At 52.7% G+C, this 230,686-nt stretch carries 213 protein-coding genes, 4 tRNA genes and 1 pseudogene (2 of these 218 only partly in view); 140 read left to right on the top strand and 78 right to left on the bottom strand.

All coding sequences use genetic code 11. The features are described 5' to 3' along the window. Positions 1 to 143: the 5' end (the start) of a DUF418 domain-containing protein gene (locus K5621_RS15145; protein WP_245003091.1), read on the bottom strand. Its footprint begins 1,024 nt before the window's first position; 143 of the gene's 1,167 nt are visible here — the first part of the coding sequence; it begins with the start codon at positions 141 to 143; its stop codon lies beyond the left edge, outside the window. Positions 144 to 241: 98 nt separating this feature from the next. Further along, complete coding sequence (locus K5621_RS15140) at positions 242 to 736, bottom strand: hotdog fold domain-containing protein (RefSeq protein ID WP_221049657.1); 495 nt, start codon at positions 734 to 736, stop codon at positions 242 to 244. 384 nt (positions 737 to 1,120) lie between these two features. Between K5621_RS15140 and K5621_RS15135 the strand changes: the two genes are divergently transcribed. The 13 genes from K5621_RS15135 (at position 1,121) to K5621_RS15075 (ending at position 12,615) form a co-directional block, all read left to right on the top strand. Beyond that, entirely contained in the window at positions 1,121 to 2,041 is a 921-nt protein-coding gene (locus K5621_RS15135) for a polyprenyl-phosphate transporter (protein ID WP_039034313.1), read from the top strand. 297 nt (positions 2,042 to 2,338) lie between these two features. Further along, on the top strand, positions 2,339 to 3,295 hold the full coding sequence (locus K5621_RS15130; protein WP_221049656.1) for a YbgA family protein: 957 nt from the start codon (positions 2,339 to 2,341) through the stop codon (positions 3,293 to 3,295). Further along, positions 3,285 to 4,256 carry a MerR family transcriptional regulator gene (locus K5621_RS15125; RefSeq protein ID WP_221049655.1) on the top strand — a complete coding sequence of 324 codons (972 nt, stop codon included), beginning with the start codon at positions 3,285 to 3,287 and terminating at the stop codon, positions 4,254 to 4,256. The genes K5621_RS15130 and K5621_RS15125 overlap by 11 nt, the downstream gene beginning before the upstream one ends. 1 nt (position 4,257) lies before the next feature. Beyond that, positions 4,258 to 5,757 carry a deoxyribodipyrimidine photo-lyase gene (phrB, locus tag K5621_RS15120; RefSeq protein WP_221049654.1) on the top strand — a complete coding sequence of 500 codons (1,500 nt, stop codon included), beginning with the start codon at positions 4,258 to 4,260 and terminating at the stop codon, positions 5,755 to 5,757. Positions 5,758 to 5,784: 27 nt separating this feature from the next. Next, on the top strand, positions 5,785 to 6,279 hold the full coding sequence (locus K5621_RS15115; RefSeq protein WP_221049653.1) for a nuclear transport factor 2 family protein: 495 nt from the start codon (positions 5,785 to 5,787) through the stop codon (positions 6,277 to 6,279). Then, positions 6,276 to 7,025: an SDR family NAD(P)-dependent oxidoreductase gene (locus tag K5621_RS15110; protein ID WP_039034311.1), complete on the top strand. Its 750-nt coding sequence runs from the start codon at positions 6,276 to 6,278 to the stop codon at positions 7,023 to 7,025. Before K5621_RS15115 ends, K5621_RS15110 begins: the two co-directional genes overlap by 4 nt. Continuing rightward, positions 7,022 to 8,293 carry an NAD(P)/FAD-dependent oxidoreductase gene (locus tag K5621_RS15105; protein ID WP_221049652.1) on the top strand — a complete coding sequence of 424 codons (1,272 nt, stop codon included), beginning with the start codon at positions 7,022 to 7,024 and terminating at the stop codon, positions 8,291 to 8,293. The genes K5621_RS15110 and K5621_RS15105 overlap by 4 nt, the downstream gene beginning before the upstream one ends. Beyond that, the gene (locus K5621_RS15100) at positions 8,290 to 9,081 is read left to right on the top strand and encodes a DUF1365 domain-containing protein (RefSeq protein WP_221049651.1); all 792 of its coding nucleotides are present in this window, start codon (positions 8,290 to 8,292) and stop codon (positions 9,079 to 9,081) included. The genes K5621_RS15105 and K5621_RS15100 overlap by 4 nt, the downstream gene beginning before the upstream one ends. A gap of 53 nt (positions 9,082 to 9,134) precedes the next feature. Further along, positions 9,135 to 10,394 carry an SAM-dependent methyltransferase gene (locus K5621_RS15095; protein ID WP_101056848.1) on the top strand — a complete coding sequence of 420 codons (1,260 nt, stop codon included), beginning with the start codon at positions 9,135 to 9,137 and terminating at the stop codon, positions 10,392 to 10,394. Positions 10,395 to 10,397: 3 nt separating this feature from the next. After that, positions 10,398 to 11,021, top strand: a complete 624-nt coding sequence (locus tag K5621_RS15090) for a DUF2878 domain-containing protein (RefSeq protein ID WP_221049650.1) — start codon at positions 10,398 to 10,400, stop codon at positions 11,019 to 11,021. Positions 11,022 to 11,033: 12 nt separating this feature from the next. After that, positions 11,034 to 11,729, top strand: a complete 696-nt coding sequence (locus K5621_RS15085; protein ID WP_221049649.1) for a chalcone isomerase family protein — start codon at positions 11,034 to 11,036, stop codon at positions 11,727 to 11,729. Beyond that, positions 11,723 to 12,277, top strand: coding sequence for a DUF3833 domain-containing protein (locus K5621_RS15080; protein ID WP_245003189.1), 555 nt, complete (start codon positions 11,723 to 11,725; stop codon positions 12,275 to 12,277). The genes K5621_RS15085 and K5621_RS15080 overlap by 7 nt, the downstream gene beginning before the upstream one ends. A gap of 107 nt (positions 12,278 to 12,384) precedes the next feature. After that, positions 12,385 to 12,615: a hypothetical protein gene (locus K5621_RS15075; RefSeq protein WP_221049647.1), complete on the top strand. Its 231-nt coding sequence runs from the start codon at positions 12,385 to 12,387 to the stop codon at positions 12,613 to 12,615. Here K5621_RS15075 and K5621_RS15070 read toward each other — a convergent pair whose 3' ends face one another. Continuing rightward, the gene (locus K5621_RS15070; protein WP_221049646.1) at positions 12,616 to 12,957 is read right to left on the bottom strand and encodes a DUF3634 family protein; all 342 of its coding nucleotides are present in this window, start codon (positions 12,955 to 12,957) and stop codon (positions 12,616 to 12,618) included. It lies immediately after the preceding gene. Between the two features lie 208 nt (positions 12,958 to 13,165). On the opposite strand from K5621_RS15070, the gene K5621_RS15065 reads away from it, so the two are divergent. Then, positions 13,166 to 13,348, top strand: coding sequence for a hypothetical protein (locus K5621_RS15065; protein ID WP_221049645.1), 183 nt, complete (start codon positions 13,166 to 13,168; stop codon positions 13,346 to 13,348). Between the two features lie 129 nt (positions 13,349 to 13,477). On the opposite strand, the gene K5621_RS15060 is transcribed toward K5621_RS15065, so the two are convergent. The 4 genes from K5621_RS15060 to aptA form a co-directional block, all read right to left on the bottom strand. Next, on the bottom strand, positions 13,478 to 14,200 hold the full coding sequence (locus tag K5621_RS15060; RefSeq protein ID WP_425332472.1) for a TorF family putative porin: 723 nt from the start codon (positions 14,198 to 14,200) through the stop codon (positions 13,478 to 13,480). Between the two features lie 119 nt (positions 14,201 to 14,319). Then, a complete protein-coding gene (locus tag K5621_RS15055) occupies positions 14,320 to 14,682 on the bottom strand; it encodes a cupin domain-containing protein (RefSeq protein ID WP_221049643.1) in 363 nt (120 codons plus the stop codon). Between the two features lie 18 nt (positions 14,683 to 14,700). Next, a complete protein-coding gene (locus K5621_RS15050) occupies positions 14,701 to 16,185 on the bottom strand; it encodes a CoA-acylating methylmalonate-semialdehyde dehydrogenase (protein WP_221049642.1) in 1,485 nt (494 codons plus the stop codon). A 16-nt stretch (positions 16,186 to 16,201) separates the two neighbouring features. Then, positions 16,202 to 17,539 carry an omega-aminotransferase AptA gene (aptA, locus tag K5621_RS15045; RefSeq protein ID WP_221049641.1) on the bottom strand — a complete coding sequence of 446 codons (1,338 nt, stop codon included), beginning with the start codon at positions 17,537 to 17,539 and terminating at the stop codon, positions 16,202 to 16,204. Between the two features lie 255 nt (positions 17,540 to 17,794). Here aptA and K5621_RS15040 point away from each other — a divergent pair, with 255 nt between their 5' ends. Next, positions 17,795 to 19,291, top strand: coding sequence for an aldehyde dehydrogenase (locus K5621_RS15040; protein ID WP_208221396.1), 1,497 nt, complete (start codon positions 17,795 to 17,797; stop codon positions 19,289 to 19,291). A 54-nt stretch (positions 19,292 to 19,345) separates the two neighbouring features. Here the strand turns inward: K5621_RS15040 and K5621_RS15035 are convergent, their stop codons facing one another. Together K5621_RS15035 and K5621_RS15030 are read right to left on the bottom strand one after the other, a co-directional pair. After that, on the bottom strand, positions 19,346 to 19,567 hold the full coding sequence (locus K5621_RS15035) for a hypothetical protein (RefSeq protein WP_221049640.1): 222 nt from the start codon (positions 19,565 to 19,567) through the stop codon (positions 19,346 to 19,348). A gap of 88 nt (positions 19,568 to 19,655) precedes the next feature. Then, on the bottom strand, positions 19,656 to 20,963 hold the full coding sequence (locus K5621_RS15030) for an NAD(P)/FAD-dependent oxidoreductase (RefSeq protein ID WP_221051213.1): 1,308 nt from the start codon (positions 20,961 to 20,963) through the stop codon (positions 19,656 to 19,658). Positions 20,964 to 21,172: 209 nt separating this feature from the next. Here K5621_RS15030 and K5621_RS15025 point away from each other — a divergent pair, with 209 nt between their 5' ends. The 12 genes from K5621_RS15025 (at position 21,173) to K5621_RS14970 (ending at position 34,867) form a co-directional block, all read left to right on the top strand. Beyond that, entirely contained in the window at positions 21,173 to 21,721 is a 549-nt protein-coding gene (locus K5621_RS15025) for a cupin domain-containing protein (RefSeq protein WP_028780691.1), read from the top strand. 369 nt (positions 21,722 to 22,090) lie between these two features. Then, complete coding sequence (locus K5621_RS15020; RefSeq protein WP_028780690.1) at positions 22,091 to 22,855, top strand: gamma-glutamyl-gamma-aminobutyrate hydrolase family protein; 765 nt, start codon at positions 22,091 to 22,093, stop codon at positions 22,853 to 22,855. Position 22,856: 1 nt separating this feature from the next. After that, on the top strand, positions 22,857 to 24,206 hold the full coding sequence (locus K5621_RS15015; protein ID WP_028780689.1) for a glutamine synthetase family protein: 1,350 nt from the start codon (positions 22,857 to 22,859) through the stop codon (positions 24,204 to 24,206). A gap of 10 nt (positions 24,207 to 24,216) precedes the next feature. Continuing rightward, the gene (locus tag K5621_RS15010; protein WP_162206671.1) at positions 24,217 to 25,590 is read left to right on the top strand and encodes an aspartate aminotransferase family protein; all 1,374 of its coding nucleotides are present in this window, start codon (positions 24,217 to 24,219) and stop codon (positions 25,588 to 25,590) included. Positions 25,591 to 25,745: 155 nt separating this feature from the next. Continuing rightward, entirely contained in the window at positions 25,746 to 26,843 is a 1,098-nt protein-coding gene (locus K5621_RS15005) for a polyamine ABC transporter substrate-binding protein (RefSeq protein ID WP_071238079.1), read from the top strand. A gap of 118 nt (positions 26,844 to 26,961) precedes the next feature. Further along, positions 26,962 to 28,098 (top strand): polyamine ABC transporter ATP-binding protein, encoded by a 1,137-nt coding sequence (potA, locus tag K5621_RS15000; RefSeq protein WP_025009894.1) that lies wholly within the window; start codon positions 26,962 to 26,964, stop codon positions 28,096 to 28,098. After that, on the top strand, positions 28,095 to 28,994 hold the full coding sequence (locus tag K5621_RS14995) for an ABC transporter permease subunit (RefSeq protein ID WP_037436682.1): 900 nt from the start codon (positions 28,095 to 28,097) through the stop codon (positions 28,992 to 28,994). Before potA ends, K5621_RS14995 begins: the two co-directional genes overlap by 4 nt. Further along, positions 28,991 to 29,806 (top strand): ABC transporter permease subunit, encoded by an 816-nt coding sequence (locus K5621_RS14990; RefSeq protein ID WP_025009896.1) that lies wholly within the window; start codon positions 28,991 to 28,993, stop codon positions 29,804 to 29,806. Before K5621_RS14995 ends, K5621_RS14990 begins: the two co-directional genes overlap by 4 nt. Before the next feature lie 165 nt (positions 29,807 to 29,971). Further along, positions 29,972 to 31,258 carry an NAD(P)/FAD-dependent oxidoreductase gene (locus K5621_RS14985; RefSeq protein WP_221049639.1) on the top strand — a complete coding sequence of 429 codons (1,287 nt, stop codon included), beginning with the start codon at positions 29,972 to 29,974 and terminating at the stop codon, positions 31,256 to 31,258. Positions 31,259 to 31,304: 46 nt separating this feature from the next. Further along, entirely contained in the window at positions 31,305 to 32,747 is a 1,443-nt protein-coding gene (gene gabD, locus K5621_RS14980) for an NADP-dependent succinate-semialdehyde dehydrogenase (RefSeq protein ID WP_044733906.1), read from the top strand. A 47-nt stretch (positions 32,748 to 32,794) separates the two neighbouring features. Further along, complete coding sequence (gabT, locus tag K5621_RS14975; protein ID WP_093982486.1) at positions 32,795 to 34,066, top strand: 4-aminobutyrate--2-oxoglutarate transaminase; 1,272 nt, start codon at positions 32,795 to 32,797, stop codon at positions 34,064 to 34,066. Positions 34,067 to 34,372: 306 nt separating this feature from the next. After that, entirely contained in the window at positions 34,373 to 34,867 is a 495-nt protein-coding gene (locus tag K5621_RS14970) for a Dps family protein (protein WP_100144189.1), read from the top strand. A gap of 229 nt (positions 34,868 to 35,096) precedes the next feature. On the opposite strand, the gene K5621_RS14965 is transcribed toward K5621_RS14970, so the two are convergent. Beyond that, on the bottom strand, positions 35,097 to 36,557 hold the full coding sequence (locus K5621_RS14965; RefSeq protein WP_221049638.1) for an aminoacyl-histidine dipeptidase: 1,461 nt from the start codon (positions 36,555 to 36,557) through the stop codon (positions 35,097 to 35,099). A gap of 211 nt (positions 36,558 to 36,768) precedes the next feature. On the opposite strand from K5621_RS14965, the gene K5621_RS14960 reads away from it, so the two are divergent. From K5621_RS14960 to K5621_RS14945, 4 genes are all read left to right on the top strand, one after another. After that, positions 36,769 to 38,295: a M17 family metallopeptidase gene (locus K5621_RS14960; RefSeq protein ID WP_221049637.1), complete on the top strand. Its 1,527-nt coding sequence runs from the start codon at positions 36,769 to 36,771 to the stop codon at positions 38,293 to 38,295. Positions 38,296 to 39,506: 1,211 nt separating this feature from the next. Continuing rightward, positions 39,507 to 40,799 carry an NCS2 family permease gene (locus tag K5621_RS14955; RefSeq protein ID WP_221049636.1) on the top strand — a complete coding sequence of 431 codons (1,293 nt, stop codon included), beginning with the start codon at positions 39,507 to 39,509 and terminating at the stop codon, positions 40,797 to 40,799. A gap of 188 nt (positions 40,800 to 40,987) precedes the next feature. Continuing rightward, positions 40,988 to 42,106, top strand: a complete 1,119-nt coding sequence (gene proB / locus K5621_RS14950; RefSeq protein WP_100144199.1) for a glutamate 5-kinase — start codon at positions 40,988 to 40,990, stop codon at positions 42,104 to 42,106. Beyond that, positions 42,103 to 43,362, top strand: coding sequence for a glutamate-5-semialdehyde dehydrogenase (locus tag K5621_RS14945; protein ID WP_221049635.1), 1,260 nt, complete (start codon positions 42,103 to 42,105; stop codon positions 43,360 to 43,362). Before proB ends, K5621_RS14945 begins: the two co-directional genes overlap by 4 nt. Positions 43,363 to 43,445: 83 nt before the next feature. Here the strand turns inward: K5621_RS14945 and ybaK are convergent, their stop codons facing one another. Further along, positions 43,446 to 43,919 (bottom strand): Cys-tRNA(Pro) deacylase, encoded by a 474-nt coding sequence (gene ybaK, locus K5621_RS14940; RefSeq protein ID WP_028780679.1) that lies wholly within the window; start codon positions 43,917 to 43,919, stop codon positions 43,446 to 43,448. 357 nt (positions 43,920 to 44,276) lie between these two features. After that, positions 44,277 to 44,570, bottom strand: coding sequence for a DUF3144 domain-containing protein (locus K5621_RS14935; protein ID WP_221049634.1), 294 nt, complete (start codon positions 44,568 to 44,570; stop codon positions 44,277 to 44,279). Positions 44,571 to 45,364: 794 nt separating this feature from the next. Between K5621_RS14935 and K5621_RS14930 the strand changes: the two genes are divergently transcribed. The 5 genes from K5621_RS14930 to K5621_RS14910 all read left to right on the top strand — a co-directional run bounded on the left by K5621_RS14930 (position 45,365) and on the right by K5621_RS14910 (position 48,393). Then, positions 45,365 to 45,529, top strand: a complete 165-nt coding sequence (locus K5621_RS14930) for a hypothetical protein (RefSeq protein WP_157929091.1) — start codon at positions 45,365 to 45,367, stop codon at positions 45,527 to 45,529. Between the two features lie 78 nt (positions 45,530 to 45,607). Further along, positions 45,608 to 46,006 (top strand): SMI1/KNR4 family protein, encoded by a 399-nt coding sequence (locus K5621_RS14925; RefSeq protein ID WP_221049633.1) that lies wholly within the window; start codon positions 45,608 to 45,610, stop codon positions 46,004 to 46,006. Between the two features lie 151 nt (positions 46,007 to 46,157). Beyond that, positions 46,158 to 46,532 (top strand): hypothetical protein, encoded by a 375-nt coding sequence (locus tag K5621_RS14920; RefSeq protein WP_100144207.1) that lies wholly within the window; start codon positions 46,158 to 46,160, stop codon positions 46,530 to 46,532. A gap of 910 nt (positions 46,533 to 47,442) precedes the next feature. After that, entirely contained in the window at positions 47,443 to 47,853 is a 411-nt protein-coding gene (locus tag K5621_RS14915) for a hypothetical protein (protein ID WP_221049632.1), read from the top strand. Between the two features lie 27 nt (positions 47,854 to 47,880). Continuing rightward, positions 47,881 to 48,393 (top strand): lipocalin family protein, encoded by a 513-nt coding sequence (locus tag K5621_RS14910; protein WP_045283671.1) that lies wholly within the window; start codon positions 47,881 to 47,883, stop codon positions 48,391 to 48,393. Between the two features lie 267 nt (positions 48,394 to 48,660). Here the strand turns inward: K5621_RS14910 and K5621_RS14905 are convergent, their stop codons facing one another. Then, complete coding sequence (locus tag K5621_RS14905) at positions 48,661 to 49,563, bottom strand: DMT family transporter (RefSeq protein WP_100144211.1); 903 nt, start codon at positions 49,561 to 49,563, stop codon at positions 48,661 to 48,663. A 301-nt stretch (positions 49,564 to 49,864) separates the two neighbouring features. Between K5621_RS14905 and dnaK the strand changes: the two genes are divergently transcribed. The 12 genes from dnaK (at position 49,865) to secF (ending at position 67,758) form a co-directional block, all read left to right on the top strand. Next, positions 49,865 to 51,778 (top strand): molecular chaperone DnaK, encoded by a 1,914-nt coding sequence (gene dnaK, locus K5621_RS14900; protein ID WP_100144213.1) that lies wholly within the window; start codon positions 49,865 to 49,867, stop codon positions 51,776 to 51,778. A 90-nt stretch (positions 51,779 to 51,868) separates the two neighbouring features. Next, entirely contained in the window at positions 51,869 to 52,999 is a 1,131-nt protein-coding gene (gene dnaJ, locus K5621_RS14895) for a molecular chaperone DnaJ (RefSeq protein ID WP_100144215.1), read from the top strand. Between the two features lie 250 nt (positions 53,000 to 53,249). Next, on the top strand, positions 53,250 to 54,044 hold the full coding sequence (locus K5621_RS14890) for a M48 family metallopeptidase (protein WP_221049631.1): 795 nt from the start codon (positions 53,250 to 53,252) through the stop codon (positions 54,042 to 54,044). Positions 54,045 to 54,205: 161 nt separating this feature from the next. Beyond that, a complete protein-coding gene (bamJ, locus tag K5621_RS14885) occupies positions 54,206 to 54,823 on the top strand; it encodes a BamJ family beta-barrel-assembly machinery protein (protein ID WP_039033627.1) in 618 nt (205 codons plus the stop codon). A gap of 59 nt (positions 54,824 to 54,882) precedes the next feature. Further along, positions 54,883 to 55,701, top strand: a complete 819-nt coding sequence (gene dapB / locus K5621_RS14880) for a 4-hydroxy-tetrahydrodipicolinate reductase (protein ID WP_101053923.1) — start codon at positions 54,883 to 54,885, stop codon at positions 55,699 to 55,701. 188 nt (positions 55,702 to 55,889) lie between these two features. Next, the gene (gene carA / locus K5621_RS14875) at positions 55,890 to 57,038 is read left to right on the top strand and encodes a glutamine-hydrolyzing carbamoyl-phosphate synthase small subunit (RefSeq protein WP_221049630.1); all 1,149 of its coding nucleotides are present in this window, start codon (positions 55,890 to 55,892) and stop codon (positions 57,036 to 57,038) included. 23 nt (positions 57,039 to 57,061) lie between these two features. Further along, complete coding sequence (gene carB / locus K5621_RS14870; RefSeq protein WP_221049629.1) at positions 57,062 to 60,283, top strand: carbamoyl-phosphate synthase large subunit; 3,222 nt, start codon at positions 57,062 to 57,064, stop codon at positions 60,281 to 60,283. A 279-nt stretch (positions 60,284 to 60,562) separates the two neighbouring features. After that, positions 60,563 to 63,508, top strand: a complete 2,946-nt coding sequence (locus tag K5621_RS14865) for an alkaline phosphatase family protein (protein WP_245003090.1) — start codon at positions 60,563 to 60,565, stop codon at positions 63,506 to 63,508. Positions 63,509 to 63,752: 244 nt separating this feature from the next. Continuing rightward, positions 63,753 to 64,229, top strand: a complete 477-nt coding sequence (gene greA, locus K5621_RS14860) for a transcription elongation factor GreA (RefSeq protein WP_039033631.1) — start codon at positions 63,753 to 63,755, stop codon at positions 64,227 to 64,229. Positions 64,230 to 64,335: 106 nt separating this feature from the next. Then, a complete protein-coding gene (locus K5621_RS14855; protein ID WP_221049628.1) occupies positions 64,336 to 64,902 on the top strand; it encodes a hypothetical protein in 567 nt (188 codons plus the stop codon). Positions 64,903 to 65,021: 119 nt separating this feature from the next. Beyond that, a complete protein-coding gene (gene secD, locus K5621_RS14850; protein WP_221049627.1) occupies positions 65,022 to 66,857 on the top strand; it encodes a protein translocase subunit SecD in 1,836 nt (611 codons plus the stop codon). A 4-nt stretch (positions 66,858 to 66,861) separates the two neighbouring features. After that, complete coding sequence (gene secF, locus K5621_RS14845) at positions 66,862 to 67,758, top strand: protein translocase subunit SecF (protein ID WP_418354532.1); 897 nt, start codon at positions 66,862 to 66,864, stop codon at positions 67,756 to 67,758. A 115-nt stretch (positions 67,759 to 67,873) separates the two neighbouring features. Here the strand turns inward: secF and yhbY are convergent, their stop codons facing one another. Then, entirely contained in the window at positions 67,874 to 68,173 is a 300-nt protein-coding gene (gene yhbY / locus K5621_RS14840; RefSeq protein WP_025009926.1) for a ribosome assembly RNA-binding protein YhbY, read from the bottom strand. Between the two features lie 90 nt (positions 68,174 to 68,263). On the opposite strand from yhbY, the gene rlmE reads away from it, so the two are divergent. The 14 genes from rlmE to rpsO all read left to right on the top strand — a co-directional run bounded on the left by rlmE (position 68,264) and on the right by rpsO (position 81,443). Continuing rightward, entirely contained in the window at positions 68,264 to 68,893 is a 630-nt protein-coding gene (gene rlmE / locus K5621_RS14835) for a 23S rRNA (uridine(2552)-2'-O)-methyltransferase RlmE (protein ID WP_100144228.1), read from the top strand. Between the two features lie 44 nt (positions 68,894 to 68,937). Next, entirely contained in the window at positions 68,938 to 70,902 is a 1,965-nt protein-coding gene (gene ftsH / locus K5621_RS14830) for an ATP-dependent zinc metalloprotease FtsH (RefSeq protein ID WP_100144230.1), read from the top strand. 113 nt (positions 70,903 to 71,015) lie between these two features. Further along, positions 71,016 to 71,852, top strand: a complete 837-nt coding sequence (gene folP, locus K5621_RS14825) for a dihydropteroate synthase (protein WP_221049626.1) — start codon at positions 71,016 to 71,018, stop codon at positions 71,850 to 71,852. Between the two features lie 97 nt (positions 71,853 to 71,949). Next, the gene (gene glmM, locus K5621_RS14820) at positions 71,950 to 73,287 is read left to right on the top strand and encodes a phosphoglucosamine mutase (protein ID WP_221049625.1); all 1,338 of its coding nucleotides are present in this window, start codon (positions 71,950 to 71,952) and stop codon (positions 73,285 to 73,287) included. 182 nt (positions 73,288 to 73,469) lie between these two features. Continuing rightward, on the top strand, positions 73,470 to 74,252 hold the full coding sequence (tpiA, locus tag K5621_RS14815; RefSeq protein WP_100144236.1) for a triose-phosphate isomerase: 783 nt from the start codon (positions 73,470 to 73,472) through the stop codon (positions 74,250 to 74,252). A gap of 1 nt (position 74,253) precedes the next feature. Then, positions 74,254 to 74,559, top strand: coding sequence for a preprotein translocase subunit SecG (gene secG, locus K5621_RS14810; RefSeq protein WP_100144238.1), 306 nt, complete (start codon positions 74,254 to 74,256; stop codon positions 74,557 to 74,559). A gap of 10 nt (positions 74,560 to 74,569) precedes the next feature. Continuing rightward, positions 74,570 to 74,656: transfer RNA gene (locus tag K5621_RS14805), tRNA-Leu, on the top strand. A gap of 82 nt (positions 74,657 to 74,738) precedes the next feature. Further along, positions 74,739 to 74,815 (top strand) — tRNA-Met (locus K5621_RS14800). A gap of 174 nt (positions 74,816 to 74,989) precedes the next feature. After that, a complete protein-coding gene (rimP, locus tag K5621_RS14795) occupies positions 74,990 to 75,445 on the top strand; it encodes a ribosome maturation factor RimP (protein ID WP_100144240.1) in 456 nt (151 codons plus the stop codon). A gap of 27 nt (positions 75,446 to 75,472) precedes the next feature. Next, positions 75,473 to 76,972, top strand: coding sequence for a transcription termination factor NusA (nusA, locus tag K5621_RS14790; protein ID WP_100144242.1), 1,500 nt, complete (start codon positions 75,473 to 75,475; stop codon positions 76,970 to 76,972). Positions 76,973 to 76,996: 24 nt separating this feature from the next. Then, positions 76,997 to 79,654 carry a translation initiation factor IF-2 gene (gene infB, locus K5621_RS14785; protein WP_221049624.1) on the top strand — a complete coding sequence of 886 codons (2,658 nt, stop codon included), beginning with the start codon at positions 76,997 to 76,999 and terminating at the stop codon, positions 79,652 to 79,654. Positions 79,655 to 79,711: 57 nt separating this feature from the next. Next, on the top strand, positions 79,712 to 80,125 hold the full coding sequence (gene rbfA / locus K5621_RS14780; RefSeq protein WP_100144246.1) for a 30S ribosome-binding factor RbfA: 414 nt from the start codon (positions 79,712 to 79,714) through the stop codon (positions 80,123 to 80,125). Continuing rightward, on the top strand, positions 80,125 to 81,072 hold the full coding sequence (gene truB, locus K5621_RS14775) for a tRNA pseudouridine(55) synthase TruB (protein WP_100144248.1): 948 nt from the start codon (positions 80,125 to 80,127) through the stop codon (positions 81,070 to 81,072). Before rbfA ends, truB begins: the two co-directional genes overlap by 1 nt. Positions 81,073 to 81,173: 101 nt before the next feature. Beyond that, the gene (rpsO, locus tag K5621_RS14770; RefSeq protein WP_100144250.1) at positions 81,174 to 81,443 is read left to right on the top strand and encodes a 30S ribosomal protein S15; all 270 of its coding nucleotides are present in this window, start codon (positions 81,174 to 81,176) and stop codon (positions 81,441 to 81,443) included. 111 nt (positions 81,444 to 81,554) lie between these two features. Here the strand turns inward: rpsO and K5621_RS14765 are convergent, their stop codons facing one another. Next, on the bottom strand, positions 81,555 to 83,609 hold the full coding sequence (locus tag K5621_RS14765; protein WP_221049623.1) for a putative bifunctional diguanylate cyclase/phosphodiesterase: 2,055 nt from the start codon (positions 83,607 to 83,609) through the stop codon (positions 81,555 to 81,557). Between the two features lie 200 nt (positions 83,610 to 83,809). Between K5621_RS14765 and pnp the strand changes: the two genes are divergently transcribed. The 10 genes from pnp (at position 83,810) to deoD (ending at position 97,005) form a co-directional block, all read left to right on the top strand. After that, entirely contained in the window at positions 83,810 to 85,912 is a 2,103-nt protein-coding gene (gene pnp / locus K5621_RS14760; protein WP_071238059.1) for a polyribonucleotide nucleotidyltransferase, read from the top strand. Between the two features lie 153 nt (positions 85,913 to 86,065). Next, positions 86,066 to 86,965 (top strand): lipoprotein NlpI, encoded by a 900-nt coding sequence (nlpI, locus tag K5621_RS14755; protein ID WP_221049622.1) that lies wholly within the window; start codon positions 86,066 to 86,068, stop codon positions 86,963 to 86,965. 99 nt (positions 86,966 to 87,064) lie between these two features. Then, positions 87,065 to 88,648 (top strand): peptide chain release factor 3, encoded by a 1,584-nt coding sequence (gene prfC / locus K5621_RS14750; protein ID WP_221049621.1) that lies wholly within the window; start codon positions 87,065 to 87,067, stop codon positions 88,646 to 88,648. 227 nt (positions 88,649 to 88,875) lie between these two features. After that, positions 88,876 to 89,673, top strand: a complete 798-nt coding sequence (locus K5621_RS14745) for a TatD family hydrolase (protein WP_167387676.1) — start codon at positions 88,876 to 88,878, stop codon at positions 89,671 to 89,673. Positions 89,674 to 89,849: 176 nt separating this feature from the next. After that, positions 89,850 to 91,145: a NupC/NupG family nucleoside CNT transporter gene (locus tag K5621_RS14740; protein WP_100144262.1), complete on the top strand. Its 1,296-nt coding sequence runs from the start codon at positions 89,850 to 89,852 to the stop codon at positions 91,143 to 91,145. 296 nt (positions 91,146 to 91,441) lie between these two features. Further along, a complete protein-coding gene (locus K5621_RS14735) occupies positions 91,442 to 92,356 on the top strand; it encodes a nucleoside-specific channel-forming Tsx family protein (protein WP_221051210.1) in 915 nt (304 codons plus the stop codon). 385 nt (positions 92,357 to 92,741) lie between these two features. Further along, entirely contained in the window at positions 92,742 to 93,515 is a 774-nt protein-coding gene (gene deoC, locus K5621_RS14730) for a deoxyribose-phosphate aldolase (RefSeq protein WP_221049620.1), read from the top strand. A 143-nt stretch (positions 93,516 to 93,658) separates the two neighbouring features. After that, on the top strand, positions 93,659 to 94,999 hold the full coding sequence (deoA, locus tag K5621_RS14725; RefSeq protein ID WP_221049619.1) for a thymidine phosphorylase: 1,341 nt from the start codon (positions 93,659 to 93,661) through the stop codon (positions 94,997 to 94,999). Between the two features lies 1 nt (position 95,000). Next, positions 95,001 to 96,218 (top strand): phosphopentomutase, encoded by a 1,218-nt coding sequence (locus K5621_RS14720; RefSeq protein WP_044733933.1) that lies wholly within the window; start codon positions 95,001 to 95,003, stop codon positions 96,216 to 96,218. 76 nt (positions 96,219 to 96,294) lie between these two features. After that, positions 96,295 to 97,005: a purine-nucleoside phosphorylase gene (gene deoD / locus K5621_RS14715; protein ID WP_039033651.1), complete on the top strand. Its 711-nt coding sequence runs from the start codon at positions 96,295 to 96,297 to the stop codon at positions 97,003 to 97,005. 96 nt (positions 97,006 to 97,101) lie between these two features. Here deoD and K5621_RS14710 read toward each other — a convergent pair whose 3' ends face one another. Continuing rightward, positions 97,102 to 98,175 (bottom strand): YtjB family periplasmic protein, encoded by a 1,074-nt coding sequence (locus K5621_RS14710; RefSeq protein ID WP_221049618.1) that lies wholly within the window; start codon positions 98,173 to 98,175, stop codon positions 97,102 to 97,104. Between the two features lie 78 nt (positions 98,176 to 98,253). Here K5621_RS14710 and serB point away from each other — a divergent pair, with 78 nt between their 5' ends. Together serB and K5621_RS14700 are read left to right on the top strand one after the other, a co-directional pair. Beyond that, on the top strand, positions 98,254 to 99,231 hold the full coding sequence (gene serB / locus K5621_RS14705) for a phosphoserine phosphatase SerB (protein ID WP_221049617.1): 978 nt from the start codon (positions 98,254 to 98,256) through the stop codon (positions 99,229 to 99,231). A gap of 91 nt (positions 99,232 to 99,322) precedes the next feature. Further along, positions 99,323 to 100,243: an alpha/beta fold hydrolase gene (locus K5621_RS14700; protein ID WP_221049616.1), complete on the top strand. Its 921-nt coding sequence runs from the start codon at positions 99,323 to 99,325 to the stop codon at positions 100,241 to 100,243. Here K5621_RS14700 and K5621_RS14695 read toward each other — a convergent pair. Beyond that, entirely contained in the window at positions 100,210 to 102,624 is a 2,415-nt protein-coding gene (locus K5621_RS14695) for a PilZ domain-containing protein (protein ID WP_221049615.1), read from the bottom strand. The two genes, K5621_RS14700 and K5621_RS14695, sit on opposite strands and share 34 nt — an antisense overlap. 168 nt (positions 102,625 to 102,792) lie before the next feature. On the opposite strand from K5621_RS14695, the gene radA reads away from it, so the two are divergent. Beyond that, positions 102,793 to 104,157, top strand: coding sequence for a DNA repair protein RadA (gene radA / locus K5621_RS14690; protein WP_100144277.1), 1,365 nt, complete (start codon positions 102,793 to 102,795; stop codon positions 104,155 to 104,157). A 35-nt stretch (positions 104,158 to 104,192) separates the two neighbouring features. Here the strand turns inward: radA and K5621_RS14685 are convergent, their stop codons facing one another. Next, positions 104,193 to 104,561 carry a PilZ domain-containing protein gene (locus tag K5621_RS14685; protein ID WP_100144279.1) on the bottom strand — a complete coding sequence of 123 codons (369 nt, stop codon included), beginning with the start codon at positions 104,559 to 104,561 and terminating at the stop codon, positions 104,193 to 104,195. Positions 104,562 to 104,709: 148 nt separating this feature from the next. On the opposite strand from K5621_RS14685, the gene torR reads away from it, so the two are divergent. Next, positions 104,710 to 105,420, top strand: coding sequence for a two-component system response regulator TorR (torR, locus tag K5621_RS14680; RefSeq protein ID WP_100144281.1), 711 nt, complete (start codon positions 104,710 to 104,712; stop codon positions 105,418 to 105,420). Here the strand turns inward: torR and torT are convergent. Beyond that, the gene (torT, locus tag K5621_RS14675; protein WP_221049614.1) at positions 105,410 to 106,519 is read right to left on the bottom strand and encodes a TMAO reductase system periplasmic protein TorT; all 1,110 of its coding nucleotides are present in this window, start codon (positions 106,517 to 106,519) and stop codon (positions 105,410 to 105,412) included. The genes torR and torT overlap by 11 nt on opposite strands. Before the next feature lie 126 nt (positions 106,520 to 106,645). On the opposite strand from torT, the gene torS reads away from it, so the two are divergent. Next, positions 106,646 to 109,519, top strand: a complete 2,874-nt coding sequence (gene torS / locus K5621_RS14670) for a TMAO reductase system sensor histidine kinase/response regulator TorS (protein WP_221049613.1) — start codon at positions 106,646 to 106,648, stop codon at positions 109,517 to 109,519. A 181-nt stretch (positions 109,520 to 109,700) separates the two neighbouring features. On the opposite strand, the gene torD is transcribed toward torS, so the two are convergent. From torD to K5621_RS14650, 4 genes are all read right to left on the bottom strand, one after another. Continuing rightward, positions 109,701 to 110,330, bottom strand: coding sequence for a molecular chaperone TorD (gene torD / locus K5621_RS14665; protein WP_100144287.1), 630 nt, complete (start codon positions 110,328 to 110,330; stop codon positions 109,701 to 109,703). Positions 110,331 to 110,401: 71 nt separating this feature from the next. Then, entirely contained in the window at positions 110,402 to 112,891 is a 2,490-nt protein-coding gene (gene torA, locus K5621_RS14660) for a trimethylamine-N-oxide reductase TorA (protein WP_071475593.1), read from the bottom strand. Positions 112,892 to 112,903: 12 nt separating this feature from the next. Beyond that, the gene (gene torC, locus K5621_RS14655) at positions 112,904 to 114,082 is read right to left on the bottom strand and encodes a pentaheme c-type cytochrome TorC (RefSeq protein ID WP_100144289.1); all 1,179 of its coding nucleotides are present in this window, start codon (positions 114,080 to 114,082) and stop codon (positions 112,904 to 112,906) included. An 18-nt stretch (positions 114,083 to 114,100) separates the two neighbouring features. After that, a complete protein-coding gene (locus K5621_RS14650; protein ID WP_025009952.1) occupies positions 114,101 to 114,253 on the bottom strand; it encodes a nitrate reductase in 153 nt (50 codons plus the stop codon). 352 nt (positions 114,254 to 114,605) lie between these two features. Between K5621_RS14650 and K5621_RS14645 the strand changes: the two genes are divergently transcribed. Continuing rightward, entirely contained in the window at positions 114,606 to 115,961 is a 1,356-nt protein-coding gene (locus tag K5621_RS14645) for an NCS2 family permease (RefSeq protein ID WP_221049612.1), read from the top strand. Between the two features lie 181 nt (positions 115,962 to 116,142). On the opposite strand, the gene K5621_RS14640 is transcribed toward K5621_RS14645, so the two are convergent. Next, positions 116,143 to 116,649, bottom strand: a complete 507-nt coding sequence (locus tag K5621_RS14640) for a GspH/FimT family pseudopilin (protein ID WP_221049611.1) — start codon at positions 116,647 to 116,649, stop codon at positions 116,143 to 116,145. A 94-nt stretch (positions 116,650 to 116,743) separates the two neighbouring features. Continuing rightward, on the bottom strand, positions 116,744 to 117,274 hold the full coding sequence (locus K5621_RS14635; RefSeq protein ID WP_221049610.1) for a GspH/FimT family protein: 531 nt from the start codon (positions 117,272 to 117,274) through the stop codon (positions 116,744 to 116,746). 347 nt (positions 117,275 to 117,621) lie between these two features. Between K5621_RS14635 and K5621_RS14630 the strand changes: the two genes are divergently transcribed. Next, a complete protein-coding gene (locus tag K5621_RS14630) occupies positions 117,622 to 117,960 on the top strand; it encodes a P-II family nitrogen regulator (protein ID WP_221049609.1) in 339 nt (112 codons plus the stop codon). Positions 117,961 to 118,224: 264 nt separating this feature from the next. Here K5621_RS14630 and K5621_RS14625 read toward each other — a convergent pair whose 3' ends face one another. Beyond that, entirely contained in the window at positions 118,225 to 118,722 is a 498-nt protein-coding gene (locus K5621_RS14625) for a hypothetical protein (RefSeq protein ID WP_054744774.1), read from the bottom strand. A 326-nt stretch (positions 118,723 to 119,048) separates the two neighbouring features. On the opposite strand from K5621_RS14625, the gene K5621_RS14620 reads away from it, so the two are divergent. Both K5621_RS14620 and K5621_RS14615 read left to right on the top strand, forming a co-directional pair. Beyond that, positions 119,049 to 120,124 (top strand): IS3 family transposase gene (locus tag K5621_RS14620; protein ID WP_221049608.1). Its coding sequence is split into 2 segments (ribosomal slippage): positions 119,049 to 119,298 and positions 119,298 to 120,124, totalling 1,077 coding nucleotides; the frame shifts between segments, so codons are not numbered across the junction. A gap of 44 nt (positions 120,125 to 120,168) precedes the next feature. After that, positions 120,169 to 120,657: pseudogene (locus tag K5621_RS14615) on the top strand (IS630 family transposase); the annotation flags it as partial. Positions 120,658 to 120,749: 92 nt separating this feature from the next. On the opposite strand, the gene K5621_RS14610 reads toward K5621_RS14615, so the two are convergent. The 7 genes from K5621_RS14610 to K5621_RS14580 form a co-directional block, all read right to left on the bottom strand. Then, entirely contained in the window at positions 120,750 to 121,211 is a 462-nt protein-coding gene (locus tag K5621_RS14610) for a hypothetical protein (RefSeq protein WP_221049607.1), read from the bottom strand. Position 121,212: 1 nt separating this feature from the next. Continuing rightward, on the bottom strand, positions 121,213 to 121,683 hold the full coding sequence (locus K5621_RS14605) for a hypothetical protein (RefSeq protein WP_221049606.1): 471 nt from the start codon (positions 121,681 to 121,683) through the stop codon (positions 121,213 to 121,215). Between the two features lie 8 nt (positions 121,684 to 121,691). Further along, positions 121,692 to 122,351, bottom strand: a complete 660-nt coding sequence (locus K5621_RS14600) for a ParA family protein (RefSeq protein WP_221049605.1) — start codon at positions 122,349 to 122,351, stop codon at positions 121,692 to 121,694. A gap of 1,684 nt (positions 122,352 to 124,035) precedes the next feature. Further along, positions 124,036 to 124,197: a small highly charged protein gene (locus K5621_RS14595; RefSeq protein ID WP_100145030.1), complete on the bottom strand. Its 162-nt coding sequence runs from the start codon at positions 124,195 to 124,197 to the stop codon at positions 124,036 to 124,038. A gap of 163 nt (positions 124,198 to 124,360) precedes the next feature. Beyond that, on the bottom strand, positions 124,361 to 125,677 hold the full coding sequence (locus K5621_RS14590; protein ID WP_245003089.1) for an RsmB/NOP family class I SAM-dependent RNA methyltransferase: 1,317 nt from the start codon (positions 125,675 to 125,677) through the stop codon (positions 124,361 to 124,363). Between the two features lie 146 nt (positions 125,678 to 125,823). After that, a complete protein-coding gene (locus K5621_RS14585) occupies positions 125,824 to 126,495 on the bottom strand; it encodes a glutathione S-transferase family protein (protein ID WP_100145034.1) in 672 nt (223 codons plus the stop codon). 16 nt (positions 126,496 to 126,511) lie between these two features. After that, positions 126,512 to 127,132 (bottom strand): glutathione S-transferase family protein, encoded by a 621-nt coding sequence (locus tag K5621_RS14580; protein ID WP_100145036.1) that lies wholly within the window; start codon positions 127,130 to 127,132, stop codon positions 126,512 to 126,514. A 185-nt stretch (positions 127,133 to 127,317) separates the two neighbouring features. On the opposite strand from K5621_RS14580, the gene K5621_RS14575 reads away from it, so the two are divergent. Continuing rightward, positions 127,318 to 127,890: a TetR/AcrR family transcriptional regulator gene (locus K5621_RS14575; protein WP_144218957.1), complete on the top strand. Its 573-nt coding sequence runs from the start codon at positions 127,318 to 127,320 to the stop codon at positions 127,888 to 127,890. A 61-nt stretch (positions 127,891 to 127,951) separates the two neighbouring features. On the opposite strand, the gene K5621_RS14570 is transcribed toward K5621_RS14575, so the two are convergent. Beyond that, the gene (locus K5621_RS14570; protein ID WP_221049604.1) at positions 127,952 to 128,626 is read right to left on the bottom strand and encodes a DUF2461 domain-containing protein; all 675 of its coding nucleotides are present in this window, start codon (positions 128,624 to 128,626) and stop codon (positions 127,952 to 127,954) included. A 298-nt stretch (positions 128,627 to 128,924) separates the two neighbouring features. On the opposite strand from K5621_RS14570, the gene K5621_RS14565 reads away from it, so the two are divergent. The 5 genes from K5621_RS14565 (at position 128,925) to K5621_RS14545 (ending at position 132,428) form a co-directional block, all read left to right on the top strand. Then, a complete protein-coding gene (locus tag K5621_RS14565; protein WP_039034741.1) occupies positions 128,925 to 129,497 on the top strand; it encodes a PhnA domain-containing protein in 573 nt (190 codons plus the stop codon). A 144-nt stretch (positions 129,498 to 129,641) separates the two neighbouring features. After that, positions 129,642 to 130,196, top strand: coding sequence for a MarR family winged helix-turn-helix transcriptional regulator (locus tag K5621_RS14560; RefSeq protein WP_221049603.1), 555 nt, complete (start codon positions 129,642 to 129,644; stop codon positions 130,194 to 130,196). Between the two features lie 387 nt (positions 130,197 to 130,583). Continuing rightward, the gene (locus tag K5621_RS14555; protein ID WP_221049602.1) at positions 130,584 to 131,246 is read left to right on the top strand and encodes a hypothetical protein; all 663 of its coding nucleotides are present in this window, start codon (positions 130,584 to 130,586) and stop codon (positions 131,244 to 131,246) included. Positions 131,247 to 131,258: 12 nt separating this feature from the next. Next, positions 131,259 to 131,849 (top strand): Crp/Fnr family transcriptional regulator, encoded by a 591-nt coding sequence (locus tag K5621_RS14550; protein ID WP_221049601.1) that lies wholly within the window; start codon positions 131,259 to 131,261, stop codon positions 131,847 to 131,849. A 60-nt stretch (positions 131,850 to 131,909) separates the two neighbouring features. Next, entirely contained in the window at positions 131,910 to 132,428 is a 519-nt protein-coding gene (locus K5621_RS14545; RefSeq protein ID WP_221049600.1) for a YgjV family protein, read from the top strand. Here the strand turns inward: K5621_RS14545 and K5621_RS14540 are convergent. From K5621_RS14540 to K5621_RS14505, 8 genes are all read right to left on the bottom strand, one after another. Continuing rightward, positions 132,425 to 132,676, bottom strand: a complete 252-nt coding sequence (locus K5621_RS14540; RefSeq protein WP_221049599.1) for a hypothetical protein — start codon at positions 132,674 to 132,676, stop codon at positions 132,425 to 132,427. The two genes, K5621_RS14545 and K5621_RS14540, sit on opposite strands and share 4 nt — an antisense overlap. After that, positions 132,673 to 132,909, bottom strand: coding sequence for a hypothetical protein (locus K5621_RS14535; RefSeq protein WP_100145052.1), 237 nt, complete (start codon positions 132,907 to 132,909; stop codon positions 132,673 to 132,675). Before K5621_RS14535 ends, K5621_RS14540 begins: the two co-directional genes overlap by 4 nt. A gap of 100 nt (positions 132,910 to 133,009) precedes the next feature. Continuing rightward, positions 133,010 to 134,311 carry an NAD(P)/FAD-dependent oxidoreductase gene (locus tag K5621_RS14530; protein ID WP_221049598.1) on the bottom strand — a complete coding sequence of 434 codons (1,302 nt, stop codon included), beginning with the start codon at positions 134,309 to 134,311 and terminating at the stop codon, positions 133,010 to 133,012. Positions 134,312 to 134,769: 458 nt separating this feature from the next. Then, entirely contained in the window at positions 134,770 to 135,135 is a 366-nt protein-coding gene (locus K5621_RS14525; protein WP_221049597.1) for a cytoplasmic protein, read from the bottom strand. A 308-nt stretch (positions 135,136 to 135,443) separates the two neighbouring features. Then, positions 135,444 to 136,592: an L-threonine dehydrogenase gene (yiaY, locus tag K5621_RS14520; protein ID WP_221049596.1), complete on the bottom strand. Its 1,149-nt coding sequence runs from the start codon at positions 136,590 to 136,592 to the stop codon at positions 135,444 to 135,446. A 354-nt stretch (positions 136,593 to 136,946) separates the two neighbouring features. Further along, positions 136,947 to 137,777 (bottom strand): putative beta-lysine N-acetyltransferase, encoded by an 831-nt coding sequence (ablB, locus tag K5621_RS14515; RefSeq protein ID WP_221049595.1) that lies wholly within the window; start codon positions 137,775 to 137,777, stop codon positions 136,947 to 136,949. After that, the gene (locus K5621_RS14510) at positions 137,774 to 139,228 is read right to left on the bottom strand and encodes a sodium:solute symporter family protein (RefSeq protein WP_221049594.1); all 1,455 of its coding nucleotides are present in this window, start codon (positions 139,226 to 139,228) and stop codon (positions 137,774 to 137,776) included. Before K5621_RS14510 ends, ablB begins: the two co-directional genes overlap by 4 nt. A 3-nt stretch (positions 139,229 to 139,231) precedes the next feature. After that, positions 139,232 to 140,419: a KamA family radical SAM protein gene (locus K5621_RS14505; protein ID WP_221049593.1), complete on the bottom strand. Its 1,188-nt coding sequence runs from the start codon at positions 140,417 to 140,419 to the stop codon at positions 139,232 to 139,234. A gap of 279 nt (positions 140,420 to 140,698) precedes the next feature. Between K5621_RS14505 and K5621_RS14500 the strand changes: the two genes are divergently transcribed. From K5621_RS14500 to K5621_RS14470, 7 genes are all read left to right on the top strand, one after another. After that, on the top strand, positions 140,699 to 141,211 hold the full coding sequence (locus K5621_RS14500; RefSeq protein ID WP_100145065.1) for a MarR family winged helix-turn-helix transcriptional regulator: 513 nt from the start codon (positions 140,699 to 140,701) through the stop codon (positions 141,209 to 141,211). 326 nt (positions 141,212 to 141,537) lie between these two features. Further along, the gene (locus K5621_RS14495; RefSeq protein ID WP_221049592.1) at positions 141,538 to 144,588 is read left to right on the top strand and encodes an EAL domain-containing protein; all 3,051 of its coding nucleotides are present in this window, start codon (positions 141,538 to 141,540) and stop codon (positions 144,586 to 144,588) included. Positions 144,589 to 144,641: 53 nt separating this feature from the next. Continuing rightward, positions 144,642 to 145,910 (top strand): DEAD/DEAH box helicase, encoded by a 1,269-nt coding sequence (locus K5621_RS14490; protein WP_221049591.1) that lies wholly within the window; start codon positions 144,642 to 144,644, stop codon positions 145,908 to 145,910. A 98-nt stretch (positions 145,911 to 146,008) separates the two neighbouring features. Continuing rightward, positions 146,009 to 146,356 (top strand): hypothetical protein, encoded by a 348-nt coding sequence (locus tag K5621_RS14485; RefSeq protein ID WP_051472568.1) that lies wholly within the window; start codon positions 146,009 to 146,011, stop codon positions 146,354 to 146,356. A 128-nt stretch (positions 146,357 to 146,484) separates the two neighbouring features. Next, positions 146,485 to 147,618 (top strand): CobW family GTP-binding protein, encoded by a 1,134-nt coding sequence (locus tag K5621_RS14480; RefSeq protein ID WP_221049590.1) that lies wholly within the window; start codon positions 146,485 to 146,487, stop codon positions 147,616 to 147,618. Positions 147,619 to 147,794: 176 nt separating this feature from the next. Next, complete coding sequence (locus tag K5621_RS14475) at positions 147,795 to 149,153, top strand: MATE family efflux transporter (RefSeq protein ID WP_221049589.1); 1,359 nt, start codon at positions 147,795 to 147,797, stop codon at positions 149,151 to 149,153. Positions 149,154 to 149,290: 137 nt separating this feature from the next. Further along, positions 149,291 to 150,580, top strand: a complete 1,290-nt coding sequence (locus K5621_RS14470; RefSeq protein WP_028779000.1) for an NAD(P)/FAD-dependent oxidoreductase — start codon at positions 149,291 to 149,293, stop codon at positions 150,578 to 150,580. Positions 150,581 to 150,643: 63 nt separating this feature from the next. Here the strand turns inward: K5621_RS14470 and K5621_RS14465 are convergent, their stop codons facing one another. After that, the gene (locus tag K5621_RS14465; protein ID WP_221049588.1) at positions 150,644 to 151,660 is read right to left on the bottom strand and encodes a LacI family DNA-binding transcriptional regulator; all 1,017 of its coding nucleotides are present in this window, start codon (positions 151,658 to 151,660) and stop codon (positions 150,644 to 150,646) included. Positions 151,661 to 152,143: 483 nt separating this feature from the next. Between K5621_RS14465 and K5621_RS14460 the strand changes: the two genes are divergently transcribed. Then, the gene (locus K5621_RS14460) at positions 152,144 to 154,777 is read left to right on the top strand and encodes a TonB-dependent receptor (protein WP_221049587.1); all 2,634 of its coding nucleotides are present in this window, start codon (positions 152,144 to 152,146) and stop codon (positions 154,775 to 154,777) included. Between the two features lie 2,002 nt (positions 154,778 to 156,779). Here the strand turns inward: K5621_RS14460 and K5621_RS14455 are convergent. Next, positions 156,780 to 157,466 carry a SapC family protein gene (locus K5621_RS14455; protein ID WP_025009486.1) on the bottom strand — a complete coding sequence of 229 codons (687 nt, stop codon included), beginning with the start codon at positions 157,464 to 157,466 and terminating at the stop codon, positions 156,780 to 156,782. 624 nt (positions 157,467 to 158,090) lie between these two features. On the opposite strand from K5621_RS14455, the gene K5621_RS14450 reads away from it, so the two are divergent. The 6 genes from K5621_RS14450 to K5621_RS14425 all read left to right on the top strand — a co-directional run bounded on the left by K5621_RS14450 (position 158,091) and on the right by K5621_RS14425 (position 167,446). Then, positions 158,091 to 160,787 (top strand): family 20 glycosylhydrolase, encoded by a 2,697-nt coding sequence (locus tag K5621_RS14450; RefSeq protein WP_221049586.1) that lies wholly within the window; start codon positions 158,091 to 158,093, stop codon positions 160,785 to 160,787. 434 nt (positions 160,788 to 161,221) lie between these two features. Next, positions 161,222 to 162,175: an N-acetylglucosamine kinase gene (gene nagK, locus K5621_RS14445; RefSeq protein WP_221049585.1), complete on the top strand. Its 954-nt coding sequence runs from the start codon at positions 161,222 to 161,224 to the stop codon at positions 162,173 to 162,175. Beyond that, positions 162,172 to 163,170, top strand: a complete 999-nt coding sequence (gene nagB-II, locus K5621_RS14440; RefSeq protein ID WP_221049584.1) for a glucosamine-6-phosphate deaminase NagB-II — start codon at positions 162,172 to 162,174, stop codon at positions 163,168 to 163,170. The genes nagK and nagB-II overlap by 4 nt, the downstream gene beginning before the upstream one ends. 77 nt (positions 163,171 to 163,247) lie before the next feature. Further along, entirely contained in the window at positions 163,248 to 164,393 is a 1,146-nt protein-coding gene (gene nagA / locus K5621_RS14435; RefSeq protein ID WP_221049583.1) for an N-acetylglucosamine-6-phosphate deacetylase, read from the top strand. A 92-nt stretch (positions 164,394 to 164,485) separates the two neighbouring features. Then, entirely contained in the window at positions 164,486 to 165,631 is a 1,146-nt protein-coding gene (gene nagX, locus K5621_RS14430; protein WP_144221490.1) for a transmembrane glucosamine N-acetyltransferase NagX, read from the top strand. Between the two features lie 498 nt (positions 165,632 to 166,129). Then, positions 166,130 to 167,446 carry a sugar MFS transporter gene (locus K5621_RS14425; RefSeq protein WP_144361824.1) on the top strand — a complete coding sequence of 439 codons (1,317 nt, stop codon included), beginning with the start codon at positions 166,130 to 166,132 and terminating at the stop codon, positions 167,444 to 167,446. A gap of 180 nt (positions 167,447 to 167,626) precedes the next feature. On the opposite strand, the gene K5621_RS14420 is transcribed toward K5621_RS14425, so the two are convergent. From K5621_RS14420 to K5621_RS14405, 4 genes are all read right to left on the bottom strand, one after another. Then, positions 167,627 to 167,815 carry a hypothetical protein gene (locus tag K5621_RS14420; RefSeq protein WP_221049582.1) on the bottom strand — a complete coding sequence of 63 codons (189 nt, stop codon included), beginning with the start codon at positions 167,813 to 167,815 and terminating at the stop codon, positions 167,627 to 167,629. A 195-nt stretch (positions 167,816 to 168,010) separates the two neighbouring features. Continuing rightward, complete coding sequence (locus K5621_RS14415) at positions 168,011 to 168,778, bottom strand: EAL domain-containing protein (RefSeq protein ID WP_221049581.1); 768 nt, start codon at positions 168,776 to 168,778, stop codon at positions 168,011 to 168,013. 204 nt (positions 168,779 to 168,982) lie between these two features. Further along, positions 168,983 to 169,058: transfer RNA gene (locus K5621_RS14410), tRNA-Thr, on the bottom strand. Positions 169,059 to 169,065: 7 nt separating this feature from the next. After that, a tRNA-Phe gene (locus tag K5621_RS14405) sits at positions 169,066 to 169,141 on the bottom strand. A 376-nt stretch (positions 169,142 to 169,517) separates the two neighbouring features. On the opposite strand from K5621_RS14405, the gene K5621_RS14400 reads away from it, so the two are divergent. The 3 genes from K5621_RS14400 to K5621_RS14390 all read left to right on the top strand — a co-directional run bounded on the left by K5621_RS14400 (position 169,518) and on the right by K5621_RS14390 (position 171,149). Continuing rightward, positions 169,518 to 170,066 carry a cytochrome b gene (locus tag K5621_RS14400; protein WP_221049580.1) on the top strand — a complete coding sequence of 183 codons (549 nt, stop codon included), beginning with the start codon at positions 169,518 to 169,520 and terminating at the stop codon, positions 170,064 to 170,066. Between the two features lie 4 nt (positions 170,067 to 170,070). Further along, positions 170,071 to 170,646 carry a YceI family protein gene (locus K5621_RS14395; RefSeq protein ID WP_221049579.1) on the top strand — a complete coding sequence of 192 codons (576 nt, stop codon included), beginning with the start codon at positions 170,071 to 170,073 and terminating at the stop codon, positions 170,644 to 170,646. Positions 170,647 to 170,810: 164 nt separating this feature from the next. Beyond that, a complete protein-coding gene (locus K5621_RS14390) occupies positions 170,811 to 171,149 on the top strand; it encodes a thioredoxin family protein (protein WP_221049578.1) in 339 nt (112 codons plus the stop codon). 123 nt (positions 171,150 to 171,272) lie between these two features. Here K5621_RS14390 and K5621_RS14385 read toward each other — a convergent pair whose 3' ends face one another. The 4 genes from K5621_RS14385 to K5621_RS14370 are packed head-to-tail and all read right to left on the bottom strand — an operon-like array spanning position 171,273 to position 174,417. Beyond that, the gene (locus tag K5621_RS14385) at positions 171,273 to 171,536 is read right to left on the bottom strand and encodes a YkgJ family cysteine cluster protein (RefSeq protein ID WP_221049577.1); all 264 of its coding nucleotides are present in this window, start codon (positions 171,534 to 171,536) and stop codon (positions 171,273 to 171,275) included. Further along, complete coding sequence (locus tag K5621_RS14380; protein ID WP_221049576.1) at positions 171,536 to 172,969, bottom strand: hypothetical protein; 1,434 nt, start codon at positions 172,967 to 172,969, stop codon at positions 171,536 to 171,538. Before K5621_RS14380 ends, K5621_RS14385 begins: the two co-directional genes overlap by 1 nt. A 60-nt stretch (positions 172,970 to 173,029) precedes the next feature. Continuing rightward, the gene (locus K5621_RS14375; RefSeq protein WP_221049575.1) at positions 173,030 to 174,022 is read right to left on the bottom strand and encodes a hypothetical protein; all 993 of its coding nucleotides are present in this window, start codon (positions 174,020 to 174,022) and stop codon (positions 173,030 to 173,032) included. A gap of 2 nt (positions 174,023 to 174,024) precedes the next feature. After that, the gene (locus tag K5621_RS14370) at positions 174,025 to 174,417 is read right to left on the bottom strand and encodes a TerB family tellurite resistance protein (RefSeq protein WP_221049574.1); all 393 of its coding nucleotides are present in this window, start codon (positions 174,415 to 174,417) and stop codon (positions 174,025 to 174,027) included. A gap of 165 nt (positions 174,418 to 174,582) precedes the next feature. On the opposite strand from K5621_RS14370, the gene K5621_RS14365 reads away from it, so the two are divergent. Beyond that, entirely contained in the window at positions 174,583 to 175,785 is a 1,203-nt protein-coding gene (locus tag K5621_RS14365) for an IS4 family transposase (protein ID WP_221049573.1), read from the top strand. Between the two features lie 141 nt (positions 175,786 to 175,926). Here K5621_RS14365 and K5621_RS14360 read toward each other — a convergent pair whose 3' ends face one another. Together K5621_RS14360 and mutY are read right to left on the bottom strand one after the other, a co-directional pair. Then, positions 175,927 to 176,205 (bottom strand): oxidative damage protection protein, encoded by a 279-nt coding sequence (locus K5621_RS14360; protein ID WP_221049572.1) that lies wholly within the window; start codon positions 176,203 to 176,205, stop codon positions 175,927 to 175,929. A 2-nt stretch (positions 176,206 to 176,207) separates the two neighbouring features. Continuing rightward, positions 176,208 to 177,314: an A/G-specific adenine glycosylase gene (gene mutY, locus K5621_RS14355; protein WP_115389000.1), complete on the bottom strand. Its 1,107-nt coding sequence runs from the start codon at positions 177,312 to 177,314 to the stop codon at positions 176,208 to 176,210. 170 nt (positions 177,315 to 177,484) lie between these two features. Here mutY and trmB point away from each other — a divergent pair, with 170 nt between their 5' ends. The 5 genes from trmB (at position 177,485) to K5621_RS14330 (ending at position 183,595) form a co-directional block, all read left to right on the top strand. Continuing rightward, a complete protein-coding gene (gene trmB / locus K5621_RS14350; protein ID WP_221049571.1) occupies positions 177,485 to 178,201 on the top strand; it encodes a tRNA (guanosine(46)-N7)-methyltransferase TrmB in 717 nt (238 codons plus the stop codon). 22 nt (positions 178,202 to 178,223) lie between these two features. Then, positions 178,224 to 178,547, top strand: a complete 324-nt coding sequence (locus K5621_RS14345; RefSeq protein ID WP_100145107.1) for a YggL family protein — start codon at positions 178,224 to 178,226, stop codon at positions 178,545 to 178,547. Continuing rightward, positions 178,547 to 179,461: a glutaminase B gene (gene glsB, locus K5621_RS14340; protein WP_100145765.1), complete on the top strand. Its 915-nt coding sequence runs from the start codon at positions 178,547 to 178,549 to the stop codon at positions 179,459 to 179,461. Before K5621_RS14345 ends, glsB begins: the two co-directional genes overlap by 1 nt. A gap of 2,067 nt (positions 179,462 to 181,528) precedes the next feature. Beyond that, a complete protein-coding gene (locus tag K5621_RS14335) occupies positions 181,529 to 182,332 on the top strand; it encodes a YggN family protein (RefSeq protein WP_221049570.1) in 804 nt (267 codons plus the stop codon). A 315-nt stretch (positions 182,333 to 182,647) separates the two neighbouring features. Beyond that, complete coding sequence (locus K5621_RS14330) at positions 182,648 to 183,595, top strand: LysR family transcriptional regulator (protein ID WP_039034912.1); 948 nt, start codon at positions 182,648 to 182,650, stop codon at positions 183,593 to 183,595. 442 nt (positions 183,596 to 184,037) lie between these two features. Here the strand turns inward: K5621_RS14330 and K5621_RS14325 are convergent, their stop codons facing one another. The 8 genes from K5621_RS14325 to K5621_RS14290 all read right to left on the bottom strand — a co-directional run bounded on the left by K5621_RS14325 (position 184,038) and on the right by K5621_RS14290 (position 191,117). Beyond that, positions 184,038 to 185,897, bottom strand: a complete 1,860-nt coding sequence (locus K5621_RS14325) for a DUF885 domain-containing protein (RefSeq protein WP_221049569.1) — start codon at positions 185,895 to 185,897, stop codon at positions 184,038 to 184,040. Positions 185,898 to 186,113: 216 nt separating this feature from the next. Beyond that, on the bottom strand, positions 186,114 to 187,250 hold the full coding sequence (gene hemW, locus K5621_RS14320) for a radical SAM family heme chaperone HemW (protein WP_221049568.1): 1,137 nt from the start codon (positions 187,248 to 187,250) through the stop codon (positions 186,114 to 186,116). Next, positions 187,250 to 187,852, bottom strand: a complete 603-nt coding sequence (rdgB, locus tag K5621_RS14315; protein WP_221049567.1) for an RdgB/HAM1 family non-canonical purine NTP pyrophosphatase — start codon at positions 187,850 to 187,852, stop codon at positions 187,250 to 187,252. The genes hemW and rdgB overlap by 1 nt, the downstream gene beginning before the upstream one ends. Before the next feature lie 259 nt (positions 187,853 to 188,111). Beyond that, positions 188,112 to 188,546 carry a DUF4426 domain-containing protein gene (locus K5621_RS14310; RefSeq protein WP_221049566.1) on the bottom strand — a complete coding sequence of 145 codons (435 nt, stop codon included), beginning with the start codon at positions 188,544 to 188,546 and terminating at the stop codon, positions 188,112 to 188,114. Between the two features lie 62 nt (positions 188,547 to 188,608). Next, a complete protein-coding gene (gene yggU / locus K5621_RS14305; protein ID WP_219160885.1) occupies positions 188,609 to 188,896 on the bottom strand; it encodes a DUF167 family protein YggU in 288 nt (95 codons plus the stop codon). Beyond that, complete coding sequence (locus K5621_RS14300; RefSeq protein ID WP_039034907.1) at positions 188,896 to 189,447, bottom strand: YggT family protein; 552 nt, start codon at positions 189,445 to 189,447, stop codon at positions 188,896 to 188,898. The genes yggU and K5621_RS14300 overlap by 1 nt, the downstream gene beginning before the upstream one ends. Before the next feature lie 23 nt (positions 189,448 to 189,470). After that, a complete protein-coding gene (proC, locus tag K5621_RS14295; RefSeq protein ID WP_221049565.1) occupies positions 189,471 to 190,289 on the bottom strand; it encodes a pyrroline-5-carboxylate reductase in 819 nt (272 codons plus the stop codon). 132 nt (positions 190,290 to 190,421) lie between these two features. Further along, positions 190,422 to 191,117 carry a YggS family pyridoxal phosphate-dependent enzyme gene (locus K5621_RS14290; protein ID WP_221049564.1) on the bottom strand — a complete coding sequence of 232 codons (696 nt, stop codon included), beginning with the start codon at positions 191,115 to 191,117 and terminating at the stop codon, positions 190,422 to 190,424. 36 nt (positions 191,118 to 191,153) lie between these two features. Between K5621_RS14290 and K5621_RS14285 the strand changes: the two genes are divergently transcribed. From K5621_RS14285 to K5621_RS14255, 7 genes are all read left to right on the top strand, one after another. After that, a complete protein-coding gene (locus K5621_RS14285) occupies positions 191,154 to 192,191 on the top strand; it encodes a type IV pilus twitching motility protein PilT (protein ID WP_025009461.1) in 1,038 nt (345 codons plus the stop codon). A 9-nt stretch (positions 192,192 to 192,200) separates the two neighbouring features. Next, positions 192,201 to 193,313 (top strand): PilT/PilU family type 4a pilus ATPase, encoded by a 1,113-nt coding sequence (locus K5621_RS14280; protein ID WP_039034904.1) that lies wholly within the window; start codon positions 192,201 to 192,203, stop codon positions 193,311 to 193,313. A 156-nt stretch (positions 193,314 to 193,469) separates the two neighbouring features. Beyond that, the gene (locus K5621_RS14275; protein ID WP_221049563.1) at positions 193,470 to 194,579 is read left to right on the top strand and encodes a hypothetical protein; all 1,110 of its coding nucleotides are present in this window, start codon (positions 193,470 to 193,472) and stop codon (positions 194,577 to 194,579) included. A gap of 57 nt (positions 194,580 to 194,636) precedes the next feature. After that, positions 194,637 to 195,233, top strand: a complete 597-nt coding sequence (locus K5621_RS14270; protein WP_221049562.1) for a glutathione peroxidase — start codon at positions 194,637 to 194,639, stop codon at positions 195,231 to 195,233. Positions 195,234 to 195,267: 34 nt separating this feature from the next. Beyond that, positions 195,268 to 196,281: a ferrochelatase gene (gene hemH, locus K5621_RS14265; RefSeq protein ID WP_044733989.1), complete on the top strand. Its 1,014-nt coding sequence runs from the start codon at positions 195,268 to 195,270 to the stop codon at positions 196,279 to 196,281. 171 nt (positions 196,282 to 196,452) lie between these two features. Continuing rightward, a complete protein-coding gene (locus K5621_RS14260) occupies positions 196,453 to 197,187 on the top strand; it encodes a tryptophan 2,3-dioxygenase family protein (protein WP_071237900.1) in 735 nt (244 codons plus the stop codon). Between the two features lie 10 nt (positions 197,188 to 197,197). Beyond that, positions 197,198 to 198,328 (top strand): aminotransferase class V-fold PLP-dependent enzyme, encoded by a 1,131-nt coding sequence (locus K5621_RS14255; protein WP_221049561.1) that lies wholly within the window; start codon positions 197,198 to 197,200, stop codon positions 198,326 to 198,328. Positions 198,329 to 198,444: 116 nt separating this feature from the next. Here the strand turns inward: K5621_RS14255 and ruvX are convergent, their stop codons facing one another. The 4 genes from ruvX to K5621_RS14235 form a co-directional block, all read right to left on the bottom strand. Next, positions 198,445 to 198,864: a Holliday junction resolvase RuvX gene (gene ruvX, locus K5621_RS14250; protein WP_025009458.1), complete on the bottom strand. Its 420-nt coding sequence runs from the start codon at positions 198,862 to 198,864 to the stop codon at positions 198,445 to 198,447. Between the two features lie 13 nt (positions 198,865 to 198,877). Then, complete coding sequence (locus tag K5621_RS14245) at positions 198,878 to 199,438, bottom strand: YqgE/AlgH family protein (protein ID WP_221051208.1); 561 nt, start codon at positions 199,436 to 199,438, stop codon at positions 198,878 to 198,880. 27 nt (positions 199,439 to 199,465) lie between these two features. After that, entirely contained in the window at positions 199,466 to 199,795 is a 330-nt protein-coding gene (yciH, locus tag K5621_RS14240; RefSeq protein WP_101059075.1) for a stress response translation initiation inhibitor YciH, read from the bottom strand. 181 nt (positions 199,796 to 199,976) lie between these two features. Next, positions 199,977 to 200,291 carry a hypothetical protein gene (locus K5621_RS14235; RefSeq protein WP_221049560.1) on the bottom strand — a complete coding sequence of 105 codons (315 nt, stop codon included), beginning with the start codon at positions 200,289 to 200,291 and terminating at the stop codon, positions 199,977 to 199,979. 178 nt (positions 200,292 to 200,469) lie between these two features. Between K5621_RS14235 and K5621_RS14230 the strand changes: the two genes are divergently transcribed. Next, a complete protein-coding gene (locus K5621_RS14230; RefSeq protein ID WP_221049559.1) occupies positions 200,470 to 201,027 on the top strand; it encodes a DUF4136 domain-containing protein in 558 nt (185 codons plus the stop codon). 63 nt (positions 201,028 to 201,090) lie between these two features. On the opposite strand, the gene K5621_RS14225 is transcribed toward K5621_RS14230, so the two are convergent. Continuing rightward, positions 201,091 to 201,975, bottom strand: coding sequence for a LysR family transcriptional regulator (locus tag K5621_RS14225; protein ID WP_221049558.1), 885 nt, complete (start codon positions 201,973 to 201,975; stop codon positions 201,091 to 201,093). A gap of 85 nt (positions 201,976 to 202,060) precedes the next feature. Here K5621_RS14225 and K5621_RS14220 point away from each other — a divergent pair, with 85 nt between their 5' ends. The 3 genes from K5621_RS14220 (at position 202,061) to K5621_RS14210 (ending at position 204,116) form a co-directional block, all read left to right on the top strand. After that, positions 202,061 to 202,492 carry a PACE efflux transporter gene (locus K5621_RS14220; protein ID WP_221049557.1) on the top strand — a complete coding sequence of 144 codons (432 nt, stop codon included), beginning with the start codon at positions 202,061 to 202,063 and terminating at the stop codon, positions 202,490 to 202,492. Positions 202,493 to 202,685: 193 nt separating this feature from the next. Further along, the gene (locus K5621_RS14215) at positions 202,686 to 203,261 is read left to right on the top strand and encodes an OmpA family protein (protein WP_221049556.1); all 576 of its coding nucleotides are present in this window, start codon (positions 202,686 to 202,688) and stop codon (positions 203,259 to 203,261) included. Positions 203,262 to 203,291: 30 nt separating this feature from the next. Beyond that, the gene (locus K5621_RS14210; RefSeq protein WP_100145769.1) at positions 203,292 to 204,116 is read left to right on the top strand and encodes a mechanosensitive ion channel family protein; all 825 of its coding nucleotides are present in this window, start codon (positions 203,292 to 203,294) and stop codon (positions 204,114 to 204,116) included. Positions 204,117 to 204,199: 83 nt separating this feature from the next. On the opposite strand, the gene queF is transcribed toward K5621_RS14210, so the two are convergent. After that, positions 204,200 to 205,057, bottom strand: coding sequence for an NADPH-dependent 7-cyano-7-deazaguanine reductase QueF (gene queF, locus K5621_RS14205; RefSeq protein ID WP_221049555.1), 858 nt, complete (start codon positions 205,055 to 205,057; stop codon positions 204,200 to 204,202). Between the two features lie 59 nt (positions 205,058 to 205,116). Between queF and syd the strand changes: the two genes are divergently transcribed. Next, positions 205,117 to 205,758, top strand: a complete 642-nt coding sequence (syd, locus tag K5621_RS14200) for a SecY-interacting protein (RefSeq protein ID WP_221049554.1) — start codon at positions 205,117 to 205,119, stop codon at positions 205,756 to 205,758. 75 nt (positions 205,759 to 205,833) lie between these two features. Here the strand turns inward: syd and K5621_RS14195 are convergent, their stop codons facing one another. Then, positions 205,834 to 206,607 (bottom strand): Zn-ribbon-containing protein, encoded by a 774-nt coding sequence (locus K5621_RS14195; protein WP_028779837.1) that lies wholly within the window; start codon positions 206,605 to 206,607, stop codon positions 205,834 to 205,836. Then, the gene (locus tag K5621_RS14190) at positions 206,607 to 206,945 is read right to left on the bottom strand and encodes a hypothetical protein (RefSeq protein WP_221049553.1); all 339 of its coding nucleotides are present in this window, start codon (positions 206,943 to 206,945) and stop codon (positions 206,607 to 206,609) included. Before K5621_RS14190 ends, K5621_RS14195 begins: the two co-directional genes overlap by 1 nt. 165 nt (positions 206,946 to 207,110) lie before the next feature. Between K5621_RS14190 and K5621_RS14185 the strand changes: the two genes are divergently transcribed. Further along, positions 207,111 to 207,476 (top strand): DUF3192 domain-containing protein, encoded by a 366-nt coding sequence (locus tag K5621_RS14185; protein WP_037466957.1) that lies wholly within the window; start codon positions 207,111 to 207,113, stop codon positions 207,474 to 207,476. A gap of 22 nt (positions 207,477 to 207,498) precedes the next feature. On the opposite strand, the gene K5621_RS14180 is transcribed toward K5621_RS14185, so the two are convergent. Beyond that, positions 207,499 to 207,729: a DUF2789 domain-containing protein gene (locus tag K5621_RS14180; protein ID WP_025010969.1), complete on the bottom strand. Its 231-nt coding sequence runs from the start codon at positions 207,727 to 207,729 to the stop codon at positions 207,499 to 207,501. A 271-nt stretch (positions 207,730 to 208,000) separates the two neighbouring features. Between K5621_RS14180 and K5621_RS14175 the strand changes: the two genes are divergently transcribed. The 3 genes from K5621_RS14175 (at position 208,001) to K5621_RS14165 (ending at position 209,587) form a co-directional block, all read left to right on the top strand. Further along, positions 208,001 to 208,651 (top strand): GNAT family N-acetyltransferase, encoded by a 651-nt coding sequence (locus tag K5621_RS14175; RefSeq protein WP_221049552.1) that lies wholly within the window; start codon positions 208,001 to 208,003, stop codon positions 208,649 to 208,651. A gap of 12 nt (positions 208,652 to 208,663) precedes the next feature. Next, positions 208,664 to 208,969: an Mpo1-like protein gene (locus K5621_RS14170; protein WP_221049551.1), complete on the top strand. Its 306-nt coding sequence runs from the start codon at positions 208,664 to 208,666 to the stop codon at positions 208,967 to 208,969. Positions 208,970 to 209,308: 339 nt separating this feature from the next. Beyond that, complete coding sequence (locus tag K5621_RS14165; protein ID WP_221049550.1) at positions 209,309 to 209,587, top strand: hypothetical protein; 279 nt, start codon at positions 209,309 to 209,311, stop codon at positions 209,585 to 209,587. Positions 209,588 to 210,648: 1,061 nt separating this feature from the next. Here K5621_RS14165 and K5621_RS14160 read toward each other — a convergent pair. Then, positions 210,649 to 211,038, bottom strand: a complete 390-nt coding sequence (locus K5621_RS14160) for a DUF3301 domain-containing protein (RefSeq protein WP_100145142.1) — start codon at positions 211,036 to 211,038, stop codon at positions 210,649 to 210,651. Next, positions 211,035 to 212,048, bottom strand: coding sequence for a DUF3549 family protein (locus K5621_RS14155; RefSeq protein ID WP_221049549.1), 1,014 nt, complete (start codon positions 212,046 to 212,048; stop codon positions 211,035 to 211,037). The genes K5621_RS14160 and K5621_RS14155 overlap by 4 nt, the downstream gene beginning before the upstream one ends. Positions 212,049 to 212,152: 104 nt before the next feature. Between K5621_RS14155 and K5621_RS14150 the strand changes: the two genes are divergently transcribed. Further along, positions 212,153 to 212,476 (top strand): YqcC family protein, encoded by a 324-nt coding sequence (locus tag K5621_RS14150; RefSeq protein ID WP_221049548.1) that lies wholly within the window; start codon positions 212,153 to 212,155, stop codon positions 212,474 to 212,476. Beyond that, positions 212,448 to 213,290, top strand: coding sequence for a tRNA pseudouridine(65) synthase TruC (gene truC / locus K5621_RS14145; RefSeq protein WP_100145148.1), 843 nt, complete (start codon positions 212,448 to 212,450; stop codon positions 213,288 to 213,290). Before K5621_RS14150 ends, truC begins: the two co-directional genes overlap by 29 nt. 264 nt (positions 213,291 to 213,554) lie before the next feature. Here truC and K5621_RS14140 read toward each other — a convergent pair whose 3' ends face one another. Further along, a complete protein-coding gene (locus K5621_RS14140) occupies positions 213,555 to 213,731 on the bottom strand; it encodes a hypothetical protein (protein WP_100145150.1) in 177 nt (58 codons plus the stop codon). Positions 213,732 to 213,858: 127 nt separating this feature from the next. Here K5621_RS14140 and K5621_RS14135 point away from each other — a divergent pair, with 127 nt between their 5' ends. The 3 genes from K5621_RS14135 to purU all read left to right on the top strand — a co-directional run bounded on the left by K5621_RS14135 (position 213,859) and on the right by purU (position 216,674). Further along, positions 213,859 to 214,323, top strand: coding sequence for a flavodoxin (locus tag K5621_RS14135; RefSeq protein WP_100145775.1), 465 nt, complete (start codon positions 213,859 to 213,861; stop codon positions 214,321 to 214,323). Next, complete coding sequence (locus K5621_RS14130; RefSeq protein ID WP_221049547.1) at positions 214,275 to 215,756, top strand: PTS transporter subunit EIIC; 1,482 nt, start codon at positions 214,275 to 214,277, stop codon at positions 215,754 to 215,756. Before K5621_RS14135 ends, K5621_RS14130 begins: the two co-directional genes overlap by 49 nt. An 84-nt stretch (positions 215,757 to 215,840) precedes the next feature. Continuing rightward, on the top strand, positions 215,841 to 216,674 hold the full coding sequence (gene purU, locus K5621_RS14125) for a formyltetrahydrofolate deformylase (protein WP_100145152.1): 834 nt from the start codon (positions 215,841 to 215,843) through the stop codon (positions 216,672 to 216,674). A 25-nt stretch (positions 216,675 to 216,699) separates the two neighbouring features. On the opposite strand, the gene K5621_RS14120 is transcribed toward purU, so the two are convergent. From K5621_RS14120 to map, 4 genes are all read right to left on the bottom strand, one after another. Then, the gene (locus K5621_RS14120) at positions 216,700 to 217,065 is read right to left on the bottom strand and encodes a DUF3718 domain-containing protein (protein ID WP_100145153.1); all 366 of its coding nucleotides are present in this window, start codon (positions 217,063 to 217,065) and stop codon (positions 216,700 to 216,702) included. A 252-nt stretch (positions 217,066 to 217,317) separates the two neighbouring features. Next, positions 217,318 to 218,142: a 2,3,4,5-tetrahydropyridine-2,6-dicarboxylate N-succinyltransferase gene (dapD, locus tag K5621_RS14115; protein ID WP_028779848.1), complete on the bottom strand. Its 825-nt coding sequence runs from the start codon at positions 218,140 to 218,142 to the stop codon at positions 217,318 to 217,320. A 17-nt stretch (positions 218,143 to 218,159) separates the two neighbouring features. Then, the gene (gene glnD / locus K5621_RS14110; protein ID WP_280638593.1) at positions 218,160 to 220,763 is read right to left on the bottom strand and encodes a bifunctional uridylyltransferase/uridylyl-removing protein GlnD; all 2,604 of its coding nucleotides are present in this window, start codon (positions 220,761 to 220,763) and stop codon (positions 218,160 to 218,162) included. Further along, positions 220,760 to 221,563 (bottom strand): type I methionyl aminopeptidase, encoded by an 804-nt coding sequence (gene map / locus K5621_RS14105; protein ID WP_100145158.1) that lies wholly within the window; start codon positions 221,561 to 221,563, stop codon positions 220,760 to 220,762. Before map ends, glnD begins: the two co-directional genes overlap by 4 nt. 415 nt (positions 221,564 to 221,978) lie before the next feature. Here map and rpsB point away from each other — a divergent pair, with 415 nt between their 5' ends. The 9 genes from rpsB to bamA form a co-directional block, all read left to right on the top strand. Continuing rightward, a complete protein-coding gene (rpsB, locus tag K5621_RS14100; protein ID WP_025010979.1) occupies positions 221,979 to 222,707 on the top strand; it encodes a 30S ribosomal protein S2 in 729 nt (242 codons plus the stop codon). 132 nt (positions 222,708 to 222,839) lie between these two features. Next, a complete protein-coding gene (gene tsf, locus K5621_RS14095) occupies positions 222,840 to 223,691 on the top strand; it encodes a translation elongation factor Ts (RefSeq protein ID WP_100145159.1) in 852 nt (283 codons plus the stop codon). A gap of 69 nt (positions 223,692 to 223,760) precedes the next feature. Further along, entirely contained in the window at positions 223,761 to 224,492 is a 732-nt protein-coding gene (gene pyrH, locus K5621_RS14090) for a UMP kinase (RefSeq protein WP_100145161.1), read from the top strand. Positions 224,493 to 224,520: 28 nt separating this feature from the next. After that, positions 224,521 to 225,078 carry a ribosome recycling factor gene (frr, locus tag K5621_RS14085; RefSeq protein WP_039034775.1) on the top strand — a complete coding sequence of 186 codons (558 nt, stop codon included), beginning with the start codon at positions 224,521 to 224,523 and terminating at the stop codon, positions 225,076 to 225,078. Positions 225,079 to 225,162: 84 nt separating this feature from the next. Beyond that, positions 225,163 to 225,990, top strand: a complete 828-nt coding sequence (uppS, locus tag K5621_RS14080) for a polyprenyl diphosphate synthase (protein WP_221049545.1) — start codon at positions 225,163 to 225,165, stop codon at positions 225,988 to 225,990. Between the two features lie 20 nt (positions 225,991 to 226,010). Next, positions 226,011 to 226,868 (top strand): phosphatidate cytidylyltransferase, encoded by an 858-nt coding sequence (locus tag K5621_RS14075; RefSeq protein ID WP_221049544.1) that lies wholly within the window; start codon positions 226,011 to 226,013, stop codon positions 226,866 to 226,868. A 4-nt stretch (positions 226,869 to 226,872) separates the two neighbouring features. After that, positions 226,873 to 228,063 (top strand): 1-deoxy-D-xylulose-5-phosphate reductoisomerase, encoded by a 1,191-nt coding sequence (gene ispC / locus K5621_RS14070; protein WP_100145165.1) that lies wholly within the window; start codon positions 226,873 to 226,875, stop codon positions 228,061 to 228,063. A gap of 15 nt (positions 228,064 to 228,078) precedes the next feature. After that, positions 228,079 to 229,461, top strand: coding sequence for a sigma E protease regulator RseP (gene rseP, locus K5621_RS14065; protein ID WP_221049543.1), 1,383 nt, complete (start codon positions 228,079 to 228,081; stop codon positions 229,459 to 229,461). A 31-nt stretch (positions 229,462 to 229,492) separates the two neighbouring features. Next, positions 229,493 to 230,686 carry the beginning of an outer membrane protein assembly factor BamA gene (bamA, locus tag K5621_RS14060; RefSeq protein WP_221049542.1) on the top strand. It continues 1,290 nt past the right edge of the window, so 1,194 of the gene's 2,484 nt are visible here — the first part of the coding sequence; its start codon is at positions 229,493 to 229,495; the stop codon falls past the right edge of the window.

Here is a 230,686-nt window from a genome sequence, read left to right as displayed (position 1 = left end):
AAATGAAACTCGGGAAAGGGCGCATAACCATATAAGGTGACGCCCATAAAACTGACATTGAGAAAGAATATCCCCAATACCGCCAGCCCTCTGACGGCATCGATATTGGGGTTGTGACTGATTTTGACCGGCTGTCCCTGCATCTTTTTCCTACTTACTCTTGAGTACCGTCTAAGGCTTCGATTAGCTGAGCCAAGTTAGCAATCAAACCCGAATCAGGGAAGTGCTGGCTTGTTTCAAATTATGATCCCTTCTCGGTCGCGTTTTTGGCCGGCTTGGCCGAGATCCAGAGCCTGATACTGCCCTTGACCACCAGGATATCATTGCTGTCATAGGCGAGCACCTCGACATCGAGATCCCCCGGCTGCCAGGCGTTGGCATCAACCTTGGCCACACAGCGGATATCGCTGCCGGCCTTGGCGGTGTAACCAAGCGTCATGCCCTTGGGGATCCAGCGCAGATGAGGTGGTATTGAAGCCTCGGCCATGACCCCCATCGCCATTTCCAGGCCGTTGCAGATGGCAATGACATGTACTGTACCTATGTGATTCTCCACTGCGCGGCGTTTACGCAGTAGGCATTCACAGTAGTTGGGCTCCAACTGAGTAATTATCGGCTTGATACTGCCAAAGTAGGGCGCCATCCGGCTGACCAGCAAGGAGAATATCTTATTGCCAAAGGGCAGGCGCCGGCATTTGTGATACAAGTTCAGGGTCGAATTGGCGGTTTTACTCATAGTGATTCCTTGTGGGTATTCCTTGTTGATGTTTTTTGTTGGTATAGGGTAATGTTTTTGTTGTTACTCTGGTCGGATGAGTGTGTATGCTGACGAGCGCTTTAGCAAGAGCCAAGAGGCAAGAGCTAAAAGGAAAGAGGCACGAGCAGAACCAAGAGCATTGGCTGAGATGATCGAGGGGCTCGCCAATCTGAGCTGAGGCTGAACAGATAGAATAAAAACGCGTGGCAGCAACTGGTGCCTGTGCTTAAATGGCGGTTTCTTCGGGAAGGTGCGAATGGGTGAACCTTTTGCAAGTGCAAGAATCACTTCCTTGGACAATCCAACTTCAATCAGGATTGGTATAATCCGCGAGAATTATCAAAACAGTAGTAAGGAAACCTAGTGAAATTTCTGTTGACCTACCTCAAGGGGCTGGCCATGGGGGCCGCCGATGTGGTGCCCGGCGTTTCCGGGGGAACCATAGCCTTTATTACCGGCATCTATGACACCCTGCTGGAAAGTATTCGCCGTATCAATCCCAGTCTTTGGGGCATTATACGCCGTGACGGCATCAAGGCGGCGTTTGCGCATATCAATGGCGCCTTTTTGTTGAGTCTGTTGGCGGGGATCCTCAGCAGTATTCTGAGCCTGGCCAAGCTTATTTCTTACCTGCTGGCACATCATCCTATTCCTGTATGGTCATTCTTTTTCGGGCTGATCCTGATCTCTGTGGTGCATATGCTGCGCCAGGTCAAGGGCGGTTTTTCACTGCCGCGACTATTGATATTCGCGTTGGGAGTGGCCTTTGCCTGGGGCATTACCGTGCTGAGCCCGGTCGAGTTGGAGGCCAGCTACTTTAATATTTTTGTTGGCGGTGCCATTGCCATTTGCGCCATGATACTGCCAGGGATATCCGGCAGCTTTATCCTCTTGCTGTTGGGGCTTTATCCAGCCGTGCTGGCGGCGGCCAAGAATATCCAGCTGGACATTCTCGGCTGTTTTGCTGTCGGCGCCGTGATAGGTATCCTGAGTTTCAGCCATCTGCTGTCGGCGTTGCTGCGGCGCTTTCACGATGCCACCCTTATCTTCCTTACCGGGCTTATGCTGGGAACGCTGGGCAAGATCTGGCCCTGGAAACAGACGCTGAGCTGGCGCACCAACTCCCATGGTGAGCAGGTACCCCTGGTGCAGCAAAACCTGTCTCCCTTTGGCTTTGAGCAACTGACACAGCAGCCGCATCAGTTGGGGTTGGCGCTCTTGTGTGCCGCCGCTGGAATTGGTCTGGTACTCCTGGTTGAGCGTCTGGGGGCTGGTAAGCAATAATTTCAGGCGTTAGTGCCCTGCAGTGAAAGATATCAATGACAGAAAACGGGAGCTCAAGGCTCCCGTTTTTTATCTCCCTTCGAATCTCTCTTAAATGCTTTTGCGTTACAGGTTTCATCCAAGATGGGTGCTACTTCGCCAGCAGACAGCTCAGGTTTTCTGAGCTCGACTCCTTTTAAGGTCTTGTATGACTTGCCCGGCAAGTCGATCCCTTTACTAAAAAATATTGTACAAAAACTTGATCCTTGTACAGGTGTGTGCCTTAATCTACTACAAGGTTATACAAGGAGTCTCAATATGTACAAGTTTGAGCCGCAGCAAATTCAACTGGGTATCAGTGCCTGCTTGTTGGGGCAGCAGGTGCGTTTTGACGGTGGTCATAAGAATTCTGTCTATTGCCAGCAGGAGCTTAGGCAGCATTTTGACTTTGTGCCAGTCTGTCCTGAGATGGCAATAGGCATGGGCGCGCCACGCAAGAGCATACGTCAGGTGCGCCGCGGTGATGAGATCCGGATCCAGAGCCGTGATGCCAGCCTGGATGTAACCGAGAGCCTGCAAAGTTTCAGTGAGCAAAAAGTCGCTGAGTTGGGGTTTTTAAGCGGTTATCTGCTTTGTGCCAAATCACCTACCTGCGGCATGGAACGGGTCACTGTCTACAAGGAAGGCGGCGATCAGGGGAATCGCAGTGGCATAGGTGTGTTCGCCAAGGCCCTGATGCAACGCTGGCCACAACTGCCGGTTGAAGAAGAGGGGCGCTTGAACGATTTGGTGATCAGGGAAAACTTTTTCACCCGGGTGTACGCCTTCCACGACTGGCAGTGTCTGCTGCACTCCGGCTTGAGCCTGCATAAATTGACCCAATTTCATGCCAGATACAAATACCTCTTGTTGGCGCACAGTCCGGCTCATTATCGCCAACTTGGCCCCTTGCTGGCTGAAGGTGGTGAAGACTTGCAGGAAACTGCCCGGCGTTACTTTGAAGGCTTTATGGAGGCGCTGAAAAATAAGGCCAGTCGCCGCAATCACACCAGCGCACTGCAACACATTCAGGGCTATTTCAAACAAAAACTGACCAAGGCACAGAAGGCTGAGCTTAGTCAGGCGATAGATGAATATCGTCAGGGGCTGCAACCTCTGTTGGTGCCGCTGACATTGATTAAACATTACTTGAGGGAGCATCCGCAGCCGTATATTGCGGCCCAGGTTTATCTCAACCCTCATCCACAGGAGTTAAAACTGCGTTATGCCTACTGATAACATTGCCAACCTTTCCATCGGCGAAGTCGCCAGACTGACCGGGGTGAATCCTGTCACCTTGCGCGCCTGGCAGCGACGGTTTGGACTGGTTATCCCGCAGCGCACCCCCAAGGGCCATAGACTCTACACTCAGGAGCAGGTGCAACAGATCCGTGAAATCCTCTCCTGGCTTGAGCAGGGCGTGGCCATCAGCAAGGTCAAGCCACTGCTCAGTGGTCAGACAGAAAAACAGCTGCAGCAAGAAAATGAAGACGACGACTGGCTGAAGTTCAGCAGCAGTCTCACCGAGGCGGCACTTTCTCTCAGCAGTGCCCGCTTTGGCCGCTTGCTGGATGAATTCAGTGCCCTCTATCCCATCGCCTTGTGTTGTCGGCGCCTGCGCCATTGGTTGCAAGTCTTGGACACCCAGCTCGATGAACGCCTCGACGGCGCATTTGTCCGCAGTTGGCTCGAAAGCCGCTTGGCTCACTATGTCGGCGCCCGCAGCGAGCAGTTGCTGCGCCAGAAACCCCGCTGGCAACTTCTTTATCTGCCGCTTGGCAAGCAGCCGGCCTGGAGTGAGATCTTGCTGCAACTGGAGCTTATCACCCGGGGTGTCAGCCTGCTGCCGCTCAATATGGAGGAGCCTTTGGAAGGCCAGGGGCTGCAACTCTTGGCACACAGGCTGCCGCTGCAAGGGCTCTTGTTGTTGCCACCTTCCCAGTTGCCAGGCAGCAGTGTCAAAGCCCTGTTCCAGTTGGCGAGCGCTTTGGATTATCCATTGATCTTGAGCGGGGATTATGTGGCGGCTCACGCCAATGCCTTTGAGCACTATGCCAAGGAACTGGCTGTGACTGAAAAAGGCGCCAACAAGAACCCGGAGCCCGTCAAGAATCCTGTGCTTTGCAGCAGCAATGCCGCCATATTGGCACTGCTGGGTCAGGCCGAGTTTGCCTCAAAACAACCGGAGGATAAGTAACATGTCCCAGTCCTTGCCCAATCATGTGCCTTCCAGTGAAAAGGCCTGTGTTGCCATCTGGTTTCGCAGCGATCTGCGCACTTCAGATAACCAGGCCCTGTGGCTGGCGTGCGAAGCGGCAAGGGCCCAAGGTCTGCCGCTGCGGGGTTTTTATATTGCGACTCCGGCCCAGTGGCAGCAGCACTCTGTTGGTCCCATGCAGCTGGATTTCATCGAGCGCAGCATCAATCAACTGCAACGGGCGTTGGCATCTTTGGGGATAGCTTTTGATTTGCTGCACTGTGACGATTTCTCTTGGGTGAATGTCACTGTCGAGGCGTATTGCCAACGCCTGGGCGTTAAGCAGATTTTTGCCGGGCGCGAGGTGGAGATTAACGAGCAGCGCCGGGATCAGGCGCTGGCGCAGCTTACCAGGACTATAGGGGTGGGCCTGCAGTTTACCGATGAGCACTGTCTGCTGCCGCCCGGCAGCGTCCGTACCCAAGGTGGCGAAATGTATCGGGTATTTACCCCTTTCTTTCGCCGCTGGCGTGAGCTGCTGGGAAGTGAGGCGATAATGCCGCTGCCGGTACCTGCGCCTCTGGCCCCGGCTTTACCCGAACCCGCAGAGCTGAGTTTTAAGGTCAGCAATCAAGGCAGTAAACAAGACAGCCACCTCTGGCCAGTGGGTGAAGGGGCGGCCAGGCAGCGCCTCGATAGCTTTATTGCCAACCAGCTTGCCGATTACGGCCAGGAGCGGGATTTCCCGGCGCTCGATGGCACCAGTTGCCTGTCGCCCTATCTGGCGTTTGGTATTCTCAGCCCGCGGCAATGTGTGGCGGCGCTGCTCAATCGCTTCCCCGAGGCTATGGCAGAGGACAATAGTCCGGGTCGCAGCTGGCTGGCTGAGCTGGCCTGGCGCGAGTTTTACCGCCATCTGCTGCATGCCTGGCCCCAGCTGTGTATGGGGCGCAACTTCAACTCACTCGGTGATGACATAGTCTGGCGGAACGACCCGCAAGAGTTTGCCGCCTGGTGCGAGGGCCGCACCGGTTTTCCGCTGGTGGATGCCGCCATGCGTCAGCTAAACCAGACTGGCTGGATGCACAATCGGCTGCGAATGGTGACCGCCAGCTTCCTCACCAAACACCTATTGGTGGACTGGCGCTGGGGCGAGCAGTATTTTCGGCGCACCCTGATCGATGGCGACCTGGCGGCCAATAACGGCGGCTGGCAGTGGTCTGCCGGCACCGGCTGTGATGCCCAGCCCTATTTCAGGATCTTCAACCCCATGAGCCAGAGTGAAAAGTTCGACCCTGACGCCAGTTTTATCCGCCGTTATCTGCCCGAACTGGCGCACTGGTCGCTTAAACAGATACACCATCCGGGCACAGCTGCATCGTCCCGCTTCACCGAGCCGAGTCTGTTTGCCACTGCGGCTTACCCGCCACCTATAGTCGAGCACAGCGCGGCGCGGCAAAGGGCGTTGAAGGCCCTGGCCGTGCTGAAAAAGTCTGCCTGAACTCAGTTCATTAGCCGAGGGATTATCATGACCAGCCACTCAGTCACTGCGGACATAGCACCCGCTTCACTGCCGACATCGCCGCAGTCTCAGGAGATTATTCAGGCATTTATTGCCTTGTATCAATCCCTGGGCCCTGAGCAATTGCCCACATTGCGCCAAAGGCTGCATGCCGTCTATGCGCCTGAGATCTGTTTTTGCGATCCCATGCACCGACTGGAGGGGCTTGAGCAACTGGAACAGTATTTTGCCGGTTTGTATCGCAACCTGACCGAAATCGCCTTTGAGATCACTGATGTCTTGCCCGCCGGAGACCAGGCCGCTATCAGTTGGCAGATGAAGTATTGCCACCCCAAATTGAACCGGGGGCAGAGCATCAGCGTCGATGGTATCAGCCTCATCAATTTTGGCGACAAAATCCATTACCACAGGGATTATCTGGATCTGGGGCAGATGCTCTATGAACAGTTGCCACTGCTGGGCTCAGTGGTGCGCATGGTCAAGGGCAGGGCAAGCCGATGAAGACGGTATTGATCACGGGGGCCAGCTCAGGCATAGGTGCCGAGCTTGCTAGACAATATGCCGCCGCCGGTTGGCGGGTCTTGGCCTGTGGCCGCAATGAACAAGCTCTGGCCGCCCTCGAAGGCTGCGAGCCTTTGAGGTTCGATGTCACGGACAGAGACTCGGTGCTGAAGCTGGGCAGCAAGCTCAAATTGGAGTTGGGCCAAGCCGACTGTGTGGATCTGCTGCTGCTCAATGCCGGTACCTGTGAGTACATAGATGAGGCTATGGCCTTTGACAGCGCCCTGTTTGAGCGGGTTATCCGCACCAATCTGTTGGCTGTGGGCTATTGCCTGGAAGCCTTTATGCCTTTGCTTGAGCGTGGCAGCCAACTGGCGCTGATGAGTTCAAGTGTTGTGATGCTGCCTTTCCCGAGGGCGGAGGCCTATGGTGCCTCCAAGGCCGGGATCAGTTACCTGGCGCAGAGCTTGCGGCTCGATCTGGCCCACAAGGGAATAGATGTCAGCGAAATTCGCCCGGGCTTTGTTAAAACGCCGCTCACCGACAAAAATGACTTCGCCATGCCGATGCGGATCTCCGCCGATAAAGCCGCCAACACCATCATCCAAGCCCTGGCCGCCAGACGGCGCCTGATTGCCTTTCCCGGGCGTTTTATCTGGTTGCTGACTCTGCTGAGCTGGCTGCCCCGCAGTTGGCTGGCCGCCGCCCTTGGTAAACCCTCTGCAAAAAACGGGAGCCCAGTATGACAGTTTCAACCGGCAATAAGCCGCGCATCGCCATAGTCGGTTCGGGGATCTCCTCGCTCACTTGTGGTTATCTGTTGTCACAGCAGTATGAGGTGACGTTGTTTGAAGCCGCCGATTATCTGGGTGGGCATACGGCCACTGTGGATGTTGAGCTTGACGGCAAACCCTACGCCATAGACACAGGGTTTATTGTGTTCAACGATCGCACTTATCCCAGGTTTCAGGCCTTGATGGCCCGGGTCGGTATCAAGGCGCTGGCGACCGAGATGAGCTTCTCGGTGCAAAACCTTGTCAGCGGTCTTGAATACAATGGCCATAGCCTGGCGACCCTGTTTGCGCAAAAGCGCAATCTGCTGAGTCCGACTTTTTGGGGGTTCCTGAGGGAGATTTTGGCCTTCAACAGCCGCTGCAAAGCCTTGTATCAAAGCGGTCGTTACCCGGCGGTGACGCTGGGGGAATTTCTCGACCAGCAGGGGTTCTCCGACTTCTTCTGTCAACACTACATTCTGCCGATGGGCGCCGCTATCTGGTCGTCCAGTATTCAGGATATGCGCGCCTTCTCGCTGCCTTTCTTTATCCGTTTCTTTGAACATCATGGACTGTTGGCCGTCAGCAATCGGCCGCAGTGGTATGTGCTCGAAGGCGGCTCCCGCAGTTATATTCCGGCGCTCAGCGCGCCCTTTGCCGAGCGGGTGCATCTCAACTCGCCTGTAGAACAAATCCGCCGCCAAGCGGGGAGCGTGCAGCTCAGAGTCAAGGATAGCTGGCATGAGTTCGATCAGGTGATCCTCGGCTGCCACAGCGATCAGGCGCTGGCCATGCTCGGTGACGCCAGTGAGCTGGAGCGGGAGATACTCTCCAGGCTTAAATACCAGGATAACCAGGTGACCTTGCATACAGACACCTCGTTGCTGCCGAAGCACCGCGCCGCCTGGGCCAGTTGGAATTATCGTCTCGATGGCGATGCCAGCCGTCCCGCCTGCGTGACCTACAACATGAATATTTTGCAGCGCCTGCCAAAGTCTGCGCCGGATTTTTTGGTGACCTTGAATCAGGATGAGGCGATAGCCAAGGACAAGGTGCTCAAACGCTTTGTCTATGCTCACCCGGTATTCAATGAACAGAGCCAGGCGGCGCAGCAACGCCGCAGCGAGATCTGCGGGCAAGACAGTATCCATTTTGTCGGCGCCTACTGGTACAACGGCTTTCATGAAGACGGGGTGCGCAGCGCCCTGGATGTTTGTGAAAGGTTCGGGGTAAGCCTATGAAACCTGAAACGGGTATCTACCTCGGCAGCGTCAGCCACTCTAGGCTAACGCCAGTAAGGCACTGTTTTCGCTATCCCTTTGCCTTGATGCTGCTGGACTTGGATGACTTGCCAAGGCTCTCATCCCTCAGCGGCTTGTTTGGTGAATCTCCTTGGTCAGTGCTGCGTTTTCGGCAGCAGGATTACCTCAAGGCGGCTGCAATATCGAATACTGCCTCATCGCTTAAACAGCGGGTACTGGATAAGGTGATTGCGCTCGGCGGCGAGGCCGGCTGCGACAGCGTGCTGTTCGCCGGGCAACTGCGCCACTTTGGGCTCTATTTCAGCCCGGTTAATTTTTTCTACTGCTTTCAAGGTGATGAATATAAATACCTGTTGGCAGAGGTGAGCAATACCCCCTGGAATGAGCGTCACTGTTATCTGGTGTCGGCCGAGGCGCCGGCGCTTGGCGACAAGTGCTTCCATGTATCGCCTTTTATGTCGCTGGATTATCGCTATCGCTGGCATATTCCGGCGCCGGCAGAGCGGCTCGACTTGCGGATCAGCAATCTGCCCGGCAAGGGAGATGAGGCAGAGGCTGCCCCCGAGTCGCAAAAGGTCAGCTTCGATGCGGTATTAAGCCTCAAACGCCGCCCCTTCAATGGTCGTGAACTCAGACGTTATCTGTGGGGCTTTCCCTTGATGAGCCTGAAAATTCTTTGGCTCATCTATTGGCAAGCGCTGCGTTTGTGGCTTAAGCGGGTGCCCTTTGTGCCTTACGAGCGCAGGCCTCAGGGCGGCACGGATTGATGCTAAAGGTTTGGAAATTTCCCCGAGTGTGACAGCAAACATTGGAGAATGAGATGGAAAACACAGTAGCCAAGAACAGACAGCAGCTGGCCGCCAGCGGCAAGAGCCTATGGGCCAGAGTCATGCAACAGGCCTTGAATGCCTTGGAGGGCGGTTGTCTTAAACTGCAACTGGGCAGTGAGCAGTGGACCTTCGGCCCGCTCGACACAGACCTGGTCGCCATAATTCGTATTCACGATGAGCGCTTTTTTCGCCAGGTGATTCTGGGCGGCTCTATCGGCGCCGGTGAAGCCTATATTCAGGGGCACTGGTCCAGTCCGGATGTTACCGCAGTGGTGCGGCTGTTTGCCCGTAATCTGCCGCTGCTGGATAAGATAGAGCAGCGGTTTTCCTGGTTTTCCAACACAGTTAGCCGGGTGAAACATCTGCTGCGCCGAAACTCAAAGGCCGGTTCAAAGCGCAATATTCTGGCGCACTATGATCTGGGCAACCCCTTGTATCAGGCATTTCTCGACCCTGAGCTGCTCTATTCAAGCGCCGTCTATCCCCATGAACAGGCGCAGTTGGATGAGGCGCAGCAGTATAAGCTGCAACTGATTTGCGAGCGGCTGGATCTGCAGCCCGGGATGAGTCTTTTGGAAATAGGTACCGGTTGGGGCGCCCTGGCTATCTATGCCGCCAAACACTATGACGTCAAGGTAACCACTACCACGATTTCCGATGCCCAGTACCAATATGCCAGTGAACGGGTTGCCGCCGAAGGACTGAGTGAGCGCATTACCCTGTTGCGGCAGGATTATCGCCAGCTCAGCGGCCAGTATGACCGTTTGGTTTCGATAGAGATGATAGAGGCAGTGGGCCACGATTATCTGCCGGGATTTTTTGCCGGCCTGGATGCCCTGCTCAAGCCGAGCGGCAAGCTGTTACTGCAGGCGATCACCATTAAAGATCAGCGCTATGACAGCTACCGCAAAGGGGTGGATTTTATTCAGCGCTATATTTTCCCCGGCGGTTGCCTGCCATCTGTCACCGAGATGACACGCCACTTGCAGCGGCAAACCTCCATGACCCTCTGGTCGTTGGATGATATTGGTCTCGACTATGCCCGCACCTTGAATGACTGGCATGCCAATTTCGATGACGCCAGAGAGCGGGTGCGTGAACTCGGTTATGGTGAAGATTTTGTGCGTATGTGGAAGTTTTACCTGAGTTACTGCGAAGGTGGTTTTCTTGAGCGCACCATAAGCACAGTGCAACTGACTGCGGTCAAGGACGGCTATCGTCCGCTGAGCTCAAGGCAAATTGCAGGTTAGGCCATGAAACTGTCATCGCCTTGGTTTTTTCTGCTGCTCAACGCCATCGTTTTCCAGTTGGGCTGGTGGTCTTTGATCCTGTTTGCCAATCAGGCGCTGGTGTTTGCTCTCTTGCTGCTTTGTACCCAGTTGCTGCTTGTCAATCCGGGCTACCGCTCCGCCCTCATGGCCGAGAATGCCCAGGATCAGCACAGCCAACTGGCAGCGCAAAGCGTAAAGCGTACCGGATACAATATGAAAGCATTCAACGCCGTACTGATACCTGCTGTCATTGGCATAGTTTTGGACGCCATGCTGCACCTTGGCGGAGTATTTGAGTTTGACAGCCCCTCGCGACTTTTACCCTTGTGGCTCTGCTGTCTTTGGGGGCATTTTGCCGCGACCTTGGGGGTGAGTCTGGCCTGGCTCAGGGACTTGCCCAGATGGCAGCAGGCACTCTTTGGGGCTGTGGGGGGCGCAGGCAGTTACCTGGCGGCATTCAGGTTGGAGGCCGTGGCTTGGCCCCTGGGGCAATCGGTTACTTTTAGCTTGTTGATAATCATCTGGTCGCTGCTGCTGCCACTGCTAAGTTATTGCAACCTCAAGCTTGAATGGGGCGCAAATCGCCCAACTACAGGATTTCTCTGACGGAGACCGGCAATGAAACGATTCATCAAGGGTGTAAACAAGGGAGCAAAGCAAGTCGGTAAGCTGCATAAAGCAGGCTTTGCCGGGCTGCTGATGATACTGCTTGGCCTGCCCACTCAGGGATGGGCCGACATTTTACAGATTCAAGCACAGACTCTCGTGCAGAAGACTCAAGTGCAGAGCCAAGAGCAGACACCTGAGCCCAAAGCTGCCCAGGTCGAGCCATCCAAGGCGGAGCTTGCCAGCTTTCGGGAAGTGGGCCGCGGTGAAATGGACTGGTGGTTTATGACCCTTTATCGGGCCAGGTTGCTGACGCCGGATGGTAGTTACCAGCCCAATAGCTTCCCGCAGCAGCTGGAAATTCAGTATTACCGGGATATTCCCGCCTCGCGACTCCTGGAGACCACCAAACACCAGTGGCTGCACCTGGGATACGACAGAGAGCAGATATCCGCCTGGTTGGCGCTGCTTGAAGGGCTCTGGCCGGATGTGGAGCAAGGGGATAGATTGAGCTTTGTGGCAAGCGGGCCGCAGCAGGGATATTTTCTGTTCAACGACAAGCCGTTAGCCGCGATTGTTATAGATGAGAGCGCTTCGAGCGAGCATAAGCGTTTTGCTGATGCCTTTTTGGCGATTTGGTTGTCAGAGCGCAGCAGTCGGCCGCAACTGAGAGCCCAGTTGATAGGAGAGCAGGCATGCAAATGTTAATCAGCAGGTTTATCAGTTTCACCAAGGTTTGGATGTTACTTCTGATGCTTGGACTGAGCGGTTGCGGCAGTGTCGATATTCATGACTATAGCGCCAGCGAACCTAAGTTGGATCTGCAGCAGTTCTTTAACGGGGAGCTGCAGGCTTCCGGTATGGTGCAAGATTACAGCGGCCAGGTGGTGCGCCGTTTCAATGTGCGGATGACGGGCAGTTGGCAGGGGAATCAAGGTGTGTTGCAGGAGTGGTTTGAGTATGACGATGGTGAGCTTGCCGAGCGAACCTGGCACATTACCAAGCTTGCCGATGGCCGCTACCAGGGCAGAGCCGCGGATATTCTGGGGGTGGCAGAAGCGCAAGCAGAGGGCTTTGCCCTGCGCTGGCGCTACGACATGCTGCTAAAGCTCGATAGCGGCGAGTATCAGGTGCATTTCGACGACTGGATGTATCAAACGGCGCCGGACACCATAATCAACCGTAGCGAGATCCGTAAATGGGGCCTGACGGTGGGGGAGGTGACTCTGGTGATCCGTAGGTTGGAAGACAAGTAACAGAGCTGGTCATTAATGGTACGCCATGACTAACGCTGAGCCTCAGCCTAAGTTAAGCTTAGCTCTGTTTTAATAACAACCGTCTCTCAACACAGGTTTAAATAACGATGAACAAAAAATCCGCTGTACTGCCTTGGATTTCAATGGGCTTACTGGCACTGGTATCGCTCGGCGGCTGCTCGAATGGTATCGATTTCAGTTTTGAAGCGCCCGAGGAGGAGCGGGTGAATCCCAATCTCCCCGCCGAAGATCCCATGGCACAGGATAACCAGAGGATCATAGATGATGCGCGCCGGGAAGGGAAAATCGATTCTCAAGTGTTCCCCGGACAGCGCTGATCAACCCAGTTGTTTGCTGTTGTCGCTCTGCTTGCGGTCATAGTATTCGAAGGGAAACAGGTTGCGCAGGCGCTGAATGTTGGCATCTCCGGCGTTGGCGCTGATATGCAGCCGCACTTCGCCGCAGCGCTCGGCGCGCACTGTGCAGGTGAGTTTCTCTTTCTTGACCAGGGCGCGGCATTCACGTTCAAACTTCTCCGGGATCTTTCCCTTGTGAGAGGTCATACGACCGTCCTTGAAATGCATTTCAAATATTGTCATTCCTTTCTTGTTACTGAAAACCAGTTTGTAGATAAGCACTAACGCCAGGGCGATAAAGAGTATTTTTAACATAGTGGCCATAGTGAGACTCCTTGTTTCAGCAAGAGTAAATACTGCTATCCAGATGTAATCTAATATCTTCAGTTATACCTGCAAGCGGCGGCGTTTGACAGTGCATCTAGGGCGGATTTTTGTGATAAGACTAGAAGGACTGGCAAATTGGCAAACCTTGATTATTATTTGTTCAGTAACGCCTGTTTTACCACAAACCAAGATCAAGGATGAAGCCATGTACCTTTCTAATGCCGAGCGCTGGGCGCAAATCTGTGACAGACAAGTGGAACTGATGGGAAAGCTCAGTGAGCAGTTTCCCGAGCGGCGAGAGCAACTGCAACATCTCACCCATAGCTGGCAAGACGTCAAACAGCAGGTGCGCCGGGGCGATACCCCCCACATACCGCCACTGCGTTGAGAACTGAATCAATTTATAAAACAGAGCCGCTCAGGGAGCGGCTCTGTTACTTTTGGTTGGTGGGAGGAAGATGGGGCTTGCCCGTGCAGGTCTGTCCTATGGCTTGCCTGGGCAGCGCAATTTTGCTGCTTAGAAAGCGTAACTGACACTCGCCAGCACAGTGTCGTCATTCTGGAAGGTGCCACTGCTTATCTCGGCATCCGAATCTATATCTGTGTCCAACCAGGCCAGAGACAGACCAAAACCGGCAATCTCAGTCGAGACACCTATGGAGTAATCCAGATATTTGCCCATATCGTCATCGGGCGCATCGCCGAAGTTGTAACCCAGGTGCAGATCCAGGCTCCAGTTTTCGGCAAACTCATAACTATAGTTCAGCTCGGCATAGTGGTAGTCCAGATCTGAACCCGCATAGTCATTGGTGTACCAGTAGGCAGCCCTAAAATCGCTGAACTCGAGGCCGAAAGAGATTTCGTTGTAGTCCTGAGAGACATTGTCGCCCGGGTACATATAGCGCAGCAGAGTAATGTCATAGGCCAGGTTGTCGTTGATTTCACCGGCGTAACCCAGGTAGACATCCAGTTCGAAATCGGCATCCACCTGCTCCTCTGTGGGAGTGCCGTCTTCATCGAATTCCACATTACTGGCCCAGGCCCCGACGAAGAAACCCGAGTCGTGACTCCAGTCCAGACTAGCTTGCACGGCAAAGTCACCGGCGGTTTGTGATACGCCTCTAAAGCGGTAGTCATTGGTCACGGCTATCTCGCCGCTGACTTCGGCCATGGCAGAGGTTGAGGTTATGGCGCCGCCAAGCAGCAGTGCCCATAGCAGAGGGTTGGTTCTTCTTATCACTGGGTTCACAAGCATTTCTCCCTTCTTTGGTTTGCCGGCCCCGTCCGGGAACATCCCGGCGCGACCTGGTTTATGCCAAACAACAGCAGCTATGCTGAGACCTCATGGCGGTTTTGTTTTTATCTGTTGGATTCAAACACCACATAGAGCTTGCGGCAGGGAACCGTTACTTGCCAGCTGCCGCGAAAACCGGCCGGGATAACAAACCTGTCGCCGGGGCCAACTTCGAGACGATTTCCCTGTTCATCGCTGATGACACTGTTACCCTCGAGGATTTCGCAATACTCGTGCTCAGTGTAGTTAACTTTCCAAGTGCCTGTTTCGCTTTGCCAAATTCCGGTATGAAACTGCTCACAGGGGCTGGAGTAATGGTTCTCCAGTCGTTGCAGAGGCGCGCCCTGCAGACGCTTTTCCTCGGTGATGGAGTATTCACTTACCTCGGGAGTATTGCGCGCCAGTACTCTGATATTGTTGATGTGCATCAGGCTCTCCCTCTCTCCCTATTTCATGGTCGGCATGATGAAATCGGCACTCAGCTGTTTGGGCCAGCGGGCGGTAACGGCTTTGCGCCGGGTGTAGAAGCGAACTCCATCCGGGCCGTGCATATGCAGTGGGCCAAACAGCGAGCGTTTCCAACCGCCGAAACTGTGAAATGCCATAGGCACAGGGATAGGCACATTGACCCCTACCATGCCGACTTGCACCGAGTGGCAAAAGTCGCGCGCCAGCTCGCCACTCTGGGTAAAGATGGCGGTGCCGTTGCCGAACTCATGTTGATTGATAAGAGCCAGCGCCGAGTCATAGTCGGCCACCCTGACTATGCAAAGCACTGGGCCGAAGATCTCTTCCCGGTAAATCTGCATCTCGGGGGTGACGGCATCGAACAGGGTCGCACCGAGAAAGAAACCTTCGCTGTCTGCCAAGGTATTGCGGCCATCGACCAGGCAAACTGCGCCCTGCTGTATACCGCTGTCTATATAGCTGCAGACCTTGTCCAGATGCGCGCGGGAGATGAGCGGCCCCATTTCCATACCCGGCTCCAGGCCGTTACCTACCTTGAGCGCGGCTATCTTGGGTTGCAGTTTTTCTATCAGGGCATCGGCCACATCAGCAACCGCCAGCACCACGGAAATAGCCATACAGCGCTCGCCGGCAGAACCATAGGCCGCGCCCATCAGGGCGTTGCTGGCCAGTTCCAGATCGGCATCCGGCATCAGCAGCATGTGGTTCTTGGCGCCGCCGAGTGCCTGTACCCGTTTGCCGTGGGCCGATGCCTTACTGTAGATATACTCGGCCACAGGCGTTGAACCGACAAAGGAGATGGCCTGAACATCCTGATGGCAGAGCAGGGTATCTACCGCCAGCTTGTCGCCGTTGATAACATTGAAGACCCCATCCGGCAGCCCGGCCTGGGTTAACAGCTCGGCAATTCTGAGTACCGGCGCCGGATTCTTTTCCGATGGCTTCATCACAAAGGTATTGCCGCAGGCGATGGCAATCGGGAACATCCACATGGGAACCATGACAGGGAAATTGAACGGCGAAATGCCGGCAACCACCCCGAGCGGTTGATTGATGCTCCAGGCATCGACGCCAGTGCCAACCTGCTCAGTGTGTTCCCCCTTGAGAAGATGGGGAATGCCGCAGGCAAACTCCACCACTTCCAGTCCTCGAACCAACTCGCCCCTGGCATCCTCAAGCACTTTGCCGTGTTGCAGGCAGATAAGTTCGGCCAGCTCATCCATGTGGGCTTCTACCAGGGCTTTGAAGCGAAACAGCACCCGCGCCCGGTTAAGGGGCGATACCTTTGACCAAGCGTCAAAAGCCTGCTTGGCCGAGTCTATCGCCCGTTCTGTATCAGCCTGGGAGGCGAGGGCGACTCTGGCTTGCTCTTCGCCGTTGGCCGGGTTGAAAATGGGCAGTGAAGCCTGTGCCCGGCTGCCATCTGTCTCATGTCCATCTATATAGTGGCTGTAAATACGCATAACTATCCTGTGTGCTTCAGTCGACGGTTAGGATGGCGTCGGCCAGGGTGGAAATCAGTTGATCTATTTGGGACTCTTCCACTATCAGTGGTGGTGAGAGGGCTATGATGTCGGCGGTGGCCCGTACCAGCGCACCTTGCCAGAAACAGCGCTCGAAAATCTGATAGCCGCGTTTGCCAACACCTTGCGGGCTGGGGGCCAGCTGAATGCCACCTACCAGGCCGGTATTGCGAATATCAATGACATTGGGCAGCCCCTTGAGACTGTGCAGCGCCTGCTCAAAATAGGGCGCCAGCGTTGTAGTGCGCTCAAACAGCTTTTCGTCACTGTAGATATCCAGGGTGGCCAGTGCCGCCGCGGCCGCAACCGGATGCCCTGAATAGGTATAGCCGTGAAAGAACTCGATCATCGCCTCGGGGCCCTGCATACAGGCATCGTGAATCGCTTGCTGCACAAACACCGCGCCCATGGGGATGGCGCCATTGTTGAGCGCCTTGGCCGTGGTCATTATGTCCGGAGTCACATCCCAGTGGTTGCTGGCAAAAGCGCCGCCCACCCGGCCAAAACCTGTGATTACCTCATCGAATATCAGCAAGATGCCGTATTTTTGAGTGATCTCCCGAAGGCGCTTGAGATAGCCCTTGGGTGGCAATATTACCCCGGCCGAGCCTGACATGGGCTCGACGATAACGGCGGCGATATTCTCTGCGCCATGCAGGGCAATCAGCCCCTCGAGCGCCTCGGCCTTGTCGGCGCCATGCTCGGGCAAGCCGCGGCTGAAGGCGTTGGCTTCCATATCCAGAGTGTGGGGCAGGTGATCGACGCCGCCGAGGAGCTGCGGGCTGAAACCTTTGCGGTTATTACCAATTCCGCCCACCGAAATACCGCCAAAGCCCACACCGTGATAGCCCAGCTCACGGCCGATAAAACGGCTGCGGCTCGGCTCGCCATTGGCTCTGTGGTAACACAGCGCCAGCTTGAGTGCGGTGTCGACCGACTCTGAGCCCGAGTTGGTAAAGAAGATACGGTTCATGCCGGGCGGGGCGATTTCACTGAGGCGCTCGGCCAACTCGAATGCCAACGGATGACCCATCTGAAAACTGGGGGCATAGTCCATTTCGCGGATCTGACGGCTGACCGCCTCGCTGATCTCCGCCCGGCCATGGCCGGCATTACAGCACCAAAGACCTGCGGTGCCGTCCAGCACCTGACGGCCATCGACATCCCGGTAATACATGCCTTCGGCCGAAGCCAGTAGCCTGGGAGTCTGCTTGAATTGACGGTTGGCACTGAAAGGCATCCAGTAATGCTCGAGATTGCCCTGTGTTTTCGCCTGTTGTTTTAGCTCTGCCATAAGCATTAACCTTAGTGTTGCGGGCTTGTTAATGGTGATTGATATTTCGCTATGCTATGTCAGAAATAATGAACATGGAAGGCCTGTGTGCAATTATTTATGCCAAAAAATCTATTTTTGTAAAATATATTGAATTTATGCCGTGCTCGAGGCTAATCTGGAGCGACCCGAATAACTGGCGATGGCTGCACGAGTTGGCCGCGATAGGCCTACTGAGGTAGTGGAATGCCCGCTTGCAAGCAGATGAGAGGATTTATGAGTACACCGCAAACCCGTCAGCAATGGCAGCAGTTGGCTGCGCAATTGCAGATCTGTGGCCAGGCCTTTATCCATGGAGAGTATTGTGCAGCCGTATCCGGCGAGACCTTCGATTGCATCAGCCCTGTGGATGGCAACAAGCTTGCCGCCGTAGCCAGTTGCGATCTGGCCGATGCCGAGGCGGCGGTGGCCAGTGCCAGAGCCAGTTTTGAATCCGGAGTCTGGTCGCGAATGGCGCCGGTAGAGCGCAAAAAGGTGATGATACGCTTTGCCGATTTGCTGGAGGTGCATAGTGATGAACTGGCCTTGCTGGAAACCCTGGATATGGGCAAGCCAATTCGTTTTTCCAAGTCGGTGGATGTGACCAATGCCGCCAGGGCCTTGCGTTGGTCCGGCGAAGCGGTTGACAAGATTTACGACGAGATAGCGCCCACCGCTGACAATGAAATCGGCATGATCACCCGTGAGCCTGTCGGGGTAGTGGCCGCGATTGTGCCATGGAACTTCCCCCTGTTGATGGCCTGCTGGAAACTGGGGCCGGCGCTGGCCAGCGGTAACTCTGTCATCCTCAAACCCTCGGAAAAATCCCCTTTGACGGCGATTCGTATGGCTGCCATTGCCTTGGAAGCCGGGATCCCGCCCGGAGTGCTCAATGTATTGCCCGGTTTTGGTCATACAGTTGGCAAGGCGCTGGCGCTGCATATGGATGTCGATACCCTGGTGTTTACCGGCTCCACCAAGATAGCCAAGCAACTGATGGTTTACGCCGGTCAGTCCAATATGAAACGTGTGTGGTTGGAGGCCGGTGGTAAGAGCCCGCACATAGTCTTTAACGATTGCCCGGATCTCAAGGCGGCGGCGCAGGCGGCAGCTTCGGCCATCGCCTTCAACCAGGGCGAAGTTTGCACCGCAGGTTCGCGCCTGCTGGTGGAATCCGGGGTCAAGGAGCAGCTGATAGCGCTCATTATCGACGAGCTCAAATCCTGGCAGCCGGGGCATCCGCTGGATCCGGATACTGTCAGTGGCGCGGTGGTGGATCAGCAGCAGCTGCAGACTATTCTCGGTTATATCGAGGCGGGTAAGCAGCAAGGTGCTGTGCTGGCCTGTGGCGGCGAGCAACTCATGGCTGAAACCGGTGGCGTCTACGTGGCGCCGACTCTGTTCCGTGAAGTGAATAATCAGATGAGTATCGCCCGCGAGGAGATCTTCGGCCCTGTGCTGAGTGTGATTGAATTTGAGGGAATGGAGCAGGCGATAGCCATTGGCAACGATACCATCTATGGCTTGGCGGCCGGTGTGTGGACTGCGGATCTCAGCAAGGCCCATAGAACCGCCAAGGCGCTGAGAAGCGGTATGGTGTGGATCAATCATTATGACGGCGGCGACATGACGGCGCCCTTCGGTGGTTATAAGCAGTCGGGTAACGGCCGAGATAAGTCGCTGCATGCTTTTGATAAATACACAGAAATTAAGGCGACCTGGATAGCGATTTAATCGGTTTGCTGTAATAGACAATCCCCCTGCATTGCGGGGGGAAAGAGGCTAAGTTCAGGGCTTGAGATGTTCACGCACAGGTTCAAACAGCGCATCGAGCAGCACTTGAGTGCGGTTATCTTCGACTCGCAGCTTCAGCCAACCGTCACTGCCGAGAATTTCAAGCTGCCTGCACACGAGTTTCGGCGGTGAGGCTTGCAGTTCCCCTTTGAGGCGAAAAATCCCCTGCGGCGTATGAATGCGGCTGATATCGAAGCGAGTATTCACGACGGCCACAATGCCTTTGCTGTACTTATTTTCAAAATGACTCCCTATTCAACATACACTCGTCTTCAAAACAGGCCTTTTTCAAGATAGGCTTTGTTCAGAATAGATCCTTGAATCTATGGTACAGCATGCCTGCCGCCAGAATGGGCGAGCGCAGCGCCGGGCCACCCGGGAAGGTCATATGCTCTATTGAGGCAAAGATATCGAAGCGCTCAGCCTGCTGACTGATAGCTTCTGCCAGCAGACGCCCCGCCATATGGGTGGCGTTGACGCCGTGCCCGGCATAGGCCTGGGCGAAATAGATGTTGGGGCTATCCGGCAACCTGCCTATCTGCGGCATACGATTGGCGCCAATCCCTATCATGCCGCCCCACTGATAATCTATTTTCACGCCCTTGAGCGCCGGGAAGACTCTTTCCATATTGGGCCTGAGCGCGGCGCAAATGTCCTTGGGATCTCTGCCTGAGTAGTTGCACAGCCCGCCAAATAGCAGACGGTTGTCGGCCGACAGATGAAAATAGTCCAGTGCTATGCTCATATCGGCGAAGGCCATATTCTGCGGAATAATGTCAGCGCAAAGTGCTTGCGACAGGGGCTCGGTCGCCAGCAGATAACTGCCGGCCGGTAGCACCTTGCCGCCGATATGAGGTTCGAGTTTGGCACCTATATAGGCATTGCCGGCCAAAATTAGATAACGGCAACGGACTTCGCCGCCCTCAGTCCTGACCCGTATCTGCTCGCCCTTGATTATTTCGGTGGCGGCGCTGTCTTCATAGATGTTAACCCCCAGGCTTCGGGCCGCACGGGCTTCGCCGAGGGCTAGATTCAAAGGGTGCAGATGGCCGCTGCCCATGTCGCTGAGCGCGCCGAGATAACGCTCAGAGCCTATGACTTCCGGCAACTGCTCCTTGGACAACAGCTTGAGCTTATGTGGGTAGTTAAGTTGCTCAAGCTCGGTAAGCTCCTGCTCAAGCTCCTGCATATGTCTTGGTTTCAGCGCCAGATCGCAGTAGCCCCAGCGCAGATCGCAATCGATTTGGTATTGCGCTATCCGTTGCCGGACGATATCGACGGCTTCAAAACCCATCTGCTTGATAGCCAGCACACCTTCTTTACCTATACTCGGCTCAAACTGTTCAATATTATGGCCAATACCGCGGATCAACTCCCCGCCATTACGGCCAGAGGCGCCCCAGCCCACTTTTTTGGCTTCCAGTATGGTGACCGCAAAGCCTCGCTCAGCCAGTTCTATGGCACTGTTGAGGCCGCTGAAGCCAGCGCCTATTACGCAGACATCTGTCTCCAAGGACTCTTCCAGCCTGGGATGCTGAAACAATTCTTTGGCGGTCGCATGGTAAAAAGAGGCGGGATAGTTGTCACTGTGAATGGGGGACTGGATTGGCATCATGGCTCCGTTCTTGTTATAAGTTTGGACTCGGCTGGTTACATCCGACGGTCGTCGCACTCTTGCCTTCAAAGTGTTCGTTTTATTTAACATGCTTTTGTCATATAATACAAAACAATTTCACCGGGACCCTGGTTGCCCTAGTGCAGAAGCCGCTGCCGACCGTGTCCTGTAACCGCCTGATAAGAGATTTTTGGGGGATTTGCGATTTGGATATAGGTGCCAGCCTCAAGGCTGTTAGAAAGATGAAAGGCCTGTCCCAGCGTGAGCTGGCTAAGCGCGCCGGGGTGACCAACAGCACCATCTCTATGATAGAGAAAAACAGTGTCAGCCCTTCAGTCAGCTCACTCAAGAAAGTGCTTTCGGGGATCCCCATGTCGCTGGTGGAGTTTTTCTCCATAGGTGAAAACGGCACTACCGAGCAAAAAGTGGTGTATCGCTCCAATGAGCTTTTGGACATAGGTACAGGGCCGCTGGAGTTCAAGCTCATTGGTCGGGATTATCCCAACCGTGCCATGTCTGTGATGTCGGAGACTTATCCCCCGGGCGCCGATACGGGGGAAGAGATGCTGCGCCACGAAGGGGAAGAAGCGGCGCTGGTGATTACCGGTCGCTTTGAACTGACGGTCGGTGAAGAGGTGTTTATTCTGGAGGCCGGTGACAGCTACTATTTCAATAGCGAACAACCACACAGGTTCCGCAATCCTTTCGATGAACCCTGTCATCTGGTTAGTGCCACCACTCCTGCCAACTTTTGATCTTCCATTTCCTCAGCTGATTGCGATTTGCTGCCCGTAAATTCACTTCGGGCAGCATATTTGCCTGAAAGTGTAAATAATATCGACCGTATAACCCCGTGTGCACCGAATTGGTGCCCGCTGAACCAGTGTGATGCAAAGCCAATTTTTTGCCTTGTTCAAGCTTGTTTACACCTATCTCAAACACAAGGTATTTTTAAATATTCATTTAAAAATAAAAGCTTAAACAATTTTAGTTTGAGGCTGCGTTTAACAGGATATTAACCTCTTGCCTGTGCGAAAAAATCCGTGTAGTGTGTGAAAAAATGAACATTTGCTTTAGTGAATGTTCAAAACTGAGACCTGGATTTGAGTGTTTTGGGGTGAGATATGGCACAGGCAGCAATGGCGTTGGTGGGTGTAACCGCATGCAATGAGCAGTTGGGGCTGCATCCTTTCAATATTGTTGGCGAGAAATACCTCTTGGGCGTGGTCGAAGGTGCCGGAGCCTGGCCCCTGGTGATCCCGGCATTGGGGGCCGATACCCCGATAGCACAACTGCTCGAACGCCTAGACGGCATATTGTTTACCGGCTCCCCCTCCAATGTTGAACCTCATCACTACCAAGGCCCGGCCAGCGAACCGGGCACCCACCATGATCCCAAGCGGGATGACACTACCTTGCCTTTAATTCGCGCCGCCATAGAGGCCGGAGTGCCGGTACTCGGGATCTGCCGCGGCTTTCAGGAAATGAATGTGGCTTACGGCGGCAGTTTGCACCAGAAGCTTTATGAAGTGGGTGGTTTTATTGAACACAGAGAAGACAAGAGTGCGCCGCTGGAGGTGCAGTATGGCTTGTCCCACGAGGTCAGCATAGAACCTGGAGGGATGCTTTTCGACGCCTGGGGCCGTAGCCATGCGATGGTTAATTCCGTCCATACTCAGGGCGTGGAGCGCCTGGGTCAGGGGTTGCGGCCTGAAGCGCATGCTCCAGATGGTCTGATTGAAGCCTTCTCTGTCACCGATGCCAAGGCATTCGCCTTGGGAGTGCAGTGGCATCCCGAATGGCAGGTCAGAAATAACCCCTTCTACAGCGCAATTTTTAAGGCCTTTGGGGAGGCTTGCAGTCTTAGGGCGCAACAGCGGAATAAATAATATGAATAAGCTTGAAGCCTTCTTAAAAGAACAAAAAATAACCGAAGTTGAATGTGTTATCTGCGATATGACAGGTATCGCCCGCGGCAAAATTGCCCCGGTAGACAAGTTTATCGATGAAAAGGGCATGCGGCTGCCCGAGAGTGTGCTGCTGCAAACCGTGACCGGCGATTATGTCGATGATGAGGCCTACTATGGTCTGCTCAACAGCGCCGATATCGACTTTGTCTGCGTGCCAGATGAAAACGCGGTCTTTATGTTGCCCTGGACCCTGGAGGCCACGGCTCAGGTGATCCACGATACCTATGACAAGATGGGCAATCCGCTGGAGCTGTCGCCGCGCAACGTATTGAAAAAAGTGCTCAAGCTCTATGAAGATAAGGGCTGGGAGCCGGTGATTGCCCCCGAGATGGAGTTTTATCTCACCAGTCGCAGTGACGATCCTGATCTGCCACTCAAGCCCCCGGTTGGTCGTTCCGGCCGCGCCGAATCCGGACGTCAGTCCTTCTCCATCGATGCCGCCAATGAGTATGACCCCCTGTTTGAGGATATGTACGACTGGTGTGAGGCGCAGGAGCTGGATATCGACACCCTGATCCACGAGGAAGGCACGGCGCAGATGGAGATCAACTTCAGCCACGGTAATCCACTGGCGCTGGCGGATCAGGTGTTTGTGTTCAAACGCACCCTGAGAGAGGCCGCCCTCAAGCACGGCGTCTGCGCCACCTTTATGGCCAAGCCTGTGACCAATGAGCCAGGCAGCGCCATGCACCTGCATCAGAGCGTTATCGACAAGGAAACCGGCAAGAATATCTTCACCCGCGAAGATGGCACCATGAGCCAGAACTTCCTCAGTTATATCGGCGGGCTGCAGCGCTTTATGCCGGAATTTCTGCCACTGATGGCGCCCAACGTCAACTCATTCCGCCGCTTCCTGCCGGGCACTTCGGCGCCGGTCAATCTGGAGTGGGGCGAGGAGAATCGCACCTGTGGCCTGAGGATCCCCGAGTCTTCACCGCAAAATCGCCGCATTGAAAACCGTATCCCGGGGGCCGATGCCAACGCCTATCTGGCCATTGCCGCCAGCTTGTTGTGCGGCTATTTGGGAATCGTTGAAGACGTGAAACCTTCGACGCCGGTGCAGGGCCGGGCCAACGAAGACCGCTCGGGGATCTCTTTGCCGCAGACCCTGGAAGAGGCGATGGCCATGATGGAAGAGAGCCAATATTGCCGTAAATATCTGGGGGAAGACTTCACCACAGGTTTTGTCGCGGTCAAGCGCGCCGAGCTTGAGAATTTTCGCCGGGTGGTGAGTTCCTGGGAGCGGGAATTCCTGCTGCTGACTGTCTAAGGAGGGAGAGATGAAATCACAACAGACTCAAGGCTGGCAGGCCAAGGACCATGCCCACCACTTGCATCCCTTTACCGATCCCAAGGCGTTGAAACAGGCCGGCGGGCGGGTGATCACCCGCGCCGATGGCGTCTATATCTGGGATTCACAGGGCAATCAAATTCTCGATGGCATGGCCGGACTCTGGTGCGTCAACATGGGCTATGGCTTGCGTTCCATCGCCGATGTGGCGGCGCATCAGTTGCTGGAACTGCCTTACTACAACAGCTTCTTTCAGTGCAGCCACCCGCCGGCGATTGAACTGGCCGCCGAGATAGCCGCGCTGGCACCACCTCATATGAACAAGGTGTTTTTCACCGGCTCTGGCTCAGAGGCCAATGACACCAACTTGCGCCTGGTGCGTCATTACTGGGACATCCAGGGCAAGCCGGAGAAGAAAACCATTATCTCGCGCCACAATGCCTATCACGGTTCCACAGTTGCCGGTGCCAGTCTTGGTGGCATGAGCGGTATGCATGCCCAGGGCGATCTGCCCATTCCAGGCATAGTCCACATCGCCCAACCTTACTGGTATGGCGAAGGCCAGGGACTGTCTGCCGAAGAGTTTGGCATTCGCTGTGCCCGCGAGCTTGAAAGCAAGATCCTCGAGCTGGGTGAAGACAAGGTAGCGGCCTTTATTGCCGAGCCTATTCAGGGCGCCGGCGGCGTGATAGTCCCGCCGGACAGCTATTGGCCGGAGATCAAAAAGATCCTCGCCAAGTACGACATATTGTTCATCCTCGATGAAGTGATCACCGGCTTTGGCCGCACCGGCTGTTACTTTGCCGCCGAGTATTACGATCTTGCACCGGATCTGATCACCATAGCCAAGGGGATGACTTCGGGCTACGCCCCCATGGGCGGGGTGATAGTGTCGGATAAAGTCGCCGATGCGTTGGATAAGGGCGGTGAATTTGCTCACGGCTACACTTATTCGGGCCATCCACTCAGTGCCGCGGTGGCACTGGAAAACTTACGCCTGATGAAGCAGGAAAACATAGTCGCCAAAGTGGCCGAGGAAACCGCGCCTTATCTGCAGCAGCGGCTGCGGCAAGTCTTGGCCCAGCATCCGCTGGTGGGCGAGGTGCGCGGCGTTGGCATGGTGGCCGCGCTGGAACTGGTCGCCGATAAGGCAAGTCATCAGCGCTTTGCTGCCGAGCTTGGGGTAGGTACTCAGTGCCGGGAGCATTCCATCGCCAGTGGCTTGGTGATGCGGGCGGTGGGAGACACTATGATCATCGCGCCACCCCTGGTGATAACCCAGGCTCAAATCGATGAGTTGGTAACAAAGGCGAAACAAGCGCTCGATATGACCTACGCGGATGTACAAAAATCGAACGGTTAAGATTGCCTGCCATTGGCGGTAAGGGCATGATATACCTTGCTGCCAAGGCGCCGATGCGGGTTTTAGGGAGTAGCATTGGTGACACTAATAACAATGACAATAAGTTAACAATTGAAGGCGGGTTACAACCGCTGCTACCCGTAAAAGGAGAGAGCATGAAGCTATTGACCAAAGTAACGTCTGTGGCACTGTTGGGAGGCCTTGCGGCCGCTGCCACGGCCCAGGCCGAAGAAGTCGTCCGGGTGTATAACTGGAGTGACTATATCGCCGAAGATACCCTGGCCAACTTCCAGAAGGAAACCGGGATCCGGGTGATCTATGACGTGTTTGACAGCAACGAAGTGGTTGAAGCCAAACTGCTTTCCGGCCGCTCCGGTTATGACATTGTCGTGCCTTCGAACAACTTTCTTGCCAAGCAGATCAAGGCCGGGGCCTTTAAGCCTCTGGATAAAAGCAAGTTGAGCAACTATCAGAATCTGGATCCCCAGTTGATGAAACAGCTGGAGAAGGCCGATCCGGGCAATCAGTATGCCGTGCCTTACCTCTGGGGCACCAACGGCATAGGCTATAACGTCGCCAAGGTAAAAGAGCTGCTGGGAGAGGATGCACCCACAGATTCGCTCGAACTGATGTTCAACCCCAAGTATGCCCAGAAGCTGTCATCCTGCGGCATGTCCATGCTGGACTCGGCCGATGATATGGTGCCGCAGGCGCTGATCTATCTGGGATTGGATCCCAACAGTACCAAGGCGGCCGACTTTGAAAAGGCCGGTGAAGTGCTGGCCAAGATACGGCCTTATATCACCTATTTCCACTCATCGCGCTATATCTCGGATCTGGCCAATGGTGATATCTGTGTCGCCTTCGGTTTCTCCGGCGATATCCTCCAGGCGGCTACCCGCGCCGATGAGGCCGGTAACGGCAACAAGATTGCCTATACCATTCCCAAGGAAGGCGCCAACCTGTGGTTCGATATGTTGGCCATCCCTGCCGACGCCGGCAATGTCGACAATGCGCTGACCTTTATCAACTATCTGCTCAGGCCAGAAGTGATAGCCCCCATCTCCAACTATGTTTCCTACGCCAACCCCAATGTACCGGCGCAGAAACTGGTGGATGAGTCTATCCGCAACGATCCCGGCATCTATCCACCACAGGCAACTCTGGACAACCTGTATGTGGGGGAAATTCGTCCACTCAAGGCCCAGCGGGCCCTGACCCGGGTTTGGACCAAGGTTAAATCCGGCCAATAACAATAACTCAGGGGCCAGCTGCCCCTTCATTGTCTGATTGCGTAGTACAGGCAAACTTTACTCGTTCCACCAGCGGCGGCCGCTGAGCCGCCCATTTGGTATTTTGCGGAGAAGTATTATGGCAATCACCTCGGGCATTCCTGTCAAACCCAATAATAAAACTCAGGATGAAGTGCTGCTCAAAATCGAGCGGGTCAGCAAGCTCTTTGACGATGTTCGCGCCGTGGATGATGTGTCGCTGACCATCAACAAGGGCGAGATCTTTGCCTTGCTCGGCGGCTCAGGCTCAGGCAAGTCGACTCTTTTGAGAATGTTGGCCGGTTTTGAAAAGCCTACCGAAGGACGCATTTTTCTCGATGGTCAGGACATTACCCATCTGCCGCCCTATGAACGCCCCATCAATATGATGTTCCAATCCTACGCCCTGTTTCCCCATATGACGGTGGCGCAGAATATCGCCTTCGGTCTCAAGCAGGACAAGTTACCCAAGGCTGAAATCGAGCAGCGGGTGCAGGAGATGCTCAAGCTGGTGCATATGGAAAAATATGCCCGCCGCAAGCCGCATCAACTCTCCGGCGGTCAGCGCCAGCGGGTGGCGTTGGCCCGTTCTTTGGCCAAGCGGCCGAAACTCTTGTTGCTTGACGAGCCCATGGGGGCGCTGGATAAAAAACTGCGAACCCAGATGCAGCTGGAGGTGGTGGAAATTCTCGAGCGGGTAGGGGTGACCTGCGTCATGGTTACCCATGATCAGGAAGAAGCCATGACCATGGCCGAGCGGATTGCCATCATGAGCGATGGCTGGATAGCCCAGACCGGTTCGCCTATGGATATCTATGAAAGCCCCAATAGCCGGATGATTGCCGAGTTTATCGGCACAGTGAATCTGTTTGAGGGGGAGATCACCGCCGATGAGGTGGACCATGTGATCATTCAGTCCGAGAGCCTGAACCAGGCGTTTTACGTGGGTTATGGGGTGTCTACCAGCGTCGAGGACAAGCATGTCTGGTTGGCGGTCAGGCCGGAAAAAACCCTGATAAGCCGCGAGCAGCCCGAAGAGCAATACAACTGGGCCAAGGGCATAGTCCACGATATCGCCTATCTCGGTGGCTTCTCCGTGTATTACATTCGCCTTGGCAATGGTCAGATAGTCCAGTGCAGCATGACCAACCGTGAACGCCGCGCCGATCACCCCACCTGGGATGATGAAGTCTATATCAGCTGGGAGGACACCAGTGGCGTGGTGTTAAGATCATGAAGAAGCTCAAGTTAGGATTCAAAGGCCGCCACCTGACCATAGGCTTTCCCTATCTGTGGTTGCTGCTGTTTTTCGCGCTGCCGTTTGCCATAGTATTGAAGATAAGCTTTTCCACCGCGGCGATTGCCATTCCGCCCTATGAGCCAAGTTTTCAGTATGCCGACGAAGTGCTGCAGGTATTTATCAACCTGAGTAACTATCTGCTGCTGCTCAGCGACTCCATGTACTACTCGGCCTATCTCAACTCGCTCAAGATGGCGTTGGTTTCCACCCTAGGTTGTCTGCTGCTGGGGTATCCCATGGCCTATGCCATTGCTCGGGCGCCGGCCAGGTTGCAGACAGTGCTGCTATTGTTGGTGATGTTACCCTCCTGGACCTCATTTCTTATTCGGGTCTACGCCTGGATGGGGATTTTGAGTAATACAGGGCTTATCAATAACCTGCTGCTGGGGCTTGGGATTGTTGATGAGCCGCTGCAGATGCTCAATACCAATCTGGCGGTGTATATCGGCATCATCTATGCGTATCTGCCCTTTATGATATTGCCGCTGTACGCCACCTTGGTGAAGCTGGATGTCAGCCTGCTGGAAGCCGCGGCGGATCTCGGCTCCCGCAGTCTCAATACCTTCTGGAAAGTGACGCTGCCCCTGTCCAAGAGCGGCGTCATTGCCGGCTCCATGCTGGTGTTTATTCCGGCCGTGGGGGAGTTTGTGATCCCCGAGCTGCTTGGCGGGCCGGACTCGCTGATGATAGGTAAGGTGCTGTGGCAAGAGTTCTTCAACAACCGTGACTGGCCGGTGGCTTCATCGCTGGCGATAGTGATGCTGGTGCTGCTGATTGTGCCCATCACCCTGTTCCATCGCTATCAGAGCCGCAGTCTGGAGAAAGAGATATGAAGAAGCTGAGTTTCTCGACCCTGATGTTATGGATTGGGCTGGTGTTTCTGTATGCCCCCATGTTTATTCTGATTTTCTACTCTTTCAACGCCTCCAAACTGGTAACTGTCTGGGGTGGCTTTTCCGCCAAGTGGTACGCCGAGCTGTTTGCCGATCAGCAGATACTGGATGCGGTCTGGACCAGTCTGCAAATCGCTTTTTACAGCTCGACCATGGCGGTGATCATAGGCACTATGGCGGCCTTTGTGATGACTCGTTTTCGTCGCTCCTGGGCCAAGCTGACGCTGTCGAACATGATTACGGCGCCCTTGGTTATGCCCGAGGTGATCACGGGTCTGTCGCTGATGCTGCTGTTTGTGCATATGTCGGATCTACTCGGCTGGCCAGCTGAGCGGGGCAGGATGACAGTTTGGATTGCCCATTCCACCTTCTGCGCCGCCTATGTGGCCGTGGTGGTGTCATCGCGCCTCAGGGAGCTGGATCTCTCTATTGAAGAGGCGGCAATGGATCTGGGGGCGACACCGCTGAAGACCTTCTTCCTGATAACTGTGCCCATGATAGCCCCGGCGCTGATGGCGGGTTGGCTGTTGTCGTTCAGCCTGTCGCTGGACGATCTGGTGATTGCCAGCTTCGCCTCGGGACCTGGCGCCACTACATTGCCTATGGTGGTGTTCTCCTCGGTGCGGCTCGGGGTGTCCCCCAAGATCAACGCCCTGGCGACACTGATCATTCTGGTGGTATCCCTGATCGCTTTCCTGTCCTGGTATCTGGCGCGCCGCGCCGAACGCCGCAGCAGACAAACAGAGGAATAACAATTAGGCGGTTGGCTGTGACAGCCACCGCCGCTATCTCTTTTGTGTGTTTTAAATTTTGAACAATGTGTGTTTTATAATACGTTTTCTACTGGTTTTAGTCGATTTAACTGTGTAGGATGATGCAAGTGTTAAAAATAACAAACATAAAAGGCTGGATTAACCATGACTGCCACTGCCCACACCTCCTCTTATTATGCCGATTCGGCCAATGACACCCGTGAACGCAACAGCTTAAGTGAGGTGCTGGAAACCGATGTCTGTGTGATTGGGGCAGGTTATACCGGGCTCAGCTCGGCGCTGCACCTGTTGGAGGCCGGTTTCAAGGTGGTGGTATTGGAAGCGGCCAGAGTGGGCTGGGGCGCCTCTGGCCGCAACGGTGGCCAGATAGTCAACAGCTACAGCCGCGATCTCGATGTGATAGAAAGCACTGTTGGTAAGACGCAGGCCAAGCTCTTTGGCGAAATGGCCTTCGAGGGCGGCCGCATCATCCGCGAACGCATCGAAAAATACCAGATAGATTGTGACCTCAAAAACGGCGGGGTATTTGCCGCCATCAACCGCAAACAGATGGGGCATCTGCAGCAGCAAAAAGCCCTCTGGGAGCGATATGGCCACATAGAACAGCTGCAGCTGTTGGATGATGCCGGCATTCGCCAGGTGGTCAATACAGACCGTTATATCGGCGGCTTGCTGGACAAGAGTGGCGGCCACATCCATCCGCTGAACCTGGCGCTGGGTGAGGCGAGGGCAGTGGAATCTCTCGGTGGAAAAATTTTTGAGGATTCGGCCGTAGTACGTATCGACGAAGGGGAGTACCCTATAGTACATACCGCCAATGGCCAGGTTAAGGCCAGGTTTGTGGTGGTGGCAGGAAATGCCTATCTTGGCAAACTGCTGCCCCAACTTGCTGCCAAATCCATGCCTTGCGGTACCCAGGTAATCACGACAGAACCCTTGGGTGAAGAGTTGGCCCACAGTCTGTTGCCGCAGGACTACTGCGTCGAGGACTGTAACTATCTGCTGGATTATTTCCGCCTGTCGGCCGACAAACGCCTGATCTATGGTGGCGGTGTAGTGTACGGCGCCCGAGATCCGGAGAATATCAAAGCGATTATCCTGCCCAAGCTGCTCAAGACCTTCCCCCAATTGAAAGGGGTCCGTATCGACTACACCTGGACAGGCAACTTTCTGTTGACACTCTCCCGTTTGCCTCAGGTCGGCAGGATTGGCAGCAACATCTATTACTCCCAGGGCTGCAGTGGTCATGGGGTGACTTATACCCACCTGGCGGGCAAGTTGATTGCCGAGGTGCTGACCGGACAGGCGGAGCGTTTCGATGCCTTTGCCAGCCTGCCCCATTATCCATTTCCCGGCGGACATGCCCTGCGAGTCCCCTTTTCTGCGCTCGGCGCCTGGTATTACAGCCTGAGGGACAAACTGGGTATTTGATGCCTATCCGTACAAGGGCGCCCGGCGCCCATTTAAAGGAGTCGCAATGAAACTTAACCAGAGTGCGCTGCTGCGTGAACAAGCCTATATCGATGGCCAGTGGCTGGACGCAGACTCAGGCAAGAAGGTCAATATTTTCAACCCGGCCACCGGCGAGCGTATCGGCAGTGTGCCAGAGATGGGCGCGTTTGAGACCCACAGAGCCATAGATGCCGCCGAGCGGGCTCTTCCGGCCTGGCGGGCGCTGACCGCCAAAGAGCGCAGCACCATTCTCAAACGCTGGTTCGAACTTATCAATCAACATGCCGATGACTTGGCGCTGCTGATGACCACAGAGCAGGGTAAGCCTCTGGCAGAAGCCCGCGGTGAGGTCACCTATGCCGCCTCCTTTATCGAGTGGTTTGCCGAAGAGGGCAAGCGGGTTTACGGCGATACTATCCCCGGGCATCAACAAGACAAGCGCCTGTTGGTGATCAAGCAGCCCGTGGGCGTGACTGCGGCCATTACGCCCTGGAACTTCCCGGCGGCGATGATCACCCGTAAGGCGGGTCCTGCACTGGCGGCCGGTTGCACCATGATAGTCAAACCGGCGCCGCAGACCCCTTTTACCGCTCTGGCGCTGGCCTACCTGGCGATTGAAGCCGGCATTCCTCCCGGCGTCTTCAGCGTGATCACCGGCGATGCCAAGGCGATAGGCAATACCCTTTGCGACAGCGCTGTGGTGCGTAAGCTGTCTTTCACCGGCTCGACCGGCGTGGGCATCCATCTGATGCAGCAATGTGCCGCCACCCTGAAGAAACTGTCACTGGAGCTCGGTGGCAACGCGCCCTTTATCGTGTTTGACGATGCCGATCTGGACGCGGCGGTGGAAGGGGCAATGATCTCCAAATACCGCAATGCCGGCCAGACCTGCGTCTGCGCCAACCGCATCTATGTGCAGTCGTCCGTTTACGATGCCTTTAGCGAAAAGCTGGCCGCCAAAGTGGCCGAGCTCAAGGTAGGTGTCGGCACAGAGTCCGGCATTACCACAGGGCCGCTTATCGACAAGAATGCGGTGAAAAAGGTGCAGGCTCATCTTGAGGATGCCGTCTCCAAAGGCGCCAGGGTCAAGACAGGCGGCCGGGCGCTGGGCGGTAACTTCTTCGAGCCCACTATTTTGACCGAGGTGAATGGCAGCATGCGGGTCGCCAAAGAGGAAACCTTTGGCCCGCTGGCGCCGCTGTTCCGCTTCGACAGTGTCGATGAAGTGATCGCCATGGCCAACGATACCGAGTTCGGCTTGGCGGCCTATTTCTACGCCAGGGATATCTCCAGAGTCTGGAAAGTTGCCGAGGCGCTGGAATACGGAATGGTGGGGATCAATACCGGGCTTATCTCCAACGAAGTAGCGCCTTTTGGCGGCATCAAGGCCTCGGGGCTGGGACGGGAAGGCTCTAAATATGGCATAGAGGAATATCTGGAGATCAAGTATCTCTGCCTCTCGGTCTGATTAACCCATGTCCCGGCGGTGCCGGGACAACAACAGAGGATAGCAGGATGATAAGCAATGACTCTCTGATGGTGCGGCGCCAGGCCGCAGTGGCACCGGGTGTGGGACAGATACACCCTGTGTTTGTGGAACGGGCGGAAAATGCCCGGGTATGGGACGTCGAGGGCCGCGAATATCTGGACTTTGCCGGTGGCATAGCCGTGCTCAATACCGGGCACCTGCATCCCAGAGTCAAGCAGGCGGTTGCCCGCCAGTTGGAAGACTTCTCCCATACCTGTTTTATGGTGCTGGGCTATGAGAGTTATGTGGCCGTCTGCGAAAAACTCAACGCCCTGGTTCCCGGGGATTTCGCCAAGAAGTCGGCGCTGTTTACCAGTGGCTCGGAGGCGGTGGAAAATGCCCTCAAGGTCGCCAGGGCCTACACCAAACGCAGCGGCGTCATCGCCTTTACCTCAGGCTATCATGGCCGCACCATGGCAACGCTGGCGCTCACCGGCAAAGTGGCGCCCTACAGTAAGGGCATGGGGTTGATGCAGGCCAACGTGTTTCGTGCCCAATATCCCTGCGCGCTGCATGGGGTGAGTGACGACGATGCGATGAAGTCCATCGAGCAGATTTTCAAGAATGATGCCGAGCCGGCGGATATTGCCGCCATTATTCTTGAGCCGGTGCAGGGCGAGGGCGGCTTCTATGCCGCATCCCCCGAGTTTATGGCGCGGCTGCGCAAGCTGTGTGACAAGGAAGGGATAGTGCTGATTGCCGATGAGGTGCAGACGGGCGCCGGCCGTACCGGCACCTTCTTTGCCATGGAGCAGATGGGCGTTGCCGCCGATATCACGACTTTTGCCAAGTCCATTGCCGGTGGTTTCCCGCTCTCCGGCATTACCGGCCGGGCCGAGATGATGGATGCCATAGGCCCCGGCGGTTTGGGAGGCACCTATGGCGGCAATCCGCTTGCCTGCGCTGCCGCCCTGGCGGTGATAGAAACCTTCGAGAAGGAACAGCTGCTGGCGCGGGCCAACCAGGTGGGCACTGTCATTAAAGAAGCGCTTGGCAAGCTGCAGCAGGAGTACGACTTTATTGCCGATATTCGCGGCCTGGGCGCCATGGTGGCCATGGAGCTGGTTGAAGACGGTGTGCCCAAGCCCGAGTATTGCGCCCGAGTCCTCACCTTGGCGCGGGAGCGCGGTCTTATCCTGCTTTCCTGTGGCACTTATGGCAATGTGCTGCGTCTCTTGGTGCCTTTGACCGTCAGTGACAGGGATCTGCAGCAGGGGCTTGAGATTATCGCCGAGTGTTTCCGGCAACTGCGTAGTTGAGCGGATAAGGATGATAGGGAAGCCCAGCGCTTCCCTTTTTTATGCTCGCTGGATGTATCTGCCAAAGCGGGTGGTAAGCGTGACGCCTCTTCTTAAATCGGGTCGACAAGCCCCATGGGCCGGACCGCGACGTGAAGCCTATTTACCCCGTCTATGAGTCTTGAAAATGGCGTGACTCTTGGCCGCTCTCTATGGATTGTGCGCCAGTTCACAGTTTACTCTGGCACAAGCTCCCACTCTGTTATGGCTATTTTATCTTTAGTCGCCATCGAGCGCGGCTATCGCCAACAAGCAAAAGGAGTGTATATGGCAACCAAGAAAGTCAAGGCACCCACCATAGATATAGGTATCTCTGATGCGGATCGTAAAACAATCGTCGCGGGGCTTTCGGCGCTGCTGGCCGACAGTTATACCCTGTATCTGATGACCCATAATTTCCATTGGAACGTCAAAGGCCCGCAATTCAACAGCCTGCATCAGATGTTTATGGCGCAATACACAGAGCAGTGGAATGCGTTGGATGAAATCGCCGAGAGGATCCGCGCCCTGGGGTATCCGGCGCCGGGGACTTATAAAGAGTTTGTACGTCTGGCATCCATCAAGGAAGTGGAAGGCGTGCCCTCTGCCAATGAGATGATATTGCACCTGGTTGAAGCCCAGGAGGCCACGGCCCGCACCGCCAGAGCCCTGTTCCCCGTTATCGACAAGGCCAATGACCAGCCGAGTGCCGATCTGCTGACCCGCAGGCTGGAAGTCCACGAAAAGACTGCCTGGATGCTGCGTAGCTTGCTGGAGGAATAGCCTAAACGCTAGGCACTACGCATCAAAAAGCCGCCCCGGAGTGCTCCAGGGGCGGCTTTTTTTACTCTTGTTAACTTGAAGTGGCCGCTGCGTTGGCAATCTTCGCTTATCCCAATCACATAGTTTGCCCATGTTGATGGGGAGTCACTCTTGCAGCCTTTGCCGCCTTGCCGCAACGCCAAGTCGTTTGGCGCTATCAATTCAAGGCTTAAGTGCCTTTAACAAGGTATCAGGCCTTTTCGGGAATACGTTCCAGTACCGCCAACAGCAGCTGCCAATATTGGCCCACTGTAGTGATATTCACCATTTCATCCGGGCTGTGAGGGAAACGTATGGTGGGGCCGATAGACACCATATCCATGGCCGGATAGGGCTCCTTGAACAGGCCACATTCCAAACCTGCATGGATCACCATGATCACCGGCTCTTTATGGTAGATGTCCTGATAGGTGTCGCGCACAATCGCCATCACAGGAGACTGGCTGTCTGGCTTCCAGCCTGGGTAGGCGCCGGAAAGATCGATTTCGGCACCGGCCAGGTTGGCCAGGGCGATCAGCATGCCTTCAACTTGGCTGCGACCCGAGTCAATCAAGGAGCGGATCAGGCACAGGAGTTTGACATCCTGCTCGCTGGTATTGATCACCCCGAGGTTGAGTGAGGTCTCGGTCACGCCTTCAATCTCGTCACTCATCCGCATGACACCATTGGGGCAGGCATGCAGCAGATCGATAAGGGTGTTCTGACTCTGCTCGCTCATCACCTTGACAGGCAGCGGCACTTCGGTGAGAGTCAGGCAAGCGACCGGATCGGCAACCGCCAACTCTTCTCTAAGCAGTGCCTGGAAAGCCGCGGCGGCTTCGCTCAACGCTGTGGCTTGTTCGGCCGGTACCAGAATAGTGGCACTGGCTTCACGGGGAATGGCGTTACGCAGCGAGCCGCCGTTGAATTCGGCCAGTTCTAGCTGCAGGCTTTCGCTGTGTTCAAACAGAAAACGGGCCAGCAGCTTGTTGGCATTACCGCGTCCCAGGTGAATGTTCACCCCCGAGTGGCCACCCTTGAGTCCGGAGAGCGTCAGGTTGAATGCCTGGAAACCCTCGCCTGTGGCTTCCCAGACCATGGGCAGGGTGATCTCGGCATCCACGCCACCGGCGCAGCCCATATAGATTTCGCCTTCCTGCTCGGAATCTGTGTTGATCAGGATTTCACCTCGAAGCATACCGGCTTCCAGGCCAAAGGCTCCTGTCATACCCGCTTCTTCATCTATGGTCAGCAGCACTTCCAGCGGCCCGTGGGGAATATCGTCACTGCCGAGAATGGCCAGCGCCGATGCCATGCCTATGCCGTTATCGGCACCCAGAGTCGTGCCCTGGGCCTTGACCCAGTCGCCATCAATCCAGGGCTGGATCGGATCTTTGACAAAGTCATGCTCTTTATCGGCATTTTTCTGCGGCACCATATCGATATGGGCCTGGATCACCACGGGTTTGCGGTTTTCCATCCCTGGAGTGGCATCTTTGCGAATAATCAGGTTACCGACTTTATCTTCGATAACCTCAAGCTGACGGTCTTTGGCCCAGCTCTGAATATACTGGCTGAGCGCGGCTTCATGCTTGGATGGGTGAGGAATGGCACAGATTTGTTCAAACCACTGCCATAGAGGCTGAGGTTGCAATTGGCTGAGACTGGACACAGCAAACTCCTGATCTTTTCGTCTGGTTGGCGGGCTTGGACCGGGCCAAGCGCGAGTTGTCATCAGTCTACCACAGAGCGGCGTAAGGGCGCAGAACCCAGTTGGAACAATTGTTTATTTGTGACAGCGAAACTTGCCGAGCACAGATTGGTAATCCGGCGCCGGAAAGGGAATAATGCTGGACGCCAATAAAAAATAATTAGGATGGGTCATGGTTGAATTTATTGATGTTACTGACCAGGATGCAATTTTCAGTGAGGCAGACTGGGATGCATTGCTGGTGGTCAGCGCCGATGTGACGGCGTGTCCAATCGAGGAGGTGGCGATATTGGCCTCCCATGGGGCTCAAGTCGACAAAAGGGTGGGCAAGAGCCCGACGCTGTTGTTTGCTCCCGGGCTTGCCGGTGGCCGCTTGATCATCGCCCCGGTTGCGCCGCTCGGCGATTATGAGGATGTGCGCGCCTTTGCCAATGCCGCCCGGGCCGGTATCGCCATCGCCCGAGACGCTGGAGCCAAAAGGCCACTGTTGTGGGTCGATAAGCCTGCATCTTTAGGCGATGAATACGCCAAGGCCGATATGGTTGCGGCGCTGGCAACGGCGCAGGAGCTATGGAAGCCATTGGAAGCCCGTGAGGCGGGCGCCGCCCTTGACAGCATAGAAGCCATCGGGGTGATGAACGGCGCCGATGCCAACATGCTCAATGCCATTGAAGCCGGCCGCACCCTTGCCAGAGATCTCTGTGGCACCGAGCCTGAGCGCATGGGTGCCCCTGCCTTTGCCGACTATTGCCTCAACGCCTTCAAAGATTCAGGGCTGTCGCTGCAGGTCGTGGAAGACAGAGACATTCTCGAGCGGGACTATCCCTTGCTGAGCGCTGTGGCGCGGGCCTCTTTTGCCGTGGCCAGACATCAGCCCAGGGTTGTTAAATTGGAGTACCGCGGCGAAGGTGACATCCAGCACAACTATTTCTTTGCCGGTAAGGGCGTGGTGTATGACACAGGCGGCGCCGATCTGAAAGTGGGCGGTGCCATGGCCGGTATGAGCCGTGACAAGGGCGGCGCGGCTGCCGTGGCCGGTTTGATGAAGACCTTGTCATTACTCAAGCCCAAAGGCATTCGCGTGGTGGCTGAATTGGGGCTGGTACGCAACAGTATAGGCAGCGAAGCCTTTGTCACGGACGAAATCATCACAGCCCATTCGGGTGTCAGGGTCAGGATTGGCAATACCGATGCCGAAGGACGTTTGGTGCTGGCCGACTTGCTGTCCCATCTGCGTTTAAAGGCGCAGGGCAGTGCGGCGCCCGAGCTATTCTCTGTAGCAACCCTGACCGGCCATGTGGTGCGAGCCTATGGCTCTTACAGTGCGGTAGTGGCCAACGCCGTTGCCGAGCAACAGGCATTACCCAAGCGGTTGCAAGCCAGCGCCGAGCGTTACAGTGAAGGGCTGGAGCTGTCCCGTTTGCGTAAGGAAGATTTTGCCAAGGTGCGTGATGTTTCCGGTGCCTCTGAGCTACTTTCTTCCAATAATGCGCCCTCATCGGTTACCGCCAGAGGACACCAGTATCCGGCGGCCTTCCTGCTAAAGGCTTCCGGATTGGCGCAACACGGGGTAAAAGACGCTCAGCCCATGGCCTATAGTCATCTGGATATCGCCGGCAGTGCCACAGAAGGCGATCCCCTCTATGGCAAACCTACGGCGGCGCCGCTGCTTGGGTTGTTTGCCTATATGACTGAGTAAGTCCTCAACGCCTCCCGGCCGATGTTGTCGGCCGGGTTATCCCTGCACTCTGTCAGTTTGCTTTTGTTCACTTGGCGACCGCTATGTTGGCATTACCTAGCCACGAGATTTGCTGGACGTCATCTCACCTAAGTTCTCCATTGCAAACCGTTGGGTCAGCTCTGATTTGAAGGCGTTTGAATCGTCATCCTCTACGAGCACTGAAAACAACAGAAAACTTTCAGACGGATTTTTAGCCAATCCTGTAACCGGGTGATCTAATTCACCTTAACTGGTCTTACCTCTTTAGGATCACGCTTTTACCCCCGAGGGGAGACTAACATTTGGGCACTGACTGACAGTGAATTACAGTGTTAGATTTTACTTAATCTTGGTGAGTTACTTATGAAGTCTTGTTGGTAAAATCATTATTATTCAATTGGTAAGGATGCATCTCTCCCACAGTTTCAATATGTTTCATCAGGTTCAAGCGGTAAAATATGTGTAACTCGCATGTAATTGCATTACAGTTTTAAGTGTTTTTTAAAATTTTTAGGCGGAGTCTTGTAATAAAATTACAGATAGCTATAATAGCTCTCGTTGGTTAGGCAAGTGCCTTCCACCTCTAGTCAATCCAGGATGGATAATTATCTCCAGGGAAATGAGTGACAAGTTGTCTCCACGGATATGAGAACCTCTAGTTCCAGGGAACCGAGCCAAGCTTCACTAGAGTATTTTTTTTACAACTTTGTTAGGAGTATCGGCTATGTCTTATTCAGGCAAAAACAACCTAGTTTATTGGAGCAACACCTGGTTTGATTGTCAGGTTTTGCGCGGCGGCATGTTCGCCATGAGTTTCAAGGGCTGACTACCCCTTTAAGTAGTTCCATCATCCATCAACCTTTGTTCATCACTCTGTGATGTATTTAGACTCAAGTTGCAATAGAGGCTTTGCTTCTGTTGCCAGGTGTTACCCGCTAGCGCGGTAAACTCTTTCCCTTTTGGGTACTTGATACATGTCTTGGCCTGCTCTTTGAGCAGGCTTTTTTTTGTTCGCAGCAAAATGTGAACAAATTGTGAGCTGACGGGCATTTAATGGATACCACTGCCCGGCTAAGTACTATGATGCTGGTCTGATCAGCGCAAACTCCTTATAATCGGCCGCCGATGACCTCGTTAAAGAAGTGTCACATCCAAACCTCCCTACACTCTAATTCAAGGAACCTAGTTCCATGTTGGAAAAACTGTTCAAGTTAAAGCAAAACAAAACCTCTCTGAAGCAGGAAGCCGTGGCGGGTCTGACCACCTTTCTGACCATGGCATACATTATCTTCGTTAACCCCGCTATGCTGGCCGATGCCGGTATGGATCAAGGCGCTGTCTTTGTGGCGACCTGTGTCGCGGCGGCGATAGGCTGTCTGGTCATGGGACTGTTGGCCAACTATCCCATCGCCCTGGCCCCTGGAATGGGCCTCAACGCCTTTTTTACCTACACAGTTGTGGGTGAAATGGGTTACAGCTGGGAAACTGCGCTCGGCGCCGTATTCCTCTCCGGGATCTGCTTTATGATCCTCTCCCTGGTACGAATTCGGGAATGGGTGGTCAACTCTATTCCCATGTCGCTACGCCTCGGCATAGCCGCAGGTATCGGCCTGTTTTTAGCGCTCATCGGCCTCAAGAGTGCCGGTATCGTGGTTGCCAATCCGGCGACTCTGGTAAGTATGGGGGATATCACCGCATTTCCGGCACTGATGTCGGTATTGGGGTTCTTCCTGATCATCGCTTTTGTTCAGCGTGGATATAAGGCGGCGGTGATCCTCAGCATTCTGGCCATCACTCTGCTGGGGCTGGCCTTTGGAGATGTGCAATATACCGGCCTGGTATCCATGCCGCCCTCCATTGCGCCTACCTTTATGAAGATGGATCTCTCCGGCATGCTGGAGATCAGCATGATTTCCGTGGTGTTTGCCTTTTTGTTTGTGGACTTGTTCGATACCTCGGGCACCTTGGTAGCTGTGGCGCAGCGCGGTGGTTTCCTGGATGACAAGGGGCGCCTGCCAAGACTCAACCGCGCCCTGACCGCCGACAGCGCCGCCACTATTGCCGGGGCCATGCTGGGTACCTCGACCACCACAAGTTATGTCGAGAGTACCTCTGGCGTCAGCGCCGGTGGCCGTACCGGCTTGACCGCCGTCGTGGTCGGACTGCTATTTTTGGCCTCACTCTTTATCTCACCGCTGGCCGGTATGGTGCCTGCCTATGCGACCGCGGGCACCCTCTTCTATGTGGCGATTCTGATGATGTCTGGCCTGGTGCATGTAGAGTGGGAAGATTTGACCGAGGCCGCCCCTGTGGTGGTGGTCTGTCTGCTGATGCCATTGACCTTCTCAATAGCTACGGGTATCGCCTTTGGCTTTATCGCCTATGCGGCGATTAAACTCCTCTGCGGCCGTTTTCGCGATCTCAATGCCGGGGTTGTGGCACTGGCGCTGCTGTTTATTCTCAAGTTTGCCTACGGTAGTTAAAAAAGCTAAAGCGCAAGCATCTGCTTTATAAACTGCATTTATTGAGGGTCATACTTTGTATGGCCCTTTTTGTATGAGATATCGCAATAAATAACGATTTTGTCCGCTTGAAAGCCGACTGCCGCTAGGAATCCGGCGGCGGATTGGGTATAAGATTTATCCCCGACTTTTTTAAGCAAATACAAGTGATGAACTTGAGTGACACACGCTACCGCCGGGTAGTGGTAAAACTGGGTACCAGTGTGCTTACCTCCGGCAGCAAGCGCCTGGACAAGGCCCATATGGTCGAGCTGGCCAGGCAGATGGCGACCCTGATGCGCGCCGGTATCGAAGTGGTTTTGTGTACTTCCGGCGCCATTGCCGCCGGGCGCGAGCATCTGATGTATCCGGAGTTGCCGGATACCATGGCCAACAAACAGTTGCTGGCGGCCGTGGGCCAGAGCCAGTTGATCCTGGCCTGGGCTCAGTTGTTCAGTATTTATGGTCTGCACGTGGGGCAGTTGCTGCTGACCCGGGCGGATCTGCACGATCGCGAGCGCTATCTCAACGCCAGAGATACCCTGAATGCGCTGCTGAAACAGAATATTATCCCCATCATCAATGAAAACGATGCCGTTGCCACCAATGAGATAAAAGTAGGGGACAACGACAACCTGTCCGCCCGGGCAGCGCTTTTGTGTGATGCCGACTTGCTGATCCTGCTGACAGACCAAAAAGGCTTGTTCGATGCCGATCCGCGCCACAATCCCAATGCTCATCTTATCAGCGAAGTGGCCAATATCGACGACAGCCTGCGGCAACTGGCCGGCGGCTCGGTTTCCGGATTGGGTACCGGCGGCATGGCAACCAAGCTGGAGGCGGCCGACATAGCTCGCCGCGCCGGTATCGAAGTGGTTATCGCCTCGGGCCATCATCCGGACGCCATCGAAAAAATCGCTGCCGGCGAGTCAGTGGGGACTCACTTCTGTGCCATCGAAACCCCGCTGGAGAGCCGTAAGCAGTGGATCCTTGCCGGACCCAAGGCCAAGGGGAAACTGACCTTGGATGAAGGCGCGGTGCGGGCGGTAACCGAAAAGGGCCGCAGTCTGCTGTCCAAGGGGATTATCGCCGTCGAGGGCGAGTTTGAACGCGGCGCCACGGTGCAACTGTTGGATCCCAAGGGCCGTAAACTGGCGCGGGGGATCTGCCGCTACAGCGCCGTGGCCCTCAAACGTATCGCGGGCCAGCATTCAGATAACATTGAATCCTTGCTGGGCTATGACTATGGTGATGCAATAGTGCACCGCAACGACATGGTGGTTTTATGACAGCTGAATATCTGCAACAACTGGGGCAAAGGGCCAAGGAAGCCAGCTTTGCCCTGGCCAATCTTTCCGGCACCGCCAAGCAGCAACTGCTGCACAATATCGTTGCCGCTCTCAAGGCCGATGAGGCGGCTATTCTCGCGGCCAATGAACAGGATGTCGCCGCGGCCAAAGAGGCTGGCCTCAACGCGGCCATGATAGACAGGCTGCTGCTGGATAAGTCGCGCCTGGCTGGAGTGATAGCCGATATCGACAATGTGATTGCCCTTGCCGACCCCATTGGCCGCGAGTATGACAGCCGGATGCTGGATAACGGCTTGCGCCTGTGTCGCCGCGCCGTGCCTCTGGGGGTGATAGGCGTTATCTATGAGGCCAGGCCCAATGTGACTGTGGATATTGCCGTGCTGGCCCTTAAAACCGGCAACGCGGTGATCCTCCGTGGCGGCAAGGAAACCCTGAAATCCAACCAGGCGCTGGCCAAGGCGATTCGCCAGGGCGTTAAAGCCAGTGGCTTGCCGGAAGATGCGGTGCAGCTTATCGACAACCCGGATCGCACCCTGGTTACCGGGCTGCTCAAGCTGGATCAATATGTGGACATGATAGTGCCCCGCGGCGGCGACAAGCTGCAGCGGCTCTGCGCCGAACAGGCGACCATCCCGGTTATTCTCGGCGGTATCGGTATCTGCCATCTCTATCTGGATAAGGCGGCCGATCTGGAGAAGGCTATTCCTGTCATTCTCAACGCCAAGGTGCAGCGCCCAACCGTATGTAACGCCCTGGATACTCTGTTGGTGCACAGGCAGATAGCCAAGGAGGCATTGCCCAAGGTGGCCAAGGCCTTAGTCGATGCCGGAGTTAAGCTGGTAGGTTGCCCCGAGACTGTGGTTATTCTTGGGGCCGAGCAAGTGGCCGCCGCCAGGGAGGATAGCTTTGCTACCGAGTGGTTATCCCTCAATCTGGGGATCCGGGTAGTCGATGATATCCAGCAGGCCATAGGTCATATTCGCCGCTATTCCAGCGGTCACTCCGAGGCTATCCTCACGGATGATATCAACGCCGCCACCGAGTTTATGAACCAGGTGAATTCGGCGGCGGTTTACCTCAATGCCAGCACCCGTTTCACCGATGGTGGCCAGTTCGGCCTGGGCGCCGAGGTGGCTGTCAGTACTCAGAAACTGCATGCCAGAGGCCCCATGGGGCTGGAAGCGCTGACCACCTACAAGTGGTTGGGTGTCGGTGATTACACCGCCAGAAGTTAGTGTTTACTTCTTGTGAAAGGTATTCAGAGCAACATATAACAAAGCCCCGCAGTTGCGGGGCTTTTGCTTTGGCCGCTTACGATTCAGCTCTTAATCGCCGCAAAACTGCCGCGGCAGAGCTTGGCCAAGTCCTCTGCGGCAAGACAGATCTCCAGCCCACGGCGACCGGCGCTGACATAGATGCTGTCAAACTCCTGGGCGCTGGCGTCTATCACTGTGGGTAACTGCTTTTTCTGCCCCAGAGGGCTGATGCCGCCCACCAGATAGCCGGATGAACGCTGCGCCAACTGCGGATTGGCCATCACCAACTTCTTGGCTTTAATCGCCTTGGCAACGCATTTCAAGCTAAGTTGATGATTCACCGGCACCAGGGCCACCGCCAGTGGCGGTGACTTTTCATCGCTGCTGACTAGCAGAGTCTTGAATACCCGGTTGGGATCCAGTCCAAGTGCACTGGCGGCCTCTTCGCCGTAGGAAGGGGCATTCTTGTCATGGTGATATTCATGAACGGTAAAAGAGATCCCCGCCTTGGTGGCGAGATCGATTGCGGGTGTCACAAGTGTCTCCTTAGGTGATGGCGTGAGTAGCGTTTAGTATCGCGTTTTAATCCGGATATCTGTTGCGCCAAAACCTGTCTAACTATCAAAACAGGTGTCATAGCATAAGCCTCAAGCCTTTCAGGGTCGAGATAGCGGGTCACTCTTTTAAGACTCAGTTTAAGAGCAAGACCACAAAGCGGCACAAAAGCTTAAGTATTAACTCAGGCAATAGCCTAGATATCGGTGGCGATTCAATCTGATTCGAGGCTAATCTAGGCTGGCAAAATCTATAGGCTTGGGAAGGCTTTAAACATGAGTTCAGCCAAAATAAAACGCCCAGCATCTGGCCGGGCATTTTGAAAGGCTATGGCGGCTTTAATTCTGAGTTGCGCGGTAGTGGTCGAAATTCTCGATATAGTCGTCCATCGAGCCTTCAAGCATCTCCTTGTAGCGCTCCATATAGTAATCCATCATCTCTTGCTTCTTCGACTGCATCTGCTCCTTGGTGGCAAAACCGGTAGAGCCGAACCAGGCATTGTAGCGAGCCAAGGCATACATGAAAGAGGCACTGACTTCACCGGTTTGGACTTCAGTATTCTGGTTTTGTTTGTTAGCCAACTCGATGAGTTCACTGGCACGCTGAAAAAACGCCTTATCTGTATCAGACATCTGAGATTCCTGTTTAAAGTCGAGAGCTTGCCTCTCGTTGTTAGGGTTAGCTTACCCTAGAGTGTTTTGCTGCAAACTGCTGTAATCCGCTTCACATTCTTGATTGCTAAAGCTCAACAAGCATGAGTTGAATCGCAAAAGAGAGCGACTCTTTTCCGAAATAGCCAATCATTTCGGCGCCGGCAGCTAAAACAGTATTTTATCGTTTTTACCTAATTTCTCCCTATTGGCGATTGTTTCAATTATCTAACCTGGTTATTGTAGATACAATTCAACTGCTTATGTTAAGCATTTTCTAACTGCAGAGGATATAACACTCAGTGTAATAGGCCATAATAGGAAATATTGGCCTGACACAGTTCCCCGGCCGCTCTCGGCGGTTTTGAGGTATCTTCAGGGACGAAGTCAGTTTCGTATCCGTGCGGTAGCTATGCCTACAGCAAAATGCTCCGCAAAAGCAGCCTGTTTTTGATGGTTTGTGGGTTTAGCAGCAAGGGATATCAAAGCTAAACTCTATTTAACCTGTTAATACAAATAGATAGCTATATGTGTTCACACTCATCCTAGGACTAAAACAACGCACATGCGCACTATACAGCTGTTACGTGCACTAAATAAGTGTTCCTAATTGTGCTACACCCTGCTGAAAGCCTTATTTAGCCTGAGTTTATACGCATACACTCGGAAAGCCCTGTACTACAAGGCTCCTTGCTAAAGGATGCTAAACTAAGCACGATGATGACTAATGAGGCCAGTGACCTACATTTAGGAACAGCTATTTAGAGTCAAAAATAATGGGAGCACCATCAAAGGCTGATATCTGGCATTTGCGTTGCAAAAAAGAGGAGCTGCTAACGCTTCAGAAAGCTTTGGCAGAAAGACTCAAGCAAAATGAACAAAACTCTTCTCTAGGCTTGGTTCTGGAAGAGATTGATGAAATATGTAAAAAATACAAATAATAGGCTAATTAGTATCGCCCATTCTGGGCTGAACCTCGCTACGATTAGTTGTTTTCGGCGTTACGCATAAAGGACGATATGGAATACGTAAACAAGCCACCGGGAGTAAGTAGAGAATCGATTAGAGAGCTTGAAGAGGCTTTTGGTGTTAGCTTACCAAGTGAGTTTTATGATTGGTGGCAGAACAGTAATGGGGCGGACATCTTTTTTGGTTTTAAAGAGCTGCAATTTTTCTCAATCATAGAAATACTCGGTGAGGATATATACGAGTTAAAGAAATATATGTCTAACTCAATACCTATTTGCATGGATGGGAATGGTAATATTTGCGTGGCAAAAATTGAACAGGGGATAATTTCTGGTTATTACATCGCTAATTGTGGCGATTTAGGCTGGGATGAGGCCAAATTTGTTGCCAAGTCTCTTGTTGATCTGATAAATGATCAAGTTTCACCAGAAAGCAGGTTAAATTCATGAAAAATGACTGTGGTATTCTGTTTGGAAATCGCAGTTTTTAACTTTGCCTAATATCCTGTGCGTTAATTTATTTAAGGTGTTTTTTTGTTCGGTACGGTACGGTACAACCGTTTGCTCGCATTGTGTAACTGTTATTTTATAGGGAGTTCTTGTGATATTACCAAGTTATTATACGGAATGGCTCAGTAGTATTGATACAGCTGAAGTGGTCTGTTACAGAGGGAATGAGTTCTATTTGTTCCCGGAGAGTGAGCTTGCTGATGAAGTCACGATAGATAAAAACACTGTCAACACCTTTAACCAGCTTTATGCCTTCATCAAAACTCAATTAGAAGTTTCCGGCAGCTCTCCTTTAACCATTGAGCAGTGCAGCTCTTGCATTACTATCGGAGCTGATAATGGTAATCCAGTTTTTATCGATCTAATGCGCGAATCAGAATTGTTCTGCTACTACCTGGATGGTGGTTATGTTGAAGCCAAAGGTGGTAACTTGCTAAGCCTGACTATTGAGGCAAAAAACATATAGAAATCGATGAAGAGGGAGCTCTTCTTTACCAAATAACCGGAGACTCAGAAATTACCACTAAAGGTACGCTGATGTTCAATTTTTGGCAAGTCAAGGTTTGTGGTTGGTCTCACAACATGTTGATTATATTGATTATTTAGATGTGGTGGCATGCTTTAGTGGCCTGATTCTTGAGTATTAACTAGAAGTTGGCACTTTCGTTCGCAGGGTAGTAACCGAGTTTAACCCAGCCATACAGTAAGCTCTGATATTATGTGGATTAACAGCATAGGCAGCTACTATTGACAAGGTTATGAACTTAAGGGAATTGAAATTGTCTATTGGGAAAAGAGAGTAGACGTTAAGATAGTTTGTTATCAATTTTTACAGACATACAGGGATAGAATGTTAGTTGCCATTGCATATATCATGGTCACCTTACTGCTGCTCATCATATTATTAAAGAAAGGGCGCTCTAAATTGATGCTTTTATACTTTATGCTGGAGCTATACTTTGGTGCGGTTGCGGTAGCTTCTTATATGGATTAGTTCGAAAAGTACCAATATTATAATCTGTTCGATTAGCGAGGTATTCAACTCTATTTTCCTGTCTAATGTAGGGCAACCTTAGAAGCGATTAAGCTGGCGTCCACTGGTTAACTGTAATGGAATTTGTGAGTTTATTGGATTTTGGGTGAGTGTTTTGGCTTTTCTGGTGTTGGTAGTTAGTAAGAGTTGTGAACTAAACAAGACGGAACAGTTTCTAAAAAAACAACATGTTGACAAAGCGGCCTTGCGCTCATGGTAAATGTATCTGTAGTGGTCAAGTCATTTTGGCTGCATCGTTGTAGCTATTTCAGTATCGCCTTCCTGATTCATTTGATGTTAAACCACCGTTGTATGAATACGGTCTCCATCGGCTGTAATAACCATGAATATAGTCACCAATCTTCTGCCTGGTTTCAGTAAAGCTCCGGTAGCCAGTTGTTGGCACTTGGCGAAATCTGCAAGGGTTATTCAGTACCAGGTTTCTTGTGATGAGCCGCATCCTGATTATGGTGAGCAAAGGTTGAATTTTGATCTCAGCAAACTGGCGCAGTTGCATGACCTAACGGAACGCTTCCCCAAGTTGGACTATTACTCCTTGTTGAAAGAGATATATGCGAATAACAATGAGCTACAAGCAGAATGTGAGTACTTCGAATCCCGGGACAACTGGGAACGGGTGAAATGGCGACTCACCGCGGATGGGGTCATGATTCAACCTTACTATGGTCATTTTATGGCACCCTGTGAAGTTGATTTCTTTCTGAGTACGCAGGAGTTGAATGATCACAGCTGACAGAACTATGAGTAAATGGGAGGCACCATGAGAAGAATTTTATTGGTTGTGTTTGCGGCTTTGCTCAGTGGTTGCCTGGGTATGCCTGACTCGGTCAAACCTGTATCAGGGTTTGAACTGAACAACTATTTGGGCAAGTGGTATGAGGTGGCTCGCCTCGACCATTCATTTGAGCGAGGCCTCACGCAGGTTACGGCCGAGTACAAGATGAGAAGTGATGGCGGCGTTTCTGTGCTCAACCGAGGCTACTCGGAGGCTGACGGCGAGTGGAAAGAGGCTGAAGGCAAGGCGTACTTTGTTAACAGTGATACCGACGCTTATCTGAAAGTTTCATTTTTCGGTCCCTTTTACGGCTCTTATGTGGTCTTTGAATTGGATAGAGAAAACTACAGTTATGCCTTCGTTTCCGGGCCAGATACCGATTACCTGTGGTTGCTGTCGCGAACGGCGGTTGTTGAACCTGAGGTAATGGACAAATTTATTCAGATGTCGGCCGAACGCGGTTTTGATACCAGTAAATTGATCTTTGTCGCGCAGTGATAGACATAGCTTAGGGCGACATAGAAATAGTTTCAGGCAGATAGCCTTGATGACAGAACTATCTTTTCTTCTTTTGCCCGTCGTTTTTGTTGGGCTTATAGCTGGATAAGGAGGAGCAGGAGTTAGATGCAAGCGACACTCCCGCATCGCCAGCCAGCAAAAAGGCCAAGGTTTTGATACCTTGGCCTTTTTGTTAAACGCTGCTTCAACAACCGCTTCAACAACTATCTCAATCAAATGCGGCTTGTTCTCAAAGTCCGTTCCCCATCAAACAATGTTCACTTTCGGCGCCTTGGGTTTCAGTACTTTTTGTATCAAGAGGGCTAACAGGATAAGTCCCATGCCGACCAGAGTCGCCAGTGTGATGGTTTCTTTCAATATCAGCGCAATAAACACCATGGACAGGAGTGGCGTCAGAAACACCAGATTGGTGATGCTGGCGGCTCGCTCTGTGGTTCTCAGTGCCATCAGCCAGAGCACAAAGGTGACTCCCATTTCAAACAGGCCAACATAGATCCCCGCCCCGAGAGCTTGCCAATGCAAAGAGGGCAGGCTTTCGGTTGCCAGCAAGGTGATGGTTATCAGTGGCAGACTCACCAAAAAACTCAGCATCAGGCTGGCAATGGCATCGCCCTTGTCTTTGGTATTAATGATCCAATATAGGCACCATAGCAGGGTGCTGGAGAGTGCCAGCAGTATGCCGAAGGGGTTTGCAAAGTCCATTGACAACAGATTACCGCCGGTGGCTATCACCAATACTCCAAAGTAGCCGGTGACGGCCGCCAGCATGTCGCTGAGTTGCAGTTTTTGCTGCAGCATGGGGGCGGCCAACAGTGGCAGCAGTACCGCCCAGGTATAGTTCAGCGACAGCGCCTGCTGCGCCGGCAAGAGATCATAGGCCTTGAACAGCACCAGATAATAAAGAAAGGGGTTCAGTATCCCTGTTTGCAAATAAAACCAAGGCCGGGCGAAAAACTGTTGCTTTAATAATGTGAGTTTTCCCTGCCAGGCAAGAATAATCCCTAGACAGATGGATGAAGTGATAACGGCAACAAACACCAGTTGCAACGGTGAGAAGAAGCCAAGGGCGATTTTAAAGGCGGTCGCCACTGTGGACCAGAGGAACACGGCGGCCATTCCGTAGATCAGGGCCAGTTGGGATTTTTTCAATCTAGACGTCTCTGTTTCTATTTTTGTTCTATGACTGGATCAGCCTCTTTCAGGAACGCCGCTATTTTATTCGGCACAGGTGCACAAAAAAAGCTCTCCGGCACGGCGATGCGCAAAAAGATTGAGCAAAAGATCCATTTTTTTTTTCTTGGCCCTTGTAATGCGATTTTGTGCCCCTATATAGGGGGTAAGGCAAGATTGGGGGCCATCCACAACGGGCTTGAAAACATCGAGTTTACCCCCATATCTGAAATCAGATAAACATATTCAGTTCGAAAGAAAAGATTTTTCGGAGGACCTCATGGGTAAAATTATTGGTATCGACTTAGGCACAACAAACTCTTGTGTAGCTGTCCTCGATGGTGACAAGGCTCGCGTATTGGAGAATGCCGAAGGCGATCGCACTACACCTTCTATCATCGCCTTCACTGAAGACGAGACTCTGGTAGGTTCACCTGCAAAGCGTCAGGCTGTGACTAACCCTGCCAACACTTTCTTTGCCATCAAGCGTTTGATTGGCCGTCGCTTCACTGACGATGAAGTTCAGCGCGACGTCAGCATCATGCCTTTCAAAATCATCAAGGCCGACAACGGCGATGCTTGGATTGAAAGCCATGGCAAAAAGATGGCACCTCCTCAGGTGTCTGCCGAAGTATTGAAAAAGATGAAGAAAACTGCTGAAGACTTCCTGGGTGAGCCAGTGACTGAAGCGGTAATCACAGTACCTGCTTACTTCAACGATTCTCAGCGTCAGGCCACCAAAGATGCCGGCCGTATCGCGGGTCTGGAAGTAAAACGTATCATCAACGAGCCAACTGCTGCGGCACTGGCCTATGGTATCGACAAGAAGCAGGGCGACAACATTGTTGCTGTATATGACCTGGGTGGTGGTACTTTCGATATCTCCATCATCGAAATCGACAGCAACGACGGCGACCAGACTTTCGAAGTACTGGCAACCAACGGTGATACTCACCTGGGTGGTGAAGACTTCGACAACCGTCTGATCAACTACCTGGCTGACGAATTCAAGAAAGAGCAAGGTCTGGATCTGCGTAACGACCCTCTGGCTATGCAGCGTCTGAAAGAAGCTGCCGAGAAGGCCAAGATTGAGCTGTCCAGCACCACTCAGACCGAGGTGAACCTGCCTTACATCACTGCTGATGCGACAGGTCCCAAGCACTTGGTGGTTAAGATCACCCGTGCCAAACTGGAATCTCTGGTTGAAGACCTGATCCAACGCTCACTGGAGCCTCTGAAAGTGGCTCTGGCCGATGCCGACCTGTCAGTGTCTGACATCAACGAAGTGATCCTGGTGGGCGGTCAAACCCGTATGCCTAAGGTTCAGGAAGCGGTAACCAACTTCTTCGGCAAGGAACCACGTAAAGACGTGAACCCTGATGAAGCGGTAGCCGTAGGTGCTGCGATTCAAGGTGGTGTACTGGCCGGTGACGTGAAAGACGTACTGCTGCTGGACGTGACACCTCTGTCTCTGGGTATTGAAACCATGGGCAGCGTAATGACCAAGCTGATTGAGAAGAACACTACTATTCCTACCAAGGCACAGCAGACCTTCTCTACAGCAGACGACAACCAGAGCGCAGTGACCATTCACGTGCTGCAGGGTGAGCGTAAGCAAGCCAGCGCCAACAAGTCACTGGGTCAGTTCAACCTGGAAGGTATTGAGCCTGCTCCACGCGGCATGCCACAGATTGAAGTGACTTTCGACATTGACGCCGACGGTATTCTGCACGTGTCTGCCAAAGACAAGAAGACAGGCAAAGAGCAGAACATCACCATCAAGGCCTCTTCCGGTCTGTCTGATGATGAAGTCGAGAAAATGGTTCGCGACGCCGAGGCTCATGCCGAGGAAGACAAGAAGTTTGAAGAGCTGGTCAGCGCTCGCAACCAGGCTGACGGTCTGGTACACGCCACCAAGAAACAGGTGGAAGAAGCCGGTGATGCTCTGGCTGCAGACGACAAAGCCAAGATTGAAACCGCTATGGCCGCTGTAGAAACTGCCGCCAAGGGTAACGACAAAGAAGCCATCGACAAGGCGACTCAAGAGCTGATCGAAGCTTCTGCCAAGCTGATGGAAATCGCTCAGGCCAAGGCACAACAAGCCCAAGGTCAAGGCGAAGCCCAGAGCAGCAATGCCCAGGCCGATGACGTTGTCGATGCCGAGTTCGAAGAGGTTAAAGACGACAAGAAGTAATTGGGTGGTAACACTCGATTAATTCCGGCGGGCGTTACGGGGCAACCCTAACGCCCGCTTGTGTGAATCCAGCTTGGAAAGCGTGAGATTATGTCAAAGCGAGATTATTACGAAGTATTGGGCGTCGGTCGCGACGCCAGCGAGCGGGAGATCAAGAAGGCCTATAAGCGCCTGGCGATGAAGTATCACCCTGACCGCAACCCGGGCGATAAGGCGGCCGAGGCCAGCTTTAAAGAAGTCAAAGAAGCCTACGAGATCTTGACCGACGCAGACAAAAAAGCCGCCTATGATCAGTTTGGTCATGCTGGGGTTGATCCCAACCGTGGTGGCGGTGGTTTTGGTGGCGGCGCCGATTTCGGTGATATCTTTGGCGATGTGTTCGGGGATATCTTCGGCGGTGGTCGTCGTGGTGGGCATCGTCAAGCTGCCCGTGGCTCAGATCTGCGTTACAACCTGGAACTGTCGTTGGAAGAAGCGGTTCGTGGCTTGACCAAGGAACTGCGTATCCCAACCCTGGCAAGCTGTGACATGTGTGATGGCTCAGGGGCCAAGAAGGGCACCTCGGCAACCACTTGTGGAACCTGTCATGGTGCCGGTCAGGTACAGATGCGCCAGGGCTTTTTCGCCGTGCAGCAACCTTGTCCTACCTGTCATGGCCGCGGCAAGATCATCAAAGAGCCTTGCAGCAAGTGTCATGGTGATGGTCGCATAGAGAAGAGTAAGACGCTATCGGTGAAAATTCCGGCCGGTGTCGATACTGGTGACCGTATCCGTCTGGCAGGTGAAGGTGAAGCCGGTGAATTCGGAGCCCCAGCGGGGGATCTCTATGTACAGGTTACTGTGCGCGAACACCCAATTTTTGTCCGTGACGGCAACAACCTCTATTGTGAAGTGCCTATCTCCTTTGCCAAGGCCGCCCTCGGCGGTGAAGTGGAAGTGCCGACACTGGACGGCAAGGTCAACCTGAAGATCCCGGCGGAAACCCAGACCGGACGCATGTTCCGCATGCGCGGCAAAGGGGTTAAGTCGGTGCGCAGTCACGCGGTTGGCGATCTGCTTTGCAAAGTAGTGATGGAAACGCCGGTGAATCTGTCCGAGCGTCAGAAAGAACTGCTGCGGGAATTTGAAACTTCAGTCACCGGTGAATCCAAGAAGCATAGCCCCAAGGCCGAAGGCTTCTTCGATGGGGTGAAAAAGTTTTTTCAGGATTTGAATAGCTAACTTGCTATCGACTTAGATAAAAACCGATGCTCAAGGCATCGGTTTTTTTTTGATTCATGCGGACCTCCGGTTATGTCGGCATTTGCATTCTGTGAATCCGTCATGGTGTTATTGGCGGAGCGACTATCGCTCGGCACTTTGGGCTGAGACTGACTCTTGTTTACTACGCGGGGAAGAACGTTCTTGGCGCTGTTCTTGGCTTTGTTACTTGAGTAACATTGGTAGACATTTTGTCATTGGAAGATAAAAGATGAATAACCGAATTTTCGGCCTATTGGCCATACTCTTTGTGGGAGCTCTTTCAGGCTGCTCCACTACTCAGTCGCCTACAGGGCGTTCACAGATGTTGCTGTTTTCGCCCGAGCAGATAAATCTGATGGGCACCGCCTCTTTTGAGCAGATAAAAGCAAAGGAGAAGCAGAGCCAGGACAAGGCCGCCAGTGCCTATGTTGCCTGCGTGGCGCAGCGTATTACCTCTTTATTGCCGCAACAACATTGGCAATGGGTACTGTTTGACTCGGATCAGGTCAACGCCTTTGCCTTGCCTGGTGGTCATATCGGTGTCTATACCGGGCTTCTCAAGGTGGCCAACAATGAAGATCAACTGGCAACGGTAATCGGCCATGAAATAGCGCATGTGTTGGCGCAGCACGGTAATGAACAGGCCTCACGGGCCCAACTCAGCAATACCGGCATGCAGTTGGCCGGAGCAGCGTTGGGGATGGGGCAGGTAGCTAATGCCGATCTCTACATGGCGGCCTTGGGGCTTGGGGTGCAGGTGGGCTATATCTTACCCTATGGCCGGGCTCAGGAATCCGAGGCCGATGTGATGGGGCTGGAGCTGATGGCCAGGGCCGGCTTCGATCCCAGAGCCGGGGTGACCTTATGGCAAAACATGGCCAAGGCGGGGGGCGGTCAGGGGCCGGAGCTCTTATCGACTCATCCATCCAATGAGAACCGCATTGCCCAGTTGCGTGATTTACAAGCGCAGATGATGCCGCTCTATCAGGCGAGCAAGGGTAAATTTAGCTCTTGCCAAAAATGAGGTTAACAAAGTCGGCTTGAGGCTCGGCCTTCTGTCCATTTTGGCTTGAGACTCGGCGAATGAACAAAGCGTAAGGATACGAATAAGCGCAACACTTGAACCCGGATAAGTGTTACACTGTGCCGCGAAAAATTCACAGATAAACTGAGAGTAAACTGATTATGTCTGATAAGTTCACCAGTGTTGAACAACAAGCCAGCTACGGCGTAGGCCGCCAGTTGGGTGAGCAACTGGCCGCAAACTCTTTCGAAGGTCTGGATATTCCAGCCGTTCAAGCCGGTCTGGCCGATGCATTTGACGGCAAAGAGAGTGTTGTTTCCATGGAAGATATGCAGGTTGCTTTCTCTGAAATCAGCCGTCGCTTGCAAAAGGCGCAGGAAGAGGCTGCCGAAGCCGCTTCTGCCGAAGGTAATGCTTTCCTGGCCGAAAACGCCAAACGTGAAGGTGTGGTGACTACCGAATCAGGTCTGCAGTACGAAATCATCAACGAAGGCTCAGGCGAGAAGCCAAGCTATGATTCCAACGTTCGTACTCACTATCACGGTACCTTTATCGACGGTAAAGTATTCGACAGTTCAGTAACCCGTGGTCAGCCTGCCGAATTCCCGGTTTCCGGCGTGATTGCCGGTTGGACCGAAGCGCTGCAACTGATGCCGGTTGGCGCCAAGTACAAGCTGTATGTACCGCATCACCTGGCCTACGGCGAGCGCGGTGCCGGGGCGGCTATCCCGCCTTATTCCACTCTGGTCTTTGAAGTGGAACTGCTGGACATTCTGTAATACCAAAATCGCTTGAGTCTGACTCAGGCGATTTTTTTAGCCTGTATGTGGAGAAAGTTATGAGTGGACATGTCAGAGTTGCGGTTGCCGGAAGCAGCGGCCGTATGGGGCGTACCTTGATAGAAGCGGCCGCGCATTCCAGCCGGATCATTCTGGGCGCGGCCATCGAGCGCGCTGGCTCGACTCTGGTGGGAGTCGATGCCGGAGAGTTGGCCGGGGTCGGTTGTCTTCATGTCCGGGTCTGCGATAGCCTGGATCAGGTTGCTGATGACTTCGATGTGCTGGTGGATTTCACCAGCCCGGAAGGCACCCTCAGCAATCTGGATTGGTGCGCCCGCCATCATAAGGCGATAGTGATAGGCACTACAGGTTTCAATTCGGCGCAAAAGGCGCAGATTGAGGCCTTTGCCGAGCAGATCCCTGTGGTATTGGCACCCAATATGTCGGTTGGGGTTAACTTGATGTGGAAGCTGCTGGAATTGGCGGCGGAAGTCATGGGTGATTATACCGACATAGAGATCATCGAAGGCCATCACAGGCACAAGAAGGATGCACCTTCAGGTACCGCCTTGAAGATGGGGGAAGTGATTGCCAACACACTGGGGCGGGATCTGGAAAAAGTCGCCGTCTATGGCCGCGAAGGGATCACCGGCGAGCGTGAGCGCGACACCATAGGTTTTGCCACTATCAGGGCGGGCGACTTGGTGGGCGAGCATACCGCCATGTTTGCCGATATGGGCGAGCGTTTGGAGATCACTCACAAGGCTTCCAGCCGAATGACCTTTGCCAACGGCGCCATGCGTGCGGCACTTTGGTTGCAGGAACAGGATGCCGGGCTCTACGACATGCAACAGGTATTGGGGTTGAAACCCCTATGACATTATTTAAAAAACCGCCGATTGGCGGTTTTTTTTTGAATTCCTCCGTCTGGCTATTGACGGATCGATATTTGTCGTGTAGGATGCGCGGAATTTGTCAAAATTTCGTATTTTAGCGGAAATTGGTACTTTAAACAAAGATAAAAACATTACATTTCAGTGGCTTGGCTCTTTTCTCGGAGGTCGCGTTGACAAAGTCTGCCTTACTCGTACTCGAAGATGGAAGCGTATTTTCCGGCACAGCAATCGGTGCCGATGGGATCGCAGTCGGAGAAGTCGTTTTTAACACTTCGATGACCGGATATCAAGAAATCCTCACCGATCCATCTTATTCTCGCCAGATAGTAACTCTAACCTACCCACATATCGGTAATACCGGTACTAACAATGAAGACACAGAATCCGATGCAGTTCATGCCTGTGGTCTTATTATTCGTGATCTTCCCCTCCTCGCCAGTAACTTCCGTAACCAACAATCCCTCAGTGATTACCTCAAAGCCAACAAGGTAGTCGGTATCGCCGATATCGACACCCGTAAGCTGACCCGTATTCTGCGGGAGAAGGGCGCTCAGGCCGGTTGCATTCTGGTGGGTGAGCAGGACGTAGACAAGGCGCTGGCCGCCGCCAAGGCATTCCCTGGGCTGAAAGGCATGGACTTGGCCAAGGAAGTGACGACCGACAAGTCTTACACCTGGCGCAAGGGAACCTGGCGTTTGGAGAGCGGCCTGCCGGTCGATACTCCCGAGTCAGAACTCAAGTACAAGGTAGTGGCTTATGACTACGGCGTGAAGCAGAACATACTGCGAATGCTGGTAGACAGAGGCTGTGATGTGACTGTGGTTTCCGCACAAACGCCTGCCAGTGAAGTGCTGGCGATGGCACCGGATGGGGTATTCCTCTCCAACGGCCCCGGTGACCCGGAGCCATGTGACTACGCCATCAAGGCGATTCAGCAAATTCTCGAAACCGATATCCCGGTATTCGGCATCTGCCTTGGCCACCAACTGCTGGCGCTGGCCAACGGTGCCAAGACGCTGAAGATGAAGTTTGGTCACCACGGCGCCAACCACCCTGTGAGCGATATTGACAAAGGCACTGTGATGATCACCAGTCAGAACCATGGTTTTGCTGCCGATGAAGCCACATTGCCTGCCAACATCAAGGTGACTCACAAGTCGCTGTTTGATGGCTCACTGCAAGGGATCCACCTGACAGACAAGCCGGCCTTCAGCTTCCAGGGCCACCCTGAAGCGAGTCCGGGGCCGCACGATTGTGCGCCTCTGTTCGATCACTTTATCGAACTGATTGAGCAATACCGTCACCAAGTCAAGCTGTAATCGCCGGGAGAAGATAGAAGAAAATGCCAAAACGTACTGATATTCAAAGTATTCTTATCCTGGGTGCCGGCCCAATCGTTATCGGTCAGGCCTGTGAGTTTGACTATTCGGGAGCCCAGGCCTGTAAGGCGCTGAGAGAAGAGGGTTACCGGGTTATTCTGGTGAACTCCAACCCTGCAACCATTATGACAGACCCAGAAATGGCCGATGCCACATACATCGAGCCTATCCACTGGGAAGTGGTGCGCAACATTATCGCCAAAGAACGCCCCGATGCGATTCTGCCAACCATGGGCGGTCAGACGGCGCTGAACTGCGCCCTGGAACTGGAAGCCAAAGGCGTATTGAAAGAGTTTGACGTCGAGATGATCGGTGCCACTGCCGATGCCATCGACAAGGCCGAAGATCGTGCCCGTTTTGACAAGGCGATGAAGAGTATCGGCCTCGAGTGTCCCCGTGCCGGTATTGCCCACAGCATGGAAGATGCACACAAGGTGCTGGATCAAGTGGGCTTTCCCTGCATCATTCGCCCCTCTTTCACCATGGGTGGCAGCGGCGGCGGTATCGCTTACAACGTCGAAGAGTTTGAAGATATCTGTACCCGGGGTCTGGATTTGTCGCCGACCAATGAGCTGCTGATTGACGAGTCGCTGATTGGCTGGAAAGAGTATGAGATGGAAGTGGTGCGCGATCGCAACGACAACTGCATCATAGTCTGCGCCATCGAAAACTTTGACCCCATGGGCGTGCACACAGGTGACTCCATTACCGTGGCACCGGCCCAGACCCTGACCGACAAAGAATATCAACTGATGCGTAACGCCTCCATGGCGGTGCTGCGGGAAATCGGCGTTGAAACCGGTGGTTCCAACGTGCAGTTTGGTATCAACCCCAAAGATGGTCGCATGGTGATCATCGAGATGAACCCAAGGGTATCGCGCTCATCTGCGCTGGCCTCCAAGGCGACCGGTTTCCCGATTGCCAAGGTTGCGGCCAAGCTGGCGGTGGGCTTTACCCTGGATGAGCTGATGAACGACATTACCGGCGGTCTGACCCCGGCTTCGTTCGAGCCCTCTATCGACTATGTGGTTACCAAAATCCCTCGCTTCAACTTCGAGAAGTTTGCCGGTTCCAACGACCGCCTGACCACTCAGATGAAGTCTGTCGGTGAAGTGATGGCCATCGGCCGTACCTTCCAGGAGTCGATGCAAAAAGCTCTGCGCGGCCTGGAAACCGGGATGACAGGTTTTGACCCTATCGTGGATATCAACGAGCCGGAAGCCCTGGCCAAGATACGTTACGAATTGCAGGATGTGGGCCCTGAGCGTCCTTGGTATATCGCCGATGCTTTCCGTGCCGGTATGTCCATGGAAGGTATTCGCCGCATCACCAACATAGACCCTTGGTTCCTGGTGCAGATTGAAGATCTGGTACTGCAGGAAGAGAAGGTCAAGGAAGGCGGCTGGAGCGGTCTTTCCAAAGAGTTCCTGCGCAAACTGAAGCGTAAAGGTTTCTCCGATGCACGCCTGGCGTCACTGCTGGGGGTTTCTGAAAGTGAAGTGCGCAAACTGCGTCACAAGTATGAGCTCTTCCCTGTTTACAAGCGGGTAGATACCTGCGCCGCCGAGTTCGCCACGGATACCGCCTACATGTACTCCACCTACGAGGAAGAGTGTGAGGCCAATCCGTCCGATAAAGACAAGATCATGGTGATAGGTGGCGGCCCCAACCGTATCGGTCAGGGTATCGAGTTCGACTACTGCTGTGTGCACGCAGCGCTGGCGATGCGTGAAGACGGCTATGAAACCATCATGGTTAACTGTAACCCTGAAACCGTTTCCACCGACTATGACACCTCTGACAGACTCTACTTTGAACCTGTTACCCTGGAAGACGTACTGGAAATCGTGCGGGTTGAGCAGCCCAAAGGGGTTATCGTGCAGTATGGTGGCCAAACGCCACTGAAACTGGCCCGCGCCCTGGAAGCCGCAGGTGTGCCCATCATAGGGACCAGCCCGGATGCCATCGACCGCGCCGAAGACCGTGAGCGCTTCCAACAAGCGGTTGAGCGTTTGGGGCTGAAACAGCCTGAAAACAGCACAGTGACCAACCTGGAGCAGGCGGTACTGGATGCCGAGCGTATAGGTTATCCTCTGGTGGTTCGTCCCTCCTATGTTCTGGGTGGCCGGGCGATGGAAATCGTTTACGACGAGCAGGATCTGCGCCGTTACTTCAACGAAGCCGTGAGCGTATCCAACGAGTCGCCGGTACTGCTGGACCGCTTCCTGGATGACGCCACCGAAGTAGACGTGGACGCCATCTGCGATGGTAAAGACGTGGTTATCGGCGGCATCATGGAGCATATCGAGCAGGCCGGTGTTCACTCAGGTGACTCAGGTTGTTCACTGCCTCCTTACACTCTCTCCAAGGCGATTCAGGACGAGATGCGCGAGCAGGTACGCAAGCTGGCGCTGGAGCTGGGCGTTGTCGGTCTGATGAACGTGCAGTTTGCGGTCAAGAGCGACGTGATTTACCTGATTGAGGTAAATCCGCGCGCCGCCCGCACAGTGCCTTTCGTTTCCAAGGCCACAGGTGTGCCTCTGGCCAAGATTGCCGCCCGGGTAATGGCCGGCACTTCACTGGCCGAACAGCAACATACTCAGGAAGTGATCCCGCCTTACTACTCAGTGAAAGAAGTGGTTCTGCCGTTCAACAAGTTCCCGGGTGTTGACCCTCTGCTCGGCCCTGAAATGCGCTCTACCGGTGAGGTGATGGGTGTGGGTGATACCTTCGCCGAAGCCTACGCCAAGGCGCAACTGGGCTCAGTGAAAGATGTGCCCAAGTCAGGTCGCGCCCTGTTGTCTGTTCGTCACAGCGACAAGAAGCGGGTTTCGGATCTGGCGGCCAAGCTGATTGAACTCGGCTATGAGCTGGATGCCACCCACGGCACGGCTGTGGTGCTGGGTGAAGCGGGTATCAATCCCCGCCTGGTGAACAAGGTGCATGAAGGTCGTCCACACATTCTTGACCGGATCAAGAACGGTGAATACACCTACATAGTGAATACCACAGAGGGTCGTCAGGCCATCGAGGATTCCAGACAGCTGCGCCGCGGCGCGCTGCAGCACAAGGTGAACTACACCACCACCATGAACGCGGCTTTTGCAACCTGTATGGCCCATGATGCCGACGACAGAAGCAATGTTGCCTCGGTGCAGGAACTGCACGCCAGAGTCAACAAGTAAACGCTGTCAGTCAGTAACTGAAAGTGACCAGGCCACCCATTAGGGTGGCCTGTTTTTTTGTAGGCAGGATGATTTGGGTCAAACTTCTTGGGAAGGTGCGGACAGGCCCCGGCATGCATTCAGTCAGATGCCTTGAACGCCAATTGCTGTGCAAGCCACTCTCTACAAAAAAGAACGCCGCGAGGACTTATTCGCACCTTCCCTTGGCTTTGGGATCTTGGCGGCTCTTGCTAAACTCGCCCACTATCAAGGCGCTTCAATCGAGGCGTTGCAATCAAGATGTTTCAGGGAAAGGAAGTGATGATACTCGAGTCTGTCTCAAAGGAGCCCAAGGGCCAGGAAAGCGTTGCGGGGCGAGTCAAAGGGCTGTTTAACCGGCGGAGCAAAGCACAGGCTCTTGCCTTGAGTTTTGGCTTGGCTTTGAGCCTCGGCAGCAACGGCGTGCGGGCTGATATCAACACTGTGCCTTTGGTGGCGCCCTTGTATCACGGCGGCGAACTGCTGCAAAAGCAGCTGTTTAAAGGGTTGGAGCTCAGTGTCACCACAGGGCGCGATCTGGCGATATTTTCCGTTGCCGGTATGAGCCTGGATGCCTACATTTTAACGCTGCCGCTCGATGCGCCGACCAAGGCCAGGGTCATAGCCCGGCTGTCGGATCCTTTCTACAGCATCCCCCTTGGGCATTTTCTCTACCTTTTTTACGACAGATACAGCCGCGCCGAGAACCGGGATCAGTTCCGGGATTATCTGCTGAGCCAATACAGCAAGGAGCAAATCGCACCCTGGCAGCATTCGCTGTTCAGCCTGGAAGAGCAGGTCAAAGACAATACCGAACCGACCGCCGAAGCCAATGACAGACGCGAGGGCATGACGCTCAATCGCCAATTGGTTGCCATGTTGGTGACTGTCTATGATCGCCTGTTCAACAATGATGACTGGGTCCTTGGCAAGAAACTGCCGGAACATTACCGCTATCTTGGCGATAGCCCTGAAGATCTGGCGCTGATTGCCGACATTCAGCCGCTGATCATCAATGAGATTGGCAAGTATGTCGGCAGTCTGCCCGAGGGGGATATGCGCAGCGCCCTCGAGCTGATTATTGAAGATGGCAAGGCGGAAAATGCCGCCAAGGTAAACAACAAGGCGCAGGCGATAACTGTTACCCTTATCGACTTTGTCCGTCTTAATGTGCTCAAGGCCTATCGCCAATATGCATTACCGGCGCAGCGGGCCAAGGCCTTTTCTGCCTGGATGCAGGCCAGTCTCAAGGAAGATCCCAAGGGGCTGAGTGACTTTCTGGCAAGTTGGAGTCAACGCCCTAGAGCGGTGCAGATAACAGTAGATGGCTTGAGCCAGGGACTGATGCAGGCGTTGGTTGCACCCAATTCCGGCCCTTATCTCAAAGAAGTACTTGCCAGGGATGCGGCTTTGTCGCAACTCTCGCCCGCGTCAGCCATGGGGCGGCCGCAGCACACTCCCAAGCAGGACTTTTTGCGTCAGTTGGTGAAAGATGGCGCCACCGACCAGTACTATCTGCCGTTTTTCAAGTCACTCTATCGCCGGAGTGAAAATGGCATAGCCACAGGAGGCATCTCTTCCACGCCTACCATCAGTGTGCGCAATCTGCCGATTATCAAGACAGGCGCCGCAGTGTCCGGCCAGGGTGGCACAGGGATCCCCAATTTTCACTTTGTCGATCGCACCCGTGATCGGGCCTATTACTTCTTCGGCAACGACGCCCTGCAGCTCGAAAATCTGGCGGAGAGCCGCGGCATGCGCACCATGTTCGAGCGCCTGAACTATCTCAAAACTTTAAACTGTAACGCCCAATATGACTGGAACGCCCAGACCAGTTTCGATGCCCTGGTCAATCTGGGGCTGGGGGAAGCGATCCGTGATTTTGGCGAGCAGCGCTGTCTCAATGAGTTGTCGCTGCGCGCCGAAGCCGAGAAGGGCTTGCAACTTAGAGTAGCGGCGGTTCGAGAGCAACTCGAGGCCTACGACAAGATGGGCGCCTGGCGGCTGTTTTCCCGCATGAGCTTGCGGGGTAAGCTCAATGAACAGCTCAATGAGCTGGCCTTGCTGAGTGAACAGGCAATGCCGGACTATCTGCTTATTTATAACCCCTGGCCGGATCACTTCGCTCATTTCAAGGGGCCGTTCAGCGACGAAATCATAGCGCCGACCGGTGAGCTTAACCGCCTCGATTACTGGTTCGGCCGTCTGGACAAGGTGTATCGGGACGCGGGTATCTATCCGCAGACGCTGTGGGGCATGGCCGGCGATCATGGTTTGGCACCTGTGTATCACACCCTTAACCCCGAACTGGTGCTGCAAGATGCGCTCAAGCAACGCGGGGTCGAGCTCAAGATAAGCAAAATCTCCTCTGATGAAGGGGAAGGCCCCAAGATAACCAACAACCTCAACCCGCCTTCACTGCATGGGGTAGACTTGGTGATAGCCTCTACCGCAGGTGGTAACTATATGCTGGACTTCTTTAACTCGGACCGAGGTTGGCAGCTGCAACCCTTGTATCAGGAGTTGACCCGTTTTAAGGTCAAAGAAAGCGAGGCGCTGGATATGGTCAGCCTGCTTGCCGATGAGTTGCAGGAATCGCTGGATTATCTGGTGGTGCGTCAAAGTGATTGCACACTTGATAGCTGCTCTGTGCGTTTGGTGGGATATAGAAACGGGCAGCGCCGAGATGAAATGATCAGTCGTGACTCGGGCGCTATCCGTTATCAGGCGCTTGATGATAAAGGCGCGCCTGAGCTGCTGGCACTGGCTCAGAGCAACCCTTATCTGCCGCCGCTGTCAGATGTTCAGTTATCGGCCAAACAACAACTGCTCGAATTGTGCTTGGGGAGTGCCAAGGGCTGCAGCGCCGAGCAGTGGCGCAATCTGGCGGCCATGAGTCCCAGACCCGATGCCGTGGTGCAGCTGGCACACCTCTATGATGAAGACAGGGCCGGCACCATCAATCTCTTCCCCAAAGAGGGATTTGGCTATAACACCCTGGTGCCGGGGCGTCATGCGGGCGAGCATTATCTGGAAAAAGATGCCTTCATAGGTTTCTGGGGCGAGCCTAGCAAACCCGGCCAGAGATTGGGGCCGCTGGATAACGGCTCACTGGCACCGACTTTGTATCAGTACCTTACCGGTGAGCAGGTCGAGGTAGGAGACAATGGTTGGGGCTATCCCTCTGTGCTTTCGAGTCTTAACTGAGATGAATTTATTATCGTCGGTGCCACAGAAACAGAGATTTTTGTCGCCATCACTGGCAAGCCTGCCATGGCTTAGGTAAGCTTGTAGCCAAGATGAATTGAGTTTTGGCCGGTGTGTTCCCCGGTATTCCGCTATGCATCCCTGGCGCCGCAGACAAAATGGCGCCCATTCACCCGAAAAATGAGTCTCTGTTGGCCCTTGGCTGACGGAGGCTGCTTTTGTTTGACAGGAGACGAAAGAGATTATGAACAAGGTTCCCATGACCCTGGTTGGGGCAGAACAGTTGCGCAAAGAACTGGATATACTCAAGTTTGATCGCCGTCCCAAGATCACCGAGGCAATTGCCGCGGCGCGTGAACTGGGGGATTTGAAAGAAAACGCGGAATACCATGCCGCCCGTGAAGAGCAAGGCATTTGCGAAGCCCGTATCCGCGATATCGAAGGCAAACTGTCCAACGCCCAGATCATTGATGTGACCAAGATGCCCAACAATGGTCGGATCATCTTTGGTTCTACCGTGACCATACTGAATCTGGACACAGATGCCGAAGTGACTTACCGCATTGTCGGTGACGATGAGGCGAATATCAAAGAGAACCTGATCTCGGTGAACTCTCCTATTGCCCGTGGCCTTATCGGTAAAAATCTGGGGGATGAAGTCAATATTCAAACTCCCGGTGGCCTGGCAGAATATGAAGTTGTCGCCGTCGAATATATCTGATTGCGTTATCAAGCCGCCTCCGGGCGGCTTTTTTGTGCAAGATGGACAAAGTTTAATTTGCCCGTCAGGGCTTGAAAGACTAGCATCCGCCCAAATAACCCTGTTTATGGATAACACCTTGCTGAGAATCATGCGCCTCTTTACCCTGCTGATCGCCATAGGTCTGCTGGGCAATGTGTATTCCGGGATTGCCTCTGATGCAACCTGGAAGGCGTTTGAACAGGCTTTGCCCGAGCTCAGTCAGCAAGATGCTGACAAAGAGCCGTTGTCCATAGCTTCATCTACCTCAGTTGGTCAGGAGTCTCAAGCCCAAGAGTCCCGGCATCATAAGCTTGGCAAGCATGATGCTAGTGGCAGAGCTGAGGTGGATGGTAAGGTTTCCCTGTCTGACTTATCCAAGTTGCTGCGCTCCGAGCAGGGCGACCAACTCTATTCTGCCCCTGGTGCTCGTCTGTGCTGTCTCAGTATGGCCGCTCAGCAGGATGTGCCCGAGCCGCCCTATGAATTGGCGTTTGAAATCGCTATGCCACCGGCGCCAGTGCTCAGCATAGGTTTTGCCGAGCAGTTGCCTATCGAGCAGAATTGGACCTTAACGCACCCCGGGGCTGGTTTGCGCCTTGGGGGCTGGAAAGACGCCAACCTCCGCTATCGCTTCAGTCAGCAGGCCGCCTGACGCTCTCTTCCGGGCTTTTCTGTCCGGGTTTCACTTCATCTGTTGTCAGTCACTCCGTCATTGGATGGCTGCGACTGTGATATGTGGCTTAAGCCACGAGTCGAAAAGAGAGTATAAATATGATAACTGACTCATTATTAAAGAGTAATGGCCGTGGGCGCCAGCCTAAAAAATTGCTTAATCACTACAGCGCCTGGAAATATCTGGTGTTGGTAGTCACTCTGGTGGTGATGGCGCTGAGCGCCTTGCCAACCTGGTATGGTGAAGATGCCGCGGTGCAAATTTCTCCCAAGGCCGGACTGGACTTATCTCCGACCCAGATAGTTTCTGAACTGGCCAAGGCCGATATTCAAGTCAAGCGCCTGGACAGCAAAGATCAGCAAACCCTGGTTATTCTCAATGACGAAGGCCAACAGACGCTGGCCAAGTCATTGCTGGCCGATCATGCCCAAGATCCGGCTGAGCTCACTTTGGCCTTGAGCCCGGCGGCGCCCGAGTGGCTGCTCGGCATGGGATTTGAACCCATTAAACTGGGACTGGATCTTCGTGGTGGGGTGCAGTTTCTGTTGGATGTGGATATTGCTCCTGTGTATCAGACTCAAGGCAGTTCATTGGCCGATGCCCTGCGCGCCTTTGCCAGAGAAAAGGGGATCCGCGGCTTGAGTGTGCGTCAAGGAGCTGAAGAGCAACTGACTGTGATTATGCCCGAGGCGGCTCGCGCCGAGGTGCGGCAATTTATGGCCAAGCAATACCCACTTTGGCAGGTGAGCAGCGATAACAGTCAACTCAAGCTGGTACTGACGGAGGCCGAGAAAATCAACCTGCGTAATCTGACAGTGCAGCAAAACTTGCAGATCATGCGTACCCGAATTGAGGAACTGGGGATCACCGAAGCCTTGGTGCAGCGTCAGGGCGAGAGCCGCATCCGTATCGAGCTGCCCGGTGTTCAAGACCCGGCGGCCGCCAAGAGCGTGATAGGGGCGACCGCGACTCTGGCCTTCTATGAGGTTAAGGATAGTGCCACCGGCGCCATGCTTATCAAAGACAAGTCCGGCAATCCTGTGCCCGTGGCACGTAAACCTGTGCTGACCGGCGAGCATATTGTCGATGCCCGTGCCGGAATAGGAGAAATGGGCGCTGCAGAGGTGAATATTACCCTGGACAGTGAAGGCGGCCGCCGTATGACCGACTTCTCCCGAGGCCATATCGGTAAACCTATGGCCACGGCATACAGTGAGTACAGTCGCGATGCCGATGGCAAGGCGGTGCAAAGCAATGAAATTATCAGTGTCGCCACCATCCAGTCTGTGCTGCCGGAGCGTTTTCGGATAACCGGCGCCGGTAGTTATCAGGATGCGCAGCAATTGGCTCTTTTGCTGCGGGCCGGCTCTATGACTGCGCCTGTCACCATAGTTGAAGAGCGCACCATAGGCCCGACGCTGGGGGCAGAAAATATTCACAACGGCTTTGCCGCCCTGGCGCTCGGTCTGGGGATCACCCTGGTGTTTATGGCGCTTTGGTATCGCAGACTGGGCTGGGTCGCCAACCTGGCACTGCTGGCTAATATGGTGCTGCTGTTTGGTTTGCTGGCCTTGATCCCCGGCGCGGTGCTGACGCTCCCCGGGATTGCCGGTTTGGTGCTGACAGTGGGGATGGCGGTGGATACCAATGTGCTGATTTTCGAGCGGATCCGCGACAAGCTTCGTGAAGGGCGAGCATTGGCGCACGCCATTGACAAGGGCTTTGACAGCGCCTTCTCCACCATTTTCGATGCCAACTTCACCACTATGATCACCGCCGTAGTGCTCTACGCCATAGGTAATGGTCCTATTCAGGGGTTTGCGCTGACGCTGGGGCTGGGGTTATTGACCAGTATGTTCAGCGGGATTTTTGCCTCAAGGGCGATTATCAATCTGGTTTATGGCAAGAACTTCAGCCGCGATGTAAGGGTTTAATATTATGATTAATATGAAAAATGCAACCAAGTGGCGTTATTTCAGCAGCGCGATTTCTGTGATTTTGATGATAGTGTCCATCAGTGTGATTGCCGTCAAGGGGCTCAATTGGGGGCTGGATTTTACCGGTGGTGTGGTCAGTGAAATCCGTATCGAAAGCTCAATCAGCGCCAAGACGTTGCAACCTTTGTTGCAGCAGGCCTATGGTCAGGAAGTCAGTCTGATTGCTGCCGGTGAGCCGGGACGCTGGGTGCTGCGTTATGCCGCGCCAAGTGCCGGACAGAGTATGCCCGAACTGCCGGAAGTGTTGGCGGGTATGAACACTCAGGTGGAAGTGCTCAATACCAGCATAGTCGGGCCTCAGGTCGGCCAGGAGTTGGCCGAGCAGGGCGGTTTGGCTTTGCTGGTGGCTATGTTGTGTATTCTGGGCTATCTCTCTTACCGCTTTGAGTGGCGTCTGGCATCCGGCGCGGTATTTGCACTGGTGCATGATGTTATCTTTGTGCTGGCTTTTTTTGCCGCCACTCAGATGGAGTTCAACCTGACGGTGCTGGCGGCAGTGTTGGCCATTTTGGGATATTCACTCAACGATTCCATCATTATTGCCGACAGGATCCGCGAATTGCTGGCCGCCAAACCCAAGCTGGCGGTAAAAGACATCAATAACCAGGCGATTGCTGCCACGTTTGCCCGAACCATGGTGACATCCGGTACTACCTTGATGACCATTTCAGCGCTGTGGATCATGGGCGGAGGTCCCTTGGAAGGATTTTCCATCGCCATGTTTATCGGTGTGTTGACCGGTACCTTCTCCTCAATATCGGTTGGTACTTCATTGCCGGAATGGTTGGGACTGTCCAGTGAGCATTATCGGGTGACGCCTGTGACCCAGACTCCTTGATTGAAACCCGTCAATTAATACTGATTTAATCCACCGGCGCCACAATGTGCGCGCCGATGGGATACTGGCAACAAAAAAGCCACCTGTTAAGGTGGCTTTTTTGAGGGGAATGGGCTTATCTGGCCTTGGGCAGAGCGATTTTCATCTCTTCGGATTGGCGGAAAAGCACCAATACATGGCCTATCAGCTGCACCTTGGTTGCCTGGGTTTCACGGACAATGGCATCAACGATAGCGGCTTTCAGTTCTCTGTCTTCAGAGGCGACTTTAACTTTAATCAGCTCATGGTGAGAGAGCGCATTATCAATTTCAGCCAGTACCCCTTCAGTCAGGCCATTGGCACCAAGCAGCACTACCGGCTTGAGGCTGTGTGCCAGGCCCTTTAGATGCTGTTTCTGTTTGGTTGTTAAGTTCATTTCTACCAACTTTTGCTGAGTTACTGTTGAAAAGCCGCTATTCTACCCTCATATAGCCCTTGTGTAACTCTCATTTGTTGCGGATTTTGAATGTCAGGTAAGAAACGTACGGCCAGTTCCACCCGTTGGATGCAGGAACACTTTGATGATCACTATGTCAAATTGGCACAAAAACGGGGGCTGCGTTCGCGGGCCGCGTTCAAGTTGGAGGAGCTGCAACAAAAAGATCAGCTGATTAAACCCGGGATGACAGTGGTTGACCTGGGAGCCGCTCCTGGAGGTTGGTCTCAGGTAGCAGCCAAGTTGGTCGGTGATAAAGGTAAAGTGGTTGCTTGTGATATTTTACCGATGGACCCAATCGTTGGCGTCGATTTCCTTCAGGGAGACTTCCGTGAGGAAAAAGTCCTCGAGGCCTTGCTGACCCGGGTTGGGGAAGATAAGGTTGACTTGGTGCTCTCGGATATGGCGCCCAATATGAGTGGTTCAGATGGTGTGGATCAGCCCAGAGCCATGTATTTAGTGGAGTTGGCGCTGGATATGTGTCATCAGGTGTTGGCAGCCAATGGTAGTTTTGCCGTTAAAGTCTTTCAGGGGGAGGGCTTTGACGAGTATATGAAAGCAGTCAGACAAGCGTTCAAGACTGTAAAAACCCGTAAGCCGGATTCCTCCAGGCCACGTTCTCGCGAGGTCTATCTGGTAGCGACAGGGTACAAGTTGTAGTACCCTGATTGAAGTAAATCTCAAGACTTTGTGAGGTTCAGTAATTGAGTGACATGGCAAAAAATTTGATTCTCTGGGTGGTCATCGCCGTGGTGCTGATGTCCGTGTTCCAGGGTTACTCCCCCTCTTCTTCGTCAGCGCAGAAGATGGATTATTCGACTTTCCTGGACGATGTTCGTAGCGGCCAAGTCAGTAACGTTGAAGTGAAAAGCGACCAACGTACGATTGAAGGCGTCAAAAAGTCCGGTGAAAAGTTCACCACCATTATGCCCTTGTATGACCAGGATTTGATCAATGACCTGGATCGTAAAGGCATCCGCATGAAAGGGCAGGAAGCCGAAGAGTCAGGATTCCTGACACAGATCTTTATCTCCTGGTTCCCTATGCTGCTGCTTATCGGGGTGTGGATCTTCTTTATGCGACAGATGCAGGGCGGTGGCGGTAAAGGCGCCATGTCCTTTGGCAAGAGTAAAGCCAAGCTGATGAGCGAAGATCAGATTAAGACCACCTTTGCCGATGTGGCCGGTTGTGATGAGGCCAAGGAAGAGGTGAAGGAGATGGTGGATTATCTGCGTGATCCGACTAAGTTCCAGAAACTCGGTGGTCGTATTCCTACCGGTGTCTTGATGGTTGGTCCTCCAGGTACAGGTAAAACCTTGCTCGCCAAGGCGATTGCCGGTGAAGCCAAGGTGCCTTTCTTTACCATCTCAGGTTCTGACTTTGTGGAAATGTTTGTCGGTGTCGGCGCCTCCCGGGTACGTGACATGTTCGAGCAGGCCAAAAAGTCGGCGCCATGTATCATCTTTATCGATGAAATCGATGCCGTTGGCCGTCAGCGTGGTGCCGGACTCGGTGGTGGTCACGACGAGCGTGAGCAAACATTGAACCAGATGCTGGTGGAAATGGACGGCTTTGAAGGTAATGAAGGTATTATCGTTATCGCCGCAACCAACCGTCCAGATGTGTTGGATGCTGCGCTGCTGCGTCCAGGCCGTTTCGACCGCCAGGTTGTCGTAGGGCTGCCGGATGTTCGCGGCCGTGAGCAAATTCTTAAAGTGCACATGCGTAAAGTGCCTTTGGGTGACGATGTTAAAGCCAGTGTGATTGCCCGTGGTACGCCTGGGTTCTCAGGTGCGGATCTTGCCAACCTGGTTAACGAGGCGGCACTGTTTGCTGCTCGCGGTAATCGCCGTGTGGTGACCATGGAAGAGTTTGAGAGTGCCAAAGACAAGATCATGATGGGCGCCGAGCGCCGCTCCATGGTGATGTCTGAGTCCGAGAAAGAGATGACGGCTTACCACGAAGCCGGTCACGCGATTGTGGGTTATCTGGTGCCTGAGCATGACCCTGTGCATAAGGTAACCATTATCCCTCGTGGCCGGGCCTTGGGTGTGACCTTCTTCCTGCCGGAAGCCGATGCCATCAGTGAGAGCCGCCAGAAGCTGGAGAGTAAGATCTCTGTGGCCTACGGTGGTCGACTGGCAGAAGAGATTATCTTTGGCACAGAAAAAGTCTCTACCGGTGCATCTCAGGACATTAAATATGCTACGGCCATTGCCCGTAACATGGTGACCCAGTGGGGCTTCTCCGAGAAACTCGGTCCGCTGCTGTATGCAGAGGAAGAGGGTGAGGTATTCCTGGGCCGCTCCATGGCCAAGTCCAAGCATATGTCTGATGAGACTGCGGCCATCATAGACTCCGAAATTAAGGCTATCATTGACCGCAACTACCAGCGTGCCAAGCAACTGCTGGATGAAAATATGGACGTACTGCACGCGATGAAAGATGCGTTGATGAAGTATGAGACCATAGACTCGCGCCAGATAGAGGACTTGATGGAGCGCCGCGAAGTGCGTCCTCCGGTGGATTGGCATATGGATGACAACGGCTCTTCCAACGGCAATAATGGCAATAAAGGTGCCAAGCCTGAAGAGACTGAAGTTGAAGAGCATGAGCCGAGTGATACTGCTGCAGATTTGGGCAAACCCGGCGAGAGCCCGCTGAAATAAGCTCATTCTGAGGTCAAAGAAAACCCCGCAAGGGGTTTTCTTGTTTCTGCCTGAAGGCACAATAATAAATCCAAGAAAGATGTTCTCGCGCTTGACGCGTAAGGGAGTAAAGAGTGTTTGAATTGAAGTCCGGTGCTCAGCAACTACGACTCGATGAGCCTAAGGTGATGGGGATCCTCAATGTAACCCCGGATTCGTTTTCTGATGGCGGCCGTTTTTCTTCCTTTGAACTGGCCTGCCGCCACGCCGACCAGATGGTGGCCGATGGCGCCGTGTTTATTGATATCGGCGGCGAGTCCACTCGGCCCGGGGCTGCCGATGTCAGCGTCGATGAGGAGCTTTCCCGGGTTGTTCCCTTGGTGGAGTATATTGTCGCCAAGTATCCTCAGATCTGGATCTCTTTGGATACCAGCAAAGCCGAAGTGATGCGCGCCGGTATCAATGCCGGCGCTCATCTTATCAACGATGTGCGGGCCTTGCAGGAGCCCGGCGCCCTCCAAGCCGCGGCTGAGTTGCAGGTGCCTGTGTGCCTGATGCATATGCAGGGGCAACCCAGAACCATGCAGAATGCGCCCCACTATGAGGATCTGCTTGCCGAGGTGAATGACTTCTTTGCCAAGCGCATTGAGGCCTGCATTGATGCAGGGATCGCCAGAGAGGCAATATTGCTGGATCCAGGTTTTGGATTTGGCAAGACGCTGGAACACAATTATCATCTGCTGGCTCATTTGCAAGAGCTGGCAAAATTTGATCTGCCAATACTTATCGGATTGTCACGAAAGAGTATGATAGGAAATCTGCTTGAGCGCAGCGTTGACAATAGATTGGCAGGCAGCCTGGCAGGCGCCATGTTGGCAGTTCAGCGGGGCGCACATATTATTCGGGTACATGATGTCGCAGAGACTTACGATGTACTCAAGGTCATGGCTGCAACCAAACAGTTTGGATAAAGAAGCGCTGTGACTTCATCGGATTCAGGTCGGCGGGTCAGCCGACATTAGGTTTACAATATATAGAATAACCATCTGGGGATGGTTCGTAAGAGGGGTGAATGTGAGAAAGTTTTTTGGTACGGATGGGATCCGCGGCAAAGTCGGAGCGGGCAAGATGACTCCTGAGTTGGCTCTTAAGCTTGGCTGGGCTGCCGGTAGGGTCTTGTCCCGCAGTGGCACTCGTAAAGTGATCATAGGCAAGGATACCCGGATCTCAGGTTATCTGTTCGAGTCGGCGCTGGAAGCCGGCCTGTCTGCTGCCGGGCTCAATGTGATGTTGATGGGCCCAATGCCTACGCCTGCGGTAGCCTACCTGACCCGAACTTTCCGCGCCGAGGCCGGAGTGGTTATCAGTGCATCTCACAACCCCTACTATGATAACGGTATCAAGTTTTTCTCCACAGATGGCAGTAAGCTGGATGACGAGCTGGAACTTGAGATTGAAGCCGAGCTGGAAAAGCCTCTGGTTTGTGTTGAGTCGCATCTGCTGGGGAAGGTTTCCCGTATCGATGATGCCGCCGGTCGTTATATCGAATACTGCAAAGGTAACTTCCCGGCGGATCAAACTCTTGCCGGACTCAAGATAGTGGTGGACTGTGCTCACGGCGCTACCTATCACATTGCCCCCAATGTGTTCCGCGAACTGGGCGCCGAGGTGGTGACCATAGGGGATAAGCCCAATGGTATCAACATCAATGATCAAGTGGGGGCGACCTCCATGGCCAAGATCTGTGAAACCGTGGTCAGTGAAGGCGCCGATCTGGGTATCGCGCTCGATGGCGATGGCGACCGTATCATGATGGTCAATCGACAAGGTGATGTCATAGACGGCGATCAAATCCTCTATATCCTTGCCTGCGACGCGCAAAAGCGCGGCATTCTCAAAGGTGGGGTTGTTGGTACGCTGATGTCCAATCTGGGACTCGAGCTGGCGCTCAAACAGCTCAATATTCCCTTTGCCCGTTCCAAGGTCGGCGATCGCTATGTAATGGAACTGCTGAAAGAGAAAGATTGGCGCATTGGGGGAGAAAACTCAGGCCATATCCTCAACCTGGATCATGGCACTACGGGTGATGGCATAGTGGCAGGTATTCTGGTGCTGGCGGCCATGCGTCGTCATAACGCCTCGCTGGAAGAGTTGACTGAATCGATGCAGATGTTGCCTCAGGTCCTTATTAATGTTCGTTTTGAAGGCAACTCAGATCCGCTGGCATCACAATTAGTGCAAGACGCCCAGGCTCAGGTGGAGTCGCAACTGGGTGAGCGTGGACGGGTGTTGTTGCGTAAATCCGGTACTGAACCTTTGATCCGGGTGATGGTGGAAGGGGATGATGAAGCCCTGGTGCGCGCTCATGCCGAAACCATAGCCGCCGCAGTCAAACAAGCGGTTTAAATTGGCGTTTTTTAGCTTAATCAAAGTAAAATTAATGACTTAAGCTGAAATTGTGAGCGATTTACTGAGTGTGAGCGCAAAAAGTAGCCGAACACACGGTAAATCGCAAAAATTCCGTAAACAGGTATTGTAAGTTAATAAGTGGTTCGCTATTATTCACGCCGCTTTCAGAGGAGATGGTGATGGCACTCAGACGTCCAATGGTAGCAGGCAACTGGAAAATGAATGGCAGTGCGCAGTTAGCGCAAGAGTTGTTCAAGAAGTTTGCCAATAAGCTACATAATGATTCTGTTGAAGTGGTTTTATGCCCACCAGCGATTTATCTGGAAAGCGTAAGGCAACTGCTCGAAACTAACAAGGAAACCTTAAATGGTTCTCTGGTTAGAATGGGAGCTCAGAACCTGAGTCAGCACGATTTTGGTGCGTACACGGGTGAAACCTCAGGGCGGATGCTGAAAGATGCCGGTTGTCGTTATGTGATAATTGGTCACTCGGAACGCCGCCGTATGTACGGTGAAACGAGTAATATAGTGGCAGAGAAATTTGCCGCGGCTCAAAAGCACGGTCTAACTCCGATACTCTGTGTCGGTGAATCTGGCCCGGCTCGTGAAGCAAGACGTACTTTTGAGGTGCTTGCCGAAGAGTTGGATGTGGTAATCGAAAAGAACGGTACCATGGCTTTTGATAATGCGATCATCGCCTATGAGCCTCTTTGGGCTGTAGGGACAGGAAAGAGCGCAACACCAGAGCAGGCACAAGAAGTTCACGCGTTTATACGCAATCGCCTCTCTGAAGTGTCCCCTTATATTGGGGAAAATATCAGGATCTTGTACGGCGGCAGTGTCACACCGAGTAATGCTGCAGATTTATTCGCCCAACCTGATGTGGATGGTGGACTGATAGGCGGTGCTAGCTTAAACTCTACCGAATTCTTGAGTTTATGTACGATAGCAATGAGCGCTTAATATGAAAGAAGTACTGATGGTTATTTACTTGTTGGTGGCTTTGGGTCTGGTTGGACTCATCCTTATCCAGCAAGGCAAAGGGGCTGACATGGGCGCATCTTTTGGTGCCGGTGCTTCAGGAACCCTGTTCGGTTCAGCAGGTTCAGGTAACTTTCTGACTCGGACAACGGCGATTCTCGCTATCGCGTTTTTCACTCTTAGCCTGGTTATTGGCAACATGAGTGCGCATCACGTGAAGCAGGATACCAATATTATGGGTTCTGATGTAGAACAGACCCAACAGTCTGAGACCAAAATTCCAGACTAATACCGAATATGCCGAGGTGGTGAAATTGGTAGACGCGCAGCCTTGAGGTGGCTGTGACCTAACGGTCGTGCGGGTTCAAGTCCCGCTCTCGGCACCAATCTTTAACTGAGTGAATGGATATGAAATTTATCTCAGTTATTGCAAGTAAAAGCTGAAATCAGTAAACTTGCAGCAGTTGACGCGGGGTGGAGCAGCTTGGTAGCTCGTCGGGCTCATAACCCGAAGGTCGTCGGTTCAAATCCGGCCCCCGCAACCAGCTCCCAGTGATGAATTAAGCTAATATATAATTCATCCTGTTTACAGGTTCTTGAACATAATGACCTCGTGATTACGGGGTTTTTTGTTATCTGGGACTTTTAAATTTGCTGCCTTTTACGGCAGCTCAATACTGGGGCTATTAATAGCCCTTTTTTGTTTTTCGGGGGTTACCTTGGCAACATTAGAATCCAGACTCACAGAAATGCTTACTCCGGCAGTGGAAGGCCTCGGCTACCAGCTATGGGGTATTGAATTTGTTAAGGCCGGCAAGCATTCAACCTTGCGGCTATTTATTGACAGTGAGAACGGCATTAATATTGAAGATTGTGCCAATGCCAGTCGTCAGGCGAGCGCCATTCTGGATGTCGAGGACCCAATCACTTCCGAATACACACTGGAAGTCTCCTCTCCCGGTCTCGACAGGCCACTGTTCACCTCTGAACAATACGCTATGTACCTTGGAGAGGAAGCAAAGATTCAACTGACTATGCCGGTAGCGGGTAGTCGTAACTTAAAAGGTACCATCACTAAGGTGGAAGGGCAGATGCTCACCCTGACAGTGGATGGAAAAGACTTGATTATTGCCTTGGATAACATCCGTAAAGGCAACCTGATCGCTAAGTTTTGATGGTTTCAAGGTGAACGAGGCAAGACGATGAATAAAGATATTTTGCTGGTCGCTGAAGCGGTTTCCAACGAAAAGGCTGTACCGCGCGAAAAGATTTTCGAGGCGCTCGAAATTGCGCTGGCTACCGCAACCAAGAAAAAGTATGAAGGCGATATCGATGTTCGTGTTGCCATAGATCGCAAAACCGGCGACTACGAGACTTTCCGTCGCTGGTTGGTGGTTGATGATAACGGTGAAGCGTTGGAAAACCCTTACCGTGAAATCACCCTGGAAGCGGCTCGTTATGAGAACCCTGAGATCCAGCCTGGTGAGTTCATTGAAGATGAAATCGATTCGGTACAATTCGACCGTATCACTACTCAAACCGCCAAGCAGGTAATAGTACAGAAAGTCCGTGAAGCCGAGCGCGCCCAAATTGTCGAGCAGTTTATCGACAAAGAAGGTGAGTTGGTTACCGGTGTGGTCAAAAAGAGCAACCGCGACAGCGTAGTGGTTGATCTTGGCAACAACGCCGATGGCGTGCTGTTCAAAGAAGATCTGATCTCCCGTGAGACTTTCCGTCCGGGTGACCGGGTACGCTCCCTGCTGTATGCTGTGCGTCCCGAGGCCCGTGGTGCTCAGTTGTTCCTGACCCGCACCAAGCCAGAGATGCTGATCGAACTATTCCGTGTTGAAGTACCGGAAATTGCCGATGAGATGATCGAAGTGATGGGCGCCGCTCGCGACCCAGGTTCACGGGCCAAGATCGCCGTGAAATCAAACGATCGTCGTATCGACCCTATCGGTGCCTGCGTAGGTATGCGTGGAGCCCGGGTACAGGCCGTATCCAATGAGCTTGGCGGCGAGCGTGTTGACATAGTGCTGTGGGACGATAACCCGGCACAATTTGTTATCAACGCCATGGCGCCGGCCGATGTGGCCTCAATTATTGTTGACGAAGATAACCATTCCATGGATATCGCCGTCGAAGCCGATAGTCTGGCACAAGCTATCGGCCGCAATGGTCAAAACGTTCGTTTGGCGACACAGCTGACCGGCTGGGTACTGAACGTGATGACAGTGGAAGACATGAACAAGAAACATCAGGCCGAAAGCGCCAAAGTGATGGAGCTGTTCATGGGTGCGTTGGATGTGGACGAAGATTTCGCCCAGGTGCTGGCCGACGAAGGATTCACCTCTCTGGAAGAGGTGGCTTATGTTCCTGTTTCCGAGCTGTTGGCCATCGAAGGATTTGATGAAGACATAGTTGCCGCATTGCGTGAGCGCGCCAAGGCTGCCTTGTCTACCCGTGCACTGGCATCCGAAGAAGCACTGGATGGTGCCGAACCGAGTGAAGAGTTGTTGTCCATGCCTGGAATGGAGCGCCACCTGGCCTACGTTCTGGCAAGTATGGGTGTGATAACTCTGGAAGATTTAGCCGAGCAAGGCATTGACGATTTGATCGAAATTGAAGAATTGACAGAAGAAAAAGCAGGTGAGCTCATCATGGCAGCCCGCAACATCTGTTGGTTTGGCGAAGAAGCATAGTCGATCAACAGGGGGATTTAACTGATGGCAGAGACAACAGTAGAGAAACTGTCCACTGAAGTGGGAAAAAGCGTAGAGCGATTGATCGAGCAGTTTTCCAAGGCCGGTATCAAGAAAGGCAAGAATGACAGCGTCACCGAGGCCGAGAAACAGCAACTGCTGGACTACCTGAAAAAACAACATGGTGCGGACAGTGCGCCCACCAAGATGACATTACAGCGTAAAACCGTATCGACTCTGAGTGTTGCCGGTAGCGGCGGCCAGTCCAAAGACGTCAAAGTCGAAGTACGCAAGAAGCGCACCTTTGTGAAGCGTGACCCGGCCGAATTGGCCCGTCAGGCGGAAGAACAGGCCCGCGCCGAAGCCGAAGCCAAAGCTCAGGCAGAAGCCGAAGCGAAAGCCAAGGCCGAAGTTGAAGCCAAGGCCAAGGCAGAAGCCGAAGCGAAAGCTAAGGCGGAAGCTGAAGCCAAGGCCAAAGCTAAAGTGGCTCAGGATGCAGGCAAAGCCAAAGAAGAGGTTAAGGCTGATCCCAAGACCAGCGCCGAGCAGGAAGCTGCTCGTGTTGAAGCCGAGCGTCTGAAAGCGGCTCAGGCTGAAGCTGTTAAGCGCAAGGCCGATGAAGAAGCCGCTCGTGCGGCAGCTGAAGCCCGTCGCCTGGCTGAAGAGAATGAAAAGCGCTGGGCCGAAGAAGAGCGTCAGCGTCTTGAGGCCGAGAAGCGCAGCGATCACCATATCACTACCTCTAAAGTGGCCCGCGCCGCCGAAGACACCAGCGATATGGATGAGGAGAAGCGTGGTCGTCGTTCACGTCACAAGAGTGCCGGTAAGAAACGTACCAAGGACTCCCGTGACGGCCGTGAGCGCAACATCCGTAACCGTGCGCCTCAAGCCATGAACCATGGCTTCAATAAGCCGGTTGCCGCAGTCAACCGCGATGTACGCATAGGTGAAACCATTACTGTGGCCGAGCTGGCCCAGAAGATGGCCATCAAAGCCACTGAAATCATCAAGACCATGATGAAGATGGGCTCTATGGTGACCATCAACCAGGTACTGGATCAGGAAACTGCCCAACTGGTTGCCGAGGAGATGGGCCACAAGGTTGTGCTTATCCGTGAAAACGAGCTGGAGCATCAAGTTCTGGCCGACCGTGACGGTGAAGATGTCAAGCTGGAGCCTCGTGCGCCGGTTGTGACCATCATGGGTCACGTTGACCACGGTAAGACCTCGTTGCTTGACTATATCCGTCGCACCAAGGTTGCGGCCGGTGAAGCAGGTGGTATTACCCAGCATATCGGTGCCTACCATGTAGAAACCGATAACGGCATGATCACCTTCCTGGATACTCCAGGCCACGCTGCGTTTACCGCTATGCGTGCCCGTGGTGCCAAGGCTACTGATATCGTGGTTCTGGTAGTGGCTGCCGATGACGGCGTAATGCCTCAGACCATTGAAGCTATCCAGCATGCCAAGGCCGGTGGTGTACCGCTGATTGTGGCGGTGAACAAGATGGATAAGCCTGAAGCCGATGTCGATCGCGTCAAGAGTGAACTGTCTCAGCACGGCGTGATGTCGGAAGAGTGGGGCGGCGACAACATGTTTGTGTTCGTATCTGCCAAGACAGGTATGGGTGTAGACGAGCTGCTGGAAGGTATCTTGCTGCAAGCCGAAATTCTCGAGCTCAAGGCCGTACGTGACGGCATGGCCGCCGGTGTGGTTGTTGAGTCTCAGCTGGACAAGGGCCGTGGTCCTGTTGCTACCATCCTGGTTCAGGAAGGTACTCTGCGTCAGGGCGATATCGTTCTGTGTGGTTTGGAGTACGGTAAGATCCGTGCCATGAAGGATGAAAACGGCAAGAATATCACTGAAGCCGGTCCGTCGATTCCGGTTGAAATCCTGGGTCTGTCTGGGGTGCCTTCTGCCGGTGACGAAGCGACCGTTGTTCGTGATGAGCGTAAGGCCCGTGAAGTTGCCCTGTATCGTCAGGGTAAGTTCCGCGATATCAAGCTGGCGCGTCAGCAGAAGTCCAAGCTGGAAAACATGTTTGCCAACATGACCGAAGGCGAAGTGAAAGAGCTGAATATCGTGCTCAAGTCCGATGTACAGGGTTCTTTGGAAGCCATCGTCGACTCGCTGACCCGTCTGTCTACCGAAGAAGTGAAAGTGAACATCATCGCCAGTGGCGTGGGTGCACTGACCGAGACAGATGCGACTCTGGCCGCAGCGTCCAACGCCATCATGGTGGGCTTTAACGTTCGTGCCGATGCACAGGCTCGTAAGACCATCGAAAGCGAGAGTGTGGATCTGCGTTACTACAGCGTGATCTATGACCTCATCGACGAAGTTAAGTCGGCCATGAGCGGTATGCTTTCTCCTGAATTCAAACAGGAGATCATTGGTCTGGCTGAAGTGCGTGATGTGTTCAAGTCGCCTAAACTGGGGGCAATTGCCGGTTGTATGGTGACAGAAGGTATCGTTAAGCGTAGCGCACCTATCCGGGTTCTGCGTGAGAACGTGGTTATCTATGAAGGTGAGCTTGAGTCTCTGCGTCGCTTTAAAGATGACGTTAGCGAAGTTCGCAATGGCATGGAATGTGGTATCGGCGTGAAGAACTACAATGATGTTCGCGTAGGCGACCAGATTGAAGTGTTCGAAACCGTCGAAGTTGCCCGTACCCTGTAACGACAACATCGAAAAGGGCGGCTGAGGCCGCCCTTGTTGATTTTGGGGAAGAATACTATGGCAAAAGAATTTAGTCGTACCCGACGTATCGCCCAGCAACTGCAACAGGAGCTGGCGCAGGTATTGCAGCGTGATATGAAAGATCCTCGTGTAGGCATGGTCACTGTCAACGACGTGGAAGTCTCACGGGATCTGAGTTATGCAAAAGTGTATGTCACCTTCTTTGAAGAAGACCCGGTCAAGGTCGATGAAAAGTTGGCTGCACTCAACAAGGCAGCGCCTTATGCCCGCACCCTGGTTGCCGGTAGAATGAAGCTTAGGGTGATGCCAGAGCTGAGATTTGTCTATGACAAGTCACTGGTCGAGGGGATGAGAATGTCTAACCTGGTGACCGAGGTCATCAATCAGGACAAGGCCAAGCAGCAAACCTTTGGCACCGAATCCCACGACAAGGATGAGGAAAATAACTGATGGCGCGTCGTCCCAAAGGCCGTTTGGTCGATGGTATCGTCCTGTTGGATAAAGACACAGGCATGAGCTCCAACTTTGCCTTGCAAAGGGTAAAGCGGATCTACAACGCCGCCAAGGCCGGCCATACCGGCGCGCTGGATCCTCTGGCGACAGGTATGCTGCCCATCTGTCTTGGCGAAGCCACCAAGTTTTCCCAGCACCTGTTGGATGCCGATAAACGTTATCTGGTGACAGCCAAGCTTGGGCAGCGCACCGATACCAGCGATTCTGACGGCGAAGTGGTACAAACCCGGCCGGTTGAGTTTTCCATGGCCCAACTGGAACAGGCGCTGGAGCATTTTCGTGGCGATAGCATGCAGGTGCCTTCCATGTACTCAGCGCTCAAGTATCAGGGCCAACCCTTGTACAAGTACGCCCGGGAAGGCAAGGAAGTACCCCGTGAAGCTAGGCCTATTCACGTCTATGAGCTCAAGTTTATCTCTTGGGAGAATGATGAGCTGACGCTGGATATTCACTGCTCCAAGGGCACGTATATTCGCACCATAATAGATGACTTGGGTGAAATGCTTGGTTGCGGCGCCCATGTGATCATGCTGCGCCGCACTCAGGTGGCGGGTTATCCCTATGAGCGCATGGTTAGTTTGGCACAGCTCGAAGCCTTGCTGGAACAGGCCATGACCGAAGAACGGGTGCCTTCCGAACTGTTGGACCCTTTGTTGCTCCCAATGGACACAGCGGTAGCCGACCTTCCAGAGTGCAATGTTCCCGATGCCATGGCTGGTTATCTGCTCAATGGTAACCCGGTGCGGGTCGCCAAGCTGGAGGCCGATACTCTGGTGCGGATCACCTTGGGTGACGACAAGCGCTTTATCGGTGTTGGCATGATGAATGATGATGGTTTGTTGGCTCCCAAGCGTTTGGTCGTACTGCCAGAAGCAAAAAACTGAGCTCGACTTGCGATCTACAGTCCTTGGGGTTATTATGTCGCGCCCTTTGGCTGAGTTAGTGATCGGCTGGGGAAACTATCAAGACTATTTTGGAGAGACACATGTCACTAAGTACTGAAGCGAAAGCGAAAATCCTGGCTGAATTCGGCCGTGGTGAAAACGACACAGGTTCTACTGAAGTTCAGGTTGCACTGTTGACTGCTCAGATCAACCACCTGCAAGGCCACTTCAAAGAGCACACTCACGATCACCACTCTCGTCGTGGTCTGCTGCGTATGGTTAGCTCTCGTCGTAAGCTGCTGGCTTACCTGAAGCGTACCGACGTTGCTCGTTATACTGCTCTGATCCAGAAGCTGGGTCTGCGTCGCTAATCGCGAACTGTACCCAAAGAAGAGGAGGCCTTGGCCTCCTTTTTTTGTGTCTGTTCTAAGGCGATTAAGCTATGAGAGACTTCCCCCCGGTGTGCCATCCTTAGTAACCATTTAGCTTAACTGACCATCGAGATCGAGGATCCTGGCGTTATGGGGGACGATATACTTGGCTTCAAATTCTTCCAGTGGCAGAGGTTGACTGAAATAGAAGCCTTGGCCTATGGCGCAGTGGTTTTGCTTTAACCACTCCAGTTGCTGCTCGTTCTCAATGCCTTCGGCGACAATTTTCAGATCCAATTGCCGCCCCAACATCAAAATAGTGGAGGCTATTGCGCTCTCTTGCGGCAGATCGGTTACAAAACAGCGGTCAATCTTCATGGTGGTGATTGGTAGGTGTCTTAGGTAAGAGAGGGACGAGTAACCCGTGCCGAAGTCATCGACGGCAATACCGAATCCTGCCGATTTAAGCTGCTCTAGTTTGCTGATTGCCAGTTCAATATCATTCATCAGTGAGGTCTCGGTGATCTCCACTTCCAGTAATTCAGGCTTTATTTGATAGCGCAGCGCCATCTGTTTGATATCCGGTACCAGGCTAGCATCGGCAAACTGTTGCGAGGCAACATTGACGGCAATAATGGTGCTAAAGTTGTAGTGCTTTTGCCAACGTCGTAGCACTCTACAGCTTTGTTCTATGACCCAACGACCGATAGGGATGATGATCCCGGTTTCTTCCGCTACCGGAATAAACGACATGGGGCTTATCAGACGACCATCTTTTTGCCAGCGGATCAGCGCCTCGCATCCCACTAATTCGCCGGTTTCGATATTGACCTTAGGTTGAAAGTGCAGCAGGAATTCGTTGTTACGAATGGCGTCGTGCAGCGAGGCCTCGGTGCGCAGCCTCACCGCCGCCCGCTCTGTCATCTGCTGCTTGAAGAAGGCCCATTGGTTGGAGCCTGCGGCCTTGGCGCTGTACATGGCGATATCGGCGTGACGAATAAGGTCTTCGGCGCTCAGACCATCTTCCGGATAAATGGAAATACCTATGGATGCCGCCGGATGAATGGCATGTTCATTGAGCTGCACCGGGGTATTGAGTTGGATCAACAGTTTGTCGACAAAGTCGGCGGCTTGGGTTGGTGATTGAATTTCATCGGCCAGGATCACAAACTCATCACCGCCGAGGCGGGCCACAGTGCCCTTGTCCCCAACAACCCGCTCCAAGATACGGGCTATCCTTGCCAGAAACTGATCGCCCACCGCATGCCCCAGTGAGTCGTTGACGTTTTTGAATCTATCGAGGTCAATAAACAACAGACTGAAGTTGCGTTTATGTACCCGGGCGCGTTGAATGGTAACGGCTATGGTTTCCAGCAGTAAGGTACGGTTAGGTAGGCCGGTGAGCGGATCCCGGGTCGCCATTTTGCGCAGCTTACCTTGAGTCTTGCTGAACTGCTTGAGGATCTGGTTGAACTTGGAAGTCACCAGCCCCAATTCATCATCTTTGTGATTGGCCGACACCGGCAGCATGTTTTCATCCGGAGATTCCGGGTCAATCTTGTCTATCGCTTCACTGATCCGGGCGATGGGCTGAGTCAGGAAACGGTGGAACACTATGGACAGCACCAGAGTCAGAAATAGCGCTCTGGCCAAGGTTGCCGTAAAACTGAATTGCAGTTGTCTGATCAGGCTTTGGGTTAGCTCCCGAGTATCATAGTTGATGGTGAGCGTGCCTATCAGTTGCTCCTTTTGCGCGCCTTCAAAATAGAAGGGTCTCAGCAAAGGTCTTGAGATCTGTTTAAGATCGCCAAACAGTTTGAGACTGATATCTCCGAATGTATCTGAGTGTTCGGGAAGACCGCTGCCGAGATTAACGAATAGGGAGTTATCATCCAAAGTGATCTTGGCCGAGCCGACATGTTCTACCTTCATCACCCCTTCAAGGGTTTGCCGGGCCAGATTATCATCCAGCGCCCAGACAGCATTGGCGGCCGGCTGCTCCACAGAATCGAGCAACTCTTGTTGACTGCTGAGTAATGATTGTCTCTCAGTCTTTACCACAATGGCTATTTCGATGATAAAAATGGCAACGGCAAAAAAAAGCGCGGTGAAAACCACCAGGTTGGTTTGCTTCCAAGTGAGTGATTTAAACCTGGCAGTATTCATCTGCCTCTTCCTGCTTTGTGAGCGATATCTATATTCAAGGCTAGTCCAAATTGGTAGCAATGCCGCAACTTGTGGCTGATATAGTCCACTTTAGAAAAAAGAAGCGCCTTTGTCATCATCTGGCACTCTTTATCTATTCAAGAGGTTTGCAGTATACTTACGCGCGAAATTCAAGGTTATTAAATTAAGGAATGGGTCAAGTGAATCCTATTGTAAAAAGTTTTGAGTATGGTCAACACACAGTCACTCTGGAAACAGGGGTTATTGCACGCCAAGCCGATGCAGCCGTTCTGGCCAGCATGGGCGATACTACAGTTCTGGTGACTGTGGTTGGCAAGAAAGAAGCAGACCCAAGCCGTGACTTTTTCCCGCTGACTGTTAACTATCAGGAAAAGACTTACGCAGCCGGTAAGATCCCTGGTGGTTTCTTCAAGCGTGAAGGTCGACCATCTGAAGATGAAACACTGATCGCCCGCCTGATTGACCGTCCTATCCGTCCACTGTTCCCTGACGGCTTCACCAACGAAGTCCAAGTGATCATCACTGTGGTTTCTGTTGATCCACAGATCGAGCCAGACATTGTGGCCATGATAGGTACCTCTGCTGCTTTGGCTATTTCCGGTATTCCATTCAATGGTCCTCTGGGTGCGGCACGTGTCGGTTACATCAATGGCGAATATGTGCTGAACCCTGGTGCAGAACTGCGTGAAAACAGCGAGCTGGATCTGGTTGTTGCCGGTACCCAGAGCGCCGTGCTCATGGTGGAATCTGAAGCCAAGGCCCTGCCTGAAGAAGTAATGCTGGGCGCCGTGGTATACGGTCACGAGCAGCAGCAGGTGGTAGTTAATGCCATCAATGAACTCAAGGCCGAAGCCGGTAAGCCTGCTTGGGACTGGACGGCTCCTGTTGCCAACGAAGAGCTGGTTGCCAAGGTTAAGGCGCTGGCCGAAGAAGGTCTTACTGCCGCTTATCAGATCATCGCCAAGCATGAGCGCCGCGATGCGGTAGTTGAAGTCAAGAAAGCCGCTATCGAAAAGCTGCTCGAGGAAAACCCTGAGCTGGATCAGCGTGAGCTGGACGGCCTGCTGGGTAGCCTGGAGAAGAAAGTGGTTCGTAGCCGCATCATCAAAGGTATGCCTCGTATCGACGGTCGTGAGCCTGATATGGTGCGTGCCCTGTCTGTGATGGCCGGCGTGCTGCCACGTACTCACGGTAGCGCCCTGTTTACCCGTGGTGAAACTCAGGCTCTGGTGACCTGTACTCTCGGTACTGAGCGTGATGCGCAGAAGATTGACTCCATCATGGGCGAGCGTACCAACCGCTTCATGCTGCACTATAACTTCCCTCCATACTCTGTCGGTGAAACCGGCATGGTGGGTTCACCCAAGCGTCGTGAAATCGGTCACGGTAAGCTGGCATGGCGTGGTATCAACGCAGTAATGCCTTCTGCCGAAGAATTCCCATACAGCGTGCGCGTAGTATCTGAAATCACTGAATCCAACGGCTCCAGCTCTATGGCGTCTGTGTGTGGTACTTCTCTGGCGCTGATGGATGCCGGTGTACCTATCAAGACTTCTGTTGCCGGTATCGCCATGGGTCTGGTGAAAGAAGGTGATGACTTCGTGGTACTGTCTGACATTCTGGGCGATGAAGATCACCTGGGTGACATGGACTTTAAAGTGGCCGGTACCCGTGATGGTGTGACCGCACTGCAGATGGATATCAAGATTGAAGGTATCACTAAGGAAATCATGGAAATTGCGCTGCAGCAAGCCTATGGTGCCCGTGTGCATATTCTCAATGTAATGGATCAGGCTATTGGCTCTGCCCGTGACGATATCTCTGACCATGCTCCACGTATCACTACCATCAAGATCAACCCTGAGAAGATCCGTGAAGTGATAGGTAAGGGCGGTGCAACTATCCGTGCACTGACCGAAGAGACTGGTACTACCATCGAGCTGGAAGACGACGGCACTGTGAAGATTGCTTCAAACAATGCCGATGCCACCAAGGAAGCTATCCGCCGCATCGAAGAGATCACCTCTGAAGTGGAAGTGGGTCGTATCTACAAGGGTAAAGTTATCCGCATCGTTGACTTCGGTGCCTTCGTTAACATTCTGCCCGGTAAAGATGGTCTGGTACACATCTCTCAAATCGCTGAAGAGCGTGTGGCCAACGTATCCGACTACCTGCAACTGAACCAGGAAGTTACCGTTAAGGTAATGGAAGTGGATCGTCAGGGCCGTGTACGTCTGTCTATCAAGGAAGCACAACAAGCTGCTCCAGAAGCAGCCGAGTAAGCTTTCATCGCATGAGAAAAGGAGACCTTAGGGTCTCCTTTTTTATTGCCACCACTTAAATTATCTTGGATTTGCCCGCGTTGGCGGATAGCGTAGCCACGGCTGTATTGCTATGATTGAGCCTGCATTGGGATATGACAAAGGAAGGATTGGATGAGTTTTAATCTGCGCGCCGCTGTGTTTTCTGTACTGGCCGGAGCCAGTTTGCTGACTTCGGGATGCGCTTCCCTGCCGGCGTCTGAAACCAACAGTGAGCTGTTGGTCGCCCCTGTTTTGCCTGACTATAAGTTGGAAGTCACTCTGGCAAAACTCAACGAGATTCTGGCCAGAGCCGAACTGACCACAGAGCAACGGGCTCGTTTTCATTATGATCGCGGCGTTATATACGACAGCGTTGGCTTGAGGATCTTGGCTCGCATCGATTTTCATCAAGCGTTGAAACTGCAACCGGATTTAGCCGATGCCTATAATTTCCTTGGCATCTATTACACTCAGGAAGGTGAGTTTGAAAGCGCCTACGAGGCGTTTGATGCGGTTCTTGAATTATCGCCCGAATATGATTATGCCTTTCTCAATCGCGGAATTGCGCTTTACTATGGCGATCGCAAAGAGCTTGCCGCCAAAGATATGGAAAGCTTTTACCTCAAGGATGAAAGCGACGGTTACCGGGCGCTGTGGTTATATTTGACCGAATATGAACTCTCACCTCAAGAGGCGATTGCAAGGCTGCAATTCAACCGCACCCGTCTGGATGACAATGCCTGGGCGACAGTGTTGGTTGACTTCTATCTGGGCGCGGTTGATGAGTCTCAGGTATTTGCCATGGCCAAGAGCGGCCTGACTCATCCCAAAGAGTATGCCGAGCGTTTATGTGAAGCTTATTTCTATCTCGCAAAGTTGGCCGCGGAACAGGGAAATAAAGATAAGGCGGCCGATTATCTGCGCCTGGCGCTGGCCACCAATATCTACGATTTTGTCGAGCACAGATATGCCAGAATGGAACTGGCATTGCTGGAGCAAACGCCGGAACCCGTGCAACAGACGGCTAACTGATCTGCCTTTATCTGACAATCAAAGGCCTTGCCTAGCCAAGGCCTGAGGGAGGCGCTATAATTTGCGCCTTTTTCAAGCGTCATAAGTGTACGGAAGAACATGTCAGGTATTAAAGTCGAAGTGGATAAGCGCCGCACCTTCGCCATCATTTCTCACCCGGATGCGGGTAAAACCACCATTACAGAAAAAGTCTTGCTTCATGGCCGCGCCATTCAATCTGCCGGTACAGTAAAAGGCCGTGGTTCGTCTCAGCATGCAAAATCTGACTGGATGGAGATGGAAAAGGAGCGGGGGATCTCGGTCACGACTTCTGTGATGCAATTCCCCTATAACGACTGCCTGGTTAACCTGCTGGATACCCCCGGCCACGAAGACTTCTCTGAGGATACCTACCGTACCCTGACAGCGGTGGACTCCTGTCTTATGGTTATTGATGCCGCCAAAGGGGTTGAGGACAGAACCCGCAAGCTGATGGAAGTGACTCGGCTGCGTGATACCCCTATCGTCACCTTCATGAACAAACTTGACCGGGATATCCGCGATCCAATGGAATTGCTCGATGAAGTGGAAAACGAGCTCGATATTCTCTGTGCTCCGGTCAGTTGGCCCATAGGTTGTGGTAAGTCTTTCAAAGGCGTTTACCATATCCACCGCGATGAAACCATTCTGTATCAAACCGGTCACGGTCACACCATTCAGGAAGTACGGATAGTCAAAGGGTTGGATAACCCTGAGCTGGATGAAGCCGTTGGCAGCGATCTGGCCGCGCAGCTGCGTGACGAGATGGAGCTGGTAACCGGCGCCTCCAATGAATTTGATCTCGAACTGTTCCTGAGCGGCGAGCTAACACCTGTGTTCTTCGGGACCGCCTTGGGTAACTTCGGGGTCGACCATATGCTGGATGGCTTGACCGCCTGGGCGCCCAAGCCTATGCCAAGACAGACTACTGAACGTTTGGTCGAAGCCGGTGAAGAGAAGTTTTCCGGTTTCGTGTTTAAGATCCAGGCGAACATGGATCCCAAGCACAGAGACAGAATCGCCTTTATGCGCATCGTTTCCGGTAAGTACACCCAGGGCATGAAGATGAAACATGTCCGTATAGGGAAAACTGTCAGCATCTCCGATGCGGTAACCTTTATGGCCGGTGACCGTGAGCGCGCCGCCGAAGCCTATGCCGGCGATATCATAGGTTTGCACAACCATGGCACGATTCAGATAGGTGATACTTTTACCCAAGGGGAAGAGTTGAAGTTCTCCGGGATCCCCAACTTTGCGCCAGAAATGTTCCGTCGTATTCGCCTTAAAGATCCACTGAAACAGAAACAGCTGTTAAAAGGTCTGGTGCAACTCTCGGAAGAAGGGGCCGTGCAGGTTTTCCGTCCTCTGGATACCAATGATTTGATTGTAGGGGCTGTTGGGGTACTGCAGTTTGAGGTGGTAGTCGCCAGACTCAAATCGGAATACAACGTGGAAGCCATCTATGAGGCCATCAACGTGGCAACTGCGCGTTGGGTTTACTGTGATGATGCCCGTAAGTTAGAAGAGTTCCGTCGTAAGTGCTCCACCAACCTGGCGTTGGATGGTGGTGACAACCTGACTTATATTGCTCCGACCATGGTTAATCTCAATTTGTCCGTGGAGCGCTATCCGGACATTGAGTTTGCCAAGACTCGGGAACATTAACTATAAAGGTGGAGCTTGCTCCACCTTTTTTATTGGGATGTTGTTGAGAGATCTTCTGATGTTGTTTATTCAAAAGTGCTGGCAAAGTTACATACGCTTTTGTGATCGTTTGGGACTAACTGAAGAAAATCGGCGCTGCTGTATGCCGAGACTCAGCGATCCTCCACTGCAAAAAAGAGCACAAACGTCTGATGGTCAAGAAAGGCCAAAAGAGGGCGAGCGGCATGATCTTTGACTCCCATGCCCACTTGGATTTCAGTGACTTTGATCATGACAGATTGGCCTTGATAGCCGCGATGAAGGCTGCCGGTATTGGTGGGGCCATTATTCCCGGTGTCAGCCGTGAGCATTGGTCAAAGCAGAAAGCGATTGCTCACCAACTGCAATTGCCTTTCACCTTAGGGATACATCCTTGGTATTGCCCGCAAACGCTTGTTGATTGTGATCTTTCTTTGGCTGCGCTCAAAACTGAACTCACGACCGCGAATGACTCTCTGTTGGTGGGAATTGGTGAGTGTGGTTTGGACAAACCCAAGGCCGAACTTGCGCAAGACAATCCGGCGCATGTCTCTTGGAACCGTCAATACCGGGTGTTGGAAGGGCAGTTGGCCTTGGCCGAAACATTGAACCTGCCGCTGATACTGCATTCGGTGAAGACTCACAATGAACTCTTGGGCATGTTGAAACAACATTCGTTGCCGCGGGGGGGCGTGATCCATGCGTTCAATGGTTCTTACGAAATAGCCACGGCTTATCTGGATCTTGGCTTCAAGCTGGGGATCGGTGGTTTGCTGCTCAATAAAAATGCAAAAAAGTTGCGTGATGTTGTTGGCAAATTACCGCTCGATGCCCTGTTAGTGGAGACAGATTCGCCCTCAATGACGCCGAGTATCCTATCGGAAAAACGCAATACCCCATTGACATTGGTACAAATAATCGCCGAATTGGCAAATTTGCAGAAAAATACTAATGTTCTAATATCAGAACACTTGCAGCAGAACTTGATGCAACTGTTTGAGCTTTAGTTTTTTTTAATTAAACAGGTGTAACTCGCATTCGGCTGTGTGACTAAACTTTTGAAAATTAACTTCAAAAACTTGATCAAAACGACGATTTTGCCCCGGAGGTCGGGTATAATCTTGCTCGGAAAAAGGTTGGTTAACAACATAATTAAAAAGCGTTAACAATAGGGTGATGGTTAATGAATATACTTATGAGCTTGGTAGGGGTGGTCACCCTACTCGCGATTGGTTTCTTGTTGTCAAACAACAAGAAGGCAATCAATCTTAGAACGGTTGGTGGTGCACTGGCGATTCAGGCCGCTTTCGGTGGTTTTGTGCTGTATGTGCCGGTTGGTAAAGATATCCTGAAAAGTATATCCGATGCTGTTTCCAGCGTTATCGGTTATGCACAAAATGGTATTGGTTTCCTGTTTGGTGATTTGGCTAACTTCAAAGTCGGCTTTATCTTCGCAATAAACGTACTGCCAATCATAGTGTTCTTCTCCTCTCTGATCGCAGTGCTCTATTATCTGGGCATCATGCAGTGGATTATCCGCATCATAGGCGGCGCCTTGCAGAAGGCTCTGGGTACCAGCCGTACCGAATCTATGTCTGCTACTGCCAACATCTTCGTGGGTCAGACAGAAGCGCCGCTGGTGGTTCGTCCCTTCATTCCTACCATGACTCAATCTGAGCTGTTTGCCATTATGGTGGGTGGTCTGGCATCTATCGCAGGCTCTGTTTTGGCTGGTTACGCGCAAATGGGTGTACCGATCCAGTATCTGGTAGCGGCTTCCTTTATGGCGGCGCCTGGTGGTCTGTTGATGGCCAAACTGATGCATCCAGAGACCGAAACCGCCAAGAATGACATGGATGAACTGCCGGACGATCCCGATAAGCCTGCCAACGTGCTTGACGCCGCTGCAGCCGGTGCATCTTCTGGTATGCATCTGGCGCTGAACGTTGGTGCTATGCTGCTGGCCTTCATCGGTTTGATCGCCATGCTCAACGGTATCATTGGTGGTATCGGCGGCTGGTTCGGTGTTGAAAACCTGACGCTGGAACTGATCCTGGGTTACATCTTTATGCCGCTGGCTTACCTTATCGGTGTGCCATGGAACGAAGCCATGGTTGCTGGTTCTTTCATCGGTCAGAAGATAGTGGTCAACGAGTTTGTGGCTTACATGAACTTTGCACCCTACATCCATGATGCTGCTATGGCTTGTACTACAGTTGCCGCTGATGTCACTAAAGAGCTGCCTATGTGTGTGGCTGAAACTCAGGCGCCAATGACAGCCCGTACAATGGCGATTGTCTCTTTTGCTCTGTGTGGCTTCGCTAACCTGTCTTCTATCGCGATCCTGCTGGGCGGCTTGGGTGCAATGGCACCAAATCGTCGTCACGACCTGGCTAAACTGGGTCTGCGCGCTGTGGTTGCCGGTTCTCTGGCTAACCTGATGAGTGCGACTTTGGCCGGTTTGTTCCTAGCACTGTAAAGGTGATAGTAAATAGAGGTCTGGATCTGCAGGCCTCCTATTTAATCCAATCGATTTCCAAATTAGGTTTGCTTGACTCCAATGCCCGCTAAGGTAGGCAATGAGAGTTGGACAAGAGTGCAGATAATTCTGACTACAGACTTAAATTGGCATTTTTGTTCAGATAATAAAATTTAGTGTTCGTATTTTATTTAGTCTTTCTTGTGGTTTTGGATGGAGTAGGTAGAATGCGGGCGCCAATTAAAAGAATGCTGCTCCAAGAGGGTAGCGAGAACCAAAGATGAATGGGGTTGATGATGAAAAACGTTAAAACTTTAGCTTTAGCCGCTACTGCAGTCGCAGCCATGTCTGGCAACGCCTATGCTGCCGATCGTTCTGATCTGCACGGTAGTGACTACAAGTGGATGCAGTTTAATGCGATGTACTCTATTGATGAGCATCCAATTGCTGCCGGTTCCGATGCCGAACATAACTACCTGGAAATGGAGTTCGGTGGTCGCTCTGGTATTGTTGATCTGTATGGTTATGTCGATGTATTTAACCTGGCAAACAGCAAGTCTGGTGACAAGGTTGATGGCGCGAGCAAGATGTTCATGAAGTTCGCTCCTCGCTTCTCAATCGACGCCATGACTGGTTGGGATCTGTCAGCCGGTCCTATCCAAGAAGTTTACTTCTCTACTCTGTTTAACTGGGGCGGTGGCGCTATCACAGGCGTTTACGATGCCAAAGACCCAGATGGTAAAGACGTTAAAGTAGAGACTGAAGGTGATACTAACGTATCATTCTGGGGTATCGGTGCAGACGTTATGGTGCCTTGGCTGGGTAAAACCGGCATGAACCTGTACGCTACTTATGACTTCAATAAGAAGGATTGGAACGGTTATCAGTTCTCTATGAACTGGTTCAAGCCTTTCTACTTCTTCGACAACAAGAGCTTCCTGTCTTTCCAAGGTTATATCGATTGGCAGTTCGATATGGATGTTGATCCAAACAACTTCAACGCCTTTACTGGTAAGAACAATAACTCTTCTCATGGTGGTAACGTGTTCCTGGGGCTGTACTGGCATTCAGATCGTTACGCGGTTGGTTACGGTGCCAAGTACTACAACAGAATATATGGTGTGAACAATCAAGCGTTCGCCGATGAGTTCTGGGGTGGTTTGGATACAACGGGTTGGGGCCACTATTTCAGTGTGACCTACAAGTTCTAAGTTGTGATGGGGGCTGCCCTCAGGGCGGCCCCATTTTATGTGCTCTGACTTAATTTTTACCTAAGCCTGAGCTATAGTGAGTTGGGCTCGTTGAGCCCGCAATAATAGCCGGAAGCTGATTCAGCTTGTTTATGTAAAGGTTGACAGATTTCTCGCGTTAAAAGGGATTTTTCGCGGCAAGGCAAGGAACTCGAGTTCCCCCTTCCCGGTCTTCAAGGATTCAAGTCGTGATACTCGTTATCAAGGTTGAATACCCTATAAAGATGATTTGCAGTTAAATGCAGGCGTCGCCCGAAGGCCCGGCCATAACAATAACCACAAAAGCCCCTCTGGCGCTGCCAAGACAGATTTTTAATCCTTTGATTTTATGTCTCGGAGAGCAATTATGAGCGATTTAAAACTAGCAGCACAGCGCGCCATCCAACTGATGGACCTAACCACTCTGAATGATGATGATACCGATCAGAAGGTGATTGAGCTGTGTCATAAGGCCAATACTCCGGCTGGTCATACCGCTGCTATCTGCATCTATCCACGCTTTATTCCCATTGCGCGTAAGACTCTGGATGCCATGGGCGCCGATGATATTCGTATTGCCACAGTCACCAACTTCCCTCACGGCAATGATGACATCGCCATCGCCGTACTGGAAACCCGCGCCGCCGTAGCCTACGGTGCCGACGAAGTGGATGTGGTATTCCCCTATCGCGCACTGATGGAAGGCAACGAAACTGTTGGTTTTGAGTTGGTAAAGGCCTGTAAAGAAGCCTGTGGCGAAGATGTGCTGCTGAAAGTGATCATCGAATCCGGTGAGTTGAAAGACCCGGCGCTTATTCGCAAGGCTTCAGAGCTGTCTATCGATGCTGGTGCCGACTTTATCAAGACTTCTACCGGCAAGGTGCCGGTAAACGCCACTCTTGAAGCGGCTGAAATCATGTTGACCGTTATCAGTGAAAAGAACCCCGCAGTAGGCTTCAAGCCTGCCGGTGGTGTGCGTGATGCCGCCCAAGCCGCAGAGTTTCTCGGTACAGCCGAGCGTATCTTGGGCAGTGATTGGGTGTCCCCCCGTACTTTCCGTTTCGGTGCATCCAGTCTGCTGTCCAGCCTGCTACACACTTTGGATTTGGCCGATGCGCCTGCAGCCACTCAAGGATACTAATTCCCTCAGAGTGTGATCTAAGTCTATTTGGTGGCGTCAAAACTTGATTCGTTTCTGTAATAAAGTTACTACATGTTTTGACGTCCAACCCCAATACTGTGATGGTTATCTAGATTGATTCACAGTAGAAAGGAGGCAGTATCATGTTTCTGGCACAAGAAATAATCCGTAAGAAACGCGAGAAAATGGCGCTTTCCAAGGAAGAGATCCAGTTTTTTGTCAAAGGCATTACCGATAACAGCGTGTCTGAAGGTCAGATAGCTGCATTCGGGATGGCGGTGTATTTTAACGACATGAGCATGGATGAACGCATTGCGTTGACTACGGCCATGCGTGATTCCGGCACTGTGCTCAATTGGGACAGCTTGCAGCTCGACGGCCCCGTCATAGATAAACACAGCACAGGCGGTGTGGGCGATGTTATCAGCCTGATGCTCGGCCCCATGGCGGCAGCCTGCGGCGGGTATGTTCCCATGATTTCCGGTCGTGGTCTGGGCCACACAGGTGGCACTCTGGATAAGTTTGATGCCATTCCCGGCTATCAGACAGAGCCCGACAGCGAACTGTTCCGTAAGGTGGTTAAAGAGGTCGGTGTGGCCATTATAGGTCAAACCGGCGATCTGGTGCCCGCCGACAAGCGTTTCTATTCCATTCGTGACAACACGGCCACTGTCGAATCCATTCCGCTTATCACCGCCTCTATTCTGTCGAAGAAGCTGGCTTGTAGCCTGGATGCGCTGGCGATGGATGTCAAAGTGGGCAGCGGAGCCTTTATGCCGACTTATCAGGCATCCGAGGAACTGGCTCGTTCTATTGTGGCGGTTGCCAATGGTGCAGGTACCAAGACCACGGCGCTGCTGACAGATATGAACCAGGTGCTGGCCTCCTGCGCCGGGAATGCGGTCGAGGTGCTCGAGGCGGTGAACTTCCTTACCGGCAAATACCGTAATCCGCGCCTCTACGAAGTCACCATGGGACTTTGCAGTGAGATGTTGCTGCTCGGAGGCTTAGCCGCCAATGAGTCCGAGGCCCGCAGCAAGCTCAACGCCGTGCTGGATAACGGCAAGGCTGCCGAGATCTTCGGCCGTATGGTTTGCGGACTGGGTGGCCCGGCCGATTTTGTCGAACACCCTGAGAAATACTTGCCCCAAGCCAAGATTATTCGTCCTGTATATGCCGAGCGTTCAGGTTTTGCTTACAGCATGGATACTCGTGAACTCGGCTTGGCTGTGGTCACACTGGGTGGTGGTCGCCGTAAGCCTGGTGATGCCCTGGATTACAGTGTCGGCCTGACACAAGTTTGTGCCCTGGGACATGAAATCAATGCCGACAAGCCGCTGGCAATGGTGCATGCCCAGTCAGAAAGCGCCTTCGAAGAAGCCGCTGCCGCGGTGCGCCGAGCCATAGTCATTGGCGACAGCGCCCCAGAGAAAACACCGGAGATCTATCGCGCCATCCGCGCCGCCGATCTCCAGGAGAAGTAGTATGAAACGTACCATTATTTTAATGCTGGATTCCTTCGGCGTCGGTGCAGCCGGTGATGCTGCCAAGTTTGGTGACCTGGGTTCAGATACCTTTGGTCATATCGCCAAGGAGTGTGCCGAAGGCCGCGCCAACGATGGCCGTGAAGGGCCGCTGAAGTTACCCAATCTGAGCCGTCTGGGGTTGGCACATGCCGCCATGGAAAGTACAGGTCAGTTTGCCCCAGGGTTTGACGCCGATGTCGAGCTGATAGGCGCTTATGGTCATGCCGAAGAGCTGAGCTCAGGCAAGGACACCCCCAGTGGTCACTGGGAAATGGCCGGCGTTCCCGTGCTGTTTGATTGGGGCTATTTCAGCGACAAGCAAAACTCTTTCCCCAAAGAGTTGACCGATAAGATCCTGGCGCGCGCCGGCCTTGGCGGTTTCCTCGGTAATTGTCACGCATCCGGTACTGCGATTCTGGAAGAGTTGGGTGAAGAGCATATGCGTTCCGGTCTGCCTATCTTCTACACCTCGGCCGACTCTGTGTTCCAGATTGCCTGCCATGAAGAAAGCTTCGGCCTGGAGAACCTCTACCGTTTGTGTGAAATCGCCCGTGAAGAGCTTGAGCCATATAATATCGGCCGAGTCATAGCGCGACCCTTTGTTGGCAGCGGCGCCGCCGATTTTGCCCGCACCGGTAATCGCCGTGACTATGCGGTAGAGCCACCGGCGAAAACTGTGCTGGATAAGCTCAAAGCCGCCGGCGGCCAAGTGGTCAGTGTCGGTAAAATTTCCGATATTTATGCCCACTGCGGTATCACCAGCAAGGTTAAGGCCTCGGGCCTGGAAGCCTTGTTTGATGCTACACTGGAGCAGGTCAAGGCTGCCGGTGACAACACCATAGTCTTCACCAATTTCGTGGATTTCGATTCCCACTATGGCCACCGCCGTGACGTGGCAGGTTATGCTCGGGGACTGGAATACTTCGATGCAAGATTGCCTGAAATCCTGGCACTGCTGAATAAGGATGACTTGCTTATCCTGACCGCAGACCATGGTTGCGATCCTACCTGGGAAGGCACAGATCATACCCGCGAACATGTGCCGGTTCTGGCCTATGGCGCAGGTTTGAGTGCCGGCTCGTTGGGGCGTCGCAAGAGTTTTGCCGATATCGGCCAATCCATTGCCAGCTATTTTAAGCTGGAACCAATGGAATACGGCGAATCATTTATTCGCTGACAAGATTTGGCTCCCTCGCCGGAGTCGTCTTTAATAAACAGACTTGAGTCTCTATAAAACTAACGGGGTTATTTCGATGGCAACACCACATATTAATGCAGTTGACGGCGCATTCGCTGAAACCGTACTTTTCCCAGGCGATCCTCTGCGGGCCAAGTACATCGCCGAAACTTTTCTAGAAAACGTAGAGCAGGTTACCGACGTACGTAACATGCTTGGTTTTACCGGTACTTACAAAGGCAAGCGTATCTCTGTGATGGGTTCAGGCATGGGTATCCCTTCCTGCTCCATTTATGCCACAGAGCTTATCAAGGACTATGGCGTCAAGAACCTGATCCGTGTAGGCACCTGTGGTGCAATCAGTACTGACGTTAAAGTGCGCGATGTGATCATCGGCATGGGCGCCTGCACCGACTCGCAGGTGAACCGCCTACGTTTCAAAGGCCAGGACTTTGCTGCCATCGCCAACTATGAGCTGATGAGCGCCGTGGTTGATTCAGCCAAGGCTCACGGTACCAAAATTCGTGTAGGTAACGTGTTCTCTGCCGATCTCTTCTACACTCCGGATCCTGAAATGTTCGACGTGATGGAAAAGATGGGGGTACTGGGTGTGGAAATGGAAGCTGCCGGTCTCTACGGTGTTGCCCATGAATTCGGTGCCCGCGCTCTTTGCGTGGTAACTGTTTCCGACCATATCCGTACCGGTGAGAAGACCAGCTCTGATGAGCGTCAAACCACTTTCAACGATATGATCGTCATGACGCTGGACGCCGCGATTACCCTGTAATCCGGTAACCAACTGACATCATAAGGGCTCCCTCGGGAGCCCTTATTGTTTTTAAGCCTTTTCACTTATTCCTAGAGCGCGGCTCTGCAACTTATGCTAGTTCTCTGGTTGCTTGTTCTTTTCTGTACTTACTGGCTCCCGCTTCGGAGCAACTCCTGGCCAGGGCCGTTTACCGCGGGGATCGTCTGCATCGACAGGATCCGGGATCAAGCTATCGTTGGTTTGCTTGGCTTCGCCTTGGTTACTTTGGTCTCTTTGGTTACTTGGGTCAATTGGGGCCGCTGAAGTTTCAGCGCCTGTTTCTGTTTGGACTTTTTCCCCTGTTTTATTGTCAATCCCAGATTCAGTGTTTACCTCCGAGTGCTTTGGCCTGGCAGCCTTTATGGCCATGGCTTTGGCAGGCTTTTCTGCCTGTTTGGGAGAGGTATTGGTGTTGGATTCAGCATTAAGCTCGGTCTGGGAACCGCCGGTATCCGGGGCTGAATCTTGGCTTTCGGTGGCATTAGGTTCAATATCCGCGGCTTCCTTGGCGGTTGCTTTTTCCTGCTGTTTAAGCTTTTTACGCCTGCGTTTGACCCGGGTACGGCGGCGGTCAAAGTCGGCACGCTTGAACGACAAGGCCCGCGACAGCAATAGGCCGATAAAGCCTGCGACTATCAACATCAGTTGCTGCTGCTCCATATTCAGCTCGTGGGCTTCCTGGATCTCATTGAAAAACAGCTTGGGATCCAACCTGACTTCGACAAAGCCCAGGTTTTTACCTTGCTGGATCACCGGCTCGACATACGGAGGGTAGGGGACCAGCAGATCATCCAATTCCGGGGAATCCGGTTCCAGTCGCTCTGGGCTGACATCCTGGGCAAACGATAGTCGCTGGCCATCCTCGCTGTAGATAGTGGCCGCCATCACCTTGGGATCTTCCACCAGGGCGCTGGCCAGCCACTGCAACTGCTCATCATTTTGCAGCTGCAGCGCCGGGGCGGCCCCATAGGCAGTCTGTTGCACCAATAATCTGGCCATCTTTTGGGTTTGGGTCTTCAGAAGCCGTTGCCCTTGTAGTAGGCTTGTCTGCCACAGCTGGACCAGGCCGACCAGCAGAGTGACGGCTATGGCGATCTGCAGCAGTCTGCTGATCTTCTGGCTTTTTTTGAGGCCCTTGAACAATAACACTTTGTCCCTTAATCAAATTCGGTGTTTCCCTAATCATAATGGATTATGGGTATGCCCGATAGCCGGAGAGCAGTGACCATGGAGTCAGTCTTACCTTTTCCCCTGTTGGCCAGTCAGCGTCAGGATGGCGTCTATACCTTGAGTCTGCAGCAGCACACCTGGCCGGCTTTCAAGGAAGGACAGCATACCCAAGCCGAGCGACTGCGGCTGATCTTCAGTGAAAAGGCCGCGGCGGCTGTTGCCGACTTGCTTCCCGAGTTGGCACCGAGGGCGGTGGCGATTTTGCAGCGTAGGCAACCTTTGTATGGGCTCGAGGTGCAGCTCGAAACTAGCCCCTGTCAAGCCATGTTGCAACGTCTTGAGTCAATTGGCGAGCTGGATTACCTGCCCATAGCCGCGACAGCGAATTTACCGCAGCTTTCGACTCCAGGCCTGTTGGTGATGGATATGGACTCGACCGCGATTACCATTGAGTGTATCGATGAATTGGCGGCCGCTGCCGGCGTGGGCGCCGAGGTGGCACAAGTGACCGAACGGGCGATGCAGGGGGAGCTGGATTTCGAGCAGAGCCTGCGCCAGAGGGTGGCCAAGCTCAAGGGCGCCGACCAAAGTATTATTGATGATCTCTGTGCCCGCTTGCCCCTGAGTCCAGGGCTTGAGAGCATGGTAGCCGAACTCAAGTTCCATGGCTGGCGCACTGTGGTAGCCTCAGGTGGTTTTACCCCTTTTGTTGGTCATCTACAGCAGTTGCTTGGGTTGGATGCCGCCTTTGCCAATGAACTGGTAATAAGCGATGGCAAGTTGCTCGGTGAGGTTCGCGGTCAGGTGGTGGATGCCTCCTTCAAGGCCGATGTGGTGACAAAATGTGCCGAGCAGTGGCAGATAACTGCCGGGCAAAGGCTGGCCATAGGCGATGGCGCCAACGACATCCCCATGGTGCAGGCGGCCGATTTTGGTATCGCCTATCATGCCAAACCTAAGCTGGCTGCGGCGGCTGCGGCGAAGATCAATAAGCTAGGCCTGCAGGCATTACCTTTCTTGCTGCAAGGGCGCTGAAGCGTCAACCGTTAGAACTAGAGTGATTGCTCTTGTTTTTATGACCGGGTTTTATTAGCTTCTGCTTTATAACCCGGTGATGACACAATTCATGGAAACTGTACAGCAATCAATCTTTCTGCCTTATCGCGATGGTGAGCTGCACCTTCGAAAAATTTCTCCCGCTGCCGGTTTTCGGCATCAGATCCCGATTTTGATGTTGCATGGTGCCATGTCCAACGGCCGGGTATTTTATAGCAGCAGAGGTCGAGGTCTGGCGCCGTTTCTGGCTCAGGCGGGCTTTACCGTCTATGTAATGGATAGTGCAGGTCGTGGCCTCAGCACGCCTAAGCTGGCGCGTGGGTTTGAGCTTGGACAAGGCGAGGTTATCCGTGAACAGCTGCCCCTAGTGCAGCAATATCTGCTCGAAGCCGAGTCCTTGGACAAGCTGCATTGGTGCGCCCATTCCTGGGGCGGGGTGCTGATGGCCAGCGCTTTGGCCCGGTTTCCTGAACTGCAAGCCTCGGTGGCATCACTGCTAACCTTTGGCAGCAAGCGCACCATAAGAGTCAGGTCATTGAAAAAATGGTTGATGGTGGATCTTGTTTGGAACCGCCTGGCTCCTGGGATTGCCGCCAGTCACGGTTATCTTGCGGCCGACAAGTGGCGCATGGGCATGGATAACGAGAGCCAGGCCTCGCTGCAGCAGAGCATAGATTGGGTACGCGGTGATTGGATAGATCACGACGATGGTTTCGACTATGGCCGGGCTGCCGCCCGGGCCACTTGGCCCAAGAGTTGGTTTATCGCCGGGCAGAATGACACTGTACTCGGCAACCCGGAAGATGTGTTGGATATGATGGCCGAATGCGGTTTACAGGATAGCCGTTTTACCCTGCTGTCACGGGAAAATGGCAACCGCCACGACTATGGTCATGCGGATATGCTGACCCATGTGGATGCACCAAACGATCACTTCAACAAGGTGCTCGCCTGGTATCAGGGGTTTGAACTTTCCAGCGTCAGTGGCTGAGCCTCAGGGTTCAGTTCCTGGTAGCGCAGCAAGACTTCGTTGCTGATCTCCAGAAACTCGCCAACGCCGACCACTCGCCATAGCATCTCTTCGAGCTTCTTGGCCTTGTGCTTGGCATGGACACCTATATATTCCAACTCGCGGCGAATATAACCCAGATCCGGTTTGCCGGCGGCGCCGCGATAGACTTTCAATGCCATAAAACGGCCAAGCGATTGCGCCTGACGAATAAAATCTATTTGAGCCTGACGTCCCGCCAGTTCGTCTCGAGGAATACAGCGCAGCCGCAATTGGCCACTGGATTGTCCCACCAATTGCACAAAGACCTCGAAGCTGTCCATGGCCATTTGCGGCTTCATCGCCCGTATCGGGCCGATAAAGTCGCGCTTCAGTCGGCCGTCTTGCAGTAAAGGTTCGAGATTGAATTGCAGCTGCTCTGTGCTGCTATTAGCGAATAAATCACTGGTGGCGTTGGGCTCTACACCGACCCCTAGCGCCGAGATGCAAAAAGACTTGGCCGTTTTTTCCAACAGGAAAGGCACTGAGTGCAGTTTGCGCATCAAGAGATTTTTCATTCCCTCTGCCAGCTCTTTGACCTCAGCGTTATCTTCGGTCAATTGCTGAAGTTTCTTGCGGTTTTGCTCTATCAGTCTGCGCAAAAACTCCACGCCCGGGTGAGGTGTGTGGCCCATCACCGCGGCCAGATGCAGAGTGACGCCGTTTTTGCGGCTACGTACCAAGCGGTAGGGCAGCGCCTGCAATTTTGCCTTGGGCGCCAGTTCCTGCAGCTTGGGAAAGCTCAGCAACAGCGGCTCTTTGGGGTTAAGACTGGCGTTGTCATCCAGATTCAGCTGCAGGCCGCGACTGGAAATATCATGGGTGAATCCTGTGTACTGCTGTTTGCCCTGACTGATATTAACCAGGGTCTTAAAGGAGAACCTGGCCTCCTGGCGCCTTTCGCTAAAATACAAAGACACCAGCCGGATACTGTTGGTGGTGATTTTGGCTTGGCCAAAACGCTTGAGTTCATTGACATCCATCTTGAATGGCCAGCGGCGATACTCCTCGGCTGCCTGCTCGTCGGTCACATCCATCAGTTGCAGTATGTGGCTGTATTTTTGCAGCTGTTGCTCTGTCAGCGCCGAATAGTTGCTGTCATCCCCCGGGAGCATGGAGGCCTTGTAGGAACCCTGGTGGTCTATGGCATCCAGGCTCACCTGAATCACCTTCCAGCTGCCCTTGGTGGCACCAAAACCCAAAAATAGAGGTTGCAGGCGGCTTTTTTTCAGCTCGCTGAGACTGGCCGAATAAAAGTACAGCTGACCACGGGCATTGTAAGTAAAGCTGAACAGCAATCTGTGCTCGGCGTTGTCCGGCTCGGCGAGCATGGCCGCCAGTCTCTTTGAGGTCAAGAGTCCCGGCAATTGGTTGATATCGGCTTCATCGAGAAAATCGTGCAGCAGTGCCTGATTGTCTCGACTCAGCAGCAGTGCGCCAATGCTTGGGGTTCCCTGGCTGTCCCGCTCGATAAACAGCGGCAGATGAGGCAGATGCGCCAGATAATGGCGCTCGAACCCTAATCCTGTGGCTGTTACCAGCACATCATTGACATCCACCTTGTAACGGAACTTATAACCACGGATCAGGTTGGCGAGCAGCTCGGAGAGTTGTTCACTGCCGCCGATGCGTTTGAGTCGCATCCAGCAGGCGTCTTGCTCTGTCTGGGCATCGACTATCTGGTAATCGACTCCGAGTTGCAGATCCCGGTAATAATATTCATCGCTGAGATCCAGCAGCTTGACCCTTAGCGGCCGGTTAAGATCTAAGTTGTGTCTGGCGGGCAGGCGCACTCTGGCACCACCCACCGAGAGATCTGCAGTATTGCCGCGTATTTCCTCTCTGCCGGGTTGGGAAACCGCAATTCTGATACTGTAGTTCATCCGCTCTTCGCTACGGTTGAAGTAGCGCCCCAGGACGATTCCGGGTACCTGATAGGGATTGTCTTGATCTTCTTGACCGCGAGGCGCTTGCTTGAGCCGCTGGCGCCGCAGATGATGCGTTTTCATCACCTGCTCGTACACTCCCATGGTGTACTGGCCGCGGTACAGCGCCAAGGCGGCATCGAAGGCCTCTTTGGCCGGGGCATCGAGATAATGGCGTTGGTCGGCAAAAAGATACTCTTGGCAGGGCAGTTCCGACTTGTCTCTGAGGTCAATGATCCTCAGGCAGGAGGAGGCTAGGCGCTGGATCTCCATTTTCAACAGAAAGCGGGTCGAGTTGGACTCTTCGGCGGTGAGCTGCAAGAAGAGCTCGTTGAAGTCCGGCTCCATCATCAGGGGCTTGAGTTGTTCAATCAGGGCGCTATGGTGATCTGGGCTCATGGACTCGCTCTTTAAATGGGTGCTTATTCTTGTGCTGACTGTTAGTCTTATGTCGGCCCGCTTTTGGGAAGCTTGAACCCAATTCGGGATTATCACGCTGAAAGTATCACTTTGAAAGTGCAATTATTTTAATTAACTATTACAGATTTTACACAAGTTTGAATTCAGATGGCGAAGAATAAAACAGCATACGTGTGCAACGAATGTGGTCAGGACTTTCCCCGTTGGCAGGGACAGTGCAGTGCCTGTCATGAATGGAATACCATTACCGAAGTCAGGTTGGGGGCGGCTACGCCATCCCGGGGCGGCCAGTTCAGCGGTTATGCCGGTGCCGGTGCCAGTGAGATCCAGACGCTGGATCAGATAGATCTCAACGAAGTGCCACGGATCCCCAGCAGTTTTGTCGAATTCGACCGTGTGCTCGGCGGTGGCATAGTCGCTGGCAGCGCCATTCTGATTGGCGGACATCCGGGTGCCGGTAAGAGTACCCTGTTGTTGCAGACCCTGTGTCAACTGGCCGAAACCATGCCGGCTCTCTATGTCACCGGCGAGGAATCTTTGCAGCAAGTGGCGATGCGAGCCCACCGTTTGGGGCTGCCCACCGGACGTTTGAAGATGTTGTCCGAGACCAGTGTCGAGACTATCTGTACTGTGGCACTGCGGGAAAAGCCCAAGGTCATAGTGATAGACTCGATTCAGGTGATGCATATCAGCGATGTGCAGTCCTCCCCCGGCAGCGTGGCTCAGGTTCGGGAATCTGCCGCCTTTTTGACCCGTTTTGCCAAGCAAAATGGCATTGCCATCATCATGGTGGGTCATGTCACTAAAGACGGCTCCCTGGCCGGTCCCAAGGTGCTGGAGCACTGCATAGATTGCTCTGTGATGTTTGAAGGGGACAGCGATAGCCGCTACCGTACCCTGCGCTCCCACAAGAACCGCTTCGGTGCCATCAATGAGCTGGGAGTGTTCGCCATGACGGAGCGGGGACTCAAGGAAGTGGCCAATCCATCGGCGATATTCCTGTCTCGTGCCGATGAAGCCGCCTCCGGCTCGTTGGTGATGGTGGTTTGGGAGGGCACCCGGCCTTTGCTGGTGGAACTGCAGGTGTTGGTAGACAGCTCGGCACTGTCGCATCCGCGGCGGGTCGCTGTGGGGATGGATGCCAACCGTTTGGCTATGTTGCTGGCGGTAATGCACCGCCATGGCGGCTTACAGATGTCGGATCAGGATGTATTCGTCAACGTGGTTGGTGGTGTCAAGGTGACCGAAACCAGCGCCGATTTAACGCTGCTGCTGGCCATGGTTTCCAGCTTCCGTGGTGATATTCTGCCCAGGGATCTGGTGGTGTTTGGTGAAGTGGGGCTTTCCGGCGAGATACGTCCTGTGCCCAATGGCCAGGAGCGTTTGGTCGAAGCTGCCAAGCACGGCTTTACCCGGGCGATTGTGCCCAAGGCCAATATGCCGAAAAAGCCGCCTATGGGGATGCAGGTGATAGGAGTGAGTAAGCTCAGTGAGGCGCTAGGAGCTTTGTGAGTAATAGCCCTGTAAAGGGCGAAACAGGAGCCGCCTTAGCGGCTCTGTTCATGCTCGGCGATAAATTGCTCCAACTCCCGGTGCAGCAATGAGGCATCGCCCAGGTTCAACTCCAGCAGCCTTCTCAAGTGACTGATGCTCTCGACATCGATGAGGGCGCACTTGAGGCCCAACCGGCCGTTACGGCGATGCACAAGTTCGGCCTCCATGCTGAGTTGAACCTCGGACTGAGGCAGGCTAAAACTTAGCTCCAGCACACCTTCGGGAGCGAAATCGGCAGGTTCTTCTACCAGAGCGCCGTTGAGGCAGAGATCCAGCAAGTGGGTGTCCCATATCTTGTCACCGCAGCTCAGCTGGGCATCCAAGGAAAACAGGATCCGTGAAAACTTGCGCTTGTCGTCCATATTCAGTCCTTTAATTCTTGGTCTGTCCTTATTGTAGCCACAATAAGAAGCGCTTGACACCGGACTTAGGTCAAATATCTTTCGGCTACAGACAAAATGTAAAAAATTGTGAATAATGGCGCCTATCCCGGTCGGTAGGAATACAAGCATGGCATACCGTATATTGATAGTGGACGATGAGGCTATCATTCGGACTCGTTTAAAAGGCTATTTTGAAAAAGATGGCTACCAGGTGATGGAAGCCGCCGATGGTGAACAGATGTGGCAGCAGCTGCAACAACAGGCTGTTGATCTGGTGATGTTGGATATCAATATGCCAGGGGACGATGGTCTGATGCTGACTCGTGAGCTACGCAGTCGCTCAGATGTCGGCATTATTCTGGTGACAGGCCGCGATGAGGCAATAGATAAGATAGTCGGTCTGGAGATGGGCGCCGATGACTATGTCACCAAGCCGTTTGAGTTTCGCGAGCTCAGAGTCAGGGTCAAGAACCTACTCTGGCGCATCTCTCTGGTGAAGAAGGCGCAGCAGCAAACGGCAGAGCAACTGGCGCGTTCGGACGACAACCTCTATTTCGAGGGCTATCATCTGCAGCTCAACAGTCGCCGTTTGAGTCAGGACGGGCAGGCTATCAAGCTGACCAAGGCTGAGTTTGAACTCTTGGTGGCTTTCGCCCTGCACCCGCAGCAGGTACTCTCGAGAGAACGCTTGATGCAACAAACCAGCCACAGGGATCAGGATGTTAACGACCGCACCATAGATGTGATTATTCGGCGTCTGCGCAATAAACTGAGCCCGGAGCTATTTGTTACCGTGCATGGTGAAGGTTACCTGTTTGCCGCCGAAGTCAGTGATTGAGCGCTGAGGCCTTGGCTTCTACTCTATACACAGGGTAGAAATCCGCCGGGGCCAGGCTGTCATCCAGCTGCATGCTGTTGAGATTATCCGGGCGCAGCTGCAAAATCGCCGGGCCTATATCACCAAACGCCTTTTCCCCCTGTAATCGCCTGACCGCAAGATCGACCGCCAGTCGGCCCTGCAACACCACTCTGTCATCGTTGGCATAAGCGACCTTGTTGCGCTTGAGGCCACGCATGACATCCGGAGATAAGTAGCTGCTCACCAGCGCCATTTTATCCGTCATATTTCCCTGTCTCAGCGTGCCCATGGCGGCTTCAATCGCCACGGCACTGCCGAGTAAGGCTTGCGGCAGTGGCTGCTTATTTTGATTGAGCAACAGATTGAGCTGATCCCGGTAGAGATTGCGGTTGTTGTCGGCGTGCATCACCGCCACTATCTCTACGGTGCTGTCTTGCAGCGCCTGCCTGACGCCTTTTTCCACCAGATCGGTACCACCGCGGCCTTCAGGCCCCGCCAGCATTGCCAGACGTTGATATGGTGTGGATGCGAGAAATTGGCCTGTGAGATACCCCATCTGATACCAGTTGACTCCTATATGGGTTTGTACTCGGCTGTCTGCCAACTGGTTCACCAGTGCCAATACAGGTTTGGTCAGCTCAAGAGTCTGGTTCTCGAGTAGGTGAGGGCTGACGGCACCGAGCAAAATCGCATCGGCATCGCCATCGAGGCAGGATTTGAGTTGTGCTAACTGGGTCTGAGTGTTGCCATAGCCACCGGCTTCATGGAGTTCCAGCCCGAGCCCCAATACTTGGCTCTGTTTAGCTAAGCCATAATTAATCCCTATCCAGTAAGCATCTTTGAGGTGTGGTACCAAAGCACACAGTTTCCAGGGTTTATTGGCCTTGGTGAGCGGCGTGTGGGTTAGGGGGCTGGCCTGCTGGATTGCTTCGTTGAAAGGACTGCGTTGCTCAAGCTCCCAGGCTTCATAGGCCTGCGCAGGAGGAAGGCATAACCACAACAGCAATAGTGACCAGAGTTGCAGTGGTTTTTTGCCTACAGGCAACACAGCCTCGAACGTGGCAGCAAATTGGCTCATGGGGAAGATCCTGATATATGATGCAAGTATTCTATAAGCCTAAGGCTCTTGAGTGTACCATACCATGCCTGTGAACCGCTTGCGTCAGTCAACGCCGAAGCAGCATGGTATCAATAAGGATGACGAGTGAGACCTTTATCTTCATGGCTGAGCAGCCTGACCGGTCGTTTGATGCTGGCGTTTTGTTTGCTGGCGCTGTTGCTGTTATTGCTGGTGACTCTGGGCAACTTGAGTCTGCACTGGGTCAAGGGTGCCGACAGCTTTCTCTATGAGAAGGCCTTGCCCGCATCAGAAGCCGCGCGGCAGTTGTCGCAGTCGGCCACCTCGTTGGCGGAGAATGCCCAGCGTCTAGGCACAGTGGCCGATGAAAAACAGCGCCAATATTTGGGGCGCCGCCTGTCTCTTGAAAGTAACCGCATGCTGGCGGCAATTGCGACCCTGGAGCAGTTGGCAGTGCCGGATTCGGCCGAGCTGAAACAGGCGGCGGCTACCATCATCGCCGAGCTGACCTTGCTCGGCGAGCAGACGGGTGAGTTGCTAGAGCGCACTCAGGCGCTGAAACAGCAAGGGCTTTTACTGGTACAGGCCGCCAAGCAGGCCGATAATTTGCTGCGCTCAGAGCTGGCGGTGTTGGACTCTGTAATCATTGCCAAGCTGAGCCAAACTCCCGGGCCGGCGACTTTGGATGACATTATAGAGCTGGATCTCAGCAGCGCCGAGCAGCTCAACCGCGCTCTGAAATTGACCCACAAGATAGCCTTGCTCGGACAGATATTTGCTGCAGCCGATGCGCCGCAAGACTTGGTCGGCGCCATCAACCAGGCGCCGCTGGCCGATGATGCCCTGTCCCCGGGATTGCTCAAGCGTATTCCTGTAGCTGATTTGGTTCGGGATCCCGGTAGAGCCGAGGCGCTCGAGGCCGAATTTGCTCGTCTTGACCAGGTGACCGCTGGCCAACAACAGGCCGAAGCGATCTGGCAACTGCAACAACAACTGGAGCAGCGGCAACTGGTGATATCTGACAATCTCAAGTCGATGGAGCAAACCGTGGATGCCGCGCTCGAGGGGCAACAGCAACTGCTGAGTCTGGCTCGTCGCGACTATCTGGGGCAGCTCAATTGGGCCAGTGTCGGATTATCGGGCACTGGTGCCTTGATGTTACTGCTGATCCTGTTTGTCAGCTGGCAGGTGATCTACAAGGGCATTGCTCGGCGCTTGAGTGATGCCACCCGGGCGCTGAGTCGGCTGAGTCTTGGCGATACCGATGTCAGCATTCGTTCATACGGCGATGATGAACTCACCGCCATGGCCTCGGCGCTGGAGGCCTTCAAACAGAAAACGGCCCATAATCAAAAGCTGCAACAAGATTTGCAGCGCACCGCTGCCGAGTTGACCGAGCATAAATTGGCGTTGGAGCGGAAGGTGGCCGAACGAACCCGCGAGCTCGCCCAAACCAACGCCCAGCTGGAAGAAGCCAGTCAGGCCAAGTCGTTGTTTTTGGCTACCATGAGTCATGAAATACGCACGCCGCTTAACGGGCTGCTCGGCACCCTGAGTCTGTTGGGACAGGCGGAATTGCCGGTCAAGGCGCGGCAGATGCTGGCGTTGTCCCAGTACAGTGGCACCTTGCTGCAAACCGTGCTCAATGACATCCTCGACTTCTCCCGCCTGGAGCAGGGCAGTCTGCTCAATGAACCCAGGGCCGTGGAGTTGCCGGCGCTGCTCAACGAAGTGACCGCCATCATGTTGGCCGGAGCCAATCTTGCCGGACTTGAGCTCAGGTTATTAAAGCCGGAATTACCCGAATGGGTCTGGCTCGATGGGCCCAAGCTCAGACAAGTGCTGTTTAATCTATTGGGTAATGCCATCAAGTTTACCGCCAAGGGCAGTGTGACCCTGGAGGTCAGTATTGAAGATGCGCGCCTTCGCTTCAGTGTCACAGACACTGGGGTGGGCATTCGTCCCGAGGCCATGGCACGTCTGTTTACCCCCTATGCCACAGAGGCGACCCATGCCAGCGCCAGGGGGACTGGACTTGGGTTGAGTATTAGCCGCGATCTGGTGCTGCTGATGAATGAGTGTGATGATGCGGATAGCGGCGCCATCGAAGTCATCAGTACGCCGGGGCAGGGCAGCCGCTTCAGTTTCAGTGTGCCGCTTCAGCCCTGTGAACAGGGGGAGCAACAATCGAGTAGCTTGCCGCAGAGCGCCATTGCCAAACGGGTGTTGCTGGTGGAGGACAATAGAGTTAACGCCTTGGTGGCTCAGGGCTTTTTGGCGCACCTTGGACATGAGTCACTCTTGTGTGTCAGTTTGGCCGAAGCGCGGCAACTGCTGCATGATGACACAACTTCAGATCCATTCGATGCCGTGATGCTGGATTTACAGCTGAGTGATGGCTCCGGCAGCGAGCTGCTGCCGGAGCTCAGGCGACAGCTGGGCACCAAGGTGCCGATTGCCGCCTTTACCGCTCAGTTGCAGACTCAGGATATGGCAGATTACCAGGCCATGGGCTTTGATCTGGTGTTGGGGAAGCCCTTGGGATTACAGGCGCTGGCCAACTGGCTCGGTGTCGTCTCCGGTGCCAGGGCGAGCGATGAGCGCTCCAAGGAAGAGGACTCTCAAGCGCCGGATTGTCAGTCCTGGAATACGGACAACGTTCAATGGCTGGCGCTGGAGCAACTTGAACAGGACCTGCAGGTGCTCGGCAAGGCCACTTTGCTGGAGATGCGGCAGCAGTTTGTGGACAGCTGTGACGCGCAGCTGCAAGCTTTACAGGCGGCAGATGGGCAACGGGATATCATTGCTGCCAAGTTGCACGCACTCAAGGGCAGCAGTGGCAACATGGGGCTTGAAGCGCTGCATTTGCGCTGCGCCGCACTGGAGCAGGCCATCAAGGCTGGCAATCCTTTGAGCGACGAGGAACTCACCGAGCTGACAGATTGCGTAGCGGCATCATTGCAGGCGCTCGATAGCTGGCTGGAACAGCAATCAGACTAAGGCGCTTTTTAAGCACTGAAGACAGGAAGTGCAGCATTTAACGGCTGCTGAGGATATAGAAAGGGCGCCGCTCGATACTCGAGTTGGCGCCCTTTGACCCTTTGATCCTTTGATTAGGGGGGCCTGCATTACGTTTGATTCAGGCAAGCACTCGAGTCAGCGCCTGTCTAAATCGCCTCGCTCAGTGTGCTGCGGCGCCTTTCAACCACTCGGCATCGCTTTGAACAAAGGCCAGGGTCAGGCGCGCGAGCGCGGCATAAAAACCGCCGCGATCGCATTCGGTCACCCGCTGACAAAATGGCTCCAACCAACTGAGCAGACACTCTTGCAGATACTCCTGCTGTGTTGATGCCGAGGCGTTCAGACACAGATGAGCCTGATAGGCCAGAATCACCGCTAGGTGGTCTGCTGGTTCGGGGAAGTCACTGCTTTGTTGCAACTGACTTCGCTGCAAAAAGGCCAGCATCTGTTGATGCTGCTCACCAAACAGAGTGACTTCTTCATCCGCTTGCAGATAGAGGCCGGCATAGGGCGACGCGCTCTGTTTACTGCCCACCAGAAACAGCCCGCAGAAGTCTGCCGCCAGCTCCAGCAGCGCCTTGTCTCTGTCCTGCATCCAGGCGATGGATTGCAGCTTTTGCTCCATCAGCTTGGCTTCTTGCTTGAGGCTGGGCTCACTGCCCAGCTGTTGCCAAAAGGCCTTGCTCTCCGGTGCCGTCAGCTGGCTGAGGCGCTCGGCGTTCAACTCGCGGGCGAACAGCCCCGAGAGGAAGTTGTACAGCATGGCTCTGCCTTGATTTAACTGTTCCATTGGCTTACCTCAGTTATCAGCGATTAGTGATGGTGCGAATAAGTCATCGTGGGACTTGTTTGCACCTTCCCTTAGATTTTAACCTCAATCGGACCATCGAAGGAGGATACCTTGGGCGCCTTGCCGGTGAACTTTTCAAATTCCACCTGGCAAGTGTAGGCCGAGCAGGCCTGCGCCAGCTTGGAGGTACCTATATCCTGAGTCAGGGTATTGGGGTCACCATAGCTGCACAGGGCACCGATTTCGGCGCCGCCTTCGACGCTGCCATCTTTGCCGACCGGGCCATACCAGGCACCTTCATGGATCCGGATTACCCCTTTGGGGAAACGGCCGGAGACGACGGCACCGGCCAACAGTTGACCGCGGCCGTTGAACACCCGCACCAGATCGCCGTCTTTGATACCGCGGGCCCTGGCATCTTCTGGGTTGATATAAACCGGCTCACGCCCTTGCACCGTATAGGTTTCGCGATATTCCTTGGACTCACACATCTGTGAGTGCAGGCGCTTGTCCGGGTGGCAGGACTGCAGCCAAACCGGGTACTTATCGCTGCCTGGACCGCCGTGACTGCGCTCGGATTTTTCCATCCACACTGGGTGGCCTGGGCAGTCATCATAACCGAACTGGGCAATCTTACGGCTGAAGATTTCAATCAGGCCGGAAGGGGTTCCCAAGGGATTGATCTCAGGATCCTCACGGAAGTCGGCGTGTCTGACCCAGTTTTGCCCTTCACCGAAGTGCACATAACCCTGCTTCCAGAACTCGTTGAAGTCCGGCATGGCAAACTTGCCCTGGTTGGCGGCCTTACACTCGTTGTAGAGTTTTTCCAGCCATTCCATTTCGGTTAGCCCGCGGGTGTATTCCTTCTCTTTGCCGAGTATTTTGGCAAAGCGGGTGAATATCTCAAAGTCAGACAGACTTTCAAACAGCGGCTCAACCATCTTGTGCATCGCCAGAATACCGCGGCCGGCGTAGGCACCGTAGACATCGATATCGTTGCGCTCCATTGTGGTACAGGCGGGCAAGACTATATCGGAGAAGCGGCAGGTGGCGGTCCAGTTCACATCTATGGAGACCACGCATTCCAGCTTGCGGAACGCCTGCTTCATACGGTTTCTGTCCTGATGGTGGTTCCAAGGGTTGTTGCCCGAGAACACCATCATACGGATATCCGGATAGGTGACCTTGCTGCCGTTGGCATCAATAGTCTTGCCGGGTTCCAGAATGGCATCTATCCAGCGGGCGACCGGAATAGTGCTGCTGGCACCCTTGAAGTCGTTGTTGTCAAACAGTGGCTTTTGGCCTTCGTCCAGGTTGCGTGGGAAGGCGCCCGGTGCTGCGGCACCAGTGGCGGGTACGCCGATACCTGAGTAGTGGTGACCATAGCTGATACCACCGCCAGGCAGGCCTATCTGGCCTATCATGGTGGCCAGTACCGCCGCCATCCAGTAAGGCTGCTCACCGTGTTGCTGACGCTGAATACACCAGCCCATCATGATCTGGGTACGGCCCTTGGTCAGGGTGCGAGCCAGATCGCGGATGACTTCAGCCTTGACGCCACAGATGGCTTCGGCCCATTCCGGAGTCTTGGCGATGCCGTCTTTGTCGCCCAGGAGGTAGGGCAGGAACTCTTCAAAGCCCAGGCTATAGCCTTCGATAAATTTGGCATCATGCAGCTTGGCTGTGTACATCTCATGGGCAATACCCAACATCAAGGCCACGTCTGTTTGTGGGTTGACATACAGCTGCTCACAACCGAGATAGGCCTGGGTCTTGGTTTCGACCGGATCTATGCTGATCACCCGGATCTTACCGGCTTTGACCTTTTCCTTGAGCTGCGCCAGATAGGCGAAGGACTCGTGGGTTTCGGCGTTCCAGCCCACCTGCAGGTTTTTGTAAGGATCGTTGGACCAGAGCACTATGGTATCGCTGTGCTCGAGGATCAGCGGCCAGGAGGTGCCCTGAGCGTACACTTCGGTAGAGCCCAGCACATAAGGCATAATTGTTTGCCCGGCGCCGGTGGAGTAGTCGCCCACTTTCTTGACGAAGTTGCCGTGCATGGCAATGGCGCGCTGCATATGGCTGGTGCTTGAGTGCAGCTGTCCGGTGGCACGCCAACCGGTTTGTCCGGCGTGCAGGCCAGATGGGCCGTACTGGGTTTGAATGATATCCAGCGACTCTTTGAACAGAGTCAAGGCCTTGTCCCAGGTGACACGAACGAAACGGAAGTCGCCGCGTTCATGGGTATTGCTCTTGTGTCCCTTGAGCAGAAAGTCGAGCCGCACCATGGGGTAACGGATCCGTGATGGGTTATAGACCAAGCCACGGATGCCGCGGATCATGTCGGTGGGATACTTGTCGTATTCCAGTGGTTTGACTTCGGCAATAACCCCGTTGCGGCGCTTGATACGAAATGCGCCGAAGTGGGAGCCTGTGGTCAGCCAGGCGTCACCGTCATCCATCCCCTTGGCCAGCGCCGACAGGGGAGCGAGTACCGAACTGCTTCCGGCAACCACAACGGAAGTGGAGGCCAGGCCTTTTAAAAAGTCTCTTCTGTTCATAACGCCAACCTCTTAGTGCTCTTCTTTGCTGAAGGTGGAAGAATGTTGTTGCAGGTATTTCTGCACCAGTGCCTGAGTGTCCTGATCCATGTTGACGAAGGCCAACATCCCCTGGAACATGCCCGGCCAGGTGTTGGCATCAAAGTGATGCTCATCGGGCTGGGTGTGACAGACACTGCAGCTAGAGGCATAAGTGCTGCGGGCATAGCCCCAGAGTGGTGCCAGTTCGGTCAGCAGATAATCGCTGTCGGTCCAGATCTCGGCTTCCACACGCTGCCACTTGAGGCCAGTCATGGGATCTTCTTTCTCTTCAAAGGTCTTGATCACCCCGTCGGTTTCGGCAGCGGCCTTGGTCAATTGAGCCGAGAGGATATTGATACCGAAGTCCATGTAGATCACCCGGCCGGCACCTATCTTTTTACGCCAGCCATCGATGGCGATTTTGACGCGCTTGCCCTTGAGCTCCAACACCTTGATTTCGGTGGCCACGTTCAGAGTACCGGCTTCTTCCGCGCTCTTGTCATCCAGATACAGAGGCTTGGTCAAGGCGCTGAAATATTTGCCGCCCTGTTGCAGGGAAGTCTCACCCGAACCCACTTCGGCAATCAGTTCCGGGGCTCTGGCCGTGCCCATATCAGGCAGCTTGTGAGCTATGCCCTTGTGGCAATCGATACAGGACTGATCTTTCTCTGCCGCTTGTTTCATCTGTTTTTGCGCCAGGGCTGACATCTCGTCCCATTTCATTGACTTGTAGTCATGGCAGTTTTTACAGGCCTGGGAGTTGTCACGGGCAAAGCGTTTCCATTCACGGCTGGCCATTTCCAGACGCTTGGCTTCAAATTTTTCCGGAGTGTTGACCGTTTGGAACAGCCAGCCCCAGACATCGTGAGAGGCTTCCATCTTACGGGCTATCTTGCGGCTCCAGTCGTGGGGCACGTGGCAGTCTGGGCAGGTTGCCCGCACGCCGGAGTGATTCGACCAATGCACAGTTTGTTGCAGCTCTTGATAGGGATTGTTCTCCATCGAGTGGCAACTGATACAGAAGGCTTCGGTGTTGGTGGCTTCCAGCGCTGTGTTGAAGCCGCCCCAGAAGATAATGCCCATGATAAAGGCCGACAGGCTGATGGCGCCCAGGCTCAGGTACTTGGTCGGGCGATTGAGAGTACGCCAGATTGCTATTAACCGTTTCATCTATTCAATCCTCTTGTATCAGTGACTGGCTACGCCGCCGAGGGCCAGCATGATCCAGATGATCAGGCCATAGAGGCTGATACCTGTGATGGTCAGGGCCGGAAACAGCATGAAAATAATCAGGCCGTGGGCCATAAGTTCCTGTTTTTTGCTTGATGTGGACTCAGACATAGTGATTGCTCCAACGCAGCAGGGTTTGCTCGATGGGGCCACTATAGGGAAAGGATGTGAATGGCGATTGCGCTGCCAATGAATGGGATTTGAGAAAATATGAAAAGTTATGAACAACTGCATATTCAGGATGAGCCACAGATCCCGAAATCTTTTTAGCCGGGCGCGCCAATTTGCAGTATTATCCGCGACCAACAAAGGCTGCGTTGGACATCGTTTGACGATAATCCTTGGTGCCCACCACCTGCAGGTCACGTTTTGTTGTGGATCTCTCACCCGCCCAGCGGGGCTCTCACCTGCCGTAGCCGGCGTCATCTGACCCGAATAAAGAGATCAAAAAGGTAGAATAATTATGATGTCTTCAAAGACAAATACCGCTGTACCTACTACATCATCATGGCTGGAACGCTTCTTCAATATCAGCGCTCGTGGCAGCACTGTCCGCCAGGAAGTGATCGCCGGTTTGACCACGTTTCTTGCCATGGTTTACTCAGTTATCGTTGTCCCCTCCATGCTGGGAAAGGCCGGGTTTGATCCCGGTTCCGTGTTTATTGCCACCTGTCTGATTGCCGCCTTCGGCTCACTGCTGATGGGCCTGTGGGCCAATCTGCCGATGGCCATAGGCTGCGCCATCTCACTGACTGCGTTTACCGCCTTCAGTCTGGTGTTGGGGCAGGGCATGAGCCTGCCGGTCACCCTGGGGGCGATTTTCCTTATGGGTATCGTCTTTACCTTGGTGAGCGTTACCGGCGTTCGCCAGTGGGTGCTTGCTAACCTGCCCAAGGGGATTGCCCATGGAACAGGGATAGGTATCGGCCTGTTTCTGCTGCTGATTGCCACTAACAGTGTGCAACTGATTGTGGCCAATGATGCCGGTTTACCGGTCAAGCTCGGCGACATCCACAGCCTGCCGGTGATCGCCACTGTTGTGGGGCTGGCTGCCACTATCGGACTCGAGCGTCGCCGGGTGCCAGGCGGCATTTTATTGGTGATCATCGCTCTGTCAGTGTTTGGTTTGCTGTTTGACCCCAATGTGGAGTTCAAAGGCGTGTTTGCCATCCCTGATTTGGGCGCAGAAGGCTCTTTGATTGGCCAGCTGGATATCATGGGAGCCCTTAACCCTGTGGTGCTGCCGATAGTGCTGGCGCTGGTGATGACTGCCATCTTCGATGCCACAGGCACCATTAGAGCCGTGGCCGGACAAGCCAATCTGCTGGATAAGGACGACAACATCATAGGGGGCGGCAAGGCGCTGACCTCGGATTCTGTCAGCTCTATCTTCGCCGGTCTGGTGGGCGGCGCGCCTGCCGCCGTTTACATTGAATCGGCTGCCGGTACTGCTGCAGGTGGAAAAACAGGCCTGACGGCCACTGTGGTGGGGGTACTGTTCCTGCTGATGATCTTCCTGGCACCCCTGTCTTATTTGGTGCCTGCCTACGCCACGGCGCCAGCGCTCATGTATGTGGGACTGCTGATGTTGTCCAATGTCACCAAGCTGGACTTCGATGATAAGGTGGATGCCATGGCGGGACTGACCTGCGCCGTCTTCATCATACTCTCCTGCAACATAGTCACAGGCATTATGCTGGGGTTTGCGACCCTGGTTATCGGCCGTATCTGCAGCGGCGAGTGGCGTAAGCTCAAGCCAGGTGTGTTGGTTATCACCATAGGCCTGGTGGTGTTCTATATGGGCGGCTGGGCCATTTAACCCTTAGACCCTTATGGCTGGTGGCGGAAACTATCCCCCGCGAGAGTAAGCTTCATCGACTTAAACAAAGACCCCAGCCTAGGCTGGGGTCTTTGTTGTGAGCGCCGAGTCTTTCACCCCTGAGGCACACTTGGGTGCTAATGGCTAGCCGTCCTTGATAACTTGTCCGATACCGCAGCTGTTAGCTGCAGGCAAGCCCGTCGGCGCCGTATTTGATCATCCCTGAGCTGGAAACCGTCACACTTCTTGAGCCGCTGGCCTGTTTGGACGGGCAATAGATAAAGGTTACTTCGCCCGAGCTTGAGCTTAGGCCATCGGCACGAAAGCCGACATTACCGCCCTTGATGGCATCTTTACTATCGATGCCTTCCACGACTCGCAGCACTTTTTCATTGCCACTGGCCTTGGTATAAACCTTGAGACCATTGTTGAAGTTATCGGCGCAGCCATCGGCCTTTTGATAACCACAAACTTCCACTGCCATGCCGTAGCTGATGGCCTGATTGCGGGCAAAAGACAAGGCTTGTTCTATGCGGCTTATTTCCGATTTACTGCGATAGCTTTCATATAAGGAGGTGAGTGAAGGGACCCCTACCGACAGCAGTATGGCGGCAACGGCAATGGTGACCATGAGTTCGACCAAGGTAAAGCCGCGGGTTCTGGAACAGGAACAATCTGGTACAGCCATAATCGACTCTTCACGTGAATAGATACGCTTAAGTATAAGTGAATGAGTTGTTAATTACAGCTATCTTTGCAAATCTGGGAGATCGGCGGTTTATTCAAACACCATCAGTATTCTGACACTGGATGTTTTCATCCTGGGAGTGACGAACTCGCCCGGCCGAATTGATCACCAAGGCCCTGGATTGAGGGCTGTCTACCCGACCTGGGCAGTAGGTGAAGGTGGCATTGGTTCCTGTTGCCAATCCGTCTGGCAAAAAGCGTATCGCCTCCCGGTTGCACTTGAGTATGTCTTTACTATTAAAGGCCCCGGTTTGATATAAGAGTTTGTCATCTTCATCCAGGACATGGTTGCCGTTGCCATCACTGAAAACCGTTACCCCTTGCTGCCAGGCATCGGCTTCACAGCGGCCATCCTTGAGCGCGCAGACACTGACTCTGACACCATAACTGATGGCCTGATTGCGGGCAAATTGCAGCAGTTGTTGTACTTGTTTGATACCGGTTTTTGCACGATAACCTTCGTAGAGGGAGTTGAGCGAAGGCGCTCCGATGGCAACCAGTACCGCCAGCAATAGCAAGGCGATCATGAGTTCCAGTAGTGAAAAACCAAGCTGTAAATGACGCATAATCTCATCCTTGAGTGTCGGGCGGCCCGCATCCGGCGAACCTGAGTGTTGTCTTAGTTTAGTCGTGCTTAAAGCTTGTTTTGGGAGCATCCTTAGATGAGTTTGTACTAAATATTGCAGTTGCTTCCGCAAGGAATGAATAAGTCAACGGCATGGCTGAGTGCGGCTGCTGAATAGAGCCTTGGTTTTTTCATCTGAGCGGACAATCACTTCTTGCCCGCAGTATGTCGTGATAAGCTATTGCGATTGTATGCGAACAAGCAAAATAGCGAGCTATTTCTCCGGTCAAATTGACCTGGGAATGGTCATGAGTTGCGGAAGAATTCCAAGCCCTAAAGGAGTGCCTGATGAAGAAAGTGGAAGCCATAATCAAGCCGTTTAAACTGGACGATGTCCGTGAGGCGTTGGCTGAGATAGGAATAACCGGTATGACGGTTCTGGAAGTCAAAGGTTTTGGCCGCCAGAAGGGACATACAGAGTTGTACCGTGGTGCCGAGTATATGGTCGACTTTCTGCCCAAGGTGAAGATAGAGCTGGTTATTCAGGATGATCTGCTGGAACAGGCACTGGATGTGATTGTCGAAACCGCCCGTACCGGTAAAATCGGCGACGGCAAGATCTTTGTGACCGATATCGAACGTATTATTCGTATCCGTACCAGTGAAGAAAACGAAGAAGCGGTATAAAAACGAACGTAAAAAATGAGGTTCATTGCAGATTCGCGTGAACTGAAAATGAAAACGGTTGGAGAGTTATTGTTTAGTCGCCAAATAAAAATAATGACCCATTCCAACCGTTCTTGATGTCGAATATTACCTGCACTAGCTCAGACTTGTACTGACAGTGTAGTGGTCAAGATAATTGGCCACTACAAGCCAATCACACTCAGAACCAAAACCACCGAATGTTCCTGCGTCCGTTTTAGCAGTTTTTTATGTGTAAAACCACGATTATCGTAGTAAAGAAAAATATTTATCCAAGGTGATCTCTGCTACCCAACACTCCAGCGTACCTTCACAGGATAAACCTAATGGATTCAAAGGAGTACAGGCACTTTTGATAGGTACTAGAGAGTTTTCAATTTGATATTCAAAAGTGTAATATTCCGTTTTGTATATGAATTTATCCCCCAATAAACGACCATTCTCATCGTCGTGCCTCATAAAATAACGCGTAATTACGTGGACTTCCTCATCGTTCTCTTCAACTAATTGAGAAACAACATTGGCCATTCCTTCGTAACATTCAAATATTAATTCAGAGAACTTATATTCATTAAAAGTATCAGTCATATTGATAGGGCGAAAATATATATGAGGTCTAAGAATAACACCTTCATTAGAACTAAAAGCCACATTTAATCCACTATGAGGCACTTGTTCATATAAGCTTTTTTTAAGAATCAAATGTTGGTCGAAATATATAACCTCATATAAATCATCACTCATTTACACTACATCTCCTTAACTTGTTGGCAGATTCAAATCCACATATAAAAATCAAGCCACCCACTGTAAAACAATAACTTAATCTTCTTTCTGTCTGCGTTCAAGCACCAGTAGTGGATTTGAGCACCCGGAGGTAGAAAGATATCCGTGAGTTGCAGAAGTTTGATGAAATCGAACATATTTCATGCTTAAAAATCAAGCCACCCACTGTAAAACAATAACTTAATCTTCTTTCAGTCTGCGTTCAAGCACTGACCTTTCCCCCGAATTTAAGACCATGACATTGATGAGATTTCCAATACACTAGAGCCAATGGAGATCTCAACATGAAGAAACGTTACACCGAAGAACAAATCATCAAGGCCATCAAACAACATGAGGCAGGGGCAAAAGTCGATGACATTTGCCGTGAAATGGGCATATCCACGGGCACTTTCTATAACTGGCGCAGCAAGTATGCCGGGCTGGAAGTGAACGAAGCGAAGCGGCTGAGGGAGTTGGAAGCGGAGAACAACAAGCTCAAAAAGATGTTAGCCGACAAGATGCTGGAAGTCGAAGCAATGAAGGATGTGCTGTCAAAAAAGTGGTAACGCCAGCGGCCAAAAAGCCTGTTGTTCAACACCTGATTGAGGGATTCAGCCTAAGTGAGCGAGTAGCCTGTAAGCTGGCAGGGCTTAGCCGGACTGCATATCGCTATCAATCCAGGACAAAGCCAGACAATGGGCTCAGACAGCGACTGAAGGCGCTGGCGACGCAATATCCTCGCTACGGGTATCTGATGCTGCATGGTTTGCTCAGGGGTGAAGGCTGGGTCAAAAACCGCAAACAAACCTATCGGCTCTACACGGAGGAAGGCTTGCAGGTCAGGACGAAGAAACGCAAGAAGCTAACCCGGCCAAGGCAGCCTATGGAGGTGCCAACAGCCCCCAATCAACGTTGGTCGATGGACTTTGTGTCAGACCAACTCAGCAATGGTCGCCGCTTTCGGGTACTGAATGTCGTGGATGATTATTCGCGGGAAATGGTTGGTCAATTAGTCTCTGTGGCCATTAGTGGTAGGCAGGTCGCCAGATTCTTGGACCAATTGATGGAAGAGCGAGGCAAACCCAAGAAGGTTACTTGCGACAATGGGACAGAATTTACCAGCAAGGCAATGTTCTTCTGGAGTAAGGAAACGGGCGTCACACTGGGCTTTATCCAACCAGGAAAGCCGACGCAAAATGCCTTTGTGGAAAGCCTGAATGGCAAATTCAGGAATGAATGTCTGAATCAGCATTGGTTCAGAACCTTAGACGAAGCCAGATACGAAATCGAGCTATGGCGTGAACACTACAACCATGTTCGCCCTCATAGTTCACTGAACTATATGCCGCCTGTTGCGTATGCCAAGCAAGCAGCATAAGCTGGAAAATCTCATCAAGAGATTGGTACTAATCTCGGGGAAAGGTCAATCTCAATCCAAAAATCGGCGCAGATTGGATGCATAAAGGTCATCAAAAACGAGTGACAACGCCGGGACAGAATAGCAAACGATACTTGGCTGGTGCGCTACACACAGGAACGGGGAAAGTCAGTTATGTCGCCAGTTCCAGCAAAGATTCTATGCTATTTCTTTCAATGCTGAAATTGCTCAAAAGACGGTACAGGCGAGCCCAAACGATTACGCTCATTATCGATAACTACATCATCCACAAGAGTAAAAAGACTCAAGCTTGGCTCAAGCAAAACCCAAAGTTTATCTTGTTGTTTCAGCCGGTTTACTCACCTTGGGTCAACAAAATAGAGCAGTTGTGGTACGCACTACATGAAACCGTTACCCGAAACCATCAGTGCAAAAACATCTGGAAGTTGATGGAGCGGGTTAAGTATTTTATGGACCATGCTTCACCATTCCCTGGTGGTGGGCATGGTCTCATGAAAGTGGAGCACAATTAGGATCACTTATTTAGAGCCTTCACTCAGCTAATAATGGGTGTCTTTGTTGTTCCGCGAATCACTCTTAAACAGATTGTTAGCCGCTATTGCGTTTAAACAAAGAATCGACCCCAGTTAATTTCCCCACCTTCATGAGGAGGGATGTCACGCAGAGCCGACATATACCTTTCAGATTGGCTAAATATATCTCTTAAAGATAACAAATGAATAGTTGTGCGTTGTTCAGATAGTTGATTTTCTAAAAGACGAATAACACTTTCATCAAAGCCCACTCCAGAAACATAAATAGATACTTGTGGTTGAAGTCTAAGAATATCAGAATGTAAAATTTTTCCTTCATCAAGTGGGATTAGTCTAGATGAAAGTTTACTTTGAAAGTGGCCAACTAAATTATTACACTCTGAAAGTATTGCTCCATCTACAGAACCGTCTTTTCCGCCAGGTCCTGGTATAAATGACATATGTTTTGCCAGTGAACGACCTATCAATTGCTTCCTAGGAGAGGATGAGTGAATAATCCCATAAACCATCTGCTCTATATCATAAGGCTGCATATTAATACTCATCAGAATTGAACATAAGATCTAATGAAAGTTCTCTGCTCAATATATAAATACCTAAACCTGCTAAATATGAAGCAGCATCATCCTTTCCATAAGAAAAAATTGCTTCCAATGTTTCTTGAGATGGCTTAATTTTTACTTTAGCCTTTAAGGTCTCTTCATCATTTCGTTTAAAATCATCAACTCTTGGATGGTTATTTTCCATGTACCTATATGCACAGCAAATAACATGATTTAAATCAAATTTATTCTGAAACAACAATTCAAGTTGCTCAAGCGTTTCTTTATCGCCTTTTGTGATAAAGATCTCAAGCTTATTTTTACCAGAATATTTGGAAAGTAATGAACTTGCCTGTGTTTTTATATAGTACTTATCATTAGTGCTCGCTGTAGGCGCATTTCTAGGTTTTGGCACTTTTGGCACTTTTGGCAAAGGTGGAATTTTAGCTTTTTCATTAGTCATGTAAACACCTACCCCATAACAATTTTATGGTATAAACCATATAAATACTCATACCCAGCATAGTTCCAAGCAAAACTAAAGTCTCTATACACTGCATTACCGAATACTTCAGCTAAAGCTGGTATAGTATCGGATATTTCATAGTTAAGCTCAACATTCGGTATATACTTTCTAATTGTATCTTCATCTCCTCCCAATGGTATGATTTTTACTCTTGGGTTAACTCCAACAGCCCTCATTCTTGAAATAGTTTCCAATAGCGGGGCCAATTGGGCATGAGCACCAGCATCATCAAATCGTATTGGTATAAGAACTAAATCAGGATCAATTTCTGCAACGAGCTGATTCGTCACCGCGGGGTCAGGCGTGGTATCAACAACTAGATGACCATGGGGGATCTTTTGAATTTTTCTTATTCTTTTACTAAGCAAGTGACCCGTTATTGGTTCAGCAGGATAGAGTGTAATCAATGATAAGTTATTTGAAACTATATGCTCTTCATCAGAATATGGCCTCATGCCACCATTAAAGAAGCAATAACTTGTAACTTGTCGATCCCCATCTACTAGAAGTGTTTTTCCTTCAAGTGTGGATAAAACTCCTAGTGCATGTACTGCTGTTGTTGATTTACCAACCCCGCCTTTAAAATGTATACATAATATTTTCATATAATACTCATTGTAATTTTCACTAACACGTTGAATTTAACTTACGGCTAACAGCTGTATAGTGCGCATGCGCGTTTTAGTCCTCGGAGGAGTGTAAACGCGCATCGCTATCTGTTTGTATTAGCTGGATATAATTGAGTTTGGTCTTAATATCCCTTGCAGCTAAACGCGCATGCGCGGTTTCCAAACCTATTATCTACCAGCTGCATTCTTTAACATTATGAATTTAATGTTATTTTCTAAAATGTTACAGAAATAACGCGCAAACTTAGCTGTAAATTTCCGGCATTTTTCCTGGAACGGCAATAATACTGTATAGAAAATCAGTTATTAGGCGCTTGTCATAAGCGCTTCAAGTCGTACAACCAAGGGCTCTACAGCCCAGGCCCGACAAAAGCGTTAAGTAAGGCCATGGCTACCGCACGGGTGCAAACTCTGTTCGTCCCTGTATTCCGCTGACAACGGAAAAGTGTTGCTACTTCTGGCCTTAAGCTTAAGAAAGTGCTAAAGCCAAGCTATTGAATTAGTTATACAATAACCAGCTTTGAATGTGAAAACAATTAGCCAAAGGTCAAGTTTTGACAAAGGCAACAAAACCCTGATTTGGGTTGTTTTTGAAGCAGAATTGACTGGGTTTGAAACCCAAAACGACACGACTTTAAGCCGCAGGAACAGCGACTATCATAGCTTCCGGCCACGGTGTAGCCAATCACCTGCGGTGCGCCTTTCGCACAGGCGATCCTGTGACTCGGCGAGAGTTGCATAGCAACATGCTTTCGAGCGCGAACCAGGGATGGTGAGCTGGCCGTTAAACAGGGAAGTTGTTGTGAACCCGTCCATGTAGCCTCGACGAAAACGTCCCTGTTTTCGACGGTCACAGTTCCGCCTGTGCCTGGAAATGAGGTGTATGTCTGCGGATACTTCAGATATTTCAAGTTACCCAGTGCTAACAGAATTGCACCAATTCCCCCTCGGTGTCGCCGAAAGCCGTTGGCGCAAATAACGTGGCTGAGGCATGGATGCCGAAGCAGCGCCAGTCGAATCAGGGATGAGCGTCTGAAGCAGTAGTTATTTGCGCCATTAGGTCAAGGGGCTTTCGACACCGTGTGGGGGCGGCAAGGGAGATCCAAGAGGGGATTGCTGTTGATCCCCTCTTGGTCGGGTGTGGGGCGGCGAGTGTCGCATAGCGACATGCTTACGAGCGAGAGCCAGGGATGGCGAACTGGCCCTTGTGCATGGATGCACTTGCTCCACGACTTTAGGCCGCTGGCACAGCGGCTATCATGGCTTTAAGCCAAAACTCACCAATAAACTAGGTCTTAGCTTCTGGCTAAGCAGCCGCCAATCACCTGCGGTGCGCCTTTCGCACAGGCGATCCTGTGACATGGCGTGAATACGTCCATGTAGCCTCGACGAAAACGTCCCTGTTTTCGACGGTCACAGTTCCGCCTGTGCCTGGAAATGAGGTGTATGTTTGTAGAAATATAGGCAATTTTAAGCAACGTTATTTTTGCAGTATTGCACCAATACCCTCTTCGGAGCCGCCGCTGGCGTTGTTGCAAATTGGCGTAGCCTAGATAGGTGAGTCGGCGCAGTGCACAAATGGGGCTTATTCGCAGCTTCCTTATTCGCCCTTTCCTAAGCCCCTTTGTTTTTGATTGGTTTTCTTGAGATTAAGCCAAGATTATTTCCATTTATCTCTGAGAAACTCAGGCTCCATATATTCGTCCGGATAACGTCTCTTGCTGTCCCGGCGGCGTTGTTTGACCCGTTTGTTCTTTTGCTTGCCTCTGACATGATCTCCCCATGGAGTATCATCGTCGTCGAAATCATAGTGGTTTGACATGATCCATTTCCAATAACACAGTGCATATAGGTTGCACCGCTCCTTTTTACCTAAAGCGCCTGTCAAGCTAAAGTGAGAAATTTAGCGTCTCAAGGTAAAAATTATTGCATGTCTGTCCACGATTCCCTGTCTCGACTCCCTTCGGGTATTAACCTGACTCTTGCTAGCCTTGTTTATGAAAACGAACAACAAACATCCCATCGGCATTGGCTTCAAAGGGCCAAATCGTCAAATACTGCGTCTGTTCACCGTTGAATGGGTGGCTGAGCGTTTCCAGAGTAAACTCGGGCCGCTTGGCCAGGAAGGCATCGACCACCTGGCGGTTTTCGCTGTCCGCCAGTGAGCAGGTGGCGTAAACCAAAGTGCCACCTGGCTTGACTGCATCGCAGGCGCGGCTGAGTATGTCGAGCTGCAGCGTGGGTTTATCGCTGATGGCTTGGCTGTCATCCAACCAGCGCATGTCCGGATTTCGGCGCCAGGTGCCGGTGCAGCTGCAGGGGGCATCGACCAGCACGCCGTCAAAGGCTTCTCTGGCAACCGGCAGGGCATCGCTGCGCCAAGGCGCGACCTTGATGTTGAAACCGGCGCGTTTGGCGCGTTTTTCCAATTCATTGAGCGCTGCCGTGCGGATATCCGAGGCGGTAATAGTGCCAAAAACGCCTTTGGCGGCGCTATCTTGCTGCATCAGCGAGCTGAGTTGCAGGCTCTTGCCACCGGCGCCGGAGCAGGCGTCCCACCAGTTTTCGCCGGCTCTTGGGGCGCAAACCTGGCCTATGACCTGGGAGGCCAGATCCTGCACTTCAATAAAACCTTCTTTAAAGAGTCTGATTTCATTGAGATTGATACTCTTGCTGCCAAGGCTGATGGCGTCCTTGAAGACGGGGGCGGCGCTTGCATCGACTCCGGCGCTTCTGAGCTCGGCCAGGGCCTTGGACAGCGGCATATTTTGCACCCTGGCCCAGATAGGCGGGCGGCTGCAAAGCGCGTCTATCAGCAGCTCTTCCCGGGCCTCTGGCAGCGGCGCCACGGCATGCCAGAACCAGTCCGGTGCTAGGTCTCTTGCCAAGACATGTCGGCCAGAGACCTTGGATACCAATTCGGCGGCGGCTTTGGGGGCCAGAGCCTGCTCAGGCAGGGCGAATGACTTGCCTGCTTGTTGCTGCCAGGCACAGATAATGTCCGTCCAAGGGTGGGTTTCTATCGCCGCCGCCAATGCCAGGCGCTGGAACCACAGGCTTTGCTCATCGCCATTCTCAAGCTGTTGCAACCAACCCCACCAACGAAATAGGGCAAACAGGGTCTCTCGAATGACTCTTCTGTCCTTGGAGCCGTGTTTCTTGTTGCTGCGGAAATAGTTCGCCAGCACCCGATCGGCACTCTGGCGACTGTCGAGGATTTCGGTGAACAGTGTGTTGATGGTGTTGGCATAACTGGCGGCACGTTTTTGGGCCGGAGTCAGTGAAGGGCTTGGCGCGGTCAAAGGTTTCTCTGCATCAAGTGTGGATAGCAATGGCGCCAATATTAACAGAAGTGCCGCGGCCTGTCCCCGGCACCTTGTTTGCTAATGGTTGCTAATGGTTGCTAATGGTTGCTACTGCTTACTAATGCTTACTACACGACTCAGACTTAACGGGTAACCATTTGCGCTATCTGTTTGGCCCTGTCTTCATCACTCAACTGGTCTCTGGACTCCGGGGTGACTATGCCTTTTTGACAGGCCGGGCGCAGAGCCAGCGTATCGAGCCAACGTTGCAGGTGAGGCAGACCTTGAATATCTATGCCGCTCCAGTCGTAGATCCGCACCCAGGGCCAGGTGGCCATATCGGCTATGCTGTATTCATCACCGGCCAGATAGGCATGTTTGGCCAACTGATTATCCATCACCTCAAACAGGCGCCGGCCCTCGTTTTGATAACGCTCTATCGCGGCCGGGATCTTCTCCGGAAAATAGCGGTAGAACACATTGGCTTGTCCCATCATGGGGCCTACGCCGCCCATCTGGAACATCAGCCATTGAATGACCTGGGAGCGCTTCTTGGCATCAACAGGTAAGAATTTCCCCGTTTTTTCAGCTAAGTAAAGCAGGATGGCACCGGATTCAAACACCACGAAATCATTGTTGTCCCTGTCTATGATGGCCGGGATCCGGCCGTTGGGATTGATGGCTAAAAATTCTGGCTGTTTCTGTTCATTGGCACTGAGATCCAGATGGTGTACCCGGTAGGGCAAGCCCATCTCTTCCAGGGCAATACTGATTTTAAAGCCGTTGGGGGTGGCGGCGGTATAGAGTTCAATCATGTGTGTCTCCTAGATTTTATCCTTGCTTTGGCTGGCTCATTGCCGGGCGTTGTCCGGTTTGCTCATACCAGCTCTGCAGCACAGGGAAAGGCTGCAGTGAAATCTGCAGATTTTTGATGAATCCCAATAAGATATAGGCGGTGATATCGGCAATGGAGTAGTTGTCACCGGCCAGATAGGGGGATTCACTCAGGCGCTGCTCCAGCAGAGGCAGGAAAGATTCCAGACGCTTGCGGGATTCTTCGCCCCAGGCTTGAATGCAGGTTTCCCGGTCGCTGTAGATGCCGCTGATATTGCGAAATGCCTGAAAGGCAGGTAACAACCCCTGCAGTTCAACGATGCGCTGCCACATCTCCACCTTTGCTCGCTCCAGCGGCGTGTTGCCAAAGAGCTTGAGCTCGGTAGGGAACAACTCGTCGAGATAACGACAGATGGCCACAGACTCGCACAGATAACTGCCATCATCCAGCTCCAGCAGCGGAATGCGGCCATTGAGACTCTTGGCCTTGAATTCGGCCGAGAGATTTTCTCCGCCGCGAAGATCGACGTTTACCCGCTCGATATCTATGCCTTTCTCCGCCATGAAAATACTGACTCTGCGGGCACTTGGGGTGGGTCCGAGTTCATACAGCTTCATCTATCTTTCTCCATCTGTCTTGGGTCGTTTAGTTATTTTTCCTGGTTTGGTTTCAGGAAAATGTATTCAAATCTTTTTCGGAACGATCGTTTAGGTTAGACTTTAGGGGATATCAGAACGATCAGTCAAGAATTAATTTGGCTAAATATACAGCACGTCATTCGCTGGAAACGCTTGGGAGCAGTATGGCAAGAAGTTGCAATTTTGACCGGCAAGATAAGCTGAAATTGGCAATGGAGCTCTTTTGGCAAAAGGGTTATGCCGCCACCTCAGTGGCGGATCTGGTCGAGCATCTGGGGATCAACAGATTCAGTCTCTATAACACCTATGGCGACAAGCTGAATCTGTACCGGGAGGCGCTGCGTCTGTATCTGCAGCAAAACTCTTTACCATCGCTCGACAGCCTGCGCGCCGAAGGCGCAGGGTTACAGCAGGTAATTGATTATCTTGAGCAGTTTGTGGCCCTGCAGCGAGAGCAAAAATACGGCTGTTTCCTGCAAAATGCGCTGCTGGAGATGAGCCTGGAGGATGCTGTCGTACAGCAAGAGAGTCGGCACTTGTTTGACTCCATCAAGGAGGCGTTTGCCAAGGCACTGACCCACGCCAGAGAGTGCGGCGAGCTTAACAGCGACAATACCGAGGCGCTCGCGGCCTGGTTATTGCTGCAACTGCAGGGGATTCGGGTGCTCGGCAAGGCCGGTTTGCATCAGGAGTTGCAGCAGGCGCTGAGCGTGATGCGCGCTCAGCTTGGACGTTGAACCAGATTCTACCTGGGCGGTTTAAGCCCAGGTACGGCAATCAATAATCCAGTGACAGACATCAATAATCCAAGTCCAGCGCAAAGCACAGATAGCGCATCAACGCCTGGGTGTGTTGGAACTCACTGGCACAGAAGTCGACAAAATCGCTGCGACAAATCTGCTCTTTTGTCAGCATTTTAAGCGCCACAAAGTCTTTGCGTTTCAATTCGTTTATCAATGGGTGGCTTTTATCGAACCCCTTGGGTGGTCGCACCAGGCTGTCACCGTCCATCGTAAACCCATGGCGCCGTAATTCCTCCAACGCCTTACTGTAGGCGCGTGGGTTGTCGTCGATACATTGTCTGATGGCGCCGAGCACCTTGGATTCGGGGCGCCAGATCCCGGCAGCGATAAAGCAACCATCGTTGGCCAGATGCAGATACAACCCGGGAGCGTGAACATCCTTACCCTGAAAATGGCGAAACTGGATCCCGACATTGAGCTTGTAGGGCGACTTGTCGTGACCAAAGCGAGTGTCCCGCTGTGGCCGCATCAAACTGCCTCCGACCTTCTTGGCGATCGCCGTCAATCTGGGAGACAAGGCCTGAATAGGCTGCTGCATCTGTTCAATAAATGTCAGTGCCGGCCCCCTGAGCAGGGTTTCATACTCATCCTGATGTTGCTTGAACCAGGCCCTGTCGTTGTTGTTTTCCAGCCGGGTCAGAAAGGCAAAACCTTGTTCGCTGAAGCTCATCTTTGTTCTCCATTTTCTTCACGGCGATATCTCAAGTGAAAGCCGATGGTGAGTCAAGCGCTGTAATATGTATGCCCATAACTGTGCGGGAATATTGACCGTATCTTGAGGGGCAGGTTGAGGTTTTATTATCAATGAATTGAATGAGGTAAAGCGATTCTTGGGTGATTTTTTCACTGAACTGTTGGCGCGGATTTTGATAAATGCTCAATTTTTTGTGTTTTTGTGAGCTGTAATTCTGATTTGGCGCCGATTTTGCAGCATAATGTGTGCTTTGCCTGAACGAAGAATATTAGTAATGACTTCAGAAACTGAACTGCAAAGCCGCTGTGGCGGGAAATGTGAACTCTGTGGAGCCGAAGGCGCTCTGTCTGTCTATGATCTGCCTCACTCGGGTGATCGCACCGATAGCGACATTATGATCTGCGCTACCTGTGAAGGCCAGATTACCGCTCCGGACACCATGGATGTTAACCACTGGCGTTGCCTGAACGACAGTATGTGGAGTCAGGTTCCTGCCGTGCAGGTCATGGCTTATCGCATGCTCAAGCGTCTCAATGGCGAGAGTTGGGCTCAGGATCTGCTGGATATGCTTTATCTGGAAGACGATCTCAAAGCTTGGGGCGATGCCGAGTCTTTGGCGGCCGAGAGCGATGATTCGGCGCCGACACTGGACAGCAATGGCACTCAGTTGGCCGCCGGTGATAGCGTGGTGATCATTAAAGATCTCAACGTGAAGGGCACCAGCTTTGTGGCCAAGCGTGGTACAGCCGTGCGTAACATTGCTCTGACCAACAACCCTGAGCATATCGAAGGTCGGGTCAATGGCACCCGCATCGTTATCCTGAGCTGTTATGTGAAGAAATCATAAGGGGAGTAATTCGCCTCTTTACTGATTGATTCAGTTAAAAACGCCGCAGAAATCGATTTCTGCGGCGTTTTTGCTTTTCAGGCTTGGGAATAGCCGCTTGCTGACATAATATTCCTTATAAAGAATCTTGTTATAGAGATAGTTATGTCGCAGGAAGAGCTAAAAACACAAACCCACCAGCCACAAGCCCACCAGCCGCAAGCCGCAGCTATCAAGGATGGCGTAGACACCATAGTCAGCCAGTGGTTGGTCGCCGGGGTGACTGACGACCTGCAGCCGATGGAAGTCTTTGGCCGCCTGGCCAGGATCTACAAATATATAGATGCTGAAATCCTCCGTTGCCATAGCGAATTTGGCTTGCGTCAGGGAGAGTTTGATGTGTTGGCAACCTTACGCCGCAGCGGTGAGCCATACACTCTGACTCCGGGGCAATTGCACCAGAGCATGATGCTGACCTCCGGCGCCATGACCAGCCGTTTGGATAAGCTGGAGCAGAAAGGATTCATTTGTCGCAGCCACAGCACCGAAGATCGCCGCGCGGTGAATGTACGATTGACCGCCGAAGGCAAGGCCAAGGTTGAGGCCGCCTTGCCTGCTCATATGGCAACTCAGCAGCAGTTACTCCAGGGGGTATCTGCCAAAGACAGGCAGAAACTGGCTGCGCTGCTCAAGGGCTGGCTGGCAGAGCTCGAATCTTGAGCCATCTGTCTTGGGCAAAGGTAAGCTTCCGTCATTGGCGGAGCTGCGAGGCTCCTTCAGTGCGCGTTTTCTATCATTCAATCTGCAGATCGGGTTGTAAATACCTGAGTTCTCAATCACCAAACCCGAGTTCTCAGCGACTCAGTTGTCTGTTACCGTATTTTATAAACAGATGACATTGAAGCTGGTTGGCTGAAACTCATTGGCAAGTACCTTTGATGGTTAACGCTTCAATCATAGGTTGGCGTTCCAATAGATGTTAAATATTGCATTATTGACTGAACCCGGGCTGACAGGCATTCAGATCCCGGCTGCGGCCACTGGGCTTTGAGGTTAAGGTAGCTCAGTGTGCCGATATGGTTGGGTTTGTTGTTGATAGGATGGATTATGAGACCCTTTGTTCGTGTGGCTGTGGTGTTGGGGCTGGTGTTTTTGGCGGTGATCGCGCTTGGGATCTACAGGTTCAACTTCGCCGAGGACGATCTCTATGTCAGGGAAAACGATATGGTGCGCCCACTGGCTGAATTTGATGGTGGTGCTCAAGGTGTGATGCAGCGGCTGTTCAGTCTGGATACCCGTGAACAGTTCAGGATCCGTTTGCCGGACAGCAACAAGTCAGTCACTCTTACCGGCTTTAAGGAAGAGCAGCATCTGGCGTTTGGCGAATATCAGGATGAAGTGGTTCGTGGGGAGGTATTGCTCGATTACCGTAAGCTGACCCCCCTAAACTTGCCCGGCAATGCCGAATCGATGCAGTTTGTTGTTCCCTTCGCAGTGACAACCCAGGGCTCAGGTGTGTTCTGGTATTTGGGCATGTTTAGATTTGACTATCAAACCGGCGCCATCGCGCATCTGGCCAGCCAGTTTCTCGGCGACCGAATTGAGATTGAAGCCATTACCCCCAAAGAGCCGTTCGACCCGCCTTACAGCGTGACTCTGGCGCTGAAGACCCGCACCCAGGAGCAATCCATGGCCGAAGCGCCGGGTGAGTATGTGGAACGCACTTTCTTTGTGACGCTTACCTCGATTCTGCCGTCTTCTTCCCAATAGGCGCCCGACTGAATGAGCCATGAATCTATGCCTCATCAGGCCGCTTTTCAGGCGCTGACAGACTTTTTCCTTGAGTTGGGGCTTGAACCCAGTGCTTTGGCGCCACTCTTGGATAAGGCTCAGCTGAAAAGTTGTCAGGCAGGTGAGGTGCTGCTGGCACAAGGTGGCAAACAGCAGTCGGGCTTTTTATTGCTCAATGGGGTGTTGCGGGCCAGCCACTATCTGAGTGATGGTCAGCAGCGCTGCAAAGAGTTCTATTTCCCTGGCGAATTTTGCCTGCTTTACAGCAGTTTTCTCAGTGCTGAGCCTGCCCGTTATCAACTTGAGGCACTGGAAAACAGCACTCTGGTGGTCGTGCCCCTGAGCCTGTTTGAGCTTGGCGGGTTTCAGCGCGCCGAGCTTTCATTGCTGCGTGCCCAACTGCGCTACAAGGAGCAGAAAGAAGCTTTTCTATTGCTCAAGTCGCCAGAGCAGCGCTACCTATGGTTAAAAAATCATTGGCCACACTGGATAAGCGCCCTGAGCCAGGTGCAGTTGGCCAACTATATCGGCATCACCCCTGAGAGTCTCAGCCGCATTCGCCGGCGTCTTAACCTAAGTTAATGCCATCGCCTCAATGGCACAGCACAATAGCGGCCGGTTTCAATCTTCCGGGATACTGTGTTGTCCATTTTTGTTATTTCACAGCTGTTGGTCACTCTGGCGCTGTTTAGCGATCTTTTGTCATTCCAGTTGAGGCACAGGCGCGCCGTGCTTGCTTGTCTGGTGGTGTCGGGCCTGCTGAACGCGGCGCATTTTATCTTGCTCGACCACTGGAGCCCGGCCATTTTAATGTTGGTTGCCAGTGTCAGATTCTTTGTCAGTATCTTCACTGTCGACAGACGTCTGATGTGGCTGTTTATGGCCGCTTCGGTCACGGCCGTGGCCCTGAGTTTCAATCAATGGCTCGATCTTTTGAGTCTGGCCGGCAGTTTGTTGCAGACCAGGGCGGCCTTTTGCCGTGATGACAAACGATTAAGGGAGCTGATGTTTTTCGGCAGCGGTTGCTGGCTGCTGAATAACATCCTGTTGGGTTCGCCGATGGCGGTATTGATGGAGTCTGTGTTTATCGGCAGCAATCTGTTGGGATACTACCGTTTCTATCTGCGCCGCAAAGGCTCTGCGCCCGTACAAGGGGGCTAATTCATGCGCGCCTTGCCACCGATAATCTTGAATGCAGGCACGCCGCAGATCAGTGCCTGACGGGCGAAGACCTGGCCGCAGCCGGGGCAGGTACAGGGCGTTTGCGTATGATCTGTGAGGATCCGTTCGACAAAACATTTAACCAAGGCGCCTTTGCCGCCCTTTCGATATTTGAACAGTTTTGCCTTGCAGCCGCAGCAGATGATTTCCACCGTCTGTTGCGGTCCTTTTTTATTGGGCTTACTCACTTGCCCGGCAGTTCGGTTTCCAGCTCAATATCAGTGCAGCCCTTGGGACAGCGGATGCTGGCAAGCTCTGAGGTGGATTTTGCCGGTGGCAAGGTGGCACTCAAGGCTTGTTGGCATTTAGGGCAGGGCACTTTTTTACCGGTCAGCAGTTGTTTGATCAGATTCTTCTGCGCCTTGAAGGACTGGGCGCTGCTTTGGTTGATATTGGAAAAGTCGGCGGATTTAGCTGTCATAGGCAGTATCTGAATTCGTCTGTTACGGGTAAATAAGTCTGCAGCGATTATAGCCTTGCCGGCATGGCAAATAAAAGAGGGGCGCCGGGCGCCCCCTCTATCAATGCAGCTTGAGGTGGGGATGGATTATCCGGGTTATCCCCTTGGCAAACATCAACAGGGTGCCCTTGACCACACCGTGCAGCTCTATCAAATGGCGGCGATAGAGAGAGGTATAGACAAATCTGGCTATCTTGCCTTCGACCATGACGCCTCCGCCAATGAAAGACATGAGGTTGCCGACCGTGTGGAAGCGCGACAGGTTCACCAGTGAACCGAGATCCTTGTAAAGGTACTCTTTCGAGGGAGTCTTGCCGTTGAGCATGGCTATGATGTTATCCGCTGTCATCAAGGCCATCTGCCTGGCGGCCTGGCCCCTTGGCGGCACCCAGCTGCCATCCGGCTGCGGACAAGCGGCACAGTCTCCAATGGCAAAGATATGCTCATCCAGCGTGGTTTGGGCATTGGGTTTGACCAGCAGCTGATGGACATGATTGCTTTCCAGGCCGCCAATGCCGTGGAGAAACTCAGGCGCCTTGACCCCGGTGGACCAGATCACCATATCGCTCGGGATCTCTTCGCCTTCACTGGTAGTCAACGCCTTGGCCGTCACCTGGGTGATACGGGTATTGGTCATCACCCGGACTCCCAGAGTGCTCAGCTCTCTGGCGACTGCCGCCGAGATCTCTTCCTTTTCGACCTTGGGCAGTATTCGTTTGTCGGCTTCAATCAGGGTGACTTCCAACAGGCTGGTATCTATCTTGAAGCCAAAGCCCTTGAGCTGATCCACTGCGTGATGCATTTCGGCCGACATCTCCACCCCGGTGGCACCGGCGCCGACGACGGCGATTTTGATCTTCTCATCCAGCTGTTGATGGCTGGCATAACGCATAAACTTGTTCAGCAAACGCTGGCGGATGGCCATGGCCTGCTCTGTGTTGTCGAGGAAGACGCAGTGTTCCCGCACCCCGGGAATATTGAAGTCGTTGGCGATACTGCCGATGGCAATCACCAGATAGTCATAGTCGATGCGCCGTGATGGCAACAGCTCTTCACCCTTGTCATCACAAATGGGCGCCAGTATCACCTGCTTGGCATGGCGGTCTATGTCCGTCATGGCGCCTTGCTGAAAGTGATAGCCGTGAGCGGCTGCGTGACTGCGGTAACTGATGGCATCGACCCCGACATCCAATGCGCCAGTGGCGACCTCATGGAGCAGGGGTTTCCAGACATGGCTGTCGGCGACATCGATAAGGGTGACTCTGGCCTTGGCCTTGCGGCCCAGTTTATGGCCCAGTTTGGTGGCGATCTCCATACCACCGGCGCCGCCGCCGACGATGACGATATTGGCTAACTCGTGCATTTAATGGCTTTCCTGTTGCAGATTTAAAAACAAATTCTGTTATTCCGGCGGGCGAACTCGGTCGCCCTGGTTTGCATCAACCCCGCAAGGCCTGAATGATTGAGATCTTTAGACTTGGGCCCGCGGTGGAAAGTCTAGCAGTGGCAGGGTTTTCCAACAATTGGCCTAAAAATGGATTATATCTGGGGTAAGTTTGAGTTTTCTTTTATTAGCTTTTGAAAAATAAGGAAATGATTTTCTCAGAAATGATATTATCTATTTGATTTGTGCCGAAGTGGATCGAATAACTGTGAGCTGTCGCCGTTGTTTATGATTGTTATGTGATCTCAAGCAGATTTGGCCGTATCTTTGCTCAGAGTCTTATCTTGCGATAACAAAGAGACTCTCAGAAAAGATACGGCTCTTGGCTCGCTTTCGTTAACGAGTCGAAATGGCTTGGCTTGAACCGGCGCTTAAGTTCAGCTGAGTTTCTCCAGGCGAGTTCGACAATCCTGATAGAGGTGTGCCACTATCTCTTCAACAGAGGTGTCTTTAGTGCACTTGTCCATAAAGACCTTGAGCGTGACTAAGGCATGAGTGCCGGACTTTAATCTTTCGCTGATCATGGCGAAGTAAGCCTCCTCCTTTTCAGCTTTACGCACCACGATATCTTGCGAGCAAAATAACCGATTGCCGGAGTGGGCGTGCCACTTGCTTAGTCGGTCGAGGGCAATTTCCGCCGAGTGATTGATTTCGATGTGATTGCGCCATGTGGCTTCGGCGCTCTGATCCTGATAGTGGGGGCAACGAACAGTGTAATTGATTATCTGAGTAATGGCTGTCATAAGGGATCCTGCCTGGTTGATTCCTGAATTTATCATAGGGGCTGAACTGACAATCGGCCACTGTGACAAGGGTTACAAACGCGGGGGTTTACTCCTTATTGCTTGCTGTTGTTAATCTCATTTAGCCTGCAATCGACAGAAATAAACCGGGGACAGATCCCAATATTTAGCTATTGCCGAATAACCGCTGAAATGCTGAGCTGATGGGCTTGGAAGGTGAATGGAGTACATCTTGGAAATAGCCAAGGCCCGTTCCTTAACGGGCCTTGGCGTATCTGGCACTGACGAATGTCAGATGCAAAAGTGGATTACAACGCGTTGCTGAAAATTTGGCAAATTTCTTCGTGAGTCGCCTGTTTGGGGTTGGTAAAGCCGCAGGCATCTTTCAGAGCATTCTCTGCAAGTACTGGGATATCTTCGGCCTTTACCCCAATTTTGGTCAGGTTTTCAGGGATTTTTACCGCCGCAGCCAATTCTTTTATCGCCTTGATTGCGGCCGCTGCACCCTGCTCATCGTTCATGGTACTAACATCAACACCCATGGCCTTGGCCACATCTTTCAGTCTTGGTGCCGCCACCTGAGCATTGTATTCCTGCACATAAGGCAGCAGGAGTGCGTTACACACGCCATGGGGCAGATCGTAGAAACCACCCAACTGGTGCGCCATGGCATGTACATAACCCAGGCTGGCGTTGTTGAATGCCATCCCGGCGAGGAACTGGGCATAAGCCATCTGTTCACGGGCTTGGATATTGTCGCCATGCTCTACCGCATTGATCAGATTGGCATGAATAAGCTCAATAGCCTTGATGGCGCAGGCGTCAGTGATGGGGTTGGCGGCTGTGGACACATAGGCTTCTACCGCATGAGTCAGGGCATCCATACCGGTTGCCGCGGTCAGGCTGGCAGGTTTTTTCAGCATCAGCTCAGGGTCGTTGACCGAAATGGTCGGGGTAGTGTGCTTGTCGACAATGGCCATCTTAATATGACGGCTTTCATCTGTGATGATGCAGAAGCGGGTCATTTCGCTGGCGGTACCGGCGGTTGTGTTGATGGCCACCAGTGGCAACTGCGGCTTGGCGGACTGATCCACGCCTTCGTAGTCTTTGATTGAGCCACCATTGGCCGCGACTAGGGCAATCCCCTTGGCGCAATCGTGGGGTGAACCGCCGCCCAGGGAGATCACGAAGTCACAGTCGTTGGCGCGCAGCAACTCAAGGCCCGCTTCCACGTTACCAACGGTTGGGTTGGGTTGAACGCCATCGAATACAGTGGCACTAATGCCTGCTTGCCCCAGCTTCTCGGCGATCTGTCCCACCAGACCTATGCTGACCAAAGGCTTGTCTGTCACTATCAGTGCTCGTTTGAATCCCAGAGTTTGGATATCACCGATAGCATCGTCTACAGCGCCCTGACCCAGGACGTTTACTGAAGGGATAAAGAATTTAGCAGCCATAAGTTCACCTGTATATGCTGTTGAAAATGAAATCTGTATCTCTTTCTTGGTGCCAAATTACTAACTTGTTTGGCCAGAAAGTGTGATGTGTCGCCGGATTCGGCGTGAGAAAGAAAGAAAATTAGAACTTAATTGAAACTAAGTGACGTAAGTGCCGTTTTTATGGCACAGATGAAGATAACGCTCTTTCTTCCATGACAGCTGTGGCCTCCACGGGCACCATGATTGCTTGTTAAGGTGCACAAAACCATTAGTCGAAAGCATGGAATTGTTCTGGTTCAACCCGGCATATTGTCGTTATGACTGAACCCTCTCCTTGGAAGTCCGGCCAATTAAGTACCACATAAGTGGTAGCTAAACAAGTAATTTATGCCAGAGGTTCATGCTCTCTATCTGGCCGCCTATTTGGGTATTGAGGTGCAGACGGCCGCCATAGCGGTAATCTGCCGCGGCAAAGGTACGGTTCATACCAACGGAAACGGCTCTGGCTATGGTATAGGCGGTTCGGTAGCCCTGGTGGAGTATTGCTTGCTCCATATGTGCCAACAAGGCTCTGGCGCAGCCCTGTCCGCGTGCCTGTGGCAGAGTGGCGAAATCTGTCATCTCTGCACTGAGACTCTTGGGATCCTTTTCTGCCGAAGCTAGGGCTATCAGTCGCCCTTGCTGGCGGATCCCAAAGTAGTCGACATCACTGGCCATGCTCTGCCGTAAAAATTCCGGATCTTCAATGGGGAAGGGGTAGCTGGGAAACACCTCGCGATAGAGCTTGGCCATCTGTGGTAGGTCCTCTTCGTGGCAGCGACTGACCTCGGCCGCTGAATGGAATTCAGGCTTGATATCCGCCCTGGCGCGCTCCAGCAGGGTATCCAACTCCGGCAGGGTGCGAAACTGCCTGGTTTTGTCCTGGTAGCGGGCGAGAAATACGGCGTCCTGGCCTTGATAAAATCCTGGGATCCTGGCCTCTTCGCTGAAACCATATGCCAAAAATAGGCCTGCCTTGTGCTCAGGTAGCTTGGCGATGATCTTGCCGTAGCCATGTTGCAGCGCCATCGCATTCAGTGCATCCAATAAAGGGCCTGGAGAGGCATTACCAAGGGAGATCAGATAGATGCGATCATTGGCCGGGCCGTGCTGGATGTGGGCGCCGAGTAGGTTTAGTTGCTGATCAAATTGAGCTCGGGTCATGAGTGTGAACTGTCCTGATGCGAGGTGAGCCTGGGCTTGGGAGCTGGTTGGTGAATGATATTGACCAGCACCAACAAACCGGCGGAGACCAAAATGCCATAGATACTGGGATCCAGACCGAGTTTAGCTAAGCCATCCGGCAGCTTGAGCAGCTCTGTCAGTAGAGCCAGCGCCGTGAGTCCACCCCCTAACATGGCGCAAAGTGCCGCCGTGGAGCTGACTCTGGGCCAAAACAGCGCCGCCAGAGTCGGGACAAACAGTCCGGAAACCATAAAGGCATAAGCATAGAGAATGGCATCCAATACCTGCCTGGCCTGACTGGCGAGGTAGATGGCTGCCAGCCCTAACAATAGAGTGGCAATCATCGACAGTCTCAGGGTGTTGTTCCCTCTGGGATCCAGCCCGAGCAGATCTTGGGTCAGGTTGCCGGATGCCGCCATCAGGCAACTGTCTGCGGTGGACATGATGGCGGAAAAGTATGCCGCGATAATCAGCCCGGTAAAGCCCATTGGCAAGAGATCGCGGATCATCGCCGGCACCGCCATTTCACTGTCCATATGTGGCAACATGACTCTGGCGCACATCCCCAATAAAACGCCGGATATCGCCATCAGGGGATATTCAAGCACCCCGGCCAGATACCAGGCGCGCTTGGCCGTGGCGCTATCTTTACAGGCAAACATTCGCTGATAGAGAGTCATGGCAATCAGCCACACAGGTGTGATGGTGAGTAGCCAATTGATGGCCGTGATGGGATCTATGGCGGTCAGTGACATATGGGACGGCGGCAGATTGCGGCTCAGCCCTTGCCAGCCGCCGACCTCCTCCAGGGCGTAGGGCAGGGTAAAGCCAATCAAGCCCAGCAATAAAATGAGCCACTGGACGCTGTCGGTATAGATAACCGCCTTGAGACCCCCAAATACAGTGTAAAGTATGGTGGTTCCGCCTATAACCCAGAGTGCCAACTGCAGCGGCGGCAAGGCATCGAAGCCCTTGGGCAGCAGGGTCGCGGCCGCCAGTTTGGCACCGGCGAGGATCTGTGCGCCGGTAAACCCCAGATAGCCGATACAGGAGATCAAGGCGGCCAACATGGCGACTCTGGCCCCGAATCTGTGCTTGAGCAGATCCGGATAGGTATAAAAGCGCTCGCCCTGCTCCAGACGTTTAACCCTGGGAATAACAAACACAGCAGATAACCAGGCCCCCAGCAAACCGGTAAACAGCAGCCAGCTGCCCGCCAGCCCCATACTGAAGCCGAGACCGGCAAGACCTATGGAAAATCCGCCGCCCACATCAGTGGCGGCAATGGAAAAGCCTACGTGCCTGGCTTGGATGTTGCGGCCACCGAGATAGTAGTCATCGCCGTCACTGTGGCGTTTGAAATGGAAGTACCCAAACCCCAGTAAACCTACGAGGTACGCCAGGAAAATCCCATAATCCAAAGGGTGCATGGATCACTCCTGTAGCAGGAATGATACGTCGGCGCTGCGCCCTTCAAAGTTGGTGGCTATCAGACGCTCACCTTCCGGGCCGGTTTGCCTGCTGACATATTCCGGCTGCACCGGCATTTTACCCAGACCGCCGACGCCATCGACGATAAAGGTGGGAATTGCCGGGCCGGATACCCAGCCGCGGATGCCGTGATAGATTTTCAGCATTCGCTGATAACTGACCTGAAACTTGCTGTTGCCCGGCGCCGGATCCATGGCATAGACGTAATAGGGACGTATGCCTATGGATACCAACTCCATTACCAGTTCCTGCATAGTATCTATGCTGTCGTTGACGCCTTTGATCAGCACGCTCTGGTTGCCGAGCATGATGCCGGTTTCCCTGAGCATGGCGATATGTTTGCTGAATAAGGGGGTGATTTCTCTGGGGTGGTTTACTTGGGTGTTGATCAGTGTGACTCGGTTACGCTTCAGTACCCGGCACAACTCGGGGGTGACCCGGGTAGGAAGCTGCGCCAATAAACGGCTGCCGATACGCAGAATTTTCAGATCCGGTCTGGCCTCTCGGATCATCGACAGAATTTCATCCAGCTTGTCATCTGTGAGCAGCAAAGGATCGCCGCCCGACAGAAGCACGTCCTGTACCTCTGTATGTTGGCGCAGATACTCCACCGAGCGACGGATCCTGTCCATGGAGATCACATTGAGCGGATCGGACACCATGCGTTTGCGGGTGCAGTGGCGGCAATAGGAGCCGCAGATGTTGTGCACCAGAAATAACGCCCGGTTGGGATACCTGTGCACTATCGAGGTGCCTTCGGGCATCATGTCATCTTCCGCCAATTGATCGCCCATTTCATGGGGCGCGACCTCCAACTCATCCTGCTCCGGGACGTACTGCAACCGAATCGGGCAGTTGGGATCATCTTTATCCATTAATTGGGCTATGTAGGGGGTGATCCTGGCGGCAATCACTTCATAAACTTGGTCATCGACGGCGCGAATATTGTTGAATACCTGGGACAGTTGTTTGTCATTCTTAAAGCTCAGCGACAAGGTTTCTCGCCAGGGGCGATTGGCAACATCAAACTGCATCAGCGCTTGATGGCTGGAAAATGGCCGCTTCTCTGTGATGACTTTCAGTGGAATAGGATTTTCTTCGCTCTTGTACTTCAGGCTGGTGGCCGACATGGGGATAGTCCTTTTCTGATAATTAATGCTCAGTAATTGATTTGAGCTCTAATTGTTAGTCCTCTAATGATTGCATTGTGAGGCTTTTGTATCAACAAAAGATGAATGATTTGTTGATTTAAGGTTGCGCTTGTCGGCGGCGGTATTGGGGAAATTCAGCTATTGAGTCGATGGGTTATGAGTTTCCCCGGCTTTTCTGATAAGCTTGCGCCTTTAGGTTATGGGTGATTTCAGTAGCCTTTTTCAAACAAGTGAAACCGTGAGAGTGGGACAGTATCCATGGAAAAGTACGAGCAGTTATTAATCTCGCTGCGCAAAGTGATCCGCGCCATCGACCTGCACTCCAGGCAGCTCAGTAAGCACTCGGGCCTCACCGGACCGCAACTGATGGTGATGCAGAAAATCGCTTCCATGGGATCGCCGCTGGCCAAACAGGTGGCGACCGAGATCAATCTGAGTCCTGCTACCGTCACTACCATCATCGACCGCTTGGAAGCCAAGGGGCTGGTCATACGTCAGCGCAGCCAAACCGATAAGCGCAAGGTACATCTGTTACTGAGTGAGTCCGGGGCGGCATTGCTAGGGCAGGCGCCCAAACCGCTGCAGGAACACTTTATCAAGCGCTATCAGGCGCTCGAGGCCTGGGAGCAAAGTCAGTTATTGTCTGCCGTGGAGCGAATCGCCGCCATGATGGATGCCGAAGAGCTGGATGCCGCCCCCATGTTGTTGGTTGGACAAATTCAGCCAACTGATGAAGCGGAAACCACAACAAGTAAACCAGGGGCAAATTAACTTGGGGCCTGGCTCTTTATCCGGCCGTTGTTAGAGTCAACGAATCAGCTCGCTGGGCGCTTCAAGCGGTTTCGAGAGGAACGGCATCGAGTTCGGGCAGTTCAGTGCCTTCCTGGTTAATCTCGCGCTCTGCAATACAGCGCCTGGCGGTTTGATTAGCGCTGTTGATGTCGATGCCACTAATGTACTAGGTCACCTTATTCGATATTCATCCACTTGATTCGATGTTTGTCTGGGAGAGGGCATAAATTAGTCAGGTTTTTTAAGGTGCTCTGCTACACTGGACGTGTAGATTTCTTCTTTGTTATTCACAGGCTTGGGAATCGATGGAGCAGAGCATTTTCCTTCCGTTAACACAAAATGCTGCATTTTTGCTGGCATTGGTCTTTATTTACGATGCGATACCCAGGCAAAAGCAACAGGAATACTTTTTGTTGTGGCGTGTGTTGGTCGGCATCATTATCGGCGGTATCTGTATCGCGGTGATGCTGACTCCCTGGCATTATGAGCCGGGGATCTTCTTCGACAGTCGTTCAGTACTTTTAAGTATTTCGGGTTTGTTCTTCGGCGGCCTGCCGACGCTGATTGCCTGCGTGATTACCGCTGCTTTTCGCATCTATCTCGGTGGCGGTGCTGTGCTGGTGGGCGTTGGGGTGATCTTCTCCAGCGGCTTGATAGGCCTTCTGTGGCGTAAACGGCGCAAGCAATCCCTCGCCGATATCGGCTATCTGGAGCTGACTAGTTTTTCTCTGTTGGTGCATCTGGTGATGCTGGCCTGGATGTTGCTGCTGCCCTGGGATACCGCCAAAGGCGTTTTGGCCAGTATCAGTCTGCCTGTGTTGACTCTGTTTCCGCTCACCAATGTGTTGTTGGGGCGTTTGCTTTCCAGACGTTTGGAATTGGAGCGTGACAGTCGGGTGCAGTTACAGGATGACTTTCTGTTTCGTTCCCAGTTTCATGTGGGCAACATAGGGATTTCCATCACCTCACCGGATCAACGTTGGCTCAAGATAAATCCCTATCTGTGTCAGATGTTGGGCTATTCAGAACGCGAGTTGTCTCATATGACTTGGGGGGAGTTGACCCACCCCGATGATCTGCCTGCCGATATGGCGCAGTTCCGGCGGATGCTGGATGGGGAGATCGACGAGTATGAGATGGAAAAACGCTTCGTTTCCAAGATGGGGCGTTATGTTTATACCCATATGACAGTGGCCTGTCAGCGTCAGCATAATCAAGTGCAACTGGTGATCGCCGGCTATATCGACATCACCTCGGCCAAGTTGGCAGAACAGGCCATAGCCGCCAGTCGTGAACAACTTGAACTGGTGCTGCAAAGCGGCCAGCTTGGCTTCTGGGATTGGGATCTTGTTAAGGATACTGTGGCCCGTAATGAACGTAGTGCCGAGATCCTCGGTTATTCACTCAAACAGGTGAATGATAATAAGCGGCTGTGGGTTGATGGTATCCATCCTCAAGACAGGGCTTGGGTGCTGCGTTCTTTGGATGAGCATCTGGCGGGGCGAACCGAGCAACACAAGGTGCAGTATCGCTTGATCCGCCCGGACGGTGAACAGCGTTGGGTGCAGGACACCGGCAGAGTGGTTAACCGCGACAAAGAAGGGAAACCACTGCGGGTTTGCGGCGTGCATGTGGATATTACCGAGCAGAAGCAGTTGGAGGAATCGCTTAAGTTGGCAGCTTCTGTCTATGAGAACTCCTGCGAGGCGATGAGCGTATTGGATGAAGCCGGTACCATAATGACAGTCAACTCGGCATTCAGCGCCATCACAGGGTTTCAACCCGAAGATGTGCTGGGTAAAGACATAGAGATACTCAAATGTCACGATCACAGCGACCAGTTTTATCAGGAGTTGGAGCAGGAACTCAGTCAAAAGGGCCGTTGGCAGGGGGAGATGTGGCTTGCCTGTAAAGATGGTCGTAAGATCATGATTTGGTTGACCATCAATACCATTCAAAGTGATGATGGGCAGCTGAGAAGAGTGGCGTTGTTTTCCGATATTACCGACAAAAAACAGAATGAACGCCTCATCTGGCGCCAGGCCAACTATGATGCCCTGACAGGCCTGCCAAACCGGCGCATGTTCACCGAGCAGTTGGGCAATGAAATTCGTAAGGCCAAGCGTCATGACCATGGTTTTGCGTTGCTGTTTCTGGATCTGGATTTCTTCAAAGAGGTCAACGATACCCTGGGGCATGACATGGGTGATCTGTTACTGGTGGAAACCTCGGAGCGGCTGCGGACTTGTGTCCGTGAATCCGATGTGGTCGCCAGACTCGGCGGCGATGAGTTTACCCTTTTGTTATCGGATGTGCAGGATCATAATGGGGTTGAGCGGGTCGCTAATCATATCCTCAGTAGTCTGGCCGAGCCTTTCAAGTTGGGCGATGAGACCGCCTTTATCAGTGCCAGTATCGGCATCACCTTGTTCCCTGAAGATGGCCAGACGGCTGAACTGTTGCTCAAACATGCCGATCAGGCCATGTATGCCGCCAAAGATCAGGGCCGCAATCGCTTCAACTATTTCACCGCCTCGATGCAGGAATACGCCAGATATAGAATGCGGCTTATCCAGGATTTGCGTCAGGCCATGGAGCGGCGTGAGTTTGAACTCAGGTTCCAACCCATAGTCGAGCTGGGCAGCGGTCGGGTGTTCAAGGCCGAAGCCTTGCTGCGTTGGAATCATAGCGAGCGTGGCAGTGTTTCGCCGGCAGAGTTTATCCCTATTGCAGAAGACACTGGGTTGATTTTCGATATCGGCAACTGGGTGTTCGAACAGGCGGCGCGTCAGAGTGCCGCCTGGCGTGAAACCTATGGCCGCGAGGTGCAGATCAGTATCAATAAGTCGCCGATCCAGTTTCGCGATGAAGAAAACAGATTTACAGAATGGTTGGAGTTGCTTGCCAGTCTGGGGGTCTCGGGCTCGGGGATCTGCATCGAAATAACCGAAGGCCTGTTGTTGGATGCCAAAATGGGAGTCAGTGATAAATTGTTGGCCTACCGGGATGCCGGCATTCAGGTGTCTCTGGACGACTTTGGTACAGGCTACTCTTCCCTGGCGTATCTGAAACGATTTGATATTGATTATCTCAAAATAGATCAATCATTTACCAAGAATTTGGAAACAGATGAGAGCAACCTGACCCTCTGTGAGGCTATCATAGTCATGGCGCACAAACTGGGGATGAAGGTGATAGCCGAAGGAGTAGAGACAAGCGGTCAGGCCGAGATCTTGACCCGTATAGGTTGTGACTATGCTCAGGGCTACCTCTACTCCCAGGCGCTGGATACCCAGGCCTTCGAGCAAAAATATCTTGGCAATCATCAGAGCAGCGGCGGTGGAAATGCCAGCTGATAACTTGTGTTTGCGCTATACTCGCCGACCTTTTTATGTTTCAGGTGTTGAAGATGCAGTTTTCTGAAACCCAGCTGCCGGGAGCGCTGCTTGAAGCCGTTGCCCTGTGCGGCTATCGTGAGCTGACGGCGGTGCAGCAGCAGGTATTGCCGACGGCATTGGCCGGACGGGATATTATGGCTTCGGCCCAGACAGGCACAGGCAAAACCGCGGCCTTTGGCTTGCCGCTGTTGGCCACCTTGATTGACGAGTGGCAGCAACAGGGGCTCGCTGAGCCAGAATATGGCGCCGCGCCCAGAGTGCTTATCCTGACACCAACCCGCGAGCTGGCGCAACAAGTGGCGACTCAGCTGGGCAAATACGCCGCCCATACTCCATTTCGCATTTTGGCCATTTTCGGCGGCGCCAACTTCAACCCTCAACGCAAGGCGATAGCGGCCGGTATTGAGGTGCTGGTGGCGACGCCGGGGCGGCTGTTCGATCACCTGAGCCAAGATCATCTCAGGCTGGATAAGGTTAAGGCCCTGGTGCTGGATGAGGCCGACCGCATGTTGGACCTGGGGTTTTTGCCGGATATTGAGCGTCTGGGGCGCTATCTGCCAGATGGGCATCAGACCATGTTGTTTTCGGCAACCTTCCCCGAGGCGGTCAAGCGCCTCGGGCACAAGCTGCTCGATAAGCCAGAATGGTTTGAAGTGGATAAAGAGAGCCGCACTCAGGCGCAGATCCAGCAAAAGGTGTATCCGGTGGATTATCGTCGTAAAGCCGAGTTGCTTGCCGAGCTTATTGGTCGCAACAACTGGCAACAGGTGTTGGCCTTTGTCAGTACCAAGGAGAGTGCCGAGCAGTTGCAGCAAGAGCTGAAACTCGACGGCATCAAGAGCGCCTGTTTTCACGGTGACAAGACTCAGGGTGCCCGCAGCCGCGCTCTGGCGCAGTTCATCGATGGTGAGATTCGGGTATTGGTGGCAACCGATGTCGCGGCCCGAGGCCTGGATATTCCGGCCTTGCCAAGGGTTATCAATCTCGAGCTGCCATCGCAGGTTGATGACTATATTCATCGCATCGGCCGTACCGGCAGAGCCGGACGCAGCGGTGAAGCCATCTCTTTGGTGAGCCCGGCCGAAGAGCAAAAACTGGCTGAAATAGAAGCGCTGCTCGGTTACAAGCTGCCAAGAGAAGTACTGCCGGGTTACGAGAAGGGCGCGCCGCTGCCGGAGCGTTATTTACAGCCTGTAGAGAAGCCCCGACCTGCCAAGACTCACAGGGGCCATAAACCCGGCCGCAAGGGCCAGGCTCCGAAAGGGCCGAGGCGCAGATAGATCAAAAAAGCCTGCTATACTCAATGCGTTGCCTCAATCAGCCGTCGGCAGCGCAGCCCCCTTAGCTTAAGGAATAGTAAAGGTATCAGGAGATGAGTATGTTGCGAAAATTAGTGATCTTGCTGTGGTTGAGTATGCTTGTGGCTTGCAGTTCCATTCCCAAAGACTGGTCCGGTATGAGTTCAACCGAGATAGCCTCCTGGAAAGAGGCTGGTTTTGACTCCCGAAGCGCCCAGCAGTGGCATGTTGCCGGTTTCGATGCCTCAAGCGCAGGCGCCTGGCAGGATGCAGGCTTTAAACTCCAAGATGCCAAAGAGTGGCACTTGCAGAGCTTCTCTGCGGCTGAGGCCAAAGGCTGGCGTGCCAGCGGCTTTGACTTGGACGATGCCATGAAAAATCGTGCCAAGGGGCTGACACCGATAGTGGATCACGAACTCAAGCCCTAACAGCGGTCAAGTATACAGAAATGGGCGCTATCCGCGCCCATTTTGCATCTGTTTACAATTTCGAGCTAACTCTTTCCCTGCTTGGGTTACACTCTGCTGCCTCAATGCTGTAAAGAATGGAGTCACAGATGATCCTCAAGCCCGTTGCCACCAATCTGATCACCGGCTTTCTCGGCTCAGGCAAAACCACCTTTATCAAAGCGCTGCTGGCCAATAAGCCCGCGGGCGAGACCTGGGCGGTATTGGTCAATGAGTTCGGTGAAATTGGAATAGATGCCGGCCTGATGGGCCAGAGTGACTCTGACGTTGTCATACGAGAAGTGCCCGGCGGCTGTTTGTGCTGCGCCGCCGGGGTGCCGACTCAAGTGGCGGTGACTCAGCTGCTGGCCCGGGCCAAACCTGACAGATTGCTGATAGAGCCAACAGGCCTTGGCCATCCCAAAGAGATTTTGAAAACTCTAAGCTCGAAACAGTTTGCCGAAGTGCTCAGCCTCAAGGCCAGTATCTGTCTGTTTGACCCGCGCAAACTCAGTGACAAGCGCTATAGCGAACATGAGAATTTTCTCTCCCAGCTGCAGATAGCCGATATCTTACTGGCCGGCAAGCAGGACCTTTGGCAACAGCAAGAGTCAATGGTTCTGCCTGGGGATGAGCCGCAAAGTGAGCAAGGGAATGAGCCGGAAAGTGATCAGGCGAGTGGGCTGCTAGCTGCACACTTGAGGGAGCAAATAGCCGCCTTTATTGCCGCTCAGCAACTGGAAGGGGAGCTGTTTTACTGGTCCAAAGAGCAGAAGCTCAATGATGAATTGTTGCAGGCGCTGGTTCGGCCGGCAAAGGCCAATTTGAACACTAAAGCCACTCCCTTAGGCGCCGGGCTGCTGCGGCAAAATGCCGGTGTGTTTGCCATCAAGCCACTCGGCGTCGAGCTGCAGAGCCCGGAAGCACCCGAGTGGGACGCTCGCGGCATAGTGTTCAAGAGTAACAAAGGCGAGCGCTGTTACAGCTATGGCTGGATCTTTGCTCCGGATTGGCTGTTCGATCTTGAGCGCCTCTATCGCTGGGCCAAGGCGCTCGATGTGGTGCGGCTAAAAGCTGTGATGATCACCAAAGACGGCATAGCGGCGCTCAATATGCTCGACGGTGAATTGAGCGTTGAAGAGCTCGATGATGCCATGGACTCCAGGCTGGAGATCATCAGTCGCGCCCCTTTGCAGCCTGAATCTTTGGAGCAGCAACTGCTCGCCATGAAAGTCGCCGAATAACGCCCTATTCAAGGCTGTGGCATCCAGGCTGATAACTCGGGTACAATCCGCCATCCACTTTTTCCGAGGTGATTGATTTCGGAGTGCCAATTTGAATGGAGGCCGAGCTGGCGCCTCCTAATATGGTCTCTGATATCGAACTTATGGTTTAACACCTTTGATGTTGAGAAAGCGTCATGACCCCAAACAGCCCACAGACTGAGCAGGATCTCGCCTTACTGCAGCAACCTGTCAGTAAACTCTTTTGGCGTTACACAGTCCCCACTGTGATGTCCATGTTGGTGACCGGAATTTACGTCACCATAGACGGGATGTTTATCGGCCACTACCTGGGGGAAACGGGTCTGGCGGGTATTATGCTGGCTTACCCTGTGGGCGCCATTCTCTATGCGCTCGGTGCGCTTTTGGGCATGGGCGGCGCCGCGCTTATCTCCATCAATCTTGGCCGCGGTGATGTTGCCAGGGCCAGAAAAATTCTCGGCAATACCTTCAGTCTTTGTCTGTTGAGTGCATTGGTGGTGTCGCTTGCCGGAACCATGCTGACCGACGACATTCTGCGCTGGCTGAAAGCCGAAGGTGAGGTCTATGAAGGCGCCTACCAATACCTGTTCTGGTACTTTGCCTTAGGCATTTTCCCCATCATCTCCATGGCCTTCTCGGCGCTTTTGCGGAATGACGGTCGCCCCAGTTTCGTCACCTGGATCCTGGTGTTTGGAGGCGTGCTTAACACCCTGCTGGATTGGCTGTTTATTGTGGTCTTTCCATTCGGCCTTGCCGGTGCCGCCATTGCTACCATGTTGTCCCAGGCGGTTACCGGCGGCCTGTGTCTGCAACATTTCTTTGGCAAACGCACCCGGCTCAATATCGACTGGCAACAGATGAAACTGAGCCTGGAGCTGGTTTGGGAAATCGTCAAGCTGGGGATGCCCAGTTTCCTGATGAATCTCTACCTGTCGATTGTATTGACCATGCATAACATGGCGCTGCTCTGGACCGGCACTTCGCTGCATGTGGCCGCCTATGGCGTGGTGAGCTATACCGAAGCCCTGTTTTACTTTGTGTTTGAAGGCATAGCCCTCGGCACACAACCCATTCTCAGCTTCAATGCCGGTGCCGGTCGATATGACAGGGTCAAGCAGACCGCCAAAATGGCGTTTTCCGTCACCTTAATCTGCGCCTTGCTGGGATTGTTGCTTATCTACAGCCGCCCGGAATGGATGGTGTATCTGTTTGCCGGTGACAACCCGACCCTGGCCCCGGTTGCCATTGAAGGCATGTATCTCTATTTCTGGGGCTTGCCGATGGAAGGCTTGATTTTGGTGGGAGCCAGTTTCTTCCAGGCCATCAATCGTCCGGCAGAGGCCTCGATACTCACGGGCAGCAAGTTGCTGCTGATAGGCCTGTTCCTCTGGGTGTTTGCCTGGGCCTTTGGCGTGCCGGGCGTGTGGATCTCCTTGGCGTCCTGCAGCAGCCTATTGTGCCTGTGGATGTTCTACAGTTTAAAGCGCACCAAGGTGGCATTACACCAGCCTTGAGCGACAGGAAATGATGGCAAATATTCACCTGCATCAGTGATATATAAAGAAATATTAATTTAGAACTCAGGTTATTTTTGAGCAGGATCATGTTATAAAAGACTATCTTGCATTAGTTCATACTCTTGGGGGAATTTGTGACCGGTAAGCGGATTTTAATTGTGGGCGGCGGCGCCGGAGGATTGGCGCTGGCTTCCAAGCTGGGACGCAAATTGGGCCTGAAGGAAGAGGCTGAAATAACCCTGATAGACAAGAGTCCGGTACATATCTGGAAGCCCAAACTGCACGAAGTGGCCGTTGGGGTGATAGATCAATCAGTAGAAGGCTTGCTGTATCGCGACCATGGCCTGAAAAATGGCTATCGCTTCCTGCGCGGTGAAATGCTGCAATGCGATCCCGAGGCCAAGACCATCACCCTGGCCGGAGTCAGCAATGATGACGGCGAGCAGATTATCGCCGAGCGTGAGTTGCCCTACGACTATCTGGTAGTTGCCATCGGCGGGGTGGCCAACAGCTTCAACACCCCGGGTGCCAAAGAGCACTGTATCTTCCTCGATAGCCTCGACAGCGCCAATCAATTTCACCACAAGTTGCTGGACAACCTGTTACTGCTGGATGAAACCAGCGAAAAGCTCAGTATCGGCATAGTGGGTGCCGGCGCGACCGGAGTTGAGCTGGCCGCCGAGTTGCATCATGTGCTGGACTCGGTCAAAGAATACGGTTACCTCAATGTCGACAAGCATCATCTGGAAATTCACCTGATTGAGGCAGCGCCCAAGATATTGCCGGCACTGCCGGACAAGGTGAGCTCCAGAGCCCAGTCTGTACTGGATCATATCGGAGTACGCTTGCACATAGGGGTGCAGGTCAAAGAGGTGACCAAGCAGGGCTTTATTACCCAGGAAGATGTGCTGATCCCTGCCGGGCTTAAGGTGTGGGCCGCCGGCGTCAAGGGGCCGGATGTACTGCAGCAGTTTGATAAGTTGCCGGTCAATAACCGTAACCTTATCGAGGTCGATGCCTGTATGCGGGTCAAGGGCCATAAGGATATCTACGCCCTGGGCGACTGCGCCTTTTTGGTGCAGGACAACGGCAAGCCTGTGCCTCCCCGGGCACAAGCCGCATCGCAGATGGCGGAAACCCTGTATAAGAATATTCTCAACCGCTTGAAGGGCAAGGCAGAAAATCCTTTTGTCTACCGCGACTATGGTTCATTGGTGTCACTGAGCCGTTTCTCGGCGGTGGGCAATCTGATGGGCAACCTGAGATCCGGCTCCCTGTTTATTGAGGGTTATGTGGCGCGGATGATGTACATGTCTCTGTATCAACGCCATCTGGCGAGTTTGTACGGTTGGTTTTCGGCGTTGGTGTATCGTCTGGCGCAGCGGCTGCTGAAGTGGCACAGGCCCAAGCTCAAGCTGCACTGATAAAGTGATTTTGAATCTTATCGCAAAGGCGCTCAGTAGAGCGCCTTTTTAGTGGCTGGAATTTCAGCTTGCTTGCACCCTGGCGCTCGAGTCTCTGATAACCGGCTCTGGGGTGAAGATCTCGCTGCGAGCGCTCTGCTCACGGCGATTGGCGATCAACAGCTCGGTAGCTATCCGGGCAATCTTGCCGTTGGGCTGATGCACTGTGGTCAACTTGGGCCAGGTTTGGCGTGAGAAGGGGCTGTCCTCAAAGCCGACAATCGAGAGCTCGGTGGGAATATCCACCCCTTCCAGCCTGGCGGCAAACAGGGCTCCGGCGGCGATTTCGTCGTTACAGGCCACTATGGCGCTGGGCCGGTTAGCCCCTTTGAGCAGCTTCTTGGCACCTTCAACTCCGGATTCAAACGAGTATTCACCCTCGACAATCAGCTCGGGAGACTGGTCCAGGCCGTTATCCCTCAAGGCCTGACGATAACCTTCGAGACGCTCCTTGGTGGATTGGTGATGATAGTCGCCGCTGAGAAAAGCGATTTTCCGATGCCCGAGATCGATAAGATGTTGGGTAATGGCCACGGCGCCGGATCTGTCGTTAACCAATACCGCCAGCCCGGTATCGGCCTTTACTCTGTCACCGGCCATGATGCGAACATAGTTGGCACCTATGGCATCCAGGGCGGAGAGTACCTTGGGATCTTCCGACAGCGGCGGCGTCAGTACCAGTCCGGCCAGGCGGGCATGTTTCACCATAGTGGTCAGTTGTTCACAAATACCATCGGCCTTGGCATCACAGGGGTGGATCAGCAGCTCATAGCCCTTGTCCCGACAGGCGGAAAGAATACCGTTCTGCATATCGATAATATAGTAGGCATTGGGGTTGTCATAGACGAAGCCTATGACATAAGAACTGGTGGCAGCCAGGTTGCGGGCAGCTAAATTCGGCTGGTAATTCAACGCCTTGATTGCAGCATTGACCTTGTCGATAGTGGCCTGTTTAACCGAAGGCTCATTATTGGTGACCCGGGATACTGTCTTGATGGAAACGCCGGCATATTTAGCCACGTCATTGATGGTTACTTTCATTCAGCTTAGTCCGAGATGTCAGGCGAATACTCACAGCCAGCGGGGGCCGGAAGCGGCATGGCCGCTTGTCGAGCATCTTATACTGCTGACTTTTAGCCAGTTTGGCAACGCAGAATTTAGGGAAGGTGCGAATAAGTCCTCATGGCCTTCTCTTTTGCAGAGAGTGGCTTGCACAGCAATTAGCTTTCGGCGTTATCCGACTTCCTTAGTGATTAGGCCATTATATAAATTCGTTTCCCGCTATTGTTAACGCCCTTGGTTACACAAACTTCTGTCTGGACAGTTTTTAACCAGAATAAAAATCTGTTTTCTCCCATTAACACAGCAATATGACAGTTTTTATTCACTCTGGCGTTATTTTGTTGTGGCAAGACTGTTAATTATTGTGTAATGTTTATCCCTAGACATGACAGCGTTGTCATTCTCTTAAAGGGAATGGTTATGGCAACAAAAAAGATAATAAAGTGATGGAAGGGAAACGAGATGCGAACATCTACCTTTAAGAAAACTGCCCTCGCTGCAAATATCGCTATCCTCCTTGGGGGAGCGGTATCTGTTGGCGCGCTGGCTGCCGAGGCAGCAGATAACAACAGCAACGAAACTGCCAATATTGAAAAAATTGAAGTCCGCGGCATGCGTGCCTCGATGAAGGCTTCGGTCAATACCAAGCGTTTTTCAGATGCCGTAGTCGATGCGGTAACTTCAGAAGATATAGGTAAATTCCCCGACAGTGATGTGGGGGAGTCTCTGGGACGTATTCCTGGTGTCGCCGTTAACCGCCAGTTCGGTCAGGGGCAACAGGTCTCTATCCGCGGCGCCTCGGCGCAGCTGACCAGTACCCAGCTTAATGGCCACTCGGTAGCTTCTACCGGTTGGTTCGATCAGCAGGCCATCGACCGCAGTTTCAACTACACCTTGCTGCCGCCAGAGATGGTGGGCTCGATTGAAGTCTACAAGTCTTCCCAGGCCGATATTGCCGAAGGGGGCATAGGCGGTACTGTCATCATCAACACCCGCAAACCGCTGGATTTGGATGCCAATTCGGTTTTCCTGAGCGCCAAAGGGGACTATGGTAGCGTCTCGGAAGAGATAGATCCTGAAGCCTCCGGTCTCTACAGCTGGAAAAACGAAGATGAAAACTTCGGTGTGTTGCTGGCCGGTTCCTGGAGCCAGACGGACTATCAGCGCAATGGCATTGAAACCCTGCTTGGCTGGGGGGAGATAGTGCCAACCACCTTCCAACAGGATCGTGAGCGCACCGCAATCAACCTGGTGTTGCAGTATCGTCCCACCGACAGACTGGAATTGGGGCTCAACTACATGAATCTGGAGCTGGACGCCAACAACGCCAACACCTCCATCTTCCTGTTTCCCACTCAGCAAGGCGACTACACCTGTGAGCAGGTCAATGCCGCCGGCGTTTGTACCAAGATAAATCACAGCGATCAGGGCGGTTTTGCCTGGGCACAAACCTGGGCCCGTAAGGCGAGCATGAGCTCGGATACAGTGGATTTCAACTTCAACTATGAAGCGGATAACTTCACCGTTGAAGGCCGCATAGGCCGCACCGAAGCCGAGGGCGGTACCGACTTGACTGCCAACTATGGCAACTCAATCGGTGTCCCGGCTGACTTTGCCGGTATCTATGATGCCACCGGCGACAAGATCAACATCGACATCGCCAACAAGTATTTTGAGGCCGGTGACTTTAACGACCCATTGGCCACTGCCGGTTGGGCGCTGAAGAAGCAGCCCAACACGGATGAAGAAACCTTTGCTCAGTTGGACTTCAACTTCCCGGTTGCCTGGGGCGCTATCAGTGCCATCAAGACAGGTGTGAGCTATGCCGATCATGAAGTCACCCAGATGACAGATGCGGCGATAGTCAATGATGCCAAGGTACTGACCAAGGACGCTTCTGCCTACTACAATGGCACCATGTCATCCGGCGCCGGTTTCACTCTGCCTGAGCCGATATTTGATGCCATGATTGCCGATGCCTATGCCGCCATCGATGGCTTTACCGTCGACAAGTCTGGTTACGGCACTATCCAGGAAGAGAACCTGGCTCTGTACGCCATGGCTACTTTTGCCGGGGAAGGATTCCGCGGTAACTTCGGTTTCCGTTACATCTCTACCGACATTGAGTCTGACTATTACGCGCTGAATGATCAGGGCCAGTTCGCCGATGATCTGAGCACAGACAAGTCCAGCTATAACGATGTACTGCCGAGCGTTAACATCGCCTTCGACTTGAGTGAGGATGTGATACTGCGCGCCTCAGCCGCTCAGGTGATCTCTCGCCCCAACTACGCCGAACTGTTTGCTACCTCGACCCTGCCGGGTTACAACGATGGCACACCTTATAATGAAAAACTGGTGCGTGGCAGTGTGGCGCTGGAACCATTCAAGGCGACCCAGGCCGACTTGAGTCTGGAGTGGTACTTCAGTGATTCCGGCCTGTTTGCCGCCACTTACTTTATCAAGGATGTCAGCTCCTTTATCACCACCAAACAGAAGCTGAATCAGCAGATAGGTATTGAAGATCCCAATCTGGTAACCGAAGGTGAAAGTTCTTGTGGCGTAGGTATCTATGACTGCTGGACTGTGAGCGAGAAGTACAATGCCGACGGCGGCAGCATAGATGGTATCGAGCTGCAGCTGCAGGACTCCTTTGACAACGGTTTGGGTTACTCGGTGAACTATACTTTTGCCGATGCATCCTCTCCGGCAGAAAACTATCCGGACCGTGTGGGCGTGTTCTCTGACTCATCCAAGCATACCGTCAACCTGGTAGGTTACTATGAGATGGACGACTTTAGCGCTCGTCTGGCCTATAACTGGCGCTCTGAGTATATGATGCGCGAGCTGCCTGGTTTCTACGGTAACCGTCAGCACGAGTCTTACGGGACCTTGGACCTCAGTGCCAGCTACTCGGTAACCGACTATTTGGATATCACCTTTGAAGCGGTCAACATCACTGAAGAAGACAGCATACAGACGGGTGTTTCCCCAATTAGTGCAGAGGATGTGATCAGCGAGTTCAAGGCCGATTACCCAGTGTGGAGCTTTGAAGGCGAAGCCAGATATAAAGTGGGTGTAGCCCTGCGCTTCTAAGTTCAGGTCTTTATCTTCGATACCAAAGCCGACCCCAGGGTCGGCTTTTTGCAATCAGCTCCCTGAGCGCTTTCCCTGTATCTTTATAAAAATCTTCCTCAGCAAGTCACAGTTTCGCCAGTGCCTGGGAATTAAGTGTATGTTTGCTGACATTTCAGAAACTTCAAGTAACGTGATTCTTGCAGAATTGCACCAGCTCCCCTTCGGAACTGCCCCTTGCCCGGTGTGGTGCGGAACACCACGACTTTAGGCCGCTGGCACAGCGGCTAACATAGCTTCCAGCCAAAAAGTTCCTAAGTTAGTATTGGCCGAGCTTCCGGCCACGGTGTAGTCCATCACCTGCGGTGCGCTTTTTGCACAGGCGATCCTGTGACACGCTGTGAACCCATCCCTGGGCGCTCGACGAAAACGTCCCTGTTTTCGACGGTCACAGTTCCGCCTGTGCCTGGAAAATAGGCGTATGTCTGTAAACTCTTCAGATATTTCAAGCTACTCCATTCTCACAGAATGCACCGATTCCCGCTCGAAGCGGCCGCAGGGCGTTGATGACAATCGCGTAGCGAGGCATGGATGCCGAAGCAGCGCCAGTCGAATCAGGGATGAGCGTCTGGCGCGATAGCGAATTGGCATCATAAGCACAAGGGGTTTTCCGCTGCGTCGCGGGTCGCTGGGGGTTTGGAAAGGGGGCGAGTCGATACAGCCCCCTTTCCTCGGGTGTGGGGTGAAACTCCACGACGTTAGGCCGCTGGCACAGCGGCTTGGCTTTCAACTTAAAATCGCCCATTAGCGCTTGCCGAGCTTCCGGCCACGGTGTAGTCCATCACCTGCGGTGCGGATAGGCAGGAAGCCTGAATGCCGTGAAGGACAGGACGTCCGATAACGGCCTCTCGCACAGGCGATCCTGTGACTCGGCGAGAGTTGCATAGCAACATGCTTTCGAGCGCGAACCAGGGATGGTGAGCTGGCCGTTAAACAGGGAAGTTGTTGTGAACCCATCCCTGGGCGCTCGACGAAAACGTCCCTGTTTTCGACGGTCACAGTTCCGCCTGTGCCTGGAAAATAGGTGTATGTCTGTAAACTCTTCAGATATTTCAAGCTACTCCATTCTCACAGAATGCACCGATTCCCGCTCGAAGCGGCCGCAGGGCGTTGATGACAATCGCGTAGCGAGGCATGGATGCCGAAGCAGCGCCAGTCGAATCAGGGATGAGCGTCTGGCGCGATAGCGAATTGGCATCATAAGCACAAGGGGTTTTCCTCTGCGTCGCGGTTCGCTGGGGGTTTGGAAAGGGGGCGAGTCGATACAGCCCCCTTTCCTCGGGTGTGGGGTGAAACTCCACGACGTTAGGCCGTTGGCACAGCGGCTTGGCTTTCAACTTAAAATCGCCCATTAGCGCTTGCTGGGCTTCCGACCATGATGTAGCCCATCACCTGCGGTGTGGATGGGCAGGAAGCCTGAATGCCGTGAAGGACAGGACGTCCGAGAACGGCCTCTCGCACAGGCGATCCTGTGACTCGGCGAGAGTTGCATAGCAACATGCTTTCGAGCGCGAACCAGGGATGGTGAGCTGGCCGTTAAACAGGGAAGTTGTTGTGAACCCATCCCTAGGCGCTCGACGAAAACGGCCCTGTTTTCGACGGTCACAGTTCCGCCTGTGCCTGGAAAATAGGCGTATGTCTGTAAACTCTTCAGATATTTCAAGCTACTCAGTGCTAACAGAATTGCACCAATTCCCCCTTCATAAGCCAGCGGGGATTTCGGCTACGTCGGGGTGTCCTTAGGGATGCAAGGGACTTTGGACAAGCAAAGCCCCTTGCCCGGTGTGGCTCGGAAGGTCACAGTTCCGCCTGTGGCAGAAATATATGTGTATATCTGTAGCTTCAAATGACTCTGTTTGGGAAGAATTGTACCGATTCCCCTTTCTAGAGCGGTCCCTTGCACAGGTAATAGTGAACCAATAAAAAAGGCTGCCAAGGCAGCCTTCTGATCTCTGTACAGGGATTAATCCAGCAGCAAGTCGATTTGGTTCAGCGAGCACAGGTGAGCATAAACCGGTGAGTAAACGCCGCGCTTGGCAAATTCCAGTTTAACCTCATCGCTCAGGGCGTTGAGCTTTTGCTCATCGACGATATAGAGGCCATCTATATTGCTCTTTTCACCCTGTTTGTTGGTAACTGTCAGAGTCTTAGGTTGCAGTAATTCATGGCTGGTCAGGGTCTTGACGAACTGCTTGGTGATTTCACGGTACTCAATCAGGTTGCCGATAAATTCGATGCGGTTTTTCAGGAATTCGGTCTGCTCACCGGTTTCGGTAAACAGGGCTTCGCCCTTGTCTTCGCTGACATGCTTGCTGTTGACATCGATACCGATAAGTACATTTTCCTGGCTGGAGTCTCCGGCGGCAAAAGGTTGCATCCGGCACTGCATTGGCAGGTAACGTCGGGTCCAGGTGTTGTCCTTGATAAAGCAGTTGCTCTCAGGCTTCAGAGAGGTGATGGCAACCGGCTGGAATTCTCCACTTTGGCTGTTCTTGGCGAAAATGATCGGGAAACTGGTGGCGGCAGGCAAAAATTCCTGCACCAGCAAAGGCAACATATGGTGCTTCTCAAATTCGCTGAAATCTATGCCTGGAGTGACTTTCAGAGCCTTGTGTGCGCCGTTGTTGAGCGGGACGTATTGTGCTGTCATTGTCTTTTTATCCTTGTTGTTATTTGAGGTTCCGTCAGCCAATCAACTGACGCACCGGAAAATAAATCGTCACTGAAATATCGGGGCCAGAACCGCTTCTTCGGTTGTATTAGTACCGCAAACCAGTAAAAAGTTCAGCTTGAGACTTATTGGCTTGTGACCCCAAGCATGCTGCGGATGTTAACAGTGGTCAAACTGGATGTCATTGTTAAAAATATGTTTGCAAGCGCTGTTTTCAAGGGGGCTTGGGAAAATAAAAATTGTCAAAAAAATGTAGAAATAAGGTTTGTACTTGTGTATGTTTAGCGATGACAGCGTTGTCATTGCTTGTGTTACTATGGTTTCCATGGCCATGTTGTCTTGTAAGGTCTGCATGTCGAGGATGAGGTCTCCTTTACATGCCTTCCACAGTTGAGTATCTGTCGGGCGGCTGCGCAACTGTGTTTTCAATACTGTAGTCTCTCCCCGGAAACTAGAGTGGGCTGGGTGCTGATTTCAGTACCTGGCCATTTTTTTATCCCGGTTGTCACTCAACATAGCTTGTTGAGGTGACAGCCACTGCTTGAGTCGACAGGGAATATGGCATCATGGTGAAAACAATAATAAGGACAGGAGAGTAACGGAATGAAGTTAACTATCGCGGCGTTAGCCATTGCCTTGAGCTTGGGGCTGACGGCTTGTTCTGACAAGCCGCCGGCAACCGGGACTGAACCAGGGCAAGCCGGTTCTTCGTCAAAAGCCTCGAACGAAGATCTGACTCAGAATAAGCTGCATAGCTTTGCCCAGAGTTTGCAGCTGAAATATGCCGTGCTGTCCAATGTGCCGGATGACAACTGCGACCCGAGCCGTGCCGAAGGCCGCTGTTTCCAGGCGCAAATTCGCCTGACTCCGAGCGAAGATCTCAGCGCTTCTGACTGGGCCATCTATTTTAGCCAGATGCGTCCGGTACTCTCGGTTGCCTCGCCTGAGTTTCATATAGAGCATATTCAGGGCGATCTGCATCGTCTGACGCCAACCGCCGCCTTCGGCGGTTTCAAAAAGGGTGTCAGCGAAATCATCAATTTTCGCGGTGAGCTGTGGCAGCTGTCGGAAATCGATGCCATGCCCAACTATTACATGGTGGTTGAGGGGCTCAAGCCGGAGGTCATCGCCAGCACTGAAGTTAAGCAAGACCCGGATACCGGGCTTGAGTTGCTTCCCTATGTGCAGCCTTATACGGATGCCGAGAAACAATATCGCCGCAGCTCACAGGATAAGCTGCCCTGGGATACCGCCAATGTCGTCTTCGGCCAAAATGCCGATACTCCCGATGATGCCGGCCTTGCGGTGGCAAGCCTTATTCCTAAGCCGGATTCAGTGACTTGGCTTGAGCAAACACCCGTCACCCTCAATGCCGGGATTAAGCTTAACCCGAGCCACATAGCTACCGGAGTCGAGCTGCAATCACTCGAGGCGGCGCTCTTGCGCCTACAAAGGCTGGGTGTCAGCCAGAGCGAGCAAGGGTTGGCACTTAACTTGCTGCCTCTTGAGGAAGGGCAAAGCGAGCACTATCGACTCGAGATTGAGGCCGGCGGAATTAACCTGGCCGCCGCAGACGCTGCGGGTTACTCCTATGGCTTGGCGAGTCTTGCCGCCTTGCTGCAGTTGCCTGCCGATGATACCCAATCAATAGCACTGCCACAGCTGCGCATTCAAGATGGCCCCAGATACCCGTTTCGTGGTATGCATCTGGATGTTGGCCGCAACTTCCACTCCAAGGCGTTTGTGCTGAACCTGCTGGAGCAGATGGCGGCTTATAAACTCAACGTATTGCATCTGCACATGGCCGACGATGAAGGCTGGCGCCTGCAGATCCCCGGTCTGCCGGAGCTGACCGAGATTGGCAGCAAACGCTGCCACGATCTCGATGAAAACCGCTGTTTGCTGCCGCAACTGGGCAGTGGCCCCAATCCTGAGACTGAGGTCAACGGGTACTACACGACCCAGGACTATATAGACATTCTCAAGTTTGCCGCCGCAAGACAGATCCAGGTGATCCCGTCGATGGATATGCCGGGGCACTCCCGCGCCGCTATCAAATCGATGCAGGCCCGTAGCCGCAAGTTATTGGCTCAGGGCGACAGTCAGGCCGCCAGCCAATATCTGCTGGCAGATCCCGAGGATGCCACTGTCTACAGCTCTATTCAGTATTACAACGACAATACGCTCAATGTCTGTATGGAGTCCAGTTACACCTTTGTTGCCAAGGTGATAGATGAAATTGCCAAGCTGCATCAGGCCGCCGGAGTACCGCTTAAGCGCTATCACATAGGTGCCGATGAGACCGCCGGTGCCTGGCTCGACTCGCCGGCCTGTGAACGCTTTATTGCGGCCAATTCGCAGCGAGTGGCCGACAAATCGGCCCTCGGCGCCTACTTTATTGAGCGGGTATCGCAGATGCTGGCCGAGCGCGGCATAGAGACGGCCGGTTGGAGCGATGGCATGAGTCACGTCAACCCGGCCAATATGCCGAGCCCGGTGCAAAGCAATATCTGGGACATAGTCGCCCACGGCGGCTTCAAACGGGCACATGCCCAGGCTAACCTCGGCTGGGATACTGTGCTGTCCAACCCGGAAGTACTCTATTTCGATATGCCGCCGGCGGCCGATCCGAAAGAGCCCGGCTATTACTGGGCCAGTCGCAGCAGCAACAGTCGCAAGTTACACAGCTTTATGCCGGATAACCTGCCGGCCAATGCCGAACAGTGGGGCGATATTGAGGCCAGGCCTTTTGTCGCCGATGACACAGAGCAACTCAGCCCACAAGGAAAGCGTCTCAGCGGCCCAATGGCGCCGGGCAGGGGCTTTATAGGTCTGCAGGGGCAACTCTGGAGCGAGACGATTCGCAGCGACACGACCGCAGCCTACATGATTTTCCCTCGCCTCTTGGTTTTGGCGGAAAAGGCCTGGCATAAGCCGGACTGGGAGCTGGCTTACCGGCATCAGGGGGCAAGTTACAGCCAGGATTCCGGTTATTTCGGTGCCGAGCAGCGAAAGGCGCAGGCAGAGGATTGGTATCGACTGGCCAACATCCTGGGGCATAAGGAGCTGGCCAAGCTGGATAAGGCCGGGGTCCATTACCGTTTGCCGCTGCCGGGCGGCAGAATCAAGGATGGCAAGCTTGAGGCCAATATCATCTTTCCCGGGCTCAAGATCCAATATCGCCGACCAGGGGCTGAATGGCAGGAGTATCGCGGCCCTGTGGCAATTGCTGCGCCGCTTGAGCTTCGCAGTGTTTCGCCCGATGGCCGCCGCTACAGCCGGGTTCAGCCACTGAATTAGTCTTTAAGCAGGTACGGATGTGGGCTGGCGTTAACTGATAACGCCAGCCCACGCTGCCTGACTTATTTTTAATGCCCGGTTTTTAATGTTTGAGTTGCGTTTAGAAGAGTGGCGTTTAAGAGTGGTTAAGGACGCCTGAGTCGCTCAAAGATAGTGGCTTGCTGAGTATTTATTGGTTAATTTTCAATGTGTTAGTCAATGGCGAGTTCTAGCCATGAGTCGATTTATCTCTGCTGATTAAAAATAAATGACAACGCTGTCATTTATAATGTAACATTAGTTTAACCACATAGTTAACGATAGCTTTAACTTGAGTCCGCTCAGTGGAATGCCACCGGGGGTAATCCTGAAAGGCGCCTTACTGCAGCGATTTGTCAGTGTTCCGCCGCGCCAGATTGCGCCGTGACCATAAAAGAAACAGAAAGAGGTCTGCCATGGGGGAAAACCCGACACCGGATACACAAGTGTATATAGGGATAGACGGCGGCGGCAGTAAGTGCCGGGCAACCGTATACTGCCGGCAAAAGGGTGTGCTGGGAACCGGAGTTGCCGGTCGGGCCAATCCTTTGCACGGTCTGAGCCAAACTTTCGACTCCATCATCAGTGCTACAGGTTTGGCCCTGGCCGATGCCGGTCTGCGGCAAGCCGATTGCGCCAATATGGTGGCCGGTCTCGGGCTTGCCGGTGTCAATATTCCCAGGCTTTATCAGGAGATCCTCGATTGGAGGCATCCCTTTGCCGCCATGTACCTGACCACAGATCTGCATACCGCCTGCATTGGCGCCCACCAGGGGGAAGAGGGTGCCGTCATCATCACAGGCACAGGCTCCTGTGGTTATGCCCATGTGGGTGAGCGGCAATTGTCTCTCGGTGGTCATGGCTTTGCTCTGGGCGATAAGGGCAGTGGTGCCTGGATGGGCTTAAAAGCCGCGGAGAAGGTGTTATTGTCGCTCGATGGTTTTGCGCCGCAAACAGCCCTTGGCGCCAAACTGCTGGCCCATTTCGGGGTGACAGATGCCCTGGGGATAGTGGAAAACCTCGCCGGACGCTCCTCCAGTTGTTATGCCGCCCTGGCGAGAATAGTGCTGTCCTGTGCGGCCGAGGGCGATGATACCGCTACCGCTATAGTCAGCGAAGGTGCCGACTATATCAGCCAGTTGGCACGGCGCCTGTTTGAACTCAATCCACCGCGATTTGCCATGATAGGCGGCCTGGCCGAGCCGCTCAGGCCCTGGCTGGCCGACGATGTGGTCGAACGAATCGCCCCCGTGTTGGCGCCACCGGAAATCGGTGCCGTGCACTTTGCCATGCACCAACATCAAGACTCGCAATTTTCAGCCCGCCCGGCCGATGCCGGCGCATACGACTTAGCAAAGGTGAAACCATGACCCATACCATAATGGAGCGCGAGGCTCGCAGTGCTCCCGAGAAGATTGCCAACCAGTTGCAGGCCAATGACCAGTTAACCCGAGAACTGGGGCAGCGGCTGCGCGAGTTTGCTCCCAAGTTTGTGATGATTGTGGGTCGCGGCTCTTCCGATCACGCCGGGGTATTTGCCAAGTATCTGTTTGAAATAGAAGCCGGTGTGCCTACCTTTGCCGCCGCGCCTTCGGTGGCCAGTGTCTATGGCAAGCGCTTGCAGTTGGCCGGTGGCCTGGTGATAGTCATCTCTCAGTCGGGACGCAGCCCGGATATTCTGGCCCAGGCCAAGATGGCCCGCGAAGCCGGTGCCTTTTGCGTGGCGCTGGTCAATGATGAAACTGCACCTATCAAGGACATAGTCGATCTTGTATTGCCGCTTCGCGCCGGAGAGGAGCAGGCGGTGGCCGCCACCAAGAGCTATTTGGCTACCCTGTCGGCGCTGCTGCAACTGGCCGCTGCCTGGACCCAGAGCCCTGAGTTGGCCCGCGCCATAGATGAATTGCCCCAGGCGCTGCAGGCGGCTGTGGATGCAGAGCCTCAACTGACTGCCGAATCTTTGCAGGGCAGCAACAATCTGGTAGTGCTGGGACGAGGACTGGGTTACGCCATCAGTAAAGAGATAGCGCTCAAACTCAAGGAAGTCTGTTCCATCCATGCCGAGGCCTTCTCCAGCGCCGAATTTCTTCACGGCCCTGTGACCCTGGTGGAGAACCACCTCAAAATAGTCGATGTCTGTGTGGCCGATGAATCCTATGCCAGTCATCTTGAGCAGATAGCCGAAGTCGGGCGCCGCGGCGCTGAGTTGGTTCACCTCAAGCAAACCGCCAATGAGGTTCATCCCAGAGTCGCGCCTCTGGCATTGCTGCAGCGTTTTTATATCGATGTGGCCGCTGTGGCCATAGCCAGAGGCATAGATCCGGATCAACCGGCCGGGCTTAAGAAAGTCACCCAAACCCTTTGATCCAAAACCTTTAAGCCGACCCCTTTGATTAAAGTGGCCGACGTGCCCAACCTGGATAACGCAGTGGAGAGCAGAGAATGACGCAAACCTTTATCGCCGAGCGCTTGTTCGATGGCAGGCAATATCATCACAATCTGAGCTTTGCCGTGGGGAACGGCTATCTGCAGGCCTTGGACTCTGCGGCAGGTTCAGATGTTATCCGCCTGCAAGGCCTGGTCGTACCCGGGTTTATCGATGTGCAGGTCAATGGCGGTGGCGGCGCGCTGTTTAACGGCGAGCCTACACTCGAGTGTATCGCAACCATAGGCCGGGCCCACGCCAGGTTCGGCACCACAGGCTTTTTGCCGACCCTGATCAGCGACAGGATCGAGGTGATGAACCGCGCGGCCGATGCGGTGGCCGATGCGATAGCCAGGCAAAGCACAGGGGTGTTGGGGATACATTTTGAGGGGCCGCACTTGTCTGTGCCGAAGAAAGGCGTGCATCCACAGCAGTATATCCGCCGAATTTCCGATGCCGAGCTGGCACTGTTCAGCCGTCAGGACTTGGGTGTTCGCTTGCTGACTCTGGCACCGGAAAATGTGGCGCCTGAGGTTATCAGTGCCTTGGTCGAGGCCGGTGTCCGTGTTTGTCTAGGTCACTCCAATGCCGACTATGATACCGTGCGTTCGGCCCTGGCGGCCGGTGCCAGCGGTTTTACTCACCTCTACAACGCCATGTCGCCCTTGGGTTCCAGAGCACCGGGTATGGTGGGCGCCGCCATAGAGGACGAGGCCAGTTGGTGTGGCCTTATCGTCGATGGTCACCATGTGCATCCGGCTGCAGCCAAGGTGGCCATCCGCGCCAAGGCCAAAGGCAAGATGCTCTTGGTGACGGACGCCATGCCACCTGTGGGATTGGATCAAGATGCCAGTTTTGAGCTCTTTGGTCAGCAGGTGCTACGCCAGGGCGACAGACTCAACGCCATCACAGGAGAGCTGGCCGGATGTGTGCTGGATATGAATACTGCGGTGCGAAACGCTGTCTCCCTGCTGGGGCTCAGTGTTGAAGAATCCATACGGATGGCGAGCGAGTATCCGGCGGCATTTCTTGGACTCGAGCAGCAAGGCCACTTGGCTGCGGGCAAACGTGCCGATTTCCTGGTGCTCGATAATGAACTCAAGGTGCAAAGCACCTATATCGGCGGTCAATTGGTTTACGCCGCCGAGGAAAGAGTGCGCTGAAATAAGCCGTTGCGCCAAGAACGCGATTAACCCTCTTCACATAAGCAGTGCAGCTTTTACCCGGATAAAGATAATAACAACAGGGAAGCCCTATGACTGAAAAGATAGCGGCGGCAACTGAGACCGCCAACAAGCCCAGGCTGATGTCGCTCGATGCGCTGCGGGGCTTTGACATGTTCTGGATCCTCGGCGGTGAAGCGCTGTTTGCCGCCCTCTTGCTGCTGACTACTTGGAGTGGCTGGCGTTGGTTCGATGGCCAGATGCACCACAGCAGTTGGCATGGTTTTACCTTCTACGATCTTATCTTCCCGCTGTTTATCTTCCTCTCCGGCGTTGCCCTGGGTTTGTCTCCCAAGCGTCTGGACAAGTTGGCGTTTGCCGAGCGACTTCCAAAATATAAGCACGCAGTTAAGCGTTTGGCTTTACTGCTGTTTTTTGGTGTGCTCTACAATCACGGCTGGGGGACGGGCATGCCGGCGGCCCTGGATGAGATACGCTATGCTAGCGTCTTGGGGCGTATCGCCTTCGCCTGGTTTTTTGCCGCCATGCTGGTGTGGCACACAGGGCTCAGAACCCAGATCTATGCTGCTGTCGCTATCTTGCTGGGATACGCCATGGTGCAGCTGTGGCTGCCGGTCCCGGGCGGCAGTGCCGGAGACTTCAGCGCCGCCGGTTCTATCAACGCCTGGGTAGACAGTCATTTCCTGCCCGGGATCAGCTACCAACATAAGCCTTATGATCCGGAAGGCCTGTTATCGACCCTTCCCGCAGTGGTCAATGCTTTGGCTGGTGTGTTTGTGGGCCGCTTTTTGCAGCAGCAAAGTTTTTCAGCCTGGGGCAGGGTAGGTTTGCTGTGTCTGGCCGGGCTGGTTTGTTTGGGGCTTGGCTGGCTGCTTAATCCTCTGATCCCGGTTAATAAAGATCTCTGGACCAGCAGTTTTGTGCTGGTGAGCAGTGGCTGGAGCCTGTTGCTGCTGGCACTGTTTTACGCCGTTATCGATGTGCTTGGTCTGCGTTGGTTGGGTTTCCCCTTTGTGGTGATTGGTTGCAACGCCATCATCATCTATCTCGCTTCCAGTCTGGTTCAGTGGCGCTATAGCAGCGAAAGTTTGCTTGGCGGTTTTATCAATAGCGCCCCCGAGAACTGGCAGCCACTGCTTGGTGTATTGGCCATGCTCGGGGTGCAATGGTTGCTGCTCTGGTGGATGTATCGCAGGCAGTTGTTTATTCGGGTTTGAGGCTTAGGGAAGGTGCGAACGAGTCCTCGTGGCCTTCTCTTTTGTAGAGAGTGGCTTGAACAGCAATTGGTGTTCAAGGCATCTGACTGAAGGCATGCTGGGGCCTGTCGAAGTTGGATAACGTAGAGAGCCGATTGCTGTGCAAGCCCCGAAGGGCGTGGCTTACAAGCCTGCCTGCTGTGTTGTGCTTCTTGCAAAGGACTAAGGCCATTTGTTGCGAACCACGCCTTGCATCCAGGCCTGTAAGCCGATGCAGAGCACACATGGGACTTGTTCGAACCTTCTTTCGCTCGCCGAACAAGCGGTCATCTGCCTGGTTTAAAATTAATGACAGCGTTGTCTTTTTTGTTATTATGGCGTAACTTTATTGAAACAAAGCCGTGTATAAAGCTGCCGCGGCATTAAGCTTTCAAGGGTTAAACACCACTCAAGATGGATGGGGCGCCGATAAATTTGGTTGCCAAACAATAAATTACTATAAGAAGCAGGTTTATGAACATGACAGTTGCTACCCCGGCTGACGCAGCCTCAAGAAGCAGTTTTCTGCCTATGACTATCGTAGGTGCGCTGTTTTTCATCTTTGGATTTGTGACCTGGTTGAATGGTTCATTGATCCCTTTTCTGCAAATCATCTGTGAGCTCAATGAGTTTCAGGCACTGTTTGTCACTTTTGCCTTCTACATCGCTTATACCGTGATGGCGCTGCCCATGTCGTCTATCCTGCGCCGCACCGGCTATCGCAATGGTATGGCGGTAGGGCTGGGGATCATGGCCGTTGGCTCTATGCTGTTTATTCCAGCCGCCTTCAGCGCCAACTTTTTAATGTTTCTGCTGGCGCTTTTTGTACTGGGAACCGGCTTAACCATTTTGCAGACGGCGTCCAACCCCTATGTGGTGCATATTGGTCCGAAGGAGAGCGCCGCCATGCGGATCTCCATCATGGGGCTGATTAACAAGGGCGCCGGTGTGATAGTGCCTATTCTGTTTACCGCTTTGGTATTGGCTGATCTGGAAGGCTTCACCGCCGGGCATCTGGCTGCCATGGCCCCGGCCGAGCGAGAAGCCCAAATAAGCGAACTGTCTGCGCGTCTGGTGATGCCCTATATCTATATGACGCTGGCGCTTGTGGTACTGATCGCACTGGTGAAGTTTTCTGCTTTGCCTGAAATCGCCTTTGAGGGAGAAGAGGGAGAGCATGCCGACAAGAGCGGTATAGTGCATTTCCCTCAGGTGATCCTGGGCGCCATAGCCATCTTTGCCTATGTGGGGGTTGAAGTGATTGCCGGTGATACCATAGGCCTCTATGGTGCCAGCCTCGAGGTCAACAATTTCGCATCCCTGACCTCCTACACCATGGTGTTTATGGTTATCGGCTACCTTTTGGGGGTTAGCTGTATCCCACGTTTTATCAGCCAGGAAAAGGCTTTGCTCGCCTCGGCTTTGGCGGGTATTGCTTGCATCTTTGGCATCATCTTCTCATCGGCCGAGAGCCATGCTATCTCGTCGCTGCTGTGGGGGTGGAGCGGTATTCCAACTATTCCGGATACAGTCACCTTCGTCGCCATGATGGGCCTAGCTCACGCTCTGGTTTGGCCTTCTGTGTGGCCGCTGGCGCTGGAAGGGCTGGGCAAATACACGGCCCAGGGCTCGGCGCTGCTGATCATGGGGATTTCAGGTGGCGCCATACTGCCGCTGATATTCGGCAAGATTGCCCACTTCAGTGACAATGTGCAGTTGGGTTACTGGATAGGCTTGCCCTGTTATCTGTTTATCCTCTTCTATGCGCTGAAAGGCCATAAGATGCGCAGTTGGTAACAGCGATAGTTTAACCCTCCTTGGTGACTTAACTGATCTGGTCGGCAATAGCCGTTTGCTTTAAGTCCCCGAGCCTTTTGGCTCGGGGATCTCGTAATAACTGATGTCTCAGTCACGAACCCAAACACTCTTGTGTCATAAAGAAGTCAATGACGGCTGCCTCAAACCCGAATGGCTTTTTCATCGCAGTCGAAAGGCGTTGACCACTATCAATATCGAGGTCGCGAAGTAGGGATTGGGGTTAACCCGGTTACAGCTTGAGGTACTGGCGATACGCTGGTTTTTAAACCCATCATCCAGGAAGTGAACTACGGCATTTACCCGCTTAAATCTTTGAGCATAACCATCAAGTGTTATTACGCGACCCATTGTCTTCGCTCTGAAAAATTGGCAAGAATCATAAGGCAATGATCTTTAAATTGAAATTTACGGTAGCAAAAATCACTCAGGCTGAAAGGCGTGTATAGATGTAGTTTGTGTTTGGTTTTTGATAGCGGCACAAGTCCCCATAAATAGGGAGTGCACTCGCAGGGCTCTAAATAGAAGGCACTACAAACCTGTGGCTTAGAGATTGGAGAAATCGACCCGGGGCAAGCTCTCAAAACTCGGGCGGGCAAAAAGGTAGCCCTGCATCAGTTCGATTCCTGCTGTTTTGAGCCAAAAACATTCTCCTTGGGTTTCTATTCCCTCGGCCAATGGGGTAATGCCCAAGTCATGGAACATGCTCAGGCAATGTGTCACTATCGATTGGCGAACTTTGTCCGTATCTATATTCCGGATTAACTCCATATCAAGCTTTATGATATTGGTCTGGAAATTTGCCAGCAGATCCAGCCCTGAATACCCGGAACCAAAGTCATCTATGGCGGTTATGAAGCCCAGGGCTCGATAGCATTCCACAATACGTTTAACGTGGTTGCTGTCTTCAATCTTCTCTACCTCAGTGAATTCAAACATGATCCTCTCGGTAGGGAAGTTGTATTTTTTGGCCGCTTCCAGAGTGGTTCGAATGCAGCGCTCGGGTTTATATACGGCATTGGGGAGAAAGTTGATACTCAACATGGAGTCTATGCCAAGCCGCGAGGCCAGCGAGATGGCTTTTATCCGGCACATCTGATCAAAGATATAACGGTTGTGGTCGTTGACCTTGGAAAATACCTGGCCTGCCGCCTCATTGTTTAATCCCCTAACCAGTGCTTCATAACCAAACACGCTGTTATTTTTGATGTTTATTATGGGTTGAAAAGCCATTGAAAAATCAAACCCCAACTCCTTTTTGTTTAGGCAGTTACTGCAGGGGTGGATTTCATAACTTGCTGATCCTTCTAGCATTAAAATGACCTTTTCGAGTGTTTATCCTTAAGGTTAGCTGGCTTTTTATGCTTAAGCAAAGCGGCTTTGGGTTAAGCCACGAGTTAGCGCAAAGGGAGAGGGAAAGGGCGGTCTGCCGTAGAAATCGGGTCAAACCATGGTTGAAGTCAGCGGGAATGATATAAACAAAAACGCCACTCAGTGAGTGGCGTTTTTGTTGTTTCATGGTGCCGGCACCAAGAGTCGAACTCGGGACCTACTGATTACAAGTCAGTTGCTCTACCAACTGAGCTATGCCGGCTAAATTGTGGTGCCCGAACCCGGAATCGAACCAGGGACACGCGGATTTTCAATCCGCTGCTCTACCAACTGAGCTATTCGGGCAACTGAACTGAGTGTCAGTCATCTACTTCGAACCGGGAGTTGAGGCCCGTGTCGTTCGGAGTGCGCGTATAATATAGTTCTGAATTTTTTCCTGCAAGTGCTTTTTCGGCATAAATCCTGTGTTCGCTCAGTTAATGCTCAGAATTGGGCTTTTTGGGCTGAAATCAAACTGATATCGCTTGAAAAGCCAGCAGACCGCCTATTGCATCAAACTATCTTCGCCGCAATCTGCCGTGTTACCCGCAGCACTGTGGCCCTTTAAGCCCACCTTTTGTCCTACTTTCTAAAATTTCGAAAGAAATGGCCAATATTTAATGATTTTAGTTTTCATTTAGCCTCCATATGATGAGCTTAAGACCTAGCTTAAGGATAGAAAATGCTCGCCAACACTCGTCAGGGCTACGGCCTTGTCAGCATTTTGAACCACTGGTTATCGGCCATTGCCGTGATAGGCCTATTTGGGCTCGGCTACTGGATGGTTGATTTGACCTATTACAGTGCCTGGTATCAGAAGGGGCCGCATCTGCACAAGAGTATCGGCATTTTGCTGTTGGCGCTTACCCTGGTCAGATTGTTGTGGAAACTGCTGAGCCCGTCGCCACAGGCGATACCGGACAAGCCTTTACTGCAGAAGGCGGCCCGTTTGACGCATTGGGGACTCTACCTGTTGCTGCTGCTGATTATGTTGAGCGGCATATTGATCTCCACCGCCGATGGCCGGGGTATCGCGGTATTTGACTGGTTTGAGCTGCCGGGTGTCGGTGAGCTGTTTAACAATCAGGCCGATATCGCCGGGGCGATACATAAATACGCCGCCTATAGCTTGATGGCCCTGGTGGTGCTGCATGCCTTGGCGGCGCTGAAACACCATTTTATCGATAAAGATCAGACACTCGTCAGGATGATTAAACTCAAGAGAGGATAGCAAAATGAAAAAGACCCTGTTTGCCGGTTTGCTTGGCAGCGCCCTGTTATTGCCTTGCGCCGTGAATGCCGCCGACTATGTGATTGATACCCAGGGCGCCCATGCCTCTATCAACTTTAGAGTCAACCATCTTGGTTACAGCTTTGTGGTCGGGCGTTTTAACGAATTTGAAGGCAACTTCAGCTTTGACAAGGCCAATCCGGCAGATGCCAAGGTGAATGTGACCATTAACACCCAAAGCCTGGATTCAAACCATGCCGAGCGGGACAAGCACCTGCGTTCGGCCGACTTCATCAATGCCGGCAAGTATCCCAAGGCCAGCTTCAAGTCAACCAAGGTGGAGGACAAAGGGAATGGCGAATTGGTGATTACCGGTGACTTTACCCTCAATGGGGTCACCAAGCCGCTGACCATAGATGCCAAGGCTATCGGTGAAGGGCAGGACCCTTGGGGTGGGTATCGCGCCGGTTTTATCGGCTCTACCGAGTTTGCCCTCAAGGATTACAAGATTACTACCGATCTGGGCCCGGCTTCCACTCACGTCAAACTCGACCTGGTGGTTGAAGGGGTTAAGCAGTAACCCACAATAGTTTTTACAGAAGGCGCCGTCGGCGCCTTTTTCTTTTTGGCCTGTAAACTGGCAGCGAAAGTCACCGAAAGTCAGTGCCGATATGGCACAATGAGCGCCAATACAAACAATAGAGCCCGGGTACTTGGGCCGCCGGTGAGTTGTGAGCTGACACCATGTTGAATATCGAAACCCTTGAGCAGCTTAAACAACTGCTCGAAAGCCAACCCGCGGTATTGTTGCTGTTCGGCGGCGAGCATTGCGGCGTGTGTCAGGCGTTGAAGCCCAGAATAAGCGCCATGTTGGCCGACGAGTATCCACTATTGCAGGCGGCCTATATCGATTGTCAGGGCCCTGGCCAGCAGCTATCTGCCCAGATGAGTATCTTCAGTCTGCCCGTGGTGCAGGTCTATTTTGGCGGCGAAAAGTTTGCCGAGTTGCAGCGGGTATTTTCTCTGGCGGATCTGCGAGAGGCAATCGACAGGCCATATCGGCTCAGTTTTGAGGAGTTCTAGCCCAAACAATGATGTGTCAGTATTTGATGCTTGTTTGATTAAGCTATTAAATATAGTTTCAACGCAAGTCGTATTGAAATGATGTCTATGAATCATACACCAAAAGGATAAGATTCGTGTTGATTACTCTCTTTCGGGAAGTGCTGCACATATCTTCAAATTTAGCTCAACAAAGTGCTCCCAGGTATATTGCTCTGAAAACCGAGACAGATACTGTAATTCGACCCGACAAATATCTGGCCTATCTTCATAGATAGAACAGAGCTTTGTATCTAAATCGAGATGCTTACAGCACCCATCTCCCCTATCAAGAAACTTCGTTTCATCAGAGAGATGGACGTTAGAACAGCATTTACCACATTGATAGCAAGGGAATGAGTAGTTCATCAGAATTTAAATGAATCCTCTGAGCACATCATTTGATCAAATTCTTCAAAAGATTTATATGGTAAAACAGAGCCAAATTGATCACTTATCGTATTCAATGCTTCTAAACATTGATTTGGTTCCCAATTATTCATTCCTAGATCAAATGAATCAAATGCAGACATGAATAATTGCTTTCTTAATTCAAAATGCTGATCAAGTTGCTGCTGAAGTGCTATACGATTTTGTCGAATTTGAGGAACAGCTGCAAGGCAAAGGGCTTGTATCTGACGTCTTCTCTCTTTTGCAATTTTCACTAATTGACTATCACCCAGAGCCACTAGACCTGATTGATGGATCAAATTGCCAATCATATATCCGACGCCAGCCCCGACAATGGAACCAACGACAGGGATAGGAATCATCACTTGGCCAAGGGCACCATAATAGAATGACGCTGAACTGGTTATTGCTGTATGTGTAATTTCATCACTAAGTTGCTCTAGCTCTATGTCTCCTTTTAGGTAACTAATCATCGACTTACTAGAACTAATAACCCCTGATGCAATTGCGACTGGGGCATTGCTTCTTGCTAACGCTTTTGACACACCAGCACCTAAAAAATGCGTGGCAGAGTGTGTTATACCTTTACTTAATGCTGTTACTGTATAACCAGTCGCATAGCCTTTTGCTGTCGATATTGCAATATTTACTGTTGCTTTTCCTAGCTCACGCTCACCGTTATAAACTTGATAAAACTCTGTCACGCTACTGGTCGCCCCACTCAATGCTGCGCCTATGTTACCAGCCCTTTTCCCTGACTCATGCATATCAACAAAGGCAGCTTCCAGTTTAGATTGATTAGCGATGTCTGCTGCCACATTGGCATCGGTGGCTTTTAATGCCTCATCATAAGTTGTCCCAGAAGAACGTACATCGCCATGCTCAAGTGACTCCGTCATATTTCTATAAGTTTGCTCGTAGTCTTCGGCCTTAAGCGTCCCAGCATCAATCCTCTTTTCAAGCAATTCTTTAATTTTTCCAACTTGGTTTTGAGGTGCCAATCTTTGCATTTCTTGGTATTTTTCATTGGACAATGCGAATGCACTGCGTGCAGCACTGTTACAGGATTTTGCTTGCACTTCCCTCAAGGTCTCCTTGCCGTTGGAAATGATGATGTCAACAGGATCTGTTGGAAAGCCCATACTTGCTGTAGTCTTGGCGAAAAGTTCACTATCTTTTTTTAGTGCATCCAAGTTAAATTTTATGACTTCAAGCTGTTCGAACATATGGCCTTGAGCCTTATCAGCAGCGACATTCTTCCATTTTTGAGCAAGTTCAACTAAATGTTCACTATCTTCAAAAATATTGAATGTTCTCTCTGTAAACCTCTTTGTAGCAGCGTCTGCTGTGTATCCACCCAGAATGGACACAAAATCATCTTGTTTTTTCATGATTGGGAAGCCTTGGATTTTACAAGTAGGAAGGCTTTACTGCCTTCCCATTTCGTTGCATTACGCAATAATTTTTTGGGTTTCTTCCAACACCTTGCGAGACTCTGGTGTTAGCGTACCCTCATTGTCTATGATAGGAGCTTCCAGCAAGTTCTTTAAAACTTTTGCAGTAGACGCTGCGATCATTACACCCTTACGATCTTCTTCGGAGTACGTACTATAATTTGTATTTGATTCTACCAACTCGTTTAATGATTGGAGTAATGGCTGGAATCTAAGTTCTAAGCTACGTAAAACTTTGGTAATTTCTTCAAACCTCAAGCGTATGCCACTTGCCGCAACCCTCGCCTCTTTCATCTGCTCTGATGCCAACTCAGCCTTATCAAGATTGCCATATGCATCTTCTTTAGCAGCCTCCGCTTTTGAAGCCATCATCATTCCGCCAACAGCGAGTACAGGCCCTGCGACAACACCACCTAAAACCATCATGCCACCTGCCATACCGTATCCCCCTGCAGCGAGTGAGCCGCCCCCTAACCATGCTAGGGTAGCGTTAGTCGCTGCTGCACCACTTAATGTGCCTATGGCAGTACCTGTTGAAGCCGTCCCTAAAACACCGACGCCACCGTAAGCAGCTAAGCCAGCAAGTCCACCACTACCAAGAGCCGTGATTCCACCTGAAAGAACACCTTTTATCTCTAAGACGCTAGTTTTCATTCGAGCAAGCTCTCCAGCACTCATCGCTGGTAAATTTGTCGCATCATCTAGGCTATTGTCCTCAAAGGAAACATTTTTTATTTTTGAAAAAACATCAACAAACGGAATGATCGACTCATTGTAAATTTTGTATTTTGCTTGACCTAAGTTTTCCATCGCTTTTTGAGTTAACTCGCGCTCCTCTTCTAGCTCGGATTTTGCCTCGTCAAACATAGTCTGCGCACGTCTATTGATCCTTTTTGCTGTGTCAAAGTCATCTTTTGCATCGATACCTTTTTTCACACCATATCCACCCGCTACAATAGCCGCACCTGCTAATATAAATGGTAAAGGCATCGTTATATCTCCATGAATAAGTTGGCTTCTTTAACCAGAATCATTTGACGTTTAACCCAGTTTTCCATGTCAGTTAGCAAACTAGGCGAAATATTTAGAACTTCTGCTAAATGCCCAATAACAGCTTTCTCACTGTCTTGATAAGTTTCATCTGCATAAGCAACACCAATGAGTTCCAGCATAAACGCCACTTTTTGATGCTGAAGCTCAAATAAACTTCCTAGTTCGTCCAATTCGGATTTACTATCGAAATTTACGTTGACATCACACTGAGAGCGAATCGTTTCCAACATAAGCTCTTCTTTTTCGTCGATATGTCCATCGACAACGATAATTTTTTTTGCAAAAGCAATCAATGTTGCCTGTTGTTCATTGTTCAAATGCTGAATAAACATATTTGTCCTTTCTTAAAATGCGATTTAGCAGGGTAATTGAGAACTTTTAACTAACGCTGTAGGCTAGGGAATCCCCAGATAATTCCCTTTTTATTCAATTTAGTAGACACGCATGGTGTTGATTGATCTAATTGATTTCGCCAAAAAACTACCAGATCCAACACCATGCGTGATGTCCACATCTTACACGATTTACTCAAAAAGCAATGCCCACAAATACATCAAAAACGGCTTAATTCTCTGATGGTTGCTACAGAAGCGTTACTTGATGGCAATCAGTTGTCACTGACTCAGCTTGGTCGCAATATCTCTGGCGCGGTGGCGCCAAAGCACAACATCAAACGGATAGACAGGCTACTCGGCAACCCGCATCTACACTCTGATAAATTCGCTATTTATCAATGGCATGCAAAGTTACTCTGTGCAGCTAATCCCATGCCGGTAATCCTCATTGATTGGTCTGATGTCCGTGAACAACTGCGGATGATGACATTGCGAGCCTCTGTCAGTGTGCAAGGGCGCTCGGTTACCCTGTATGAGCGTACTTTCAAGTTTGCCGACTACAATGCTCCTCGCAGTCATAACGCCTTCTTGGCGGAGTTGGCACAGGTGCTGCCATCCCATGTTTGTCCACTGATTGTCACCGATGCAGGTTACCGCAATACCTGGTTTCGGGAGGTGGAACGATATGGTTGGTTTTGGCTTGGCCGTGTCCGTGGGGATGTCGGCTTTCTCCTGGCCAATCATGCCCAATGGCAGTCGAATAAGTCGCTTTATCCCTCCGCCACGGCGAAAGCCCGGCATATTGGTTACGTAAAACTGGGACGAAAATCGCCTATGCGCTGTCATTTACATCTGTACAAGGCTGCGCCGAAACATCGAGCCGACAAGCGGTCATCCAAAGCAGGACGCAATCATACGGCACAACAAAGTTACCGTCTTGGCAGTAAAGAGCCTTGGTTACTGGCAACCAACTTGCCTACTGAGGCGTTCTCGTCAACGCAGGTGGTCAAACTTTATGCCAGACGGATGCAGATAGAAGAAACCTTTCGCGACCTCAAAAGTCCCCAATACGGCATGGGACTCAGACAAAGCCGCAGTCGTTGTCCACGCCGTTATGATGTGTTGTTGCTGATAGCTTTGTTGGCAGAAATCCTGCTTTGGTGCATCGGTCTGGCTGCCAGGCATCTGGGATGGCAGCGGAGGTTTCAAGCCAATACGATACGTGACAGAAACGTGCTATCTGTGCTCCGGCTCGGCAAAGAAGTGAAACGACGTCCGGAATACTCAATCAAAGAATCGCATTTTCGCTGGGCTTGGGGTGAATTTCTTAAACTGGTTAACACCTCTGGGAGGCCCGAATTATGAGGGGATCCTCCAGCGCCGAGATAGAAGTTTAAATCGCGAGCAACAGATAGTTTAAAGGCCCATTAAGGGCCTTTAAAATTTGTCATTTTTGACGGCGCCGTTTGTCAATCTTCGCGGCGCGCTACATTATAGCATAGCGGCTTATTCATCTTCTGCCGGTGGCACATAGCCTTCAATCTGTACTTCCTGACCTTCGAACAGGAAGGCAACCATCTGCTCTTCCAGCAGTTTGCGATCATCGACATTCATCATGTTCAGTTTCTTTTCGTTGATCAGCATGGTCTGTTTTTTCTGCCACAGGCTCCAGGCCTCTTTGCTGATGTTGTCGAAAATGCGCTTGCCGAGTTCGCCGGGATACAGTTGGAAATCCAGGCCATCGGCTTCTTTCTTGAGATAGACGCAGTTAACTGTGCGTGCCATGTTTACTCCTTGGTCAGACTCGGTTCCAGGCTGGCCAATACCCGCTCTGTTGCAGCGGCCAGTCCCACCCGGGAAGGTTGGTTTAAGTTATACCAGAGACAGGGTTTGGGTTCCATTACCCTGTCTTTACTCTGGGCGCTGTGACCTTGGTCCAGCAGCGTGTCTGTGGCTACTTTGCTCTTTAGCCGCAGCAGCATAGGCTGGGCGTCCAGGTGAAAGTGGCTGAAGGTGTGACGAAAACCGGGTAGCTCAGTGATGCTGTGCTCTGCAAGCCCCAAGGCTTTGGCGGCTTGCAGCAGGTTTTGTCTGTTGCTGAACTCGGGGAAACACCAGAGGCCGCCCCAGATCCCGGCGGGTGGCCTTTGCTGCAGCAAGATCTCGCCATCGTGTTCCAGCACCAGTAGCCAGGCTTCTTTGGCCGGAATCGCCTTCTTCGGCTTCTTACCGGGGAATTCGCCCTGGCGCCCCATTAGCTGCGCCTTGCAGTCGCGGGCGACCGGGCACTGGTCACAGGCGGGGCGGGAGCGGGTGCAAATGGTGGCACCTATATCCATCATCGCCTGGTTGTATTTTTGGATCTCGGCCTTGGGCGTGAGCGCTTCGGTCAGCTGCCAGAGTTGGTTTTCCACATCCTTTTGCCCGGGCCAACCTTTTATGGCGCCGTGGCGGGCCAGTACCCGTTTGACGTTGCCATCCAATATGGGGTGATGTTGTCCCAAAGACAGCGACAGCACCGCACCTGCGGTTGAGCGGCCAATGCCCGGCAGTGCCAGTACCGAGTCGAAGTCGGTTGGAAACTCGCCTTGGAACTCATCACGCACCTTGATGGCGGCCTTGTGCAGGTTACGGGCGCGGGCGTAATAGCCCAAACCTGTCCACAGATGCAGCACTTCGTCCGTGTCGGCATTGGCTAGGCTGACGACATCGGGGAAACGGGCAATGAATTTTTGGAAGTAGGGGATAACAGTCGCGACCTGGGTCTGCTGCAACATGATTTCAGAAATCCATACTTTATATGGGGTCTTTTGCTGTTGCCATGGCAGAGTCTTGCGACCATTCAAGTCATACCATTTTACGATACGTTCTGCGAAAGAGGCTGTCTTGTTCATCGGCGCAGTGTAGCCGCAGCCAAGGGGCGAAACAAGGAGATTGATGCCCCCAAATGATTGACTTATTTCGTTCTTGTGGATTGTTGGTATACTTTTTCAGCATCAGGGCTTGCACTGTATGGTGAACTTTGGATAATGCCCTTCTTTTTCAAACCTCTCTAGGGGCAAAAATGAGCGAAGTCACAACGGCCGAGTTTAACGAAGAAGGCAAGTATCTGCGCAAAGTAAGAAGCTTTGTGCTGCGTGAGGGTCGCCTCACCAAGGGCCAGGCCCAGGCCATAGAAGCGCATTGGGGCAGCATGGGGCTGGATTATTCCCCCGAGCCACTGGATTTGAACGCCGTCTTTGCCCGTGAGGCAGACACAGTGCTGGAGATAGGTTTTGGTATGGGCGCCTCTCTGGTGACCATGGCCAAGGAAGCCCCCGAGCTTAACTTTATCGGTATCGAAGTGCACAAGCCCGGTGTGGGCGCCTGTCTTGCCGATGTCGGCGAAGCCGGAGTCACCAACCTGAGAGTATTCCATCACGATGCCATGGAAGTGCTGGAGCACGCCATTGCCGATAATTCTCTGGCGCGGCTGCAGCTGTTTTTCCCTGACCCATGGCACAAGAAACGCCACCACAAGCGCCGCATAGTGCAGCCGGCCTTTGCCGAGTTGGTGCGTCGTAAACTGAAAATTGGTGGTGTGTTCCACATGGCTACCGATTGGGAAAACTACAGCGAACATATGCTGGAAGTGATGAATGCCGCCCCCGGCTATCGCAACCTTTCCAGCGATGGCACTGTAGTGCCACGGCCGGATTACCGTCCGTTGACCAAGTTCGAGGCCCGCGGCCAGCGCCTGGGTCACGGTGTTTGGGATCTGATGTTCGAACGTACAGAGTAATTACACCTGAGGGAGAAGCAGTATGGCTATTCGCAGTCGTCGTTTGCGCAAGAAGTTGCGTGTTGATGAATTCCAGGAGTTGGGATTTGACGTTAGTTGGCGTTTTGCCGACTCTGTGTCGGAGGAACAGATAGATCCCCTGGTCGACCGTTTTATTGATGAAGTCATAGAACCTAGAGGCTTGGGCTTCCACGGTGGTGGCCACAGAGAGTGGGAAGGCATTATTGCCACTCAAAGAATTGGCAAGTGCACCGAAGATGACAGAAGCGCAGTCAAGGCATTCTGGGAAGCTCAGCCAATTAACGAGTTGGAAGTCACTGAGCTTTACGACATTTGGTGGAGTTGATCCCGGACGAGGCCTTGCTTGAGCAGGTGCTCGACAGGGTTCGCCCTCTGATTGGCCAGGGTAAGGTGGCGGATTATATTCCGGCCCTTGCCCGGGTCAATGCCAACAAGCTGGGGATTGCCGTTACTATGGCCGACGGCACCACAGTGGGGGCAGGGGATTATTTAGAGCCTTTTTCCATTCAAAGTATTTCTAAAGTGTTCAGCCTGACATTGGCGCTGACACTCTATGAAGAAAGCGAAATCTGGAGCCGGGTAGGCAAAGAGCCGTCGGGTCACTCATTTAATTCTCTGGTGCAGGTGGAGTTGGAGCGCGGCATTCCCCGTAATCCCTTTATCAATGCCGGGGCACTGGTCATCGCCGACTTGCTGCAGAGCCGCCTCGGGGCGCCCAAGCACAGAATGCTGGAAGTGGTTCGCCGTTTGGCGGGTAATCCGCATATCTGCTACGACAAGGTGGTGGCCGATTCCGAGTATCAGCACAGTGCCCGCAATGCTGCCATTGCCTATCTGATGAAGTCCTTCGGTAACTTCAACAATGATGTGGATACTGTGCTGCGAAGCTATTTCCATTACTGCGCCTTGAAAATGAGCTGCGCCGATCTTTCCCGGGCTATGATGTATCTGGTCCAAGGCGGTAAGGCATTGGATGGCAAAGCGCTGATATCACCGCTGCAGAGCCGCAGACTCAATGCGCTCTTGGCCACGTCCGGGCTGTACGATGGCTCGGGAGAATTTGCCTACCGGGTTGGCATGCCGGGCAAGAGTGGTGTCGGTGGCGGCATAATCGCTGTGATCCCCGGTGACATGTCCATCTGTGTCTGGTCGCCGGAGCTTGACCGCAGCGGCAACTCACTCGCCGGTACGGCAGCGCTGGAGCAACTCAGGCTGGCCGTTGGCCGCTCAATCTTCTGATCCCAAAGGCAGCACTCCGCTGCCTTTGTTTTTTTACGCCATACCATAGCTTTCAGCCTAAAGTTGCACATTAGGCGCTTGCCGGTTTTCCGGCCACTATGTAGCCCATCACCTGCGGTGCGATTTCGCACAGGCGATCCTGTGACTCGGCGTTAATACGTCCATGTAGCCTCGACGAAAACATCTGACCTACAGGGACGTAGGAAATGCCGAATTTGTCTGGAACAAAATTCGGCCCTGTTTTCGACGGTCACAGTCCCGCCTGTGCCTGGAATTAGGCGTATGTCTGCAGCTCAAAACAACTCTGTGTGGGAAGAGTTGCACCAATTCCCCCTTCGGAGCCGCCGCTGGTGTTGTTGCAAATTGGCGTAGCCGAGACAGGGATGTCGAGGCTCGAAGGTCGAGCTGGCCGTTGTGCATGGATGCATTTGCTCCACGACTTTAGGCCGCTGGTACAGCGGCTATCATGGCTTCCAGCTAAAAGTATCTAAGCTAGTATTGCCCAAGCTTCCGGCAACGGATGTTGCTCATTGCCTGCCGCAGGCTTATGCACAGGCGATCCTGTGACTCGCTGCGAGTACGTCCCTGTAAGCTCTGCCTCGCCATCCCTGGCTCGGAAGGTCACAGTTCCGCCTGTGCCTGAAAATGAGGTGTATGTCTGCGGGCATATAGGTCGCTTCAAACAAGTTAGCTCTTACAGAATTGCACCGACTCCCCTTCGGAGCCGCCGCTGGCGTTGTTGCAAATTGGCGTAGCCGAGACAGGGATGTCGAGGCTCGAAGGTCGAGCAAGGCGAATGTTGCGAAGCGACAAGTTCATGAGCGCGAGCCAAGGAAGGCGAGCTGGCCCTTATGCATGGATGCGTTTGGCGAGTCCTGAGTGTAGCCAATTTGTTTCATAAGCCAGCGGGGATTTCGGCTACGTCGGGGTGTCCTTGGGGATGCAAGGGGCTTTGGACAAGCAAAGCCTCTTGCCCGGTGTGGTTTGGCGAGTGTAGCGTAGCGACTGGCTACGAGCGAGAGCCAGGGATGGCGAACTGGCCGTTGTACATGGATGCATTTGCACCACGACTTTAGGCCGCTGGCACAGCGGCTATCATAGCTTCCAGCTAAAAGTTACTAATTAGTATTGGCAGGGCCTCCGGCGACGGATGTATCCCATTGCCTGCCGCAGGCTTATGCACAGGCGATCCTGTGACTCGCTGCGAGTACATCCCTGTAAGCTCTGCCTCGCCATCCCTGGCTCGGAAGGTCACAGTTCCGCCTGTGCCTGAAAATGAGGTGTATGTCTGCGGGCATATAGGTCGCTTCAAACAAGTTAGCTCTCACAGAATTGCACTGACTCCCCTTCGGAGCCGCCGCAGGTGTTGTTGCAAATTGGCGTAGCCGAGGCAGGGATGTCGAGCTGGCCGTTAAACAGGGAGGTTGTTGTGAATACGTCCCTTATCTCCATGGATGGAGTGTATGCCGACATTTGTCTGGAACAAATACGGTGGTAGCCTCGACGAAAACATCTGACCTACAGGGACGTAGGAAATACCGAATTTGTCTGGAACAAAATTCGGCCCTGTTTTCGACGGTCACAGTTCCGCCTGTGCCTGAAAATGAGGTGTATGTCTGCGGGCATATAGGTCGCTTCAAACAAGTTAACTCTCACAGAATTGCACCAGGTCCCCTTTGGAGCCGTCGCAGGCATTGTTGCCAATTGGTTCGAAGGGGCGACCTGGCCATTGTGCATGGATGCACTTGCTCCACGACTTCAGGCTGCTGGCGCAGCGGCGATTATGGCTTTTAATCCCGAATGCAGTGAAGAAAGGGAATAGTCTAGGCCATCGAGAGTATTTCCTGTTAAACCTTTCTTTGGTTTCTTGTGTCTTATTCATCATAACGGCTACAAGTTGGCAAAATTTGCCACTCGCAGATGGTGGATTTTCATGTTTTACAGCCTTGCTTGATGTTAATTCCTTTAGTATCAGTTAATTATAACTTTGGCACAAAGTCTGCTCTATTCTGAGCCATAAGCGGTAACCAAGTTTACTCGGCAGATTAAAACGAGAGGGAAGACAGAATGAAACAAGCGATTGGTGGATTATCTTTGGTGTGTGCACTGTTTGCGGCGGCGCCTGCTATGGCGATCAACTTTGAGCCAAGAGATGAGCAATGCGAGATGTCGCTCAACTACGACATCTCACTGGAACCCAAGAAGCTGAGCGTCAGTAATCAAGGGAAAGAACACTATCGAATTGAGCCGGGTCGCCTCTATGTGGAAGGTGAAGAGGTGGCCTTGAATGCCGAGCAGAGCAAGCTTGTCAACGAGTACTCGGATGCCATGGCTCAGCAGTTACCCGAAGTCATCTCTTTGGTGGACGATGCCGTCACCATGGCGAGCGAGGCCGTGAGCATGGCTCTGACACCACTCTTGGGTGATGCCGCCGGTGCCAAGTTGGATGAAACCATGGGCAGTCTGCAACAGCGAGTCTATGAAGTGGCTCATCGCAATGGTGACCAGTACTTCCTCGGGGCCACTGAAGAATCGCTGGAAAACGCCTTTGGTGATGAGTTTTCCAAAGAGATAGAGCAACTGGTGCAGCAGTCGCTAGGCAGTTTGATGATGGCCATGGGCAGCGCCATGATGTCAGGTGAGGGCGAAACCTTTGATGAGAAGATCAATGCCTTCAGCCAGAAGATGGAAAAGATGGGCAAGGATATTGAAGTGCAAATGGAGTCTCGCGCCCAGGAGATGGAGCAGAGAGCCGACGCGCTTTGCGACAACTTCCAACGTTTGCTGGTGCTGGAAGACAAGTTACGCAAGCAGATCCCTGAGCTGGGCGAATTCCAGGTACTGTCCGGCAAGGTTGAACTGCAGCAATAAGATTTAAGCTGGTGATTCCCCCTGTATCTTCCCCTCCCTTGATACAGGGGTTTTTTATTGGTTGTCTGTCGATTATGTCATCACTGCGGCGGTTTTTTTGGCTCAAGGCTATCCTTGGGTTAGAGTCAATAACAAAGAATTGGTATACTTCGCAAAAATAATCAAACTGGCACCCAAGTCAGGACTCAGTGACTCTACCCAGTGCGCTTTCCAAAACCCGGCAGCCCACACCCCATTATGGGGTCTTGACGGTGAGGCCCGTCGCTTTTCCAGGAAAGCTTTTACCAGTGTTGTAAACGGCTTAAGGCGACTTTCATGTTAGAACTGTTAGAACCTATCGCTATTTTCACTCATGTCGCCCGTGCCGGCAGCTTCAGTGCCGCGGCGCGTAGGCTTGGAATATCCAAATCCAAGGTCAGTACCCAGGTTGCCGATCTTGAACATAAACTCGGGATCCAGTTGATCCAGCGAACGACCCGTAGCTTAAGCCTCACCGAAGCCGGTAATCTGCTGTATGTGCAGGGGGAAGAACTGCTCCGGGATGCGGATCAGGCGGTGGCCAGTGTGCACAACCTCAATGATGCCACTCGAGGCGTGCTCAAGGTAGGTATCTCCCAGTCATTCGGCACCATGCATATTATTCCGGCATTGCCCGAGTTTATGACCCGTCATCCGGATCTCGAGCTGCAGGTGAGCCTGTTGGACCATAAGGTTGATGTGGTCAGTGAAGGCCTGGATCTGCTGCTGACCATGTCAGAGCAACTGCCTCTGGGAATGGTGGCTCGCCCGCTGATGAAGTGTCAGTTCCTGCTGGTGGCATCCCCCGGGTATGTTGCGGCTCACGGTATGCCGGCTCGTCCGGAGCAGCTGGTGGAGCACAACTGTTTGGTTTACCACGGTGAATGGCATGAGCACAGCGTCTGGCAATTCAAGAAGGGCGATGATTACTGTGAGATAGGGGTTTCGGGTAATTTCAGAGTCGACAATGCGCCGGCGCTCAAGTCTGCCGCTGTCAGTGGGCTTGGGGTGGTTTATCTCGCCAGCTATCTGCTGGAAGATGAAATAGAAAAAGGTACTCTGGTTCCCCTGCTTCCCGATTGGCAACTGACTCATCATCTGCCGCTGCAGGCGGTTTACCCCAGACGTAAACACTTGGCTCCCAAGGTGAGTGCCTTTATCGAGTTCATTAAGGATCACATAGGTACGCCACCTTATTGGGACAAAAAATATGCGGATCTGTTTGCCCAACGCCAGGAAAAATAAAGAAATATCGTTCTTATAATAGAACAATGAAAAACACTCAAGTTTCACTTGAGTGTTTTTTGTTTATATATCATATGGATGTTGGGGTTTTATTGGTTTTTTAACCGCTTTATTGTTTGATGGCCTTTAAAGATTTTTTAATAACTCAGTTGCAGTCTGTTCTGAAATCAATACAATGGTTGCAGTTGATTCGGGTGGAACCAACATACGGGTGTGCCGCGGGACTGACCCCTCCTGCTGTAGACTGCTTGGTTCAGCACAGAGTGTTAAGCCCTTATCAATGCCGACCCAGGTTTTCGAACTAAAACAATGTCGGCCTTAAAACCATCATCCTGATTTTGGTTTACCCCGGCCCTGGTGGCCGGGGTATTTTTATGCCTGTTTTCAGAACGGAATCAAGCGTATAAAAAAGCCGCTCAAGGGAGCGGCAGTTGATTCAGTTTCAAGCCTGGCTTTGCGCGGCCACCCAGTCTTTTACTTCCTGCTCCAGTACATCCAGCGGCAAGGGGCCGTTTTGCAATACCAGGGTGTGGAAGGCGCGAATGTCGAAACGCTCACCCAGCGCCTCCTTGGCGTAGGCTCTAAGCGCAAGTATCTTGTTCATCCCCACCTTGTAAGCAGTTGCCTGCGAGGGCATAACTATGTGCCGCTCAACCATTTTTACTGCGTCAGATTCGGCATTGGGAGTGTTGTCCATGTAATAGGCTATGGCTTGTTCTCGAGTCCATTTCTTGGCATGGATCCCGGTATCTACCACCAAACGGCAGGAGCGCCATAGCTCCATCGCTAATCTGCCAAAGTCTGAGTAGGGATCGCTGTAAAGCCCCATCTCCTTGGGGAAGTACTCACTGTAAAGGCCCCAGCCCTCGATATAAGCCGTGTAAGAGCCGAAGCGACGGAAGCTGGGAAGTCCTTCCAGTTCCTGGGCTATGGCTATCTGCATGTGATGCCCGGGGAGCCCTTCATGGTAGGCCAGTGCCTCCATCTGGTATTTGGGCATAGCCATTATGTCATAGAGGTTGGCATAGTAAGTTCCCGGGCGACTGCCATCGGCCGAGGGCTGGTTGTAGAAAGCCTTGCCGGCAGACTTCTCCCTGAAGGCTTCCACCTGTTTGACTATCAAAGGCGCCTTGGGCTTTACCTTGAATACTTCATCCAGGCGCGAGTTCATGTTATCGATAAGGGCGATGGCCTCTCTCAGGTAGGCTCGGCGGCCAGCGTCATTGTCCGGGAAGTAGAAGTCCTCATCTTGGCGCATAAACTCGAAGAAGGCTTTGAGATCGCCCTTGAAGCCAACTTTGTCCATGATGGCGCGCATTTCGCCGTGGATCCTGGCGACCTCGTCCAGTCCTAATTGATGAATAGTATCGGCGCTCATCTCTGTGGTGGTGGTATTGGCCAGGGCATTGTTATAGAAGGCGCTGCCGCTCGGGAATTTCCAGACACCATCTCTGCTGTCGGCCCGTTTTTCCAGGGTTTCGAGATAGGCAATCAGCTTTTGGTAAGCTGGCCTCAATTGTTTTTTGAGGGCGATGGCGGCTTGATCCAGCAGTTTATCTTGGGTGTCTTCATCCAGCTTGAGTTTTGCCAACTTGCCCTTGAAGTCGGCCCAGATAGCGCTGTCCGGCTCACCATCAAACGGCGCGCCATGAATAATATTGCGACTGTCTGAAAGCACATAGGGGAATACGAACTTGGGGGCGATTATGCCTTCCTCGGCGCGAACCTCGAGGGCGGTGATCAGCTGCTCAAACAGCTCAGGAACCCCGGCTATACGGCTGATATAGGCGCGGGCATCGGCTTCGTTGGCTATCGAGTGTTGGTTTATCAACAATGAAGGTACCAGCGAGTGAATGCCGTACATCTGGTTGACCGGGTAGTTGTAGTGGCGGAACTTATCATCGCGGATCTGGCGTTGCAGTTTGGCAGTCAACAGCTCCAGGCTCAACTTGCTCTGTGGGTCCAACTTTGTCGGATCCAGTAGTGACAGACGCTCAAGCTGCTGCTTGGCGCGAGCAAGCGCGGCATCATCGGCCGCATCTCCCAGCGAGTCCCACTTGCCGTAATCTGTTTTGATACCAAGAAAGGTCTGCCGCACCGGGCTGGCGGCAACATCTTCGTTGAAGATGGCTTCAAACAGGGCGTTGGCTTTGGCGGATTCGGCCTTGATGACCTCAGGAGCCAGGTTTGATGCTTGGTTACTCTGCCCGGAGACGGAGGCTTGGGCGAGAAGGGGATAACTGCTGCTTAAAACGGCGCCAAGGGCCAGCGTCAACAGACTTTTTCTTATGGTTATAGGCATGGACAACTTCCTTTTTGCTTGGCAATGGCAGGCCGGATGACGATGGCCCGAGTCAGGAAAGACGCACAGAAACCGCGACTGCTATGGCTCATTTGCGTCTAAAGAAGTTCATCCTAATGAAGTTGAGTAATTAAGTATTGGCGTAAATGTTAGAAAATATTTCCTCTTGCTGCTTTCGCTTTGGCAGCAGCAAGAGGAGGCTAATAAGAGATGGAGTTAACAAAACTGCGATAGCAGATCGTTGACGAACATATGTCCCTTGTTGGTGAGCTTCCAGTAGCCGGGAGTGATCTCCACCAGCCCGCGCTCGGCGGCCTGCTGCATGCCTTTATCCAGGGTGTTGGCCGCAACGCCGGTGCGCGCTTCAAATTCGCTCCAGGGGATGGGGCTCATCAGTCGCAGCCTGTTCATCAGGTACTCCAGCGCCCTGTCTTCCGGCAGCACGTTACTTACCTCAAATAGATAATCCTCTGTGGCCAAATAACCCTTTGGATGTTTTATCTTTACCGTGCGTACTATGCGGTCCTGCTCCGGTAGCGTCAGCTTGCCGTGGGCGCCGCAACCAATTCCCAGATAATCACCGAATTCCCAATAGTTGAGGTTATGGCGGCACTGAAAACCGGGTTTGGCGTAGGCGGATATTTCATACTGCTGGTAGCCAAGGGCTGCAAGTCTTTGCTGGCCCTGTTCATAGATGTGCCAAAGCGCTTCATCGTCCGGCAGCTGCGGCGGGCGTGAATGAAACAGGGTATTGGGCTCTATGGTGAGCTGATACCAGGACAGGTGCGGAGGATTGAGCGCCGCCGCCGTGTCGATATCGGCCATGGCCTCTTCAAAGCTCTGGTTCGGCAGACCGTGCATCAGATCCAGGTTAAAGCTCTGGTATCCGGCTGCGGCAACGCCTTTGGCGGCGTTGACGGCTTCATCCTTGCCGTGAATTCGCCCCAGCAGGTTGAGCTTGTCTTTGGCAAAGCTCTGCACACCTATGGAGAGGCGAGTGACACCTGCGGCGCGGTAAGCGCTGAAGTCATCATGTTCCAGAGTGCCTGGGTTGGCCTCCATGGTGATCTCTATGTCATAGGCAAAGGCAATGCGCCGGTTCACGCCTTGCAGCAGCCTGCCTATCTGGGCAGCATCGAACAGAGAGGGGGTGCCGCCACCGATAAAGATGCTGTGCAGTTGCCGGCCTTGAACATAGTGCAGGTCGGCGTCGAGATCGCCAAGCAGGGCATCGACATATTCTTGCTGCGGCAGCTCACCCTGTTTTCCGTGAGAGTTGAAATCACAGTAAGGGCATTTCTGCACACACCAGGGAATATGAATATAGAGACTTAGCGGTGGCAGCGTCAGCATCAGCCGAGGATCCCCTGTTGTTTGAAGGCTTCAAGCAGCAATTTCAGCGCCTTGCCTCTGTGGCTGAGATGGTTCTTTTCATCACTGCTGAGCTCGGCGGCAGTTTGCTGGTAACCACAGGGAATGAATACGGGATCATAACCATGGCCATTGTCACCCTTGGGTTCAAAACCTATTTCCCCTTCCCAAGCGGCCTGGCAGATGATGGGAGTCGGATCCTTGGCATGACGCATATACACAAGTACACACTGGAAACGGGCGGTACGGGGGGCAGGCGTTGCCTCTATGGCGCCAAGCAGCTTGTTGTAGTTGCCTTCATCCGAGGCGTTGGTGCCACTGTAACGGGCGGAATAGATGCCGGGAGCGCCGTCCAGAGCATCAACTTCGAGGCCGGAGTCATCGGCGATAGCGGGCAAGCCGGTGATTTCGGCGGCATGGCGCGCCTTGATAATGGCATTTTCAACAAAAGTGGTGCCGGTTTCTGCCACTTCAGGCACGTCGAATTGGTTTTGTGGCAACACCTCAATATTGAAGGCGCTGAACATCTCGGCGAATTCTTTGAGTTTTCCCTTGTTGCCACTGGCAAGCACTATCTGTTTCATCTTGGATTTTCCTTATTTCGCAATGCCGACAATAGTACCATTTTGCAAAAGAGTTTACTCACTCAGCGACAATGAAAAGGCGCGAAAACAAGTAGAGCAGTGGAAGGTTTATCGGTAGCAATCGACATTGGTCTAGGCCAATCTGGTGTGAGCCTGAATGGCCGATGTCGCTTCTTTAAGCCGGCGGTCAATAGCCACTCGGGGCGGCCATAAAAAAACGCCGCTTATTCGGCGGCGCTCTATTGACGGAATGTACCGCTCAATCGACGTAGAATTTCTGTTTGAAGGTCAGAGTGGTGTTGAGCTCGTTGCCGTGTTTGATCAGGATTTGAAAGTTAATCTCCTGATCGTCGCGATAGGGCACCTCGGCAATATAGTAGATGGCATCACCCTCGCGAATTTCGCGGAATTTCAACTGCATTCTGGCATCGATAAGATTGTTGGCCAGGCCGGATATCTCGACCGATACTGCCGGATTGCCCTCTTCACTGGTATCCAGTACGGCGATATTGATGATACCCGTATAACGGCTGCGTTCTATGCCATAGTTCTTGGCGATGGATGGGGTCAAAAAGGTGCTGCCCAGCGCCATATAGTGGATATCGAAATGGCCGACGGCCTGCTTCTGTTCGGCCTGAGCGACACCGGCCAGAGAGCCGAGGCACAAAAGCAGGGTCAAAAATTTGCGCAACATAATGCTTTACCTGAGGTTAAGTGTGTTGAGTTGATTATAGTCCCTTGTCTGCTGCGATGGCATCAGAGCAAGGCCTCGATTTCTGCGGGCAGTATCTTGGGCGACTCAATACGCACCTGCTTATGGCGGCCCAGCTCTCCCTTGACTATGACTATCTGCCCCTTGGGCACCTTGAAGGCCTTGGACAGATACTTGGTCAGGTGGGCGTTGGCCTTGCCGTCCACAGGTGGCGCGGTAATGGCCACCTTGAACTCTTCACCATGCAGGCCAACCAGTTGATCCCGGCTGGCCTTGGGCTGGATATAGAGATTGAGCAGCAGATCCTGCTGCTCCCAGCTAACAGCTTTCATCAGGCAATGGCCCAGAAAGGAATTGTCTTGGCCAGCAGTATGTTAATGAAATTCATCAACACCATCAGCACCAGCAGTGACAAGTCCAGCCCGCCCATGGGCGGCAGGAAGCGGCGAATGGGCGCCAGCAGTGGCTCGGTCAACTGCATCATCACATACTCAATCGGATTGCGGCCCTGGCTGACCCAACTGAGGATGGCGCGGATGATCAGGATCCAGAACAGCAATACCCCAGCCTTTTTAAACAAGGACACCAGCGCAAACATCAAGGTGGCAACCAGGTTGAACTCCTGGCCCGCCATCAGGGTCAGCAAGAGTATTTTGACCACCACCACCAGCAGAGCCAGCACCACAGAGGCCGTATCCAGACTGCCTATGGAGGGTAGTATCCGCCGCATGGGCGCCACAATCGGGTGGGTGGCCTTGACGATAAACTGGCTGAAGGGGTTATAAAAATCTGCCCGCACCAGCTGCAGCCAGATCCTCAGTATGACTACCATAAAATAAAGGTCGAATACGACTGTAATCAGGTAAATCAATGCGTCATTCATGAAAAGTTTCGCCCTTGGGTCGTTTAGAATTCTTTGGCCATGGCTTCAGCCCTGGCAATACAGTTGTTCATTGCTTGTTTGATCAGTCCCTTTAGATCACCCCGTTGGAAGGTTTCCACCGCTTCATGGGTGGTACCGCCCTTGGAGGTGACATTCTGCCGCAGTTGGCCGGCGCTCAGCTGAGGATTTTGAATCATCATCTGTGAGGCACCCAGCGCCGCCTGCTGCACCAGTAACCTGGCCTTGGATTCATCTAGCCCCAGTTCTTTGGCCGCATCCATCATGCCTTCCATAAACAGGAAAAAATAGGCCGGAGAGCTGCCTGCCAAGGCGATCACCAAATTGAGATCCGCTTCTTTGTCTACCCACAGGGTCTCGCCGCCACTGGCCATAATCTGCTGACAAAGATCTTTATCCGCCTGCTCAACCCCACTTGCGGCATAAAGGCCTGTCATGCCACAGCCAAGTTGGGTTGGGGTGTTGGGCATAGTGCGGATAAGCTTAATCTGTTGGCCGAAGTAGTCATTGTATCTGGCGGCCGGGATCCCTGCCGCTATGGTAATAAACAGCTTATCGGCCAGCGGCAGTGTTGCCAGTTGCTCACACACCTGTTGCATCAGTTGCGGTTTGACCGACAGCACTATGATATCGGCCCAGTCACAGGCGGCTTGGTTGTCTGTGGTGGTGAGGATGCCGAAATCGCACTTGAGGGCATCGAGTTTAGCTGTACTTGGGTTGCTGGCCTGGATCAATTCAGCCGGATAACCGCTGCCCACCAGCCCGCTGATGATACTGCGGCTCATATTGCCGGCGCCGATAAAACAGATTTTCTTTTGAGCCATGCGGTCCCCTGTCACTTGTGATTGGAGTGTATCCCGCATCGGGTTTGACCGTGCGGGAGATATTAGTATTTGGGCCAATACTATCAAAAACAAGGTCTCAGCGGCCAATCTCAGATCTTATTGGCTGGTTTATCAGCCGTAGTTACGCTCGCCGAAAATAGCGCTGCCGACTCTGACCATGGTAGAGCCCTTGGCGATGGCGAGCTCAAGATCCTGACTCATACCCATGGACAGGGTATCTACCTGTGGAAACTTGAGCTTCAGTTCGGTAAACAGTTGCTGCATGTGCGACAGCTCCGCCTCAAGCCTTGGACCTTCACCGGCACTGGGAATTGTCATCAGTCCCCTGAGTTTGAGGTTGGGCAATGAGTCCACCAGGCTTGCCAGCTCAAACATCTCGCTCTGTGTTGCTATTCCTGCTTTGGAACTCTCACCCGAAACATTGATTTGGATGCAGATTTCCAGTGGTTGCATGCCTTCTGGGCGCTGCTCCGACAGGCGGCGGGCGATCTTTTCCCGCTCCAGAGTGTGCATCCAATGGAAGTGCTCGGCGACAATTCTTGATTTATTGGATTGCAGCGGGCCGATAAAGTGCCATTCTATATCGGGACAGCGCTGCGCCAATTCCATGGCTTTCTGTTGCCCCTCCTGGACATAGTTTTCGCCAAAGCAACGTTGCCCGGCGGCATAAGCTTGTTCAATGTCGGCGACCGGCTTGGTCTTGCTGACAGCCAGCAGCTTGATCTCGCTTGCATTTCGGGACGAAATTTGCGCCGCTTGAGCTATCCTGCGCTGGGCTAGTGCCAGTCTGTCTGCTATTGTTGTCATGATGTAAACTTTTTGGTTGAACGGATATCCCAAACTATGGAAATCACTGAATTATTGGCCTTTAGTGTAAAGCATAACGCTTCGGATCTGCACCTGTCGGCCGGTGTGCCTCCCATGATACGCGTCGATGGCGAGGTCAGAAAGATTAATGTCCCTGCGCTTGATCACCAAGGGGTTCACAGACTTGTCTACGACATAATGAATGACAAGCAGCGTAAGGATTATGAAGAGTTTCTGGAAATCGACTTTTCCTTTGAAGTTCCCAATCTGGCGCGTTTTCGTGTCAATGCCTTCAATCAGTCCCGCGGCGCCGCCGCGGTTTTTCGTACTATTCCCAGCGACATTTTGACTTTGGAACAACTGGGCGCGCCGGAAATCTTCAAGAAAATCGCTTCATATCCTCGCGGCCTGGTGCTGGTAACCGGCCCGACAGGTTCGGGTAAGAGTACCACCCTGGCGGCGATGATAGATTACGTCAATGAGAACCGCCACGATCATATTCTCACCATTGAAGACCCTATCGAATTCGTGCACCAAAACAAGCAATGCCTTATCAACCAGCGGGAAGTGCACCGCCATACCCACAGCTTTAACGCCGCCCTCAGAAGCGCCTTGCGTGAAGACCCGGATGTCATCCTGGTCGGTGAGATGCGGGATTTGGAAACCATACGCCTGGCGATGACCGCAGCAGAAACCGGCCACTTGGTGTTCGGTACCTTGCACACCACCTCGGCGGCCAAGACCATTGACCGTGTGGTTGACGTATTCCCCGCAGGCGAGAAGGACATGGTGCGTACCATGTTGTCTGAGTCGTTGCAGGCGGTTATCTCCCAGACCCTGATCAAGAAGGTTGGCGGCGGCCGGGTGGCGGCCCATGAGATCATGATGGGTACCCCGGCTATCCGAAACCTTATCCGTGAGGACAAGGTGGCACAGATGTATTCTGCTATCCAAACCGGTATGGCTCATGGCATGCAAACCTTGGAGCAGAGCCTGCAGAACCTGGTGAATCGCGGCTTGATCAGTCGGGAAGATGCCATGGCCAAGAGTTCCAACAAACAAGCGAATTTCTAAGGAGTCCCCATGGACGTCAGACCTTTTCTCAAGGCTATGGTGGAGCGTAAGGCCTCGGATCTCTTTATTACCGCGGCCTTTCCTCCCAGTGCCAAGGTGGACGGTGAACTCAGACCCTTGGCGGAAAACGCCTTTACCCCGGCGCAGTCGCTGGAGTTTGTTGAGTCTTTGATGACGCCGGAGCAGAAAAAAGAGTTTCACGAGACCCGCGAATGTAACTTTGCCGTGGGCGCCAAGGAGTTGGGGCGTTTCCGGGTCAGTGCCTTCTGGCAACGGGAGTCGGCGGGCTGCGTGATGCGGCGCATCGAAACCAAGATCCCTACGGTGGAGCAGCTGTACCTGCCGCCCATTCTCAAAGACTTGGTAATGAGCAAGCGCGGATTGGTGATCATGGTAGGGGGAACCGGTACGGGTAAGTCTACCTCGCTGGCGGCACTTATCGGTTACCGTAATGCCAATGCCAGGGGACACATACTCACCATCGAAGATCCGGTGGAATTTGTTCACCAACACGGCAAGAGCATTATCACCCAGCGGGAAGTGGGTATAGATACCGAGTCGTTTGATGCGGCGCTCAAGAGCTCATTGCGCCAGGCGCCGGACGTTATCCTTATCGGTGAGATCCGTACCCAGGAAACCATGGAGTTTGCCCTGTCGTTCGCCGAAACCGGCCACTTGTGTATGGCAACTCTGCACGCCAACAACGCCAACCAGGCGCTGGATCGCATCATGCACCTGGTGCCTGAGAGTAAGCACCAACAGCTCTTGTTTGACCTGTCGCTTAACTTGCGCGGTATTGTGGCCCAGCAGCTGGTACCCAAGGTGGACGGCAGCGGTCGGCGCGCCGCCATCGAAGTGCTGATTAACACTCCCAGGGTGGCTAGTCTTATTCAAAAGAACGAGCTGCACGTGCTTAAGGAGACCATGGCCAAGTCCAACGAGCAGGGGATGCAAACCTTCGATCAGGCGCTGTTCAAGCTCTACTGTGAAGGGGAGATCAGTTACGCCGATGCACTGCATCATGCTGATTCGCCAAACGACCTGCGACTGATGATTAAACTCCACAGCAACGACACCGGTAATTCAGGTTTCATGGAGGGGGTCACCCTGGATATGGATTAATAGGTTGATACCGTTTTCAGTAGGATTTTAACTACTCTACTTGGATGAAAGGGCGTCACTCTGACGCCCTTTGTGTTGATATTGAGTGGATTGTTCGAAAAGTGGTGGCGGTTTTGTTATTGTGTTGCGCCTGTTTTGTGAAAGGATGAAAGGGGAATGCAATTGCAGCAAACCACTTTATTTTCAGTTTTGGGGCTGGCGCTGGCCGGTTGTTTCTCTCTGCCGGCCGCGGCCGTGCCGGTTTCCGACGAGCTGGATATCGGCGGAGCGGTACGAGTCAACTATGGCTGGAAAGACTATGATGACGATGCCAAGTTAGAGTTCGAGCTGTTTCGTGCCGATGTCAAATACGACAATGGAGAACTGTTTGCATCGGCTCAGTATCGTTGGTATCAGGATCAGGATGTGATCCAGCATGCCTTCTTTGGCTATCGTTTTTCAGAAAACTCGGACATTCGCCTCGGGGTCACCCAGGTGCCTTTCGGTTTGCTGCCCTATGCGGCTCATTCCTTCTGGTTCGGCGCGACTTATTATCTCGGCTTTGAAGACGACTATGATGCCGGTATTCACTGGCAGTACAACAAGGACGGCTGGCGCTACGATCTCGCCTGGTTTGCCAATGATGAATATGGCGACGGCAGTCGCTTCAAGCGTTATTCCTTCGATGTCGCCACCACAGAAAACGCCCCCTATGAAGAGGCAGGGCGGTTTAACGCCAGAGTCGAGCGCAGCCTGAAGTATGGCGAGTTTGCCCATAAACTGGGCGCCTCTGTGCAATACAGCCGTTTGGACTACAAGCCCATGGCCGGCGCCGTTGCCGGTGAAGACACTGATGGCCTGGCGGTAGCCGCCCATTGGCAAATGGATTGGCACGCCTGGCAGACTCAGGTGCAGTATCTGCATTATGACTATGACATGCCCGGCGAGCGTTTGGCGCTGTCGGCCTTTGCTTACCCGTTTGAAATAGCGGCCGAGGCTGATGTGCTCACATTTAACCTGTCGCGCAGCATAGACGTTGATTGGGGCCCTATTACTCAGCTCAACTGTTATAACGACTACAGCCAGGTATTTGCTTCGGGGACCGGGTTGGATGACTCGGTGCAGAATGTCACAGGGTGTGCCATCAGTGCCGGTAAGTTCTATTCTTATGTCGACTGGATTGCCGGTAAAAACATGTGGTTTGTCAACGGCCCCGGTATAGGCATTGCCGAAGGCGACAGCAGCTGGCATTCAAGGCTGAATATCAATGTCGGCTTCTATTTTTAACTGCTGAAGCTAAACTGCTGTAGAGTGCAAACAAGAGATCAAACAAATGGAGGTGTTATGCTGAAGACATTCAAGCCCCTGGCAAGATTGAATTTAACCTTGCCGACATTGAAGGGACTGGCTTTGACTGGTTTGGCTTTTACAGCATGGGTTTTGGCACCCACGGTGGCTGTTGCCGGTCAGTGCCCCGATTACCTCAATATCAAGTTGAGAAAGCTCCATTCCCAGGAGTCTATCGACCTGTGTGAACTCACCCAAGGTAAACCTGTGCTTCTGGTCAATACCGCCAGCAATTGTGGTTTTACGCCTCAATTCAAGGCGCTTGAAGCCCTGCATAAGGGCTACCGCGAGCGTGGGCTGGTGGTGATAGGTTTCCCATCCGATGACTTCTTCCAGGAAGAAAACCAAGAGAAAGATACCGCCAAGGTGTGTTACATCAACTATGGCGTAACCTTCACCATGGTGGCCACTTCAGCGGTTCGCGGCAGCGATGTGAACCCGGTATTTGCTTATCTGGGGCAGCAGGCCGGCGCGCCCAAGTGGAACTTCTACAAGTACCTGGTCAGTGGCGATGGGAAACAGGTGCAGAGCTTTAACTCCAGAGTTAAACCCGATAGCGATGAATTGATCAAAGCGATTGAATCTGTGCTTTAATATCTGACTTATTGATTTTCTATCTGAGGTGATTTTGGCTAAGTTTATCGGTCTTGATAAAGACAAGGGCCACGCCGGGCGTGGTAAAACCGGGATATTGCTGTTGAATCTGGGGACGCCGGACGCACCGACACCCGCGGCGGTGCGGCGTTATCTGGCCGAATTTCTCTCCGATCCCAGGGTGGTGGAGATCCCCAAGGCGCTGTGGAAGCTTATTCTCCATGGCATTATTCTCAGGGTCAGGCCGGCCAAATCGGCGGCCCTTTACCGTGAGGTGTGGACTGATAAGGGCTCGCCACTGATGGATATCAGTGAGCGCCAGACCCAGGCCTTGGCTGAAAAACTCAAGGCCGAAGGCGTTGAAGCCGAAGTTGCCTTGGCGATGCGTTACGGCAACCCGGCGGTGGGCGATGTGCTCAAACGCCTGCACAATCAAGGGGTCGATAAACTGGTTGTGCTGCCGCTCTATCCTCAATATGCCGGTCCTACCACGGGCTCTGCATTTGATGCCATAGCCAAAGAGTTGACTCAATGGCGTTACCTGCCGTCACTGCACTTTATCCATACCTACCACGATAATCCGCTGTTTATCGAGGCGCTGGCCGAGTCCATCGAAGCTGACTTTGCCCAACACGGCAAACCGCAGAAATTGGTGCTGTCGTACCATGGTATGCCGGAGCGGAATCTCAAGCTGGGCGACCCTTACTACTGCTTCTGTATCAAGACCTCAAGATTGTTGGCCGAACGTCTTGGGCTGGCAGAGGATGATGTGATCAGCAGCTTCCAGTCCCGTTTCGGCAAGGCCAAATGGCTGGGCCCTTACACGGATGAAACCATGATGGCTCTGCCAAAGCAGGGGATCACAGATGTAGCCGTTGCCTGTCCGGCATTCAGCGCCGACTGCCTGGAAACTCTGGAGGAGATTGCCGGGCAGAACCGTGAGTTCTTCGAGCAGGCCGGTGGTAAGTCATTCCGCTATATAGCGGCGCTCAACGACAGGCCGCGCCATATAGAGATGATGGCGGAGTTGGTTCGTCCCTATCTGTAAGCGCTCGTCCCCCTATCCAGGGCTGCAGTCCGGCAGCCCTGCCAACAATATTTGACACTGCCGCTGTTTGCGGATCGCTTCGCTGCCCTTGTTGCCTGCCACGCTATGCCTTAGCTTGGCAAGTTGAATGTTAATTTATGGTTAACAACAGAAGAATAAGGATAAGGCATCATGGATCGCGAGCAGATATATGCCAGCATGGCCGGAGAGGGTCGACTGGATTATGAAAAGTACCTCAATACTCCCAAATTGCTCAGCTGTCAGAAGCCCTATGAGCAGCTGTGTAACGCCGATGAGTTGCAGTTTCAAATAGTGCATCAGTCGGAGGAGTTGTGGATGAAGCTCATCTGTTACACCCTGCTGGAGATTGATGAGCGTATGGCCGCAGGGGAGACCTTTAAGGTGTTGACCCTGTTTGCCCGGGTACATAAGGCGATGGGGTTTCTTATCGAGCAACTGAGTATTCTCGACACTATGTCCATCAAGGATTATCAGGCAATTCGGCTGCAGCTGGGCAACGGCAGCGGTCAGGAGTCACCGGGATTCAGAACCCTGTTGCAGCTTTATAAGCCGCTGTGGCTCACCTTTGAGCGAGTCTACCTTGAGCAAAAGGGGCTGACAGTCGAGCAGATATACAACAGTGAATACCGTCATGATGAAAGCTATATGGTGGCCGAGGCCATGATAGAGTACGACCAGCTGTTTCAGCACTTCCGTTACCATCACATCAAACTCATTCACAGAAGCATAGGCATAGACAGCATGTCGCTGAAGGGGCGCAGCACTGAAATCCTCAACTCAGGTATGAAGATGCAGTTTTTCCCTAAACTATGGCAAATTCGCGGTCAAATGACAGATATCTGGGGCGGTGTTTACGGTGTCAAACGCGACTCGATTGCCGACTGAGGAGCCTGGAATGTCGTTGAAATCGCGTTTTCATCTGCCCGAAGGGCACTATTTTTTGTCCCACTCTGTGGGCGCCATGCCAAAGGGCTGCGAAGCTGCGATCAGCGAGTTTCTCGGCGCCTGGAAGCATCAAGGCGGTGAAGCCTGGCCTGTGTGGCTCGAGGGGGTTGAGCAGTTTTTGCAGCAACTTGCGGCTTTGACCCGAGTTCCCGCCAGTGGCTTTTGCCCGCAGCTGAATCTCTCTTCGGCTTTATCCAAGCTGGTCGGCGCCCTGCCGAATGCCAAGCCCGGTCAGCGGATCTTGGCCACTGAACTGGATTTCCCCTCCATGGGGTTTGTACTGCAACAGGCCGAGAAGAAGGGCTACCGCCTGCAGTTGCTTGAGCCGCAAGCCGGGCTGGTGTCTTTGAGTCAGTGGCAACAGGCCCTGGGAGAGGATGTGGCGCTGGCCTTTATCACCCATGCCATTTCTGAAACCGGTCAGTTGCAGTCCGTGAGTGAAATTTGCGCTCTGGCCCGAAGTTTAGGGGTAATGACTGTGGTGGACATTGCCCAGTCTCTTGGAGTCATACCGATAGATTTGGGGCAGTGGCAGGCTGATGCTGTCTTGGGGTCCTGCGTTAAATGGTGTTGTGCTGGCCCAGGGGCGGCCTTTTTATGGCTCAGCGATAGGTTGGCCCAGACGCTGGAGCCTGTTGATCTGGGATGGTTCTCCCATGAGGCGCCGTTTGAGTTCGATATCCATGATTTTCGCTATGCCAAGGGAGCAAAAAGGTTTTGGGGGGGCACGCCTTCCGTATTGCCTTACATGCTGGCGGCGGCGTCACTGCAGCAGCTGCGTGCTTTCGGCGATAGCCAAATTTATCAACACAATCAGCGTCTGGGGCAGGGGATCCTGGATTGTGCCCTGAGTCATGAACTCAAGGTGGTGACGCCCAATATCAGCGGTGAGCGCAGTGGCACTGTGGTAGTCGATTTCGCCGATAGGCAGGCGGCACAGCAAGTGTTCAACAGATTGGGGATCAAGACAGACTTGCGCCCAAGATTCGGCTTTCGCTTTTCGCCGCATATCTATACCGATGGTGAGGATATGGAGGCTTTGCTGCAGGGGCTCAGACAGTTGGCCGGCAAAAGGCCCTGATCGCTTGGGGGCAGGGTCTAGGGCCGATCCAGATGGGACTCATTCCTGAGGAAGCCGAAATAAGATTGGACCAGCTGCGGCTTAAACTCCCCGGGAGTCTTTAAGCCGCTGAAGTTTCAGTACTGGTTCTCGAAATAGCTTTCGATGATCAGCACAGCAGAGACGGCATCGATCTGGCCCTTGGTCAGCGCCTTGAAGCCACCGAGTTCAAATAATCTGGCCTTGGCATCGGCCGTGGTCAGGCGTTCATCCTGGGTGGCCACCTTGACACCGAAACGCCCGGCAATACGGTTGGCAAACTTACGGGCTCTCTGGGTCATCTCCTGCTCTGTGCCATCCATATTGAGTGGCAGTCCCACCACCACGAGATCCGGTTGCCATTCTTCGATTAAAGCCGCTATCTGCTGCCAATCGGGAATACCATCCACTGCCTTGATGGATGTCAGTGGGCTGGCACTGCCGGTCAACTGCTGACCTATGGCTATGCCTATGCTCTTAGTGCCGAAATCGAAGCCCAGTACGGTTTTTGCTGTCATTTTGCCTCTGTAATCAAGCGTGTCCCATCTGGCTGGACATTTGCCAGATATCGAATCCCAGTGATTGGGTGGCCTTGAGCCAACGATGCTCATGGGGAGTATTGAACAGTATCTCGGGTGTGGCGGGAATGGTCAGCCAGCTGTTTTCCGCCAGTTCTTGCTCCAGCTGGTGGCGGCTCCAACCAGCGTATCCCAGCGCCACCAGAAAATGCTCCGGCGCCTTTGAGGTGCCAAGAGAGGTCAAAATATCCCGTGAGCTGGTCAGCATTATCTCGTCATTGATGGCAGTGCTGTTGGCCCAATGGGGTTGACTACTGTGCAGTACAAAGCCCCGCTCCGGGTTCACCGGACCGCCTACCAGTACGCTGTTGTCTATTGAAGGCTTGAGAGATTCCTCTTCTGCCAGCTCCATCTGCAGCAGTAACTCATCAACCTCAATGCCTATGGGACGATTGACCATGAGTCCCATGGCGCCCTTGCTGTCGTGCTCGCACACATAGATGAGCGAACGCTCGAAGAAAGTATCATCGAGCGAAGGCATGGCGATAAGAAAATGATTTTGCAAACTGTCCATCATACTGCTCCTGGTACTTGTTGCCTGTCAGCCGCCGGCCAGCTTCACCTTGTAGCCCAGCTTCTCCAGCAGGCCCTGGATTTGCTCACGATTGTCGGTCTGGATCTCGATGTCGAACGCTTTTACCGTGCCGCCGCAACCGCATTGCTTCTTGAGTTTTTGTGCCAGTTCTTTCAGCGCCTTGGCATCCAGTCCCAGCCCCTTGATCACTGAAACACCTTTGCCTTTGCGGCCCTTGCTGTCCTTGTGGATCCGGACGATACCATCGGATGTCGGGACTGTAGCTTGTTCCTTGGGCTGGCTGATACGGCCTTTGTCGGTACTGTATACCAAACTGACATTAGGATCTGTTTTCATTGTTGATGCTGATCTATGGTTTATGGGCGCAGTCTAGCAGATTTAACCTAAGCGCCCAATGGCTTGCTCCAAGCCGCTGAAATCAAAAAAAAGCCACCGTTAAGGTGGCTGGTAAAAAACTGAAATTGTGCAGGGAACAATATCAGCCACCGGCTTGGACGCCGGCAATCACAAGAAGATGTCAGGAAAGCAGTATTCCGCCAAGCACTGCCACCACAGATAAAAAGGCGCAGGGCAGCATCAGTATTCTTAGCTTGGGCACCAGTAGTGTCAGTGTCGTCAGGACGAAGCCGAAAGCGGCCAGATCAAAAGGTGAAATCTGTTGCTCGACCAATCTGGCACCGAGCCAACCGAGAATGAGCAGCGGCAGGATAAGCAAACGCCTGGCTTGACTGATGCTGCCTATTCCGGCCAGTTCCTGCGCCTGTTGTAGCAAAGAATTTCGAGTCAGCAAAACACCACTGGCAATAATAAAGAATGCGAGATACCAAAACATGAGTCATTCACTATTCAATCTACATGATAATCATTATCATTTGGTGCTATACTGAAGTCAAGCTGAATCGGTAAACTAAATTTTGTTAAATTCGGTTGTAGAGCAGAAGATTGAAATGTAAGCTGATTTCATGGGTTTTTATGGCCGTTTCCTGGCCTGGGTAAACGAGGAAATTTCGATGAAGTATCTGATAACAGCCGCAATGGCACTGATGCTAAGTGCTTGCAGTACACTGAATACTGGCTGGGATTATGACCCGGGTGTGAACTTCAGCCAGTACAAGAGTTATGCCTGGGTGGAAAAGCAATCCGAAGACACCAGCTATCATCTGGATGGTTTGATGGATCAGCGAGTACGTGATGCCTTGGATCGGCAGTTGGCACAAAAGGGCCTGCAGATTGCTATCAAGGAAAACGCCGATATCCTGGTTAACTATTTGACCAAGGTAGACAAGAAAATCAATGTCGACACTTTCAACACCAACTATGGTTACAACCCATATTGGGGGCCGGGTTGGGGCTGGGGCGGCAATATGCAGACCCAAACCACAGTACGCGAATATGAAGTCGGTACTTTGATTGTGGATCTGGTCGACGCCAAGTCCGGCAAGCTCATCTGGCGTGGCTCAGTGGCTGACACTATTCGCGATAGCGATACTCCGCAAAAGCGAATTGCCAAGGTTAACGAGGCGGTAGCCAGTGTAATGAGCAACTTCCCGCCCAAGGTGGAAAAATAACCTCTGATCCACGCGGGTACATTGTGGGAATTCAACATTGGAATAAAGCGGCATAAAGCCGCTTTATTGTTTTTTAAGCAGTTCACGCAGTAGTTGCCGCATTCTGACATTGACTCTGGACACCTGACTGGCCGATGACTGGAGTACATCCACATTGGCCTGCCAGCCGCCTACTTCAAAATCCAGCTTTACGGCCTGTAATTCCCCCTTACTCATTGCTTCCTGAGCCAAAGGCCTTGGCAGCAGTGCCCAACCAAACCCTTGTTTGGCCAGCTCCAACAGGACGTAATAGTTGTCGGCAAACCAAACATCCGGCGAGTGCACCTGAACGAACCAGAAATTACTCGAGTATTTGCTGCCTATGACCAGTTGTCTGTGCAGTTTGAGAATATCCGTATGCATGGCACGTATCTCGGCCAAGGGGTGTTTGGGGCTGACCAGTAACTCAAAAGTCACAGTGCCTATGGTTTCAAAGTCCAGGGTTTCGGGGTAAACCGGTTCACTGAACAGCAGGCCCAAAGTGGCTTTGCCTTCCTTGACCAGAGCAATCACATCTTTGCTCGAGGCGCACAGCAAACTCAGGCAAATTTGCGGAAACTCTAGCTCCAGTTGTCTGAGCAGATCGCCGAGGCGGTTGTAGGGGATCCCTTCATCAACCGCCAGAATCACTTCCATTGATGTGTCACTGCCCAAACCTGATACCTGTTGAGCCAATCTGCGGTGCTGCGCCAACACGGCTTTGGCGTAGGGCAACAGGTGATGCCCAGCCGCGGTCAATTGGGGATAACGACCGCTGCGGTCAAAGAGTTGCAGCCCGGTATCCAGCTCCAGATTCATTATCTGCTGGCTAATACCGGATTGCACTTTACCCAGTTGTCTGGCGGCGGCTGAAAAGGAGCCCGTCTCGACACTGGCGACAAAAGCTTCCAATTGTTCTGTGGTTAACATATCACTAATGGTGATGGTATCTAACTTTTATGTATCTTAATGATAGATGATAATCCGCGGCCTGTTAATCAGAATGGAAATAAGCATGACTACTCAAGAACGTATTTTTCAGGCGCTACTATTCGAAGCCATAGCCCTTATTCTATTAATCCCGGTTGCCTCCTGGGCCACAGGCAGCGCAGTGAGCACCATGGCAGGCGTGAGTGTTTTCTTAAGTGTGTGTGCCATTGTGTGGAACTACTTGTACAACCTGGGGTTTGACCGGCTTTATGGCAATAACCGTGATGCCCGTGGTATTGGGCTCAGGTCATTGCATACCCTGGGATTTGAAGGTGGACTCATTCTGGTGACGGTTCCCGCTATTGCCTGGGCGCTGGAAACCAGCTTGCTCAACGCTTTCTTTATCGAAGCCGGTATTCTGGTGTTCTTCTTTTGCTACAACCCCTTGTTTAACTGGTTCTATGACAGTTTGCGGCTCAAGTATGTCGGCCCATATCAGCAAGGTGTTAAACAATAAAATGCTGTTCCGTTAATTCATTCACTAATTGTCATCAACCAATAATGGTTTGTCTTGGTTAAAAATACGGATATCTATACAATGTGTCTCTGAAAAACTGTGACTTGAGTCATCAAAGCTTCAATGTTGATTGTGGATTATTCTCTGCAGTGACACAGTCGATACTATGGCTTAAATGAGCGGGGAGAGCCGAGTGATAAGTGGTTGGCGAGTGACTTTAGGCTTGGCATTATTGTTGTTGAGTTGGGGCGTGTTTGCCTGGGGTGACTCAGACGGTGATGGCGTCCCTGATAACAAAGATGCCTGTCCCGGAACTCAGACACTGATACCAGTGAGTGCCAATGGTTGTGTCTTGGACAAGGCCTTTTCTCTGACGGATATCTGTCTGCCAACAACTGCTGCCGGTACCTATCCTGCAGGTTGCGGCATCGCTGAACCTGTCAGGCTATATTTCGACTTGGGCTCGGCGCAGATACCTCTAGCGCAGTGGCCGCAACTGGCCAAAATGAAAGTTTTTCTAGAGCAATACAATGTAAACCTGAGTATTGAAGGGCATGCCGATATCAGCGGTTCGGATGCCATAAATCAACCTTTATCTGCAGCCCGGGCCGAAAGTGCTAAAGCAATATTGATTAAGGATTATGGTTTTCCGGCGGCGCGATTCAGTACTCGTGGATATGGCAGTAAGCAGCCTGCCGCTGATAATACCAATGTCTCAGGCCGCAGCCTTAACCGCAGGGTTGAGTTTGTGGTCGATTTACCTAAGTAATTTAAACAAGGTGTTAAAGGGAGTTTTATGATGGAAAATCTCGAAGGGCTATTGCAACAGGCGCCTGAGTTAATAGCAGCCTACGGCATCAAGATATTGCTTGCCATTGTTATTTTCTTTGTCGGTAAATATCTGTCTAATGTGGCCAAGAAGGTTACGGCTAAAGTATTGAGTAAACGCAAGATAGACCAAACCGTGGTTTCTTTTGTGGCCAATATGGCTTGGGCAGTGGTGTTTGTGTTCACGGTTATCGCTACTTTGGGGCAGATTGGAATTCAGACCGCGTCTCTGGTTGCGGTTCTCGGTGCCGCTGGTTTGGCCGTGGGTTTAGCGCTGCAAGGCTCACTATCTAACTTTGCCGCCGGGGTCTTGATGGTTCTGTTCCGCCCTTGCCGCGTGGGAGATTATATTGAAGCTGCGGGTGTTGCCGGTACTGTCGATGAAATCACTATCTTTTCAACTCGTCTGAAAACCCCGGATAACAAGGTCATCATAGTGCCCAACTCCACTATCATGAACGGTAGCATCACCAACTACTCGGCTATGGACAAGCGCCGCATCGATCTGGTGATCGGGGTTTCTTACGATGCAGATATCCGTCATACCAAGCAGATACTGACTAGCATTCTCGATAACCATGAAAAAGTACTGAAAGAGCCTGGTTATACAGTCGGTCTGCACACCTTGGCTGACTCTTCGGTCAACTATGTGGTTCGCCCTTGGGTGAAGTCTGCTGATTACTGGGGTGTCTACTTCGAGCTGATGGAGCAGATTAAACAATCTCTGGACGACAACGGCATTGGCATCCCTTATCCTCAGATGGATCTGCATGTCAAAGAGTTGCCTTCCAAGTAAGGCCGCTGCAGCATAACATTCAATGCCGTTCACTGGTTGTGAACGGCATTTTCTTTGGCTTAAATAAAATCCATCTTTGGTGATTATTGTCTCGCCAGGCGTTGGTTTTCTGGCAGGTGCTCAAAGTCACTGCGGAAGGGGTTGATGTCCAGCCCACCTCTGCGGGTGTAGCGGGCGTAGACGGTCAATTTACTGCAATGGCAGAAACGCTTCAGATCGGTGAATATCCGCTCCACACACTGCTCGTGGAACTCGTTATGCTGGCGGAAAGAGATCAGATAGCGCAGCAGTTTTTCCCTGTCTATCTTGGGTCCCTGGTAGCGGATCATCACGCTGCCCCAATCAGGCTGTGAGGTGATCAAACAGTTGGACTTAAGCAGGTTGGAGTTCAAGGTCTCGGCGACTATCTGCTTGTCGTCTGTGCTGTCCTCGAGCCATTTGGGGTTGAACTCATAGTCGCTGACTTCAATATCCAGATCGTCAATGCAGTGCCCCGGCAGCTCAACAACTCTCAGGCTGTTGAAGTGCTTGGGTTCAATCACTCTGACTTTTACCTCGCCATTGGCACAGCGGCTCAGATCTTGGGTCAGGGTCTGCTCGACGGCTTCAGTACTGTCAAAGCGGGTTTGATTGAAACTGTTCAGATAGAGCTTGAAGGATTTGGACTCGATTAAATGCTCACTGTTGAGATCCAGCTGGAACTCGGCGATGGCCACCATGGGCTTGCCCTTGGCATTGAGCCAGGAGAGTTCATAGCCGGTCCAGATATCGGCCCCCTGAAACGGCAGAGGCGCACTCAGGTTGATTGCATCACGGTTGAGTTTACGGGGCACTCCCTGCAATAGCTCAGGGGCGTAATGCTCTTGATAATCTGTCTGCTGACCCAGTGTCAGGCCAGATAAGGCTTCGGCGTTCCGGTAAGGGTCGTGATTCTGTGTCATCAAGCGGGTTTCCGTGTCAAAATAGGCCACCATTATACCTGAATTTGGAAGTGCGATAAGTGTCTTGTGCCCAGGCGTTGGAGCAATTTCTCAGCCGTTATCATCAAAGTTACCAGTCGAGTCTGGGGGAAGGCCCCAGATATTATGCTAGGGGAGAAGCCTCGCCCTGTGTGCTGCAGGAGGATGGTGAAGATCCGCTACTGTGGCAGACTATTCGCCGAGAACAGCCTGGCAGTTTTGCCAATGTCAGCCATGCGCTGGAGTTGCCGCTGCATGCCGATATCGACGAGTTTTATGGGCAGTTTTTTGCCGCGCATCTGTTGTTTGAAGCCGATTTCGGCGAAGGGGAACTATTGCAGCCCTGGAGTCAGGATGATTTTGAGTTTCTGCAGCAGAATCTGATTGGGCACCTGATGATGAAACGCAAGCTCAAGCAGCCACCGACCTGGTTTATCGGTCTATTGGGGCAAGGTGATGAGATGATCTGTGTGGATAACGAAACCGGTGCTGTCTGGCGCGAGACCCCGGGTGAGCTTCCCTCAAAGAAGCTGGCAGACAGTCTGGAAGAGTTTCTCACTTTGCTGCGCCCCAGAGTGGCGCCAGCGGTCGAGCCAGTGGAGCCGGCCATGGCGGATGTCGACCATCCCGGTCTCTGGGCGCGAATGAAGCTTATGTGGCAACACCTGTTTTCTCGCCGCTGACAGTCGGGGTTGCCACTGTCACTATTGATTGATGAACACTGCTATTGATGATCCTAGGCCATTGATTGTCCCAGTTTATTGATGATCCCAGGAGAGGTTGGAGACTATCCGGCAGTTATCACAGCGGAAATGAAATAGATCCAGCAACGGGCTGGGCTGGCGCCAGTCCGGGTTGCCACAGCGGGGGCAGGGACGGGCCAATTCGGCTTGCTTACTCTCTCCCCCGACCCGGTAAAGGTAGTAATAGGTCGGAATTTGGGTCAGATATTCGATACGGCCGCGCAGATCCCAGCCGCGGCGGAACAGATCGCTGTCCGGGCTGGAAAGCTCCTCGAGGGCGGCAAATTCGGCCTTGGTTGCTGCGGCCATCTGCAGTTCATCACAGGCTTGCCACTCGGTTTGCCAACGGATCACCCGCTTGTGATCGCCGTTGAAGGTCGCGGGAATGCGATAGAGTGGAATGGGTAGCAAGTTATCGCCGCTGCGCAGCGGCGAGCACATATGCACATAGCTGGTATAAAGTAGCTGCCAACTTGGGGGCTCCAGGGTGCTGACCTCGGAATTGATATCCTGACCTATGAGCTTTTCCTTGGGGGCCAGCAGTTTGGCCTCGGTTAACTGCTGCAACGCCTGTTTGGCCCAGGGACTGTTGTGCCTGTTGGCCAGACTGGTTTCTTCCGGTAGCAGCAGCCTGACTCTGAACTCCCCGTCCCTAAAGGCCACCGCAAATTCGCGCCCCAATACCTGACCGTTGGCCCGCCAGGCTTCAAGCAGGGTATTGATGGCTTTTTCTGCGGCGCTGATAGTGGTGTTGGCAAAGCATTCAAACCTGAGTTCGCAGACAAACATTATTGCTGGCCCTCAAGCTTGGCGAGTCTTTGTTGCAAGGCCGCGAATTCTTGTTTCAGTTGTTGCTGTTCCTGGCGTAGCTGGCTGATTTCCTGCTGGAGAACTTCTACTGTGGTGACAGCTTGTTGTGGCACGGTTTCTTGCAGTTGAGGTGCGTCTTCAAGCAGTTTTTCCCGTTCACACTCTGGCAGGGATTTGAAACGCTGCAGACCTTCAACCAGCAGTGGCATTGGTAACTTGTTGCCGAGTCTTGCCTTAATCAGTGCCAGAGAGGGAGTATGGCCGCTTTGGGCTACTGCCGCCGCGGCGGCCATGACCTGTTCCAGTGGAGTGGACATCTTGGTAAAAAACCTCACATTTTCGCGAATAGCTACATAGTGCAGCAGTTGTTTGCTTTATCATTTTGATATTTATCAGTTTATTTGTTGGCCTGCATGTTGCATAGCGTTTGCTGCATTTGCTTAACAAAAGTCAACATTTGATAAATATAACAAGGAGTGACAATGAACAAGTTATTACTGCCACTGATGGGGATTGCAAGCTTAGGGCTTAGTGCCTGTGTGGTCAATGTCGGCGATCACGAAGCCAACTGGGATGAAAAGGAGTCCTGGCAGCTGCAGCAACAGCAAAATCAGCAACAACTGGCCAAGTTGACTCTGGGGATGGATCAGCAACAGGTGCAGCAGCTCATGGGGCAGGCCGACTTTAATGAAGCCTTTCTCTCCAATGATCAGCAAGTACAGGTACTATTTTACCGTACCCGCCACAGACACAGTGATGGCAAGACCACCAAGGATGAGTGCACCCCCTTGGTGTTTCGCGATCAACAACTGATTGGCTGGGGCGATAAGGCCTACGCGCAGCTGTAATTCACACTCATCCCAATTTCAATCAACTCCTGAGCTGGGCGTCCAAATGGTCTATGGTGTCTGACCATTGGGCGTCCTCGGCCAGAGCCTCTGTTAAAAAAGTGCGCTGCGCTTCATTCCAGAATGGTGCATCCACCAGTTTGACTCCCTCGGGGATAGAATGTGTGCCGATAAAGCCTTCTATCGCCTTGCTGCTGCTGGGGAGTCCCAATTGCTCAAATAAATGGGCCAAGTCTGTGTGGGTGGTATCCATATTCTGACCTCCAGAAGTCCTGACATATATTGCCAAGGTGATGAGTCACGGGTGAACAAGCCTTCATAAAACAGATAGTAAGCCTTATTCCTTTCCCTTAGCTTATACCAATCGAACCGCAGATCCATTGCTTTAAATCGGCAGAGCTTAATATCTCTGTGTGAATGTTGCCCACGGCAGTAGTCGAACGGCCTGATAAGCAAAAGATTGTACTTTGATCCAAAATTGTTAAATTGGAAACTACCCTTTTGGCTGACAAGGACAACAACAAATGGAAACCCAGACTCCCGATTCCCTGCGTGCCGTCTACCTGACGGCAGAAGATTTGCGCCTGGCCGCATCAATTCTCTATAACGCCTATCACGATGATGCGTTTTTTCAGCAGACCTTGCCGGCTGCCAATGCCGCCGAATATGAACAAAAGCTCAGAGCCGCAATTCGTGAAGAGCTCAATGAGCTTTGGCAACAGGAGCAGCCCCTTATTGGGTTGTTCGATGCTGAGCGCTTGGTTGGGGTTGCCTGCGTGGTGACCTCATCACTTCCCCAGGGGGAGGGGCGCTATTGGCATTGGCGTTTGAAAATGCTGCTGGGGACAGGCTGGCAATCGACGCAGAAGTTGATGCAGAAGGAGAATTCAATTCTGGAGCACCTGCCGGCTACTGAATACGGCATTATACAGTTCATTGCTGTAGCTTTAACCGAGCAGCGCAAGGGTTATGGCAAGTTGCTCGTCCAGGCGGTATTGGGTTGGTGTGATGAGCAGCCGGAGCTGGAAGGGGTTGGAGTCTTTGTGACCGAGGATGGCCATTCTCATCTGTTCCGAGAGCAAGGCTTTGTACCTGTGGTTGAGCTCAATATAGGGCAGTTAACCGGAGAGTTGCTCTTTTACCACAGTCATACCGATGATGACGTCTACCAATAACAGGAGTTAAGAGTGGAGCAAAAGTACAAGAGTTTTGCCGAGTTTTATCCTTTCTACCTGTCGCAGCATTCCGATCCCGTATGCCGAGGTTTGCATTATCTAGGTTCGACCCTGGTATTGCTTATTCTGTTATTCAGCCTGGTTAGTGGACAATTTGTATGGCTCTTGGCTCTGCCTGTGGTGGGTTATGGCTTTGCCTGGATGGGTCACTTTGGTTTTGAACACAATAAGCCGGCGACCTTTCAATACCCAGTCTACAGCTTGATGGCTGACTGGGTCATGTTGGCCCAATTTGTCAGTGGTAAACGTCGTTTCTGAGTGTTTTTGGTTATTTACCAGTACCAATGTGAGACATGTCTCACAAAGCTGTGCGACAAACATAAGCCTTATTGGCTGTTCTTACTGATGAATAATTAAATATTTTTAATAAACAAGTGTTTAGCCTTTTATTAGCGACAGCTGAATATTTGTCATTCCCAGCATGTTCTAAAATTGACCATCTCAAAGAGGGGGGCCTTGGGTACACTTAAGTTGTGGTCAGGGCAGGATGCTTTGACAGAGCTTCCAAGGAAGGGCAAGTGTCAGGATGACACGTTTTGGAAAGGCCTATGCAAGGACGAGCTGCAAGGAAGCCTGCTAAATGGATTTCAGTCATGGATGACAATCAAGACAGGAGGTCTTGAAACCATTCCAGGGAAGTTCAAGCCAAGGAAATGGCTCGCAGGGAAAGCAGTATCCATGATGGATACACAGGAGATTTTTCTGGTAATAAGGAAATTGCCGCGCCAGGAAAGGGCATTTGAGACAGGAAGGTCTGCTAAGGAAAGCGTTCAGGACGAAGTAGAGGACAGGCTCAGGGATGCCCGCCTTTGGGTTAAGGGAAAACCCAACTCATGGACGACAACAAGCTCGTGGATGGGCAAACATGGAAGATGAGTGCCAGGAGGCCATAAGGAGGCTCAAGGGAATTGAGCAGACACCAGGATGGTTGTAAGCAGGGATGAAAAGATAGCTTGGAAGCTGTCATCACTGAGACAAGGTGTCCACAGGAAGAAATTCATACGCATGGAAGGTGCAGGGAGCACAACTCAGCGGGATGGCTGACAGCAGTAAATAGGGCGCGTCTTAGGACGCGCCTTTTCTTTTGCTGTTTTTTCGTATAGGGAGTCATTAAAGCTTGGGTAATTCCGGTACTGATTTATAGCCGATGTGTATTTAACTACACACCGTTTTCCATTAAAGCTGGGCGTCGTGTGCGAGATGTCTCACAAGACTGTGAGACAAACAAGAGTTAAACAGCGGGTTTTGTCGCTGAAAAACAATTAAGCCATTTAAAATTAATTAGTTATGCAATTCATTTCAATTGCTGCAAAAAAGTTGCACGAGTTATTGAACGGTTTCTGTACAACCCTGGGGGCGGGATTGGATTAGTATTTAAATCATCCAAGGACAAGGATGATTCAGGAAACAAGGTCAGGAAGACCTAAACCGTGAGGAACACGGTCCAAGGATGACTCAAGGAAGATGCCTATCAGGATGATGGCAAACAAGGAAAGGTACTGACCCAAGGAATGTGGTCAGCGTCAGGAAGACGAAACAGGATGTATTGAACGGATGCGCAAGGACGATACTGGACACGCTTAAGGATAGAGCAAGGCCCGATCAAGGGATAATCGGGACTAAGGGAACAGGTACGCAAGTACAGGGACTCGCCAGGATGGTACAGGGAGCGCAGGACGCACGGCAGACGCATGGATGGTGCAGGGAAGCAACTTAATAGCTGGAAGGCTTAACAGAGAAACAGATGGGCGCGGCTTAATTGTCGCGCCCTTTCTTATTTTAGGGATTTTTTATTTGGGGACTTAAACGGTTCTCAAACTTTGAAGGCGCAAGAGCTTGCTGCCATATTCCTGACTTTTTATCTGTGTAACTGGCCAAACTTTGTTGATTCTTCAACGACGGGAGCGGCTCAGTTTTCTGTCAGATGCAGCAAAATATCAGCGGCACTTACCCGAACGGCACCCCCCTCCTGAGCCACAACCACCACCGACACTGCCTCTGGCCGTTGGCGCTTCATGCCATTCGGGTTCGGGAAAGATGGGCCACTCAATTTTCTGGATCTGTTTGCCGTGCATCAGAATATGGCCGCGATACTGGTTGATGCCATCGGTACTGAACTCAAACATAAAGCGTGCCTTCCAGCACAGACCATTCCGGCCCCCAATGCTGGGACGCGCCGACTCCATGGCGATGGCTAGCATCTGCACCTTTTGCCGTTGGCATTCCCGTTCGGCAAATACCCTGCTGAGTTCGGCCATTTGTCGCAGCTGCCAGAAAAACGCAGCAATCATTACCAGCGCTGCGATCAGGAGAAAATCTGTCATCATTCTGTGGTCGCCCTGAACAGACCGCCAATGGCGCCGGACAGGCGGTCACTGCGGTGAGGATTGCGAAGTTCGCTCAATACCTGGGTACGTATCCCGGGTATGGCCACAATATCAGCAAAGATTTGATTAAAGAAGCTTTGCTCCTGCAAAGCCAGAGCCTCGAGATAAATTTTGCGGCATTCATCCTGTTTCAGACTAAGCCAGCAGCGGGCGGCAATGGCGATCAAGGCGTCAATATTCAGCGCTTGTTGCTTGTCCAGCTCAGTTATCGCCTGTTGGCAAAGTTCAGGGTGAGACGCCAAGGCGCGAAGGAAGTAAACCTTATGCTCGGGGGCAGCATCTTTGAATGCCTGGAAGAGCGTTTCGGCAAGCGCCTCTGGCAATAGTATATGTTCCAGTTGCTGGCAAAGGGCTATCTGCACCTCGGCGGCGCCTTTGCTCAACCCTTGTTGCAACAGTGCAGAGTGATCCAATTCATTGACCCGGGCACAGATATCCGCCAGCCCTTGCAGCCCCAAATGTTGCCAGTTTTCGGCTGCCACCTTGCCGCTCAGGTATTGGCAGGCGTATTCATACTGCACAGAAGCGGCTTGTCCCAGTTGTTTGCGCACCAAGGCGTTGAACAGGGCCAGTTTTTCCTGTGGCGGCTTGAAACTGAAGGGATGATTGGCCATCTGTTGCTGCTGAGCTTCGGTCAGTTCACGGGTCAGGTTTTCCCCCATGGCTTCAAGCAACATCTGAATAAACTGGCTGCGTGCAGCGGGGACCAGGAGTCCGCGCTCATCCAAAGGTAATTTCAGGAACCAGATATATTGCTGATTACTGCCATCCCAGAACACCAGGGCAAACTGGGCATGTCCTTGTATGGGGAAGGGATAGGGGCTTTGAAGGGCTTCTATCTGATGAAAAGCCATGGGATCTATGTGTTGCACCCGGCGGCCGAGATCATAGACCTGATATTGGGTGTTGGCGGCGGTGAGAAGTTCGCTGAGGGTAGTGATACTGTCCATGCTCGTTTGACTCTTGTACAACAAATGCGGTGCATTATAGGGATAAGCTTGGCCCGATGGTATGATTGGCGCCAATTTATTGTTTTGGATCTGCGAGGTGACAGATGCCTTTTCTGGCGACTGAAAAACTCTTGTTGGCCATAGAGGCCGAGTTGAAAGCGCAGGGAATGTGGAGCGCAACCGAACCTGGCGTGGCAGCCATGGCCAGTCAGGCGCCTTTTGCCTGTGACAGCATGGCATTTGAAGCCTGGTTGCAGTTTATTCTGTTGCCCAAAATGCGCACGCTGATAGACGCCGAAATGCCGCTGCCATCAGCCATAGCAACTGCACCTATGGCCGAGCATGTCTGGGGCGAAGCGCCCGCATACCGTAATTTGATCACTTTGTTGAGAACCTTGGATGAACTCCTTACCAAACAAACAAGATGAGACCCAGCTTCAAGCCGAGATTTCGGAGCAATCTTTAACGCATGTGGATGAAGAGAGCCCCGAGATCCGTATCCTCTATGAAGATGAACACTTGGTTGCCATCCATAAACCGGCGGGATTACTGGTGCACAGAACCTATCTGGCGCGAAAAGAGCGTTTTTTCGCCATGCAGCTGACCCGTGATCTGGTCGGTTGTCATGTGTTTCCGGTGCACAGGTTGGATAGGCCGACCTCGGGTGTCTTGCTGTTCGCCAAGAGCAGTGAAATTGCCGCTATTTTGTGTCAGCAGTTTGCCGGGCGCGAGACACGCAAAGAGTATCTGGCCCTGGTGCGCGGCAATATGCACCAAGCCGGTACGCTGGACTATCCACTCAAAGAAGAACTGGATGCCGTGGCCGATAAACATGCCGACCGCAACAAGGAAGCTCAGGACGCCATTACTCAATATGCGCCGCTGCTCAATGCCGAGATCCCTTTCCCGTCAGGGCGGTACCCCAGCAGTCGTTTTGCCTTGATACGTCTATCGCCGCAGACTGGGCGCAAGCATCAACTCAGAAGGCATATGGCTCATCTGCGTCACCCCATCATAGGTGACACGACCCATGGCGATGGCAAACAAAACCGTTTCTTTCGCGAACACTTCGGCCTCAACCGTTTATGGTTGCTGGCTCAGAGCTTGAGCTTCACTCACCCAACGACAGGCGAGCCCGTCACCATAGTGACAGAGCCGGAGGCCGAATGGCTGCAAGTGTTCGAAGGCCTGGGCTGGGACGAGTCCCAGCTTGAGTCAGACAGCGGTTTGCTGCTGGCTTAGGGAAGGTGCGAATAAGTCCTAGTGGCACTCTGGCTTGCACAGCAATTGGCGTTCAAGGCATCTGACTGAAGGCATGCCGGGGCCTGTCGAAGTCGGATAACGCAGAGAGCCGGTTGCTGTGAAAGCCCCGAAGGGCGTGGCTTACAGACCTGCCTGCTATGTTGTGCTTCTTGCAAAGGACTAGGGCCATTTGCGGCGAACCACGCCTTGCATCCAGGCCCGTAAGCCGACGCAGAGCACACATGGGACTTGTTCGCACCTTCCTTAGGTTTCGTCTTTATTGGTGCGCTGGTGCATCATGTCAAGCAAGGGACGATAGGCGTCGAGTGGGTAGTGGGCGTGGTGCTTATCTTGTTGAGCGGCTCTGAAGTAACACATACGGCGGACATGAGTTGCCCTTTGGTGTTGCTTCTGAAGTTTCTGCTTGCTGCTCTGTCGCATCGCTGCGTTTCCTTATCGCCAGTGGCGTGTCGGCTGGGTGTCTGTTGATGCTTATGCTTGCAGCATAAGCAGACGATACAGTATGGTGGAGAACAATGAGTATTGGTCTCGAGGCGCAGAGTATAACATGAAAAAAGTGAACCTGGTGTTTGGAACTGTCTATGGTAATGCTCAGTTTGTTGCCGAGACGCTCCAGAAGCAGCTCCAGGCCCAAGGCGTGGAAGCCAAACTTTGGCAAAGTCATGAGCTTAACGGGTATGTACCGACTGCCGATGAGTATCTGTTGTTGGTCTCTTCTACTACTGGCCAAGGGGATCTTCCGGATGATATTTTACCCTGGTTTTTGGCGCTGAAAGACACTGCCCCCTACTTGCCAGAGCTTAGGTACGGGGTTATTGCCCTGGGGGACTCGAGTTATGAGACCTTCTGCGGCGCAGGTAAACAATTGGATGAACTGTTTGCGGAGCTTGGTGCCAAACGTATCGGTGAGCGTTTGGAGATTGATGCCTGCGAAACCATGGAACCCGAGGTCGAGGCTCAAGCATGGCTCAACAACTGGCTCCCCCTGTTGAAAGCGGAAGCGGGCGCCTGAAAGGCTTTTCGCAACATTGGTTTAAGTTTGCCCAGCGCTTGAGTCAGGCGCTGCTTGTTCCTATTGCTATCCTGCCTGCTGCCGGTGTGATGAAAGGCTTAGCCAGTACGCCGACAGGTATTTTGTCTCCTTCACTCAATGAGCTGTTTGCTACTACTGGCGATCTCATCTTCACTATGATGCCGCTGCTGTTTGCCATCGCCATTGCCATAGGTTTTTGCCGCGATCAGGGGATTGCCGCCTTCAGTGCGGCGTTCGGCTATGGGGTATTCAACTCAAGCTTATCGCTGCTGGCTTCGCAAAACCCCGTGCACACTTCGGTTTGGCTCGGAGTGGAGACCATAGATACAGGTATAGCCGGTGGTATGTTGCTTGGGGTGATGACCTGTTTGGCGATGGCTATGAGTCGTCATTTGCGTTTGCCGGCTATCTTTTCCTTCTTTGAGGGACGCCGCAGTGCGCCATTGCTGATGTTGCCATTGGCGGTGTTGCTGGCTTATTTGCTGGCGCTTATCTGGCCACCTTTGGCGCACTATATTGAGGTGTTTTCCAATTGGGCTGTGTATCAAAAGCCGCAGCTGGCCTTTGCCATCTATGGCACTGTGGAGCGTCTCTTGTTGCCACTTGGACTGCACCATATCTGGAATGCACCTTTCTATCTGGAGCTTGGGCAGTATTATCAGGATGGTGAATGGCTCAGAGGCGAAGTGGCGCGCTACCTCGCCGGCGATCCCCAGGCCGGCAATCTGGCCGGAGGCTATCTCATCAAGATGTGGGGCCTGCCGGCGGCGGCCCTGGCGATTTGGCGCTGTGCCGACAAGAGTGAACGCAATCGGGTGGCCGGCATCATGCTGTCGGCGGCGGCAACCAGTTGGCTTACCGGGGTGACTGAGCCGATAGAGTTTGCCTTCCTGTTTGTAGCGCCTTTGCTGTATCTGGTGCACGCACTGTTGACCGGGCTGGCTTATGCTGTCTGTATCTGGCTCGACATTCACTATGGGCTGGTGTTTTCCAATGGTTTGCTGGATTTTGCCCTTATGTGGCATCAATCTGCCAACGCCGGTTGGTTTCTGATCCTGGGTCCCTTGACCGCAGTCATCTATTACCTGATTTTCCGTGCTTCCATCATGGCATTCAATCTCAAAACGCCGGGGCGGCTGGAGCCGGAAACCGCTTCGGGCGGCAATCTGCTGGCCATGATAGGTGCCCTCGGCGGCGCCGCCAATATCCGCAATCTCAGTGCCTGCATGACCCGCTTGCGCCTGAGTGTCGAACACCCTGAGCTGGTAGACAAGTCCCGCCTGTTGGGATTGGGAGCCAAGGGCGTGATAGTGGTAGGGCAGGGCGTCCAGGTGGTGTTTGGCACCAAGGCCGAGACCTTGAGAGGGCTTTTGCAAAAGTATCTGGACAGCCGCTCGGCTAGCCGGGGATAAAGGGCTGCTTTTAATGAATAAATTTTAAGCGTTAGCGGCGAGACTATGGCATATTCAAACTTTAATGCTGCAATAGGAGTCGATATGCCACGCAAAATACTGATGATTGATTGTGCCGATGAATATGGGCTTATCGCCAGAGTCACTGGGGTATGCTTTCAGCACAGACTGAATATCATCAAAAACAACGAGTTTGTCGATAATCAGCAGGGGCGCTTTTTCATGCGTACCGAACTTGAAGGTGAGTTCGATGAAACTAAGCTGCTAGAAGAATTGGCCGAAGTCCTGCCCAAGCAAAACCATATGAAACTGGTGGATGCCGGACGCAAGCGCATAGTGGTGTTGGCGACCAAGGAGGCCCATTGCCTCGGGGATCTCTTGATGAAAACCTACTATGGTGCCCTCGATATGGAAATAGCCGCCATAGTGGCCAACTACGACACCCTGGCACCGCTGGCGGCTAAGTTTGAGGTGCCTTTTCATCATGTCAGCCATCAGGGGCTGGATCGCAGCGCCCACGAGCGTGCCATGTTGGAAATTATCGCCAGCTACCAGCCTGAGTACCTGGTACTGGCCAAATATATGCGGGTGCTCACCCCAGAGTTTGTCGAGCAGTATCCCAATAAGATCATCAATATTCATCACTCCTTTCTGCCGGCCTTTATCGGCGCCAATCCCTATCGTCAGGCGTGGGAGCGCGGGGTGAAAATTATTGGTGCCACGGCGCACTTTGTGAATAACTGTTTGGATGAGGGACCTATCATCAAGCAGGATGTGATCCCTGTGGATCACAGTTACAGCGCGGCAGATATGGCCAAAGCCGGCCGAGATGTGGAAAAAAGTGTTCTCAGCCGGGCTCTGGCGCTGGTACTCAATGAGCAGGTCGTGGTGTACGGCAACAAGACCTTGGTATTTTAATCCGAGTGTTTTGGGTTCAGTGAGTTCAGCGGAAACTCACGTAGAGTTTTTCCTCCTCTGGGATCATGGCCATATCGGAAATGGTCACTTTGCCGGGCAGGAAGCGGCCAATCTTTTTGGCGGTGCGATCGGCGCCGTGACTCATGGCAAATTGATGCAGTGACTCACCATTGCATACCAGACGAGGGAACACTCGCTGTTCATTGATCCGGTACTCACGCAAGGTGCTGGAAAACTCTATCATGCTGTTGCTGGCACTGGACTTACAGACCTGGATCAACGCCTGCTCAATATAAGGATCCATTGCGGCCTGGGCACTGAGAGAGCCGAAGCTCAGGCCGGCGACAGCCAGCAATACAGCGCCGGTGCGGGTACGTTGGCAAAGGTTCATGGCTTGCTCCTTTTCGGGACGCTTCAAGTACCATTTAAGTACAGTCGTAGCAGCGGCATTTGCCAGTGATTGAATAGGGCTTTATGTCAGCAGTTGTTGCTGCTGGGGCAGGGTGTGTCCCAAGGTGTATAAGTTTGTCTCTTGGTAAGTAAATGTGTCTGCCTGCGCCCTTATGGGCAGAGCAGACACATAGATGGGGATACTGAGCTAATAAAGTGCTTATTGTTTAAGGTCAGCTCCCGAGGGCAAGGGTCAGTCAACCATCCGCAGCAGTTCGTTGATACCCACTTTACCACGGGTCTTCTCGTCTACTTTCTTGACTATGATGGCGGCGTAAAGATTGTACTTGCCGCAGCTGGAGGGCAGAGTGCCTGACACTACCACAGAACCTGCTGGAACTCGGCCATAGTGAATTTCACCGGTTTCGCGGTCATAGATGCGGGTGCTCTGGCCGATATAGACCCCCATGGAGATCACTGAGCCTTCCTCGACCACGACCCCTTCAACGATTTCAGAGCGGGCACCGATAAAGCAGTTGTCTTCAATAATGGTCGGGCCAGCTTGCAGCGGCTCGAGTACGCCACCAATACCGACACCGCCGGAGAGGTGCACGTTCTTGCCAATTTGTGCGCAGGAGCCAACCGTGGCCCAGGTGTCGACCATGGTGCCTTCATCCACATAGGCGCCCAGGTTAACGTAAGAGGGCATAAGTACAGTGTTTTTGCCGATGAAAGAGCCCTTACGCACCGCCGCAGGTGGCACAACACGTATGGCTTCGGCGCGGAAACGCGCTTCATCATAGTCGGCAAACTTCTGTGGTACCTTGTCGAAATACTTGGTTTCGGCCCCGTCGATTACGCCATTGTCGAAGATGCGGAAAGACAGCAAAACGGCTTTCTTGAGCCATTGGTGCACATGCCATTGGCCGTCCAGTTTCTCGGCCACTCTGGCCTCGCCTCTGTCCAGCATGTCAATCACTCGTTCCACATCGGCGCGCAGCTCGGCGTCAACTGTGGTAGGGCTTATCTGTGCGCGAGCTTCAAAAGCCGCCTCAATACGTTGGCGTAAAGCCTCCATTGGTTTCTCCCGTTTACTTAGGTTGTTGGGGTCCCGAATTGGGACAGGGCACTGATCAGTGACTCTTGCAGCCTTTGTTGCTGGGCTTCATCCAGTGCTAGTCCCTGATTGGTTTGTAGAATAAAAAAGTCCTCGGCGCGTTCGCCTATCGTGGTGATCTTGGCCGCCAGCAGGGTAACATCACAGCGATAGAAGGTTTCACCTATCTTGGCCAGCAGGCCCGGGCTATCCAAGGCTATCAGCTCCATCATACTTGTACCATGGCGGCGGGTCGGCAGAAAACTGACCTGAGTCGGAACTTTAAAAGGTTTCATCTTGCGCGACAACTTGCGAAAGCGCGGGATCTTGGGTTGTTCGCCACTGAGTGCCTTGCCAAGGGCCTTGCGTATGCTTTGTATCCGCGACAGCTGACTGACTGCCTTGCCGTCCTGCTCGAGGATCACAAAGGTATCCAGGGCGTAATTATCCTTGGATGTCATGATATTGGCATCATGGACATTGATATTCTTGTTGTCCAACACCGCCATCACGGTGGCAAACAGCTTGGGCTTGTCCTGACAGTAAATAAACAGCTCGGTGCCGCCACGGGTGGTGTGTTTGGATACCATCACCAGCGGCTCATCTTGTTTGTGCTTGAGGATCGCTTCGGCGTGCCAGGCGATTTGATTGGGTTGGTGGCGCAAAAAATAATCGGCCTTGAACCTCTGCCACAGTAGATCGAGAGTCTTCTCCTTGAAGCCGCGCCGCAGCAGTTCTTTTTTGGCTTTGGCCTGATGTTCCCGCACCCGGGCGCGGATATCCACTGGCTTTTCTTTACCGCGGGCAAACACCCTTTGGGTGGAAAAATAGAGGTCCCTGAGCAGAGAACCCTTCCAGTTGTTCCAGGTTTTTTCATTGGTGGCACAGATATCGGCCACCGTTAGGCAGTAGAGATAACTCAAGTGCACCGCATCACGAACCTTGTCGGCAAAGTCGGCCACCACTTCCGGGTCAGAAATATCCCGCCGCTGGGCGACAATCGACATCAACAGATGATTCTCCACCAACCAGCTGACCAAGCGGCCATCGTGATCATTAATACCATGCAGTTTGCAAAACTCCAGCGCATCAACGGCGCCGAGTTTACTGTGATCGCCACCGCGCCCCTTGGCGATGTCGTGGAAAATGGCCGCCAATACCAGCAGCCCCTTTTTCGGTAACTGATTAATCAGTACCGAGCCGAGAGGGAACTCCTCTTTTTGTTCCACTTGGGCAAACTTTTCGATATTGAGCAGCAGCCTATGGGTATGTTCATCCACAGTGTAGGCGTGGAAGAGGTCAAACTGCATCTGGCCTTCAATGGCGCGCCAGGCTGGCAAGTAAGCCGACATCACCCCATGTTTGTGCATCAGTGATAGGGCGGCAATACCGCGAGGATGTTTGAGGATCTCCATAAACACTCCGCGGCAACCTTCCCTGGCCATCAGAGGTTGCGGCTGGGCACGTCTGGCTCTTCTCAGGGCCCTCAGGGTTGGGGCGTAAATTCCCTGAATGTTGGAGTTGCGGGCCACATGCAAAAACAGCCTGACGATCTCTTCCGGCTCGTCAAACAGTGCCAAGTCCAAAGCCTCGATAAAGCGGCCGCGGCGCTGATAGTGTTCATCGATAGGCTGGATTTCCAGCGCCTGAGTGTGCCCCAGGGTGGCGCGTTTGAACAGTTGCAGCAGCATCTCGTTGAGCTCCATCACCCGCCGCACTGTGCGGTAATAGCGCTTCATCATCTGCTCTACTGCCAGTTGGGTGGCATCTTCGTAGCCCATTAGGCCGGCTACCTGGCGCTGCAAGTCAAACAGCAAACGGTTTTCGTCACGGCCCGATGCCAGGTGCAGGGCAAATCTCAGCTCCCAGAGGAAGTGCTGACACTCCAGCAGCTCTTCGAGTTCTACCTGCTCCAAAAAGCCGTGTCCGACCAACTCTTCAAGTTTGGCGGCATCGAAGTGGCGCATAGCGACCCAGGCTATGGTTTGAATATCCCTCAGGCCACCCGGGCAGGTCTTGATATTGGGTTCGAGATCGAAGGCGTTGGCTTTGGCGTGGCGGGCTCGTTGTTCGTTACGCTTGGCATTGAAAAATTCGCTTGAGGGCCAGTACTGATGCTCGCGAATTTTATCGTAAAGGGTATCAAACAGGATTTCTGGACCGGTGAGCAATCTGGCTTCGAGCAGGTTAGTGGCTATGGTGATGTCCTGACGTCCCTGTTGCAGGGTTTCTTCCAGGGTTCTGACACTGTGGCCTATTTCAAGACCAGCGTCCCAGAGAAAGGCGATGTAGGCACTGAGCCTACTCTCGGCTGCCGGGTCCAGGTTGTCATCCACCAGAAACAGCAGATCTATGTCCGAGTATGGGTGCAGCTCACCGCGGCCGTAGCCGCCGACGGCAATGAGGGCGATGGGATAAGCATCTAACCCTTCGGCTTGCCATTGTTCAATCAGTTGCTTATCGACAAAGCGACAGCGGCTGGCCACCAGTTCGACTATCTTTTCGCGCGAGGTAAACCTGTCAAACAGGGCTTGATTCTGCTCACAAAGTGCCGTTTTGGCTGCCAGCGCTGTGCTCATTCTATTCCTTGGGTAACGCCTTATTTGGCGTGATTGATGATCCTCGGGAAATCTTCCTCGGCACGCAGCGTCAGAACCTCTACACCTGTCTGGGTGATCAACAGAGTGTGTTCCCACTGAGCCGAATTTTTACCATCTGAAGTGGTGACAGTCCAGCCGTCATCCTTATTCAGTACAGAAGTATGGCGACCGGCGTTGATCATCGGCTCAATGGTAAAGCACATGCCGGGGCGCAATATGGTCTTGTCATTGTTTCTGTAGTGCACGACCTGTGGTTCTTCGTGGAAGCCGGCGCCGATACCGTGACCACAGTAATCCTGCACGATTGAATATTTGTCCAGGCCTGATTTGCTGGCCTTGATGAATTTTTCAATTGTGGTGCCAATTTCACCCAGCTGCATGCCGGGGCGAACCTTGCGAATGGCGGCATAGAGGCTCTCCTGGGCGATACGACACAGGCGACGATCTTTCGGGCTGACATCACCGATCAGAAACATCTTGGAAGTGTCGCCATGGTAACCATCTTTGATGACAGTGATATCGATATTGAGAATATCGCCGTCCTTGAGCACGCGATCGCTGGGAATACCGTGACAGATCACCTCATTGATAGAGGTGCAGATGGACTTGGGAAAACCATGGTAGTTGAGCGGTGCTGAGATGGCGCCTTGTTCTTCGGTGTATTTGGCACAGAGATCATTGAGTTCGTTAGTGCTGACGCCGACCTTGACGTGCGGGGCGATCATTTCTAGGACATCGGCTGCCAGCTTGCCGGCGGCGCGCATTTTCTCAATTTCGTCTGCTGTCTTGATGACTATACTCATGGGGTTTTCTCTTAATAACGAGTGCCCAGGCTCGGGGCGAGGCACCTTGTTTGTGAAACGGTAAAATAACGCTCCTGACGTGGCTTTGAACTGGGTTGAAGGCCGACATGAGAGCGGTAAAAAGTTTGTGTTTGCCGGCGATTTATGGTATAAAGCGCGCCGTTATGTTTGACTCTAAGTGACTTTGAGTTGACGACTCTAGGAGTTCGAATTGACTTCAAGTCGGGCTGCCTTCGGTGGGGATCCCATTTCGTTGGCAGGTCAGAGTAAAGATGGCGGCCATTATACATGGCATTTAACCTAAATACTAAATCACACACGTATCGACACATTCTTCGGGGTGCCCGCGGCTTGGCCAAAGGGTCGAAGACATGGGATGCGTGGAGGTCTAACCCCTTAAATTAAGGTATAGAAAATGACTACAGTTTCAATGCGCGATATGCTCCAGGCCGGTGTACACTTCGGTCACCAAACCCGTTACTGGAACCCTAAGATGAAGCCTTTCATCTTCGGTGCTCGCAACGGTGTACACATCATCAACCTCGAGCACACTGTGCCAATGTTCAATGAAGCTCTGGCTTTCATCAGCAACATTGCTTCTAAAAAAGGTAAAATCCTGTTCGTAGGCACCAAGCGCGCTGCCAGTGAAGCCATCAAAGAAGCTGCCGTATCTTGCGAGCAGTTCTATGTGGACAAGCGCTGGCTCGGCGGTATGCTGACCAACTGGAAAACCGTTCGTCAGTCAATCAAGCGCCTGAAAGATCTGGAAACCCAGTCTGTTGACGGTACTTTCGACAAGCTGACCAAGAAAGAAGCGCTGATGCGTACCCGTGAGCTGGAAAAGCTTGAGAAGTCTCTGGGTGGTATCAAGAACATGGGCGGTCTGCCAGACGCCATTTTCGTTATCGGTGCCGACCATGAACACATCGCTATCAAAGAAGCCAACAACCTGGGTATCCCAGTTGTTGCCGTAGTAGATACCAACTCTGCTCCAGATGGCGTTGACTACATCATTCCTGGTAACGACGACGCTATGCGTGCAATCCGTTTGTATGCAGAGTCTGTAGCTGCTGCTGCTAAAGCTGGCCGTGGTCAGGACCTGGCTGTTCAAGCTGAAGAAGACGGTTTCATCGAAGCTGAATAATAAGGTGCGATGCTAGTACATCACCCTTATTAACCAAGAGATATGATTGGTTAACAGGGGCCATATGGCCCCTGTTTTATACCTGCTTATCAACAGGTTAAATTTGTCGAATTATCAATAGAGGATTTAACAATGGCAATTACTGCTGCCCTGGTTAAAGAACTGCGCGACCGTACTGGCGCAGGCATGATGGATTGTAAAAAAGCCCTGACCGAAACTAACGGTGATATCGAAGCTGCAATCGATAACATGCGTAAGAGCGGCGCGGCTAAAGCGGCCAAGAAAGCCGGTAACATCGCTGCCGAAGGTACTATCCTGATCAAAAACGGTGCTGGTTATGCTGCTCTGGTTGAAGTTAACTGCCAGACTGACTTCGTAGCTAAAGACTCCAACTTCCTGGCTTTCGCCAATGAAGTTCTGGACGCTGCCGCTGCTGCCAAAGTATCTGTTGAAGATCTGAAAGCCCAGTTCGAAGAAGCACGTGTTGCCCTGGTTGCCAAGATCGGTGAAAACATCAACGTTCGTCGCGTTGAGTACATCGACGGTGACAAGATGGCTTTCTATCGTCATGGCGATCGTATCGGTGTTGTTGTTACCGGTGAAGCCGATGAAGAAACGCTGAAGCACATCGCAATGCACGTTGCTGCCTCTAAGCCTGAGTACGTTAACCCAGAAGACGTTCCAGCCGAAGTGGTTGAAAAAGAGCGTTCCGTTCAAGTTGAAATCGCTATGAACGAAGGCAAGCCTCAGGAAATCGCTGAGAAGATGGTTGCCGGCCGTATGAAGAAGTTCACCGGTGAGGTTTCTCTGACTGGTCAGCCATTCATCATGGAGCCAAAGAAAACTGTTGGCGAAATTCTGAAAGAGAAAGGCGCCACTGTGACTAACTTCATCCGCCTGGAAGTGGGTGAAGGTATTGAGAAGAAAGAAGAAGATTTCGCTTCTGAAGTAGCTGCCCAAATCGCTGCTTCCAAAAAGGCTTAATCGCCAATTCTTAACCCTCCCAAGACCGCAGCAACTGCTGCGGTCTTGTTATGACCAGGACAGAAAAAGATGAGCACCAATCCAAAACCTGCATTTCGACGTATTCTGCTGAAACTGAGTGGCGAAGCCCTGATGGGTGAAGAAGGCTTCGGTATCGATCCCAAGGTACTGGACCGTATGGCCCAGGAGATTAAAGAGCTGGTTGAGCTCGGCATTCAGGTGGGCGTGGTCATCGGTGGTGGAAACCTGTTCCGTGGTGAAGGCTTGGCTAAGGCCGGTATGAACCGCGTGGTGGGCGATCACATGGGTATGCTGGCGACAGTGATGAATGGTCTGGCAATGCGTGATGCGCTGCACCGTGCCTATGTTAATGCCCGTCTGATGTCTGCGATTCCGCTCAATGGCGTGTGCGATAGATACAACTGGGCCGAAGCTATCAGCCTGCTTAAGTCCGGACGCGTGGTGATTTTTGCTGCCGGTACCGGCAATCCCTTCTGCACCACAGATTCTGCAGCTTGCCTGAGAGGGATTGAAATTGAAGCGGAAGTCGTGCTAAAAGGCACTAAAGTTGACGGCGTATATTCAGATGATCCTATGAAGAATCCTGAAGCCGTTAAATATGATGAACTGAGTTACACTGAAGTTCTGGATAAAGAATTGAAAGTCATGGATCTGGCCGCCTTCACCATGGCCCGTGACCACGACATGCCTATATTGGTCTTCAATATGAATAAGCCAGGTGCGCTGCGCCGGGTTATCATGGGTGAAGATGACGAAGGCACACTGATCAAAACGAAATAACCGACTGATTGCAAAAAGGACATTTAACGTGATTGATGCGATTAAAGAAGATGCACAGGTTCGTATGGACAAGTGTGTAGAAGCCACCAAGGCACAAATGGCCAAGGTGCGTACCGGCCGTGCTCACCCTGCATTGCTGGATTCTATCCAGGTGTCTTACTACGGCACCATGACTCCACTTAAACAGGTGGGTAACATCTCAGTTGAAGACAGCCGTACTCTGGCGGTTAACGTGTTCGACCGTAGCATGATCCAGGCAGTAGAGAAGGCGATCATGAGCTCAGATCTGGGGCTGAACCCTATGTCTGCCGGTGCCACTATCCGTATCCCGCTGCCAGCCCTGACCGAAGAGCGTCGTCGTGATCTGGTTAAAGTGGTGCGTGCCGAGGCCGAAAACGGTCGTATCGCCGTGCGTAACGTTCGTCGTGATGCCAACTCTGCGGTGAAGAACCTGGAGAAGGACAAAGAGTGTACCGAGGACGATGTACGCCGCAGCGAAGATGAAGTACAAAAGATAACTGACGTACATATCAAGAAGATAGACGAGCTGTTGGCCGCAAAAGAAGCGGAATTGATGGAAGTCTGATATTGACTCGCTAAACTAGAGTTGATGCGCCGTGTAGGGGTATACTACGCGGCGTTTGTCTATTTAAAAGGGTTGTTTATTCAGATGTCATCCAATATGGAAGCCGATCCTAAGACTCCAACCAGCACAGGTGACTGCCAGATCTCAGAATGCTTGCCAGAGCAGCTTTCAGAACTGGTAAAGCAGTCTATCCCGCAGCATGTGGCTATCATTATGGATGGTAACGGCCGTTGGGCACAGGCCCAGGGTAAAGCCAGGGTTTTTGGGCATAAGGCCGGAGTCAAAGCCGTGCGCCGGGCCGTGAGTACAGCAAGGCAACTCGGGGTGCGTTCACTGACTCTGTTTGCGTTTTCCAGTGAAAACTGGCGTCGTCCGGATCAGGAAGTCAGCCTGTTGATGGAACTGTTTTTTACCGTGCTACGCCGGGAAATCAAGCTACTGCACCAAAATGGTGTTCGGCTGAACATCATAGGTGATACCAGCCGTTTCTCCGAGAGATTGCAAAAGCAGATCCGTGCCGCCGAAGAGAAAACCGCCGCCAACTCAGAGCTGATCCTCAATGTTGCTGCCAACTACGGTGGCCGCTGGGACATAATGCAGGCGGCTCGTAAACTGGCCGAAAAAGTCGAATCCGGTGAAATGACCAGCAGTCAGTTCAGCGAAGAGGCCTTGGCAGAACATTTGTGCATGCAAAATCAACATGAAGTTGATTTAATGATCCGTACGGGCGGGGATTACCGCATCAGTAATTTTATTCTCTGGCAGGCGGCTTATGCCGAGTTGGTCTTTACCGACACCCTTTGGCCAGATTTTGATGAGCAGGCGTTTCGCCAGGCAGTGGCGACTTTTGCCAGCCGCCAGCGTCGTTTTGGTCTGACCGGAAGTCAGATAGAAGAAATACGCAGCGTATAACATCTTACGAGGGACATTTTTTGCTAAAACAACGAATAATAACAGCAGCTTGGTTAATCCCATTGGTGATGGGAACCATTTTTTTGCTCCCGGCAAATTATTTTTCATGGGCCTTAGTGGCGGTATTCTTGATTGCAGCGAAGGAGTGGGGCCGCATTATCGACAGCCGTTGTGAGGTCACTCAATGGAGTTTTACCGCCACCCTGGCGATAGTATTGGTGGCGATTAATCTCTTGGTACCGACCGATGCCGTCTGGTCCCGAGGTCAGTTACACCCCATCATGTTATCCATCATTCTTATCGGTGCCTGTTGGTGGCTGTTTTCCCTGGTGCTGGTGATCTCCTACCCCCGCAGCGCCAAACTCTGGCAGGGCAGCCCTATGCTCAAGTCCATGTTCGGCCAGTTGACCCTGCTACCTTGTTTTGTTTCCCTGATTGCCCTCAAGGCGCTCAGCAGTCCTGCAGACCCTTATTTTGGCGGTATCCTGGTGTTCTTGGTGATGCTGACCGTATGGGCCGCCGATTCAGGCGCCTACTTTGCCGGTAAGGCGCTGGGACGGATTAAACTCATGCCCAATGTCAGTCCGGCCAAGACTCTGGAAGGTTTACTAGGCGGCCTGCTGACCACTATGGTGGTGGTGGCCGGGGTTTGTTATTTCTCCCCCGAGCAGGAGCTTGGACTGCTGATAGCAGTGACTCTATTTACCGCTCTGGCCTCGGCGCTCGGCGATCTGTCTGAGAGCATGTTCAAGCGCGCCGCCAAAATCAAAGACTCGGGCACTATATTGCCCGGTCACGGTGGTGTGCTGGATCGCATCGATAGCCTGACCGCAGCCTTGCCTGTATTTACCCTTATCTATATTGCATTCTGGATGTAGTGCTATGCAAAACATGGTGATTTTAGGAGCGACTGGTTCGATTGGTGCCAGTACCCTCAGTGTGATCCAACATAACCCGGCGGCATATCAGGTTTATGCGTTGGTGGCCAATACCAATGTCGACAAGATGGCCGAGTTGTGTGCAATCCACCGACCTGAAATTGCCCATATGGTTTGCCCTCAAGCCGCCAAGGCATTGGCCGAGCGTTTGGGTGCCGCCTCGACTATCCGCGTCAGTACCGGCGAGTCAGAACTACTTGAGCTGGTGGCTCACAGCCGGGTCGATACCGTGATGGCGGCCATAGTCGGCGCCGCCGGCATGTTGCCAACGCTGGCGGCAGTCAAGGCTGGCAAGCGGGTGCTGCTGGCCAACAAAGAGGCGCTGGTAATGTCCGGGCGTTTGTTTATGGAAGCCACCCGCCAATCGGGCGCGACTCTGTTGCCGGTAGACAGTGAGCACAACGCCATTTTCCAATGCTTGCCGGAAGCCGTGCAGCAACAGCTGGGCTATTGTGATCTTCAAGGTGCAGGCATTTCATCTATTCTGCTCACCGGCTCTGGCGGGCCATTTTTGAGCGCCGATCTTGCCAGTCTGGCGAGTGTGACACCGGCCCAGGCTATCAAGCATCCCAACTGGTCTATGGGGCCTAAAATTTCTGTCGATTCGGCGACTATGATGAATAAGGGGCTTGAGTATGTGGAGGCGCGCTGGCTCTTCAACGCCAGTGCCGAGCAGCTCAAGGTGGTTATCCACCCCCAGAGTGTGATTCACTCCATGGTGCAGTATCAGGATGGTAGCGTGCTGGCACAGCTGGGCAATCCGGATATGCGTACCCCGATTGCTCATTGCATGGCCTATCCAGAGAGAATTGTTTCAGGGGTTGAACCTTTGGACTTTTTCAAAGTCGGACAATTGAGCTTCTGTGAGCCGGATTTTGCCCGTTATCCTTGCCTTGAGTTGGCAATGACTGCCAGTGCCTCGGGGCAGGAGGCGACCACAGTCATCAACGCGGCCAATGAAATGGCCGTTGCCAGCTTCCTTAAAGGGGAAATTGGCTTTACCGATATCGCCCGGGTCAATGAAGCCTGTTTGGCCCGTGTGCCGCAATCGCCTTTAAATTCCATAGCGGATATTCTGGCATTAGACGGCCAAAGCCGTCAGTATGCCGAGGAAGCTATCGCCGGATGCAAGTGAGGAAAATAAGGTCTGATGTTTGATTTTTTATGGAACCTGGGCGCTTTTATTGTCGCCTTGGGGATACTGATCACCGCCCATGAATATGGCCACTTTTGGGTGGCCAGGCGCTGTGGCGTCAAGGTAGAGCGTTTCTCTATCGGCTTTGGCAAGGCGATCTGGCGTCGCCTCGGCAAAGATGGCACCGAATATGTGATAGCCATGATCCCGCTTGGGGGTTATGTCAAAATGCTCGACGAGCGGGTCGAGGATGTACCCGAGGAGCTTAAAGAGCAGGCCTTTAATCGCAAGAGTGTCTGGGCGCGTATCGCGATAGTCGCTGCCGGGCCGATAGCTAACTTTATCTTTGCCATTTTCGCGCTCTATATTATGTATCTTATCGGCGTGCCTTCACTCAAGCCGGTGATCAGCGATGTCAGACCCGGCTCGCCAGCGGCCGTGATGCAGATAGATAGCCCTCAGCAGATAGTGGCGGTTTCCGGGCAAAAGGTACGCACCTGGGAAGAAGTGAATCTGGCGCTGGTCGGTCATATCGGCGATGACAGTATGAGCTTGACCCTGAGGCCGCTCGACCAGATATCTCAGCCTGACGATGGTCTTGAGCCTTCCGGGCGTACTTATCAGTTGGATATCCGCAACTGGCGTTTCGATCCGGAAAAAGAATCCCCCTTCAGTACGCTGGGGCTGGATATCTTCCGTCCGGATGTGATCCCTGAAGTGGAGACGGTTACCGAGGGCGGTGCGGCCGCCAAGGCCGGGGTCAAGGCCGGGGATATTCTGGTGGCCGTCAATGGTGAAGCATACAGCGACTGGCAAACCTTTGTCGGACAAATTAAAGTATCAGCCGGTAAGCCGTTGCAACTGACGGTTAAGCGCAGTGGTGAGCAACAGACTTTCACTCTGATCCCGGACAGCCGCAAGGGTGCCAATGGCGAAATGGAAGGTGTCATCGGCCTGGCGCCTAAAGCCCCCAAGTGGCCGGACAATATGCTGCTGGATCTGCAGTATGGCCCGCTTGAATCCATTTCGGTGGCGGCAGATAAAACATGGCAACTTGTAGTCGTCAGCTTTAAGATGATCGCCAAGTTGTTTACCGGTGATGTTTCGGTTAAAAATTTGAGCGGTCCCATCTCCATCGCGCAGGGGGCCGGTAACAGCGCCAACATAGGGTTGGTCTATTTTCTCGGGTTCCTCGCCCTGATAAGCGTAAACCTCGGCATTATTAACCTCTTGCCGTTGCCAGTGCTGGACGGGGGACACTTGATGTATTACTTGGTGGAAGTAATAACAGGTAAGCCTGTATCCGAACGGGTACAGGAAATTGGATTCAGATTTGGGGCGGCGTTGCTGCTGATGTTGATGAGCATTGCCCTTTTCAATGATTTTGCCCGACTCTGAGCAAGGACAGACAAATAATTAGAAGTGCGCTATGCGATTGAATAAACTTTTTGCCTCGATGTTATTAGTCGGCGCGTCGTTTTCAGGGAATGGTTGGGCAGAGTCTTTCCAGCCTTTTGAAGTGACCGACATCCAAGTTGAAGGTTTGCAACGAGTGGCACTCGGTGCGGCCTTGCTGAGTTTGCCTGTCAAAGTGGGTGACACAGTCGACCAACTCAAGCTGCAACAGGCGATAAAGAGCCTGTATGCCTCCAGTAACTTTGAAAATGTTCAGGTGTCCCGCGATGGCGGGGTGCTGATAGTGTCGGTGCGAGAAAGGCCGACCATCAGTGCCGTAACCTTCGAAGGTAACAAGGACATCAAAGATGAACAGTTGCAGGAAAGCCTGGACGGCAGTGGTGTGAAGGTGGGCGAAGCCCTCGATCGCACCATGCTCTCGGGTATCGAGAAGGGCCTGCAGGACTTCTACTACGGCGTGGGTAAATATGGCGCCAAGGTCGAGGCTCAGGTGATTAACCTGCCTCGTAACCGGGTAGAACTTAAGTTTAAGTTTACCGAAGGTCTGGCGGCCGAAATCCGTCAGATTAACATAGTGGGTAATGAGCGCTTCAGCGACGCCGACCTTATCGGCATGCTGGAGCTCAAAGACTATGTGGCCTGGTGGGATCTGTTCGGCGAGCGCCGTTATCAGAAACAAAAACTGCAGGCCGACCTTGAGACCATCAAGACCCACTACCACAATAATGGTTATATCCGTTTCAAGGTGACCTCGACTCAGGTGGCGATGACGCCGGACCGTAAGGGCCTTTACATCACCATCAATGTCGATGAAGGCGACCAGTACAAGGTTAAGGAAGTCAACCTGACCGGCGAACTCATGGGCCGTGAAGAGCTGCTTAAAGAAATCCTGCCTATCAAGGCTGGAGAACAGTACAACGGCGCAGATGTGACCTTTACCGAAGAGATGTACAGCAAGTATCTGGGCCGCTTCGGTTATGCCTATCCAGAGGTGAAGACTTTCCCTGAGATCGATGATGAGACCAAGGAAGTCACCCTGAATGTTAACGTTAAGCCCGGCAAGCGTGTTTATGTCCGCTCTATCAACTTCACCGGTAACACAGTGACCAAAGATGAAGTGATGCGCCGTGAGCTGAGACAGATGGAAGGGGCTTGGTTGAACTCGGCCTTGGTCGAGCAATCCAAGGCGCGTCTCAACCGTTTGGGC

The sequence above is a fragment of the Shewanella carassii genome (genome assembly GCF_019670705.1).
In the GTDB taxonomy this organism is placed as follows: Bacteria; Pseudomonadota; Gammaproteobacteria; order Enterobacterales; family Shewanellaceae; genus Shewanella; species Shewanella carassii.
The sequence above is the reverse complement of the archived record's forward strand: the minus strand, read 5'-3'. Positions and strand labels throughout refer to the sequence as shown.

Excerpts from the sequence above, each read along its gene's own strand:
- ispC (WP_100145165.1), top strand. The coding sequence starts at position 226,873 with ATGCAAAACATGGTGATTTTAGGAGCGACTGGTTCGATTGGTGCCAGT.
- deoA (WP_221049619.1), top strand. The coding sequence starts at position 93,659 with ATGTTTCTGGCACAAGAAATAATCCGTAAGAAACGCGAGAAAATGGCG.
- K5621_RS14740 (WP_100144262.1), top strand. The coding sequence starts at position 89,850 with ATGAATATACTTATGAGCTTGGTAGGGGTGGTCACCCTACTCGCGATT.
- dnaK (WP_100144213.1), top strand. The coding sequence starts at position 49,865 with ATGGGTAAAATTATTGGTATCGACTTAGGCACAACAAACTCTTGTGTA.
- K5621_RS14955 (WP_221049636.1), top strand. The coding sequence starts at position 39,507 with ATGTTGGAAAAACTGTTCAAGTTAAAGCAAAACAAAACCTCTCTGAAG.
- K5621_RS14245 (WP_221051208.1), bottom strand. The coding sequence starts at position 199,438 with ATGGACAGTTTGCAAAATCATTTTCTTATCGCCATGCCTTCGCTCGAT.
- K5621_RS14525 (WP_221049597.1), bottom strand. The coding sequence starts at position 135,135 with ATGACAGCCATTACTCAGATAATCAATTACACTGTTCGTTGCCCCCAC.
- K5621_RS14610 (WP_221049607.1), bottom strand. The coding sequence starts at position 121,211 with ATGCAGCCTTATGATATAGAGCAGATGGTTTATGGGATTATTCACTCA.
- K5621_RS14495 (WP_221049592.1), top strand. The coding sequence starts at position 141,538 with ATGGAGCAGAGCATTTTCCTTCCGTTAACACAAAATGCTGCATTTTTG.
- K5621_RS14575 (WP_144218957.1), top strand. The coding sequence starts at position 127,318 with ATGGCAAGAAGTTGCAATTTTGACCGGCAAGATAAGCTGAAATTGGCA.
- K5621_RS14380 (WP_221049576.1), bottom strand. The coding sequence starts at position 172,969 with ATGAAAAAACAAGATGATTTTGTGTCCATTCTGGGTGGATACACAGCA.
- K5621_RS14290 (WP_221049564.1), bottom strand. The coding sequence starts at position 191,117 with ATGACAACAATAGCAGACAGACTGGCACTAGCCCAGCGCAGGATAGCT.
- K5621_RS14535 (WP_100145052.1), bottom strand. The coding sequence starts at position 132,909 with ATGACAGCTAAATCCGCCGACTTTTCCAATATCAACCAAAGCAGCGCC.
- K5621_RS14330 (WP_039034912.1), top strand. The coding sequence starts at position 182,648 with ATGTTAGAACTGTTAGAACCTATCGCTATTTTCACTCATGTCGCCCGT.
- yciH (WP_101059075.1), bottom strand. The coding sequence starts at position 199,795 with ATGAAAACAGATCCTAATGTCAGTTTGGTATACAGTACCGACAAAGGC.
- dnaJ (WP_100144215.1), top strand. The coding sequence starts at position 51,869 with ATGTCAAAGCGAGATTATTACGAAGTATTGGGCGTCGGTCGCGACGCC.
- gabT (WP_093982486.1), top strand. The coding sequence starts at position 32,795 with ATGATAAGCAATGACTCTCTGATGGTGCGGCGCCAGGCCGCAGTGGCA.
- K5621_RS14700 (WP_221049616.1), top strand. The coding sequence starts at position 99,323 with ATGGAAACTGTACAGCAATCAATCTTTCTGCCTTATCGCGATGGTGAG.
- K5621_RS14210 (WP_100145769.1), top strand. The coding sequence starts at position 203,292 with ATGGAAAATCTCGAAGGGCTATTGCAACAGGCGCCTGAGTTAATAGCA.
- K5621_RS15140 (WP_221049657.1), bottom strand. The coding sequence starts at position 736 with ATGAGTAAAACCGCCAATTCGACCCTGAACTTGTATCACAAATGCCGG.
- K5621_RS14360 (WP_221049572.1), bottom strand. The coding sequence starts at position 176,205 with ATGGCACGCACAGTTAACTGCGTCTATCTCAAGAAAGAAGCCGATGGC.
- K5621_RS14985 (WP_221049639.1), top strand. The coding sequence starts at position 29,972 with ATGACTGCCACTGCCCACACCTCCTCTTATTATGCCGATTCGGCCAAT.
- nagK (WP_221049585.1), top strand. The coding sequence starts at position 161,222 with ATGGGGGAAAACCCGACACCGGATACACAAGTGTATATAGGGATAGAC.
- queF (WP_221049555.1), bottom strand. The coding sequence starts at position 205,057 with ATGACACAGAATCACGACCCTTACCGGAACGCCGAAGCCTTATCTGGC.
- K5621_RS14765 (WP_221049623.1), bottom strand. The coding sequence starts at position 83,609 with ATGAATACTGCCAGGTTTAAATCACTCACTTGGAAGCAAACCAACCTG.
- K5621_RS14390 (WP_221049578.1), top strand. The coding sequence starts at position 170,811 with ATGTTGAATATCGAAACCCTTGAGCAGCTTAAACAACTGCTCGAAAGC.
- torR (WP_100144281.1), top strand. The coding sequence starts at position 104,710 with ATGGCATACCGTATATTGATAGTGGACGATGAGGCTATCATTCGGACT.
- K5621_RS14530 (WP_221049598.1), bottom strand. The coding sequence starts at position 134,311 with ATGCACGAGTTAGCCAATATCGTCATCGTCGGCGGCGGCGCCGGTGGT.
- K5621_RS14375 (WP_221049575.1), bottom strand. The coding sequence starts at position 174,022 with ATGCCTTTACCATTTATATTAGCAGGTGCGGCTATTGTAGCGGGTGGA.
- serB (WP_221049617.1), top strand. The coding sequence starts at position 98,254 with ATGGAGTCAGTCTTACCTTTTCCCCTGTTGGCCAGTCAGCGTCAGGAT.
- proB (WP_100144199.1), top strand. The coding sequence starts at position 40,988 with ATGAACTTGAGTGACACACGCTACCGCCGGGTAGTGGTAAAACTGGGT.
- K5621_RS15015 (WP_028780689.1), top strand. The coding sequence starts at position 22,857 with ATGAATAAGCTTGAAGCCTTCTTAAAAGAACAAAAAATAACCGAAGTT.
- K5621_RS15020 (WP_028780690.1), top strand. The coding sequence starts at position 22,091 with ATGGCACAGGCAGCAATGGCGTTGGTGGGTGTAACCGCATGCAATGAG.
- dapB (WP_101053923.1), top strand. The coding sequence starts at position 54,883 with ATGAGTGGACATGTCAGAGTTGCGGTTGCCGGAAGCAGCGGCCGTATG.
- K5621_RS14555 (WP_221049602.1), top strand. The coding sequence starts at position 130,584 with ATGAGACCCTTTGTTCGTGTGGCTGTGGTGTTGGGGCTGGTGTTTTTG.
- K5621_RS14180 (WP_025010969.1), bottom strand. The coding sequence starts at position 207,729 with ATGGATACCACCCACACAGACTTGGCCCATTTATTTGAGCAATTGGGA.
- K5621_RS14190 (WP_221049553.1), bottom strand. The coding sequence starts at position 206,945 with ATGTCCACTCCACTGGAACAGGTCATGGCCGCCGCGGCGGCAGTAGCC.
- K5621_RS14280 (WP_039034904.1), top strand. The coding sequence starts at position 192,201 with ATGGACGTCAGACCTTTTCTCAAGGCTATGGTGGAGCGTAAGGCCTCG.
- K5621_RS14395 (WP_221049579.1), top strand. The coding sequence starts at position 170,071 with ATGAAAAAGACCCTGTTTGCCGGTTTGCTTGGCAGCGCCCTGTTATTG.
- K5621_RS14570 (WP_221049604.1), bottom strand. The coding sequence starts at position 128,626 with ATGAGCTTCAGCGAACAAGGTTTTGCCTTTCTGACCCGGCTGGAAAAC.
- mutY (WP_115389000.1), bottom strand. The coding sequence starts at position 177,314 with ATGAACAAGACAGCCTCTTTCGCAGAACGTATCGTAAAATGGTATGAC.
- K5621_RS14150 (WP_221049548.1), top strand. The coding sequence starts at position 212,153 with ATGCCTTTTCTGGCGACTGAAAAACTCTTGTTGGCCATAGAGGCCGAG.
- K5621_RS15055 (WP_221049643.1), bottom strand. The coding sequence starts at position 14,682 with ATGCACATCAACAATATCAGAGTACTGGCGCGCAATACTCCCGAGGTA.
- greA (WP_039033631.1), top strand. The coding sequence starts at position 63,753 with ATGAACAAGGTTCCCATGACCCTGGTTGGGGCAGAACAGTTGCGCAAA.
- K5621_RS14990 (WP_025009896.1), top strand. The coding sequence starts at position 28,991 with ATGAAGAAGCTGAGTTTCTCGACCCTGATGTTATGGATTGGGCTGGTG.
- deoC (WP_221049620.1), top strand. The coding sequence starts at position 92,742 with ATGAGCGATTTAAAACTAGCAGCACAGCGCGCCATCCAACTGATGGAC.
- K5621_RS14465 (WP_221049588.1), bottom strand. The coding sequence starts at position 151,660 with ATGAAAGTAACCATCAATGACGTGGCTAAATATGCCGGCGTTTCCATC.
- nusA (WP_100144242.1), top strand. The coding sequence starts at position 75,473 with ATGAATAAAGATATTTTGCTGGTCGCTGAAGCGGTTTCCAACGAAAAG.
- K5621_RS14400 (WP_221049580.1), top strand. The coding sequence starts at position 169,518 with ATGCTCGCCAACACTCGTCAGGGCTACGGCCTTGTCAGCATTTTGAAC.
- tpiA (WP_100144236.1), top strand. The coding sequence starts at position 73,470 with ATGGCACTCAGACGTCCAATGGTAGCAGGCAACTGGAAAATGAATGGC.
- nagX (WP_144221490.1), top strand. The coding sequence starts at position 164,486 with ATGACTGAAAAGATAGCGGCGGCAACTGAGACCGCCAACAAGCCCAGG.
- K5621_RS14420 (WP_221049582.1), bottom strand. The coding sequence starts at position 167,815 with ATGGGTCGCGTAATAACACTTGATGGTTATGCTCAAAGATTTAAGCGG.
- K5621_RS14285 (WP_025009461.1), top strand. The coding sequence starts at position 191,154 with ATGGAAATCACTGAATTATTGGCCTTTAGTGTAAAGCATAACGCTTCG.
- K5621_RS15125 (WP_221049655.1), top strand. The coding sequence starts at position 3,285 with ATGCCTACTGATAACATTGCCAACCTTTCCATCGGCGAAGTCGCCAGA.
- truB (WP_100144248.1), top strand. The coding sequence starts at position 80,125 with ATGGCGCGTCGTCCCAAAGGCCGTTTGGTCGATGGTATCGTCCTGTTG.
- K5621_RS14890 (WP_221049631.1), top strand. The coding sequence starts at position 53,250 with ATGAATAACCGAATTTTCGGCCTATTGGCCATACTCTTTGTGGGAGCT.
- K5621_RS14345 (WP_100145107.1), top strand. The coding sequence starts at position 178,224 with ATGGCTATTCGCAGTCGTCGTTTGCGCAAGAAGTTGCGTGTTGATGAA.
- K5621_RS14220 (WP_221049557.1), top strand. The coding sequence starts at position 202,061 with ATGACTACTCAAGAACGTATTTTTCAGGCGCTACTATTCGAAGCCATA.
- rbfA (WP_100144246.1), top strand. The coding sequence starts at position 79,712 with ATGGCAAAAGAATTTAGTCGTACCCGACGTATCGCCCAGCAACTGCAA.
- deoD (WP_039033651.1), top strand. The coding sequence starts at position 96,295 with ATGGCAACACCACATATTAATGCAGTTGACGGCGCATTCGCTGAAACC.
- K5621_RS14605 (WP_221049606.1), bottom strand. The coding sequence starts at position 121,683 with ATGACTAATGAAAAAGCTAAAATTCCACCTTTGCCAAAAGTGCCAAAA.
- potA (WP_025009894.1), top strand. The coding sequence starts at position 26,962 with ATGGCAATCACCTCGGGCATTCCTGTCAAACCCAATAATAAAACTCAG.
- torA (WP_071475593.1), bottom strand. The coding sequence starts at position 112,891 with ATGAACAGAAGAGACTTTTTAAAAGGCCTGGCCTCCACTTCCGTTGTG.
- K5621_RS15075 (WP_221049647.1), top strand. The coding sequence starts at position 12,385 with ATGAACAAAAAATCCGCTGTACTGCCTTGGATTTCAATGGGCTTACTG.
- nagB-II (WP_221049584.1), top strand. The coding sequence starts at position 162,172 with ATGACCCATACCATAATGGAGCGCGAGGCTCGCAGTGCTCCCGAGAAG.
- radA (WP_100144277.1), top strand. The coding sequence starts at position 102,793 with ATGGCGAAGAATAAAACAGCATACGTGTGCAACGAATGTGGTCAGGAC.
- K5621_RS14425 (WP_144361824.1), top strand. The coding sequence starts at position 166,130 with ATGACAGTTGCTACCCCGGCTGACGCAGCCTCAAGAAGCAGTTTTCTG.
- uppS (WP_221049545.1), top strand. The coding sequence starts at position 225,163 with ATGTCATCCAATATGGAAGCCGATCCTAAGACTCCAACCAGCACAGGT.
- truC (WP_100145148.1), top strand. The coding sequence starts at position 212,448 with ATGAACTCCTTACCAAACAAACAAGATGAGACCCAGCTTCAAGCCGAG.
- K5621_RS14160 (WP_100145142.1), bottom strand. The coding sequence starts at position 211,038 with ATGATGACAGATTTTCTCCTGATCGCAGCGCTGGTAATGATTGCTGCG.
- rseP (WP_221049543.1), top strand. The coding sequence starts at position 228,079 with ATGTTTGATTTTTTATGGAACCTGGGCGCTTTTATTGTCGCCTTGGGG.
- K5621_RS14645 (WP_221049612.1), top strand. The coding sequence starts at position 114,606 with ATGATGTCTTCAAAGACAAATACCGCTGTACCTACTACATCATCATGG.
- K5621_RS14500 (WP_100145065.1), top strand. The coding sequence starts at position 140,699 with ATGGAAAAGTACGAGCAGTTATTAATCTCGCTGCGCAAAGTGATCCGC.
- K5621_RS14580 (WP_100145036.1), bottom strand. The coding sequence starts at position 127,132 with ATGAAGCTGTATGAACTCGGACCCACCCCAAGTGCCCGCAGAGTCAGT.
- gabD (WP_044733906.1), top strand. The coding sequence starts at position 31,305 with ATGAAACTTAACCAGAGTGCGCTGCTGCGTGAACAAGCCTATATCGAT.
- ruvX (WP_025009458.1), bottom strand. The coding sequence starts at position 198,864 with ATGACAGCAAAAACCGTACTGGGCTTCGATTTCGGCACTAAGAGCATA.
- K5621_RS14695 (WP_221049615.1), bottom strand. The coding sequence starts at position 102,624 with ATGAGCCCAGATCACCATAGCGCCCTGATTGAACAACTCAAGCCCCTG.
- K5621_RS15130 (WP_221049656.1), top strand. The coding sequence starts at position 2,339 with ATGTACAAGTTTGAGCCGCAGCAAATTCAACTGGGTATCAGTGCCTGC.
- K5621_RS15110 (WP_039034311.1), top strand. The coding sequence starts at position 6,276 with ATGAAGACGGTATTGATCACGGGGGCCAGCTCAGGCATAGGTGCCGAG.
- K5621_RS14310 (WP_221049566.1), bottom strand. The coding sequence starts at position 188,546 with ATGTTGCGCAAATTTTTGACCCTGCTTTTGTGCCTCGGCTCTCTGGCC.
- K5621_RS14480 (WP_221049590.1), top strand. The coding sequence starts at position 146,485 with ATGATCCTCAAGCCCGTTGCCACCAATCTGATCACCGGCTTTCTCGGC.
- K5621_RS15030 (WP_221051213.1), bottom strand. The coding sequence starts at position 20,963 with ATGCCAATCCAGTCCCCCATTCACAGTGACAACTATCCCGCCTCTTTT.
- K5621_RS14565 (WP_039034741.1), top strand. The coding sequence starts at position 128,925 with ATGACTTCAGAAACTGAACTGCAAAGCCGCTGTGGCGGGAAATGTGAA.
- torD (WP_100144287.1), bottom strand. The coding sequence starts at position 110,330 with ATGGAACAGTTAAATCAAGGCAGAGCCATGCTGTACAACTTCCTCTCG.
- K5621_RS14475 (WP_221049589.1), top strand. The coding sequence starts at position 147,795 with ATGACCCCAAACAGCCCACAGACTGAGCAGGATCTCGCCTTACTGCAG.
- K5621_RS14225 (WP_221049558.1), bottom strand. The coding sequence starts at position 201,975 with ATGTTAACCACAGAACAATTGGAAGCTTTTGTCGCCAGTGTCGAGACG.
- K5621_RS14270 (WP_221049562.1), top strand. The coding sequence starts at position 194,637 with ATGCTGAAGACATTCAAGCCCCTGGCAAGATTGAATTTAACCTTGCCG.
- K5621_RS14365 (WP_221049573.1), top strand. The coding sequence starts at position 174,583 with ATGCGTGATGTCCACATCTTACACGATTTACTCAAAAAGCAATGCCCA.
- K5621_RS14915 (WP_221049632.1), top strand. The coding sequence starts at position 47,443 with ATGAATATAGTCACCAATCTTCTGCCTGGTTTCAGTAAAGCTCCGGTA.
- rdgB (WP_221049567.1), bottom strand. The coding sequence starts at position 187,852 with ATGAAACAGATAGTGCTTGCCAGTGGCAACAAGGGAAAACTCAAAGAA.
- hemW (WP_221049568.1), bottom strand. The coding sequence starts at position 187,250 with ATGCTGACGCTGCCACCGCTAAGTCTCTATATTCATATTCCCTGGTGT.
- K5621_RS14120 (WP_100145153.1), bottom strand. The coding sequence starts at position 217,065 with ATGAACCTTTGCCAACGTACCCGCACCGGCGCTGTATTGCTGGCTGTC.
- rlmE (WP_100144228.1), top strand. The coding sequence starts at position 68,264 with ATGTCAGGTAAGAAACGTACGGCCAGTTCCACCCGTTGGATGCAGGAA.
- K5621_RS14960 (WP_221049637.1), top strand. The coding sequence starts at position 36,769 with ATGGTTGAATTTATTGATGTTACTGACCAGGATGCAATTTTCAGTGAG.
- map (WP_100145158.1), bottom strand. The coding sequence starts at position 221,563 with ATGAGTATAGTCATCAAGACAGCAGACGAAATTGAGAAAATGCGCGCC.
- infB (WP_221049624.1), top strand. The coding sequence starts at position 76,997 with ATGGCAGAGACAACAGTAGAGAAACTGTCCACTGAAGTGGGAAAAAGC.
- K5621_RS14165 (WP_221049550.1), top strand. The coding sequence starts at position 209,309 with ATGACAATCAAGACAGGAGGTCTTGAAACCATTCCAGGGAAGTTCAAG.
- K5621_RS15065 (WP_221049645.1), top strand. The coding sequence starts at position 13,166 with ATGTACCTTTCTAATGCCGAGCGCTGGGCGCAAATCTGTGACAGACAA.
- K5621_RS14230 (WP_221049559.1), top strand. The coding sequence starts at position 200,470 with ATGAAGTATCTGATAACAGCCGCAATGGCACTGATGCTAAGTGCTTGC.
- K5621_RS14505 (WP_221049593.1), bottom strand. The coding sequence starts at position 140,419 with ATGTCGGCCACCAGCCTGAAGTACAAGAGCGAAGAAAATCCTATTCCA.
- rpsO (WP_100144250.1), top strand. The coding sequence starts at position 81,174 with ATGTCACTAAGTACTGAAGCGAAAGCGAAAATCCTGGCTGAATTCGGC.
- K5621_RS14925 (WP_221049633.1), top strand. The coding sequence starts at position 45,608 with ATGGAATACGTAAACAAGCCACCGGGAGTAAGTAGAGAATCGATTAGA.
- K5621_RS15080 (WP_245003189.1), top strand. The coding sequence starts at position 11,723 with ATGTTAATCAGCAGGTTTATCAGTTTCACCAAGGTTTGGATGTTACTT.
- K5621_RS15040 (WP_208221396.1), top strand. The coding sequence starts at position 17,795 with ATGAGTACACCGCAAACCCGTCAGCAATGGCAGCAGTTGGCTGCGCAA.
- tsf (WP_100145159.1), top strand. The coding sequence starts at position 222,840 with ATGGCAATTACTGCTGCCCTGGTTAAAGAACTGCGCGACCGTACTGGC.
- yggU (WP_219160885.1), bottom strand. The coding sequence starts at position 188,896 with ATGAAAGCTGTTAGCTGGGAGCAGCAGGATCTGCTGCTCAATCTCTAT.
- K5621_RS15115 (WP_221049653.1), top strand. The coding sequence starts at position 5,785 with ATGACCAGCCACTCAGTCACTGCGGACATAGCACCCGCTTCACTGCCG.
- K5621_RS14720 (WP_044733933.1), top strand. The coding sequence starts at position 95,001 with ATGAAACGTACCATTATTTTAATGCTGGATTCCTTCGGCGTCGGTGCA.
- torT (WP_221049614.1), bottom strand. The coding sequence starts at position 106,519 with ATGAGCCAATTTGCTGCCACGTTCGAGGCTGTGTTGCCTGTAGGCAAA.
- K5621_RS14635 (WP_221049610.1), bottom strand. The coding sequence starts at position 117,274 with ATGCGTCATTTACAGCTTGGTTTTTCACTACTGGAACTCATGATCGCC.
- K5621_RS14275 (WP_221049563.1), top strand. The coding sequence starts at position 193,470 with ATGCAATTGCAGCAAACCACTTTATTTTCAGTTTTGGGGCTGGCGCTG.
- K5621_RS14585 (WP_100145034.1), bottom strand. The coding sequence starts at position 126,495 with ATGATTGAACTCTATACCGCCGCCACCCCCAACGGCTTTAAAATCAGT.
- K5621_RS14140 (WP_100145150.1), bottom strand. The coding sequence starts at position 213,731 with ATGCGACAGAGCAGCAAGCAGAAACTTCAGAAGCAACACCAAAGGGCA.
- K5621_RS14640 (WP_221049611.1), bottom strand. The coding sequence starts at position 116,649 with ATGGCTGTACCAGATTGTTCCTGTTCCAGAACCCGCGGCTTTACCTTG.
- K5621_RS14325 (WP_221049569.1), bottom strand. The coding sequence starts at position 185,897 with ATGCCTATAACCATAAGAAAAAGTCTGTTGACGCTGGCCCTTGGCGCC.
- K5621_RS15010 (WP_162206671.1), top strand. The coding sequence starts at position 24,217 with ATGAAATCACAACAGACTCAAGGCTGGCAGGCCAAGGACCATGCCCAC.
- K5621_RS14370 (WP_221049574.1), bottom strand. The coding sequence starts at position 174,417 with ATGTTTATTCAGCATTTGAACAATGAACAACAGGCAACATTGATTGCT.
- K5621_RS14485 (WP_051472568.1), top strand. The coding sequence starts at position 146,009 with ATGTTGCGAAAATTAGTGATCTTGCTGTGGTTGAGTATGCTTGTGGCT.
- K5621_RS14735 (WP_221051210.1), top strand. The coding sequence starts at position 91,442 with ATGAAAAACGTTAAAACTTTAGCTTTAGCCGCTACTGCAGTCGCAGCC.
- K5621_RS14450 (WP_221049586.1), top strand. The coding sequence starts at position 158,091 with ATGAAGTTAACTATCGCGGCGTTAGCCATTGCCTTGAGCTTGGGGCTG.
- K5621_RS14995 (WP_037436682.1), top strand. The coding sequence starts at position 28,095 with ATGAAGAAGCTCAAGTTAGGATTCAAAGGCCGCCACCTGACCATAGGC.
- K5621_RS14455 (WP_025009486.1), bottom strand. The coding sequence starts at position 157,466 with ATGACAGCACAATACGTCCCGCTCAACAACGGCGCACACAAGGCTCTG.
- K5621_RS14560 (WP_221049603.1), top strand. The coding sequence starts at position 129,642 with ATGTCGCAGGAAGAGCTAAAAACACAAACCCACCAGCCACAAGCCCAC.
- trmB (WP_221049571.1), top strand. The coding sequence starts at position 177,485 with ATGAGCGAAGTCACAACGGCCGAGTTTAACGAAGAAGGCAAGTATCTG.
- K5621_RS14260 (WP_071237900.1), top strand. The coding sequence starts at position 196,453 with ATGGATCGCGAGCAGATATATGCCAGCATGGCCGGAGAGGGTCGACTG.
- K5621_RS14865 (WP_245003090.1), top strand. The coding sequence starts at position 60,563 with ATGTTTCAGGGAAAGGAAGTGATGATACTCGAGTCTGTCTCAAAGGAG.
- nagA (WP_221049583.1), top strand. The coding sequence starts at position 163,248 with ATGACGCAAACCTTTATCGCCGAGCGCTTGTTCGATGGCAGGCAATAT.
- K5621_RS14490 (WP_221049591.1), top strand. The coding sequence starts at position 144,642 with ATGCAGTTTTCTGAAACCCAGCTGCCGGGAGCGCTGCTTGAAGCCGTT.
- prfC (WP_221049621.1), top strand. The coding sequence starts at position 87,065 with ATGTCAGGTATTAAAGTCGAAGTGGATAAGCGCCGCACCTTCGCCATC.
- secD (WP_221049627.1), top strand. The coding sequence starts at position 65,022 with ATGATAACTGACTCATTATTAAAGAGTAATGGCCGTGGGCGCCAGCCT.
- K5621_RS14930 (WP_157929091.1), top strand. The coding sequence starts at position 45,365 with ATGGGAGCACCATCAAAGGCTGATATCTGGCATTTGCGTTGCAAAAAA.
- K5621_RS14135 (WP_100145775.1), top strand. The coding sequence starts at position 213,859 with ATGAAAAAAGTGAACCTGGTGTTTGGAACTGTCTATGGTAATGCTCAG.
- yiaY (WP_221049596.1), bottom strand. The coding sequence starts at position 136,592 with ATGGCTGCTAAATTCTTTATCCCTTCAGTAAACGTCCTGGGTCAGGGC.
- K5621_RS14130 (WP_221049547.1), top strand. The coding sequence starts at position 214,275 with ATGGCTCAACAACTGGCTCCCCCTGTTGAAAGCGGAAGCGGGCGCCTG.
- K5621_RS14385 (WP_221049577.1), bottom strand. The coding sequence starts at position 171,536 with ATGAACTACTCATTCCCTTGCTATCAATGTGGTAAATGCTGTTCTAAC.
- K5621_RS15005 (WP_071238079.1), top strand. The coding sequence starts at position 25,746 with ATGAAGCTATTGACCAAAGTAACGTCTGTGGCACTGTTGGGAGGCCTT.
- K5621_RS14460 (WP_221049587.1), top strand. The coding sequence starts at position 152,144 with ATGCGAACATCTACCTTTAAGAAAACTGCCCTCGCTGCAAATATCGCT.
- K5621_RS14685 (WP_100144279.1), bottom strand. The coding sequence starts at position 104,561 with ATGGACGACAAGCGCAAGTTTTCACGGATCCTGTTTTCCTTGGATGCC.
- yhbY (WP_025009926.1), bottom strand. The coding sequence starts at position 68,173 with ATGAACTTAACAACCAAACAGAAACAGCATCTAAAGGGCCTGGCACAC.
- K5621_RS14630 (WP_221049609.1), top strand. The coding sequence starts at position 117,622 with ATGAAGAAAGTGGAAGCCATAATCAAGCCGTTTAAACTGGACGATGTC.
- K5621_RS15070 (WP_221049646.1), bottom strand. The coding sequence starts at position 12,957 with ATGGCCACTATGTTAAAAATACTCTTTATCGCCCTGGCGTTAGTGCTT.
- secG (WP_100144238.1), top strand. The coding sequence starts at position 74,254 with ATGAAAGAAGTACTGATGGTTATTTACTTGTTGGTGGCTTTGGGTCTG.
- K5621_RS14175 (WP_221049552.1), top strand. The coding sequence starts at position 208,001 with ATGGAAACCCAGACTCCCGATTCCCTGCGTGCCGTCTACCTGACGGCA.
- ablB (WP_221049595.1), bottom strand. The coding sequence starts at position 137,777 with ATGACCCGAGCTCAATTTGATCAGCAACTAAACCTACTCGGCGCCCAC.
- bamJ (WP_039033627.1), top strand. The coding sequence starts at position 54,206 with ATGTCTGATAAGTTCACCAGTGTTGAACAACAAGCCAGCTACGGCGTA.
- nlpI (WP_221049622.1), top strand. The coding sequence starts at position 86,066 with ATGAGTTTTAATCTGCGCGCCGCTGTGTTTTCTGTACTGGCCGGAGCC.
- K5621_RS15100 (WP_221049651.1), top strand. The coding sequence starts at position 8,290 with ATGAAACCTGAAACGGGTATCTACCTCGGCAGCGTCAGCCACTCTAGG.
- K5621_RS14650 (WP_025009952.1), bottom strand. The coding sequence starts at position 114,253 with ATGTCTGAGTCCACATCAAGCAAAAAACAGGAACTTATGGCCCACGGC.
- K5621_RS14550 (WP_221049601.1), top strand. The coding sequence starts at position 131,259 with ATGAGCCATGAATCTATGCCTCATCAGGCCGCTTTTCAGGCGCTGACA.
- K5621_RS14300 (WP_039034907.1), bottom strand. The coding sequence starts at position 189,447 with ATGAATGACGCATTGATTTACCTGATTACAGTCGTATTCGACCTTTAT.
- K5621_RS14855 (WP_221049628.1), top strand. The coding sequence starts at position 64,336 with ATGGATAACACCTTGCTGAGAATCATGCGCCTCTTTACCCTGCTGATC.
- phrB (WP_221049654.1), top strand. The coding sequence starts at position 4,258 with ATGTCCCAGTCCTTGCCCAATCATGTGCCTTCCAGTGAAAAGGCCTGT.
- aptA (WP_221049641.1), bottom strand. The coding sequence starts at position 17,539 with ATGGCAGAGCTAAAACAACAGGCGAAAACACAGGGCAATCTCGAGCAT.
- K5621_RS14195 (WP_028779837.1), bottom strand. The coding sequence starts at position 206,607 with ATGTTTGTCTGCGAACTCAGGTTTGAATGCTTTGCCAACACCACTATC.
- rpsB (WP_025010979.1), top strand. The coding sequence starts at position 221,979 with ATGACTACAGTTTCAATGCGCGATATGCTCCAGGCCGGTGTACACTTC.
- secF (WP_418354532.1), top strand. The coding sequence starts at position 66,862 with ATGATTAATATGAAAAATGCAACCAAGTGGCGTTATTTCAGCAGCGCG.
- K5621_RS14910 (WP_045283671.1), top strand. The coding sequence starts at position 47,881 with ATGAGAAGAATTTTATTGGTTGTGTTTGCGGCTTTGCTCAGTGGTTGC.
- K5621_RS14415 (WP_221049581.1), bottom strand. The coding sequence starts at position 168,778 with ATGCTAGAAGGATCAGCAAGTTATGAAATCCACCCCTGCAGTAACTGC.
- K5621_RS15050 (WP_221049642.1), bottom strand. The coding sequence starts at position 16,185 with ATGCGTATTTACAGCCACTATATAGATGGACATGAGACAGATGGCAGC.
- K5621_RS14510 (WP_221049594.1), bottom strand. The coding sequence starts at position 139,228 with ATGCACCCTTTGGATTATGGGATTTTCCTGGCGTACCTCGTAGGTTTA.
- K5621_RS14945 (WP_221049635.1), top strand. The coding sequence starts at position 42,103 with ATGACAGCTGAATATCTGCAACAACTGGGGCAAAGGGCCAAGGAAGCC.
- proC (WP_221049565.1), bottom strand. The coding sequence starts at position 190,289 with ATGGCTCAAAAGAAAATCTGTTTTATCGGCGCCGGCAATATGAGCCGC.
- K5621_RS14600 (WP_221049605.1), bottom strand. The coding sequence starts at position 122,351 with ATGAAAATATTATGTATACATTTTAAAGGCGGGGTTGGTAAATCAACA.
- K5621_RS14185 (WP_037466957.1), top strand. The coding sequence starts at position 207,111 with ATGAACAAGTTATTACTGCCACTGATGGGGATTGCAAGCTTAGGGCTT.
- K5621_RS15105 (WP_221049652.1), top strand. The coding sequence starts at position 7,022 with ATGACAGTTTCAACCGGCAATAAGCCGCGCATCGCCATAGTCGGTTCG.
- dapD (WP_028779848.1), bottom strand. The coding sequence starts at position 218,142 with ATGGAGGCTTTACGCCAACGTATTGAGGCGGCTTTTGAAGCTCGCGCA.
- K5621_RS14255 (WP_221049561.1), top strand. The coding sequence starts at position 197,198 with ATGTCGTTGAAATCGCGTTTTCATCTGCCCGAAGGGCACTATTTTTTG.
- K5621_RS14235 (WP_221049560.1), bottom strand. The coding sequence starts at position 200,291 with ATGTTTTGGTATCTCGCATTCTTTATTATTGCCAGTGGTGTTTTGCTG.
- carB (WP_221049629.1), top strand. The coding sequence starts at position 57,062 with ATGCCAAAACGTACTGATATTCAAAGTATTCTTATCCTGGGTGCCGGC.
- K5621_RS14155 (WP_221049549.1), bottom strand. The coding sequence starts at position 212,048 with ATGGACAGTATCACTACCCTCAGCGAACTTCTCACCGCCGCCAACACC.
- K5621_RS14935 (WP_221049634.1), bottom strand. The coding sequence starts at position 44,570 with ATGTCTGATACAGATAAGGCGTTTTTTCAGCGTGCCAGTGAACTCATC.
- K5621_RS14335 (WP_221049570.1), top strand. The coding sequence starts at position 181,529 with ATGAAACAAGCGATTGGTGGATTATCTTTGGTGTGTGCACTGTTTGCG.
- pyrH (WP_100145161.1), top strand. The coding sequence starts at position 223,761 with ATGAGCACCAATCCAAAACCTGCATTTCGACGTATTCTGCTGAAACTG.
- K5621_RS15085 (WP_221049649.1), top strand. The coding sequence starts at position 11,034 with ATGAAACGATTCATCAAGGGTGTAAACAAGGGAGCAAAGCAAGTCGGT.
- torC (WP_100144289.1), bottom strand. The coding sequence starts at position 114,082 with ATGAAACGGTTAATAGCAATCTGGCGTACTCTCAATCGCCCGACCAAG.
- K5621_RS15095 (WP_101056848.1), top strand. The coding sequence starts at position 9,135 with ATGGAAAACACAGTAGCCAAGAACAGACAGCAGCTGGCCGCCAGCGGC.
- K5621_RS14625 (WP_054744774.1), bottom strand. The coding sequence starts at position 118,722 with ATGAGTGATGATTTATATGAGGTTATATATTTCGACCAACATTTGATT.
- K5621_RS14595 (WP_100145030.1), bottom strand. The coding sequence starts at position 124,197 with ATGTCAAACCACTATGATTTCGACGACGATGATACTCCATGGGGAGAT.
- K5621_RS14970 (WP_100144189.1), top strand. The coding sequence starts at position 34,373 with ATGGCAACCAAGAAAGTCAAGGCACCCACCATAGATATAGGTATCTCT.
- purU (WP_100145152.1), top strand. The coding sequence starts at position 215,841 with ATGCCACGCAAAATACTGATGATTGATTGTGCCGATGAATATGGGCTT.
- K5621_RS15090 (WP_221049650.1), top strand. The coding sequence starts at position 10,398 with ATGAAACTGTCATCGCCTTGGTTTTTTCTGCTGCTCAACGCCATCGTT.